The sequence below is a fragment of the Paenibacillus sp. 01T442 genome, assembly GCF_056398345.1.
In genome coordinates, this window is record NZ_JBFTPF010000007.1 from 1 (window position 1) to 207935 (window position 207935).

Below are 207935 nucleotides of genomic sequence, written 5' to 3' on the forward strand. Positions count from 1 at the left end.
TTATAGTACAGATCAATTCCATTAACATGCAACAAATTTTGCAAATTTTGAATTATTTTTTCTCAAGTCAAATTTTTTTTCGTTTTAGAAAAAATCCTTGGATGTATTCATATATGAACTTCTATATATTTAAAAAATAAAAGTAATAGATTTTATTTTCTTACGGAGCAGGTTATACAGATATTTTAAGGATTCAATTATTACCAATTATCACTATTGTAATACCTATAGAATTCAAAACTAATTCTAATACAACAAAAGAAAGTAGGTTATTCAATTACCATTAAAATAAAATCTGCAATTCCAATGCGAAAACTTTTAAATAGTTCATCAATATGAATAGCAATATAATTTTTTTCAGTAATCGCAATTAGTTTTTGAAGATCCTCTTGATTATTATTTCMATAAGCGTATAAAACTTGTGTTGCTTTATTTTCTTTGGACATCCTTGATTCACTTTTCATGGAATGTACCACTGCACATCGTGCAGCATAAAGATCTTCCCCTTTTATAGCAATATTTAAATGCGGGAGCATATAGAGATCTACCCATTTAATAAAATCCTATTTTTGTACATCTACCTCATCTTGAACAGAGAGAGGCGACTATGTCTATTCCACAATATAGTACCTCTCCTTCTCCTCTAGTCAACTTGCCAAAAGCTAACTCTGTAATCCCATTCCCTATATATTCTATCCAATCATTTAGATCACTTTTGCTTGCAGCAGCTAAAAGGCAAATCATCAAAGCTTCCTGAACTGACAAAGAATACTGAGGTTCATCCCTATACCTCCGTACTAGAATTTGTAATTCGTCGGCGAGAGAAATACTTCTAGCTGTGGCTGCAACAGTGGCCAAGCCATTTAAAGTAGAAAGAAGCTCATCCTTTCCATTCAAACTAGCTAGTCTATATCTGCCGAGCTTTAAAGCTTGTATTGCCAACCCCGTATGGTATGATTCAACACGATAAAGAGACGCTGAATTTACTAAAGTAATAAATGACGAAGCTCCAACTTCCTCTTCAGTCAACTTTTTCTTATTAGAAATGGCTCGACGGCCTCAGCGATTCTGTTTTTCTATGACCGCCGTTTGTTTCCCGGTTATGGCTGCGTAATTGCTACAGTTAAACCGGCTATCCCCTCCACTAACCACGACCACATCAACMTTTTGTATCGCTCATCATCCCCTTCAAACTTTACCTGTATGACGGGCAAKGGATGTGAAGTGTGACAGAAAAGCAAAAAAATTTAATGGAAATCTCCTAGGTTAACCGGAATTAATATTCAACTATCCCGTTTCTTTAATGAAACCAGGGAGCAGCTTCCGCGTGGCGAGCTGCTCCCTGGTTCTAACTCTATTGTTTATTCGTTGAGAAAGGACGGTAGATCAACTGGCTGTATCAATCGACTCAATAATTATTTTTCGATCAAAATCGCACGCTAATAATTCAGCACTTAATCCGTTGGTAACCGCACGGCAGCAAATTTTTCTTTCAGCTTGTAGTACGATTTCTTCAACCGTTCGTGTGTTTGAGGATAGTCCCACCCTTTCCATTGATAGAACGGCATGTCATTCGTACGAAGCACGCCGTTGCTTGCAGATGGCAGGAAGTCAGAAATAGCGCCCCCACCTGGATGCTGCGTGCTATCTTCGTCCGGTTCTGGCCTATAGGTGACGACTGCAACGTGGAAGCCTGGAGTTTGCACGCTTGCATCCAGACCCTTCTCCCTAATGTCTCCTACCGCTTCATGCATGCTGGGATCTTTGATATTGAGTAGTTGCCAGGGAATGCGCAGCTCGACAATCGCATCCTTGGCATTCACAGCCACATCCGTAATAGAATCGTATTGCGGACTGTCCGGGTCACCATCGCCGAAGCGAAGCAAGCCCGTTTCGTAGGATTCGAAGGGAATAAACGCAGCGTCTCCTTGCCGATTCGGAATCGTCAACGGCTTATTTAACGTCAGCATCTGTTTGTGGAATACGCCATTGTTTTTCTTGTCCGCATATGCGGTCTGCGGAATCATGCCCAGCATGCGGCCATACTGCAGTTCGTGCAGATCGTAATAGCTGTCAATCCATATCCGGGAGGTGTTCGGTCCTTTGACATCGATCGCAAAATCAAATCCGGCATCGCTTGTCAGTCCTCCTCCCGACATCGCCGTCTGCCCTTGATCTGGCACCGTATTGAGCAGGAACGTCGCATTAGTTCTCGTCCAATCAAGCGGCTTATCGCTCTTACCGAAATCGAGGCGGAAATATACATACCGTTCGTCACTTGCCATATACAGACGGTCGATTTGGCGCTGCTCGTCATAACCGTCATTATATTTCCGCAGGGCGCTTGCGCCAGTTTTGCCAGCAACAGCAAGCGGTTGAATACCGGCTCTCTCCCAGTCCTCCGTTTTCCCATCTACTTTCACAATTAGTTCCTTGGCTCCAGGATCGAAACTCATTAACCCGAAGTTTTGCTCACTCGTCTGAACGTTCGACCAGAAGGGGCGTCGATCTGGATTGTCGTAGTCCATGTTGTTCCAAGTACGCTTGAACCACTCGTCCTGCCAGGAGAATACGAGCCCGCCAGCCATTCCTTCATGATAGATATCTTCGAACAATCGACTATCGATCTCCCCTTGCTCCTCCTCGGACAAAAATCCCTGATTCCAGCCGCTGACATTGCGGTGCGTCATACCGCGAGATGCGGGAACGCCGAACTCCGCAACGACGACCGGCATCCGGTGCACCTGTTTCAGATCCCTCAGGTAACCTGCGTAATTATTCTTTTGTCCCCGTTCATCGATATAACCAGTGTACTTCGTTTCGTAGTTCATGAAGTCCGGATAGTATGGATATACATGATAGGATGCGAAATAGCCGGCTTTGAGGGACGGTGTTGGCCAGATGACGTTCGGATTGATGAATACCGCATCCTCCTTTGCACTCGGTTCTGCCGGATGTTTCAACGGATCGGTCGTCACCCAGTTCGTAAAACTGATGGGCCGTTGCCATGTGTATTTTTCCGTTTCATACTTGACCGTATCGTCCATCGCTTTCGCTAGCCACGTCTCGAATGGGGATGCCGTTTCCGTCCGGAAGTATGTACCTTCGAAATCTGGCGCATTCACATGCTTGGCGTTCGTAGAGATAACAATGTCAGGATCCCATTCGACCCCGATGATCCAGCCGAGTACATACTGCGAAATGTCCGCTGTATACGAGCCCGAAGCATGGCCAGGCCTATTAGGAATTTTGGCGTTCCCGTGAATCACGTCAATGGTGCGTCATGTTTCCTCGGCGAAATCTTGTGAATTCTCATCAGCAAACACATCTCCTGACGCGAGGAGCTTGTCCTCGTTCATCCAAATGCCCTGCAGCACATAAAGCGGATTTGCCGCCTTGTCATTGTACGCTTTAAGCGCCTCGTAAAAAACTGGCGGATGCAGCGTATAAATACGCACCACATTCGCATGCATGTCGCCGATATGCTGAAACCAGCGCATATACTCGGCTTTCGTTATCGCCGTTTCTCCCGGGAAATGCCCCGGTTTGGCGATGCCCATATTGACGCCCTTAAGAAGCAGATCTTGCGGCACGCCATTGTGGTACACCTGCAAATATTGGCTCCCGACGTTCGCTGGAATCGTTAATCCATCCACCTTCACCATCTCCACATGTTCGCGCGGAGCGAATATCCCAGACACCAAAACCGTCGCGGTAACCCCTACAAGCAGCGCAATGACGGCAGATGCAATAAAAATTTTCCGTTTCATAAGAGCGCTGTACCCAGCTTTACGTATTTTTCTCATTTGCCGGTGCCTCCTTGACTTACGGAAATGCCTTTGCGAACCATATCTCCCCACTCTTGCCGTTTACCGAAAATCGCTTGCACAAGTCCTCGGCAACGCCATATCGTTTGGATCGGCCGATACCAGAATGATTCCGACAGCGCCCACCAGAACAGCCGAGATACATCTGCCACTCGGTTGTATCTACCCATTCCCCATTCTTCAAGCAGTACCGCACCCATCGATAAAAATGAGCCGTACAAAATCATGGCGGCGAGCAGCAGCGCACTAAAAGCGATGTTGACGTCGCCGATCAACAAATGAACGACAAGGAACACATAACCAAACAATTCGACAACAGGACCGAGCAACTCGACGAACAGAAAATAAGGCATCGACACAAGTCCGATACGGCCATAACGCGGATTGAGCATCATACCGCGATGTCGCCATAGACTCTCGAACAAACCGCGATGCCAACGTATACGCTGTCGCTTCAAATACTTCAATTGCTCCGGCGCTTCCGTCCAGCACACAGGATCGGGAATATAGGCGATGTGCGCCTTGCTCTTCTTTTGGCGAATCAAGCGATGCAGCCGTACAATTAGCTCCATGTCTTCTCCGATCGTACCGGTCTCGTAGCCACCCGCTTCCAGCAGCCAATCTCTGCGAAAAACGCCGAACGCGCCGGAAACGATCAGCAGCATATTCATCTTGCTTAATCCGATACGTCCCATAAGGAATGCCCGAAAATATTCGATTACCTGCATGACAACGATAGTGTTGCGAGGTAATCGAACATCTTCACCAAGATATCCACGGTCGACGACGCTTCCGTTGGCGATGCCGACACTACCGCCGCAAGCAATGATTTCTTCTCCAGGCTTTGCTTCCACGATCGGCTTCATAATTTTCAGAAAAGCGTCTGGATCGAGCACCGTGTCACCGTCTAGCGAAACGACATACGGATAATGTGCAAGATTGATTCCCGTGTTCAACGCATCGGCCTTGCCCCCGTTCTCCTTGTCGGCCAACTTGAGGTTTGGATGTATGCGTGACTGGTATATGCCGCGAACCAGCTTCGTCTCTTTGTTTAGTCCTGACCAACGTACTTGATGCTGAACTTCGAACATATCAAACTCATTGATCATGTTCTGTTTCGTCGCGTCTTTGGAGCCGTCGTTCACGACGATGATCTCATAGGTTTCATAATTGATGCCAAGCAAAGAGCGGACACTATCGACGATGTTGAGCTCTTCATTATAAGCTGGCACAAGGATGGACAAGGGTGGACTGAAGGATGAGTTCAGGATTTCTTCGTTTTGAAAAGACAGGGAATTTGCTTTTGTACGAATCGTACGAATCGCGACGAAGAACAGTATTATGTAAAAGAGCATAACCATAAGGATGTAAATGACAATAACAACCGATCCAATAACTGAAGCCAAGGTGATCCATTCACTCCACGTTTCGTTCATAGCTTCTCCTTTCCAGCATCTCTTCCGCCGCCTCACGTGCATAACGATCGGCATGCATCGAAGCGATGCGTACGAGATGTGCATCGCCTTTCGAATAACGACCAATTGATTGAGCAGCTTCAATACGGACGGCATACCGATCGTCACCGATCATTTGTTCCAGAAGCTTTTGGTACTCCGCATTCCTTACCTCCCCCATCAACCGTGCGGCCATCAGCCGTTCCTCCCATGGATATTGACGCCAATCGGAATAACGAACATAATGAGCTTCCTCCGCTTCCTGACTCAAATACCCGAAACCCGCTGCCGCTTTTAGCGCACGAATGCGCAGTTCATCGGACGGCGAGCACAATAGGCGCTCAATCAGGGTAAGATAATGTTCCGTACGAATATTACGGGTCCGCAGTACATCGAGAAGGTTACGCTGCAACAAGTCATTCCCCATATCGAACCGATCAATCAGCTCCTCAAGCAGTTCCGTTCCTAGCGCCATCAACAATTGTCGGTAACGGTGATCGGATAACAACGGCAGCGGTCCGTGTACACCGATCAGCCAATCCAGCAACTTCTTGTCCTGGAATGCCGCTAACACCCGCAAAGCCGCAAACAACTCCTCTGGCTTAATCCGTTTGCCTTTCACAATAGCGGAAACTTCCTCATGAAGTCCTTTCATTCGAAACAAACCGACTTGAGCAAGAGTATGCAGCCGTACTTCTTCCTTACGGTCATTCAAACGGTTTCGATATAACGGTCCATACAACTCTTCAGCGAGATGATACACCCGCTCGTGTTCCGATTGCGTTCCCCCAACGCGAAGCCGGTGGGTCAAATACGCTTCAAGGGCGCGCCATTGCCACGGATGATGCGGTGAAATCCGACGCGACGTCTCTCCCATCGTCACATAGCGTTCGATCGGTGAATCCGGCATCGAAGCGATTGACGACCATACTGCTATCTTGTTTCGTCTTTTGTTAAACATCCATTTTCGGGTAAGCAAATAACAATAAAGGGCGAGAAGCAAACAGATCCAACAAATGCAAAATAGTAGGACGGCATTAAAGGCTGTTGAATCGTTCATCGGCTCCTCCCCTGCAAGAGACGCCGTATACGAGCTTCAAGCTCTGGCAGACGAAACGGTTTCGTGACGTAATCATCCGTGCCTGCCCGGATGGCCTGCGCGATTTCCGTCTCGTCGCCATTACCAGTCAGCATCAGAATGCGATATTTATCAGCCGGATAGTCTGTGCGTAAACGAGTTAGCACTTCCATACCATTCATACGCGGCATCATTCGGTCAAGAATGAGCAAGTACGCATGCTCTCCGTTATGCCATACATCCGAGAAGAAAGCTTCCCCGTCCGCAAATGTACGAATTTCCAGCCCTTCTCCTCCAACAACTTCCATATCGCGTAGGCGTCGCTCCAGCATGTTACGGATTAGCGGGTCGTCGTCGATGATAGCTACACGGCAAGCTCCTTTGCGCTGAATGCCTACAACTGTATGGGTATCGCTCAAGCGATTGCGAAGGCCGAGCTTCATATCCCTCATTGCTTCACCCAGTGCGGCAATGCAAGCATCAGGGTCATACGCCCCATCCAGAGTCGTGAAAACATAGGACAGCGACATGTTGACGGCATCCCCAGCGATCTCATATGTATGGGCGGTAAACAATTCCGACAACCGATTTAATCTCAGCGATATGGTTTCCACCGTGCCTTCTCTTCCGAGAAGTACGAAACGGTCCCGCTCCCATCGGACAAGCAGTTCGTCCGTCCGGATATGCGCTCTCAGCCACCCAGCGGTATGATGTAAATAACCGTCTGCCGCCGCATGGCCATATCGCTCGTTCAAGCTGCGAAATGCATCAATATCAAACTGCGCCGCCCAATACGACTTTCCTTCAGCAATTGCCTCCTGGCTGATTTGCTGCCACCGGATTCGTAAATATTGAGTATTATAAAGTCCAGTTAACTCGTCTGTCAGGATCATTCGGCTGATCGCTTGCTTCCGGCGCAGCTTGTTCAGGACGCGTACGACAAACTCATTAAGATCGAAGGGCTTGGAGATGAAGTCGTCCGCGCCCGACTGGTATGCCCTGATGCGTACATCTGTGTCGTTCTGAGCGCTTATTAGCAAGACAGGCACCATAAAGCGCTGTGACCTCTCCTGCAGAATGGTAAGTAAATCAAAACCGCTATGGCCTGGCATGACGACATCCAATACGATACAATCTGGCTTAAGCTCATAGAACCATTTGATCGCTTTATCCGGATAAGGTGTCGCCAGGACGATGCATCCCTCTTGTTCCAACCGCTCTTTTATCACTTGAAGAAAGGCCACATCGTCATCGATCAGCAGGACGAGCGGGCCAGGCACCTCGGAAATCATAACAGGAGCCAGGGGGTCGGCTTCCACAGTTGCTGCGGATTCCCGAAACGATTCCATAGCTCGATTAGAAATGTCCTGTTCGCCGAGTGTATCAGTTGCTTTTCTTAACGCCATAATTGATTGAATAAAGCGTTCAAATTCCGCCAATGTCCACAATTGCAAACCATCTTCTGTAAGATCAATTAACAACTGTTCGGCCGCTTCCGTCCATTCTTGCAAATCAATTGTAGCCGCTGTTCCTTTAATCCTATGCAGCAACCCGTAAAGGTCAGCTTCCAGAATCGGCTCGTTCGCCGAACGCCACGAAGCAATCGTTTCGTCGAATTGCCTAATAAACAGTAGCTGAAATTTCGTCATCTCACTCTTCCTTTTCTCGCTAGGTTATAGTCCATTCATTACTTATACATTATAAGCAAAAAATCATTTCAATCGCCATATCCACTGAACGAGAATTCTTTCTGTAGCTTCAAAGTTTACTCCTTGGATTATTCGTACGTTCGAAAGATCGGATATGTTTTAGGGCATAGCAGTTTTGGGGAATATTGGCTCTAAGGTTTCGTGGATATCTAATTAAAGGTCCTTAGCATGTTCGTTTAAGTTAAATTACAAACAGGAAGTTAAATATCAACGAGTTGGACCCCTACCAAACTAGCTTATAGGTTATTTTATTGCTGAAGAAATCTGCCCGTTATTTTAATAAACAAAAGAAGAGCTGCCGCGAAGCAAGACCCTCAACTTTACTTACCCGTTAGGTCAATCGTCAATTCTATAAATAACTATGTCATTTCGCATAACTGAACAAATTTTAAAGAATAAGGGATCCTCTGACTGCCGCTGCAGCCGGAGAATCCCTATTAAAGTAACGTGTCCTTTAGGCCGCTGGGTCAACCGCACAACTAAGCTGGAACGTAGGTCAACCTGATCACCTTCTCGCCAATTCGATCGCTTGCCACGAGGCGTAGCGGCGGCCGCGGACCGGCGAAGAACGGCTTACCGTGACCCAGCACGACTGGATGGAGATAGAGTCGATACTCATCAACTAGACCGAGCTCCGTTAGACTATGCGCCAACTCCGGCCCGGCAACTTCAATCTCTCCATCATGCTGTGCCTTCAGCTCATGTATCGCCGCTGCCAAGTCGCCCTCGATCAGAGAAGCATTCGGCCCGACGGACTTTAGCGTCCTCGACACCACCCACTTCGGCTTGCTTTGAAACGCCGCTGCGTATTCCCGTTGCGACGCATCCCATTCCAAAAGGTCTTCGTCCCAATAACGCATGCTCTCGTACATGCGGCGCCCGTATACGCAGCCCGCCAGGCTGCGCATGTCGTCGATGAAATGACGGAATAGCACGGGGTCAGGCATAGATCCTGTGAAGTCGACGAACCCGTCCAAAGACTGGTTCAATGCGAAAACGATCTTTCCCATACGGCTAACTCTCCTCCTTAGTTTTCTTGCACATTCATCATCAAGATTACACGTTCCATATGCAGCCTTCTTTATGTCTACATTTTATCATCCAACAGCATGTCCGGTTTCTCATGGATTGCTAATGTGCACAGTTCTGGCCTGACCGAATACAAATTCGGGTACGGAGGGAAGCATGAGGAAGAAGAATATCGCGCTCTTTGGACTCCCACGGAATGGCGGTTGCCATCAAATAGTAAACACCCGGCTTTATTCCTGGTCCCTTCTATCGCGCCATAAGCGCTTGAATGAGGCTCGATCTCTCGCCATACCCCGAGTCTGATTAGAGAATCCTTCACCGTATCAATATGCGGTAAAGAACGCCGAAATTCGGATGCCGTTACGACAACGCACTCCGAAAATCGAGTCGTAAAAGTGCCTAAGCTCATCTGACTGATCTCTAAGCCGATATCGCGAATGCTAAAGTCGGTGTGAATGAGCAAGTCCTTCCCCTTCTGTAGCCTCAGCGCTGACACATAATATAGCGGCGGCAGTCCGACCTGTTCTCTGAATAATCGCGAGAAGTGGTATGGACTTTAGGCCACATGCTTGGCCAAACGAGACAACGACAATTGGTCATCCAGATGCCGGTGGATGTAGGCGACGGCTTCGTCAATTTCCAAGATTCGCTTCGTCAACGTCGTGCCCCTCTCAAGCCCCCTATATTAACCCAATTTTTACATAATTTATTCTACGTGACTATGGAATAATCCTGCCCGATAGTTGAGAAAAGGCAACTGATCCAATAGGGTCGGCTGCCTCTTGTTGTTATCGAACTCTCGTTCGCCGTTAACGTAATGAACTCATTGACTTCGCCAGATTATTCATGTCATTTTTTTATGAAATAGAAACAATTTATTAAAGGTCAGCTTTTTGTTCTAGATTATGTATGATACAGGGCGTTGCTTCCTTAAAGTATTGAACCAATTTTTTCATTTGTTCCACAAAATCTTCACTATCGGGAGCGCCTATATTCACTGATGTTTTTTGACCGTTATAAACTTCATTGAATAATGGGATTTCACGATCGTATTTCTCATTAATATAATCTCTATGAAGTTCACTCATTGCAATTATTATATCGTACTCTTTAAAGTGTTTTTCATTAAAAAGCGTTCTTTTGAAGTCAGTGGTGTCTATATTCAATTCATTCATTATATTAAAGTGAATATTGGAATACTTGCTAACATCATTATTTGCTCTTATCCCTGCGGAAGCAACCTTAATTGAAGTCTTATTGCTTCTGCGGAGAAAATCTTTCATACAAAATTCAGCTATTACGCTTCGAGTAAAATTATCGGTACTTACAAACATAATATTCATTAAATCAACTCCATTCCAATGACCATTTTATGGAATTATATCAAACGGAACAGGAAAATTACCATCTATTTTTTAGTTGATTATTCAATTAAACTATCCTTTAGTTTAATAGCAAAAAGAAACCCTCAGCTACGGGCTGAGGGTCTAAGTTTATATTATAAAAGGGTGCGTTGAACTAACGTTCCCMGTTTAGCGGAATGTTTAATTTTTCTCTAGTCCCAAAAATTAAAGATGACATCTCCGACGGTTTTAGGTTTCCAATGAAAAATCTGCCTTAATTCTGCTTAGTTCTGAACAGATGAAGCAAACCCTATGAAAGGATACGAACTGTTTAACAAAATAAAAGTGCTTTCGTCATGTAAACCCAGCTCTGCTTTATAGAAATTTTGTGATACATGTGGTTCTTCAAAGGAAAGGAACTTCCCGTTAGAATAGTTTGCCAAAGAGTAACAAAGTCTTTTGAAGTGTATAGAATCTACCTCTGGCACATCATCGACAAGAAATCCAGAGATGCCTCTCAGAAGGAACACTGCAGCCACTTACCTTCCTTACCTTCACAGTACAGATAATATGATTTTAACACATTTTGGAAGTATCCTGCCCCTTCACTGTTTAACTATAGTTCTCCGTTAGAGTAATAGCCCTCATCTGGCAATCAGATGGGGGCTATTTTTTAAACTTGCGACTAAGGCAGTGTGACCAGTCAGTTGTAGGAGTCCAAAGTACTCCTATTTATTACCGAAGGAGATTGGATTTCGCCAGTTCGATGACTTCGTTGCCTTGCCCGTTCAAAACGGCTTTCAGCATCCACATCGTAAATCCGCGAGCCTGCTCGAGGTTGATTTTCGGCGGCATCGCCAGCTCCTGACGATTGACGACTACGTCCAGCACTACCGGACCGCTGTGTTCGAGGGCTCGGCGAACGGCGCTTTCCAAGTCATTCGGATCCTCGACGCGAATTCCTTCGATTCCCATGACTTGAGCAAGTGCCGCAAAGTTTGGATTGTCGAGTTCCGTTCCGAATTCTAAAAAGCCAGCTGCTTTCATTTCCAATTCCACGAATCCAAGCGCGCCATTATTAAAGACAACGATCTTGATCGGGAGCTTATGCTGACGAAGGGTCAATAGATCTCCGAGCAGCATAGTGAGTCCCCCGTCCCCAGACAGCGATATGACCTGGCGTCCCGGTTGCGCAACCTGCGCCCCAATCGCCTGGGGCATGGCGTTCGCCATTGTCCCGTGGTTAAACGAGCCAAGTAGCCTTCTTTTTCCATTCATGCTCAAGTATCGGGCAGCCCACACAGTCGGCGTACCAACATCGCAAGTCAAAACGGCATCCTCATCTGCGAGATCGCTGATAACCTTCATGAGGAATTGCGGATGAATAGGAGCTCGACCAGGAGCTGCAAGGTTGTCCAGTTCCTCGCGGACTTTGGCATAATGTGCTGCAAAGTGCTGCAGGTGGTCAGGGGAGTGCAGTTCCATTAAAAGGGGTAACAGCATGTCGACCGTCGTCTTTACGTCTCCGCACACCCCGTATGCGAGCGGCGTTCGCCGGCCTAGTCGGGAGGAATCCAAATCAACCTGAAGGATGGTCGCTTCTTGCGGATAAAATTGCCGGTATGGAAAATCGGTACCCAGCATGAGTAAGACATCGCATTCCATCATGGCGTGGTATCCTGATGAATATCCGATGAGGCCGGTTAACCCGACGGAATACGGGTTGTCAAATTCCAGATATTCTTTTCCTCGCAGCGCTATGACCATCGGGGATTGCAGTTTCTCACACAGCTTCATGAGCGAATCATGAGCTCCCGAGCAGCCAGCACCGCACAGCAAGGTGATCCGCTTGCCTTTGTCTAAGTAGTCGGCAAGCGTCTTCAATTCGTCTGTAGAAGGGCAAACAATTGGTCGGGTGGAATGGATGACTCGTTCTGGAACCGGGCTTTCGTCGTATTCAAAAGCGGCTACATCACCAGGAAGAACTAAGACAGACACTCCCGACCTTGCCGTCGCGGTTTGCATCGCCATCGTAACCGCTCGAGGTATTTGCCTCGGTCCGGTTACGACTTCACAAAAGAAGCTACATTCCTGAAACAACATGTCCGGACGAGTCTCTTGAAAAAAGCCGCTGCCAATTTCACTGCTCGGAATATGAGCGGCAATCGCAAGTACTGGCACCCGATTTCGATGGCAATCGTACAAACCGTTAATGAGATGTAAATTACCAGGTCCGCTGCTACCCGCACAAACGGCGATTCCTCCGCTGAGGATGGCATCCGCGCCAGCCGCGAACGCTGCAACCTCTTCGTGGCGGACATGGATCCATTCTATTTTTCCGGAACGACGGATCGCATCGAGCAAGGCATTAAGCGAATCGCCGATAATGCCGTAAATTCGCTTCACGCCGGCGTTCAGAAGGGATTCCACGATGGAATCAGCTATTGTTCTTTTCAAGGGAATCTCTCCTTATTGTTTTTATTATTTTGCCATAAAATGAGCAGTATATTCTTGATTTCACTACGATCGGGTTTGTTGGGCTTTAATCTTAAATTAAGTAGTCACATTTCGGTAATTTCATACCTTCTTATAGGTATGCTGCCCGATAACGAAAAAACGGCTGCTACGCGGCAGCCGTTACTTCGTTATCGGTACTTTATCTAACTTTAACCTATTCGATCCGTTTGCGGTTTTCCATAAATCTAATATTTTGTTCAGACGCGGAATGAGGTCTTAGACGGATGGAAGAAATCCAACCCTTTTGATCCCGCACACTCGGCTGAGTTTAATAAATCACCACAGGATGCATAACAACAACTAGGTCTGCGACTGATATGTTACTCCACTAAAGTTCCTGTCGGACTTCAATCGGATGTCCTTCAGTAACTATAGATGTACCTAGTAAATAAGAAGGTACATCCTTTAAAACTAGTATTATTTTCTTGATAACCGACAACCTCACCTTCATAATGGTTACCTCATTTGGTAACATTATTGCATCTGAAATGAAAAATCAATTAAACAAACCTGCCAGTTAGTTGAAAAAACAGCAGCCGATCGCTGGCCGGCTGCCGTCGTGTCATCATAGAGCTATAGTTCCAGTTAGCTTAGAACGTGTGGATTACGCAACTGTGCTCCTCAATCAATGAGATTCTCCTTCCTTAATCTCGAAAACTCCGTTGCATAATACGCCATGGCCATGGCCGGTAAGGCGATTCCGATCAGCAGTGCCGCCTCCCAGCCCCCCGTTGCGTAAGCCAATCCCCCTGCCGCTGAGCCGATAGCGCCCCCTAAAAAGAAAATGGCCATATACAAACCGTTAAGCCTACTGCGAAATTCCGCTCCTAAAGAGAAAATCACTCGCTGCCCGAGAACCATGTTGGCGGAAACCCCCATGTCAAGTAAAATCGCCGCAACTACGAGGATGGGGACCGCGAGTGCAGAACTTGATGGAACCAGCAAGGGAAGCAGCCCGGAAAAGATGACGATGGCCAACGCCCATCCCGTAGCTGGGCGAACCCATCCACGGTCTGCCATACGGCCCGCCGCTGGCGCCACAATTGCCCCCATTACCCCGGCTAATGCGAACAGAGCGACCTCCTTCTGAGTGAAATGGAACGGCGGACTTATCAATACCAACGGAACTGTAGTCCAAAACAAACTGAACGTTCCGAATACACAAGCATGATAAATTGCCCTCCGGCGCAATGCCGGTGTCGCCTTCAGCAAATGCAGCATGGAGTGCAGAAGCGCCGGGTAAGCTGTAGCGGTCGAAGGCTTCCTTGAGGGTAGTGCCTTTGCCAATACAAGAGCCAGCGCGAAAATCAATGCTGCGGAGATGAAATATATGGACCGCCAGCCCATATACTCCGCCACCAAACTTGAAATGGGTCGCGCGAGCATAATCCCCAGAAGTAGCCCGCTCATGACGTTGCCCACATTGCGACCGCGCACGGCTTCAGGCGAAAGATGAGCCGCATACGGTACAAGGATTTGTGCTGCTACGGAACCTACTCCGATCACGAGTGAAGCGGTGAGGAATAGGATGGCGCTTTTGATTACAGCGGCAATTGTCAAAACGGCTGCTGTAAGGAGCAATGATGAAAGGATCAACTTACGATTTTCCAGTATGTCTCCCAACGGTACGATAAATAACAAGCCGATCCCGTAGCCGACTTGAGTCAACGTAACGATGAGTGCGGCAGCCCCGGAGGAGAGCCCGATGGTCGAACCGATCGAGCCTATCAATGGTTGAGCATAATAAAGATTTGCCGCTATGATACCGCAAGCGGCTGCCAGGATAAAAATCAGCGATGGCGAAACCGATTTTTCCGTTGGAATGGAAGCTGAATGCATAGAAAGTCCCCTTTTCTCACCAGAAATTTTCTGGAACAATCATTCCGGAATATGTAAAAAAAATGTTTTATAGCACTTCCATCACCATGTCTATCATCTGCTGCATCTTGCTGCGGTCACCCTGCACCTTCGCAACGATATTTATACTATGATTCAGGTTTGAAAGCAGATAAGATAAAGTCTTGATATCTTTCTCAGGCATGATTTCTCCCGTCTCCTGACCTTTGCGCAGCAGCTCGTAGAAGGATTTCTCCAACTCGTCAAACCGCTCCCTGATCAACGCATTCAGTTGCTCATCTGGCGAATCCATGCCGACTGCTGCATTAGTAATGAGACAGCCCTTCGGCGACTCGCCGTCCAAGGCGGAATTGATGTGTATCTCGAAGTACTGCCGGATTCCCGATTTTGCGGATGTCGCATTGACGAGGATGTCCCGTTTGGCTTGCTTCCACTTCTTGTACCAGTTGATCGCCTCGATATAAAGCGTTTGTTTGTCCCCGAACGTTTCGTACAGACTTGATCTGCTAAGATCCATAGCTTCCAGCAAATCGGGAATGCTTGCCGCTTCGTAGCCCTTCTTCCAAAAAACGAGCATCGCTTTATGAAGCACCGCTTCTTTATCAAACTCTTTGTAGCGTCCCATGGTTCTCCCTCCGTTTCCGTAGGTACAGTATATACTTTTTCGGAACGATAAGTCCAGTATTTTGAGCTGATATGAAAGTTAGCTCAGGCTGGGATAAGATGGATTACAGACTTTTAAGTGAAATTAGTGAACATCTGCTTTTCGATCACCACTTTATATTTCGTGAGGGTCGGAGACTCATGGTTCGCTCGTTTAATTCAATGTAATAATTAAATAACATATAACAGTAGCCAATCATTATAGAAATGAGCTAATCGTAGCCCTCTTTGCCTCTGGAGCAAAGGCGATACATTGATTAAACTTAAAAATAACGACGATATAATCCTCTCCTACGCTCACCGCGCAGTTGGGCGTAAATCTGAGTTGTAGATGTTTTCTCATGTCCGAGCATCCCCTGAATAAATTCTAACGGTGCACCGTTATCTAACAATTGGCAAGCGTAAGTATGGCGGAATCGGTGTGGATATACATTCGCAGTAATATCACTACGTTTAGCAAGCTTTTTCAAAGACCAACGAATCGCTGGAATTGACAACCGACGAACCTGACTGGTTTCGGTGACAAATAAATCTTTACAAGTGTCATTTCTGCTCTCTAGGTGGTTCGTATAAAACTCGAATGAACTGGAAGAACACAATGATTGAATGCCTCCTCTAACGTATTGTCTGTTAAAGGAAAATCATTGCAATGATCTGCCATAAACTTACAAGCAAAAGAATCGATTAGTCTGTAATATTTCGCGAGCTCCTGAGAAACTTTAGCAGAAAGTATATCCTTGGATTGGCCATCCGACTTCAGCCATTTCTCAAACACGCCCACTATCCTATCTCTGTGCGGAATCGTAGCAGCATCTACATCAAAAATCGGACCATCGTCTTCCCTAAAGGCAATTAAGCAGTAATTTTCAGGAACCTTTCTGATCGTGTTACATCCCTCTTCATAACCAGCCATTGCTTGCTGAATGTTTTTCATAAAATAATCCTTTCATCACAGCGCGGACTTATGCCAATGGCACGAGTCTTTGCAGCTTGTGCCACCGAATAAGTACGCCCAGGTGGAAAGGAGATATAAGAAAAACCGTCAGGGAAGTTCATCCTGACGGTCCTTTAGGTTGCTCGTACATCGGTAATTTTGTACTCATTTCCACGAATACCTTGGTAATGCTCTGGATACATCGCTCCTTCACAGCTTTCGCATGTAAATTGTGGAGGGACTGTGGGATTATCCTGATCCATTCTGTCAAAATCCTGCACAACTTTAAGCGGTATGTTTTCGCTCTCCAAACAGGTCAAACATATATTCTTGTCTACAGCCGTTCGAAGATGCGATGCATACTCGTCGATCGGAACAAACCTGTTGATGCTTCATTCATTCCAAAAGCTCGTAATAGCATTGCAAATTCAGCCGGAATGTCAGCCCCGGCAGGCCTTTCCAAGTAAGAATAGGCTGGTTTAATTGCAGGTTCCTGAGTGTCCTTGAAGCTATGTATGTTCCAGGTATCCACGCTATCGCCAACGCCAAACAATGTCATCAGCTCTTTAGCAAGCCGCAGGTATCTTCGTCATAAAATCCGAATCGGTCGGATAAATAACAGTTTCAAATACTGGCACTGCTCCGATCTTTCGAATTTCAACGGCTAGAGCTTTCATATCTATTTTGAAATCGTCAATCGACGTTCTTTTTACCGCGTTTGCCATACCCAGCATGACAAATACCGTCTCCGGCTTCAGACCGGTTACGAGCCTGTTGAAATCAACCAACAACTCTGCAGCTGTTATTCCTTTCATTCCTGTGTTAAAAACAAAGTTTTGCCATCTTATTGCTTCTGAAGTGCCGGCGCACCTCCTGTCATTTCCCAGTGTATTTTTTTCCTCGAAGTGCTGCATATAATTTCTGTACAGTCGGGCCTTCCCTGGGGCATGTGTAATGTCATCGCCMGTAAACACGAACGTTGCCGGAACGCTGGTGGTTTGGGTATATGCCTTTATTCTACTAACGTCCGTATTCGCAGGCGGAATGTTTGCATTTGTTGAGAGAGCCATCAGATCCATGTCATCGAGCTTCCTCGACTACTCTCACAATAAGGATTCAGCATAAAAGCTTCTTCTCGCAAACTATAGCCGCGAATTTGGCAATTAGGGGAATCATCTGCAATATATTGAACAATATAAATTTCGCCGTCGTCAAATTGGGCCCAGCCTGAATAACCATTATCCGCTAATAGAGAGCGATCGTAATCGATCGGCAGTACCCGGATCCATTGTTTTATATATTCGGTTTCCAATACGGTATCCATATCCATCCAGGCGGCGAATAAATTTTGGTTGCTTCCGTATCCGACAGGGCCGCCTTGATAAAATCTGTGCGTCATCATGACCTTGCCGCTCTTGAGCATTCGCGCCACAGGACGATGACAACCCGGAAGCGGCATGCGATAAGGCCCCTCCCATGTTTCCCCATGATCCCTGGATATCGCTTTATACCCATCCTTGCCATCGTTCGAATTCTCCCGTAAAAAGGCGACGAGCGTATGATCGGGCAGGGCGAGTATGGATGCCTCGCATAAATGCAAGCCTTCCATACTCGCGACCGTTATCGGTCCGCTCCAATCTTTTCCTTGATTATCCGAATACCAAAGCATTTGCTCCAAATACCCATGCTTTTTACTTTTCCAATGGGCCGACAATAGCCATCTGCCGGATGGCAGCTCGCACAGGGTGTCCGGTACAATCCCTCTTATCGGAGTTGGAATCGGACCTTCCCATTTTTCACCTTCAGAGATACCTATATACAATTCACTGACGGATTCGTGGAAATAACCTTGTTTATAATCATCGTTTCGGAGCACCCTGTTGGTGACAATCACCAACCGATTGTCGTTCAGCCGGGCTATGCTGCAGCAATCATAAAAGTAATCAAGTCCTGCAGTGCCCTCGGTCAAAGCTATTTTTTCTCCCCATGTTCGACCACGGTCGAGGCTTTCTTTATATACAATTCGGGTATAGGTTCGATCCGTATGTCTCGTACATTCCGTAAATACACAAATTAATTTCCCTTTCTCCGTTAAGGTAAGCGCGGGCCAGGCTTCATAAATCGAATCATCCCTGCTGACAACAAATTTTTCATTAAACAAAAGAATGCGCCTCCCTATTGAACGGCAAATGTTAAGAAAATGCGAGGACCGTCTGGTCCCCGCCAATTTCTCCTGATACGATCATTCTCAACAAATGGACGTTCAAGTCTGGTTCTTGTCAAGATGATGAGATCCAATCCAATGTGAACTTTGTAAATTTAACCGTTATCAATTTATTTTCTGAAAAATCAAAATCGCTTTCATATAATAGCGCAATGTCCMCATTATCCAACACCGTCAAACAACAATAGGAGAAAGTATATTCATCGATCTGCTTGGCATACTTCCAGGTGCTTCCCCCATCCTCACTCAGTCGGACTGTCCCGTTTGTCCGCTTGCGGGGATCCGCAGGGTTTGCAAACAAAACCCTTGTTTTCCCGTCTCCCAAATCCGGGTATGTTATCACGCTGGATTGGCATGTCGGGTCTAACAAATTCTGATCATACACCGGCTCATCCCAGGTCTCTCCACCATCCTTGCTCACTGACACTGCGGTCCGCTGCAAACCGGCGTGGTTTCTCAAATAAACTCGCAGATCACCATTCGGAAGCTCAATCAACTGCGATTCAGTCAAATCCGCACCTTCCGTACTTAACGTCTCGGCTGAAAGCATTTGTCCGTTGAAACGTCTTCCTTCATTAGGAGAGGCGCCCCTACGCCAGCTTTTCCCATGATCATCGCTGAAAATGACGGCACATGACATTTTTCCATTGGGATTCGCAAAGTAAATCGGGAATACAAGCCTTCCCTGGTAATCGCCACACTTGAGCTGAATTCCTCTTCCGGGGCACGACCCGATAAATTTCATCCAGGCTTCTTTAACCTCGGGATTTAATTCGATTGGCCTGGACCATGTCAACCCATCATCATCACTTTTGATGATTTGCAAGAAGGACGTCCTTGCTTCCAACAAGGTTTCTTCAGGATCTGCGCCTTTTTTCAAGAAGATATTGCCTTTTCTTACTCCGTCTACATAGACGTTTCCCTCTTCATCAACCGTGTATGGGGTTAAATTTCCTTGACTGTTGGCAACATGACCATTCGGAAGCAGGCTATAAACGTTCTCAAAGGTGTCAAACAGAAGCCTGTTTGCATGCTCATCGAACCCTGTGCCTTCTTCGGATGCCCATAAGCCGATGCCGCCGGGAGTATGTGAAAACAGCATCCAAATCGTTCCCGTTTCTTCGTCCTGAAGCAGGGTGGTATCGATCGCCGCTGCCCCGTCCAGTCCTTCACCCGGATAGGAAACAAGCTCCTGGACATCGCCCCATGTTTCTCCGTTATCAGTACTACGACGAATTACGGTATTAATCTTATTGGGATTATCCCTCATGTCGCTTATTCTAGCATCGATACCGGCGATAATCGTTCCTTTTACAGTCGTAATCATGGATGGGATTCGGTATGTCGCCGATCCAGCCAAACCCGGGTAAAACAACGGAATGACTTCGCTTTTTTTCATGAGATTCACACTCCGTTTTTATTTTTTACTTAACAAATCGGTTACTTTAGGCGCTTTGTCAAGCTCGGCCAAAATTTCTTTCCCACCGCTATTCAAATAATTCTGAACATATCTGTCCCATTCCTTATCGATATCGATTTGCCCAGCAATGGCCTTTAAACGGAATTCATTCACGATCGTATCCAATTGGCCTTTATATTGTTTGTTCAAATCGGCATATTTCGTTTGGTTCATCAAATCCCATTTGAAAGGTCTGATTTCCATCTTCTTCAACACGTCCTGTTTGCCGAAAAAATCATTTTTCAACTTCGTAGTCGCTTCGKAGGTCTGATAGGACGCCCGTCTATCATCGTACGATCTGAAGTTATATGCCCAGAAGCCCATATTCCCTTCGTTCTCCGGATACTCTGGCTTGACTTTAATCTCCGATTTCTCCGGAGTTCCCTGCCATGTGGAATGGGTACCGACATCTCCGTAAAGTGTCCAGCGGGAATCGTCGTCAAAGTTGATATAATCGAAAATTTGCAGAATACGCGCCAGCTGCTCATCCGTCACTTTCTTGGAAATGTAGAAAGCATCGCCAAGCCTGTTGACTGGGGTGAAGGCGCCTTCCCCTTGCTGCCCGTTCGGGCCGATCTCGGGCGCGGTCACGAGCAATTTAACGGCGGGGTCCTTCTCCACAATGTTTGCCGGAGCCCGTCCCTTCGTCCAAGCGTCCATACCGACATAAGCAGGCTGCGCCGGATAATAACCAGTCTTGCCGAGCTTGAATTTCTCCCAGCTCTTGTTCACGTCGATCGTCGTCCACTCTGGATCGATCAAGCCTTCTTTGTTCCATCTCGCCATCATCTTCAAGAACTCTTTGTACTTATTGGAAATTTCAGCGCCCGTCAGCTTGCCGTTCTCCTCCAGGTTGTAGCCGCTAGCTACCCCGTATGCCCCGAGCAGTGTGCTTCCCCATGAAGTAAACGCGTTGTTGAACGGCAGCATGCCATACGTATCGTTTTTGCCGTTCCCGTCTGGGTCCTTCTGGGTGAAGGCCTTTAAGATTTCTTCCGTTTGCTCCAGCGTATATGCCTTATCCGTGAAGTATATCCGTTCCAGGCCTCCGCTTGTTCCAATAGGCTTAATGTCGCCCGGCGGCTTGATCCCCAGTTTCTCAAGCCAATCGAGCCGGAAGGTTGGAGCCCAAATTAAATTTTTGGTATGTCCCTGATACCCGACGAGAGCCAAATATTCGTCTTTTTTGCCAGGCGCTATATTCATATCCCAGCCCGGAACATTCTCATCCAGCATTTTGGAATAAAGGGGCGCGTATTTCTTCAGCATCTCTTTCGGGACCGTTCTCGTCAGGCCGTTTTCGTAAAATTCCAACGCCGATAGGGACTGCGCCGTAAAGGAAAACGTATCCGGCAAATCTCCAGATGCGACCATCAGCTGCACCTGGTCTTTGTTAAACGTATCCACCTTCACGTTGCCGATCTTGATATTATACTTTTCTTCGAGCTTCTTCTGCACCCAGTTCCCGTCTTCGACTTTACCTCTTGTAAAGGATCCGGAAAGCTTCAGGTCCAGCTTCTTGGAGTAGTCCCCCGGCGCAGGAAGCCCAGCTTTGTCCCCTTGAGTCGGGCTTGCGGATTTATCGTCGGATGAATCCTTCTGACTGCAGCCTACCGCCCCAAGAACTAAGGATACGGCTAGCAGTGTGGAAAATAAAACCTTGAAACGAATTTGCATATGAACTGCCTCCCTCTATTTATCTCATCTGTAAATACGTGGAATCAATTAACCTTTTAGTGAGCCTATCATAATTCCTTTGATGAAATATTTTTGCGCGAACGGGTAAATGAGAATAATGGGACCTATGGAAATCATAACCGTCGCAGCGCGGACATTGCTGAGAAGCAAATTCGCGTTCGACATTCCACCGCCGCCGAATTGTGTCTGCGATAGATCCAGCGCCACCATCATTTCCCTAACCACCATCTGCAGAACTGTCTTCGAAGGGTCGCGGATATAAATCATGGCATCGAACCATGCGTTCCAATGCCCCACCGCCGCCCAAAGCGCTACAGTCGCAATAACCGGTTTGGATAACGGGATGATGATCTTGGTCAATATCTTAAAATACCCGGCTCCGTCTATTAGAGCCGACTCCTCAAGTCCTTTATCAATCGTCATCAAGAAATTACGCATAATGATAATCGAAAACACATTCACAACTCCAGGTAAAATTAATGCAAGACGATTATCGAGGAGACCTAAACTTTTAATTAATAAGTAATTTGGAATCAATCCCCCTGAGAAAAACATGGTGATGAGGAAAAAGGCTGTGAAATAATTACGGTAAGGCAGATCCTTCTTAGAAAGCGGATAGGCAACCAGCAAGGTGAAGGACACAATGAGCGCCGTGCCGATTACAGTTCGAAAGATCGTATTGAGATATGCGGAAATAATATTCTGATAGTTAAACACAAACCGATAAGCAACCGCCACCCATTGTTCGGGCCATAGATGGAAGCCAAGCGTTGACGCGCCATTAGCATCTGAGAAAGAAAGAACAAACGTTTGCCAGAACGGATATAAAACTGCAAGTGAAAATAAGCTGATAAATAAGACAATTAATGTATCAAACATAGACAATCGTGTTTTGAGCATTCCCCTGTTTCCTCCTTCCTACCAAATGCCATGTTCGCTTCGTTTGCGGATTATCGCATTCGCCCCCAAAATGAGGATCACGCCCACTACATTTTTGAATAAACCGACCGCGGTCGCATAGTCCAACTGAAACTGCTCAAGGCCCTTCCGGTACACGTACGTATCGATGATGTCGGCGACCTCGTAAACGACCGGATTGTAAAGGTTTAGAATCTGATCGAAACCCGCATTCAAAATATTACCCAGGTTTAGTATGAACAAGATGACGATCATTGGAACAAGCGACGGAACTGTAATATGCAACATCTTCTTGAATCGTCCAGCCCCGTCTACATCTGCCGCTTCGTAAAGATCAGGATTGATCGAAGAAATAGCCGCTAGATAAATGATGGCCCCCCAACCGATCTCTTTCCATACATCCGTTAAAAGTAACATGGGAACAAAGTAGTGAGTGTCAGATAAAAAATTGACCGGAGTCCCCCCGAGTGCATGGATGAAATAATTGATAATCCCCCTTTGAGGGGAAAGCACCTCGCCTACCATGGACCCTAGGATGACCCAAGACATAAAATGCGGCAAATAAGAAACGGATTGCGCCACTTTTTTAAACAGTACACTCTTGACTTCGTTCAGCAGCACAGCCAAAACAATGGGAGCTGGAAAAGCCACAATAAGCTTTAACAAACTGATAATCAACGTATTTTTCAAAGCTCGGATAAACAGGGAATCGTGAAACAAGTTTTTGAAGTGTGCAAAATCATTCCATGGGCTCTTCCAAATCCCCAAACCAGGTGAAAACTTCTTGAAAGCCACTAGAATACCGTAAAGAGGAACATAATGAAAAATGAATAACAAAATCATCGGAAGCAGCATCATGAGGTAAAGCGTTTTCATTTTCTTTGCTCTTGTCCAGTTTACATTTATTTTTCGGGTAGATCGAATTTCGATTTCGACTTGCTGAAGGTCGGTTTCCATGGTTAAGCTGCCCCTCCTTTCCACGTTAATTTGGTAACGTTTACATTTCCAATTATAAAAAAAAGCAGCTTCGATTAGTGATACGATCTTTAGATGTTATACCACAATCTAAATATGTTTCCGCTGCATTTATTGATTTGCTGGGAGGAGGATCGTAACCATTGTACCCTCTCCATACCGGCTGTCTATGTTCAATCCGTAAGCTTCTCCGTAATTCAATTTGATCCGTGCATTGACATTGTAAATGCCAGCCTTCTTCACCCCGGGATCCGCAAGCTGTTTACGAACCTCCTGTAATTGTTCTTCCTGCATACCTAATGCATTATCCTTTACGATAATACAAATCGCATCCTCTTGCAGCAGAACGGAAATTTCAATCGTTACATGTTTTCTGGTTTGCCGTGCCCCATGATGAATGGCGTTTTCAATAAGCGGCTGCAKGATCAGCTTCAAAGCACCGCAATCCATCACGTCATCATCGATGTGCCAAATACATTGAAAATTATCGTATCTACAGGACATGATGTCTATATAGGCTTTGTTATACTTAATTTCATCTTTCATTCGAATCATCTGTTCGCGATTCGTAATATAACGAAATAGCCGGCTCAGCGAGCTGATCATCTCAACAGCCTTCTCCACTTCCTTCGTCACGACAAGATAAATGAGATTATCCAAAGTATTGTACAGAAAATGCGGGTTGATTTGTGATTGTAAGGCGATCATTTGAATTTCTTTCTTCTCATATTCCAGTTTGACTCGTTCTTGACCCGCAACTAATGTTTCATGAACCAGATCATCTATTCTTCTGACCATTTGGCTGAAATTACTGCTCAACAGGTCCACTTCGTCAATTCCGGATACACTCTCCAGCGCGATACGATGGCTTTCTCCCAATTCGAATTCATTCAACATTTGGTTCAGTTTACCGAGCGGTTTCAGCATACGCTGCGACATATAAAATGAAAACAGCAGCATGAGAAGAAAAATGAGAAAGAAAATATAAGAATTGCTTAAAAACAAGTCGATGACCTGCTGCTGCACATCCGAATCATTGTACTTGGAAATGAACCTCCAGGGGACACCACTGATTTCCTTCACGAAAACAAAATATTTCCCACCGTAGGATCCCTCATGCTGCAAATGGCCTCCACTCGTAATCGGTAAATCCAAAATCCTTCCGATTTGCCCGGTAACAGGATKGGAGACAACCCTATTCTCTCGATCGAGAATAAACGATTCACTACCGTATTGTTTAAATTCACCATATAGATTGGACAGGAATCCGCTATCCAAATCTACCGTGATATAGCCTACAATTTCCGGAAATCTATCCAGCGAGATAATCGGCATCCCCAATACGATGGAAGCGTTACCAAAGTCGTCTTTCGTCAAATGATAACTGATCATCCTGCCTGATGTTTTCATTACATTGTAAAAAGCAGGGTCTAGCTCCCCGATTTGTTTATATTTATTAGAAAAAATTAAGCTGTTGGAGCGGTCATAGATACTGATGACATCCCGATTCRATCCCAAATCATGATTCTCATAAAGCAGTTCTTTTTCCAACGTTCTCGAATCCTTAGCCGCAATATCCTCCTGAACGGCTGTATCCAACGAAATTCGGGCCATCAGCACTTCTTTTTGATTGATATCATGCTCTAAATGACTAGCTGTTTCCTCAAATAACGAATAATGGCTCTTTTTCAAATCGTCAACCGCAATTTTCGAGGTTTGCCAATAAAAAACAACTATGTACACAATTAGAGGCAGCAATATGGTGATGATAAAATACAGCAAAAAGCGGTCTCTAAGATTTAAATGGCTTTTGCCAATTGTCGTTAATTCCTTATAATCATTCCCTTGATTTTTGGCAAAATCGTACGTCTTGAATAACCTCATTACCTTATAAACAGGACTCAGGACTTTGTTTGAGATCACTCTGGAGGACACAAAGGAAACCAAAACGGCCAACATAAAAGTTGCGGCAGTCAGCTTAGCCATAAAGATGAGCTGTTCGTAATAAAAGTCCATCCGGTCCAAATATACCAGCTGAAAATCATTAAAAGGAATGGTTGTATAATGAGCCTCCAGTCCTTTTTCCGTATGAAATACGAAGCCATCTTTGGGGTCCGTGACGCCTTTCAGCTCATTGACAACAGATGGCAGATCCTCACTCCCGCTGAAAATCAAATGGTGGTTGGTGTCAAACAGTGATATATTCTCGTTGTAAGGAATGGCTTCCTTCAAATAATGAGGGTTTAGAAGAATCAATATAACTCCGTTATTGCCCTCTTCGCTGCCCATGATATTTGCTGCAAAAAACATTTGCGTATCCAATGCTTTTATCGCATCCGTCATTCCTTTTCTTTGATCGGACCCGTAGGGCGGAATGATGCTTTCGGAGGCTTTCCCCAGAAGTACCAAGTTACGTTCCTTCTCCAATCGGCTTCCCACTTGGATCCCGTTGAGCTCGAAATTCAAATATTGGTGGTCAGAACTGAATTGACTTTGGGAAGTAATCACTAATATAGAGTCAATGAAATCATTTTCTTGTCTAATGTTGTACAAATATTTCTCAAAATCCTTAGATAGACGGTATTTATCGATCGTATTTGTATGGGAATTGCTTAAGTCCTGCATATAGCCAGTAAGTCGCTCATTCGTCGTTAAATGGTTTATCATAAAATAAATGTTACTTAAGCTCGTGTTTAACTCAAAGGAAATTTGGTTCATGCGAGTGCTTATGACAAACTCCTTTTTTTCCTCAATAAAATGTTTGATTTTAACAAAAAAAACACTGCTTAGTAACAATAATAAAATGAGCATAGCGCTTAAAGAAAACAACATCAGAAAATTTCGAAATGAAATCTTCCGAAATCCATTCATCATCCAATTCATAATAAGTCCCCACTCTGTGAGCAAGTATGGTTGGACCTAAATACAAGAGGTTTGACGCCAATCACTTTCTTAAAAACCTTATTAAAATAAGAATGATTATGGAAACCGACCATGACAGAAATATCCTTTATCTTACAATCCTTGTTTCTTAACATTTCCACGGCCTTACGAACCCTAACTTCATTGATATAATCGATAAAGTTATGTCCGGTCTCTTTTTTGAATATCGAACTGAAATAGGCTGGATGAATAAATAATTGCCCGGCCATTTGATCCAAGGTGATTTTTTCTGAATAATTGTTGTGTACGTGTTGTTTGGCAAGTTGCACGTAACGGTTTTCATCTCTCTCCTCAATAGGAGCGTCCGAAATCTTTTCAATTGTTTGTTTCAGCCATTTTTTCAAATCGCCGAGGGATTGGACATCGTATATATGCTCTAAAGCCTGCTTTTTATCCAAAGAAGGTATCGGCAGCCCTTTTTCTTTGGCTCTCAGTGGTAGAGTTAGGATAATTTCCGAAAATGCAATTCTGATTTCCTCTATTTTCAAACGCTTACCTTGTTCTAAAGCATCAAAAAAATCACGTAGATTGGAAGCAACTTCATCTTTATGGCGGGAAAGGACAGATTGCATTAATCTATCCATAATGATGTTTAAATGCTCATTTGCTTGCTCCGTGAAAGTTTCATCCGAACCCGTTACTAATAAATCCTGGTAGAATAGTACTGAATGATGAACATCGAAGTATTTATAACTAAAAGCATATATCGCTTGATTGAAAGAAGTGCAGATTTGTTCTGGCCCMTTGATCATGTTGCCGACGCTGATCGACAGCGAGCATTCTTTTCCAAACCCCGACATGATCGACGCTTTTAGCAAATCGTAATAATCTTCAATCTTTCCCTTAAGATCGTATTTACTGATCGGCCTCGTATCATGCGCAAACAGAATCAATTGGTTACCATAAAATAATACCGAGGTATGGCTTTCTTTCCAATATTCCGTCGTCTTTTCAGCGATAAAACTCCGAATGGACAAGCCTAAATCCGCTTCAAACCATTTTCCAAACGAACAAACAATGACCCTCATATAATCTCGAAGCCAAGGCTCATCATACTGATGTACGTTTTCGCCTTTGACTAGGTCAATTAACATCGATTCTTCAAGTATACCCGGAATTCCGATCTTTTTACTGTATGCCATTTCTTCATCTATCTTTAACTCGATGGCGAGGCCGCTCATCGCATCAACGATCTCATCTTTCATTACAGGCTTCAATAGGTATCCTTTTATTCCGTAACGTATGGCTTCCTGTGCATATTTAAAATCATCATAGGCTGAGAGGATTAGAACTTTAATATGGGGATACGTTTCTTGAATGGCTTTGGCAAGCTCCAGTCCATTCATTTCCGGCATCCGAATATCTGTTAAAACCACATGAGGAAGATACTCCTTAATAAGTTCAAGCGCTTCCTGACCATCACCGGCCGAGCCTATGACTTGAAATCCGGCTTCATTCCACGGAAACGATTTGACCAATCTTTCCCTGATGTTTTTCTCATCATCCACTACTAAAACTTTATACATAAGCCTCGCCCCCGTGTCATAGCTTACGATCTATTTAAGAAAAAAAAATCCTTCAAGCCCACTCTGCTTGAAAGAATCGAAATAATCCTCTTATCCTTAACGGGATCATATCCAGGATTGCTCCTTAAGTGAGAGCATTGCGGCCTCAGCGGTCGCGATTGAAGAGCGCGCTGCAGTCCCGTCGAAAAGAGTGATATACGCCGGATCCACCTGCTTGCCTGAAATCKCATCGCGAAAGCAAACCATTTCCAATCTCATCGGTTGCCTTAAAAAAAGAGGCGGTCGGATTGTCGGGCTTGTGTATACAATTTTACCCTCCATTTGCCTGTAGCCGCTGGCACGGTCCTCATCTTCATCCCTTTGTCCGTTAATGCCAAACGTTTCAATCCCGTTTTTTGTTTGAACGACGATTTCAGATCGTTTAAAGTCAAAGAGTACAGCGCCTTCCGTCCCGTTGATTTTGACAAAGTGCTCGCCCCATCTGAACCCTGAACCATATTGCATCGTACCTAAAGCTCCGTTTGAAAACTCCATCGTCAACATCAAGTGATCCGGTTTGCTCGAAACATTATGTGCTGGTTCCACGCATGAACTCGCCAAAAATACGGAAACAGTCGCCCCAAGAAACGTTTGCACAAGATCCAGCTCGTGAATGAAATGAAACAAATCCCCTCMGGTCTTTACTTGATCATGCTTCCAGCCGCTTCCAGCTTGCTTATCCTGCCAACCTGTCCGTTCCGCGTGCGATATGATCGGTTTTCCGATTCCACCGGTAGCAATCAATCGCTTGACTTGACGTACTCCACTCATGAAATGAAGGATGTGTCCGGCCATCATATGAACCGAGGATTTCCGGCAAGATTCCATCATTTCCTCGCAATCAGAATAAGACAGCGCCACGGGCTTTTCGCAAAACACGTGTTTTCCATGCTGAGCCGCAAGTATGACGTGCTGCTTGTGAAGGTAATTCGGACTTGCCACAATGACCGCATCCACATCATCGCGGGCGACCAGCTCTTCGACGCTTGCCGCTGTTTCACAATGCAGCTCTTCCGATAGAAGCTTGGCGCTATCATCCTCTCCGCCAACTACAGCGACCGTTCTCGTTCCTTCCAAGTCATTCAATATTCTGGCAAATTCAGCTCCAAAATTCCCGCATCCGATAACGCCAAACCTCAACAAAGACATAGCTTTACCTCCCTTGTTCTATGGCAACGAGACCCATTTCTTCTCTCGAAGAGAAGTGATAGCCGCCTCGGCTGTAGCAATAGATGTTGTAGCTGCAGTTCCATCAAATAAGGATCGCAAGCTTTCCTGTACCGGCTTCCCTTGCACGGCGTCGCGGAACGCCGCCATTTCCTTCTCGATCAGCGTCACTAGCCATCCCGGCGCCCTCGAAGCAGCAGTCCCATAGGCTACACCACCATCGACTTTTTGATACGACTGCGCACGTTCCCGATCCTCCTCGGCGGATTCATTCAAATTGCGGGTGTCGACATGTCCACCTTTATTCAACTGGACCTTTGAGTTTTGCAAATCGAGAAGAATGGCGCCTTCCGTACCGTTAATTTTGACAAAGTGTCCACCCCAACGAAATCCAGAGCCGTATTGCATCGTGCCGAGCGTGCCGCCTGCGAATTTCAATGTCAGCAACAAGACATCCTCTTCGTCGCCGAAGCCTTCACCATGATGTGCCAAGTTGCCTCCGGCCATGCAAACCGAAACCGCCGGTCCCATTATGGCTTGTACAAAATCAAGCTCGTGAATGTGGTGAAACAGATGCCCTCCGGAGGTCGCATTGTTTTTCTTCCAGCAGACGGTTGTCTGCTTGTCCTCCCAGCCGGTTCGTTCCGAATGGCAAACGATTGGTCGACCGATCTCACCATCTGCAATCCATTGTTTTACTTGGCTTACGCCGTTCATAAAATGCATGATATGACCCGCCATAAACACAACGCCGGACTCCCGGCACGCCTCGACCATATCTTCGCAATCGCTCAACGTAAGGGCGATCGGTTTTTCGCAAAAAACATGCTTTCCCTGCTTCGCAGCTTGAATAACCGGTTCTTTATGAATATTATTCGGGGAGGCCACTATAATCGCATCGATATTATCCCGATTTACCAAGTCCTCCAAGCGATCAATCGCTTCACATTGCAGCTCCTCGGACAACGAGGCCGCCCTGCTTCCTCCATGAACGGCAACAACCCGCGCCCCCTCTAAGCGATTCAATGCCCTCGCTAGCTCCCCGCCAAAATAGCCGCTGCCAACAACTCCAAAACGAACAATTTTCATCCCTTTATCCCCTCTGCAATGATTTAAAAACTGCTCAAAAATGTTGTGCGGATCGTTATCGTAGAGTCCGCCAATGATATGACCTTGATTTATATTGTTGAAAACGCTGCCATTTTCCGAAAGCCCGCTGCATAAATAACAGTATCATGAATTTTGAATATTGTAAATTATTTTCGTTACCATTATAATTTCGGAAAATATTTTCATTTACATGCATATTTATCTAGCCTGAAGTGTTAGTATTGATCATTTTTTCTTCCTGTTCCCTTTTCGTGCCGAACTATACCCAAAAATTAATTTTTCTTGTTCATCTTTTGGTAAGCATCCTGGACTAACAATAAGAAAAACCGTCAGGAAAGTTCATCCTAACAGTCCTTTTAGGTTGTACGTACATCGGTAATTCTGTACTCATATCCACGAATACCTTAGTATTACTCTGCATACATGGCCCCTTCACATCTTTCTCATGTGAATTGCGGGGGGACCGTAGGATCACCTTGATCCATTCTGTCAAAATCCTGCACAACTTTAAGCGGTATGTTTTCGCTCTCCAAACAGGTCAAACATATATACTTCACTGTCTGCTTCGACAGTAGATAATTGCTTACTGACAACTGTGGTTTTTTTTGTTTTTTGTTTTCTTGCTTCCCTGTGAGATCTCGTATCATCCTTTCCAAACAATCTCTAGCTGCTTTATTTACATTCCGTAGTTATGAAACAATTCAAATTTTGAATAAAATGACATTTTATGTTCAATTTTCAATCACCTAGCTTACAAGTAGAAATACCAAATTTCTGGACATAAATCAAACCAAAAATAATCTCAAAAAAATGCAAAAAAGCCTGCACCATCGAGGCATGAGCTTAACGACATTTATGTTCAAATACAACGACATTTCACCTTCCAATCAGCGACATTTTAAGTTACAGTTCACACAAAAAAATAATCCTAGACTCCCCCACACCTCTCGTGGTATCTTATTGGTATTATATAGATTCAAAATGGTATCACCCAGAATGGTGGTTTGGTCACATGGAGAAATCTCCACTTATCAAAGAAAGACTTATCGAACAACTTCGTGTGCAAATTCGATCCATACAAAAGGATCAGCTCGTCAAAATTCCATCTGAGCGAGATTTGGCCGAAACCTTCGAAGCAAGCAGGGTAAGCGTGCGCGCAGCGATCAAGACCTTAGTCCAAGAAGGCCTTCTTGTTCAACTAATTGGCAAAGGAACCTACATCGTTCCGGCTGTGCTTTTGGACACTTTATATGTCATGTGTTCATCCGATATCAAAGGAAATGACCCCTACTACACGAATTTCCTTGTCGAAATTACGAATTTAGCTGCCAAGCAAGCTATCAAAATTTCCATGGTGCACCCCGATCTGCCGCGCGAAATTGCACCTAAGAGTCCGCTCATTCTAATCGGACAGATGGATGACGAGCAATTAGATCGGCTCAAGACGACGGCTGGTCAACTTTTCTCCATTCAGCGCTATGCCCACCGAGAAGATATCATCCAAATATATTTTGATGATGATCGGATCGGCAGCAAAGCGGCCAAAACGCTGTACGATGCAGGACATCGCTCGTTCACCCTGTTGGCAGGGCCAGATAAGTACGATTCTTCTCGGCTTCGTAAACAAGGCTTCCTTGCCTACTGTCAGACGAAAGACGTACAAGTCCAAGTCATCACGGAGAAAATGAACTGGGAAGGCGGCCGCCGAGCAGCGGACCTTCTGCTTACAGCTGAGCTGCCGAATGCGATTTTCGCCGTGAATGATTGGATGGCTGCCGGTTGCATGCAGGGCCTTAGAGAGAATGGCCGCGCCATTCCGGACGACGTATCCATCATTGGCTGTGATGATATTCCGCTTGCCGCTCAAATATCACCAAGGCTGACGACATTTAGCTTGGATGCCAAGCATCTCGTCGAGGAACTGCTTTCCGCCATTCACCGTCATCATGCGGATGCTTCAAACAGCAAGGAGCAAATCATACTTTCGGCTGCAATGATCAGTCGAGAGTCGGTTTCCCATATTAATTTGAAACACGAAGGAGTAGATACCTTTCATGGCTAAGCTGACGATTCACGCGGATTCACCACTGCAAACGATTAATCGAAATATTTACGGTCATTTCTCTGAGCATCTAGGACGTTGTATTTATGAGGGCATCTGGGTTGGACTCGACTCTCCTATTCCCAATACAGAAGGTATGCGTAACGATGTTCTTGAAGCGCTGAAAAAACTGCAAATTCCGGTTCTCCGCTGGCCTGGCGGCTGCTTTGCTGATGAGTATCACTGGAAAGATGGTGTCGGCCCAGCAGAGAAACGTAAGCGGATGATCAATACGCACTGGGGCGGTGTTCTCGAGAATAACCATTTCGGTACGCACGAGTTCCTACGTTTATGCGAATTGATTGGCGCTGAACCTTATATTAGCGGTAATGTTGGAAGCGGTACCGTGGCGGAAATGTCGGAATGGGTCGAATATATGACTTTCGACGGCGAGTCCCCGATGGCGAACTGGCGTCAAGAAAACGGCCGTGAGAAGCCGTGGAAGCTCACATATTTTGGCGTAGGCAACGAGAATTGGGGCTGTGGTGGCGACATGCGTCCTGAATACTATGCTGATTTATATCGTAGATACGCTTGCTATGTAAGGAACTACGGGGATAATAAGATTTTCAAAATCGCCTGTGGCGCCAATAGCGCTGATTACAATTGGACCGAAGTCTTGATGCGCGAAGCGACGAAATATATGGATGGTATCAGTCTTCATTACTATACCTTGCCTACTGGCGTCTGGAAAGATAAAGGCTCAGCAACAGATTTCAATGAACAAGACTGGTTCAACACGCTAGAGAAAACCCTATACATGGATGAACTTATTACTCGTCATTCGGCCATAATGAACACCTATGATCCTGACAAAAGAGTCGCCTTAATCGTGGACGAATGGGGCACTTGGTACAATGTAGAGCCTGGCACGAACCCTGGATTCCTTTATCAGCAAAATACGATTCGCGATGCGCTCGTCGCAGGCGTTAATTTAAATCTTTTCCATCACCACAGTGATCGTGTACGTATGGCCAATATTGCGCAGGTTGTCAATGTATTGCAATCGGTCATTCTTACAGAGGGTGCAGATATGCTGCTTACTCCGACTTATCATGTGTTCGATATGTACAAAGTGCATCAAGATGCCAGCTATATTGCTACAGAAGCGGTGAGCCCTTCCTATGAAATGGATGGCAAACAAATCGATCAACTTAGCGCATCCGCTTCATTAAATGCAGACAACCAGCTACATATATCCCTTTGTAATTTGCATCATGCCGAAACGCTTGAAGTCCAGTGCGACATCAAGGGACACTTTGGTAGAGCGATCTCAGGATTGGTTATCACCTCGGATACGATGGATGCGCACAATACGTTCGAAGAGCCTAATGCAGTGAACACACTACCTTTTACCGATTATCGGGTCGAAAATGACGTGCTGCTTGTGACCCTTCCTGCCCGCTCCGTGGTCACACTTTGTCTACAGTAGGAGTGCTGCGTAATGGATACTTCAGCTAGAACACGTTCAGAAGCCGGTTCAGATTGCAAAGGGTGTTCAGCCTCTGTTCACGTGACACCTGAAGAAATCGCCCAGCTTTTCGGCGAAACGCTACGTGTGCGTAACCTGAAGCTGACAACGGAGGCCGAATATGATCGCCGTATCGCGGTCTGCACCAGCTGCAGCGACTATCATTACGGTACAACTTGCCGCCATTGCGGCTGCTTGATGGGTATCAAAGCTAAACTTAGCAGCGCGCGCTGCCCTTCCCCACATGGGAGCAAGTGGTAACCTGGCACGCTTAAACAAAAGATCGCTTCCTCACTTAAACAGTGGGCAAGCGATCTTTATACTTATTTGCGGCTATATAACAATGGATTCAGCTCAGAAGCAGCTAGCTCCCCAGGCTGCAAGCCAGGGAACCACCTTTTCAAATCACTCTCACGTGCTTTACTATCCGGTTCTGCAATTCGCAAACCATCTGCATAATAAATGACGGTCATGACTTTGCGCATCGTATCCGTCGGATTTCCAGGGGCGCTATGCAGTGTCCATCCCGCATGAAACGTCGCATCCCCAGCAGCCATCGCACCGTGCGATTTGGTTTCGAACCCTTTCCCCTCGATATAGCCTGCCAGCGTACGATGGGATTCATCCGAAATAACCATCTTATTAATGTAGCCCATGAGATGAGATTCCGAAGCAAACGTCATCGACCCCACATCCTCCGAGATCGGCACAAGCGGMATCCACATTGTAATCGTCTTATCCGTATCAAGCGGCCAGTAAATTTGATCTTGATGCCAAGGCGTATGACCGCCGTGCGGTTCCTTAAACAACGCTTGATCATGATACATACGAACGCCATCAACGCCCATTAAGTCAGCGGCAATTTGGGCAAATCGCTTAGCAAAAACAAAACGTTGAATCGCTTCACTTTGTTCCCATAAATTCGAAATTTGGATAAACGCCTTCCCATACGTATCACGTTGATCCAGCGGTTTATCTTGGTTGTTCAACGTTTTCACCAAGTCGGAGATAATCGGTTCATAGATATTGATCTCGGCTTCGTTCGCTACTCCGCGAAGAACGATATGGCCATCTCGCTGATAGCTTTCCTGCTGCTCTTGCGACAACGTGTAACTGTCTTCTAACAATGGCAATGCGTGGACTTGATTCGCCTCTAGATTACTCATACGCTATGCACCTCAATTTGTCTATTTATAGCTTAATTATAGGATCCTCGTCCCTAATAATCTTTGTCAAACAAGGTTATTGATTTGTCAAAAACAACTGGATTTCAGACACTAGTCCTCTTGATATTCCCTATAAGCACCGAATTCAAATAAATCGTCCTCACCTAACGAAGAAGGCACCTCTCGGCTTGGATCACCCAGCCCCTCCATTATGCGAAGCCAGAGCTTCGTGCGTGCATAGCGCTGATGAACCAATTGGAAGACGGTATACTGAAGCAATTGTTTCGCTTCCTCGAATTTCCCTTGATCCACCAATAATGCTGCGCGCCGCTCCACTAACCATTCATCCTGCAAAGCACTCGTTTGAGCTAGCCAATATGCCCGCTCCTCAAGAGTTTCCGCTCCAATACCAGCTAAGGTCACATCTCTTTCAAACGTCACTTGCGGATGTAAAGCGAATACCCGTGAATGGATTCTCCGGTAACAAGCAGCAGCTTTGAATAAATCTCCTACATTTCGCCGATATAACCGAGCCGCCAGCGCCAATGCCCTGTCTTCTCCCGAAGCTTCAAGCTCCGTGAGTGCCTCGGCAATCCGGTCTTTCCCTGCATACCATGCACCTAATTGCATTTTCCATGAGGTGTATTGGTCTGGTTGAACCGCTGCTGCCCAACGAAGCGCATCCTCCAACTCTTCATAGCCAGATATGGCCCATCGATTATCGTCTAAGCCAGGAGGAAGAGGAAGAAGCTCCGGCTTCTGCTTACAGTAAGCCTCCACGACCCACTCCCATAGCTCCGATTCATGTGGGCGAGCAAAACCGAATAAGGGGATATGCCCTTGAGCTGGCAAATCAACAACAGGAACCGGCAAAGAATGAATGTCTAAGCGTCGATCCGTCGGAATCCAAAACTCCAAATGGACATGTGAAGCTCCAGGATCCAGCATGTTCTTAATCGATTGATCCATAATGGGTCCTGCTTGCATCTCTAGACACTGCTCCCCATTTATCGTGTATTGGGTAATCCACTTTTCATGTTTGCCAGTGCCATCCGACCATAATTTGATGCCAGGCGTTATCCGGTGGTCTGCGACATGGAATAAACCGCTTCCGATGCTTGGTGTATATACACCAAACGCCTGACAGTCCGGCTCGCGCCAGAAAAAACCGATCATCCGATCGATCTCCTCCTGCTTTCTCGTTCCCTCTATAGCCCAATCGATCGTTCTCATCTCATCTCCATGTGAAAGCACAGGTCCATTTGGAAACCAAAATTCAGTGTCCGCATGAGCGGGTACTCCAGCATTGGACCATGACATCCAGGGATGCGGCTCGGACGTGGGATTATAGAAATAGGTTCGTTGTGTCAAGAAATCATCGTCTTCCCCCAGTGAATACTCAACGGTCCACTGCATCCCAAAACGAGCTTCCCGCTCCCCGCACCAAATGAATAACCTATTGACTGTTGCTAAGGTTTGAAAGTGAACAGGCACGATCTGCACCGGTGAATGGGATATCGGGAAGCTAACTTCAATCCCCCCGCCAATAAAAAATTGCCTGGGCAGTATTCGTATGGGTCGGATCACTGGAATTGAATAAAGCGCCTCCTTGCCTGAAGCTTTATGGATTAAGGAATACACCTTGCCTCCCAGATCAGGACAAACAGTTACCTTTATTCGATCATTCTCCATGGTAAGGAACTGATACGTTTTGATGATAGGGCGGCGGCTCGTCTCTGCGTAACTCTCATAAGGATAAACCCCATCCGGATCTTGTGCGGTTGGAATAGGTCCAGCACTCACCATAGGGTGTGTTAGTAATACATCCATAAATGCTCGAATCTCCAGCATGCGACGATCCCCCTCCCTTGCAGATTTTTCAATACTGTCCATTCTACTAAGACCATAACCCCAAATAAGGTACTGAAGCTACCGATGACAGCTGTATATCTTGTTCCGTAAACTCGCCCTTCCGTAAGAATATACCCTCATCCGTCTTTACGAATACTGGCCGATTCGCGAAGTTAAAATGGCTGGGCAGATTACGCTCCCCGCCGACCCAGCTCATATCGCGGCCAAACCGCGGTTCATCCTTGTGCCCCAGCAGCTGATAGACATCCATGGACTGGTAATCCGTAATCGTCCAATGACGATTATGCTCCATCCATATGCAGTGGTCTCCAAGCAGGACGGAGATTTGATTGTATGGTTGGTTCATGTCGCGCCAAACGTCTTCATCTGCCCCATGGCGGGCGACTAAATATAATAAATCATGGCTGTGCCAGGCGCTGCTCGGGGCTATGTCCGCTTCATTGTGCCAACCTGTAGCGGAAGCAAAATACCCCCGAGGGTTCTGATAGGTCGCATAAGTGCGATCACATTTCTTTAGGAAGGCAGTGAGCTCTGCATCCTCCTGTTTTGCCAAGTACTGATAAATACCAAATAAGGACATGCCCATGCCGGCAATCAGCATGGGTTCATTGATTTTGACCCAACTGCTCCCGGAGTGATAATAGACGCGGTGCAGTCGAATTTGTCCTAAACTATCATACCAAGCTGAGCGTGCCAAATGGCGGCATAGCGCACCAGCTTGCTCCAAGTATTTCTTTTGCCCATACATCTCATAGGCCAATACAAGTGGCGCAATCAGCAGCCCGTAATATTCTGCTGGCTCTGTGCTTGATGCATCCCCAGCATATCTGTAAGAAGCCGTACAATTATGATCCGGAAGTCCGATAAAATGAAAATCCTTTATCATCTTATCCAGTTGACGTTGAAGCTCTGCACCCCACCGCTGATCATCGAAAACCTTCACGTATAGGAGCTTACCCCATAAACGGGCATATTCCTGATTGCTGATCGCTCTACCATTCGTATACATGATGCCAAAGGGATAATGCCTGTCACAGGCATCCATAGTAGCGGACATGCTGCTGCGTATTCGCTGCATATAGGCTTCGGGAAGCCAATCTTTCGCATACCAGGCTGTCAATCCAAGAGAAACGTTAGGCATCATATTATGAATTAATCCGACCGAAAGACTCTCACCCATTTGGAAGCCGATATGTGCATATTGACCATCCATTTGAAAAGATTCTGTTTGAAACTGTATGAGACGCAGCAAGGTATCTTCCAGTTCTGAATCCCGTTTCTGCTGCAGCATTAATGCTAAGGAGGGGAGCAGCGGACTAGCCCATGTGCTGTGACCGCATGTGAAATCACTCCATCTATACGGATTCGAGCCCCATACGGAATGATTATGAAACCCGTAAATCGCTCCATGATCCTGAACCCACGATAGTAACCAATTCGCTAACGCACCTGCATGGGGTTTCATTATCGCACCTCTTCTCAGATTTGCTGCGGTTTGATCCATAAACCACAATCATCTACATAAATATTGTGTCCTGGCAGCCCCATAACGGTTTGCCCTCCAAGATTCTCTATAGCCACTGTTGCAGATGTCCTACCCTCACCCGTCGTGAAATACAGCTCGGACATCGTGCTTTCCCAATTCCAGYGGTTCACGGTAAGTTGTACCTCTTCCGCATCATGTCCACTAACGGACATCCGGGCTGTGGCGGCACGAAACGAATTATGAATCACGAGATTATGAACCAAACACTGTCCTTCCCCTGAAAAAACCAAATACACATCATGCACGCCTCCAATGAGGCTGAGCGGTGTACCGAAGTAATTCCAAGTCGCATTATAATCCGTCTTTTGAACGATGGCTCCAATCAATTCGCCATTAAATCGATCGATCCTGACCTCAATCGTAACAGGGCCAATCATCTTATTTAACCCGATGGAAAGGATGTCATATTTACCTGGAGAACCGAAATCAATGTCCGAAAACTTTAACCACTCCTCAGATTTCCACGGGCCGACATATCGGACATCACGGTAAATAGCCCAATTGCCATCTGGCTCCTTATCCCACAATCCGTTAGAGGACCGTTCCGAATGCTCTGTCGCCAATCGGTACTCTCCTCCGGATTTGATGCCCGCATAAAACATATAAGTCGTATTCGGCTTTAATCCCTCAATGAATTGCTCGATACGATCTCCCGTATGAAGGACAGCAGCATATTTGTTGCTGCGAACTACTGACGGGTATGCACCATTCCTGCTATAATCCCATGCACACTCGAACACAATGCGGGGTGAGCCCGTGGCCGTCCTCCATGGAGCCAATGCACCCGTTTCGAAGCCACCATTACGGATTCGGCTTTCATGATCCAATGCGATGACCTTCCCTCCGGTTTCCTTGGTTTCCTTGGTTTCCTTGGTTTCCTGCGCACTGCTGAAATCATGTCCAGGAATCCAACCTTCTCCGCCCCATTCATATGCGCCCACATCCGGAGCTTCGCCTGTATAACTATCCGTCACGCCAGCTACAAAAGTCCCCTTTCCGATGACAGGTGATTCCGGACGAAGTCTGAAATCACCACGCTCTGCATCCACGAAGCACGGATCGACATCAAATCGGTTATGTGACACCACACTGTGGTTACCCCATCGGCGAATTTCTCCATCTGCAAAAAGATTGTTCACCATATGCGTACCGTACATATCATCGAAACAGAAGACCGAAGAATCCGCTATCGCCTTACGGTAAAACGTATTGTTATAAATGAGTGTTCGCTGAATGGGACGATTGAGCACCATGCCCCGTTCGGGAATGTTCCAAATCACGTTGCGAAAAAAGCTTACACCACTCGTCCAAGCATCCATGTAAAAACCAAAGCTAAGATGGTCAGATAGATTGTCATGCAGCCAATTATGATGAATTTGTGTGTTGTCAAAGTCATGGTTAAACAGGTAAATCATGCCTGAATCCTTAGTCAGCGCATTTGCAAAGGACACATCACAATATTCAATGACGGAACGCGCAAATACACCGGATATAGAAGTCCGGCCTCCCCTCGTTATGGTGCAGCGGCTTACTTTATGCTCAGAGCCTGTCAACCAGATCATGCTCGCATAGGATGCTTCAAAGTTGCCGTCATGAATATAACAATTCATTACTGCATTCCGTTCATCCGAAACATAAACGCCGATCCCTTCAAAATGGGAAATTTCACAATCGCGGATTAGATTATCCGATCCGCCAAGTTCAATGCCATGGGTCCGACCGTAAATCGTCTGACGGTACCCGAACGAGCGATCTAACCCATACATACGAGATTTCCGTATTTGACAGTGGCTCGCACCTTTCGTCGTAATCGATGCGCCTCGACAATCCACCCCGATAATCTGAATATGCTGCTTATTCCTCAAATCAAACGCATAGTCACGGCGCTTTGCCTCGACGATATGGCTGGATGGATGCCCCCCGCCTGGAGCAATGATATATAGCATCCTTTCGTCAGCATTGTAATACCATTCTTTTTCCGTATCCAACGCTTGCAATGTTCTTGTAATAAAATATAGGTTACCTGGCTGCGTATGGTAATGCTCTGCCGAGCTGACCCACTGATCATGATACAAAGTGCCGGCTTCGAAGCCTGTCACCCTTGCCGTTGACATAAAGTAGCTCACTCCGTTCACGCAAGCCACCATAGCTCCATCCCAGTGCCCGTCAGGAAATGCCTTCAAATCCTCATCATAAAGCGTGTAGGTTGGGTATTCATTAGTAGCTGCATCCACAACTGCATACTGCGACTTATCCAGTCGGTCTTTCAGACTCGGCCATTGTGCTTCCATGCCAAGCTCCTCATCGAAGAAAACCAGATTTCCGCTGCCATCAAGTAGATCCCACGTCACTTTCCCTTTATAAACTGAGCCTTTATGAGGCATCCATTCCGTTATCTCATCACAGCCGCTCACTACAACCCGCTCTCTCTGATAAGCTTCAAAACGGATAGGTGCGCCATCCTTGCCGCTATTCGCCGGAATGATCGTTTCCCGATAAGTGCCCTCCCGAATGTAACAAGTATCCCCAGCTTCCATCCTCTGAGCCGCTTGGCTGATCGTGCGAAATGGACTCTGCTCCGTGATTCCGTCATTGCTGTCATCACCATTTAGAGCAACGTAATAGCGGTTTTCCTTCATTTCTTCCATATTTCCCCCTCCTCTCCTTACATTAATTTCATCCCTTGAAATAAGGATAGAACCCTAGCTTCATGTTCAGATAATAAGCCTACCCCATCACAATAAGCAGCGTTTCTCGTTAATGAATCCACCGAAGTCGTACCTGTAAGCGTCACCGCAATATCAGGACATGAAAAACTAAATCTCATTGCAGGCTCTACTAGCCCATTGGGTTCGTTCTTATGCAGAAAATCCAGCTCATTCTTCCGCTTCATTGCTTCTTCCAGCAAAGCCGGATACTTAGCAAGAAATGGTGCCGGTCGTTCCGTCAAAATGCCCATTCCAAGCGGGCTCCCATGAATGACGCCGATATTCATCTCTCTTGCCAAAGGCAGCAGTACATCCTTGGCGGTATAGTCCACCAGCGTATACCTTCCGAAGGTTTGGATCGTATCGATAAGGCCATCCTGCACAAATGGAATTAGACGCTCAATATTTCCGGCATTTACCCCGATTGCACGAACAATCCCATCCTTTTTTAGCTTTAAGAATGCAGCCACAGTACCTTCCATTGCAGCTTCATAACTGACCGACTCCAGTTCGTGCAGCTGAATTAAATCAATATAATCCGTTTGCAGCCGCTTCAGGCTCTCTTCCACCGATTTCATGGTATTCTCATACGTATACGGCACTCCACGCATCACCGCTTTGGTCGCTAAAATGACTTGGTTTCGTTTCCCTTTCAGCCCCTGACCGATTCTCCTTTCACTTTCCCCTTGCCCATATAACGGTGCTGTATCTATAAAATTAATACCCAAATCAAGAGCGGCATCAATGACCCGAAACGCCTGTTCATCCGTCGTATCTCCAAAATCACCACCAAGCGGGGCCCCTCCGAGTCCTAACTTGGATACGCGGAAGTTCGTTTTACCTAATAGGGAATATTCCATGTTCACCACTCCTTGAACGACTGTCATGCTTCCATTAATATTTTGAATAAGACAGTTCAACCGTTGAAAACCCGCAGAATGCCGGAAAGTTCATGGCAATTTGCTGACGTTCCTCCAGCGGGACATCCAGATATTCCAAGCGGATTAATCTAGCTCTCTCCGAAAGCTTTTGCGCGGTAATGAGATCATTCTTTAATGTTTTGAAAAGCTCAGGGCCCCATCTTTTTCCAAAATCGACATGCATACGTTCATCCACCATATCAAATTCACAATGGATAGCAGAGAGCGCATCTCCAAACTCCCAGAAAGCTTCCGCTGCTTTACGCTTTTTGATAAATGAGCATGGCTCCGCAACCATCGTTAGACTGGCATACATATCCGCGTACCAGCTATCCTCAACCTGTTTGCCAGGACCGCTTTTGAAAAATTGAAACTGATCCAATGAATAACCAAGCTGAAAAAGCCTTCTTACCCCCATCGCAAAATGTCTGGTCTCATCCCACAAATGACGAGCTAAGTCAAAGTAAAATGCAAGAGGCATGTTCTGTACTGCGTAGTATAAATAACTTAAACTTTCCGCAGCAGACATTTCAGTAGCGTTAATATAATGCATCTGCTGAATGCTGTCCTGAAGAGGAGACATTCCTGGATCGGAATAAGCTTTCTTGTATTGATCTGGCTTGTGCGAATAGTGCGGGAACCTCGGATCGAGTTTGCCTTCCGCTGGTACTGGTCCTGCTGGCGGAGCACCCGGCGCAGGAGGCCATACCTGCCTACTTGAATAGGCATGCCAAAGATTCGACACATACAATTTCCAGTCTTGGAATATTTGCCGTCGTTGATCGCTTTCAGATGGAACAAATTGAAATTGTTTTCGCAACGTAGTTAAGAGCTCTTGCTTTTTTATAAGTAAAAGGTCAAGGACATCCATAGTAGGCGCATCCAAAATGGTGTCTAAACGAAGGGATAATTCCTCTATTCGGTCGTACAGATTCCGGACAAAAATGAAATAACTATAGAAAAACGTTTCTGAATTTGGCGCAAGTGATCCACGTTCATACAGCTCTCTTAAGGCTTGAGGTGATCTCTCCTTGAACCCCAACTTATCTGGAAGTTCCGCGATACGCTCGCTTAATTGCTTGGCATGCATGGCATGTAAATAACCAAAGCGGCCCAGTTGAATTTTTAACTCGTAGTCCTCCAAGGAAGGCATCCAACCAAATGCCAATCTGGATAGTTCGAAGCAGTTCCAAACGAGTTCTTTGAGGAGCTTAGCTGTGTCCTGTGGTCGCAGAAATTGTCCCACCTTGATATCCGAAAAAGAGGTCGATAGAAACTCCTCATGGTCTAACCTTGATTTATCTGGATGATTTGACATGTGACTCCCTCCCACTAAAAGTCCTTATTTTCCCCAAGGTCGCGGTCAGCACTGAACATTGGCTTTTCGCTCTATTTCTTCCCAATCGAATGTGTAGCCGATGCCAGGTCCTTGCGGGGCCGAAATGTAACCGTCCCTATCCACATCTGGATAACCAAAACCTATTGAATCCCCTGTTCCCCAAACGAGCACCTCGAAGAACGAATTGTTCGGAATGCCGCAGGCCAACTGCACGTTCGCTTGATCGCCGCCATGAATTTCGGCTTGCATGCCGAAGCTGTCGGCCAGATGTGCGATACGCAGCGAACCCGTGATGCCTCCCTTCAGCAGCGTACCCGTGCGGATCATATCGCAAGCACCCTGCACAATAAAATCCGCAGCGTTATAATGGCAGCCATCGGACGTTTCTGCCGCAAGTATAGGAATCGTTAGCTCGTCACACAGCTTCTTGTAGTTCCATATGCTGAACTCGCGCATCGGTTCTTCGTACCAGTGGTAATCCGCTTCCTCCAACGCCTTGCCGAGGTAAATCGCCTCTTGCAGGTTGAAGCCGGCAGATCCGTCGTACATGAGGATGATCTCCTCACCGACGTGATTGCGCAAATCCTGACAAAGCTTTGCATCTTTACGTGCATCGCCCCAAGCGTGAAGCTTGATCGCTCGATAACCGCGTTCGATACAGGCATCCGCGACTTGAAGGAATTGTTCCGTTGTATCATAAGTGACGGTGGAGGCATACGCCTGCACACGGTCGCTGTTTCCGCCAATGAGCTGGTACAGCGGCATGCCGGCTTTTTTCGCTGTGATGTCCCAGAGCGCCATGTCGACCAGCCCCATGTACATGATCTGAAATTCCTCCAATCGATCCATTTCCCAAAGTTCGTGCCAGAGCTTCTCTTTGAGCAGCGGGTCTTTGCCGATCAGCATCCCCTTCAATCTTCGCTGCACGTAATCGACCGTCATTCCGGCACGCTGCGTCACGGCAATGCCTTCGATGCCCTCGTCGGTAATGATGCGCAGAATCCCCTGCTCTCGAACGGCCCCTGACCCCGGCAGTCCTTTACGCCAGTTAAACGGGGTTGTTACGGGCGTTTGGATACCGTATGCTCTGACGTCAATAATTTTCATTTGTATGATTCACTCCTTGTGATGTTCAAGTAATTAGAAACTGAGCAGTTCTTCCAGGCTCCGCCATAACTTTTCTCCTTCTTCCTCCGTGTCGGTCCAAGGGTCAAAATGCGGGTGCATAACGCCATGCCAATCCTCAGGGGAATTATTCGTTTGCAGCAAACCTGTAGGAGCCTCGCTGACAATCGCGGGAAGCTCATGATATGAGAAAAGTAAATTTTCGTAAGCGCCAATGATATAACGATCATTAAAGCTTCCCGGCTCCTCTTCCTGCTTCTGAAAGTGGTAAAAAACATAGCTGCTGTACATCTCTGGCTTCAACCTGGCCAGCTTGCCAATCCTTTGCTGCGGAGAGTGAACACCTCGCCAGCTCGCTGTATCGTCAGGCCGATTGTCGTGGAAAACGTCCATCAGCGGCACTAGATTGCGTGCTCTGGCATAACCCGACCAGTCCGGCCATGTTTCCAACCACGCTGTGTATGCCTCGGGCCATTGAAATTCCCAGTCTTCGGATGACGCTTCCGTATATAGAAAAAGCTGATGCTCCCAACTAAACAGGGAAAATGCGATGAAGTTCCGTTTCCGCATCCGGACCACAAACGCCGGGGCATCGGATTGCAAGAACTTCCGAAATGATTCGAGCGTCCCCTGTTTCAATTGCGACATATATAAAGAACGTTTCAACGATATGTTCATTTGAAATCACCTCCAAGACCAGACAAACCGACAGCCTGAAGCTGGTAAAAGGACACAGCGTTATCACCGCAAATTCTCGCCAAAGCGGATTCGTCCAGAAGTCCACGTAGCACCTCGTGAAACAACCGCATGACCTCGTCGTATCCGCCGGCTTGCAAGCAAACCGGCCAATCGCTGCCGAACAGGAGACGCTGCGGCCCGAACGCCGCCACGAGCTGTTCAATGTATGGACGCCACAGGCGGACATCGTATCCGCGCGATTGCGTAATCATGCCCGACAGCTTGCAGACGACGCCAGCATACTCGGCCAGCTCTAGCATCAGGCTGTTCCACGCCTCGCAATCCTTCGGCGATTGATCCAGCACAGGAGGAACTCCCAAGTGGTTCACCGCCGCTTTTAGGTGCGGCACCTCGCGAAGCAGCTTGATGACGGAAGGCATCTCGCCCAGACGCAGGAGCAGGTCGACAGGGAAGCCGTCGTCGGCCATGTGCCGCAAATTGCGGCTCAGTTGGCTGAGCGGCTCCCCCTCCTGTATGGCTGCGAAAGTGCTGCCGTTCACGCGGATGCCGACAAATCGCGGGTTGCGTCGCAATCGTTCATACTGTTTGACGAAATCGCCTGAAGCGACGTCCAACCAGCCGACGACACCGGCGATCCATCCGAAATGATCCCCCAGCGCCAGCAAGTATTCGGTCTCCGCAACTGTTGCGGCCGCTTGTACGGCCACAACGGCAGTTACGCCGTTTCGAGCAAGCTCCGGCTGCACATGCTGCGGTAAATAATCACGGTACAGGACAGGGTTTTCTGGCTTCAACCAACCATAATCGCCCCGTTCCGGGCGCCATAAATGAACATGCGTATCGATTATCATTGGTGCTCCAGCACCCGTCACCAGAACAATTCCGTCCGTTCGCGCAGCTTCAGTAGCGCTTCGGTGAAAAAATAATCGCCGTAAATGATCGGCACGTTCACATAAGTCTGACGCGGTCGATTGGCCGTACCCATGACGATTAACGCCTCCTCGTCATCACAGTCCCATGCGCCGTACCTCTCGTACAGCGTTTGAACAATCTTAGCACCGGCCGACGCATACAGCTTTGCCTCGGCTGCGGGCACAAGCCGGCTCAGCTCCAGAAGTCCGCTTGCCGCACAGGCTGATGCCGTTGAATCTTTGGCCATGTTTTCCTCGAGAGGAGCACGGAAATCCCAGTTCGGGACACAGTCTTCGGCAAGATTGGCAAGAAAATAATGTGCTATCTTCTTAGCCGCCTGCAAATACTGCAGGTCACCCGTATACTTGCAGCTAAGTGTGAAGCCGTAAATTGCCCAAGCTGTACCTCGGGACCAGGCGGAATCCGCGGCATATCCCTGCCCTCCTCTTGCCTCGTGCCGCTCACCCGTTTCTGGATCGAAGCAGACGATATGATAGACGGAGCCGTCCTCGCGGACAAACTCCTTGAGCGCCATATTCGCGTGCTCCACCGCTACGTGGCGAAACCGTGGATCCTGCGTCGTCTCGCTCGCCCAATAAAGCAGCGGCAGGTTCATCATGCAGTCGATGATCGCCCACCCCTGCTGGTCACCCCCGTTCCAAGCACGCAGAAAGTGTCCCCGAGCATTGTAACGTCCCATCAAATGGCTGGCTGCTGTCAAGGCACGCCGTTTCGACAAAGTATTGCCGGTCAGTTTGTAGTTGGCGACCGCCGATAAACTCCACATGAAACCGACGTCGTGATGCAGCTGCTCGTAACCTTGCAGCGGTTCATCGAGCTTCGCCTCACACGATTCGGCCAAAGCTTGTAAACGCGCTTCCCCGGTTTCTCGGTACAGAAGCCACAGCAGTCCCGGCCAAAAACCGTTCGTCCACCAGTCGCATGGTTCCGCATTGTATCTCCCATCGATCGATACATATGGAAAGCTGTCGCCTATGCGTACGCTCGTACGTCCGACCTTGGCGGCCACCCGCTGCCAAGCCTCTTCCATCCATACTTTCGACGTTTGTTCCGTCATAGACGCTCCCCCTTCCTGCGATATTCATCTCTGTACAACCCAATTCGCTCGAACGGTATTGCCTCAAATCCGGGTACCTCGCGGAAAACCGGTGAATCGTCCTGTAAAGAAAAGTTGCCGCTCTTTTCATCGGCAAAAAGCAAATCCGTATCCGTTACCCAATTGTGTTCAATCGTACCGAACTCCCTTGCCGTAGGGACGATCGCCATCGTATCTTCATGAAGCGATTGTTGACCATAGGAGGTCGTTCCGGTTCGACTAAGCACATTTCGTGAAATGTTGTTATACTTCGGAGAACCCGGGGCGTCCTGCCAGATTGTAAGCAAACTCGGATACTTGGTGCGCCACGACTCTTCGTTATAAGGCATCGCCTGCAGCCGCCGCTGCATAACCTGCCCTTCCTCCATATGATAGGCAGCCCAACAGTCGGGCATGGCCCTATCATCCAACTGCAGCGATCTTTGGCAGTTGAGGATCAGGTTATTCACCATCTCATTGTTCCGACCGCCGCCGATCATCACAGCCAAATCAATATCATGCAAAATATTTCCGTAGATCGTCGTACCTGAAGCCATGTCGTCAAGATAAATGCCGATATGCAGCTCCGACGCGTCGTTATAAATCTTATGGATGTAATTGTAGCGGATCACATTGCCTTGTTCCGTCCAATCGCGGCCCATGTAGATGGCACCAGCATCACCCGTTTCCATTAAGACGTTGTAAATATCGTTATACTCCACTACATGATCGTTTCCGTAAATTAGTATGCCGACATGAGGCGCATCGTGGACGTAATTATTAGCCGCAATATTGCCGACTCCATTCAGCTGTACGGCCGCGCTGTAGGTCAGTTTCAACCGGCTATAGTTGGAAATGTCGTTGTTCCGGGCGTAGTTTCCGCCAGGTGTCAACGTTTGTCGGTCACCGCCGCCCAGGCTTATTCCGCCGATTCCGGTATCACATATGTTGCAGCTGACGATGCCATGATGCGTCCCTGCATTCGTCCCAGTTGTTGTGTTTTCACCTACAATAACGGCAAAGCCGGCCAATCGCCGCATTGTGCACCCAGCAATCACATTATGCGAGCCACCCACGATGTGAATTCCGCTGCCACGACTAACCTCGAACGTTAGCTTAGTGAAGCTGACATGGGATACGCCATCCAGATGTACCATCGGATCTTTCAATAAGGAAAGCTGAACGCTGCCCTCAGTAATAGGAGATGGCGGATACAGATAGAGAATGCCAGTATTCCGATCCAAATACCATTCACCCGGTGCGTCGAGCTCTTCCAACACGTTGTAGTAAAAGTACCGCTGACCGGAGCGAATCGAATAAAAGCTTGCCGTTTTCGTCAGAATGCGCTTATTGGCTATGTCGATCGACTGGATGCGTAAATTACCGTCGGCCCAATCCCAGTACCAATAGCCATACATCCACACATCACCGGTGTTGAGCCAAGTTCCCGGCCGCGGATCAGCATACTCGAACTTTGCGCCTTTGACGTTTTCCTCCGCCATCTTAGCTTCATCCAATTCAAATTCGCGCGGGTTGCCGCCCGGGTCGATGACCCCGGCAATTTTGACGTAGTTGTCATTCGGGTAACGCGCAAGCATCATCGTTTTCCCGGCAAAAAAAAGCTCCGGCGTTGCCTCCGTGACGTCTTTCGATATACGGAAGCCGCCTGGCGCGATTTTCCCGTAATCGGTAATTCCTAACGCTTTCAAATCAATTTGCAAAACATGGTCGCGTGCCCGCTCCTGGAGACGGTCGCAAATCGCCGATTCTGTCACCGGGCCGAACTTGTTTGCCGGGAGGTCAACTCCACCGACGAAACGTACCTCCTCACCGGGAAACGACGTATACACAATCGGCCGATCAACTGTGCCCGAATCCTGTGCCTCCAGACGGAACGTCTCGGTGAGCCGGTAAGCGCCTTCGCGCATATAGACGATAACCCCGTCAGCTGGCAATCCCGACTCGTTGATCATCTGACGGATCGCATTTCTCGCCCCTTCCAGCGTGGATAGCGGCTCTTCCTGTGTTCCCGGATTACTGTCACTCCCATCAAGTGCGACGTAAAACGTTCGGTTGCTGTCTTTATGCATAGCTCACATCTCCTGTCCTCAGCTCTTGACCAGATCACCCTTTCAAGGAACCGACCATGATGCCCTTGACGAAATATTTTTGTAGAAAAGGGTAGACGATAACGATCGGTACCGTGGMAATCATCAATACGGCAGCCTTAATGGTCTCCGGAGTTGGCCGGGAGTCCCCAGTCGCCTGCAGCATGATGGTTTGCATCGCCTGTTCCTGGTTTTCGATGATCAATTTGCGCAGATACAGCTGCAGCACCATTTTATAATGGTCGCTTATATAGATTAGGGCATCGAACCATGCGTTCCAGTGAGCAACTGCCGTCCACAACGCCACCGTTGCGAGTATCGGCTTCGACAATGGCATAATAATCGTAAGCAGAATGCGAACATCGTTCGCACCATCCATTCGCGCTGATTCCTCTAATTCCGCCGGAATGCTCATGAAAAAGTTGCGCATAATGAACATCGTGAACGTGCTGAATAACGTAGGAATGATCAGGACCCATCTGGAATCCATCAATCCGAGTGCTTTGATCAGCAAATAAGAAGGTATGAGTCCGCCGCTGAAAAACATCGTGAACACGATGAACGTCGTATAGAAAGCCCGGTGCGGAAGGTATTTTTTCKATAAAGGATAAGCCCCAAGAGCCATCGCAAAGATGGATAAAGCCGTTCCGAGCACCGTTCGGAATACGGAGTTGCCCATGGCAATAAAGATGTCTCCCGATGCAAAAGTACGTTTGTAGGCATCAAGCGACCATCCGCGCGGGTACAAATGAATACCTGGGCGCAGCGATTCCTCATACGAACTAAGCGAGAGTGCCAATACGTGAATAAACGGATACATCATAGCCGCGCACATCAGGGAGATGAACGCGATGAGAACGAGCTGAAACAGCCTCTCGCCTACAGTCATTTTGCTTAACATTACATAACCTCCCTCCCTACCGGGGAATTGCTAGATTAACCCTTCCTGACCGGATTTCTTTATGACATAATTCGTTATTAAAATTAGCATGAAAGCGATAACATTTTTAAATAAACCTACCGTTGTAGCGAAGCTGTATTGCATAGAAGTCAAACCTGCCCGATAGACAAACGTGTCAATAATATCCGAAACCTCGGTAACCGCAGGATTGTACAAATTGAAAATTTGATCGAAGCCGCCATCCAGCAAATGACCGATCCTCAAAATAAACAGAAGCGAAATGACAGGAAGCAGCGACGGCAGCGTAATGTACCAAATTTGCTTCCAACGGCTAGCTCCATCCATCACGGCAGCTTCATACAAATGCGGATCTACGGAAGCGAGCGCGGCCAAGTATATAATCGTTCCCCACCCTACCTCCTTCCAAATGCCGGAAATAATCAGTGTGAAACGGAACCATTCTTTGTCGCCGAGAAAATAGATGGGGTCGAAGCCGATCCACTGAATAATCACATTGACCGCTCCCGTAGACGGAGAAAGAATAACATTCAACAAGCCTGCCATGACGACCCATGAAAAAAAATGCGGGAGATACGAAATCGTTTGCGCAACCCTCTTGAATACTTGGAGCCTCAGTTCGTTAAATAACAACGCCAAAATGATCGGAGCCGGAAAACCGAAGACAATGTGATAAAAACTAATAATGAGCGTATTTTTAACCGCCGGGACAAATCCGCTGTACGGATCCCATAGCAGCTCGAAATTTTTAAATCCGACCCATGGACTATCGAAAATGCCGAGTACCGGCTTAAAGTCTTTGAATGCGAGGACGATGCCGTACATCGGGACATAGCAGAAAATGACGTACCAAATGAGAACCGGAAGCAGCATGAGGAACAAATACGAACATTTCTTGTATTGATTCCAAACCGGATGCCGGTTTCGGTTAGCTTTGCCCTTGGTTAAAGGTGTGTCCGGATTTGTTGCAGTAGTTGACACCAACGTGGTCACATCCTTTACATCATAGTAATAAGAGAAGGCTGCCGAAGGATGGCCTATATAACGATTCGGCAACCGCATAACCTAATTCGTTACTACTTCTTCATTGCCTTGTAGGCAATATTAGCGGCTTCAGTCGTATCGTCGCCGCCTTCTTTTTTCCATTGCATGACGAAATCATCGAAGCCTTTATCCAAATCGACCTGTCCGAGGATGAATTTGAGGAAAAATTCACTCTGCATTTTACCAAGGTTCGGATGCTCCGTCTTTGTCTTCGTATCAGGTGGATATTGATTAACTGTAATTTTGTGCCCCTTCGTCCATTTCTCCCGCAAATCCAATTCTGCTTGGCTGTACGAATACTTATCCATCAATGGAGATTTGGTTTTGAAGAACGAATAGAAAAAACCGCCGCCTATGGATGCGCCAAGTTTGGCAGCATCGTTGTAATCGGGATTGATCATCGCAGGGACGCCATTTTTCATATCCCAATCCACACCTTTTTCACCGTAGGAAGCATACAAATAAACTTCGTCATCCGTACTGAGCGCTTCCAATATTTGCAGGATCTTGATTCGTTTCTTCTCGTCCTTCTCCACCTGAATCCCCATGGAGAAAGGCTGCTGCTTGACCCCCTGTGCCAAACCAACTCCCGGTCCATTAGGGCCGGATAGAATCGGTCCGACAACTACGTCGGAATCCGGATTTTTGATTTTAAAATCCGCGCTGTAGGCTCCGATACCCGGTAAGTAGTGATACCATAAGCCTCCGTCGAGATAGCCGTAACGACCGTTAACCCAGTTTTGTCTCCGTTTAGGTTCGTCTTCCGTCACAAATTCCGGATCGATCACCCCGTCCTTATACCACTTGCTGAGCAACTTAAAGGCTTGCCTCGACTCTTCCGTGATCATGCCGAACTGCAAATTTCCGTTCTTGTCAGGATTCCATTGATAGGGATTGACTCCGAATGCACCGAAGACGGAATTAAAGAAATAGAAGCCGTTCTGGTCCTTCCCTCTCGCGCTCAATCCATACGTATCCTTCTTCCCGTTACCATCTGGATCATTATTGCGGAACTTATACATAACATCCTCAAATTCCTTAATCGTTTTTGGCGGTTCATTGTAGCCAATAGCTTTCAGCCATTTGCCGTTATAGGCCGGCAGGAATGGCGTAGCACCGGGAGGAAAGGTTTGCGGAATACCATAATTCTTACCTTCGACATTGCCGACCGTCCAAATCGTGGGTTCAAGCTCCAATACGGATTTCGTATACTTCGGCATGTATTTCTGGATCTCTTCGATCTTAATTTCGGCCAGCACACCCTGTTTTTGCAAGGTTTGTACAGTTAAGCCTCCTTCATAAATAAAGAAATCAGGAATCTCCCCCGCAGCTATTTTCACATTAAATTGACTGGCCCAATTGGAACGGTCAAACTTCATGTTCTTGAATTTCACGTTAAACTTTTTCTCCAAATATTGCTGTACTTTTGAATTGTTGTCATTCGGAGGATACAGGCCCGCCCATGAGATTTCCATCGGACTTTCCTTCGTTACGGGCGTAGATGCTGTAGGCTCTCCCTTCGGAGTGGTTTCCGCCGGGCTCGATGTACAGCCGGCAAAGACGCTGACAGTCAAAATAAGTGATAATCTCGCAGACCATTTTCTTAATCTAGTCATTTTGTTCAACCCCTTTTCCCAAAAGTATAATCACACTCGCATCGTATCTAAAAAAAACCCTTGCAACAATTGCAATATTATTGAATTGTGGTTACATTCTTTGAAACCGCTTTATAATTTCTCGAATGAACGACTCACAAAGATAATGCACCMCGGTTTCAGCCTTTCTGACGAAAAAAACAAGTGCACTGCGGAACGAAAGTCCATTCCTAGGCACACTTGTTTCTAATGATATATCCTTATGCTTTAGTTGCCAGTAATACGGCAGCGTCACCTCGTGAATTGCGATATTGCGTCGGAGTTACACCATACATTTCCTTGAATTTACGGCAAAAATACTGGATGTTACGATACCCGACCGCAGTTGAAATATCTGTAACTGACCTCGTTCCTCCGATAAGCAGCTCCGCTGCTCTCTCGATCCGGGCATTTGTCAAATATTCAGAGAAGGACACCGACAATATGTCACCGAATAACGACGAAACGTAGGAAGGTGACAACGAAGCTTGCCGTGATAACGTATCTAGGGAAATGTCCTCGTCCAGATGCTCATCAATAAATGCCTTCAGCCGGTGAATGACCGCTGCATGCGGATTAATCGTACGCGAACGCAAGTACTCGGCAATGCGGAGATTGATGCTTTGCAGCCAATCAAGCGTTTCGTCTATCGTGGTTTTACGGAAATTATCAAGCAGGTCTGAGCTGGAAATGGCGACTTCGTGCAAATTCAGATCGATGATCACATGCGACAACCGGGAAATGAGCTGCATCAGCTCGAATTCCACCACTTCCACCTGAAGCGGCACCCGATTGATAGCGCCCGCGAATTCAGCCATGAACCGCTCAAGCGCCTCAGTATCCGCAGCTCGCAGCGCATTCTGATACTGATCATAAGGAATTTTGTCCTGCAAGCTTTGGCGCTCGGCAATTTCCTCATACGTAATGATGTGGCTGCCACCAAACAAAAATGTATATTTCAACGCATGCAAAGCTTGTTTATAGGATTGGTGGATGCCCTCTTCCGCACTGACAACGTGACCGATCCCTACACTAAATGTTAGCTCGTCGTTAATCACCGATTTGAAGTCGGCAAAATGCGCCTGCACTTGGGCAATGCTGCTCAATTCCTCGTTCCGTACATAGAGCAGGAAAGCCAAATCATTGGCATTCAAGATGTCATAGTCACATGAAAATGCCTTCGGCCACCATTCATAACAGCGCTTGAACTCCTCACTGTAGCCATGTTCCATCCGAACTACAGCTACCATGCAGATTGCATCCGAAGGAAGCAGCCGGACTCCTGTTGTTTTGTACGGATTTCCGTTGAGAAGGTCGTAGAGCCTCCTCGTTTTCATTTGATAAACCAGGTTTCGATCCAGCGTATGCAGCACGCTATCGATCATCGTATACTCGTTATTCGTTTGAAATAGCATTTGCCCATGTTGTTTGCGGATGTAAGCAACAATCTTCTTCACCGGCAAATAGAACCTTTGCGAGATAATCAAAGAAATGAGTATACCCAAAACAAGAAGTGCAATGCAGCCCTGTATGATATCTCGCTTGAATGAATTTGCCGACAGCAGAAAGGCATTCATCGGCTTCTTGACTATGTACGTCCACCCAACGGTTGAATACGATTGCGGCGAATATGAAACGACTTCCCGATAATCCTTGCCCTCCTTGACTTCGAAACCAGATGTCGTTTCTTGTGAATAATTTAATGTCGCCTGCAGGGCCGCTTCATCGTTCGGAAGCCTGCCAAGCAGCAGTTGCCGGTCTGGTCTGAGGACTGTCAGTGTCTCCAACTGTGGAGCCAGTATATTCTGCAAAGTATTATCCAGATAAGCCAGATCGACGTCCACGTACATATACCCTTTAATCTGGTCCCCGACCGACCGCTGCGGAAGTGTAGAGACATAGGTCAGCACGCGGTGCTGCTTTGCCTCTAGCTCGTTGTCCACGCCAGACATCCGGAAAAACCATTGATGTACCGGGATATTCTGAATGCCTTCGATAAACGGAAKATCCGGGGAACGGACAGGTGACTCGTAGAAATAGTTGGTATCAATAATAATGTCGTCCTTGAGAAAATAAAATGTGATATTCTTCGTGCCCGGATTGGCTAAAGAAGCCAGCTTTAGATGCTGGTTAAATGTAGGGATGATATAGCTGTTATCCCGATAAGGATAATCGATCAAATAGGCAATTTCCTTCAACATCTCTGGCATGACCGTAGCCATCGTTTTATAGGTGTCAACAAATTTGGGCAGGAATTCTTTCTCCGTAAAATCTCGAATGCTTTCCAAGCTCCTGTTGCTGCTTTGCGACATTTCTTTGACCATCATTTGGTTAGCTCTCGTATAGAGGATACCCCCAAATAATCCGATAATCACAACGGCTAATAAAATGTAAGACACTAGAAGTCGGACGAGATAGCTGTTCTTAAATTTGGCCATAGCCCCCATCGGCATCCCCTCCAATTGTATGCGCTTCCAATTCACTTTTTAAAACAGTACCGTTTCCTTATTTTAAGGTATTGCGGGCAATATGGCTATTGTATTTTCTTTGAATTGTGGTGAATATCGTTGAATGGCAGATACCTTTTCACACATAAATTCACAATTTGGAAAAACGCCTTCCCATACGTATCACGTTGATCAAGCGGTTTATCTTGGTTGTTCAACGTTTTCACCAAATCGGAGATTATCGGTTCATAGATATTAAACAACTGGATTTCAACACTCCTCCTGAACTAAAATAAGAGAGTAGTGTACAACCACCTACAAACCGAAATATACTTGTGAATTTTATGAAAGGGGTCTTCCTTGCTGCAACCATTTCTGGATTCTCCGCCAATTGTCCCTTACATCAGAGAATGTGACTATGCCGTTCGCAAACCATGGAACTATCCAGAGCGCAGACTACTTGACTATTTACTAGTCTACATCCAAGAAGGTACTTGCTGCTTCCGGGTTGATCATCAGAAATATATGTTTTACACTGGTCAATTCTGCCTCGTTCAACCGGGCAGCCTGCTTTCCTTAGAAGGACTAACGAACACCGTCACGCCTTTTCTCCACTTTGATATCGCCTATAATCCTGAACGAGAAGACAGCTTTCCCACCCGCCCTGGTCAAATTGATCTTTCTGCCTACAGCCATCTGATGCAGCCAACCCTTCAAGATCTGTTCAAGATTCGAGTTCCCGTACACGTTCAGCCACAGAACCCTATTCTACTCAAAGAAAAACTGCTGCAAACCATAGAACTTGTCCATATGCCTAATCCGCTTACCCAATTAAGAGCTCAGCAAGTCATGCTAGAAATCATCCTAACTCTATTGGAACCCTATCAACGCGAGGCTCCTTCACCAACGCCATCCCTAAACTGGATCACCTCTTACTTCTCTCATCATTTGAGTGATCCCCTTTCTGTTCAGGATATGGCAGATCGCGCCAATTTATCTGTTTCTAGGTTCAGTTTCCTCTTCAAGCAACGTTACGGCACTTCGCCTCACCAATACTTATTGCAGATGCGTATTCACCATGCCAAGGAATTACTTACTAATACAGAGCTCAGTCTTGAATCCATCTCCGATTATTGTGGCTTTGCTGATTTGCATCATTTTTCTAAAATATTCAAACAACGCACCGGCACGACGCCTGGCGAACATCGAAAATCAACAAAAAATCCCTCCAACCGATAACCGCTATCGGAAGAAGGGATTTTTCATGTCATTAACTATTTCCCAGGCATGGGGGGATTAGGAATGAGACTAGTCGAAATATACAGCTTTACCTGTTTTCGCAGACTCATAAATAGCTTCCAAAATCTCAGATACCACACAAGCTTGCTCTGGTGTAACAACGGGATCGGTGTCATTCTCTATCGCCTGAATCCATAATCTCATTTCTAGATCTGAGGCAACTTCTGCCTTTCCATCATAAAAAGCGACTCCGCCCGCTTGCAATTCCACTTCTGTCGTGAACAAACGACTGTGCTTCTCACCGTTAATACGAAGGCCGCCTTTCATATCAGCGCCGCCTTCTGTCCCAGAAAGTGTACATTTCGCTTCATCGACTTCAAGCGTATTCAACGCCCAGCTCGATTCAAGAATAATCGTTGCACCATTTTTCATCGTAATCATGCCAAATGCGGAATCCTCCACCGTAAACTTAGCTGGATCCCAAGGGCCCCAAGCATTCGCCGCGTTCTCACGCCCAGATAGCTTGTGATAGGAAGTCCCCAATACAACCGCAGGCTCGTAGTTGTTCATCATCCACAACGTCAAATCTAAGGCATGCGTTCCGATATCGATCAACGGGCCTCCGCCTTGTTTCTCTTCATCCAGGAATACGCCCCATGTAGGTACTGCGCGGCGACGAATCGCATGTGCCTTCGCGAAATAAATCTCGCCAAGCTCGCCTTCGGAACAAATTTTATATAAATGTTGGCTATCGCCACGGAAGCGATTGTTGTAGCCGACTGTTAGCTTTTTGCCAGTACGTTTAGCTGCTTCCACCATGCGTCTTGCGTCAGAAGCTGTTTTCGCCATAGGCTTCTCTGACATAACGTGCTTGCCTGCTTCCAAAGCAGCAATCGTAATTTCCGCGTGGGAATCATTCGGCGTACACACATGTACGATATCGATGGAGCTATCTTTCAACACCTCACGATAATCTTCATACACGCGAGCTTCTCCCTTACCATACTTCGCAGCTGCTTCCTGCGCTTTCTCCGAAATGATATCGCAGAATGCTACCATTTCTACATTGTCCAATTTGCTTAGACTAGGCATGTGTTTGCCATTGGCAATCCCTCCACACCCAATAATCGCGATCCGATACGTCGTTGACATGATGTTCCTCCTCTATAATGATCCTGCAAGTTCTGATAATGACAGTACTATTATGTATACACTAATTATACCCAATACCCCCGTTAATAAAATTCCCGATTTTGCGAATATTGTATGCAATTGTGTTATCTCATTACATAAAACACGATATCCCAGCCCACACACAGCACTTAACTGGAAAAATTACAGCTATTACGAAGAGAAATCCTCGAAAAAGCGATTTAGATGGAAAACATGTAGGTAATTATCGACATTTTGTTCATATCAGCATCATCAGCCAAAATTAACTGTATGAAATCCATTTATTCCTCATTCCAGACGAAATCGCCATGAATTAACCGTAGAAAATCCATTTATTCGCTATATGTAGCGCGAGTATCCCATCAAGCCCTCTGTACAGAAAAAAAGCACGGCCACTGACTAATCAGCATCCATGCTACTTACTTTTTAATCATCGTGGCTACAAGCTTGTACCCCACGCCGCGTATCGAATCAATCTGAACCGATTGCTGATTCATTTCCAGCTTCTTGCGCAGAGAGCTCACATGCACATCAACCGTACGCTGGCCCCCGATATAGTCGAAGCCCCACACGATATTCATGAGATCATCTCGCGTAACAACGACACCTGGCCGCTGAACCAGATACAACAGAACCTCGAACTCCTTCGGACGTAACGGAATCGACTCGCCACCCAGCACAACTTCATATTTCTCTGGATAAATACGAAGCTCACCCGCCTGAATGACTTTCTCATTCGACTTGGCGATATCCGCAGCCGCTTCATCCGATTGTGTACGCCGCAAGACAGCAGCCACACGCGCAAGCAGCTCGGCCACCCCAAATGGCTTCGTGATATAATCATCAGCCCCATGCTTCAAGCCTTGCACGACTTCATCTTCTGCGTTGCGAGCCGTTAGGATAATGACAGGCGTTCGATTTCCTTTCTGCCTAAGCTTAGCTAATACCTCAAAGCCACTAAGTCCTGGCAGCATAATATCCAAAATAATCAAATCATACGACTGCTGAAGCGCCTCCTGCAGGCCATCTCCACCATGATCAATCACCTTCGTATCATAGGCTTCCTGCGAAAGATTATAAGATAACAACCGAGCCAATGTCGGTTCATCTTCAATTACTAGTATCTTTTGTGCCATGGGATCCCCCGCATTTACAGTTTATTAACATTGCACAACCCCAGTGTATCACACAAATGTAAAGGCATTGTAAAGCCTTCGTCATCGCGGTGTAAATCCGCAACTTATTATTGACCTATTTTAATGAATCACAGGCAATTCAATAATAAATTTGGTGCCTACACCTACTTCACTTTCAACACGAATCGTTCCTTTGTGCATTTCCACTAGATGCTTAACGATAGATAACCCCAACCCTGTACCGCCTGAGCTTCGGGATCTTGCTTTATCCACCCGATAAAATCGTTCAAAAATTCGCGGTAAATCCTTCTTCGGTATCCCCATCCCCGTATCCGAAACAATAATGCGCAGTCGCTCATAATCCCCGTCAGCATTGGTTTCCAGTGGTTCTACACGAAGCTTAACTTTCCCGCCATCTTGCGTATAGGCAATGCCATTGGACAGCAAATTGATAATGATTTGTCGCAACCGATCCTCATCCGCTTCAATATACATATCATCCTCAACCGTCATGCTGAGCTCGATATGCTTCTTCTCGGCTTCTTTTCGTAATACGCTAAGCGATCTATCTACAAATTCAGGTAAATAAACAGGAGAGAAATTCATCGGAATCCGCTTCGATTCAATCTTCGAAAGCTCCAGAATATCCCCAATCAATCGGTTCAACCGTTCACTCTCATCAAAAATGATTTGCAGAAACGATACCGCCGTTTCCTTATCGTTCAACGCACCTGCCAGCAGCGTCTCTGCAAAGCCTTTAACTGCCGCAATCGGCGTTTTCAGCTCATGGGAGACATTCGCCACGAATTCACTGCGCATTCGCTCTAGTCTGCGAACTGCCGTGATATCGTGGAGCACGATTAGCACGCCTGACCATTCTTCATCCTCATGTGCGATAGGACTCAAATGAATATCCAAGATACGCTCAGCTGGGTAATAGAACATCATCTCGTCCGAAATCGGTTCCTGAAGCTCAATGCACTCTTGAATCATCTTGGTAAAATCATATTGCTGCTTCGCTTCATTGTATTTCTTCCCTAAAAGCTCTTGAGAAGAGAAGCCCAGAATAGCTTCTGCCGAAGGATTGAGCAGCATAATCCGCTCTTCGCGGTCAATCATCATGATCCCGCTCATCATATTTTCCATGACGCCTTGCAATCTGCGTTCATTTTCTTGGATGCGCGCCATTTGCCCTTGCAGGCTTTCGGACATTCGATTAATCGCTTGCCCTAGCTGCCCCACCTCATCATTCCGATAAGAAGGAACACGGGATTCATAATTCAAATTCGTGATTTGCTGCGCGACTTTCGTCATTCGCTCGATCGGGCGTGTAATCCCTTTGGCAATGCGATAGCTGACAATACCCGCAATGACGAAGAGGATCGCTAGTCCTGAAATAAGGAAATACCAGAGACTGCGGATGGATTTATCTACTTGGGCTAAGCTCAATGAAATGCGTAAATACCCCATTGTCACTTTGGCTTCATTTTTTACCGGAATAGCCGCATACARCATGTTCTCCTTTAGCGTGTCACTATACCGTGTCATATATCCAATTCCATCCTTCGCGGCTGCCGCGATTTCCGGTCTTGTTAAATGATTGTCCATCTGCTCTGGCTGTTGGTCAGAGTCACCGAGAACTTTGCCGTCAGCACGTACATACGTCAATCGCTCCGTTGTTGCGTCTTTGAGCCGATGGGCCTGCGCCGTATAATACTTAATCAACTCAGCGTCCGTTCCCTGATAATCCCATACACCACTAGAAGCAATCACATGAAGCTCTCGCTCCATATTTTCTTTTAATGAATTCACATGCGAACTCTCGAGAACCTTTGCCATGAAAATACCAGCAATTAACATCGAGCATCCGATTAATAAGATTAAAATCAGGGTTAACTTTGCACGAAATTTCGTCATGGATGCATGAACCTCCAACAGGGTTGTGTGCCGATATCGTCTATAACATATAGAAAAAGGGCTACTCTAAATAGTAACCCTAATTTCTACAGCTAATCCAGTATTTTTTTTGTAAAGGTCAAAGTAACACTAATCACAAGGAATTACTTATTTGAAAACGGGCTCTTTGAGAGCTGCCAGTTTTTCTAACGAGTTCTTCTCTACATCTGCATGTAGACTGTTGCCGTGTGAATCCATCGTCACGATCGCAGCGAAGCCTTCTGTTTCCAAGTGCCACATCGCTTCTGGAATACCGAATTCCATATAATCAACACCTTCAACCTTTTTGAAGCATTGTGCGTAGTACTGTGCAGCACCACCGATGGCATTCAAGTATACACCGCCGTGATCTTTCAACGCCGCTAGCGTTTTCGGCCCCATGCCGCCTTTACCAATCACCGCGCGAATACCGAACTTTTTAATAATATCGCCTTGGTAAGGCTCCTCACGAATACTCGTTGTCGGTCCAGCCGCCTTCACATGCCACTCACCCGCATCATCCTTGGCCATAACCGGACCGCAGTGATAAATAGCAGCGCCATTCAGATCGATTGGTGCATCGTGATCCATCAAATATTTGTGCAGGGCATCGCGTCCAGTGTGCATCGTCCCATTTATAACAACGACGTCACCAACTTTCAAGCTGCGAATTTGCTCTTCCGAAATTGGCGTCGTCAACACGATTTCGCGACGCTCTTCTTGTGGTGTATTTTTAGCTTCCTCAAGACTTGCTTCGAAAGCCTCCTTGAAAGACACTTCTTCGCCTCTTGGGTAGGACCAGCCGTTAATTTCACCTGTTTCCGCATTCAAAATAACGCCTTGGCGACGGAAAGCCCAGCAGTTATAAGCTACGGACACGAAGAAACTAGCTGGTAAACGATTCATGACGCCAACTTTACAACCAAGCAAAGTCACTTGACCTCCAAAACCCATCGTACCAATACCTAGCGTGTTCGCATGTTCCATAACGTATTCTTCAACTTTACGAAGGTCCGGATGCGGGTTCACATCGTCTACACGACGGAACAATTGATGCTTCGCCAGCTCATAACCGCTTGTCCGGTCGCCGCCGATACCAACACCGATAAAGCCTGCGCTGCAACCTTGACCTTGTGCTTGATACACCGCGTGCATAACACATTTGCGAATCCCGTCGAGGTCACGACCTGCTTTGCCTACACCTTCTAGATCAGCTKGGAGGCTATATTGAATATTTTTGTTCTCGCAGCCGCCGCCTTTGAGAATGAGCTTCACTTCCACATCATCGCGTTCCCATTGCTCAAAATGAATAACGGGTGTTCCTGGTCCGAGGTTATCCCCGCTATTAGCACCCGTAAGCGAATCTACGGAATTCGTCCGAAGTTTGGAAGCTTTCGTTGCGTTCGCAACAGCTTCAAGAATATGTTTCTTCATCACAATTTGGTTTGCCCCAACTGGACAGTGTATAATAAACGTTGGCATTCCTGTATCCTGGCAAATCGGGGATACATTCGTTTCCGCCATATGAATGTTATCGGCAATTCGGGATAACGACAACGCAGAACGCGTACCATTGTCCTCTTTAATTTGTGCAGCCTGTACCGCACGACGAACATCACCAGGAAGATTCGTGGATGTTTCTACAATTAAATCATACACACTTTGATAAAAATGTTGCATAACGCTTTCTAGCTCCTCTCAATTACCCGCATAATCGTAAAGAATATAAACCATTATACCATACCTCATAGGATCAGTTCGACGTTCTTGTGAGCAAAACAAGGAGATTCGCTGACATGTATAAAAGGATTGCGATTTCGATTCTCGTTAGTCTACTCGGGCTTACGCTTTTGCTAACCCCCTTGCAGGCTGAACGGTCCGAGACCATTTACTACCAAGATCAGGTTGCCGTTCTGATGTATCATCACATCCATGATACCGACACGAGCTCAAGCACAATCACAAGTGCGCTATTTCAAAACCAGTTAACGATGCTACTCAGCAAAGGCTATCATTTTATTTCTTTAGATGAGTTTAAAATGTACTTGGCAGGTGCGACCGTTCCATCGAACGCGGTACTGGTTACATTTGATGATGGGTATCGAAGCTTCTTTACAGGGGCTTACCCGATTCTCAAAAGCTTACGCATACCCGCTGTCAACTTCGTCATCACAACGGATTTGGCGAACCCCTTGGCCTCCTATATTCCGTCGATGTCCAAGGAGCAGATCAGTGAAATGACGCATACGACGAATTTCATCGACATCGGTTGCCACACGGACAACCTTCACCACAAGCTCCCGAGTGGCGAAGCCGCGCTTGTAGGCAGGCTCGATGACGAGAACGCGGATGCTTATCAGCAGCGCGTGTTCACGGATGCGCAAGCCTGCATCGGCAAGCTTGCACCGCTCACGGATCACAAGCCGCTCGACGCGATGGCGTACCCGTACGGCATCACGTCGCCTGCGGCGACGGAGCAAGTGAAGAAGGCGGGCATCCGCTACGCCTTCACGATCTCGCCCGAGATGGCGACGCGCAGCGCCGATCATATGTTGATCCCGCGGATCAACGCGGGCAGCCCGAACATCACGCCGGAGCTGCTGCTGCGCTCGATCCAGCGCCGGGTTACGGCGCAGCCGGGCAGCGCGCCGCTGCGCCTGGACGCGGCCGCTGCCGCCGCGCAGCTCGGCGGCAGCGCAACCGCAGAAGGCGGAGAGCTTCGCCTCCGCCTCGGGCAACAGGCATTCACCCTGGGGGTGAATGCCAAGACCTCGACGCGCGGCGACGGCGCGCGCGTCCGACTGCGGGAGCCCGTGCTGCGCGAGCACGGGCAGGTCACGATCGCGCTTGACGATCTGCAAGCGCTGATCGGGCAGCCGCTCGTCTACACCCCGGCCACCGGTAAGGTGGCTGTGCGGGTGGCGCCGAGCGTGAAATAGAAACAGGAGCGTCAACACGTTTTCTCGTGTTGACGCTCCTGTTTTGTTTTATCCGCTTCTTTCTCCAGAACCTCCAGAACCATTAGTCCGAAATAATCGAATTAATCTTACTATCCCTATCAATAATTATTATTTAGTCCTACATTGCCGAACTAAATCGCCCGAAACAGCCCACACGCTATGAAAATGGGTATTTAAGTCGGCAGAATCGGACTATTTATCATTTTCAGAAACGAGTCCTTGTTTTAATTCGGAGATATCGGACTAACGAAAGGCTGACGACTACCTGTATAGGTATTTTGTTAACTGAGCCAGTGGCTTGTTCCCCTATCTCTACTGCACAACCACATCATCAAACTTCGCATTGGCCCGATGCGCATTCAACCCAATTTCCCCAGCAGTTAAGCTCGTATCCGTCGCAGACAGCTCTAAATTTCCATTCACCCAGTACTCCAAATTTCCGCCATTGACGACTGCCTTCATCGTATACCAGTTGCCCGTAGTAAAAGCATAGTTTTTAGAAGCTAACGCCGCGAACACGCCGCCGACCTTCTTCTGAATCTTCAGCTGTCCGGTCAGCTTATAATACTGGAAGCTGTAATAGTTATTCGCGTCCGAATACCGTGCATCCAACCCGACGCCTGCATAACCGCCACTGTCAAAGCTATCTACTTTGACCTTGGCGCTAAGCGTATAATTCGTCCAAGCTGTGTTCCCCTTGAGCGCATGCGTATCCGAGGCTGCCTAATTGCTTTGTTGATACACTTTGGACCCATCTGTGACAACAGCCCATGTCCCGCCTGTCGTCGTCCAGCCACTTGCCGAGCCGGTTTCAAAATTCTCACTTAACACCGGTGTAGGCGGTGGAGTCGTAGTCGTCGTTTTGACCAGCTTAATCACATCGAAATACAGTTGGTAGCCTGTGCTTGCCGCATTTTTACCCGTGACCGTGTACTTGAAGGTATGATTGCCAGCCGTAGCAAAGGTGACTGTGCCCATCGATGTTTTCTTGTAGCCCAAACCATTCTGAGGATGAGCCGGAGCCGCCTCGAATAGTGAAACTGTACTTCCTTGATTAGCGCCATCAATAGCGAGTTGGAAATCACCAGCTCCTGGCCCTGTCGCATTATAGCTATACAATTCATATGTACCTGCCGTTGGCACATTCACATTCAATTGCACATAATCGCCAACTGCGGTCGAGGTCATCCGCATCCCAAACCCATAATTAACCGAATACGGCACGGTATAATCCGAATAAAAGCCGATGCCTGCCGTATGTGTCTGATAAGGCCATTGATAGGAGATAACGTACGTTAATGGCTTCGGTGCGGGTGTTCCTGTAAAGTTCCAGTCCCATCCATAATTGTTATCTGGCACAGATTCCGTTGGATACGTCGGATCGATCACCGTTCGAGTCGTCGTTGTATTCGTTACCGTGAGCGGTGCTGAACGTCTTCGCGTCAACTCCAGATAAATCGCATTACTGCCGATAATATACGGGCTAAATGTATCCATATCCAGGGCTGACGCATAGTAGAACCAGGTTAAGTCCGTATTGGTATACAGCGGCGTCCAATCCTGCAAGGTCAAGCTTGTCGCTGATGCGATGGTATTATTGTAAACCATGAGATATTTGCCAATAACGGAGCTATAGAAGACATACCCGTTCGAGCCATTTGCCAAATCTGAAGCGTTCCCGCCTCTGCCTGGTTCGGTCCATGTGCCATAATAGAAGTTTTTCCATGCATTAGGATCACCTAATTGACTGATCAGAGCACGTGCTACGCGTTCACTTTTAAACATCCCCGTCGCAAATGCATTGGATCTAAGATCCGCCCACGCATGTGCATAGAAAATGTACGCATAGCCACCAGCTTCATCTACGTAGAAATTATGGTCACCTGCACCGAAATCATAGTAATTCCCTGTGTAATCCACATAGCCATGAATATCGGAATTGTCACTTGTCACGACATCGCCGACTTTCGTTACGGTCGCCAGATTATCAGTCGATTTATACATTTTGATCTTTCTGTAATGATGTGCGGCCACGCTACCTAGAAAATAATCGTATTCCATATGCGCCGTCACATAGAACGTACTTGTCGCATTGTCATAATACAATCCGACCACCCAGTCAGCCGCATCCATGCCTGTTACGGTATTTTCCGTTGCAGTCTCAAGCCCTGCATAGGTCGTCGCCTTTCTCATTTTGAACGCATTGCCTCTGCCCCACACCGAATACAGATAGCCATTGGCCGTGGCGAAGCCCGGTCTCGCATCTCCGCCACCCCATGTCATGGTGGTCAAAGCGCCCATCGTTGTTTTATAAGGTGTGTTCGCCGTGGCTGCCTCTACCTGATTCCCCTCGAATGTAAACAAGCTCACCACTAAACCTAATGCAATCATTAAGGCAACGAAACCAACCATTCTCTTCCTCACGTTACATCCCTCCTACAATCTCAATTTTTGATAATTAACCAATCATCATCCCTTCACTGCTCCTAAAGATAACCCTTTCACGAAATACCGCTGTAAAAAGGGGTACAACACGACGATCGGTGCTGAGGCCAGCACGACGGTTGCCATTTGCGTAGAAATCGGCATGGGCAACGCTTCACCAGCGCTTAGCTGCGAGTAAATATCACTCTGTCCGATGAGCACGACCTGCCTCAGTAAGATTTGTAACGGCCACAGCGACGATTTGTTCAAATATAGAATCGCTGAGAAATATTGATTCCAGTTGCTCACCGCGTAAAATAACGTAAACGTGGCGAGCGATGGAACGGATAGCGGCAGCACAATTTTGAAAAAGATACCCAAATCATTACAGCCGTCAATGGTAGCTGACTCAATGATACTTTCATGAATCGATTCAAAAAATTCTCTCATCACCAATAAATTAAAGGCCGAAACGGCTGTTGGGATAACGAGCGCCCATAACGTATTCATCAGTCCTGTTGCTTTGACAATCAGATAGGTTGGAATCATTCCTCCGCTGAAAAGCATCGAGAACAACACCATAAAGAGAAGCATGCGTCTTCCGCTAAAGCGCTGTCTAGAACACACATAGGCCAGTAAAGACGTGACAGCGAGGTTAACAATTGTACCTACCACGGTAATCCACACCGTATTACGGAGGGACGTGAAGAACACGCCCGTGTTAAAGATGTAGTGGTAGGCTTTCCAATCGAGCTGCTTCGGCCAAAGGATAAAATTGCCTGAAACAATATCCGTTAAAGAGGCAAATGACATCGCGACAACGTTTACAATCGGCATTAGACACAAGAGCGTCAGCAGGGTCAAAATCACTATGACCGCCCAGTCCATTAGCCGATTGGTCAGATGGGACGTTCTCATTTTCTTGCTTTCCAAGCGTCATTCATTTCGGTTAATGCATCTTTCCCGCCTCTTGCTTTCCAATCTTCGAACAGTTGATCCAAGTAATCAACAGGCTTCTCACCTACGATGATTTTCACGATACCGTCAACGGAATTTTTATAGAGCTCTGCGCCTTTTTCCGCATAGGTTTTGGAGTATAGACCTACATCCTGTGACGAGTACGCTTTACCCTGCATCGCTTTCGTGAAGGAATCTTGTTTCAACTTTGTTGTCTCTGGCGTATCTGCGGAACTAAGAATCCATTCGCCTTCATTGGCATGATTCGTCAGTTGATATTTGTTTGGTCCTTCCGTTTTACCTAGATCAGTAACAACCTTCTGGCCATTTTCTGTTTTAAAATGAACGCCATCGACGCCCCATTTGAAGAAATTGGCCCCATCATCACCAATCTGATCGTCCAAGATTTTCAACATTTTCTCCAGCTTGCCMGTATCTTTCAACAGATCTTTGCTGAGTGCAAATACACCGAAGAAGCCAGCGCCTTTGACATATCCACCTTCGGACCCATCTGGACCTTTCAGTGGTGGAATCGCAATGAGGTCAAATTTCGGATCGGCTGCTCTCGCTTTCGCCAATCGCTCAGGTGTAAAGCCTGTATACCCCCAGTTGGATACCACGCCCGCTTTGCCAAGCAAGAAATCATCCTCAACCTGTTGATCCTTCTTAATCGCGAAATCCTTCGCAATGATGCCATCTTTATATAACTTCGCTAAATAGCCGATAGCTGTCTTGTTATTTGGTGCAAATTCACCTGGCACAATCCCGCCTTTGCCATCCTCAACCCAGCCTACGCTTGGGCCTGCTTTCATACTCGCCATGAGCCCAACGAATGGATAAGCACCGTTAACGCCTGCTCCGCTATTTACACCTGCTGCTAAACCGTAGGTATCTTCCTTGCCATTGCCATCTGGATCTTTCTCTTTAAAAGCCTTCATCACATCGTAGAGCTCATCGTACGTAGTCGGCACTTTCATATTCAATTTATCGAGCCAATCCTTACGTATGACCAATGTAGCTCCTGGAATCCCACGTAAGCGAGGAATACCGTAGATGTGGCCTTTATATTTGAGCGTATCCATGACATCTTTCGGCAGCTTCGCTAAATTCGGATATTTCGTTGCATCTGCGAGGTAAGATTCCAATGGAAGGAATTGATCGCTGCCAATCGCATTGAAATACACAGCATCCAAATATGGAAATAGAACGGTATCCGGAACATCGCCCGATGCTAATGTAACGCCCATCTTATTGTTGTACTCACCGGAAGCTACAGGCAAATAGTCGAACTCGATATTATAGCGTTCTTCAATGGCTTTCTTGCCCGTACTCGTATCTGGCGGCGCTGCACCGTACAAAATATTCATCGCACGAATTTTATATTTTTTCTCTACTTTAGGTGTTGCCGAAGCCTGCTGTGTGGATGTTGCCGGTGTGCTCGCACTTGTCTGTTCTTTATCTGTCCCGCTGCTGCATGCTGCAAGTAAAGACCCCATCATCATTACAGTTGTTCCCACGGTAATCACATTACGTAATTGTTTCATTCTGAAACCAGCCCTTCGCCTTTTATTTGTCTAGTACACGCCTTTTTCACCGAAAGTTCGAGCAATTTTGTTGGCTCCAACGATCAAGATCATGCCGACGATCCCTTTTAATAGTCCCACTGCGGTTGTAAAACTGAAATTCCCATTCACGACCCCCATACGATAAACGTAGGTATCGAGTACTTCCCCAACCTCCGAAACGGTCGAATTCAACATTAAGTACACTTGTTCAAAACCAACATCGAGCACAGTGCCCAGTCGGAGAATAAATAAGATGATGATGGTGGAGCGAATCCCCGGCAAGGTCACGTGGCCAATTTGTCTAAGCCTGCCTGCGCCATCTATTTTAGCTGCCTCATAGAGCTCCGGATCAATTCCCGTTAATGCGGCCAAGTAAATAATCGTTCCCCAACCGGATTCCTTCCAAATAACCTGCAGGACAAGCATACCTCGAAAGTTATCTTCATTGGAAAGAATATTGATCGGCTGCATGCCCCAGCTTGCAAGGAGGTGATTCACTTGCCCATCGCTTTGAAATAATAAATAGAAGATACCTGCCACAACAACCCATGATAAAAAATGCGGCAAATACAGCAGCGTTTGTACGATCTTTTTGAAAAATTCAAATTTAAGCTCATTTAACAGAATGGCTATTACGATCGGAACAGTGAAAGCGAATACAATTTGGTAAAAACTAATGATCACCGTGTTCATAAAATAGCGGCCAATTTCCGGTGAATCAAAGATCCGCTGAAAATTGTCCAGCCCCACCCAATCACTCTTGAGGAATCCTTTAGACGGGATGTACTTCTGAAAGGCAATCACGATCCCTAGCATCGGGATATACTTATAGAGTAAGAAATAAACGATACCAGGTAAAGCCATTAACCATAAATATCTTTCCTTAATGAGCCGATGCCACCCTGTCTGCTGGCGTACTTTCTTATGTGCCTCCATGCCCGTTCCCTTGCTCCTCTCCTATTTTCATTTGGCCCTCACCTCCTTGGGCCTAATATTATGCAGTACTCCATGCGATGACAATCAACTATTTTTACGCAAAAAAAGCATATGAAAAGAGGCCAATTCGGCTGGAATTAGCACTTGATAAACTTTTTTTGCACAGCGAAGCCTGTCCCTGTAAAAAGAGTGTACCTTCAATTTCCCTAGAGACGCGTCCGGATATGATATACTATTTTCAAAATATTCGAATCGTAACGCGACAAGGAGATTGGATATGGAACCTCAAACATGGCGCCGACTTACGCATTTCCTATCAATGAAAACGCCGGGCTGGAAATTAAAAAATCGGCTGCTCATTTCACTCATTCTTTTGTCCAGTATTCCAATTGCCATTATGGCATTATCTTCTTCCTTTATAAGTAATCGCATTATTAGTGATCAGACGGATCAGATGCACCAGGTTTTTCTGAATCAGGTTGAGAAAGAAATGAACAATCAATTTAAGAAGTTCGATGAACTCATGCTGCAATATACGTACGATAACTCGGCGCTCAGCCGCTTTACGCAAGAAGATTTAACTTACAAGAACTTTCAGTTGGTTAACGATCTGTATACGGTCTTAACCAATTTGCGCAGTGGGATGGAAAATGTCGTAGAAATTGATTTCTTCTCTAACACTTACAATAAAATTGCTACCTCTAGTGGCTTACTGCTCCAGCCTGATGAATTCCTTGATCCTATGGTTCTAGAAAAAGGTCATGCCTTAACCAAATATGGCAGCTGGATCGATACGCGAAATCATTTAAACACACGACTGGATCGACCGGTTATTACCTATATTAGACCGATAACGACGGCAGGCTCGAATGTGGTGAACAGTTTCTTTATCGTATATCTGGATGCTGCAACACTAAGCAGTCATTTGAAAGCGAATACGAATGATCCTGCGACTTATTTCGTAGTCAATTCTGCTGGAGATGCCGTCATGCACTCTGATCCCAAAAAGGTTGCCAGCCATATTGACTCAACAGGCTTTCTTTCCGAGTTGACCAACGGTAAAAACATGCCGAATTATCGTTTCACGATGAATATCGAAGGTAAGCCTTCATTAATTAACACCGTATATTCCGCTAATCGAGATTGGTATTATGTGTCCGTGCTCCCGACTGCTTTAGTAGCGAAAGAAACGAATCAACTGCGAAATATTTTATTCGGTGTCAGTATTGCCTTCATTTTATTAGCCATCATCATCGCTATCTTTACGTCCAAAAGCATTTACCAGCCTGTCCAGAAGCTTACGCAACGGGTATTTAAACAGCAAGATTCCACACAGGCCAAAGATGAAATTCATTTCATCACCGAACATATTCAAGACGTTGAGAAGCATAATGACATTTTGAAAAAAAACCTGGAGCAGTATCATGCCCATGTGGAGCAATACAGTCTCATGAGTCTCTTACTCGGCAATTCCAGCGTTACGACGCTTCAGCAGGACACTTTCCACCAGAAGCCCATCTGTTTGTTCCTCTTGGAAACGGATTCGTCCTTTCTGCAGTCACAATACTCTAAGAATGACCAGTTTCTTCTCTACTACGCAATCGAAAACATTGTGAATGAAATTCTAAGTGCCAAAGGCATCACACGGATCATGATGATCCAGCCTGGCCTATTTGCCATCCTTCATCAACCTGATCAAGCGGGGTCGCAGCAATCGCGCCTATACGCGAATGAGCTTCTTCAGGCGGTTCGTACGTATTTGAAATTAAATTTTGTGATTTCAGCGGGATATTCCGAGGCGGGATTGCACGGTATTCACGAGGTATTCCTACAAGCAAAGCATGCACTACGGTACAGCTTCTCCTTAGGTGCGAATCACGTCATCATTAGCGATGAGTTAGATCCCTCTGTTTCCGATCAGGCTGATGCCTTGGTAGAAGTGGAAAATCTTATTATGCAATCGCTGCATGTTTCGAACTATGGAGAGGCCCAAGATCTGTTTACTCAGATCATTCAACAGTTAAAAGATGACAGCTCATTGACGTCAGAGGTCCTGAAAACCTACTGTTCACAACTTCTAGGAGCGATGATTCATACGGTTGGGAAAGATTATCATACGGATACGGAAACTGTGAATATGAAGCATCTGACAATGGAATTGGAGCGTCAGCGTAACTTGCAGGAAATCGAAGCTTTTTTCCATAAGCACTTTTTCGATAAATTAATCGTTTCTCAGCCAGAGAAGTCCTCCTTTGAACGCCAGCAAGTTGAAGAGGTCGTCGCGTATATTCGTGCCCACTATGATCAGGACATTTCGCTGCAATTGTGCGCTGATCTTGTTGGTCTTAGCAGTTCACAGCTAAGCCGTTCCTTCAAAAAAATGATGGGCATTAATTTCGTTGACTACGTCATTCAATATCGAGTCGGTATTGCCAAGGAACTACTTGGCGATCCGAAGAATTCCATCCAAGCGGTTACGGATAAGCTGCGCTATACATCGGTCAATAGCTTTAACCGCATTTTCAAGAAAATCACCGGCACGACGCCTGGCAGTTATCGGAAGGATTCGCAGGAGCTGCGCCTGTAGGGAATAGGTTCCGTACCCTCCCCTTGTCGCAACTTGATCCATTCATACCCCATCTCGCCCACCCGACTTGTTGACTTCAAATAGGCGAAGTGATATACCTGTTAGGTACCATAAATTGCGGAATGTATGCAGTCCGTCTTCAGGAGGAACTTATGAATCATCATTTTTTTGCTTACTTATATCGTCTCAAATATATCGACCGCTGGAGCCTCATGTGGAACATGCGCCGCGAGAACGTAGCTGAGCATTCCTTCTATGTAGCTTCGATTGCGCATATGCTGTGCACCATCTCCAACGAAGTCTATGGTGGGAATGTCCCGACCGACCGCGTCGTCTCCATCGCTTTGTTCCACGATGCCTCCGAAGTGCTGACGGGTGACATCCCGCAGCCGGTGAAACATAACAACGAGCAAATTTTGCGGAATTTCCGTGAGATCGAAGACGTCGCCGTAGAACGACTGATCGGCACGATCCCACCAGCGCTCAGCAGCATTTATCGCGGCTTAATTCAAGATCCTGACCCCGAGCTCTATCGCTGGGTGAAGGCAGCTGATCTGATTGAAGCCTATATCAAATGCTTAACAGAGCTCTCTACCGGCAACCGTGAGTTTGTCGTTGCCAAACAACAAGTGCTCGACAGTTTGAAGAAGATGAACATGCCGGAAGTCGATTACTTCTTGGAGCATATGAGCGCCTCCTTCGAGAAAACGCTGGATGAAATCACGTTGGATATCGCGGATCCTAGCTAATCTCAGCCTCAAACTTGAATAACTGGAAAACCTCCCGCTAAATTCTCAATATCCAGCATATAATCGGATTTAGATGGATTTCATGTAGCTAATTTGCTCATTATTCAGCCATTTTGCCGATGTGCGCGAAATTAGCTGTACAAAATCCATCTATATCAAGAAACCCCTCAAAATTTGCACAATTAGCTGGAGAAAATCCATCTATGCTGCAGATCCAGCAACTAACTGGGCTTTGGCGTTCATCGAACATACACAAAAGAACCTCCTTTCCACTTGGAAAGGAGGTTCTTTACATCTCTAAGACTATGCCAAAATTTGAGGATTGGTCATAATCACAATAGCTAGGATAACCGCGATAGAACCGATCCAGCTGAATGTTTTAATTTTCGCAGCATCTGCTGCAGTACTTTTACCTGCTGCACTGTTCGCTCTCAATTTCTTGATGCGACCACCGATCATTCCTGTAACTGCTCCCACAATTACAAGTAAAACGATAGCAAGTGCCATCCACAAACCAGAGAAACTACCTTCGCTGACCATTGCTCCTCCAGAGATGAAGGTAACAATCAAAGAAAACTGGCCAATTCGATTGATCGTTGCCAATAGTCCCATGAAGCTTTCTTGTCCTGCGCCGGATAAGCTAGCAGCTCGTCCTACAATGAAAGGGAAAACAACATAAGATCCAAGCAATAAAGCACTAATTACGTGTAAAAAAAGCATAACATGTTGCACTGATTCTGGCATTGAGTCGACCTCCGCAAATTTAATTAGAATCGTTCTCTTTTAGTATACAGAATCGGAATGAGGGTAACAAGAAAGCGATGTCAAAATTCCTACAAATTCACCATATCTCCATAAAACTGTGACTAAATAAACAGAAAACAACCCCTGATCCCCCTGCGGAAGCATGCGAACATGGACTTGGAAAGACTTCCGTTGTCCATTCATGCGAAGGCTTCCGTGCAGGAAGCTGGCGTTGTTCTACCTTCGTGTAAATCTTATGGTCTTACGGCAGCGGCTCTGCTGCTACATTCGCAATCGTTACCGTTCCTCACAAAAAAAGGCCAGCCCCCTAAAAAACCTAGGAGACTGGCCTCTCATTTATTAACCTGCCACTACTTTAATGACGTTACGTACAGATTCAGCTGTTTTGTCCAAAGCTGATCTCTCAGCGTCTGTCAATTCGATGTCCATAATTTTCTCGATGCCATTAGCACCCAGAACCGTCAGAACACCCATGAACAGGTTGTCATAGCCGTACTCGCCTTCAAGCAGCGCGATTGTTGGAATGATTCGCTTCTTATCTTTCAGGATGGCTTCCGTCATCTGCACAAGTGAAGCCGCTGGTGCGTAGTATGCACTACCGTTACCAAGCAGGTTAACGATTTCGCCGCCGCCAGTACGTGTACGTTGAACGATGGCTTCGATGCGATCAGCTGATATCAGCTTCTCAATAGGCACCCCGCCAGCGTATGTGTAGCGCACGAGTGGTACCATGTCATCGCCATGTCCACCGATAACAACCCCCTTCACATCCTCAACGGATACGTTCAACTCTTGCGAGATAAACGTTAGATAACGGGCTGTATCAAGTACACCGGATTGACCGATAACGCGATTTTTCGGGAAACCTAGCGCCTGGTAAGCGACGTATGTCATCGCATCAACAGGGTTACTCAAAATGATCACGATGGAATCAGGAGCAACTTCCTTCACGTTCTCACAAACGGATTTCACGATACCCGCATTTGTGTTAACAAGATCGTCGCGGCTCATCCCTGGTTTTCGAGCGATCCCTGCTGTGATGATGACAATATCAGAACCAGTTGCATCCGCATAATTGGAAGTACCTGTGATTTGAGCGTCAAAGCCTTGCACTGGACCCGCCTCAAGCATGTCAAGTGCTTTGCCCTTTGTAGGGTTTTCTAATTGCGGGATATCAAGTAGAACAACGTCACCAAGTTCTTTTTGAGCTAGCATTAGAGCAGTAGTAGCACCTGTGAAACCCGCGCCAACAACGGTAATTTTATTACGACGAATAGCCATTTAAAATGTACCTCCTCATAATCTTTTGTCTAACTCAACGATAGGTACGAATTAAGCCATGTTTTTGATGATTTCGTTCGCGAACTCGGAGCACTTAATTTCTTTCGCGCCTTCCATCAAACGTGCGAAGTCATAAGTAACCGTTTTGTTGTTGATGGATGTTTCCAAGCCTTTGTAGATCAGCTCAGCAGCTTCCAACCAGCCAAGGTGCTCAAGCAACATAACGCCGGAAAGGATAACGGAACCTGGGTTAACAACGTCAAGACCAGCGTATTTAGGAGCTGTACCGTGAGTTGCTTCGAAGATTGCGTGACCAGTCAAGTAGTTGATGTTAGCTCCTGGAGCGATACCGATACCACCAACTTGTGCAGCAAGTGCATCAGACAGGTAGTCACCGTTCAAGTTCAATGTAGCGATTACGTCAAAATCAGTTGGACGTGTCAATACTTGTTGAAGCGCGATGTCTGCGATCGCATCTTTTACGATGATTTTACCAGCAGCTTCTGCATCTTTTTGTGCTTTGTTTGCAGCTTCTGCACCTTCTGCTTCTTTAATGCGATCGTATTGTGCCCATGTAAATGTTTTATCAGCATATTCACGCTCAGCCAACTCATAACCCCAGTTTTTGAACGCGCCTTCTGTGAACTTCATGATGTTACCTTTGTGAACCAATGTTAACGTTTTGCGGCCATGTTTGATTGCGTACTCGATAGCTGCGCGAACCAAACGCTCTGTACCTTCGGAGGATACTGGTTTAACACCGATACCTGAAGTTTCAGGGAAACGGATTTTGTTAACGCCCATTTCATTTTGCAAGAAGGAGATTACTTTCTTAACCGCTTCAGAACCAGCTTCCCACTCGATACCTGCATAGATATCTTCTGTGTTTTCACGGAAAATAACCATATCAACTAGCTCAGGACGTTTAACTGGGGATGGAACGCCATCGAAGTAACGAACTGGACGGGAACAAACGTAAAGATCAAGCTCTTGACGAAGTGCCACGTTCAAGGAACGGATACCGCCACCGATTGGTGTAGTTAGAGGTCCTTTGATGGACACGATGTATTCTTTCATAGCTGTTAACGTATCGTTAGGCAACCAGCTATTGAATTTGTTGAATGCTTTCTCACCAGCGTATACTTCGTACCAAGCGATTTTCTTCTCGCCTTTGTATGCTTTCTCAACTGCAGCATCTAGCACGCGTACGGAAGCTGCCCAGATGTCAGGACCTGTACCGTCACCCTCGATGAAAGGGATAATTGGGTTATTAGGGACTTGAAGTACACCATTTTCGATCGTAATTTTTTGTCCTTCTGTTGGTAGCTCGTAGTTTTCGAATTGTGGCATGATTAATAGTTCCTCCTCAAATTTGTATGAAAATGATTTCTTTTCTATATGCTGTGCATAGCTAGGCACACAAAAAGTGACGGGAGTTACAGTACTCCCCACCTGGGGCTCAGTACCAAACGCCCGCACCTTGAGCTTAAAGAACTAACAATTAGCGTTGGCCAATTGGGATATATTTTTGGTTAACTGGACCTGTGTACTCAGCGCGAGGACGGATCAAGCGATTGTTCTCGTACTGCTCAAGAATATGAGCTGCCCAACCGGAAGTACGGCTGATCGCGAAGATCGGCGTGAACAAGTCACGTGGGATTTCTAGCGTCGTGTATACGGATGCCGAGTAGAAGTCAACGTTTGGTTTCAAACCTTTAAGACCTGTTACCAACTCGTCTGCTTTAATGGACATTTCGTACCATTTCAGGTTGCCTGTCAATTTGCCAAGCTCATAGGACATTTTTTGCAAGTGCTTTGCACGAGGATCGCCGTTTTTGTAAACGCGGTGACCAAAGCCCATGATTTTGTCTTTGCGCTCTAATTTACCGTTAATGTAAGGAACAACATTCTCAACAGTACCGATCTCTTCAAGCATAACCATTACCGCTTCGTTAGCACCACCGTGAAGAGGTCCTTTGAGTGTGCCGATTGCGGAAGTAATACCAGAGTAGATATCTGTCAGTGTTGCAACAGTTACACGCGCAGCAAATGTGGATGCATTCAACTCGTGGTCAGCATGAAGTACCAATGCTTTGTCCAACGCTTCGATTGCAACTTTATCCGGCTCGTTACCTGTCAATTGGAACAAGAAGTTAGCAGCTACAGAAGAATATCCTGGGGAAGCTACTGGCTCTTTGCCTTCACGAATACGTGCGAAAGCCGCGATAATAGCAGGGATTTGCGCTTGCAATTTGATGGCTTTACGCACATTGGATTCCGAACTTGAATCATTTGCTTCGGCATCATACAGGGCAAGTGCAGAAACTGCTGTACGAAGCGCAGCCATGGAATTCACATCTTTCGGGAATGTTCGAATAAGATCAATTACCGCGTCTGGTACTTTGCTGTATGCGTTCAGGTCGCTTTGCAATTTCTCAAGCTCAGCTTGAGTAGGCAATTTACCGAACCAAAGTAAGTAAATAACTTCTTCAAAAGTCGCATTTTCTGCGAGGTCATCAATATCAATCCCGCGATACGTAAGCACACCATCTACAATGGAGCTGATCGACGAGGTTGTGGCTACAATTCCTTCTAAACCTTTGGTTGCAGACATGGGAATCTCTCCTTAGCTACTCTATTAGCATAATATTGCTGTTTTCTTCTCTTAATAATAAAGTATTTTACTTGGTAAGTGAACAAAATAGGTCATAGAAGTAAATTATCACTACCATAGAAATTCTTTTTGGCGGAATTTTCACACCATTTTTCGTACACAGGTTCCAAACACACGATACAAGTTTTTGTTAATTTCCTCGAATTATGCAGTGTGCGCGGAAAAATTTGTAGACCTTGTGCGAGATTGATACAATGTAAGGAATGATTCCGTGAATTAAGTTATAAAGGAGCGACACAATGAGCAACCTTGCAGCTAGGATTGGCATCATCGATATCGGATCCAACTCCATCMGACTTGTCATTTATGAAATAAATGCCCATGGAGCTTATCGCGTTGTAAGTGAGCATAAAGATTCCGCAAGACTTAGCGAACGCATGGGTCCTGATGGCATCTTACATAACAAAGATATTATTTCAATCGTTCCTATCTTAACCCACTATGCCAGGTTATGCCAGTCTCAATTTGTTACAACCGTTCGAGCTGTTGCTACTGCCGCAGTTCGTAACGCTGCCAACACGTCAGAAATCGTACGTATTCTCGAGGAACAAACAGGGCTCACGATTGAGGTTCTGAGCGGCTTCGAGGAGGCTCGGTATGGTTATTTAGGCGTCATTAACTCCATGGATATCCGCAATGGCATGATTATTGATATTGGTGGTGGAAGCACGGAAGTTTCTTTAGTAAAAGATCGGGAGTTAGTCCAAAGTGTCTCATTTCCTTTCGGTGCCGTGAATACTACGCGTCAATTTATGAAGGGCGCTAATTTAACGGATCAAGAGATGGCCGATATTCGCAAAATGGTACATGAGGCCATCGCTTCTCAGCCATGGATTATGCAATCCCCCAATCTTCCTATGGTTGGCCTAGGTGGGACGATCCGTACACTTGGCAAAATGAGCCGCAAGAGAAATAATTACCCGCTTCAACTTGCTCACAATTACGTCATGAAGCCAGGTGAGCTTCAAGAATTTTCGATACTTTTATCCACATTAACTATTGAAAAAAGGAAAAAAATCGATGGACTCGCCAAAGAACGAGTCGATATTATTATGCCTGGCCTGCTTATTCTAGAGACGATCTTCGAAGCCGCGAAATCCTCATCTTGCCTCATCAGTGGATCTGGCTTACGCGACGGACTTTTCTTTGAAACCTATAATCCGAAGCAACCGGTGAAAGCTAACGTATTGGAAGCCAGCATACAGAATACACTGACTCTCCACCCGAATGCAGCTGTCGCACATGTTCGGCATGTTGATACCTTAGCAATGCAACTGTACGATGCGCTAGCGCCATCGACAGATTTAGAAGCACGCGGCAGGCTGTTGCTGCACACAGCTGCTCTTTTGTACMGAATTGGTGTGAGCGTCCATTACTACCAGTACTTGAAGCACACCGAATATATGATTCAAGAAGCACATATTGACGGCCTCAGTCATCGGGAGATTGTCATCGCTTCGCTCATCGCCACATTCAAAACAAAAAATCGGACCCAGCAGCAGGCACTTGTTTACAAGGACCTATTACAGGAATCCGATGTTACCTTAATCATTAAGCTTGGTGCCGTCCTTAAGCTTGCCATGGCCATGGATGCCAGCGAGACACAACCCATCCATGCGGCCATCCGTATCCAACGCAATGATACTTCCATGAATCTTAATCTGCTTTGTGCGCACAACCCTTTCTTGGAACTCAAGGAGCTGAACACATTCACCAAAGATTTCGATAAAATCTGGGGCATTAAGCTTAAGATTCAAACCGAAGTCTTTTCCATGAAGTAATCCGCATCGCCTCGAACTGGCTCCGATAAGGGGTCAGTTCATTTTTTATGCGCGTATACATCCCATTGGGCATGAGCTCTCTCGCTTTGACATTATCATGGAGTGTCACGTTTAGAATTTGAATCATCATTTTCTTCATATCTCTGTCCAAAACCGGGCACATCAACTCAATTCGCCGGGTTAAATTACGCGTCATCCAATCTGCCGAAGACAGATAGACATCGACATGTCCCCCATTTTCGAAATAGTAAATCCGCGAATGTTCCAAGAATCGGTCTACAATACTCCGAACGGTAATATTCTCACTTAGTCCAGGCACACCTGGCCTCAAGCAGCAGACACCTCGAATGATGAGTTCGATCTTCACGCCAGCTTGCGACGCCGCGTATAACGCATCCACCATTTCTTGATTCGATAGGGAGTTCATTTTCGCAATAATCCGAGCTGGACGACCAGCCCTAGCATGCGCCGATTCACGTGCGATGAGCTCAAACAGCTTATCTTTCAAGTCCGTTGGCGCGACAGCGAAGGATTGCCAATCATGAGGGGCAGAATAGCCCGTAATTTCGTTGAAAAGCGCAGAAGCATCTTCTCCAATCACACTGTTGGATGTGAACAAGCCAACATCCGTATAGAGCCGCGCCGTACTGTCATTGTAGTTACCTGTTCCGACATGAACATAACGACGAAGCGTATGCTCTTCCTGACGAACGACAAGTGTGATTTTGGCATGCGTTTTGAGTCCAACTAGCCCGTAAACGACGTGGCAGCCTGATTTCTCCAGCATTCTCGCCCAAGCAATATTCCGCTCTTCATCGAACCTTGCCTTCAGTTCGACAACCACCGTCACTTGTTTACCGGATTCTGCTGCTCTAGCCAATGCCTGAATAATCGGCGATTTGCCACTCGCCCTGTATAAGGTCATCTTGATGGCTAATACGTGCGGATCATAAGCGGCATGGACGATAAAGTCCGTCACTGCGTCGAATGTCTCATATGGATGATGCACAAGTACATCTTTCGTTTTGAGAATATTGAAAAAGTCAGTTTCATCCTCAAACTCAACCGGGTATTTAGCCACCACGCGCGGGTAACGCAGATTTTCAAAGCCATTCAACGAACTTGCGAGCTTCATAAAATAAGTAATATCTAAAGGACCGTCGATTTCAAAAATTTGCTCTTCAATCTCAAACTCATCTTGCAATTGGGCAAGCGCGTAGGGATGAATCCCTTCTTGTACCTCTAACCTCACAGGAGAGCCCCAGCGTCTGCGTCTAAGCTCCTTTTCAATCTCTTCCAGTAAATCCTCCGCGCCTTCTTCGTTAAGCGTTAGATCCGCATTACGCGTGACACGGAAGCCATGTACAGAAATCGGTGTATACCCGCTGAATAGCGATTGAATGTGATGCTCAATGAGTTCCTCCAGCAGAATAAATTCTGTCTTTTTACTATTGGAACGGGTTGGAACAGGTATGCAGCGAGCTAAGTTACTAGGAATTTGGACGATTGCGAAATAAGGCTCCTCATCCAAGTCTTCGCCTTCGCGTACAAGTAAAACGGCCAAATATAACGACTGATTATGTACAAGTGGAAAAGGACGGCTCTGATCGACTGCCATCGGCGTCAATACAGGGAATATAATGTCATGATAGTAGGCATCCATAGCTTTTTTCTGAGACGTGTTTAGATCTTCATACTCGGTAAATACAATGCCTTCCTTCATCAAAAGCCGCGTCACTTCTCGATACGTCTTATACTGCTCTGTCACCATTTTCGCCGTGCGCTTCATAATGCGTTTGATGAGTCCTGCCGGTGTGTAGCCGGTGAAATCCTTTTTGGTATAGCCAGCCTTAATCTGATCCTTGAGTCCTGCGACACGAACACTCATGAATTCATCGAGGTTGCTCGATACGATCGACAGAAATTTCACACGCTCTAGCAGTGGTGTACTCGCATCCTGCGCTTCCTCAAGCACACGCCAATTGAACTCGATCCAGCTCAAATCACGATTTAAGTACTTGGTTGAAATCTCTTTGACTTCTTTGACTTCTTTGAGTTCTTTAACATCATTTAGTTCTGGTTCGCGCGCAATACTCATAAATCCTCCAGTATTTTTCCATTTTTAGTGACCTAATATCTTCATTGTACTATGCGTCTTAGGGAGGCGACAATCCAATTCCCTGTATTTCAATATATTAAGATTTTGTAAAGAACATGATATTTCCGTATTTATCCATGTTCATGTTACAATATAAATGACTTGAAACAAGGAGTGATTCCTACCATGGGTATCCTAAATCCGCGACTGGTTCACCAAATTTTCAGAGGCATATGGGTGGCCATAATTCTCTTCTTACTAGCTACTGCCTTTTACTATATCATTCCACTCATTTACCCTTTTATTTTTGGTTGGATTATCGCACTTATGCTCAATCCGCTTGTTAATTTCTTTCAATTCAAATTAAAACTGCCAAGATGGCTGGCTGTCTCGTTATCCATGCTCCTATTCTTAGGTGCGATGGTTACGATTATCACCTTACTTGTAGCTAATATTGTCGTGGAGCTTGGCTCCCTTGCGGATACGATTCAACTTCAGATCAACCGGTGGGTCGAGGAATTTAATGTATTCATTAATTCAGTCACTTTCCAGCAATGGATCGAACGCGTAAATGAGTTTTTTGAAAATAATCCGAAATATCAGGAGACTGTTAACACGAATCTCTCCTCCACAGCTGGTTCTATTGCCGACATTAGTAAATTGGTCATCACCTATACTTTTGCAGCACTCAAAGCTTTCCTGACTTCTCTGCCTAATATCGCGACGATCACGATCATCGTCATGTTGGCCACTTTTTTCATCAGTAAAGACTGGTACGGGCTCATCAAACGCTATAAGGGCATTTTCTCTGACGTGATTGTAAAAACGACCAAATTGATCCGCACGGATCTACAGAAAGCCTTGTTCGGCTATTTAAGAGCTCAGTTGATACTCGTTTCGCTCACTGCACTCGTCGTGATCATCGGCTTGCTAATTCTCCGTGTTGATTATGCAATTACCATCGGCTTATTAACTGGTTTAGCGGACCTGATGCCGTATCTGGGAACAGGTGCAGTGATGGTGCCATGGATCCTCTATGTTTTCTTCGCTCAAGGGAATATCATGCTGGGTATTGGGCTCAGTGTCCTGTATGGGGTTATTGTGATCGCGCGGCAAATTATGGAGCCCAAGGTATTAGCCTCCTCAGTTGGCCTAGATCCACTTGCTACACTTATTGCGATGTTCGTAGGGTTAAAACTATTCGGGCTGCTGGGACTCATCGTTGGACCTGTCTCCCTGATCCTAATAACCGCCTTCTATCGGGCAAGAATCTTCCATGATATTGCAGCATACATACACAAAGGCTCGGCACCTCCTGAATAAGAGGATGACCGAGCCTTTCGTTTACTCTTTGCTTATCTGCGATTGATGATGTGCATGTTGCCTTTGCCGATTTGCTTACGTATGATCGCCAGCAGTAATATTTTAAAAATCGGTCTTGTGTAAGGAAAGACGAGCAGGAAACCTAGAATATCCGTAATGAATCCCGGTGTAATGAGCAAAATTCCTCCAAGGAAAATACAAATCCCATCGAGGATTTGCTGCGCTGGCAGCTGCCCCTGTGACCACTCGAACTTCGCATACTCCATCACCTTGCGCCCTTCGCGCTTCGCAAAGTAAGCACCTAAGAAACCGCTCGCTATGATTAACAGGAAGGTCATCCAACCTCCGACCAGATGTCCAAGCATGATCAACATCGTAATTTCTACGGCAGGTACAAGAATAAAAATAGCGATAATCCATCGAAACATAGGTTTAGCCTCCGTCTTCAGTATACTTCGCAATAAGCTGCCACAATTCTGGCGCTTCCTTCTCTATACGTACGGGCCTCCAAGAAGGATTCACCCAAACATGACCAGTTGTTCCAGTCACCAGTAATTCTGCGGTGAGATCGTCGTTTATTCTCCGAATTTCATATGCGAATTGCAGCCGAACGCTGCTTGTTTGTGACACGCGTGTATAGATACCCACGAGATCATCGTATCGTGCTGGTTTTTTGAATTTGAGATCCGCTTCTGTAACGGGAAGCAAGAGTCCCATTTCTTCTATTTTACGATAGGGATAGCCTAGGGATCGTATAAGCTCTGTACGTCCGATTTCGAACCAAGTCAAATAATTGGCATGGTACACAACCCCCATTTGATCCGTCTCCTGATAACGCACACGCAGCTGTTGTTGATGCCACCGTTCCTGAGTCATGCTGATCCTCCCGATAACCATTGGTATCCTCATTATATCATAGGTAGGGCGCAGCTATAAATTTGGCGCTGCAGACGCAAAAAAAGAGTGAAGCAAGATCGTTCTCTCGCTTCACTCTTCCTTATTATTTCACTTACAGAACGCTCGCTTGACCTGAGTAGATAACGCCTACTTCTGGGTAAATGGAAACTTCTGTACCGTCTTTAATTAGTTCTACTGCATTTTCCACACCTACGATGACTGGAATTCCAAGGCTAAGTGCAACGACTGCCGCGTGAGACGTGATGCCGCCCACTTCGGTAATCAAGGCAGATGCTCTTTGAACAGCCGGCATGTACTCTTTATCTGTTGAAACTGTTACAAGCACAGCTCCGTCTACCATCTTCGCGTTAGCTTCTTCCGGTGTACGCGCCGTTACAACAGTACCTGTCGCCGTTTGCATTCCGATGCCTGTTCCTTTGGCAATCATCTCACCAACGTGATGAACCTTGATTAGGTTCGTCGTCCCAGAGCGGCCTACTGGCACGCCTGCTGTGATAACAACGATATCGCCAAGGGAAACGATACCTGTTTTGATGGAGCTCTCTACCGCTAGGTTGAATAGCTCATCCGTTGTTTTCGCTTCTACGCCCATCACAGGGATTACGCCCCAAACAAGGGATAAACGACGAATMACTTGCTCACTTGGTGTAACTGCAATAATCGGGGATTTCGGACGGTATTTGGATACCATACGTGCTGTATAGCCACTTTCTGTTGCCGTTAGAATCGCTTTCGCGCCTAACTCCAATGCAGAGTTCGCTACCGCTTGTGAGATCGCTTCTGTTACGGTTACTTGTTGCGCTTGCGCTTGACGAAGGAAAATTTCTTTATATTCCAAAGCCGCTTCTGCACGCTCAGCAATACGAGCCATCGTTTCAACGGATTCAACTGGATATTTCCCAGCAGCTGTCTCACCAGATAACATGACTGCATCTGTTCCGTCGAATACCGCATTCGCTACGTCACTTGCTTCCGCACGTGTAGGACGCGGGTTACGTTGCATGGAATCTAGCATCATTGTAGCGGTGATAACCGGTTTACCAACGATGTTACATTTTTTGATCATTTGCTTTTGAACAACGGGCACGTCCTCAGCAGGAATTTCAACACCAAGATCTCCACGAGCAACCATCAAACCGTCGGAAACTTCAAGAATTTCGTCAAGGTTGTCAACGCCTTCTTGGTTTTCGATTTTGGAGATGATTTGGATATGCGAAGCGTTGTGACGCTCCAACAATTCACGAATTTCCATGACATCACTTGCTTTACGAACAAAAGAAGCTGCGATGAAATCTACTCCTTGTTCGATACCGAACACGATATCATTCGCATCTTTTTCTGTGATACCTGGAAGGCTGATTTTCACGCCTGGTACGTTAACACCTTTTTTACTTTTGATCGTTCCGCCATTGACGATACGGCATTCGATCTCTGTTCCACGAATATCAACAACCGTAAGACCGATCAAACCATCATCGATCAGAATCGTTGAKCCGACTTTAACGTCACGCGGCAGATCCGAATACGTAACTGAGATACGGTCTGTATCCCCTAGAATTTCTTCGGTTGTCAAAATAATATGCTTGTCCTGAACAAGCTCAATTGGCTCTTCTTTTAGCTTACCTGTACGAATTTCCGGTCCTTTGGTATCCAGCAAAATAGCAGCTATTTTACCAGTCTCGGCGGATGCAGCGCGAAGGTTGCGGATACGGGCACCATGCTCTTCAAAATCTCCGTGGGAGAAGTTTAGACGAGCTACGTTCATGCCCGCTTCTAGAAGCTTTTTGAGATTCTCTTGTGATTCGCTTGCTGGTCCAATCGTACAGACAATTTTCGTTTTACGCATGGTTACTGTTACCCTCCTGAGTGAATGTGAACCGACCGATATCTCTAAATTTCCGGTAACGGTCCTCGAGCAGCTCCTGTTCGTTCAAACTTAGCAGTTGCTGAAGCTGTTCCCAGATCGCTGATTTAATATGTTCGGCTTGTGTTGCTAAATCTCGGTGAGCGCCGCCCTTGGGCTCCGGTATGATCCCATCGATGACACCGAGTTCAAGGATGTGATCAGCCGTAATTTTCATAGCTTCTGCCGCGTGTAATGCTTTAGAAGCATCTTTATAAAGAATCGAAGCTGCGCCTTCGGGACTAATAACCGAATAGATCGCGTTCTCCAACATTAACACCTTATTGCCTAAACCTAAGGCAAGAGCGCCGCCACTGCCGCCCTCTCCGATAACGATACAGATGATCGGCACACGAAAAGAGGCCATTTCCAGTAGATTTCTGGCAATCGCTTCTCCTTGACCGCGTTCTTCCGCAGCATTCCCAGGGAACGCCCCTTTGGTATCAATAAATGTCACAATAGGACGCTTAAACTTGTTAGCTTGACGCATCAAACGCAGCGCTTTACGGAACCCTTCCGGATGCGGACATCCGAAATTACGTGCGATATTGTCCTTCGTATCTTTCCCTTTTTGGTGACCAACAACCGTCACGGGTACTCCGTTCAGCTTTGCCAGTCCACCAACGATGGCTAGATCATCACCATATAAGCGGTCACCATGAAACTCGATGAAATCCGTAAAAATCGTGTTAATATAATCGATCGTCGTCGGTCTTTGCGGATGACGTGCTAATTGCATTTTCTCCGCAGACGTCATCGTTGTATACAGTTCATCTTCTAGTTGCGCATATCTTTCTTCCAAACGACGAATTTCCTCTGAAAAGTCGATTTGCTTCTCTGCCCCAAATTTACGCAGCTCTGCAATTTTGCTTTTTAGTTCCGCTAGTGGCTGTTCAAACGGCATTTCACCCGCCATAAGTCGCCTCCTCCTTCGTTCCGTGCATGTCGAGCAGCTTAATTAACGTCGGTCTCATATCCTTGCGGCAGACGACCTTGTCGAGCTGACCGTGCTCGAGATTGAATTCAGATGTTTGGAAATTATCTGGAAGCTTTTGCTTAATCGTTTGCTCGATAACACGACGGCCCGTAAAACCAAACGAAGCAGCCGGCTCTGCAATAATAATATCGCCAAGCATCGCAAAGCTCGCCGAAACCCCGCCGAACGTCGGATCTGTAATAATAGATATGAATAATCCGCCATCCTCACTGAGTCTGGACAATGCTGCACTCGTCTTGGCCATTTGCATAAGGCTAAGAATACTTTCTTGCATACGTGCGCCACCAGATGTGGAATAAATGAGAATCGGAAGCTTTTTCTCAATCGCAATTTCGACGGCTCTCGTCATTTTCTCACCGACAACGGAACCTAGCGAGCCTCCCATAAAATCGAAGCTCATCGCAGCAACGATAACCGGATATCCGCCAATTGTTCCTTGACCCGTCATAATCGCATCTTGAAGTTTCGTTGCGTTCTTGGCTTTGTCCAATTTCTCGACATAATCAGGAAACTGCAAGGGATCTTCGGAGATCATATCCGCATCAAATTCTACAAATTGACCTTCATCAAGCGTAAGTTGGATTCGTTCGGATGCACTTAAACGATAATGATAACCGCAAGACGTACACACTTTTAGATTCTTCTCAAGCTCTTTGCTTGTTTGAATCGTGCCACACTTCGGACATTTATTCATTAAACCCTCAGGAATATCCCTTTTCGTTCTCTCGGAAGGAATCGTTGCATATTTTCGCTTTTGAAATAAATCCTTTAGCACATTTCCACCTCTACTTGGCTATGATCTATATTCCCTGACAAGCCACGTTTCTTAGTTCTACTTTAACTATCTATGTAAAATAGAATTGAGCACTTCTTGTACTTCTTCCAGCTCCCCTTCGGGAACAACAATTTCAAACTGATTTTTGGATAAAGAGATGCCTCGTACCTGAACTAGAAAACCTTCTTCCGTCAGTCTCTGTTTAATCCGCTCTGCAATTTTCGCAGTAGGAGCTATATAGATCACCGTCCACATGAATAAACCTCCTATGACGTGCAACTACAACCACTAAGGCAAGTAAGCAATGACGATAATACATGCATAGGAACACACAATGCAATAATGATAGCATAATTCCACTTTTGCCCGCAACAGAGCACATCATGGAAACGAAAATAAACGACTACAACAGTCCGCTTTGGACGTGAGCGTTTATCTAGAAATATATCAGATTTATCGCGAGAAACCTATCATTTCTAAATGTAAAATAAAGCCTGAACTATTATGGCTTAGTCCAGACGGTGTTTAGAGCTATAATCAGGCGCATGCTCATTTTGGTGCGCGATTCTGGCTGAGGCTGCTGCCGCTAATCCACAAACTAAATCATCTAGAAACACATGTACAGCGCTGCGATCATCGTTTAAAGCGCGAATAATTCCTATTTTTTCCTTATCCAAATAGCCAAAGCTGGTTAAACCAATCATTCCATAAACATGAACAATCCCAAGAGCTAACGTCTCGTCTACCCCATAGAGAGGTTCATCCACTTCAAGAATCGATTGCAGCGGCTCTGGCAGCATTTTCTTCTCGGCTAATTCATCCAGTGCAATCCCTGTATAGAGGGTGTATTGCACTTCACGCTTGGAAAGTACTGCCATAACACTGTCTACACATTCTTGGGTCGTGAGTTGATCATTATACGGCTTCTGCAGCTTGTATACAATTTCTGAGACTTGATCCACGGACACGCCGCGTTTCTGGAGTAGCTGGATCATGTGTTGGTCGGTCATAAATCCTCCTCCTAGCAATGGGATGCTGATATGAATAAGAAAAGCCGGGTTCCTATTCATATGCGGAGGAAGCTATATTTACCACAAGAACCAGAATAGAATAACAACGATTTACCTTTTCTTAATTGCTCAGTAAAAACGTTCCAAGCACCTGAAAATTTATATTACTGTCGTTTCTGGAGATGAATTAGTCAATAAAACCGACTAACTCAGGCACTTCCAGTGCTACGTGAGATGAATTAGTCGATTAAACCAACTAATTCAGCCACTCCCAGTGCTTGGGGAGATGAATTAGTCGATGAAACCGACTAACTCAGGTTTAAAAATTTACTGATGCGGGTTCACTGAATGTTTACAAATTTTCTCATTTCACTCGGACGGAATCTTTGCCCATAATCGTCTCGATCATGCGCGTAAGATCCTTGTTCGGATCGACTCTGTACTGGTCACTCAAGGCCAAGAGCTTGTTGCTGCTTTCATAGAAAAGCGCAACCGCAAGCTGGCCCTTATGCAGCTTCAGCAGCGCCTTCAGCTGCAAGAGCTTATCCGGCTGCTCGCAGTCAGCCGTGATCTTGACGAACACGCGCTGCGGCTTCGCCTCAGCCGCAGCGACTGGCTCTGGGCGGCCCGCTGCCGGGGCCGCCTGCGGTGCTGGAGCGGCGCTGCGTGCGCCGCTCTGTGGGGCAGCCGGGCGCGGTGCACGATCCCTGACGTCGTCAGGGGATCGTCTGCCCGCAGGCTGCCGGCGAAGCCGCTGGACGGCCTCCGGGTCGTCCAGTGCGGCCAGCTGCTCCGCGAGCAGCTTGGGCGGGTCCTCGTCCTGAAGCTGCAGCTTCGCACGGACGAGGACGAGTCTGCCCTTCTGCACGAGCGGAGCCGACTTCTTCCAGGTCTCGGGGAACAAGACCACCTCGACCTTATCAATGCGATCCTCCAGCTCCATGAACGCCATCGGGTCACCTTTTTTGGTGACGATCGTCTTGTTCGAGAGGATCATTCCGGCAACTAGGACATCGCTGTTATCTGGAAGCTCTGCTAACTGATGCAGCATCACAGCATCCAGCTCTGCCAGCTGTTCCGCATAGGCATCCAGAGGATGACCAGAGATGTACATGCCGAGCAGCTCTTTCTCGAGCTCAAGCTGCTTGGATTGCGGCATTGGAGGGATATTCGGCACTTCCACCTCCCAGTTCGGTTCTTCAACGAATCCGAACAGGTGAAGCTGCAGGTCATCCCGTTCCTTGCGCCATTTCGTAGCGGAAGCGATGGTTTCATCGAGAATCGCGAGATGCTGGGCGCGGTGACCACCAAGCGAATCGAAGGCTCCGCCTTGAATAAGCGATTCAACGACTCTTTTATTAACTACGCGAAGGTCCACCCGTCGGCAGAAATCGAGCAAGCTCTCAAAAGGCGCTTTCTTTCTCTCGCTAAGAATAGCATCGATCGCTTGTGTTCCGACATTTTTGATGGCGGCCAAACCAAAACGGATAGCTCCAGCTTTCGAATCGGGCGTAAACACCGTTCCGCTGCCATTCACATCTGGAGGCAGGACAGCCAACTTCACTCGTCTACATTCGTCAACATACTCTGCAACTTTGCGATGATTCCCCATAACTGCGGTTAGCATCGATGCCATGAAGTAGATCGGATAATGCGCTTTAAGATAAGCCGTCTGGAAGGCAAGGACGCCATAGGCTGTTGCATGCGCACGCGGAAACCCGTAATCGGCAAAACGCACGATCATATCATACACATGGTTCGCCTCATCTGCGTTAAAACCTTGACGTAAACTTCCCGACACGAAATGTGTACGCTCTTCATCGAGGACTTCCCGCTTCTTTTTGGAAACAGCTCTACGCAGTAGATCCGCTTCTCCTAAGCTGAAGCCTGCCATGGACGAGGCAATTTGCATGATTTGCTCTTGATAAACGATGATGCCGTAAGTGTCCCGTAGAATGGGCTCAAGCGTTGGATGCGGATAAACAACCTCCACCTGTCCGTGCTTACCGGCAATATATTTCGGAATAAACTCCATCGGACCTGGACGATACAAGGCTAAGACGGAAATAATATCTTCAAATTCAGATGGCTTCAAGTCCTTGAGGACCTTGCGACAGCCGGTTGACTCCAATTGGAATACGCCGGTTGTTTCCCCTCTGCTGAGCATCTCATAAGTGATATCATCCGAATCCATATTCAGGAGATCGAAATTAATCTGAACCTCTTCCATTTGGGAAAGCCAATCGACTGTTCTTTCAATAATGGAAAGTGTCCGCAGACCCAAGAAATCCATCTTGAGAAGTCCAATCGCCTCTAAGTGCTCCATCGTATATTGCGTGAGTGCCGTCTGTGTCGTTCCTTCTTGTAAAGGCACGTAATGCGTCAGTGGCTCTCGTGAAATGACGACACCAGCAGCATGCGTTGAAGCATGGCGCGGCATCCCCTCAACTCGCATAGCCATCTCTAGCAGTTCTGCGGTCTTCGGTTGTCTGGCCACCATCCCTTTCAAATCTGAGCTAACCTGAAGTGCTTCCTTCAAAGTCATCCCAAGCTGATTCGGAATTGCTTTAGCTGCCCGATCCACATCCCCGTAAGGCACATTAAGGACACGCCCTACATCTCGTACTGCAGCCTTCGCCGCCATCGTTCCGAAGGTAATAATTTGGGCAACATGTTCATGACCATATTTGGCAACAACATAATCAATAACTTCATCCCGTCGTTCATCACTAAAATCAATATCGATATCCGGCATCGTTATCCGTTCCGGGTTCAAGAAACGTTCAAATAGCAGCTTATATTGCAACGGATCGACATTCGTAATGCGCAGCACATACGCTACTAAGCTTCCCGCGGAGGATCCCCGCCCTGGCCCTGTCATGATCCTTTTCTCATGTGCGAATCGAATAAAGTCCCACACAATTAAGAAATAATCCGAGAAGCCCATGTTCGCTATGACACCAAGCTCGTAAGAGAGTCGTTCCTCGGCTTGTTGTCTCATGGGATGGCCTGCATCATGCCACTCTGGCTTGTTGCCGTAACGCTGCTCTAATCCTTGTCTGCACAGCTCTTCCAAATAAGCCCCTGCCGTTAAATGCTCAGGAATCGGACGGAAGCTTGGCAAAATCGACTTGCCGAACGTCAGTTCTAATTCACAGCGTGAAGCTACTACAGCTGTATTCGATAGCGCTTCTGGCACATGGACGAATAAGCGTCGCATTTCCTCTTCGCTTTTCAAATACATCTGACTCGTTCCCATCTTGAGCCGATCTGTGTCCTCTACCGTTTTGCCAGTGCCTATACAAATAAGAATATCCTGCATCACATGATCGGGCTCTGTTACATAATGCACATCATTCGTTGCGATTAAAGGAATCCCGGTTTCTTTGCTCAATTCAATCATGGAAACCATCACTTTTTTCTGCTCAATCATGCCGTGATCTTGAATCTCCAGAAAGAAGTCGTCACCGAATATGTCACGATAACGCTCTGCTGCTCGTCGGGCCTCGTCGTATCGGTTATGCAGCAAATGCTGGGAAACCTCACTCCCTAAGCAAGAACTGAGGCAAATTAAACCTTCCGAGTGCTGGGATAAATGCTCTAAATCAATACGCGGTTTATAGTGAAAGCCCTGTAGATGTGCAATCGACGTGAGCTTCATTAGGTTCTGGTAACCTTTAAAATTTTTGGCAAGCAAAATAAGGTGATATATCGGCTGTTCCTGCCGGGTCCCTTTTTCACGAATGGAACTCGAAGTGAAGTAAACCTCACAGCCAATAATTGGTTTGATGCCCCGCTGTTTGCAAGCTTTGTAGAAAGCAATCGCCCCGTACATGACACCATGATCTGTCAGTGCCAAAGAAGTCATGCCCAGATTCGCCGCTTGTGCAACAAGCTCGTCCATCCGTGCCGCACCATCTAATAAGCTATATTCACTATGCACATGCAGATGTACAAACGAACTCATCCGCTGGTTCCCCCCTTCTTTTTGATTTATTTCCATGCATTTTATCATATTGGAGCTAGCCAGTCCCATACAGTAGTAGAGAGAGATTGTCCTCCAACTCAGTAGAAAGGAAGCGATTGGCACATGGCTGGCTTTTGGGCAAGTATTATCATGTATTTCTGTATTGCTTTTGGAGTCGTATTCGGAGGCAGTATGCTAAGCGGGATCGCAGCCGTATTAACCTTGCAATCTCCAACGGAGAAAATGCTGACCATCTCGGAAAATATTAAGATTTGGGCGATGGTCGCTGCGGTTGGCGGTACCATCGATCCAATCCGTTATATTGAAAGTCATGTGGCCATCGGCCATCTCAATCCAGCAATCAAGCAGATTGTCTATATCGTCGTTGCTTTTACAGGAGCACAATTCGGAACGGCGTTGATTCAAATGATCTGCAAAGGTGGGCATCAGCCTTGAGAATCCCGCCTTTTGCAAGATACCAACGACTGCTGGCGAGCCTTGGACTGCTGCTGTCGGGAGCGATCATTGGGAGCGCTGTATATATGAGTATTCATCAACACACATATAATGAGTTGTACGTGCAGTTGCATAAGGTCATACAGGAGAATTATGATCTCCAAGATGATATCGCTAGCTTAAAAAAGACAAAAAACAATCAAACGTTAGTCAATATAGTCAATGTTCATCTACTTCCCAAAAACGACACTGACATCTTTAGCGAGGATATTCAAAAAGAAATTGAAGGTGATATTAAAAGTGAGCTCAAAGTCGCCATTGGCAAAAAGGCATCATTCGTCGGAGATGCCCAGCCCCTCTATGAGAAGCTAATTACACAAAAAACCTATTTTCTTCATGATAAAAAATATGTTGTTCAGGTCAAATCCATTGTGTTGATTCAGACGGAATTAACCATTTGGATTACGGCCGAGGAGAAAAAAACATAACGTAAAATGGCTGCTCATCTTGCAATCCCCTCTTAAAATCGCTAAAGTTAATTGTAAATTCAATAAAAGGGACGGATTGTCGTGATGCATGCCATACAATTGACGTTATTCATTCTTATTTGCCTCTTCCTTGGGCTTACCTTGTTCTATAGCATTCGCTCACGTCGCGAACCAGATGCTGCCAAACGAGGCTTGTACACTGCACGCATGAACATTTGCATGGGCTTGATGCTCGTACTTATTGCAATTACGCAAATCTTCTTCTTCAGCGAATCCAGCTTCCGCCGCATCTTCGRTACCGTGCTTGTGTTGATCGGCGTGTTCAATGTTTTCGTTGGGATCCGCAATCACGGTCACTTTGATCGTCTGCTCCGCTAGATCACTTGTGCGGTTAGCATCGCCTTGGAAACCAGGGCGCCTGCATGATAAATCTCTACATCGATCTTGCCAAATTTACGGCTCACCTCAATGATGGTGGGTCGTATTTCTATTTTGGAATCAATCTGAAGCGGCTTCAGAAAGTAGGTCGACATATTATCCATGACGAGATCCCCCTTCTTATGCTCCTGCACAATGCGGTAGGCCGCCTGCGTCATAAGAGTCGTAAGAACCCCTTCCGAAACCGTCCCTAAATGATTCGTCATCTGTGGTGTAATTACGCCATGAAATTGCAGTTTGCCCTTCTCATCTCTGACCTCTTCCATCCCGGACCAGATCAAATCTTCAAAGGTTTCGCCGTTCTGCGGCTGTTTCTGAATCGTTTGCATGGCTTTCAAAATATCGCTGCGGTTCAGCACGCCGACGATTTTGCGATTCGTATCTACAACTGGCAAAAGCTCAATGCCTTCCCACACCATCATGTGAGCTGCCGACGCGACCGACGTCTGAGGTGAAACGGTTAATGGATTGCGTGTCATTAATTTATCAACAGATTGCTGAATGCTCGCGCCAACCATATCTTTGGACGTTACAACACCGATAATCCGATTCCACTCATCGACAACAGGAAAGCGGCTGTAGCCCGTATCCTCGGACATGCGCTGCCAATCCTTCAATGTACTGTTCGCCTTCAAGGCGAAGAGCGCTGCACCAGAAGCGAGAATATCTTCCACGAGCATGATTTTCTTTTTGATCAAACGATCGTAGATAGCCCTGTTAATCATGGATGCGACGGTAAAGGTGTCATAGCTGCTTGAAATAATCGGCAGTTCCAGCTCATCCGCCAGAACTTTGACCTCAGGGCTCGTATTAAATCCTCCTGTAATGAGAACGCCTGCCCCTTGCTCCAGGGCACACAAGTGAGCTTTATTCCGATTACCTACAATAAGTAAGCTGCCTGCCTCAATGTAGCGCATCATGGCATCTTGCTCCATAGCGCCGATGACGAACTTATGCAGCGTCTTATGCAGTCCCTTCGCTCCGCCAAGGACCTGGCCATCCACCATGTTCACAACCTCGGCAAAAGTCAGCTTATCAATGTTCTGACGAAGCTTCTTCTCGACACGAACGGTTCCGATCCGCTCTTTCGTTGAAACGAGTCCCTGATTCTCGGCCTCTTTAATTGCGCGGTAGGCTGTGCCTTCACTGACTTCCATATTTTTGGCTATTTTGCGCACGGAAATCCGACTTCCTAGCTTCAAGTCCTCAATATGCCGCAAAATCTGCTCATGCTTCGTTAATGTATCGACGGAATGTGTATCCAACTGTTACACCTCATTATTAGATCCTGTATTAGTCTGTACTACTAGTATAATCGTTCTAATGGGTAAGAACAATGAGGATTTGGAAGATGGAAAAGCATCCAACCCTATTGGATTGGATGCTTCATATTCATTATACCAAACATATGTTCGAAGTCAAAGTTTAGCTCATTCTTCGCTTACTTGCGGAATTGAAGAAGCTTCCGTCTGCCTTGTACAAGCTGTTCCATTTGCCATTTCTTCATCCGGTTAATGCGGAGTTGTTGCTTACGTTTCTCTTCATCTACACCAAGGATTTGATGCAAATGAGCGGCGATGATGAGCAACGCCATCACAAGCCAGATGACGCTAAAAATCATCGGCAATGAGCCCACTTCACGAAAATTTAATTGGGGTATGGAATAAAATAACATGCCGACTGCCAAACTCATGTACACGACATTTTTGAAACCTTTCAACCGAATCACACGCCTTTCGTTCATAATAACCTCGAACCTACCTCTACCTACTTCCATTGTATGAGACAAGTCATCGAGATATGAATGCGTGTGGCGCAGTACGGCCAAGATTATTCGACTTCGTAGCCTTGGCTGCTCAGAAAGGCTTTCATATGCTTCCTTGGACGCTGCGCTTTGGCAGCCATTTCCTTGGACCAGGTCGTATCGACTTTGCCGTCGGTACGCACGTTCATGTAGTCGCGGAGCGTCTCGTCATAGGTCTCGACCGCGGCTTGGTTGAGTGTGTACCGATTCTCGTGGTACACGGCTTCGAGCGGGAGCCGCGGGCGGTGCAGCGGCTCTTGATCCGGCATGCCGATGCACATGCCGAAGATCGGGTACACGAGCTGCGGCAGGCCCAACAGCTCGGATACTTCCGCGGGCTTATTGCGCAGCCCGCCGATATAGCAGACGCCGAGGCCGAGCGACTCGGCGGCGATCGCTGCATTTTGCGCAGCTAATGCAGCCTCGACCGTGGCAATGATGAGATTCTCAGCATTGCCGGTGACCGGCGTGTCCACGTGTTGGTGGACCGCCTCCGCGTAGCGGTGTAGGTCTGCGCACCAGACGAGGAACAGCGGGCACTCGCTGACGTAAGCTTGATTGCCAGCTAGCTCGGCTAGCTGGCTCTTCAGATCAGCATCAGTCACATGGATGATGCTGTAAGCTTGCATATTACTCGAGGTGGAGGCAGCTTGAGCTGCCTGGATAATCGCCTCGCGTTGCTCGATGCTAATGGGCTCATTCGTAAATTTACGAATAGAGCGATGATTTTTTAGTAGATCAATGATTGCATTCATGCATGAGTCCACTCCTCTATCTCTTTTCACTCAGTATCCTTGAAAATGGAGCAATTTTCAAATTCAACTCAGATTTGAAACGAGAGGCGATAGGGCGGGCTGGTGTAGAGGCGGTTGCAGGGACTGGTGACGGTGAGGATGAGGATGCAAGTGTAGATAGTGGGGCTAGTTGGAGGTAACTGATGCGCTGGGGCTGAAGTTGGTGATCAGGCGATTATTGTTGCGAGGACAGACTAGTCAGCGGACTGTAGTAGTGTAGGGCTGTAACTAGTGTTCGGACTTGTTGTGGTTCGGGTAGCAGAAGATGATACGTTAACATAGACCAAAAATGCAAAAGTGCAACCTTTTCACCACACATCAGCTCAAAACTAGTAAATTGTTGCGAATAAGCATCCTTTTCACATGAAAACATGCTATTTTTACGAAATAACCAAAAATAAGTGCTTATTTGCACTTATCTCCTATTTCCTCCACGGGAAAATGCCCTGCAAAGATGCCTTTTCGCAGTTTTGCTTCTACTTTTGGTGAAAGCTGGAGCAGATACCGTTTCGCAATAGCGGTTGATGCGTGGTGCGGAGCTATGATAGTTGCTGGTACTTGTGCGGGTGGCTAGACGAATATTGCGCGTTGCTGGTGATCGCGCGAAAGCTAGACGGATGGTACTGTTGCTGGTGCTCGTGAGGAGGCTAGACGGATATGCGCTTTGCTGGTGTTCGTGGGGAGGACTAGACTGATAATGTGTGTTCCTGGTGCTCGTGCGGGGGCTAGACGAATATTGCGCGTTGCTGGTGCTCGCGCGAAAGCTAGGCGGATGGTACTAGTTGCTGGTGTTCGTGCAAAGGCTAGACGGATAATGTGCGTTCCTGATACTCGTGCGAGGGCTCAGCGGATGAAGCCAGTTACTAGGTGCTCGCGCGGGAAGTAGGAGCAATTACACATATCCCCCTCTCCCACGAAAAAGCTCCCACGAAAGCTGCATTTTCGCAGATTTGCGGGAGCCGTTAGTGTGGAAGCTGATGAGACGTTATTGTTTCTTTATGCAGCTACTGATCAGAATGTCGGACCGGCGCTGGGGCTAGAATAGCTACTGATCAGAGGACTTCCTGCCTCACTTCAACAAAACTTTTCTTCCCTTTCGATACAGCAAAGTTAAGATCCACGGTATGGCCACAATCAAGACAAACACAATGCCATTGTAGAGATTAAATAGTAGAATTGATCCCGGTATGTGAACCTTATATTTCCATAAGGAGAGCAGGGCTGGATGCATCAGATAGACGCCAAAAGAGACCAACCCCAGCGAGACGAAAAACTTCGCCACGCGCTTCCACCTCACTAGGAGTTCCTTTGCCATCCAGATCATACTCACACCGATGCCAAGATTGTACAACAGCCATGCGATCTCATACCAGGTATTTTCAAAAGAATACCCTCTAGATGCTAATAGATATAACCCCGTGTACACGAGTCCACACACGATGGAAGATGGAATGACCCACCCTGTGTTGCGATCCAACCACGCTCGGAAATTGCCGTAATTCATCCCGATGGCACCGCCAACTAGGAAGTAACCGAAATAGGTGATACATAGCTCAGGTTTATGGCTGATAGGACCGACCCAGTGACTATAGATGTAGACCCCCGCCTGAATCGCTAATCCCCAAAAGGCTAGTGTTTTGCGAAACCATGCTGCATTCCTTACTGCCCAGACAAGCAAAGGAAACAGCAGGTAGAACTGCACAATAATGATCATAAAATATAAATGATAACCGGAATCCGCYCATTTCAACTGCTTGAGAAATACACTTAAATCTATTTTAATTGGATGCCCTGGCGTCCATAACCACGGATTATATATATAGTAGAAAAAGGACCAAACGATATAAGGGACGAGCACTTGCCGAACGCGTTTCCAATAGAATATGCCTGCTTGCTTAGCGCTCCAATTATCCGCATAAATATAGAACAGCACGATGCCGCTCAAAAAAATAAAGACGGGAACAGCAAAATAACTTATTTTGTTCAGAAATAAAATAAACAGCTGCGTGCTGCTGCCTTTCAACGCTGGATCCACTGTCCAGTCTGCCGTTACATGAATCAGAACTACAGCCAAAATGGAAATGGCTCTGACAATATCAAGCTCCGTAATCTTTGCTTTTGCCATGTGAGTTTACTATCCTCATTTCATCATAAATACATTTTAACTATAGCCATTTTCGACATGTTTCGCAACAAGGGAATACGCAAAAGAGTCCCAATCCCCTGGATTGGAACTCAGAATCATATTTGCTTCGATTGACCTACCTTAACTTTACGTTTACGTGACGACAATTGGAATCTAAGCAGCGTTAAACTAACAAGGATGATCGCTGTTGTTATATACATCGTGGCTGCCCAGCCTTGCTTACTATCTGTCCCTAGGAAGATGCCATGCAGCATGGACAACATAAATATCGGATAGGACAACAGATGAAGTGCAAGCCATAACTTTCTTTTCAACTTATGTCGAATATCTGTTGTAAACAGTACAAGGAGTAAACCATACATGGCGATTGTCCCCAAGCCGTTTAGTACTGGATTATTTTTAGCTGAAAAAGGGATTAACAGTTCCGCCCAGTCGAAAGGCATGAAAGTATCTATAATGAGAAGAGCCGTGTGCAGGAGGGCAAAGCCCGTGCCTGTTAAATTCGCATAAGTGTGCCAGCGGAGCAGTTGGCCTTTCTTGTGCCCTTTGATCTGAGGATAGCTATAGGTAATACCGATCGCCATGCCAACGAACAAAGTTAAGTAAGAAAGAATACCAAAGGTTCGAATGAGCATCCAGGTAGGCAGTTCAATCAAGAAATGAATCATACGTTTCTTTCTCCTTTCAACCCTGTCCAGGAATGCTCCATGCTCCCGAGAAGCGGCTTCACTTGAAGCATATCACCAACGGAGGTATAGATGAGTGCTTCCATGCCTTGTGATCTACGCTGGAAGAGAGGGATTCCTTCCTCCATTCCGAGCATGCACAACACTTTGGCCCAGACTTCACAGGCAATCAAATCTTGGCCGACAACTGTGCACTGCACAACAGATGATCGGCTTGGCCGCATCGTGCGTGTATCTATAAGATGATGCATCTCTCCTGCGTTCGTTAGCCAACTTCTGCGTAATATGCTGGAAGTAGCTACAGCACCGGTTCGTAGTTGAAGCGTAACTTCCTTGGACGGATCCGTTTCCAAAGGATTGGCAATCCCGATACACCAAGGCTCATTCTCTGCAGCCCCTCCCCATACCGATACATCTCCACCCGCATTAATGAATCCTCTACGAACTCGCCAATCCGTCTGCAGACGATTCGCAACCTGCTGAGCAGTCCAGCTTTTGACAATCCCACCGAAATCCACTTTGTACCCGGCTAATAAGCGAACCGATTTCATCCAAGGATCCACTTGCAACGCCATACCTGAGTGTGGGAGTAGATTGGGTTGCTCAAGCTCCATCATTCTTTCCTGTATTCGCTCAAATGATTGCCGATATCCAGCCCGCTCCATCGCATGTCCAACACAAATATCAAAAGCACCATTGGTTTGTTCCTGATAATGCCTTGCTAGTTCAAGAACTTCGAGCATGCTGTCAGAAACAAAACTTAGCTGCCCGCTTCTCGCATTGAGATATGAGCATTCACTTGTCGGAATAAACCGGCTAAACCGTTGTTCTGCATGAGCAAAACCATCCAACACAGGGATTTCAGGCTCCGCAGTTGGTGTTTCCGTTTCCAATAAGATTTGTATGTGTGAATTCATTGCACGAAATGTAAAATCACGAAACATGTAGCCATCCTCTCCTGTCCAGACTCGACGCTAGGATGCGTGACTTCTTGTGTGAGTTTTGGTCTGATTCTGCTGCTGCGATTGTGAAAGTGATTGCGAGGAAGATCCATCTGTCCGATTGAGCTGATCTCGACTACTTTCACTGCGCCCCATCCTATTATTAGAATTTCGACTGAAAGCATCTGACGATGGCATATCTAGCTTTTTCTGTGCAATCACGGGTGTCGTATTTAGCTTAGCATTCGATGCTACTCGAACCGCCGTAAGAAATTCAGGGCTCTCTTTGACTTCCTGAAACAAATAGACAACAATCATCGCACTAACGAATCCGATCTGCCATTTGGTCCATTTCGAGGATGCTTTCATTCCCAACCCATCCCATCTCTTTGAATAAGAATCTAAGCTCATTATACGCGGTTAAGCACCTAAAAACCTGAGTAATTCCTAAAAAATAGCTGAATAATCACTGAAGTTATGTTGCAAGAATGGGCGCTTTCCTCCCGATGCCTAGGCACAAAGGGAAATATGTCCTCATATGATGGAGTAGTTTACTTTGCATAAACAGCAATACCGCCATGACCAGATAAGAAAGTATTCGCTTTCGATTTTCGAAACAGCTTTCTTGTTGGAGATAAAATCTACCAGATATAGGGATCTTTGGTCGAAGGCCAAAGTCTCTCCTTTCCCGGGGCCCCCACAAATTAATGTAGAAACGCATATCGAAAAAAGCCAAAGATGACTAACCGCTTTACGCGGAAAGTGTAGAAGCCGAAGGAGCGCTCACTCGGTGCGGACTGACTTTGCTTCGAAGATTCTCGTCACTTTGTAGGGGAGAATAGCGGTCGATCATCCTTGAATGGCCTCGATAGGGATTTTCTCATGCTGGAAGGAGTGTTCACTATTGACCAGATCGAAAGTTGGCGTAACCATTCAAAGCACCAGCATCTTTTTGGATGATCGGACCGTTGTTCTAAGTGAAGCCATTGCAAGAAAATGGAAAGTTCCGTCCAATCAAATGATTAACATGCGATTCGGCTCCTCTCAGCAGGATGTTAAAGTGGTCACAGCTGCTGTACCGAATAGCCTTCGCGTCGACCCTGCGCTTGCATCGAAGATAGGTCTTCATCATGGGGCTCGGCTTACCATCAACTATAAGCCAACTTCGAATACAATGTCGATTGGACCCTTAATTGGTGTCATGATTAGCCGCGTTAACGAGAGTTCCACGAGCCGCCCTTTTGGTGCTATCACCACTTTTTGTAAAGAATTGACCGATGCGTGCGATCAGATGGGGGCTAGTGTGTGTTTCTTCCCACCTAAAGAAATGCGCGCCAACCCACAGTCACTTTCTGCTTATTCTTATGCCAATGGTTCTTGGAGTAAAAGAACGTTCCCGATTCCGAATGTCATTTACAATCGTCTCACCTCACGCAAGTACGAGAATATGCCCAATGTTCAACAGTTCATGAAGGACGTCAAGTCCCGGTATGGCACAGAAATCTTTAACGAGAAATATTTGAACAAAACAGAGGTTTTCGAAGCTCTGCGAAAAGATAGCTCGTTGCATAGCTACTTGCCGGAGTCTTATCTTTTCAAAAACTTTCAAATGCTGAAATCTATGGCTGCTCGCCATAGTGTTCTATTCCTCAAACCCATTACGGGAAGTCTTGGAAATGGCATTATTCGTATTCGCAAAGAAGGCCTTGGCGAATCGTATACGGCTCATTCAACTAGCCTTGCAGGCGTCCGCCGACAAACATTCCCTTCTCTGCTTGCCGTTTTTCAGTCCGTTTCAGGAAAGCTCAAGACACAGCGCTATCAAATACAGCAAGGACTTGATCTCATTTCATCTGAGGGGAATCCGATTGACTTCCGAGCACTTGTGCAACGGGGAGAAAAAGGAGAATGGGAAATCACTTCGATTGTAGGTCGGATTGCGGGTGCTCAGCACTTTGTTTCTAACCTGGCACGAGGTGGATCCTTATCCACTGTACCGGCTGCGCTCGCCAAAGCCTCTTTCACTACGACTGTAACTCGCTCTTCGATTATTCGTCGTTTACGCAAGGCCTCTTTGGACATTGCCAAAGGGATTGAAACCCAAATCCCCAGTCATTTCGGTGAATTAGGAATTGATCTTGCCGTTGACCGATCAGGTAGAGTATGGCTGCTCGAAGTGAACTCTAAGCCTTCTAAGGATGATAATACAGCGCTCAACACCGACAACACGAAAAATAAAATCAGACCATCTGTTAAAACTTTAGTTAAATACGCTCGTTTTCTAGCGAAGCACTGAGGTGAACTATGCGATTGCGAACACAACGCCCCTTGTTAGGCATCATGGTTACCGAACTGAACCGAGAACTGCCCTTTGCAAGCTCGAGTTTTTATCAGAATCTGTCGGCACATGGTGCTAGCAAAGGGATCGATGTGTTTGTTTTCTCGCCTAATCGCATTGATTGGATGCAAGGGATCGTAAGAGGCTATATGTACGATCGGCTACAGTCAGCATGGATAACTAAGCTGTTCCCCCTGCCCTCTCTCATCTATGATCGCTGCTTCTTCAGCAGTAAACATAGTTATCTCACTTATCAGTATCATGTACGCAAGCTGCGTGAGATCCCTACGATTCGATTCCTTGGCTATGGTCTTGGCGGAAAGTGGGAAGTAGGGCTGATTCTGCAAAAAGATCCTGCCTTACTGCCTTACTTGCCAGAGACCAGCAGACTCCGAAGCGGACACCAACTTGAAAGTTGGTTACAGAGCCATTCAGACGCATTCTTAAAGCCTCAAGGCGGGAGTCAAGGCAAGGGTGCGATCCACATTCACAAAGCGGGTTCCCTGTTTAGGCTGCATGGACGAGATGGACGTAATCATCCCGTCTCGGAAGAGTTTCAAGAATGGTCCGCTTGCTGGCAATGGCTGAAGCATCGAATAGGCTCACGTCCTTACCTCCTGCAACATTATTTACAACTCCACTCCATGAACGGAATGTCCTATGACGTACGATCTCTAGTCCAGAAAAATGGTCGCGGAAACTGGGAACATACGGGTATGGCCGTTCGCGTTGGAAAGCCTGGAAGCATCACTTCCAATCTGCATGGCGGTGGCACTGCTGAAGATGTGAGTGCGTATCTAACTCGCGAATTCGGGGAGATGAAGTCTGAACAGCTGATAGACACCATAACCACGCTCTCTAATCAGATACCGCCTGTACTCGAGTCCAATCATGGCCGATTAGCCGAGTTAGGCATTGATTTCGGTATTGATACCAGCGGACGCGTGTGGATTCTTGAAGTGAATTCAAAGCCGGGTAGAACGATTTTCGCCCGAATGCATAATGAGCGAGCTTGTTCGARATCAATTGCAAATCCAATCCACTATGCTGGATTTTTGTTGAACAAACAGCTGAGCTGAGGTTTAGCAAAGCTTTGTTTGAACGTGCTCATGGGGGCAGAACGTCATATCTGCTTGGTTTGACACGGAAAGCCCCGTAGGGCAACAAGTTTAGGAGGGTAACCTAATGAGTTTGACATCGTGTATGCTCCACGCCGTACAACGAACAGATAGATCGGTCTACTTAACCAGTGATCTCKCCAAAGCTTTACGGTTAACCGGAACTAAATCCATTACTGTAAAGGTTGGGAGTAAAGGGACTTCGTTACCGGTCCGTTTGATCAAAAAAAGTGGTCAGCATATGTACATCCCGCTTTCCCTAATGGCCTCCTTGCGTATTCCTCGCACTGGGAATGTGTTAGTCGTTAATACCAACAATAAAGAGCTTCGCATCGGTCCACTTATTGGCGTTCTAACCAACGTGGAAAACGGTACATCGCCATTCGGCTCCAAAACAGGCTTCATTCGTCAAGTTATCAACACGGGCTCACAACGTTCTTTCAGCTTCGCTTTCAGCCCTAAGAGTGTGAATTGGATACAGGAGACCGTAACTGGCCTTATTCCCAAAGAAGGCGGCGGTTGGATGCGTAAAACCTTCCCGCTTCCCGATGTTATTTACAATCGGCTCTCCAGCCGTAAAGCTGAGAAATCAGCCGGGATGGAGGGATTTAAAAATCGCTTCGTGGCGCGAGGTATTCCGATCTTTAACTGGAGCTTCTTTGATAAATGGGATGTTTACAAAATGTTAGATGGTGACGAAGCTTTCCGCTTCGTACCCGAATCCCGAATTAATCCCACAGCCGAACAAATCAAAGAAATGTTGGATAAACATAAATTTATTTACTTAAAACCAACTGCAGGCAGCCTTGGCATCGGCATATATCGTGTTACCTATAATCCGAAGCGTGGTTATTTCGTCCGCTTCCGGAAAGGGAATAAGAATGTCCTGATTCGTTATGCCAAATTCGAAGGTTTGATGCAAATGCTGGGAACAGGGCGCGGCCGTTTAGCTAGCTATGTCGCCCAACAAGGAATTCGGCTCATCGAAATTGATAATTGTCCGATTGACTTCCGCTTCCACTTAACGAAAAACGGCAGTAATCAGTGGGTTGTTTCAGCGATCGGGGCTAAGAAATCAGGTAAAGGCAGTGTCACAACGCATATCCGAAACGGTGGGCAGCTCATGACACCTGAGCAGGTTCTTCGTCTAGTTTATGGGGCACGTGGGGAACAAATTCTTGATAATGCCAAGGAAACAGCGATTAAACTCGCACAAGGCATTGAAAATAACTACAATCATTTGCTCGGTGAGTTAGGCTTCGATATCGGAATTGATCAGAATGAAAAAGTGTGGATGTTTGAAGCAAATGCAAAGCCTGGTCGATCCATTTTCAAGCATCCTTCGCTGAAAGACGGAGACACGGCCACCCTTCAAAGTGTGTATGAGCATTGTCTTTATTTGAGCCGTTTCCGCTCAAGGAGGGAAAACTAATGGGTTTTACCCTTCATGAGAGAGCTCCTAAACCAACATTAGCTATCCTTACCGTAAAAGACAGTTCCCGTGTATTTCGCGGAAATTTAGAAAACTTTCTTGACTTAATTAAAACAGGCGAGCGATTTGGTCTTGACGTTTATGTCGTGACTACCAAGGACTTCAGTATTTCGAACTCTGAAATGTACGGTTATCGCTTTCGACCAAGTGCTAATAAATGGAGCAGGGAACTCGTTCCCTCTCCTCAAGTTGTTTACAACCGCATTCCTTATCGAAAAATGGAAATGAAACCTGAGGTCCAGCAAACGATTCAGGCTTGTAAACGCAGCACCAGCATTCATTTATTCAATCCTTCTTTTTTTAATAAATGGACATTATTCAGTTGGTTAAATAACGCCAAAGAAAGTAAGCCATTCATGCCGGATACCCTGCAGATGAATGAAGTAGCAGATCTCTCCCAATTATTACAGAAGCACCCTGTACTCTACTTGAAGCCTGTTAAAGGTAAAGCCGGAATGGGCATTATGCGTATAGATCGTGTTAGCCCTAAGGGAAGCAATGGACAATATCGGCTTAGTCGCCTCGAAGACAAGAAGATGGTCTATAGTTATCATAACGACGCGGAGGACATCTGGAACGAATGGGAGAGCCATAGCGGTGGCCAAGATTATATCGTCCAACAAGGGATTGCGCTAACCAGATTCAAAGAACGTGCTTACGATCTGCGTGCATTAGTCCAGAAAACAGCAAAAGGAGAATGGAGTGTCTCTGGGATTGGCGCCCGTGTAGCAGGCAAAGCCAGCATAACCACACACGTTCCGCGCGGAGGTTCCATTGACGAACCCAGGAAGCTGCTTGCCTATGTTTTCGGTCCCAAAGAAGCCAAAAACATTCTAAAACGGGTTCGTCAAGCAGTGATTACACTGGCTACACAAATAGAGAAATCATCAGGCAATCCACTTGGTGAAATGTCCATGGATATCGGTGTTGACACGTCTGGACATATCTGGTTTTTTGAAGCGAATTCGAAACCAATGAAATTCGATGAACCTCGAATCCGCCAGAAATCACTTGAACGGATTATTCAATACAGTCTTCATTTGATTAATAATCGGAGAAGAAGGTGATTATGCTTGGCTCAAGAACGACTAGGCGTACTCGCTATTTATTTAAACAACTCACGACTTGAGGAACTGGCTTATTTCCAAAAGCTTAGCAAGGAAGGCCAACGTCTAGGCGTTCAAGTCGAGGTGTTTACTCCGGCGGATGTACAGGGAAATGCCGTGCGAACTCTCACATTTGATTCCAGTCGAGGAAGATGGCTTCGGAAGTACACAACATTACCACCCATTATCTATGATCGCTGCCGCTATAGAGCCGCGGCGAATTATCATATGCTACAAGCTTTTCGCAACCGCCATGCCAAGCTCATCTATTTGAGCAAACCGCTGGCCAATAAATGGGCGATGCATCAAACCCTCTCCCAAAACACTGGCATCCGACCTTATCTACCATCCACCGTTCGCTACAGTACCATCCATGAGTTGATGAGGTTTCTGAAGAAACATAAGCTCATCTACGTAAAACCAAAGAATGGCACCGGAGGAAGAGGAATTCTTCGGATTGAACAGATTTCCTCTGATCTCTATTTGTTACAAGGCAGAAATCAATTTCGTTCGATCATTGCTCCCTTCAAAGCGAATGAGAAACAGCTGGCCATCAAGCTTCATACATTGAATTTGAGCTCCGACTATGTCGTTCAGCAAGGGATCCAACTAACTCTTAATGATGGTCGTGTTCATGACTATCGGTTGTTGATTCAAAAAAATGGTCAAGGCGAATGGGAAGTGACGGGGTGCGCTGGAAGAATTGGCCCTCATCGCAGTATTACCTCCAATCTTCACGGTGGCGGCACGGCTGTGACGCAAGATCGCTTATTAGGATACCGCTTCTCATCTCAAGAGAAAATTGCAGACATCAAAGACGAGATGAACGATTTCGCTTATAAGCTGGCTGATTATTTGGAGGTCAAATTCGGGAAGCTGTGTGAATTGGGGATGGACATCGCCGTAGATTCCAAAGGAAGTGTCTGGCTGCTCGAAGTGAACCCGAAGCCATCACGGGAAGTGTTTCGCAGGATCGGACAGCACGACACCTACCAGAAGGCCGTAACAAGGCCACTAGAATATGCGCTTTGGATGCTGCGGCAGAAAAAAGGCACGGATGACAGCACGGATTCATAGTTCACCAAAAAACAAGCGAATCACCTTGCTGGGTGAACGCTTGTTTTTTGGTTTACTTCGTTTTATTTGTGCCCTAGATGCACCATCGTTTGCACAAAAATCTGTTCAATGTGCTCGTCATCCAGAGAGTAGTAAACGGTCTTGCCTTCTTTTCGTCTTTTGACAATATGAAGATCCCTCAAATACCTAAGTTGATGAGATACTGCAGACTGCTCCATCCCAATTCGCATCCCCAGATCGTGAACACAAAGCTCCTTATTTAGTAGAAAGTAGATGATTTTAATGCGCGTAGGATCTCCTAGGGCTTTGAAAATCTCAGCAATACCAGTGGCTTGCTCATCGGTTAGCTCTCTCTCTCGTTCCGCTTGCGTTATAGCCGTATGCTCACAGCTACAATCATCATCGGTTACTTTCCTCGCTTCCAGTAATCCCTTATCCATAGGAAATCCTCCTGTCCTCGTCACCTATTTTAAACCAGAAGCGTTTGATGGTCGATCGTTGATTTCTCGATTTGTATGGTCGCGTGAGTAATACCAAACCGCTTCTCAATAACAGTAATTCCTTGCTGCAGAATAGTTTGGCTATCCCGATCATCCTTAATCAGCAAATGACAACTCATGGCTTCTATGCCCGAAGTAATCGTCCACACATGCAAGTCATGTACATCAATGACACCTTCGATTTCTTCTAGGACTTGTTTAACAGAGACCATAGAAATAGAACTTGGTGTTCCTTCCATCAAGATGTGAAGAGTTGATTTCAGGACGCCCCAGGCGCCTCTTAAAATAAGTAGAGATACAATGATACTAATGATGGGATCTGCTACATACCAGCCAAATAACAGCATCACAGCACCGGCTATAATCGCGCCTACAGAACCTAACGCATCACCTAAGATATGCAGATAAGCACTGCGTAAATTCAGATTCCCATGTACATCACCCTTACGCATGAGCGACCAAGCGCTTAATAAATTGGCGATTAATCCTATGCACGCGATGAGCATCATGGACCCGCTAGCAACAGCAGCAGGATGGAGGAATCGATCAATCGCTTCCCATATAATAAGTCCAGCAATGACGAATAACGTCACCGCATTAAAAAGTGCTGCCAATATTTCAAAACGGTGGAATCCGAAGGATAAACGAGCTGAGCTGGGCTTCGCTGTAAACCATAGCGCTAGAAGGCTCAATGCTAATGCACCCGCATCGCTTAGCATGTGGCCAGAATCAGACAGCAGTGCCAAACTGTTCGTCCAGAGTCCACCAACCAATTCAAGAACCATGATACCCGCTGTTATTCCTAGCGCGATCAACAGTCCTTGCTTATTGCCTGAATGCCCGTGATGATGGCCATGGTGATGTCCGTGGCCATGATGATGATCATGGTGATGACCGTGATGGTCAGATTCATAGTGAGCGTGGCCCTTATGCTCATGACCTTTTTCTTCTCCGTGGTCATGTCCACATGCGTGTTCCTTTTTCGAATCATGCTGTTGCATGGCATTACCTCCCCAGTTGCACACGACATACTTATAACTACATGTTTATATATGAATGATTACTCATATGTTAATAATAAATAAACATGCTTGCCAGTGTCAATAGGCTTCTCCAAAAAGAAAAGACCGATTCATCTCGCCACACATGGTGAGCTTGAATCGGTCAACTTCATAGGCAACTAGAATCGCTTAGGTCCCCGTTGCTGTCTTATTCGCCCCTGCATCAATCACATCAGGGTCTAACGTAATTGTTGCACTGAATACGGTCGTAGAAATCGAGAAGTCCCCCGTGATTCCTCCTCCAGCACCTGTGTATGATTTGGTGGCACTCGTCGGGGCAATGATACACGTATCTCCGTTAATCAGGTTTCCTTCATTCCTTATAATATTGAATATCCCTACAAAAGAAGGCATTCTGATCAGCACCTTTATCTCTCAATGTGCTACAGTGTATGCCCAAGGCTCCCGCTTTGCGACAGACCTGCGAGAATTAGGAAATGTAGTCCAGCAGCTCAGAAAATCGTCCTATTCGGATATGTGCTCCTTCAAGTTCTCCAGCTTCTCGAAAGCCAGCATAGTCGCATGCCACAACGGTAAGGTTATTACGAAGTCCCGCTTCTACGTCTGACGAACGATCTCCAACCATCCAAGCGGACTGAATGCCGTGTTTTTCGAGCAAAATTTGGACTAAATCTACTTTGGAACGCGTTTGGTACTCTCCTGCACTATATAAGCCTTCGAACAGATGCGCTAGCCCCATCTCCGCGATAACTTGTTTGACGTAATCTTCTAACCCATTACTGGCTACAAATAAACGAACCCCTTTGGCATGCAAAGTCTGTAAGGTTTCAGCTACACCTTCGTATAATACCCCGCGGCCCTCCTGAAGTCCTTCGACCTGGTACTTAATCAATAACTTATCTGCCTCCTGATGTACGGCAACAGGCGACTCTGGCATCACACGCATCCATATTTGTTCAAGGAGCATGCCTAACGCACCAAGAATTCGGTCTTCAGGCGGTGTCTCCCCTTCATATATTCCTTTGGCTCGAAGCTCGTCGAAAGTCGCATGGTACGCTGGTAATAGTAAGGTTTCCGTCTGAAATAACGTCCCATCCAAATCAAAAAGCATTGCTTCTGGCAGTTGTCCCCGAGTCGTCATGTTCTTACTCCTTTATCTGTATAAAATAGTTGTAATGATCTATGTTAAGAATGGCAAACATACCCATGTAAGTCAATGTAGAATTACAATAAACGACTACTCAGTCCTTCTTGGACGTAAGCGTTTATCAAAAATATAGACAATGTAGAAAGTGAAACTTTACACTCTACTATTTAGTGGAAAATGGTTATTGCCGATCTCAAAAATATCAGTTATGATTGAAATGAGAATAATTTGATCCATAAATGAAATTTTCACGCAAAATAAAAATGAACTCTTTCTAAATAGTCCATTGAACCTTACTTATCTCTCTAACCACTTACATTTTACATCCATGAAAGCGAGGAATAATGAATATGAATCTTCATATTTTCCAGAATCAACAAGAACTTAACGAAGCAGGTGCAGGTATTATTACCTCTCTGGTTCAAATGCAGCCCAAAGCTGTTCTCGGCTTAGCCACAGGTGGCACACCGGTTGGTATTTACGAAGAGCTCGTGAAAGCCTACGAGAAGGGCCGTGTTAGTTTTAAACAAGTGACAACTTTTAATCTAGATGAGTACGTTGGCTTACCTGAGGACCATTCTGAAAGCTATCATGCTTATATGCAGCAACATTTGTTTGCGCATATTGATCTTCCTGCGGAAGCCGCTCATATCCCGAATGGGAATGCACCTGACCTGGAAGCAGAGTGTGAGCGATTCAATCAACTTTTGGATGATGCGAAGCAAATTGATCTGCAAATTCTAGGCCTTGGCCATAATGGACATATCGGCTTTAATGAGCCTGACGATTCCTTGATTAGTGGTACACACCGTGTTGAATTAAAAGAAGAAACACGTGAAGCCAATGCGCGATACTTCGATTCCATTAATGACGTGCCTACACACGCCTTGACGATGGGCGTTGGTACCATTCTGAAAGCCAAAACAATTCTTTTGATCGTACGCGGCGCTGATAAAGCTGAAATCGTACATCGTGCTCTAACGGGACCGATTACAACTGAAGTACCTGCCACACTGCTGCAGACTCATCCTCATCTAGTTGTTCTACTTGATGCTGAGGCAGGGAGGCTGTTCGAATGAGCGAGCTTCTCATCTCAGGTGCCAAGGTCGTCACGGAACAAGGTATCATTGAAAATGGATTAGTTCATGTAATAGATGGTAAATTGGCCTACGTGGGTGAACAAACTGGTTGGCAGAACACAGCTAGTCCAAGTGTGGTTCGCATCGAAGCAGACGGCAAATGGTTGCTGCCTGGCTTCATTGACGTTCATGTGCATGGCGGTTACGGCGCTGATTTCATGGATGCGAATTCGGAAACTTTGGATACGATCACCAAATTCCATGCTTCGCATGGCACAACTGGCATGCTGGCTACGACGATGACAGCTACGCGTGAAGCCATTGATCGTGTGCTCGTTGAAGTGCACAGCTATATGGAGCAGGGTATGCCTTATGCTCAGCTGCTTGGCGTGCACTTGGAAGGTCCTTTCATTTCGCCGAAGTGGGCCGGCGCTCAAGACCCGAAGCTCATGGTTACGCCGCAGCTTGATTGGTTGAAAGATTGGCATGAGCGGTTCCCGCAGCTCATGAAGCAGTTGACGCTTGCCCCCGAGCGCGAGGGGGGCCATGAGATGATCGCGTGGCTGCGCGATCAAGGCATCGTTGCCGCTTGCGGCCACACGGACGCCTCTTACGCCGACATCCAGTCGGCGGCGGCTGTGGGGCTCTCGCATGCGGTGCATACCTTCAACGCGATGAAGCCGCTGCATCATCGCGAGCCTGGGACCGTCGGTGCCGTGCTCACCGACGCACGCATCAGCGGCGAGGTGATCKCCGATGGAATCCATGTGCATCCAGCAGCGATTAAGCTGCTGACGATGGTGAAGCAGCCGCAGGGCTTGCTGCTGATCACGGACGCTATGTCCGCCGCCGGCCTCGGCGACGGGCAGTACGACCTAGGCGGCCAAGCCGTGACCGTGCAGGCGGGCGTTGCCCGGCTGACGGTGGGCGGCGCGCTCGCCGGCAGCACGCTGACGATGATCGATGCGCTCCGGTTTATGGTGCGCGAGGTCGGTGTCAGCGTCGCAGAAGCGAGCCGCTACGCGAGCGGCAATCCAGCGAGACTGCTTGGCCTCGAAGCGACGCACGGCTCGATCGCCGCAGGCAAGCACGCCGACTTGTTGCTGATCAGCTCGGAGCTTGAGCTCGAGCAGGTTTGGGTGCACGGCGCGGCGATGAAAGAAGCTTAATTGTGGTTATCTAATAAGATACATGGAAGAAAAGTGGTCGCTCAGCTAATTTAAGTTGAGCGACCACTTTTTATGTCGACTAGTACGGGACGGACTACTCCCTCGGCAACTCATTGGTCCGAAATTGCCGAATTAATCTCATTGTTGTCCCATTACATCTTAAATAGTCCTAAATAGCCAAACTAATTCGATCAAAACAACTCTTACACAGGGAAAATGGATAATTAGTTCGGCAAAATCGAACTATTGGTCATTTTTTATAAGTAACCCTCGGTTTAGTTCGGAGGAATCGGACTAACGTGGTAGAGAGCCGCCCCGAAGTAGCGATAACTACTTTGAGGCGGCCCTCTTTCTATGGAATGCGGTACATGTACCACTACACTTAATATATCTTCTTCTCCACCCGATCCGCCTTCAGTATCTCTACTGCCTCCCTAAACCGCAGGGAATGCACAATCTCCCGCTCCCGCAGAAACTTCAAGCTATCTTGCAAGTCGACGTCGTCTGTCAAATCAATTAACCATTGGTAAGTCGCTCTCGCCTTCTCCTCTGCTGCTATGTCCTCGTAAAGGTCGGCGATAGGATCTCCTTTGGCTTGTATGTAGGTTGCGGTCCAGGGGACGCCTCCTGCGCTCTGATAGAAGAGTCCTCGATCATGGGCTGCGTAGTGATCATCCAATCCTGCTGCTTTCATTTGCTCCAAAGTGGCATCTTTCGTCAGTTTATACACCATGGTCGCAATCATCTCAAGATGAGCAAATTCCTCCGTGCCTATATCTGTCAGCAAACCGACAACCTTATCCGGAATCGAATACCGTTGGTTCAAATAACGAAGGGCCGCAGCAAGTTCCCCGTCTGCTCCCCCATACTGCTCAAGAAGCAGTTTGGCCATCCGCGGATCACATTTGCTTACCATGACTGGGTATTGCAGCTTTTTCTCATAAATCCACATGGGCTATCCTCCTTCTCCTTCCTAAACTTGCCACGGCCAAGGGGTCTCCACCCACTGCCATGGCGCTTTCGTGAAGCTGTGTCCAAAAGGCATCAAGGGGCCAAACTCCATCTCGAACTGCTGGGCTATATGCATTCGCTTATGGGTAAATTGATTATACTGTTGGATCACGCTCAGATCGTCAGGGTGGGTATCCAAATATAGGTTCAACTCCACCAATACAAAATCCACGGTTTGCAAATCACGAAGTTGCTTGTAATAGGCTTCGGGCAGCACTCGCTCGCTCATGTAGATTCGCCTCCTTCATCACCTCTAGTCTCCTGTAACGGATTCGGATAGGGCCCATAAAGCGCTGGCCACAATGTCCCTATTTTCAAAGCATCATAGGGGCTAAATTGTGGCAATCCTGGCGGTTGAAAATGCATATATAATTGCGGCGGTGTATTATACCATTTCACTCGAATCGGTGGACAAGGGTCACACGGTCCGATATACGGGTACCAACTTTTAAATTGTGTGTTCATACGTCTCCTCCTTTTCAAAGTCTATATGACTCGTTATATGCGGCATAACTTGACCAAAATCACCGATTTCCCATTTTTTTCGATGAGATGATCAATTTAGCTCCTTTCCCGAGCCTTTCGCCCCGCCAAAAGCAAAAAATCCCTTTCCGATTGCACCCGCGCAATTCGAAAGGGATTCCTTTTAGCTCATTCTTAATCTAATTTAATATTCAATTTCAACACGCCTGCTTTGCGCAACGCTTGATAAATAATGACGACCAAAGGACCGAGGAACAAGCCGGCTAAGCCCAGCCATTCGAAGCCAATATACAAGGAAATTAAAGCCGCTAACGAGTTGATCCCAACGGCATCACTAAGCACTTTGGGCTCTACAATCCGGCGGAGGATGACCAGCACCAAGAAGAGCACGAACAAGCCAATTCCCATGCTCGTATATCCTAGCAGCAGCTGGTAAATGATCCATGGGATGAAAATAATGCCAGTTCCTATCACGGGTACGAATTCCATCACCATAACTAGCAGTGAAATGGCGAGTGGGTACTCTGCCCGAAGGACGAGCAATCCAATGAAAGTCAACAAATACGTAAAGATCGCCATGATCAGCTGTGCGCGAATGAAGCCAAAAATAGCCTCACGCAAATATGTCAGCACATTTTCCATCTTATCCTTGGTTTTCGTTTCAAACATCGAGAGAAAAGAAACCTTCAAATTCGGCAAGTTGTACATGCACAAATACAGGGTGATCACATAGATGATCAATAGCATGAATAAATTAGGGATCTTCCCGGCCATATTGAGGAAAAATCCTGAAATTCCACTCAAAATACTCGTCAATGCTCCAGTTAACGTCTCTGTACCCCGTTCTACCCACATTTGTACTTGCGCTGCCATCTCTGGGGATAAAGAGTCATAGAATACTTGGGTCCGCACCACTGCTTGATCCACGTAATTATTGACATCTTCCATGTAATTAGGCGCTTTACGACCAAGATCGATTAACTCGGTGACGACATTCATCCCAATAAAATAGATTAATGCCACCATCAGCAAAGTAAATGCCGTACTAACGATTGTTGCGGCGACAAAGCGTTTCATTTTCGCGACACGCATCAAGAGAGTTGTGAGTGGGTCTAGAAAAATTGCAGTCACCAACGCTAAGAGAAATGGCAGCCCTACGGTGAACAAACCGTATAGCACCAGTATTCCTACCGCCATGATTATAGCTGTCCTGGGTGACATAGAGACTCCTCCGATTATTCATTTCCCGGTTTAATCGTGTCGATATTCGTTATATGTATACGAACAATACGTAATCGATCTACCTCGGTCACTTCAAAAACATGATTAGCAAAAGGCACTTTCTTCCCTTTGACAGGCGCACCTTCCACCTTCTTGAACAGCCAGCCGCCTATCGAATCCACATCATCATCTTCAATTTGGAGGTCCAGCATGTCGTTCAGGTCTTCCAGCAATACACGCCCATCGACAGAAGTATATTTGTCTTTCACTTCCACGCCAGGTCGCTCATTCACATCGAATTCATCATGCAATTCTCCCACAATTTCCTCGATGATATCCTCTAAAGCTAAGAGCCCCGCAGTTCCCCCGTACTCATCAACAACGATCGCGAGTTGGGAATGCTTTTTCTGCATGAGCTTAAGCACGCGACTAACTTCCATCGACTCCGGCACGTTCAAAATCGGACGAATGAAGGTCTTGAGTTCCTGCTCGACATCAGGATCCGCCGTTAGTAAGTCAGCAATATGTACAAAACCTACAATGTTATCTTTATGCCCATCAGCTACAGGGTAGCGTGTGTGTTTGGTTTCATGAACGAATCGCAAATTATCGATAAAACTTGTTTCCAGAAACAGACAATCCATATCTGTCCGCGGCAGCATCACTTCACGAGCGATGAGATCGGAGAATTCAAAAATATTATCGAAAAGCGTCATCTCATCTTCATTGATATGACCGCTTTTGACGCTCTCATCCATCAGGATTCGAATTTCTTCCTCGGTATGTGCTGCTTCATTCTCACTGGCAGGCTCAACGCCGATCATCGCAAGAAATTTGTTCGCCGCGCCATTAAGCACCCAGATAATCGGGCGAAATACTCGATAGAAAAACAATAGCGGAGCTGAGAGCCACAAAGAGGTCAATTCAGGTTTTTGGATCGCAAACGATTTAGGAGCCAATTCCCCTAACACAATGTGCATAAACGTAATAAATCCGAAAGCAATAATAAAAGACAAAGTCGTTGTATATACAGATTCCCCTAAGCCAAATGTATGAAATAGAGGCTCCATAATCAGATCATGAATCGCAGGTTCTCCAATCCAACCCAGTCCCAAGGAGGCAAGTGTAATGCCAAGCTGCGTGGCTGATAAATACCTATCCAATTGTGACGTTACGATACTCGCATATTTGGCTTTTCCGCTGCCTTCATTGACAAGCTGTTGAATGCGGGACTGTCGAACCTTCACAAGGGCAAACTCGGCTGCTACGAAAAAGCCATTTAACAGAACGAGTACGATAACCAGGAAAAGATTAAGTGCGATGGAACCGAAATCAAACGACGTATGTGGCAAAATGTATTTCTCCTTCGGAAAGATGATTAGATAATAGCTTTACGGCTTTTGAAATCCACAGTGCGATAGTACGAGTCAGCTACGAGCAGGTTGGGTCCGCAACAGGATGCCGTACTACAGAAGCAATTCACCTGCTGGTTTAGCGGATTGTTCTCCCAACGTGCAAAGATATCATCAAGCCCATCATCATGTATATTTCCAAGCGGAGGCTCATTAGCAAAATCGGTGACGAAAACCTCGCCAGTAAACGTACTGACGTTCAATCGGTTCCGCCCATCTGGGTCGTTACGAACGGTAACATTTGGCTCCTCACGTAGACGTTTAACTAACTTACGGTCCTCTTCCAGTTCATTGCATGCGAAAAAAGGCAGCGTGCCGAACAGCATCCACATTTCTGGATTGCGATGATCTAACAAGCGATGGATACTCGCGCGCAATTCGTCTAGCGTAACCATCGGAAGATGTGAGGCGAAAGAGCTTGCATACATCGGATGTACCTCGTGACGCTTGCACCCCATTTCGTTAATTAACTGATGAATCTCAGGCAATTTCAAATGGGTTCTCGTGTTAATCATCGATTCCGCAGAAACGTACAAACCGCCCTTGCTTAGCGCGATTGTATTATTCACCATTCGCTCATACATCCCTAATGCCGTTACTTGCCCCACGGGACGCTGAGAATTCACAAATCCTACTTGATGGAAATCATCTGCATTCAAATAATTAAACGAAATATGCATCACATCGAGATACGGCGCAAGCAGCTCATAACGCTCCAAATCTAAAGTTAGATTCGAGTTGATTTGAGTGCGAATTCCCCGCTCCCGCGCGTACTTCAGGATTGGCAGCATGTAGTCCTTCACAATCTTGATGTGGTAGGACGGCTCGCCGCCTGTTAAACTTATCGTTTCCAAATGTTCAATCTCATCCAGCTTTTGTAAAATAACTGGCAACGGAATGCGTGGTCCTTCTGACATCGTAAGTGAATCCCCAACTGCACAATGCTCACAACGCATATTGCACAGATTGGTGATGGTAAGCTCTATGCTGGTTAATACATGTTTCCCGTATTTCCGATACGACCGAATGGGGTCCCAAGGATCATATTGGGGAGTTAACTCCGGTAAGATGGAGTGTGTTACGTTCCTATTCATGCTGTTTACACCTGACCTATCATTTCCTATTCAAGAACATGTTACTACCTATTATGCCTATACCTATGCCCTTTATTGTAACTTATGATTCACAAAAAAGGAAACAGAGACAGGAATTGCAGATGGCGCTACCGCTTCTCTACTTTTGCCTTAGGCTTCACTCGGAGCCACCTTGGTGCCCACCAATTGGCGTCACCGAGCAGTTTCATAAGCGCAGGAACAAGCATAACCCGTACGATCGTGGCATCAATCAATACAGCGAGTCCGAGGCCAAGTCCCAACGCTTTCATAATTTCGATATCCGTAAAAATAAAAGATCCAACTACGACAACAAGAATGAAAGCCGCGCTTGTAATTAAGCTCCCCGTTTTTTTCAAACCCTCAGCTGTACTCTGATCATTGTCCCCACTCACCTCATACTCTTCCATGATACGTGAAATGAGGAACACTTCATAATCCATAGAGATACCAAATACGACGCAGAAGATGATAACAGGCAGCGTTGCACTCACATATCCGATTGACGTAATGTGCAGCATATCCGCCATAAATCCATGTTGGAAAACTAATACGACGATACCTAAGCTAGCACCTAAACTAAGCATATTCATCAGAACAGCTTTAAGCGGGAGCAGGACGGAACGAAATGCCAGCAAAAGAACGAGATAGGTAATTCCCATAACGAAAATAAGAACTTCAGGAATTTCCTTTTGAATGCGATCAATGATGTCCAATCGGTAGGCAGGCCCACCTGTAACGGCAGTCTCTAATCCTTCTTTGTTTAACTTGCGGAGCTCATGAACTAGCGTATCCGTCACAGGATCATCTGTGTCCTTCTCAGGTATAACGACCATCAAAGCGGTATGACCTTTCGCTAATTGCGCGTCTTCTAACTGCTTTTGAACATCCCTCTTTGTAAACATACCTGTAAGCTCTGTATTCGAATGCTGTCCTAAGACGGTTAGATAGCTCTGCACCTCTTTTACACCAGCGACAGCTTTGACCCGCTCTCCGTAAGCTTGAATCTCGCTGATCGAGTCTGCTGACCAGATCTCCTCTTTCGTATGTATCACAATTTGAATCGGCCCTGTCATACGAGGATCATAGGCGGTTTTGAGCAACTCCGCTCCATATCGGGATTCATAGCTTGGAGGAAGAACCTCCGCATTAGGCACCCCTAATTTCATATGCCAGATCGGTGTCATACTGTAGATCAACACACCGCCTATAAGCACAACTAAAACGACTGGACGTTTCATCACCGCGTAGGCGATTTTCTCCCAGAATTTCGATGTTTCTTGCTTACGGAATCGTTTAGGAAGGACCTGTAAGGAGTTAATGCGATGACCTAAAATACCTAGAAGTGCTAACAGAACTGTATTGGCCACAATGACGGAAATTGAAACAACGATAACCCCCCCGAGACAAAGGGACCGGAAGAAGGTCAAATCCACAAACAGCATCCCCAATAAACCAATGAGTACCGCGATACCCGAGAAGAAAATCGATCTTCCTGCTGTTTGACATGTCATGGCTACGGCAGCAGCTACACTACCTTGTACTTTAAGCTCCTCACGAAATCGGCTAACCAGAAATAGCGCATAGTCAATCCCAACAGCAAGCCCCAGCATCGTAACCATATTCGGCAAAAAATTCGATAAAGATTGATGCTGCGCGATAAAATAGGTAACTCCCAGTGTGAGCGTCACACTCATCAACCCCACGACCATGGGGAGGAATGCTKCAACAAATGTACCGAAAACAATTAACAATACGAGAAGTGCAATAGGTAAACCAATCGCTTCCGACTTGGCAATATCATGTTTGCTGGCTACTTGCATGTCATACAGAATTGCGGGACCTCCCGTAACATACACGTCCATACCTGCCGGTGGATGCACAAGCGACTTAAGCTCTGGGTATGCCTCCAAGGCAGGATCTGTATCCAATGTGAGCGATACACTAACAGCTTGGACATCTAGATGTCCCTCGTTCCGAGGCGTAGTTATAAATTTCACATTCTCCACATAAGACAGTTCTTTCAGTTTCGTAAGTGAGGCCATAACCGCGTCTTGCTGATCTTTCACTGTTATATCAAGTCCATTACGCCCCGCATAAACGATATTCAGCTGTGTTCGAGGCACACCAAGCTCATCCCTCATTTGAATCAAGCCCAGATCGGATTCGCTCCCTTTCGGAGTAAACCCGTTGTCCTTCAACATGCCTGGCGTTTTTTGAGCAAAAATAGCAAAGATAAGCATTAAACTAATGCCAATCGTTAGCACTAACCATCGGAACCGAAACATGGCGTGCCCCCATCTCCAAAACAACCCTTTTTCCATGGACTCCCGCATCGTGCTTCCTCCTTAATCTACAAAAAGAACCTGGTTTCCMAGGTTCTTTATCCAATACGTGCTATATCTATGCTATAGAAGTGTAGGCATACTTGAATCTAATTCCGATTCGCTAACCTTAATTTCCCCAATTTCGGAAATTAATATCGATAGCTTGCTTGAAAGATCAATTTCATAAGGTTCTTTAAGTACAGTACCTGCTTCATCTTGAAGCACACGAATAGTCGGTCTATGTGGAACAGTCATATTCAACTTCGACACAATGCCATATTCGCCAGTATTCAGTCGTACCGTAATCCCTAGTGGGTAAATGGCAATTTTGTCTCGAAACAAAGCAATCTGACTTTGATCATACATCGTACCAGATCCCGCGAATAACTGCTCCATTGCTTCATGTGGCAATAAAGGTCTGCGATACACACGTGTAGTCGTCATGGCATCATAGGAATCGACAAGTCCAATCCATCTGGCGAATTCATTAATTTCGCCCCCTTGAATGCCCCGTGGATATCCACTGCCATTAATCCGTTCATGATGCTGCAAGGCACAATGGGCTGAAAGAAGTGGGATATTCGGCTCATCCTTCAATAAATTGAAGCCATAGGTCGTATGATTTTTCATTTCCTTGAACTCGTCCGGTGTTAGCTGAGAAGGCTTGCGAAGAATGCCTAATGGCACTTTCGTTTTTCCAATATCATGCAATAACGCACCTAAACCAAGAGTTTCGAGCTTATCACGACTGTACCCATAACTGATTCCAAGCATGATCGCATAAATACTCACGTTAACCGAATGCTGAAATAAGTAATTATCTTTCACATTCATATTATTAAGCATGACCATCGCACCCTCATGAGCACTCAGATCATCAATAATCATCTTCATGACATTTCGAAAATTACGACCAATATCGTAATAATTCACTGCTCCGCGCTTATTCGAATCTTCCATTACCTTCTTAAACGTATTGCGAATTTCGATCACTGCTTTGCTTCTTGTTTCATCCTGAATGACATCCTCTTGAATAATATCATTCGTTCTAGCATCTTCTATGTAAATATAATCAATTCCATAGCTAAACAAGCGATCAAGGAGTCTCTGTGTAAGCTCAACATTAACGGCCAGAAGGACCATACCATCATCGTTGTATATATTCTTAGCCAGCCTCATCCCAGGTTGACACATGTTGATCGGCATAAACAGCATTTCAGGACCCCCGCATAGGTGAGCATTACGTTCTATTTAAATGTAATAGATTTTAAAGAAAAGTTCAATACAAAAAACCGCATCTTTCGACGCGATTCGCTAGTGTTCTACTTTAAAAACATATAAAGCGCGAAAATAATCGCAATGGCAAAACGATAATACGCAAAGTAAGTGAGCTTCATCTTTTGTACAAATTTAATAAAGGATACGACAGCCAGTAAAGCCACTACGAAAGCCACTAAAAATCCTACAATAAAAAAGGCCAAATCGTCGGATGACAATGCTTCATAATTTTTCAAAAAGTAGACCCCTGAAGCCCCGAACATAATCGGAATGGCCATTATGAAGGTGAAATCCGCTGAAGCGGCACGGCTTACACCAGAAAGCATACCACCTGCAATCGTGGAACCCGATCGAGAAAAACCAGGCCAAATCGAAATGAGCTGCCACAATCCGATAGCAAATGCTTGGCGATAAGTTAAATCATCAAGGACGGTCGTTTTGGGTTGTTCCTTTTTCTTCTCAGCAATGATCAATAGAATACCACCGAGCACGAGTCCAATTAAAACGGTTGTTGTATTGAATAGCTTCTCATCCACAACATCATTAAATAAAACTCCGATCACACCAGCAGGTATGATACCAATTAAAATATGAATTAAATTCAGTTTTTTCCCTGTTTTACTTTCGCTTTTCCGATTCACAAGTCCAAATAATGAAAGAATTCGTTTCCAATAAATAATAACTACCGCCATAATAGCACCCAATTGAATCACGAAATCGAACGTCTTCATGACTTCGTCATTTTGTGTGTTTAGCAGGCTCTGTGCCAAAATCATATGCCCTGTCGAGGATACGGGTAAAAACTCAGTCAAGCCCTCAACGATCCCAATAATGATCGCCTCAAAAATTGTATGCATAATTGCCCCCTAAATTCTGATAACTATCAGGAATCTTGCTCCGATTACTATTCTACCTTTTTAGGACTGGGTCTGACAACATCTGAGAATCGAAAGTGGTGGCTGCTTGCAATCGCAGCCTCATCTTGCAGTTGTTCAGCTAACACATCACGGATAAATTCCGGCAGCATGTAAACGATCTGCTTGCCTCGGCTCAACGATATATAACCTGAGCCGAACGTAAACATATCGATCGTACCCACGAGGTAGGAACGTTCTGGATCTAACAATTCCTCGCCGACATATACGGCGACGATGCGCTCGTAGGGAGGGCGCGTAGCATCCACTTGGACGGTTATCCCGTCCACACAGAGGACGCCTAGCACCTCCCCGCGGAAGCCGTAGCCGCGTATCGGCTTCTCCATGAACTCATCAAGCAGCGACTCTTCGAGCGCTTGACGAATATCCGCGCCGCTGAGCTGCATGCGGCAGGGATTGATCGGGCCGGGGCAGATTTCCAGCAGCCGGCCCCGGGTCAAGCCCCCCTCCTTCAGTCCCTGAAGGAGCTGCCCGCTATTGACCAGCCCGATCTCGGCGCTGGTCCAGCGGCGAATACCCGCGGCAAGCAAGTTGCCGAGCGGGGATTCGCCGTACCAATCCAGACGCAGCGGCTGCCGCAGCTGCGCCACCTCCACCKCCAGCGAGGCGCTGCTGGCGATGCGGTAGTGCTCCAGCAGCGTGATGACGCTGCTGTCTTCTTCGCTCGCGTCCGTCATCGGGACGACGCGGCCGTTCAGCTCCACGATCCGGCGCTGCGCCGGGTCGTAGGCAAGTTCGATGTGGCCGGCATACTGACCGAACTTGCCGGCCGCACCAATATAAGTGCCGCTGATCAGCAGCGGCTCTTCAAGTAAATGATGCGTGTGACCGCCAAGGATGAGATCGATGCCGTCCAGCTCCTCAGCCATCCGTTGATCCGTTCTCAGACCCAAATGCGACATGACGATTAGAATGTCCACCTTGGGGCGTAATAGGCTCACATGGGCGCTTACAGCCTTCATAGGATCACTTACATGCCAACCGAGCAACTCATAGTAAGCTTGATAAGCAGCCGTAACCCCAATCAAACCAATACGAAGACCGGATTTCTCAAGTGTCAGTGAAGGCAGCATCCAATCAGGAGTTTCATTCGTTTTGATTTCTGTAATGTTACTGCCAATAATCGGGAACTGCGCGTGTTCCAACACAACCGATCGCAGCCAATCCGGCGTGAAGGTTAGCCCTTCATTATTTCCCAGAACCATTGCCTCATAGCCTGTGGCATTCATGATCTCTAAATTAGCGATCGCATTCGTTCCTTCTGTCTCTGGAAACATCCGATCCATATGATCGCCAATGTCAAGTGTCAGTACTTGATCTGGCGGCCAGAGACGGCGGATACGATCAAAATAAGCGCTTATCTTGGGCATCTGTTCGAAATGGCTATGAATATCATTCGTATGCAATATGACTAGCCGTTGCAAGGGGGACGTCATCCCGTTCACCTCTCTTCATGGGCAAGTAGTTCCTAGCATGTCTCTATATTATGCAAGTATCCTCTTCCTCATTTCTTGAATTTGAGCTCACCCGGGGTAACTTTGTTCTTAAACCCATAAGTTGCTTCTTCACCTAAACCTGGATCGTTCAGAAACCATACCTTAACAATACTTTTTACATTCAGACATTCACTGCTTCCATCAGGTACATATAGTCGAATAGGGTATCCTTTCTTCAATGCTTGTCCCTCTTGTGCATATAGGAATAGTGCTTGATCCGCTTGCCCCCAAGGTATCAACGCTTGGAACTCATCTACCGCTTCCACCTTCACATGAGTAGGCTCTTCATCAGTACGATGCTGCCCCTTATTGTTCCAGTTACGGTACCACGATTTGAGATCAAATGCCTCCCCCTCTACAGACGGAACGCGATCTTGAATGTTCAACCGCAGCTCCGCTAATGTCACCATTTCATCAACAGTAAAGGTTTCCTTGCGCTTATGTAAGTCAGACACTTCTATGTGTGAATTGGATTGCATGCTTAGATCTCCTCCATTAATTCAAAATTCCATGCCCTGCCAAAGGATCACTCCATTATACCATTTTCAGGGCAAAATATGATATGCTGTAAGGGATTCTAACATCTATCGCAAGGAGAAACAAATTGAACTTACACATCCAACTCTTCGCAGGTCTTGTAGACCTATTCGGTACTGCGGTTCTAACGATTTCAGTCGATCAAGATTCCATTACCATTGCACAATTGAAGGATAAAATCGTCACCGATTATCCTGCTGCCTCAGGGCAGCTTCCTATATGTTTTTTCGCTAAAAATCAAGCTTATGCCGGTGATCAGGAAACGGTTTCCGCCTCCGACGAGCTCGCACTCATACCACCTGTTTCAGGTGGGCAGCCTTCGCTCTATGAGATCACCGATTCAACGATTGATGTCGTCTCCGTGACCTCTAAGGTGAATCATCCCAACCATGGCGCTTCACTCGCCTTCATCGGCACGACGCGAGAAATGACGTATGGACAGCGAACAGTCCTATTGGAGTATGAGGCTTATGTCCCTATGGCATTGAAAACGATGGCAAGCATCGGCGAAGAAATCAATGCGAAGTGGCCTGGCACGCTGTGTGCCATTACACATCGATTGGGTAAGGTCGCGATTGCTGAGGCCAGTGTCGTGATCGCTGTATCCTCGCCTCACCGCGCTGATTGCTATGACGCTAGTAGATATGCTATTGAGCGTTTGAAACAAATCGTGCCCATTTGGAAAAAAGAAATATGGGAGGATGGGTCCGAATGGAAAGGCAATCAAACAGGACCCTGGAACCCGCTTCAAGCACCGCAGGCTGATAACTGATTTGAACGGAGATGACTTTACTTGGACCCGCATTTACATACAGAAACTGCAACAGAGATTGACCCACGTTATTCGAGACAAATTCTTTTCCCCCCCATTGGCATCGAAGGTCAACGCAAACTTGGCCTTGGTCGTGTTGCTATTGTTGGTATGGGTGCTTTAGGCACCGTTCTTGCCAATCATATGGTGCGAGCAGGCGTTGGATATGTTCGGATCATTGACCGTGATTTTGTTGATAAAAGCAATCTGCAAAGACAAATGCTGTACGATGAAGAGGACGCTGCTGCCACGATTCCCAAATCAATTGCCGCTGCGAAACGTCTTCAGCTCGTGAATTCCAATGTCGTCATTGATCCTCATGTCTGTGATCTTAACGCTACCAATGCCGAAGAATTGCTTCATAATGTCGATGTGATTCTCGATGGGACCGATAACTTTGCCGTTCGTTTCCTGCTCAACGATGTCAGCATGAAATTAGGGATCCCTTGGATCTATGGCGGTGCTGTAGCTTCACGAGGCGTTTCGCTGACGATTATCCCTGAACAAACACCTTGTTTGCGCTGCCTCTTCCCACAAGCACCTGCTGCGGGTACCACGGATACTTGTGACACTGCAGGTGTCATTGGAGGAATCATCCATGTTGTTGCTTCTTTCCAAGCCACAGAGGCTCTTAAGTTGCTCGTAGGTGCGACGGATCAGCTCAATCTCAGCATGCAGCAATGGGACTTATGGTTCAATCAGAACTCCGCAATACGGGTATCTGGAGCTAAGAAGTCGGATTGTCCCGCTTGTGCGCAGAAGCAATACGAGTACTTAGATGCCCATCTTGAAAGTGATACCATTCAATCCTTATGCGGGCGCAACTCGGTTCAAATTCATCCGGTTATTCCCAGCACGCAACCACTGGAATACTGGGAGGAACGACTTCAACCGCTTGGTCTGGTTGAGAAAAATCGTTTTCTTTTAAAGTTTCACGCATCTGAGGATATTCAAATTATTCTATTCCCTGGCGGTCGTGTTCTCATTCAAGGGACTGAGGATTTAATTCAAGCCAAAAGTCTTTACAGTCGTTATATTGGGATGTAGTATTACAATATACCTACCAGATACTAGGACTTGGAGAGGAGCTTCTATGCGTGTACATGTGCTTCAACTTATTGTTGGTGACAAATTAATTTCCGATTCCTACAATGCAGTAGGCCTTCATCTTCTATCCTCGGGCACCGTTCTCGATGCTGGAGACATTTCGATGCTCAATCGCCACAGTGTGGATTATGTTGATATAGCTCCAAGAAGCAGTGAAATCGAGAATGTCGTAGAGGAAGCGCCAACTAGACAAGCTAATATCTTACAGGTTACCTCTTTTAACAACGCAACTCAGGGTATTAAAGAAATGTTTGAAGCTTTGCAAGACGGTGGATCTCTTCGCAATGAAACTGTAGAATCCGCTTTCAATCCACTGATAAACAGCATACAAGAGGAGAAGGATGTAGTTTCATTACTTCTATCTTTGCATAGTAAAGATGACTATACCCTACAGCATAGTGTTCAAGTTKGGATACTGTCTTATTATATTGCCAAATGGATGAATAAATCCGAGAAGGATGCTATCGTCATCGGAAAAGCAGGCTATTTGCACGATATCGGGAAATGTCGAATACATCCAGATATTCTGAATAAGCCAGGTAAGCTGACAAAGGAAGAATTCGAGGAAGTTCAGAAGCATACCATTCATGGGTACGATATCATTCGCAAATCATTAAAGGATGAAACGCTCGCTCTTGTTGCTCTTCAACATCACGAGCGTATAGATGGTACAGGTTATCCTCTACGGAAAAGCGGTACGGACATCCATTCCTACTCCAAGATTGTCGCGATCGCAGATGTCTACAGCGCCATGATATCCAGCAGAGTGTATCAACAACGACGTGATCTTTTGCATGTGCTTAAAGAGCTCCATCGCATGAGCTTCGGCGAGCTGGATCCCAAGATCACCCAAGTGTTCATACGCAACATGATTCCTAACTTTATAGGTAAAAAAGTGTCTTTGAGCGACGGACGTGAAGGTACGATCATCATGACGAACCCTACTGATTTCTTCCGACCGCTCATCAGCATCGACAATCAGTTCTTGGATTTATCGCAGCAAGCAAATGTAGAAATTACGAAAATTGCGATCTAATACATAGATAGTTAAATAATTAGACTGCTTACCGAAATCGCAATTCCGATATATACCGCAGCAAGAAGGGTACCTACAGCCACATTCCCTCCCTTTAGCTGGTCTGATAGCTTCATGCCTGGGGTTAGCCAATCGAACACCCAATATGAAGCTATTAAGCATGCGTACCCTACTGCAAACCATAAGCTCATATGCCAAATGGAGGCGTTCGTATAGGCAGCAATGCCTAGAATGATGGCCGTAGCTACGAACTTGCCTCCCATGGTAATCCCCACAGCCACGTTGCCGTTATTTATTTCTTCCATATCCCGATAGGGTGTCATTAAACTAAAGATGTACATCCCTGCAAACTGTAACAAGACAATGACGAATAAACTTATAATAAGATTCACAACGATCACTCTGCCCACCCCCGAAATTTAGCCATCGATTGATCAAAATCTGTATAATCATGTACTTCCTCTAGGACTACGCTTACTTCTTTTTTATCCTTGAACGATTTGTATCTCTCTTCTGGAATCGGCTGCTTAACCTTCTGCCCAGTTGGCAATTCTACTACCGCAAAGTACCTGAATTGGCTATCCAGCTCTGTTTTATAAACACCGATCAATTTCACATCCGTCTTTATTTCCACTTTCAGCTCCACGAGATCTTTGTCGGCTTCTTCTTTTGTTTTAAAGGACTTAATCGGTTTCCATTGTGACAAAGTAACATCGTTCTTTCCTTGACTGTCCGCTTTCATCGTGGCTTGCATGAAACTCAATACCCAGATACTATCACCAGTTGCAAAATTCTGATCGTTGGACATTCGGTCATTGTTCGGCAACAGCACCATATCACCATCAATGAGATCACCGACCTTAACTTGCTGGACTTGATAATCCCATGGCACGTCACCAGGAGCATAACTGGATGTTGTCGATACGTTGCCTGTTGTTGATTGGCTTAGGACGGATGGTTTCTTATCGAATATCATGCTGAAGAGCCATATGATAACGATAATTCCGATAAGTCCTATGGCCAATAGTATAAATCTTCCTTGTTTCAAGGCGCTTTCACTCCAATCGCCACAAATTGACTTGCATTTCCTGTTATGATGCCGCCTGCCCTACCTAAAAGCCCACATGGCGTACCATTCAATACGAATAGACCCGTTAATAAATGTCCTTGACCATGCTGGAAAGTTAGCCGCGGTAGGTCTGCCCTTTCTTGATACACACGTTTAAAAAACACACTCGTGTCAAAGCCCGCTTCATCCTTAAATTCCAGCTCTCCATTTTCGTTATACAGCTCAACAGAGCCGCCTTCGCGGCCAAACATCGATTTGGACACATAGTTACCTTCAAGGATAGGATGTGTATAGGTTGGCAACATGTAAGTCTTGATGATCTCATGTTCCTCTTGCGTAAATAATGCTGATTGCTTTATATGAAGATCCCAGATCAATGCTTGCAAGCCTTTGGATTGTAAAATCACAGCATGCAAGGGATTGAACAAATGAACGAATTGCTCCTCAATTGCATACGACAGCGCTTCTCCCCCGTCGTCAACCCCCATCCACTCCTTCGGATATAAGGCAAACATACGCTGAATGGTCTGATCAGCACCAACCTTGACGACGCCCTCGTCGATCCATAAATTCAAACAGTCCATGCATGTCACTTTTCTTCCGCTATGAGCAACGAGTGCATCTATCGTTCCTGTGTCTTCCGCATGTACACCGTAGGCTATACAAGCTGCATAATCTGGTGCCTCGATCTCCCAGGCCGCCTTGAGAAGCTCCTTCATCCTGCCGTTCGGTGATTCCAAACCATATTGATTACAAAGCCATGGAGTCGCGATAGAGGCTTCTACATAACCCGTAGGTGTATCTGCGTTTAATTCTAGTAATTTAATGTTACCTACCTGATCGACTGTAAAATCAAATCTCGCATAGCGGCTTATAAATCCCTCGCCATTCGGCTCAAGCCGATCCAGCCCATCCCAAAGCACTTCCGGTATCGATAAGTCTGCATAAAGCTCCCTTTTGCCGAAAACGTAACGAGCAGCTTTATCAAACACCTGCCAAAGTCCTGCAGCAGCATGAATAAGGTCCTCATATACCTCATTCGGCATAACGACAAGTTGATCAATCCAGTACTCTTCGTTCTCCAAATTAGCCCACGTAAATCCAAGCTCAGCTAGTTGCCGTACGCGAGAATTTCTGTCAAGGGCTGGTGTCCCAATCACTTCAAATACCATGCAATTAACCCCCAGAGCTTGAGCTGGAGGAGGAGCTAAAACCGCTTGATTTACCACCTATGCTGCCTGATGAGGTTGAGGTTGACTTGGAGCCGCTAACTGAGGAACCTGTTGTACCTGATTTGGTGGTCGTTGACGATTTATTCGAATTCGATGTAAAGGTGCCACTACCGCTTGAAGTTGTTGGAGCTTTCGTTGTCGAACGATTCGTAAAAGAGCTTGGTTGATACGTTTTATTGACATAGGGTGTATTGGATCGATAATAATACGAGCGATGATTATTCCCCCAGCTGCTAGATGAATAAGGGCTTACGGTATTGAAAATCAGATGATAAAGCAGCAGATCATCCCATCCAAACCCACCGCCTGACACTTGATTCACAATAATAGGAGCTGTACTCCCGCCTGTTGTGCTAGGTGTTGGCGTAGGTGACGGTGCAGCTAACCCCTTATCAGKGGGTATAGGTAATCTCCAATCCACCTGAGGATCGTAATAGGCCTTAACATCCTCATTCGACCATTCCACCAATTTAGAAGAGCCTGTATTGGGACTTGGTGTCTCCGCAGCCTGTGCTGTTCCTAGCAGCATGTGGCCTAACAAGATCAAACTCAGTGAAGTTGATAGTACTTTAAGCGGTCGTTTCACTCCTTGCTCCCTCCCCCCTCTGCGCCGGCTTTAACGAGCAGCAACTCAAACACATGGAGATCCAAATTCAAACGGCCCTCAATCATTTCGTATTCCTTCCCGCCAACGAGAATAAAATTAGCCACATTCAAGGCTTGAATAAGTTGTTCATCCCAGGCACGTTCACCAAGTTTGAGCAGTTGCCCCTCGGGCAACTTTTCATAAAGCACGATTGTCATAAGGCTAGCCTCCTCCACAAAAAGCTTTCTACACATTTAAACGCACGAGGGATTCAATTGTTTCAAAATAGACAAAAATAAAAAGCCTATCCATCGGATAGACTTTTCCCATTACTCCTATTAATAGGCAACTCTCTTTGCCTTTAGAAATGTTTTTTTCCAATAAGCTTTATCAATATTGCTGATTTGTACCCCATTCTTCGGCGCCGGGGAGGCATGCAGCATCTTCATGTTTCCAATGTAAATCCCTACATGACCAACGGTTTTGTTCGATTTGAAACGACCTGGCACGTAGAAAAACATCAAATCCCCTTTGCGTAACGACTTGCGAGAAACCAAATTACCTTTAGTAGCTTGTTGCCGAGCTACCCGCGGCAGTTTAATATTATATTTCCCATAAATATATTGTGTAAATGTCGAGCAATCAAATCGTCCTGTTTGGGGATATGGGCCCGTACCAAATTTATACTTTACACCCATATAATTTTCCCCTTTACTAATCAATGCATTAATATCGATATTCTTCAAAACCGGCATAACGTCATTTTGATCATTTGGCGACCATACTTGTAGATCCTGCTGGGTCTGAATAGGCATCCCTGCAGGATTTGCACCTGCCCCGTTGCCTTTGAATGGGTCTGTAGGATCATCCCCGAAACTCAACTCTGGTGAGTTATCATTCGCACTTGCAGGGTCATCTTCATGCTCAATGATTGCAACGGGAGAAGCATGAATAATGACGTCCCCTTTTCTAACTTCGTACGACATATCATCTTGAAATAAGTCAGCTAAGTCCGAGACAGGTAAATAAGCCGTTCCGCCCTCTTTCACTACCGGTTGGCTTAATTGAATATCCGCCCCATCCTTCATGGCTTTATTCGAGTTCATGATCAACTCAAAGTTAGCATCATTGTCCCCTAAAATCAGCTTGCCTTCAGAATCTTCCCATTCAGACTGGAATTTAAGTGTTTTGATTAAATCTTGAGCAGAAACATAATTAACGTTCCCAATTTGTTTCATCGGTAGGACTGCATCATTGCTTGCTAGCGCAATGATATCTTTCCCAGCTTGTGACATACTCTTCGTAACCGAATTGCCGGAGCCAGTTAAACCTGTCGGGCTTTGCGACGGTGCTACACTTGGTGGGCTCGCATTCTCCTTCCCACAAGCCGTCGAAATCGCCAGCATGACAATCACGCTTCCTATTGCCGGTATCTTTAGCTTATTCCACATGAAATTCTCTCTCCTTAAGGGACACATTATTGTCCTTTATAGAGTGAGACAAGTGGCATGCAAATATGCAATCCGTTCGTTCAAATGGGCTTGGCGTTTGTTGGAAGTAATGGAATCTGTGAGGGAGTACGCCGTATAAATGTAGAATTGATACATATATTTGTTCAAGGAGGAGTGATGATAGTGGGTATTTTTATCACCGACGAACGCATTATCCTAATTGATCATCAAGGTGTCACTGGTAAGAAAACGAAAGTCTCCACGATAGATCTGGATTCCATCTATGAGGTATCGATGGAATCTGGTGGTACAGGGTTTGATGACAGCGAGCTCATTATTCATTACATAACCTCACCTTATTACAAAGCGAATAACATCACGACGGCTGCTTATCGTTTTGAATTTAAGAAAAAGTTCAATATCCAGTCGTTATATGTGGCCCTCCAATCGGCAGCTACACAGAATCGTAAGCGAATTAACGGATAATATACGAAAAAGCGTGCCAGAGAAAACTCTCTGGCACGCTTTTTTATTAGGAGATTAACCGATAGACCCTTCCATCTCAAACTTGATGAGACGGTTCATTTCCACGGCATATTCCATTGGAAGTTCTTTGGTGAATGGCTCGATGAAGCCCATAACGATCATTTGCGTTGCTTCTGCTTCTGTAAGACCACGGCTCATGAGGTAGAACAATTGATCCTCAGATACCTTGGATACGGTCGCTTCATGCTCAAGCGTAATGTTATCGTTCAAGATTTCATTGTACGGAATTGTATCCGAAGTGGATTCGTTATCCAAGATCAACGTATCGCACTTGATGTTAGCTTTGGAACCTTGGGAGTTACGTCCGAAGGAAGCCAGACCACGGTACGTTACTTTACCGCCATGCTTGGAGATCGACTTGGAAACAATCGTTGATGTTGTATCTGGTGCCAAATGCGTCATTTTCGCGCCCGCATCTTGATGTTGTCCTTTGCCTGCAACAGCGATGGAAAGAACCATCCCTTTAGCGCCGCGGCCTTTAAGAACAACTGCTGGGTACTTCATTGTCAGCTTGGAACCGATATTACCATCAACCCACTCCATTGTAGCTCCTTCTTCTGCAACCGCCCGTTTCGTAACGAGGTTGTAGATGTTAGGTGCCCAGTTTTGGATGGTCGTGTAACGAGCGCGGGAGTTCTTCAAACAAACGATTTCTACTACAGCACTATGAAGCGAGTTCGTGCTATAGATTGGAGCTGTACAGCCCTCAACGTAATGTACGAAGCTATCTTCGTCCGTAATAATCAACGTACGCTCGAATTGCCCCATGTTCTCGGAGTTAATACGGAAGTAAGCCTGTAGAGGCACTTCACATTTCACGCCTTTTGGTACGTAGATGAAGGATCCGCCGGACCAAACTGCGCTGTTCAATGCAGCAAATTTGTTGTCAGCTGGCGGAATGATCGTTCCGAAATATTGTCTGAACAACTCTGGATATTCACGAAGAGCTGTGTCTGTATCTGTGAAGATAACACCTTGATCTTCAAGCTCTTTTTGCATGCTGTGGTAAACAACCTCAGACTCATACTGTGCAGATACACCAGCAAGGAACTTTTGCTCTGCTTCAGGGATACCAAGTTTGTCGAACGTTTCTTTAATTTCTGTAGGAACTTCTTCCCACGTTTTACCTTGCTTTTCGGATGGACGAACATAGTATTGGATATCATCGAAATCCAAATCATCCATGTTTCCGCCCCAACGCGGCATAGGCATTTTGAAGAATTGCTCAAGGGATTTCAGACGGAATTCCAACATCCATTCTGGTTCGCCTTTAATTCTTGAGATTTCTTCAACGATTTCACGAGTTAAGCCTTTACCGGATTGAAAAATGGATTTGTGCTCATCTCTAAAACCATATTTGTAATCTTCTAAATCTGGCATTTGTTTCGCCATGGTTGATTCCTCCTTAACGTTCTCTTATTTCCATATAGTTAACCTATTCCACCCGCAAATGCGTTAGTTATCGGTCTTATGAGAATGTTCAATCCCTTTGCGTAGTGCGTTCCACGCTAGAGTTGCGCATTTAATCCTCGCTGGGAATTTATTAACGCCCGACAGTGCCTCAATGTCTTCATATTCAAATTCTACAGATTCGCCCTTCATCAAGCCAGAGAAATCATCAGCCATCTTCAGTGCTTCTTCGATTGTTTTGCCTTTGACAGCATCCGTCATCATGGATGCAGAGGATAAACTAATCGAGCAGCCTTCACCTGTGAATTTCGCCATCTTAACGATTCCCTCTTCAACTTGCATCTGCAGGGAAATTTTATCTCCACAGGTTGGGTTGTTAAGGTCAATCGTAACGGACTCGCCGGACTCAAATTTCCCACGGTTGCGAGGAGTTTTATAGTGATCCATAATTACTCTACGGTATAAATCATCCAATTGCATCGCCGAAGTACTCCTTTGTTTTCAGTAAAGCCGTCACAAGACGGTCTACATCATCTTCCGTATTATATAGATAAAAGCTTGCACGCGCTGTGCTGCTTTGTTTTAACCATCTCATAAGTGGCTGGCAGCAGTGGTGACCAGCACGAACTGCAATACCCATGGAATCCAATACGGTTGCTACGTCATGAGGATGAACATCTCCAAGATTGAACGTTACCAGTCCTGCACGATTCGTTGTAGGTCCGTAAACAGCTAAATCTGGAATCTGCATCATACGATCCAATGCATAATTCGTAAGTTCAACATCATGTTTAAATATGTTATCCATCCCAACTTCGGTTAAGAAGTCGATGGCCGCTCCAAGCCCAACTGCTCCTGCTATCATAGGCGTTCCGCCTTCGAATTTCCACGGAAGTTCCTTCCAAGTCGACTCATACAGATCAACATGATCGATCATTTCTCCGCCAAACTCAACAGGCTCCATGTTATTCAATAAAGACTTCTTCCCATACAATGCCCCGATTCCGGTAGGGCCACACATCTTATGCCCGGATAATGCATAAAAGTCGCAATCCAAATCTTGCACATCCACTTTCATATGAGGCGTGCTTTGCGCACCATCGACCATGATTTTGGCACCATGCTTGTGGGCAATAGCAGCAATTTCCTTGATCGGGTTGATCACGCCGAGCACATTGGACACATACACAATCGAAACAATCTTAGTACGATCGGTAATGGTGTTCTCTACATCTGCAAGGGAGATAGATCCGTCTGGCTGCAGCGGAATATATTTTAAAGTGGCGCCTGATTTCTTAGCAGCTTGCTGCCAAGGGATCAGGTTGCTGTGATGCTCCATCGGTGTAAGGACGATTTCATCGCCCTCACGAAGTACCGATTCAGCAAAGCTAGCTGCCACAATATTGATTGCGGTTGTTGTGCCTCTAGTGAAAATAATTTCCTGCTCACTGGCTGCGCCGATGAACTTAGCCACTTTGGCTCTAGCTCCTTCATACGCATCTGTTGCTCGGGAACCTAGGGTATGAACCCCGCGATGAACGTTCGCATTATCCCACTCGTAGTAATGCTTCAGTGCCTCAATCACCTGAATAGGCTTCTGGGAAGTAGCAGCACTATCCAAGTAAACCAGAGGATGACCGTTCACTTCTTGCTTCAGAATGGGAAAAAGTTCACGTATCTCGGCAGATATCATTGTCCTAGCTTCCTCTCCACTAAGCTTTGCAGCTGTTCTTCAACGCTCTTAACTGGAATTACGGAAACAACTGGTGCCAAGAATCCGTAAATGATTAAGCGTTGAGCTTCTTCTTTGGTAATCCCACGGGACATTAGGTAGTGAACTTGTTCTGCATTCACTTGCCCAACACTTGCAGCATGACCTGCTTTAACATCATCTTCGTCAATTAGAAGAATCGGGTTCGCGTCTCCGCGAGCTTTCGGGCTAAGCATCAGGACTTTCTCGGTTTGTTGACCGTTACAGCCTTGTGCGCCTTTTTCGATCTTCGTGATTCCGTTGATAATCGCTGTAGAGCTATCGCGCATAACTGCACGTGTAATCATATCGCTTGTAGACGCTTTGCCCCAATGAACAGCGCGAGTCGTCAAGTTTAATTTTTGTTCGTGCGTACCCACACAGATTACTTTCGCATCGGAGTCGGAGCCTTTCCCTTTGAGAATAGATGTCGTATCGGACATCGAATTCCCATAGTTCAACTCACCAACAACCCATCCAATACGGGAGTCATCTTCAAGAATCGCACGACGATACGTGAGATCTGTTACGGATGCTTCCAAGCTATGAATGGAGGAATAACTAACACGTGAACCTGGTTTTGCAAACACTTCAACGATCCCGTTCTGTACAAGATCTGCGCCCCCAACGGAAGACACGAAGTTGTCTACATACGTAACGGAACTGAATTGTTCAGCAACGATGAGAACGTGTGGTGCAAACGTAGCTTCTGCATCATCTGCAACAAACAATGCTTGAAGTGGGATATCTACAACAACGTTTTTGGGCACGTAGATGAAAATACCGCCATTCCACAACGCTGCATGCAAAGCTGTAAGTTGATTTTCATTCGCATGAACAGCCTTCATGAAGTATGGCTTAACCAAATCTCCATGCTCACGAACAGCCGTTTCAAGATCTGTGAAAATAACGCCTTGCTGTTTCAAAGCTTCGGAAACTTGATTGTACACGATACCGGAGTTCCGTTGTACAATCAGGTTTTCGTTATTCGTTAAGCCTTTGGTCACTTCTGGCAATTCATCCAGTGAACTCAAAGCTGCTTGTGATTTATAGGAACCGTAGGCGGAAATGCTCCAACGGTCGATTCTTGTTTTTTCTAGTATAGGTAATTCCAACGAATTCGCTAATGCTACCCCTTCAGTACGAAGGGCTGTCATCCACTCCGGCTCTTGCTTGCTGCGGGAGAGCTCAGTAACAGCATTAGTATCGATGGAAAGTGTTGTTTTAGTGCTCATGATTTCCTCCATTTATAAGTATCTTTGACCCTAAGATCAAAGTCTCTCATCTCCTAGTACTTCGGCCCTGGTGTGTTCATTGGAACTTTGAATTCTTCCTCGTCTTGACCAACAGTTTCATCTACAATGCCAAGTTCTTCTTTGATCCAATCGTAACCTTCCGCTTCCAAACGCTCAGCGAGTTCAGGGCCACCGGATTTCACGATGCGACCTTGCATCATAACATGTACAAAATCAGGTTTAACGTAGTTCAACAAACGTTGGTAATGCGTAATGATTAAGAATCCACGCTCTTCACTGCGCATCGCATTAACACCTTCAGCAACAATACGCAAAGCATCGATATCTAGACCGGAGTCGATTTCATCAAGGATAACGAATTTAGGCTCAAGCAAAAGCATTTGAAGAATTTCATTACGCTTTTTCTCACCGCCGGAGAAGCCTTCGTTCAAGTAACGGTGCATGAACTCAGGGTTCATTTCCAGTTGCTTCATTTTCGCTTCCATTTGACGAATAAATTTGATCAAAGAAATTTCGTTACCTTCACCGCGGCGAACATTCATTGCACTGCGCAAGAAGTCAGCATTCGTTACACCAGTGATTTCGCTTGGGTATTGCATAGCCAAGAACAAGCCAGCGCGAGCTCTTTCGTCAACAGCCATCTCAAGAACATCTTCGCCATCTAATGTAACAGAGCCCTCTGTTACTTCATATTTCGGGTGACCCATTAACGCGGATGCCAATGTACTTTTACCAGTACCGTTCGGCCCCATGATCGCGTGAATTTCGCCGCCTTTAATTTCTAGGCTAAGACCTTTCAAAATTTCCTTTCCTTCGATGGTCGCTTTCAGACCCTCTATTGTAAATGTTGATGAATTTGCCATTTTCTTTAAGCCTCCATAATGTTTGAGTGTACTAGATAGATGACAATCAAATGTAATGATTATCACTGATTCTCATTAGAATAATTCTATTATAACTTACTGTAACAAATCAAGAAAGGGCAATTCCATGAAAAAGGCGAGCTTTTTGTGAAATGCTACGTGAATTTTACGCCAAAGTACGTTTTATTTCAGCAACTTGCGCGGTAAATTCTTCCTCATTCAACACAGGGGTCATTTCGGAATCATCCGGGACCAATGCCTGCAGTTGTATCCATGATTTGCAGCCAATATAGGCCTGTTCGATCTCAATTTGGATCGGTTGGTTCAACGTATAGACCCTTAAAATCATTATATGCAGCGGGTTTTTACGTTTCCACTTCAATCGCTCTTCTGTGAAATTTTCTGTCCAAATATGAAAAGGGAATAGCTGATTCAGCTTTTCTTGGTCGCTGACTTCGATATCTTCCACCATTCGGGCAAATGAATTGATTGTTACGTGTGTATCCTGCGCGCTCCAGTTGACCAACGTTTCATCGATAATCCCGCGATACCGCTCTTTCAGCAGTTCTTTTCTCTGATGCTCATATGTTGGATAGAGAAAGAAATCATTCGATTCTACCTGGAAATCTCTTGTTTCTTCAACAATACCTCCTTTTCTCATAATAAAAATTTGCGAGCCTGCTTCTAACGCTTTTACCGCAGAGGCCCACTCCTTCAATGCTTTCCCATTCCCCATCTCGCCAACCCCTCGTTCTCCTCATTAATCTATCTATTATAAATAAACTTTGTAAGCAAAACAAATGAAGATTGACATTTTTCAGGAAAAATAAAAAGGAACAGCCCTAATAATCGGCCATTCCTTTATTTCTTTACATCCTTTTCATACGTAACCTGCATTCGGGTAAACTGATCTAGATTATGTTTCATTGGATTCGGATCATGGGTGCTGTCGGGAACATCTGCCTGATACGCAAGGAGTAGGAAAATCGTGCACACAGCAATGGCGAATATGACATTCAGAATTTTCATCCATTTCACATCCTTTGAAATCGTCTGTCTCTAGGATAATGGAGTTTCATATCGTGAATGTTTGTTCAAATTAAAGATTGTGTAAATTTCTCATCCMAGGAATGATTGCAGCATCCAGCGATGCTTTTCCAAAGAAGTTTGGATCGCCAAAAGCATATCTGATGTGGTATCGTCACTCGCTTCCTCACAAATCTGCATGCCMGCCTTCAACTCTTGCGTAAGGATCGTGAAATCTTCTATAATCGCTTCAACCATTTTCGTAGCAGTTTCTGTTCCGGATGCTTCCTTTAGCGAAGAAATCTCTAAGTAGGCTTTCATCGTAGCGGCAGGTTGACCGCCAATCGCCAGTAATCGTTCAGCCAACTCATCCACATGCAGCGCAGCTTCATTGTAGAGTTCTTCAAATTTTACATGAAGCGTAAAAAATTGATTCCCTTTTACATACCAATGAAAATTATGAAGCTTAACGAACAGTAAATTCCAGTTAGAAATTTGCTTATTAAGAACAGTTTGAATGGATTGCGTTGAAACTAATGTTGCGCTCGTCATTTAAATCCTCCTTCTTTTTGCCTAAAATCGTCCTTGTACACGCTAATTTACGTTAATCACGCGGATTTTATGTAAAATAAACGACATTTCTGAAAAGTGTATTTCATGCGGAAACAATTTGTCTTATACTAGGTAAAGACAATTAATACTCAGTAAATTAGTTGGAATTAATTCCAATCACTTTAGAGGACGCTTACGAAGTCAGTTTTCTGACGAAAACATTTAGGAGGTTCATCCATGTCCACTTATCATCCGTTATCGGAAGTGCAAGCCATCGAATACGCACGCCGTATTCCGCAATTATTTCAACCAGGTTCTGATCTAGTCAGCCAAGAAATCGGGGATGGGAATTTAAACCTCGTATTTCGTATAACAGAAGCTGCTACAGGAAAAAGTATTATTTTGAAACAAGCTCTACCTTACGCCAAAGTTGTAGGGGAATCCTGGCCGCTGACGCTCGATCGTGCGCGTATTGAAAGCGAAGCATTGATCATTGAAGAAGGGCTCGTGCCAGACCTAGTCCCCCATGTGTACGCCTATGATGCAGACCTAGCGCTAACTGTGATGGAAGACTTGAGTGATCACGTGATTATGCGCAGAGGGTTGATTGAAGGTAACCAATACCCGCTTTTTGCTGAACATATTGGGCGCTTTCTAGCTAATACGTTATTCTTCACTTCAGATTTAGGCAAAAATCAACAAGAGAAAAAGATTCAACTTGGACGCTTCATCAACCCTGAACTTTGCAAAATCACGGAAGATTTGATCTTCGATGATCCATACCGTGATGCGGAAACAAACAATTTTGAAGCAGCTATCCGTGATGCAGCGGAACAACTTTGGGCAGATAATGAGCTTCACTTCGAAGTTGCGATTCTGCGCAACAAATTTTTAACTGATGCGCAAGCCCTGCTTCATGGCGATTTGCATACAGGGAGCATTTTCATCAAACCCGATTCTACGAAAGTGATTGACCCTGAATTCGCTTATTATGGCCCTATGGGCTTCGATATCGGAGCCGTTCTCGCCAATCTTTTGCTTAACTTTGCTGCGCAAGAAGGTTGGAGTAAGGATGAAGAAAGCCGTTCCGCTTTCCGTGCTTATTTAACACAAACCATTAAGGACGTGTGGACGCACTTTGAAGAAAACTTCCGCGCCCTATGGAATGAGCACGGCGTTGACCGCGTATTTACCGCTCCGGGTTTTCAAGATTATTACATGATAAACTTGCTGCGTGATACGGTCGGATTCGCAGGAGCCAAAATGGTCCGCCGCGTAGTGGGTCTTGCCCACGTCGCCGATATCGATAAAATCGAAGATGCTGCTGCAAGAGAACGCGCTCAGCGTATCGCGTTAACGATCGGCACGGCCAGCATTCGAGCTAACCGTCAGGTAACGACGATTGATGAACTAATAGCAATCGCAACACGAGCAGCAGAAAGAGGTTTTGTACTATGACGACTACGAATGATGTAAAAGATGAAGTGCAAGGTGCTTTGCAATCCTTGCGCTGGAATGGCCAGCAGCTGGATTTGTTGGATCAACGACTGCTGCCAGAGGAGATTGTTTATTTGCCGCTGGAGACACCGATTGAGGTGTGGGAAGCGATTCGGCACTTGAAGGTTCGCGGCGCACCTGCGATTGGGATCGCCGCCGCGTATGGGGTATATCTCGGCATCCGCGGCGTGGATGCTGCGGTTGATGGGCTTCTGGAAGAAGTCCAGAAGCAAGCGGATTACCTGGCGACGTCACGTCCGACAGCGGTGAACTTGTTCTGGGCGCTCGATCGCATGCGTGCGAGAGCGAGAGCTTTGGCATCCGAGGGCGTGAGCCCGGATGCGTTCAAGGCTGCGCTTCTGACAGAAGCGCAAGTGATTCAGGCGGAGGACGAAGACACTAACCGCCGTATTGGCGAACATGCGCTCACGCTGTTCGAGGATGGGTTCGGCGTGCTGACGCACTGCAACGCCGGCGGTTTAGCTACCGCCAAGTACGGCACGGCGCTAGCGCCGTTCTACTTGGCGAAGGAGCAAGGGCTGAACATCAAAGTGTTCGCCGATGAAACACGCCCCGTGCTGCAAGGCGCGCGGCTCACGGCTTTTGAACTGCAGCAGGCAGGCGTAGACGTCACGCTGATCTGTGACAACATGGCCGGCGCAGTCATGGCGAAGGGCTGGATTCAAGCGGTCATCGTCGGAACGGACCGTGTTGCGGCGAACGGCGATGTAGCCAACAAAATCGGCACCTACAGCGTAGCTGTGCTGGCGAAGGCGCATGGCATCCCGTTCTATGTGGCTAGTCCATTGTCGACGATCGACTTGAACACGCCGACTGGCGGCGATATTCCGATCGAGGAGCGCCATGAGGACGAGATCACGCAAGGATTTGGCAAACGCACAGCACCTGTTGGTGTGAAAGTGTTCAATCCGGCGTTTGATGTGACGCCAAACGAGTATGTAACCGCGATTATCACGGAAAAAGGTATCGTTCAGGCACCTTATGGCGAAAACCTGCGTAAACTTTTCGAATAGATCTTGTTGGGATGAAGTTTAAATGGAAAAACTCCAGTTAAATTCATCAACTTCAGCTTAAATCTAAGTTTAGATGGAAAAACTCCAGTTAAATTCCGGCTATCTGCTTCTTTTGCGGAGAAAGCCTGAAAATAGCTGGAGTTTTTCCAGTTATTCGGCTGAAAGTGCGAAATTGGCATGAAATAGCTGTATGTTTTCCAGTTAGTAGGGTGCTAGCGTGCGGCGGCTAATTGGTGGGTTGCGGAGGCTGATTTGTGTGGTGGTTGGAGTAGCTAGGGGTTCAACGTGATTGAGCTGCTGGGTGCTTATTTGCTGATGTACTAACTGCTGTTTTGAGGTGGTTGGAGTAGCTAGAGGGTCGTTGAGAATGAGGTACTGGATGTACTAGATTGCTAATGTGCAGGAGTGAATGACTAAATTACCAAACAGAGCTGTCCAGAAGTAGATTCTCTACTTTACGGACAGCTCTGTTTGGGGTTTACATCGTGCTCGCGTGTTGAAGCATTGTATTCTCGCGGTAGGCATTAGGCGTTGTGCCGTGCGCCTTCTTGAACACGTAGTGCAAGTAATTGCTGGACGTGAAGCCGCTGCGCTCGGCAATTTTCTCAAGCGTCAGCGTGGTTTGCTGTAGCTCGCTGCATACGAATTTAAGACGAATTTGCTCCAAGTATTCGCTAAAGGAAACATTAGCTTTCTCCTTGAAAATCCGTTGAAGCTGTCTAGAACTAATCTGCACACGTTCAGCCACCCCCTCCAAGGTCAGAGGACGACGGAAGTTGTCCGTAATGAATTGAACCGCCATCTGATAGCGATAGTTCTTCATATCACGGGCTGGCAGATTAACGCCCTGCTGTTCCGGTTTATATGCACTAACGGTTCTTAACAGCATCTGGATGATGGACTGTTTAATAACGGTGTACTGACCTAACTGGTTGTTCCGCCAAGCTTCATAAGCGACAAGGAAGCATTTCATCGCTTCATGGCGATCCACTGCAGGCGTATGGGGCAGCTCACTAAGCTGTCCGATGCACGCTTCAGCTTCTGCCATCTCCCATTCCTCTCCCCAACCAGAGGAGGACATCGCGGAGGTTCCTGCTTCTTCCTGAACCGATAGTTTCACAATATCCACGTGGAGACATAGTTCGCCCATCGCTTCATGCTCATCCGCTTCTTGCCGATGAATGACACCAGGTGCCGTGACGTAGAGCAGTCCTTCATGGAGTGGATGGGTAATCCCATCTAGAATTACTCTTCCTTTGCCGCAAGGGATATAGTGAATCTCGTATTCGGAATGTTGATGATAATTTACGATGGCTCCAGCTGGAAAGGAAGTCAGATGACAACGCAATACTCGAATTCCGTAAGCTCCCCAACGGAAGCTTAATTCCAGACGATCTAACGCCATCGGATTTTCTAGCATAGGTTCGAAGTAAAAGGGTTGACTCATAGGGGAAACACCGCTTCCTTTCCAGATGGTGAGGATTAGTTTGCCAGAGAATCCAATCGAACTTGGCTTTTGCTAGCCACGGATAGATTGGAAGCTTCCATTAGCTTCGTTAAGTCTACAGCCAATCCGATATTTTCGGTGGCTTTGGTACCATTTTGAATATGTGCTACCCATTGATCAAACGCTGTTGGCTTTGCCTCCGGTATAGATTCGTAAGCCACCCATTGTCCAGTCGCTTCTTCCAGCTTGTTCGTGCGCAGCATGACACGGCCATCTTGCTCTGAGTATAGTACGCTGCCTGCCGTGCCATGTACTTCAATAACGAAAGGCGAGAAAGCATTCACAAAGCCTGCTTCAACGATACCCAACGCACCATTCTCATATTGGAGCAATGATACGGCATTATCTTCAACTTCTCTTCCCGTCACATAGCCATAAGAAGCGCTTACAGCGACTGGTAGACCTAGCAATAGACGATTGAGATACATCGGATGACAGCCAAGATCGATGAGTGCTCCGCCACCACATTGCTCGGCATTATAGAAATGCTGCGGAAGCCAGCCATTCGGATTCGCTGTAGTCGAAATTCCGCCATTATGAGAGAGTCGTGTACGCACAAGCGTGATTTGACCTAATAACTCTTTAGCAACGATATCTTGAATAGCGAGTGTTGATGGTGAATTCAAACGCGGTAAGGAGACCGTTAAGGTCACGCCTGCTTCCTCAACTGCTGCGAGGATCTCGTTCACTTCGTGTAGCGTAGGAGCAATGACTTTCTCTGTAAAAATATGTTTACCTGCCCGTGCAGCAGCGATGATGACATCTCGGTGAAGGTTGGTTGGCGTATCTACAACAACGGCTTCGATTTCTGGATTGGCCAGTAACTCTTCAAGGCTTGCGTAGAAGGCCACACCTCGTGTTTCAGCTTCTTGCTGTCCTCTTTCTGCAATCTCGTCCCAAATCGCAACGATCTCTGTATCCGGGTGCTCGTTTACCTGTTTCGCATAATCCTTTGCATGTACATGCCAGAAACTCAACATTGCTACTTTCATCCTAAATGACCTCCAAATAAGTGACTTGGGTTCATTGTATCAYGGGCATGAAAGCGGATAAATTTCGAATTCGTGACAGATGAAGGTGCAAAATTACGACATACATAGTTTTATTATCTTACACGAAGATTAGGATAGAATGTCTAGTACGTCAAGCTTTTTTAATGAAAAAAACTTCTATCGAAGTCCTTCAAGGATGAGCGACCGCGTTTCAAAGGTTGTTTTTATCGCCAATAAGAATTTGTTTTTCCATGTACCGGAAACCAATAAATTCTTATGTGGTCAGAAACTTAAAGTTGATAATTCCAACTGGAATAGTATACAATTAAATAATTATTTCTATCCTTGTAAGGAGTTGATTATGCATGTTATTTACACCCTACACCATTGCCGGCATAACCTTGAAGAACCGTATCGTCATGTCACCTATGTGTATGTATGCATCGGATGAATCCGGTGAAATCAAGGATTGGCATCATATTCATTACGCCTCACGGGCCGTTGGCCAAGTGGGACTACTTATATTTGAAGCTACAGCAGTCACTGCACAAGGACGGATTTCAACGCGGGATTTAGGAATCTGGGAGGACGCTCATATTGATGGCTTAAAGCGTGTTGTCACGTCCATCCATCATCATGGCTCTCATGCAGGCATTCAGCTCGCCCACGCAGGCAGAAAAGCCGTCCTGGATACGGCCATTATAGCCCCATCTGCCATCMCTTTCTCAGATACGTTCAAAACACCTGAGGAAGCAACACTCACGGACATTCAGGATACGATCAAAGCATTCGCTGATGCAGCTGATCGTGCCAAGCAAGCGGGTTTTGACGTTATTGAAATACATGCGGCGCATGGCTATCTCATTAATGAATTCCTATCCCCCTATTCGAATCATCGTCAAGATGTGTACGGTGGTGATCAAGAGGGACGATTCCGCTTCTTGCGTGAAACGGTTCAGGCTATTCAAACCCGGTGGGATGGTCCCCTATTTGTCCGTATCTCGGCCCATGAGTATGTAGAAGGCGGACTTACACCGCAGGATCATGTCTATTTCGCGACTCAACTCAAAGAACTTGGCGTCCATCTGATTGATGTCAGCTCCGGCGGCAATGCACCGATCGTTCCGCACTTTTTCCCAGGCTACCAAGTGCCTTTCGCCGAAGAAATTCGTACCAAAGCTGAGATTCCTGTTGGTGCCGTCGGGCTTATCACGGAACCACAGCAAGCGGAAGAGATTCTTCAGAATCACCGTGCCGATCTTATTTTTCTAGGTAGAGTGCTGTTACGAGATCCTTACTGGGCAAGATCAGCCGCCCGTGACTTACGTGTCGAGCTTGCTCCACCAGGACCTTATCAACGAGGATGGTAAAACCAAAGCCAAAACCCCACTTGGACTACAAAAGTCCAGGTGGGGTTTTGAGCCTACATTTATTTCGAAACTGGAACGGTATGGTAATATTCTTCCATCGTCAAGTTCTTCGACTGGATTTCATTTGCAATGTCTGCTCCCACATATCGCAAATGCCATGGCTCATATTGATAGCCTGTAATTGCTGCTTTTCCCTGTGGGTAGCGGATAATAAAACCATACTCACCCGCGTGCTTCTCTAACCAAATTGCTTCTTTCGTTCCACCAAAGCAATCCGCAGCTGCACATTTCCCATTGCTGCCGGTAACATCGATGGCAAGCCCTGTTTCATGCTCACTAGTTCCAGGTACCGCGCTGTAGGTTTTGGCTTTTTCTTCGCCATCCTTTTTGACGTAACTATCAAATAGGGCTTTCTGTGTGGCATACGAACGGTACGCAGAAACACCTGCTAACGGAACACCATCTTTTGCCGCTCCAGCGAATAGCTTCTCTATAGCAGTTGCTGCGACTTGGCGCATTTTCCGCTTATCAATTTTTTCGCTAAATGTAAATGCAATGTTCGGATAGACAAGATCTGTCGGCTCATAGCTGGAAGGCAACGCGTTCTGCTTATTGACCAGAGCTGTAATACTTTCCGGTTTAGCAATTACCTGAACCGCGCCATTCTTAGGTGGTGTATGACTTGCCGCGGGTGAAGCCGCTGGACTAGACGATGGTTTCGCAGTAGCAGTAGCTGCAACCGTTGACGAAGCCGTCGGTGTTGTCGTCGGTGTCGCTCCAACACTTGGTGAAACCGTTGGTTCTGTCGTTGCACCACCTGTTATTGTTGTTGGCAAAGGCGAAACCGTAGATATGACATCACTTTTATTGCCGCAACCTGCCACAATAGTTAATGCCATTAGGATGGCGATCGATATGTTCATTTTAGTTTTCGTTTTGTTAACCATGTTGTCTTTCCATTTCCCTTTCATTTCTTGTCTTCATGCCTCCTAGAAGTTCTATATGCTTTTCAAAGTAATAGACAGCTATTTAATTAAAAAAGTTTCATACCTGACGATCATTCATTCAACTTAAAAAGGCTGCATTTAGGTTGAGCTCCTAAATCGCAGCCTTCTCATATTTTATGCGGAACGGGTTAACGTTTCAAGTTTACTTTTGACTAGCATTGATCGCTTGTTCCAAATCATAAATAATATCTTCAATCGCTTCTGTTCCAACGGATAGACGAATAAGTCCAGGAGATACACCAGCTGATGCTTGTTCCTGCTCATTTAATTGCGAATGTGTCGTGCTTGCAGGATGAATAATTAAGGATTTGGAATCTCCCACATTGGCCAAATGAGAGAATAGCTCTACAGCATGTATCAGCTTTTTGCCCGCTTCGATGCCGCCTTTAATACCAAAGCTMAATATTGCGCCTTGACCCTTCGGTAAGTATTTCTTAGCCAGTGAATACGACGGGTKGCTTTCTAAACCAGCATAGCTTACCCACTCCACGGACTCATGTGCTTCTAAATATTGAGCTACCTTCAACGCATTGGAGCTGTGACGCTCAAGACGAAGATGCAGCGTTTCTAAGCCTTGTAATAATAAGAATGAACTATTCGGGGATAGGGATGCTCCCAAATCTCGTAATAATTGCACGCGTGCCTTGATAATATAGGCAATCGGACCGACCGCTTCCGTATATACAACACCATTATAACTCGGGTCTGGTGTCGTCAAACCTGGGAATTTGCCGCTTGCTGCCCAATCGAACTTCCCTCCGTCAACAATAACCCCACCGATCGTCGTACCGTGACCTCCGATAAACTTGGTCGCAGAGTGCACCACAATATCGGCGCCATGCTCAATCGGTCTAAGCAGGTACGGACTTGGGAACGTATTATCTACGATAAGCGGAATACCATTTTCATGTGCAATCGCCGCTACAGCTTCAATGTCCAAGACATCCCCTTTGGGATTGCCAATGGATTCGGCATAGATGGCTTTCGTTTTCTCCGTAATCGCAGCTCGGAAATTATCAGGATTACTAGCATCAACGAACTTCACTTTAATCCCTAATTTAGGCAATGTATTGGCAAATAAATTATAAGTCCMGCCATATAAAGCCGAAGCAGATACGATTTCATCACCAACTTCAGCAATGTTCAGAATCGAAAATGTGATGGCTGCTTGACCGGACGCCACCGCAAGCGCGGCAGGTGCACCTTCTAGTGCAGCAATACGTTGTTCAAATACATCTGTCGTTGGATTCATAATCCGTGTATAGATATTGCCAAATTCCTTCAGTGCAAATAAATTCGCAGCATGCTCGGTGTCGTTGAACACATAGGACGTCGTTTGATAGATAGGAACCGCTCGTGAATTAGTCGTGGGGTCAACCTTTTGACCTGCGTGAATCGCTAGTGTTTCTGGTAAATGTTTACGTTCCGAATTTGACATGAACATGCCTCCTAGGATAATGAGTGATTCAATGTGGGATCCACCAAAGAAATAATACTATAATAATTCCTACTAAAATAGTATGATATAAGTTTAAAGGAATAATCTACCTAAAGTCAACACAAGAATTTCCAATAGGGAAAAGCCCGCAATCGAAACGAATTTCGATTACGGGCTTTTCCTCACGTTTTGTCCTGAGGGAGTAGTATAATGCGTCCATTTTCCATTTCTACACGCATTTTATTCGTCCCCGCAGCACCAATGGATTCCAGATAATTGGCCGGAATTTGCAATCTGCCCGCTTTGTCGACGACTGCATATTCAACATGGGAATCTTCTTCCGACGAAATAATCCCCTGCTCCAGCTCCAGCAATTCTTCCTGATACGATTTGCGTCGAAGTATCTCAGAGGAAGTTTTGCCATCACGAATCGCAACGACACGGTCTACCTTCTTCGCCAGATGAGGATCGTGCGTAACGATCACGACGGTCAGACCGAAGTTGCGATTCAGCTCTCGAAACAGATCAAGGATCTGATTCGCCATCTTCGTATCGACAGATCCGGTCGGTTCGTCCGCCAGCAAAAGCCTAGGCTGATTGGCCAGTGCAATCGCGATCGCGACGCGTTGCTGCTCACCACCAGACAGCTCATTAAGTTTGTTATTTCTACGATGGCTCAAGCCTACAGCATCCAATAAATCCAGCGCACGATAGCGTTTGCGTCGCCCCTGCAGCAGAATGGGCAATTCTACATTCTCCAATGCCGTCAAATAGGGAATCAGGTTACGGGCATTATTTTGCCATACGAAGCCAACAGTTTCGCGCTTATATTTGACCAAATCGGACTCTTTAAACTTCAATAAATCTTTCCCATCCACACTCAGATTGCCAGCCGAAGGTCGATCCAGCCCTCCCAGCATGTTGAGCAGCGTTGATTTCCCACTGCCGCTATTGCCGATAATGGCCATCAACTCCCCTTCTTGAATATGAAGGTCAAGGCCTTGCAGCGCAACAACTTCAAGATCTGCTGCCTTATAAATTTTAACTAAATTCTCACAATGAATCATACCTAATCCTCCCCAAGCTTAACAGCTTGATGAATCTTAATTCTGGAGAGCATCGTGCCGAGCAGCAGCAATCCAAGCCCAATCATGATCGTAACGATCAAATATAAGTGAAGCTGATCTTTCGGTTCAAAGCTGACTTGAAAAGGTGGCACTTGGCTTGACGAATCGAACGTTAACTGGAATAAAGGAACGAATAAGCGGCTAGCCACGTTCCCTGTAATCATACCAATCAGCACGCCTGCCCCCGACGTTAGAAGCTGCTCGGCGACTAGCATTCCGATCAATTGTCTATAGGAAATTCCCATTGCACGAAGCACACCAAATTGTAAGATCTGGCCATACAACGAGAGTACCCAGTACAAAAGAAATCCAATGAAGCTGATGCCAATCGCGATCAGGAATCCAAGCGTCATAACACCATTCACTGCCAGTTGGAAGGGATCGTTCTTCGACCGAATCACCATCATATTCGTATCCACTAGGCGTGTGACTGAGATGCGCTTCTGCTCCAATGCTTCATATAAGGCTTGACTGGTCATTCCCGGCTTCAGCTTTAGCCACACATCATAAGGCTCTACAGCTAAATTATTTTGGATATAAGAGAGATGGCCAATGACGAGTTTAGGTGCATTTGTTTTGCTTCCTGAACTCGATGTGGCCGTTAAGATCGGATTCGGATTCCAGCTAGGCCAATAATCAATGATGCCATAGATCACCGATGTAGCGCCTTCCACATCATTCCAGCCGATTCGAATGACATCTCCCACTTTGGCTCCCGTTTCCTCGGCGATGGACCTAGAGATCAGCACTGCTTTGGAATCCGTGGCCAAGACGTTCAGGTAATCATAGAAATGATGATCTAACAAATGATCACGGAACCAGGCTGTATGGCCGAAATCATCGGTATCAATCCCCATGAGTGCCGTTTTTTTCGTATCTTTGCCAATGGAAATATAGGCATCTTCTTTCTTAAATACCCTTGCCGCTGACTCTACACCGGTCAATTGTGCGAACGGCATGAACGGAGGTTCTACGTATTGGACGCGTTTCTTCCCCCCGCCTTCGCTGCCTTGCGGTTTCACTTCACTCTCGATTCCTGGCGGACCAGACTGTGGAGGAGGCGCATCATTATCCCATGCGGTTTGCAGGACGATGTCCGATCCATTCTTATACTGAATTTTCTCTTCCACATTCTTATTCATCGTTCTCGCTGCGCTCGCGCTAAAAATACCCGTAGCCAATGTCATAATAATAAATAACATGATGAATTGATACTGGGTGGTTGATCTCCCCACTTGCAACAACGTTGAATATAAGTAGGGCGGCCACCATTTTCGACCGACTGCATAGATCAGTTTAATGACCCAAGGATAGATCCTGAGCAGGAAGAGCCCCATAGCGAATATGAAAAAGGCGGGGACGACGAATAAAAGTGGATCAACCTTCATGTCCAGAGAATCTAACCCTAGAGCTACCAAATCATCCATCCGTCGCTTAAAGCTTTGCAAGAGATACATGGAAACAGCCAATAAGACGACGTCTAGATATATTTTATGGACAAATGATAGCTTATTCTTCCTCGCGAGTGTTTGTTTATGACCCACTATGCTCACTCGTGTCGCGAGTACGGCGGGAATGAGCACCATACCAACCGATGCAATTACTGCAATCAACCCGTATTGGTACGCCTCTTGACCTAGCTTTACTTCAATGGCTGCACGTTGGACGAACGACAGAAAGCCATTCGAAGCCCCCAAGACTTTCGTTAATTGCAGCCCTACAAAAGGACCGATTAACAGAGCAACTCCACCTAGTAGTATACCTTCGATCACATACCCAATCATGATCTGAGCTCGGCTTGCACCTCGGCTTCGCAGCACGGCGATTTCTGTTTTCTGCCGATCGGTAATCAAATTCGCAACCATAAATAAATAGAAAGCAAGTAAAATACAAACGGGCACATTCAATGACCATAACAGGATACGGAGCTTCTTCTCTTTCTCTCCATAGGATTGCAAAGTGAGTACCGTTGTATTACTGGATGTATACGTTTCTAAATTTCGACTAAAATAGTCATCCATTTCCTTCTGAATCGCGATAAAGGTGTTAATACCCTCTAACTTCAATTGATGATAATCCAAGACGATACTCCACTGTGAAAACTGATCCATAAAAGTATTGCTTTTCGTAAAATCTTGTTCAAATAAGGTAGATGGAATGAAAAATCTTGAATCCAAATCCTTCAACGTATTCGACCAATATATATCTGTGAAATCTGCCCGATCAATCACGGCAACCGGCTTAATTCGAATACTTTGCTTCAAATCATTGTCCACGACCGTGACTTCATTGCCTAATACGATTTTCTGCTTCGTCAACAACTCTGAAAATACCCAGGCCTCATAAACGCCGTTCACGAGCTTTGTGGAAGGCATAACGCCATCAACAAGACGAATATGTTTTTCCAAATCAGTCATGGCAGCGATTTCGCCATACCTGTCTACTTTGGGATCTAATTTACTTGGATCGCTAGGTGTAAGTTTAAACGTCTTCGTGGCCCGGATTATCGTAGAAAGCAGAATGGGCAAATCAAAGCGTTTACTCATATCGGTCATGAGCGCATCGGTCTCTGATAATCGTTTATCGCCTTCTTTGGATTTGGCAAAGTAAGCTTGGTTAGCTACAAGTCCTGGATACTTCTGTGTATTCGTTTGTTGAACTTCCAAGTCTTTGATCAACATACGTTGCAAAATGGCATGCGTATAAATCGGCATGGAGCTCGCAAGGGCGACAGAAATAATTAACCCTAGTAATAAACTTAGCTCTAACCAACGGTTCTTTGCCATTTTGCGGAGAATCATCAGTAATAAAGCCATTGTAATCCTCCTAAAAGTTTTGCTTTAGCAAAACTAGCATCGTGAGCATTTATCCTTCAAGTGTACTAATTATTTAAAATGACGTTCTGGCCCTCCGTTAGCCCTGTTCGGATTTCTACTTCCGTAGCGGAGACAAGCCCCTTCTCAACATCGACTTCTTTGCGGCTCTCGCCATTCAGCACTTGCACATAATCTCGACCTAGATAGGAACGGAGACCTGTTCTTGGAATAATAAGGATGTTATCACGTTTCTCTACGATGATCGTCATATCTCCAGATGCCCCGATCTCTGCGCCAGCTGTGCCTTCTGGAATCCCTACTATGATCGTTTTGGCATTTCTATCAGCTATCTGCTTATTATCGCTCCGTGGAGCACTTGAAGGGGTCTGAAGCACTTTACCTGGCACCACACTTCCATTAGATCCAAACTTCACTTCCACGTTCATCCCCACTTCAATTCCTGTAAGCGTTCCACTGTCCGGTGCTTCATAAAATAACTGCAGCTTACTCGGATCTGACACAACGACTAGCGTGCTGTAAGCATCCACCATATTTCCTTGTTGTGCTTCCGTCACGTAGGTAACGATGCCTCCGGCTTCAGCTATTAGTTTTGTTTTCGCCAATTCAGTTTGTAGATTGGTTAGCTGCAGCTGCGCTGCTTCCACATCGATAGCCTTAAGACGAATAGACCACTCTTGGTCAGACGAAGTCGAGGTCATCTTAACTTGTGTATAAGCGATCTGAGCCTTCTCCAGATTTAACTTCTGCAAGGCAATTTTCGTTTCTAAATCACCCTGCTCTAGTTCTGCAAGCACATCCCCCTGCTTCACGATATCCCCCGATTTGACACGTAATCCAGCAAGTCGGTGACCCGATTCTTTAAAAAAATAATTAGTCGTTCTGCTCGATCTTAGTGTCGCCATCGCACTGACTTTCCTCGTAATGGAGCCTTTCTTCACTTCATACAGCTCAAAGTTTTCTTTGACTGGCTTCACCAGAGGCGGCTTCAACGCTTCTTCTTCTTTGGGCAGCAACGAGCAGCCAGCAAGTATGAAAAGGGCACCTGATAGCATCACAAGCCTTGATGCGATTTTATTAACMTTCATCGACAATGGAACCATCCTCCAATGCATAAACTTCATCTACAATTTCCATAATCGCCAAATCATGCGTGGTCAAAATTATGGTCATCCCTTCCTTCACTAAATCCTTGAATAGTTTGAGAATCTGAAGCCCCATTCGGCTATCTAACTCCGCCGTAGGCTCATCTGCCAGAATCAGCTTAGGCTTATGAGCAATCGCTCTTGCTATGGCAACTCGCTGTTGTTCTCCGCCAGATAGTTCATAGGGTCGATGTTTCATTCTCGCCTTTAACCCCACGAATTGCAGTGCCTCTTCAGCAAGCGTCCTGTATTGACTGGGAGGTACACCCGATATACGCAGACCAAACTCAACATTTTCGTAAGCGGACATATACGGCACTAAGGCAAACGATTGGAAAATAAGCCCGATTTGCTTCCGTCTAAGTTCATTTCGCTTGGATTCAGAGAGTGTGCTGATCTCCATCCCTTCCAAGTAAACGGCACCTTCGGACGGATGATCCAATGCGCCTATGATGTTAAGTAACGTTGTTTTCCCTGAACCGGATCTTCCACGCAAGGCTACGAGTCTGCCTCTGGGAATCGAGAGATTCGCTCCGCGCAAGGCATGAACCGAACCGGACCCCTTTCCAAATACACGTGTTACACCAATGGCTTGCACCATAGGAACCTGATTGTCCTGCATAGTCAAAGTGAACACCTCATCTTTATGCTAATCCTGCATCTTCTCTATAAATGTAAACCTTTACATAACAAATAAACAGACTGCCTTTGTTGGAAAAGGTGTCTGTTTGTTCGTTTTTGTTAGTCCATACTAACTAAGGGGACATATCGTAATGGTTTAATTCGGCTTCTCGAACTCTTTCGGTGAACAACCGACAACACGCTTGAACGTTTTGGCAAATGTTTTGGCATCAGGAAAGCCTACGGCGTCCGCTACTTCATATACTTTCATTTCGCCCGCACGCAGCCTCCGCTTCGCTTCTTCCATTCGAATTCGAGTCAGCGTTTCACTCAGAGATTCTCCGATTTCCTTACTATATAAATCACTTAAATAGCTGCGGCTAAGCCTGACATGATCAGCCATATCCGACGTACTGATCGGTGAGGCATAATTCTCTCGCATATACGTGAGTACCTTCCGGATAAATGGATTGTTCGAGCGATGCTTCTGATCATGACCGAGAGTTTGCTGATGCTCACTGAGCATGCACATCGCTTGTATGAGAAGCTCCTGCACCTGTTCAAAGCTGGCGCATGGATGAACTTTGTTATGCACGAACATTTCTTCATAGCGTTCAATCTCCGCATAGCCGCGTTCACGAGCATAACCCGCGGCTAGCGCAAGCAGCTCTTGGATAAAAGACAGCACCCGCTCCTTCTCTGGGCGCTGCTCCCTCAGTCTCGCGCAGAGAACGTCCGCGTGATGCAGATACCCCTCGCTGTTATCGTGCACGATACAGCGCAGCAGGTCGCTGCGTATGTCATACGGCAGCGCTGTGGTTGGCTTGCTTGCGGCCTCCGGCGCAAGCACAATTCGGCGATTCCGGCTCATGCCGTAGAATCGCTCGTGCAGCTGCTGCGCGTGAAGCGCCGCAGCAGGCTGCACATCTTGGAGCCGGCGGAGGACGACGCCGGCTCCGATGAACCAGTCCGGCGCGTCTGCGAGCCGGACCTGCGCAGCGCGCTCGAGCGCTGCGGCAGCGGCGAAGGCGCCGCCGTCTGTGGCTGCTGCTGCCGGCATGAGCAGCAGCACGCTGTCCGCGGCCAGCGGCAGCGCCGCGAGGCAGCCGGTCCAGCGCCAGCCCATGGCAGCAGCGCTGGCACCGGTGTGTAGCAGCAGGCTGACTAGGCTGCTAGCTGCTGCACCTGCACTTGAGCTGCCTGCTGCTGCGCCGAACAGTTCAGCCTGCAGCTCTGCTTCGCCCACTCCCGACTGCAGATAGGCCTGCAGTCGGGTGGATAGCTGCATCTGCAGGGTGGAGGCAAGCTCCAGCTCTCGCAGCCCCTGCTCCCTTCGCTCATTTCGCTGTATTTCCAGATCGCGCTTAACGCCAACCAAGATGTCCATTAACGACTCGGGCTCCATCGTTGGTTTCAGAATATAGTCTTTGGCTCCCAGCTTCATCGCTTCTTTGACATAAGTGAAGTCATCCATACAGCTCAGGACAACGCTGCTGATCGGTCTTGAACATTCTTTGAGCTTTCGGATTAAGGCTAAGCCATCCATTCGAGGCATAATGAGATCAGTTATGACGATATCGATATGTAAGGCATCTATAAGCTCATATGCTTCCATGCCATCCTCTGCATCACCCGCATAAGTAAAGCCAAAATGTTCCCAATCTACCAGCTCTCGCAAACCTTGCCGAATGATAGGTTCATCATCCACCACAAGCACATTCATGTACGCTTCACTCCTCACCTTGATGAATGGGAAGAAACATGCGAACCGTGGTTCCTTCTCCGGGTTTACTGCTAATATGCATTTTGTACTCGGGTCCATAGATCAGCTTTATTTTCTCTCGAATATGTGAAATCCCCACACCGCTCATGCGCTCCTTCAGCATACGATCAGCCTGCGCACCTCCAGTTCCAGTTGCAGCCATCGCATTCCACGCTGAGTCGCCCTCTTCGACCTGCATGCCAACCCCATTATCTTCCACTTGGCAAAATAATAGATCACGATCTAACCATGTCCGAATCGTAATCATGCCTTCACGCTTGGTTGGACCAATGCCATGAATGATCGCGTTCTCCACCAACGGTTGTAAGAGCATCCTGGGAACTAAACAACCTAATGTGATGTTATCTACTTGCATATCCATCTGAATGCGGTCCCCGTAACGAAATCGTTGAATTTCCATGTAATCATGCGTTAAACCAATTTCATCACGTAAAGTGATAAAGTCCCCTTTTTTACCTAAGCTAGCTTGCAAAAGGCGAACTAACGCGCTAACTACCTCTGAGATCTGAGGTGTCTTATGGATTTTGGCCACCCATTTGATCGTATTCAATGTATTGTAAAGAAAGTGGGGATTCAATTGATAATGGAGTGCTTCCATTTCCGCTTCTTTCTTCAGGGATTCCTCCCGCTTCACCTGCCTAATTGAATCTTCCAATCGATTCAACATCTGATTGTAGCTCTCGCCTACTTGCGTCCAGTCATCCGAACTTTTGAACGTCCAATAAGCCCTCAGATCGCCTCGCTCTGCACGATTCATTAATGCTTTCAGAACATAAAGCGGCTTCGTCACAGTGTTGATAAAGAGGAGCAACCCACCTAGGCTAAGTGCGATTACGAAAGTGATGAGGGCGATGAGCCAAGTACGGTAATTAGGAAATACATCTAGAAGGCCTACTGGCATAGGAGCTTCATAATACGATAACCACGGAATATTTCCGGTTACCTCCATTTGTTTCACTGAATGAATCATCTTCCCATCCCTATACACGCTGTCAACTGGTGTGCCTGCTCCTTGCAGCAAATCCCCAGTGTAAACACCTTCTCGATACAGCACCCGTTGATCTGGATCCATCAATACATAGGTATGTGTTGGACTCTTTACTGTGAACTCCTTCCAAACCTTGTTCATATTCATCCAAACTGTAAGCTTACCAAGTTCTTGCGTACTTGAACTGTCTATAATTGACTCCGAATAGGTCATTAGATAGGCGTTATTACGACTTGATTCTTCTCCTAACGGCTCAAAACGTTTGTTCGTACGTTTCACTTGTGCAACGAATGCTCCATCCGTTTCCCCAGTATGCGCACATAACGTTCTATTGGTTGACTGAACGGTCAGACATGCCTGCTCGATATAACGTGTATGCATCGTTTGCTCGGATAACAAGTTATTCACATAGGTACTCAGTTCTTTGGCAGCCTGTGAAGAAACATCGTTGAGTTTCGTATAAGAAATTAGGCCGTAGTCCGCTGCGTGTCGATGTGCCATCTCCGCTGTATAGCGTAATTCTTGCTGTAATCCTGTGATAATTTGATCATGTTGTACGTCCACGGCATGCATGACCGTTTTGTCCATGTAAGATGTGAACTGCTGATAGCCCACATACAGCACAAGTCCTAGTGGCAAGGAAACCGCCAGAAATACATAGAGAAACACACGAAGTTGGAATCGATTCGTGAGGTGAGAGAACAACGATGGCATACGTCACCTTTCATTTTCGATTGGAATGTTATCTGAATAAACTTATTTTCTATCATAGCATATTGGAAATTTTTGTAGCTTCATTTTTTTTGTTTAAAATGCGGGGAAATCCCCCTATTTTCTTGCTTATTTAGAGCATTCAGTCTACAATAYTTCCATCAATTGAAATCGTTATCATTCAACTTAAGGATTGGGTACGTAATGGGCAAACTAAGAGCTTTCAAAAATAGCATTTTCGGACGGTTATTCCTTACATTCATCCTGCTTAGTATCATACCCATGAGTGCAATTGGCTTGGTGTCCTTCAAGGTATCCGAGAGGCTTCTTGATGCCCAAGTTAGTCGGTCCAATACGGATACACTGGAACAAATGGATAAAAACATCAACGTCCTGCTTGACCAAGTTACAGCTATCGTTAACATTTACAATATGAATAATGAGCTTGAAGCTAATCTTACGAAAACGTATACCAATATTTACGAGCAGCTGCTAGATCAAGCCAAAGTAGAAAATAGCATGCTGCGGTATTCCTTCGCCTTCGATTGGCTCAATTTCCAATCCTTTTTGATCGGTCAAAATGGCTTAATCTATACCCAGAATTATCAGAATAACATTGTCGATCCAACTAGATTACTCAGTTACAATTGGAAGGAATTATTAGCTGCATCGCCTGACCGTATAACCTGGTTAAGCACTCATAAAAGCTTCTTAAAAAACAATGAAGATAGCAATGTGTTCACAGCTGCCAAATTACTTCAAACGGATAACACTAATAAATCGTATGGTGTATTCGTGCTTAGCGTCAAAGAGACTAGCTTATACAACATTTATAAGGGATTATTAAGTGAAGGCAAAGACATCTTTATCGTTGATGAGAACATGAATATTATTTCCAATAGCACTCGTGGCCTAGTTGGCAGCAAGCTTGCGGATGATCCCAATTTGGAGAAGTTGACTGCAAATAAGGAAAATTACAATGTCTCCATGATCAATAACCAGAAATACCTTACGCTTTACAAAAAAGTAAACCGAATGAATTGGTATATTGTTGAACGAATTCCTATGACATTAATTTATAAAGATATTGATGTGCTGAAATCCAAAATATTTTACATCGCATTTATCTGCATACTGCTGTCCCTCATTGCCGCTGTATTAATCTCACGCACATTTTCCTTGCCGCTGCGCAAGTTGTCTAGGCGGATACAAAGCTATGTGCTTAAAGGCAATGTGCAAACGGTCAAAGTAAATGCTCCAGTGAATGAGATGAATCTATTAGCAACGGAATATGATAAGATGATTCACAAACTAGAGAGCACCATTAGCGAATTAGTCAAAAATCAAGAAGAGAAACGTGTGGCGGAGCTCCAAGCTCTGCAGATGCAAATTAATCCGCATTTTTTATACAATACACTCAATTCTATTAAATGCCTTGTCTGGGTGCAGAAAACACATCTCATTGAACCGACGATCAATGCGCTCGTCAATCTGCTAGAGCACACAATCAATCGCAGTCATGAGTACATTAGCATCAAAGATGAAGTCGAGAATATGGACCATTACATCTATATCCAGCAAATTAGAACGTCTAATCCGATTACGATGCATTACCAAATTGATGAAGAGCTTTTGTCGTATAAACTGCCTAAGCTGCTCTTACAACCTATCATTGAAAATGCGATTTTCCATGGGCTTGAACCTAATTCGTCCGAGGGAACGATCTCGGTCTATGGCTCTCGCTATCGGGATGGTATACGTATTGAAATTATCGATAACGGCGTAGGCATGACAGAACAAGAAATCGAATCCATTTGGGATGATTCAGGTGAACGAGCTCATTCACGTTTCAGTGGTATTGGCGTTCGGAATGTGGATGAGCGTTTGAAATTAAATTTTGGCAGACTATACGGTTTAACGATCACTAGTCAACCTGGTAAGGGCACCTCAGTAGCCCTGACACTTCCTATCGTACTCTAATGTAATGAGGTGCAAGACATGTATAAAGTCATCATTGTTGACGACGAAAAGCTTCTGCGTCAKGGATTTATTCATATGACAGATTGGACCCGAAGTGGATTTGAAATTGTTGGCGATGCTGCCAACGGCGTTGAAGCATTGGACCTCGTGCAACGTCTTCAACCTGACATCGTCGTCACGGATATTCGCATGCCCGTCATGGATGGCATAGAGCTTACCCGCATCCTCAAGCACTCGTACCCACATATTCAAGTGATCATTCTGAGTTCTTACAATGATTTTGATTATGTTAAAGATACGCTACAGCTGGGAGCGCTTGATTATATATTGAAGCCTAAGATGCAATATACGGACCTCGTCAATGCGATGGAAAAAGCGAAACTGACCCATCTGCAGCAAGCAAGTTCAATTCGCCCTGATAAACCAAGCAGCTTTTCCAGGCTCAGTTACTTGAAAAGTCTCTTGTCACCTAGCACGGATACGGGTGAAGTCATTCTAAATAAGCTGTCTGATTTCGATATTTCGCTGCAATCCAGCCAGTTACGCCTAATTCTGGTACAGCTTGAATATGAAGAGGGAGATTCCTTTCTTGTCGAACCCGACCAAGTGATCTCTCAAGTCATCGTCGATGAGATACAGAGGAAACTCAGTGAGTGGAAGAATGGCTGCTGCTTTGCGGTGAATCCGGAGCAAATCCTCATTCTCCAGAATGATTCAGATTCTAACGATCTAGGATGGTTGACAACAAGTCTCGCCCCTTATGATGTGCAGTACTGGCTTTGTGTTAATGAAATCCTCTCAGGCTTGGAGGACATTCATTATGTATATCAACAGCTGCTTGCGATATCAAGCTTTCGATTCTATCAACCGTCCGGCACCGTATTACAAGGAGCTGACTATCGTGAACGCAGCAGTCGTTTGGAATTACAATTCAAGTTGCTGAACGACTTCATTGATAAGCAAAACTTCCAAGGACTTTATGGGCATGTCGACGCCATTGTCCAAGAGAGTCTACGCCATCAACATTATGTTGATCCCTATGCTATGCGAAATGGGTTCATCGAAGTATTATATTATGTGATCCACCGGCTTGATGAAAAAGCATTTGATATTGAAGTGTTGAATACGCAGAAACTTACTTTTTTCAAGGATATCGAGAACTCCCGTCATCTGGACGAATGCTTAGCTATGTTTCAGCACATTCTCATGGAGATCGAACACCAATTGAAGCACAAACGAAATGCTCAGATGAGCCCGACCATCCAAGCCATTCTCGATTATATCCATCAACATTTTAGTGAAGACATTTCGCTTCAGTCAATTGCTCAGCAATTCCATCTGAATAAAAGTTATCTCAGCCAGCTTTTTAAAGTTCAAACAGGAGAAAATTTCAATAACTACTTAGCTCATCTGCGGATTAATGAAGCCAAGGCGATGCTGAGAGAATCCAACCCCAATATTTATAACGTCTGCCAAGCCATTGGCTATCCGAATCCGAGTTATTTCGGTCAGGTTTTCAAGAAAATTGTTGGGATGAAACCATCAGATTACAGCAAACTGTATCATAAATAAAAAGCTGTTCCCAAAGTAAACAACTCTGGGGACAGCTTTTTTCTTTTCGAATCGGATTATTTCATAGCTGCAGCCAGCAAACGAAGGACGGCCACGACAACTTCGGCTCTTGTCGCTTTCTCATTCGGTGCGAAGGTATTGCCCTCACGACCGTTTACGATCCCATTTGCCGCGGCTTGGGCAACGAAACTTCTCGCCCACCCAGGGATGCTCGCATCATCAGCGAAGCTCGTTGTTGCTGAACCATTCTCACCCAACTTCATCGCACGCCCCAGAATTGAAACAATTTCAGCACGCGTAATGAGTTGATTAGGACGAATGGTATTGTCTTCATAGCCAGTCAACCAACCCGCGTTGACCGCGCTATTCATATCGGCTAATGCCCAGGCTGGAATTTGGCTAGCATCTGAGAAGCCTGCATTCGTTGTATTTCCTTGTACATGTAAGGCTCTCGCCATTATGGCTACGAATTCGGCACGTGAAATCGCACGATTAGGCAAATAAGAACCGTCTTCATACCCATTGATGATCCCTTGTGTCACACCTTCCTGCAGCTGCTTCTCTGCCCAGTGTCCTGTAATATCTTTCCACTTGGAATTAATTTTAAAGGCTGTCAACGAATGAGCTGGGAACGTGTACGTAAAGTGATCGCCGTTGATGTTCATCTTCGCGGTATCAATCTTCACCGTATTCGGTTTCGCATCCGTGTTGATGGAGTCCAGCTTGTCCCCATTCAAGGTCCAAGCCTCTGCTGTCCCCGCTGTGTAATCCTTCAACTGCACATCGKAGCTAACGGCATCCGTTGCATCCTGGTTAAGAACGATGACATACAGATCGTCTCCTGTTGCTGAAGCCACCGTCATCAATTTATTGATGTTACGCTCTTCTTTATTGTAGGTAATTGCACGCACCGGATTGTTGGCAATGACAGATGCTACTTGGTTCTCGCCACTCATAGCTGTAAACATCTTGTACATATGGGCAGACGCAGAAGGCAAGAAGGAATACGTATCGAAGAGTGCCATCGGAACCGCTGATTTATTTTCGAACCATCTGTCAATTAAAGAATGTCTTAACGCATACTCGATGTCCATATCCATGAACTGCATCAGCATATTGGCTGTTTGCAGCGTTGCACCTAAAGATCCCTCATACAAGAGTGCGGATTTGGTAACGCCATTCTCGTCTTTGTACATCTTCATCTCAGAATCATGAAGACCGAATTCCGTGACAATCGCTTTCAGATCACGCCCAGAATACTTCGTAGATAACTCTTCCACTTCTTTCACTTCTTTGATTTTATCCTCCGAAGCAGCGATAAAATAATTGTTGTACGTAGCTATATCATTCGGATTGTAGGCGATTTGACCTGTCATATCGAACGTATACGGATGTACAACAACGCCGTCATAAGGGACTTTGCTGCCGAAGGTTTTAATCGCATACTCTTTATCCATCGCACTATAGATCTTAATCGAAGGATCAACAGCTTTCATTTTCGTATAAAATTCACCAAAACCTGCATGTGTTGTCTGGTAGCTGATTCGGACTTCTTTCCCATTTGCCGGAATATTCCMATTGCTGCCACCGCTGCCAAAAGTAATAGCGCCTGACTTTTCATCCAGCGTATAGACATTTTTATCGCCTGCACCAACCAAATTAGTCACGCGAGTCCACGTTTCACCAACCCAATCCGATTTCCCAGTTGCTGTGTTATACACATTGTTTCCAACCGATACCGCTACAGGTGTACCTACATCAATCGGTGCGTAGTACGCATACTTCACTTGATTAGGCTTGCCATTGCTTTTGGACGCATCCGTCGGATCTGCCTTATTCGTTCCATCCCGCCAATCATCTATACCGCCAGTCTTCTGTAGTGTAAACTTCACTGTTCCGCCATTCGCATAGAGATAGGCTATGCGATCATTTCTGTCCATGGCTAGGAGCGTCGGGTCGGTAGATACCAATTGCCCTTCCATCCAATACGTTTGGGAGTTGAAGAAATTTACTTCATTTCCCATTTCAAACGTTTTGATGTTATACGGCGCTGGGTGCCCATTCTCAGCTCGCTTCATCGCCCATGGATGCGCAACATCTGCTGGGGCATTCAGGTACTCAACCAAGTCAGCAGCATCCTGTGGATTCCCGTTCCCGATGTTATACACGTACGGTGTGACATAGCCATGTTTTTCAGAGAACTGCATCGCTTCATCTAAGCCGAAATTCGGTTTCTCAGGTCCATTTCCTAAGTAGGGATTGATTTGATTCATCCTTTGTTCCGTTGGTCCAATTGAACGCTTCCACCAAAATAGATTCGAAGTCGTCCCTCCTGGATAGCGAACAGCTTTCAGTCCAATATCCTTCACGACTTTATCAAACTCAGGGAACACACGCTTTTCCTTCGCATCCCACATGCCCACACCATCAACGAAATAGCGGTGATTTACACCGAATAGACCAGGTTGAATTGGATGCTTTACATCACTTGGGTTTACGGTAATTTGTGTCGTCGTTGCCTCCGCAGCAGCTGCGCTCAGAGGTGCGATTGTACCCCCGACTAGCATCGAAGTACCCAGAACAAGACTCGTGAATCCGCTTACATTTTTCTTTAATTTAACCATCGTAACCTCCCTGAAGCTGTTTTTGTTATAGTAAACGAAAGGAAGGTCCTAGTAGCAGGATTAATTTGGACCTTCCTGACGATGTTACTCTAAACCAAGACGTACATATTGCTCATCTGGTGAATCGTGATCAGCTAATGCTTTGCGCAGGAGCTCCATCATGTGTTGCTCTATCACTTCATCCTGGATAGGATGATGCTGTCCATAATCTTCACTGTTATCGTAAAGCAGACTCTCCCGAATAAGCGCACCATTGATATGAAAAGCTTGCGTTTGGTCCTTCATCTGTACATTACTTCCAGCGATTTTATAAACAGGGAAGTCCGTCCACTTGAGGAAGGGTCCCATTTCAATTTGACTTTTGTCCACAATTTGCTCCGCGCCATAGTAATGACCAATGGTAGTTAACATGGAGCCATAGAAGTATATGGGAGAATTATTCGCAAGTGGTGAAGCTCGGAAATACGTATACTTCCCATCCGTAATGTTCACATTTTTACCGAAGTAACCGTAAATGGCGCTATCTCGAATCGACTCGGACTCTCCGCTCAGCAGCGGTATCCACGATTTTCCATGCAGCTTGTTCCGGCATGTATTTGGATCCACTCCGAAGTGTTCTAAAAGCGTAGGAAATACATCGATATTTTGTGTTAAAGCATCAATCCGCTTCCCCGCACAATCGCTCCCTGGCACATGCACCATCAGTGGAATATGGCAAATTTCGTTGTACGCTGGCATGACATTTTTGGCCATAAAATTGTGCTCGCCTAGCAGATAGCCGTGGTCAGATGTAAAGATCAGCATCGTATCATCCCACATGCCATTGGCATMCATCTTATCTAGCAACTTTCCTACCCAGCGATCCGTCATTGTCAAAAGTGCGGCATATCGTTTGCGAATGTGCTGAACCGCATCTTCCGGTACGTTTACTTGTCCATACTCTGGCCAATAGTAGGAGGGACCCTCATAATCATCCCCGTAATTCGTCAGCTCTTGCTCTGGCAAGTCGAATGGTTCATGCGGATCGAAAGCCTCCACCCATAAAAGGAAGTTATCTTCATCCTTGTTGTTATTTAACCAATCAATTGCTGACTTAATGGTCTTGGGTGAAGAATAGTCCTCTTCCGTTTGGAATTGTGTACGATTCAACGCGTACTGTGGCAAATATTTGCCAATTTGCTCTGGCTTCTCCGGCGGCGTCACCTTCGATACCCAAGCATCCAACTCTTGTCCTCGAATGAAATCATACGTATTGAACTGTTGGCAGTAGTTCTCCCCGCCTACGCGGAAATAATGGTAATGATCTGTTGATATGTGTGAAAAGATACCGTTATCCCGTAATACTTCCGGCAGGGATTGATCAAATGGCTCCAAGGGGCCCCAATTTCGTTCTAGAAAACCAAGCCGCCCAGTCATCATATCGCGGCGTGCCGGCATGCAGGGGAGCGAGCCTGCCCAATGGTTCGTGAACACAGCCGACTTCTCGGCAATTCTGTCGATATTCGGTGTCTCCACACCTTCTGCGCCATAGGCACTGAGATAGTGCCTATTGACGGAGTCCATTAGCAAAACAATTGCTTTCATCCTGAATTCCCCTTCTTTCTCTACGCTTGTAAATTAGCCTTTGATACCCGATGTAACAATACCTTCAACGAAGTATTTCTGTGTAAATAAGAAGAGAATGAGCAATGGTAAAATAATAAGTGTGGTTGCAGACATCAACAGATTCCACTGCACTTGTGTCTCATCCCGGAACATCGTGAGCGCAAGTTGAACGGTTTTCATCGAATCCGCGTTCGTCACGATCAGCGGCCATGTGTATTCATTCCACGACTGCGTAGCCTTTAGTGCAATCAAAGTAGCAAAGATTGGCTTACTTACTGGGACATAGATATGCATGAATGTTTGGAAGCGTGTTAAGCCATCAATTTTCGCAGCATCATCCAGTTCTTTCGGAAAGCCGAGATAGAACTGTCTGAACAAAAACACTCCGAAGGAACCAGCTACATAAGGCGCAATCAAGCCCATATAGGAGTTAATCCACCCTAAGCCGCCTTGCCCTAAGAAATCATTTCCACCCGCGAACGGGACATGTCTCAGAATTAAGAACACGGGAATCATGGTCACTTGTGGAGGAATCATAAGTCCAATCAAAGAGATTAAGAAGAGCAAATCTCGTCCTTTGAAATTCAATCTAGCAAAGCTGTAACCCGCAATGGAGTTTAGTAACAAACTGACTACAACCGTGATCATGGTAACAAAGAGCGAATTGAAAAAGTAGCGACTCCAGTTCCCACGCGACATGGCTTCCACGTAGTTATGCCAGACGAATGTTTTGGGGAAGAAGATAAAGCTTGGTGACATGATGTCTCCCATTGTTTTGAGCGATGTCAGTACCATGAGTAGAAAAGGAAAAATCATGAGAAGCGAAAAAATCAGAACAATAATGGAGAGCGCAATTTTGGGTTTGGTTTGTTCCATTTTTCATCAACCACCTTATTTAATCGATGTCATTACCTTGGCCATATTTGAAATTGACGATGGTAATAACCGCAATAATTCCAAGTAAAACCGTTGCCATTGCTGAAGAGTATCCTAGCTGGAATTCCCCGAAAGCTCGGTTATATATTTGATGAACAATTGTAGTCGTCGAATTCATCGGACCGCCGTTTGTTAAAATTTTGATCTGTTCGAATACATTGAAATTATTAATAAGTCCCGTAATTAGAAGGAAGAAGGTAATCGGCTTAAGCATTGGAACCGTAATTCGGAAAAACTTCTGAAGCGTACTAGCCCCGTCTACGGAAGCTGCTTCGTATAAATCCCGCGGTACACCTTGAAGACCTGCTAAGTAAATCACCATGTTGTAGCCTACGAATTTCCAAATCCCCATAATAATAAGGGCAACCATCGCCCAGTTCGGGTCATACAACCATTGCTTGCCTGCGATATGGAAAAATCCGAGTACACTATTCGCAATGCCGCGAGATGGTTCATAAATCCACAACCAAATCATCGATACAGCAACCATGGATGTCACATGCGGTGTGAAAAATCCTGTTCGGAAAAACGAAAGCCCGATTAATTTATTGTTCAATAAGCTGGCGAAAATTAAGCCGAGTCCTAGTGTAAAGATGAGCGTAAAGAATGTGTATATAAACGTATTTTTGAGCGAGATCCAAAAAAACTTATCTCCCCACAAAATTTTGTAATTTTTGAACCCGATAAAATCCATGCTGTTCATGTCATAGTTCGTGAAGCTGAGATAAATGTTCATGAGAATCGGAACTAACACAAAAATAAGCAAGAAGAAATAAAATGGCGCGATAAGTACATATCCGATGGGATCGCTATCAAGCTGTCCCTTCTTCACTTTTGGAACAGTTGAAGCTTCACGAGGTGCTAGGCTTGCATTCATGGTGACTCTCCTTCCAGCCTGTTAACGGAGTAAGATGAGCGGGCTGACAGCTCCGATGAATCACTGTCTGAAAGCCCGCTTGCTTCTTCCTGATTTAACGAAATTTATTTAGCTATATTTTTGAGTTCATTTTGAAGATTTTCTTGTGCATCTTTGAGTGCTTGTTCAGGTGTTTTCTTCTTGCTAATCGCTTCTTCATAGGATTGGATGATGTATTTGTTATACAAAGCCAACCAAGGCACAACTGGCTTACCTTTTCCATTGTTTACATAATCGAGCAATACGCTGTTGAATGCTGGATCTTCATCTGTAAATTGTTTGCCAAGTGACTTCTTGACCACAGGGATTTTCAAATCTTTATAACGCTTCCAAACTTGCTCGTTGGACATCATGAATTTAATAAATTCGAAGGACTCATCTTTATGCTTACTTGCGTTTCCAATTGTGAATAGACGGTAGCCATTGAAGCCTACTTTTGTTTCTTTTTGAAGTACTGGAGCGAAACCTAACTTGTCTTTCAAGTCTGGATTGTTTTTGATCAGGTTGCTGATTCCACTTGTTTGCAGGAACGACATCGCCGATTTACCGCTTACAAAAGGAATTTCATCTTTCTTCTGATAATTGTAAGGAATGCTTACTTTCTTGTTGTTCAACTCCACTAAGTATTTCAGACCATCAACGGCTTTCGCATCATTCAGAACAGGTACGCTTTGCGCCTCGTCGATGAGCTTTGCACCATTCTGGCGAAGGAACGGTTCAACGAATACGTCTGCGGACGTAAGTGGAATATCAAAGCCTGCACGCGTTACATTTCCATTTGCGTCCCTCTTAGTAAGCTTCTCCGCGTAGCTTGCAAGCTCGTCCCAGTTCGCTGGTGGTTTGTTCGGATCAAGACCTGCTTCTTGGAAATAGTCTTTACGATATGTCAGAATTTCAGGTGCTGGGAAGAATCCTAAGCCTAATGTTTTGTTCTGATATTTACCTGCGTTCAAAGCACTATCCATGATATCTGCTTTTTGATCCCACTTATCGATGTATGCATCTAATGGAGCAAAGTCGCCTTTCGCCCCTCTTGTTCCCATGAAAGCAAGGTAGGCAGAAAAAATATCTGGCATTGTGCCACTTAGCTTCGCAGAGTTCAGCTTGGTATCAATATCCTCAGCTGCAGATGGAAGCACGGTTGTTTCGATCGTGACATTCGGGTGAAGCTTTTCGAATTCTCTAGCGGCGTTGTTGAAATATTCATCATTGGCCTTATCTGCGCCCGGGAACCAGAACGTTAGTTTAACAGGATCTTTGCTCGCTGCAGCAGGAGTCCCCGTTGCTGTTTTCGCTGTTTCGGTTGCTGCTGGCTTGTCTGTCGAGCTACATCCAGCTAATAGTCCTCCTGCAATGACCGTACTTAGAGATAAAGCGGTTACTTTTTTGATATTCATTTTATACAACTCCCCTATTGTGCTTTTGTGTAGTATTTGAATCTCATTGGCCTACTTCATTATTATAGATAGCGCTTTCTTTTACGTGAAGAAATGAAAATTAGATCATTTGTTTAGTTTTTCAGTAGTTTTTCCCATTAGATTCCCAATTACTTGAATCGCATCTCCAAACTAATAAAATATTTTGGTAACTCCTCGATATATTTAGATTGGTTACTTCAACGGGAAACAAAAAAGCCCGCGCTAAGCGCGAGCCTCCTCATATATAAAATAAACCCTATAGCACTTTGGACAAAAACGATTTCGTACGTTCCTGAGTCGGTGCCTCAAAAATTTGTTTCGGGTTGCCTTCCTCGACAATAATTCCTTGCTCCATGAACATGACGCGATCGCCAACTTCACGCGCGAAGCCCATTTCATGCGTCACGACAACCATGGTCATACCTTCTTTGGCCAATTGTTTCATAACCGCAAGCACTTCGCCTACCATCTCTGGATCAAGCGCGGAAGTGGGTTCATCGAACAACATGATCTTCGGCTCCATCGCGAGTGCACGTGCAATCGCAACACGCTGCGCTTGACCACCGGATAAAGAATCCGGAAGTGCGTTTGCTTTGTCTGCGAGTCCAACTTTGGCCAAGAGCTCCAAGGCTTTCTTCCGTGCTTTATCCTCCGGCCATTTCCGTACCTGGATTGGCGCAAGCATAATATTATCAATAACCTTCATATGAGGGAATAAGTGAAACCGCTGAAAAACCATACCTAATTCCATGCGGATCTCGTTAATTTTGTTCGCAGGGTCCATGAGATTGCGACCATCAATCGTGATCGTTCCACCATTGGGCTGCTCCAGCAGATTCAAGCAACGTAAGAAAGTAGATTTCCCGGATCCGGAAGGACCAATTACAACCAGCACTTCTTGGTGCCGAATTTCCGTACTAATGTCACGAAGAACAACGTTATCTCCGAACGCTTTTTTCAAGTTCTTAACTTCTATTAAAGCCGTCATATTATACTCTCCTTTCGATATAGCCAAGAAGCTTGCTAAGAGAGTAAGTAAGAATGAAATAAATAAGTGCAGCTGTCAAATATGGCTCCCATACTTTGAAATATTGGCTGCGCATCGCGTTCGACCAATACATCAACTCAGGCGCTGCGATAATGGCGAATAACGAGGAATCCTTGATAAGTACGATGAATTCATTCCCGAAAGGCGGAATCATCCGTTTGATCGCTTGCGGTAAAATAACCGATTTCATCGTTTGGAAATGCGTCATGCCTAGAGAATGCGCGGCTTCCGTCTGGCCTTTATCAATCGATTGAATACCTGCACGGAAAATCTCCGCCATATACCCCGCCGAATTCAAGGACAATGCCACGATGGAAGCAATGATGGGGTTTGTTGACCCTAAAAACAAAGGAACAACCCCAAAGTGAACAAGCAATATTTGAACCAGCAACGGAGTACCGCGGAAGAAGTTAACATATATACTTGTCGGCCATCTCAAATAGCCGCGGTGTGACATTTTACCTAAACCAACTGCCAGACCCAAAACAGAGCCGAAACAGATGGAGAGAATGGAAATACCAATCGTCCATAGCGTACCTTTCAGCAGCAAGGGGACATAATCAAGAATAATATCAAACCGAAAATCCATTCCACACTTCCTTTCCATTTATTATTCTGCTACTCACAGAAGAAAAGCATGCGTAAGGTTGAGTCACGCATGCTTTTGAACTTTTATTTTTGATCGAGCAATTTCTTCGTATCTGGCTCTTGACCGAACCATTTTTTGTACACTGTTGCATAAGTGCCGTTCTCAATTACTTTTTTGATCGCAGGATCCAGCTTCGCTTTCAGGTCGCTGCCTTTAGGAAGCAAGATGCCATAGTACTCGGATTCGAAGTTTTTGCTGTCAGATATCGAAACGATTTTTTTGTTTGGATTGTTTTTAACATACTCACGAATAATAGCAATATCCGCAACAACCGCGTCAACACCGTTACTCTCAAGTTCCATCAAGGCAAGCGTGTTATTATCCATACGTTTGAGTGACTTATTATCTCCACCCATAATTTTCGTCATAAGCGTATCAGCCGTAGTAGAGATTTGAACCGCTACTTTCTTATCTTTCAAATCAACTGCAGTTTTGATCGGGCTGCCTTCTTTAACAAGAATCATATTCGTTGACTCGAAATAAGGAGCTGTATAATCATACGTTTGTTTACGCTCATCCGTAATGGATACGCTGGAAATACCTGCTTGATACTCTTTACCTTGTTGAACACTCGTCAACATCGTATCCCAACCCGTGTTCGTAATGCTATAAGCTAGACCTGCTTCTTTCATCACTTCAGCAAGGAAGTCGATATCAAAGCCAGCTACCTTGTCTTTATCCATATATTCCATCGGTGCATAAGCTGCATCTGTTGCAAATTTAACTTTCGTACCACCACTATCTTTGGAGCCACAACCTGCCATTGTTATAACTAAAGCTGCTGCTACCACAGAAATCATTAATTTTTTCATCATTTTTCCCCCGCTCTATGTAATGGACGAATCATATATTAACACTTGGTCAATAAAATAACAACACTTTTATGTGTAAAAAAAGCAAGGAAATTGCAGGAAGTATGAATTTAAATGCATTTTCAGATTCATGCACAGATGGCACACACAGCTTTGTCATCATGCATGATGCAAAAAAACGCTTTGGTCTTAGAGACCCAAGCGCTCGAGCTTGCCGTTACATGATTTACATCATTTTAAGTATCGCTTCTCTTCCAGTCATCCCTGCTACAATACCTAAGTCTTCCGCCGTATAGGTTACTGATTCAAGCGGTGCTTCCAAAAGCTCCTCGATCGTTCGAACCCCGGTAGCTCGCGCCGCTACAATATTCCTGTCACTTAAACGCTCATTGAGCAGCGCCACATCGAGGGCGCCACACATAATATAGCCTTTATCCGTTGTCACCACTAGCAAGGTTGTTTTCGGCAATTTAACCTCTATCGCGATTGCTGTATGTCCTTCAAGAAGAATGGGTTCTACGCGCATCATGCTCTGCACAGCTCCTCTTCGCAGTCTTACATTAGTATATGCGCCTGCGGCTAGTACGGTGTGAGGTCACTGTAAAGATTCTGTGTGTTTTTCCATTTTATTGCGAAATCGTGAAATTAGGCTAGTTCATAACCATTTCATAACCTCATCAGCGCTCTCCGCTCGGCTTGAGGTCTACATACTGGACAAACGCCAACAACTCTTCCTTGTTCGTCTGAATAGAAACTCAGCTTCTTTTCCTTTTTACGACAAAACGAACACATTTGCTTATTCACTTTGGATACTCGCTTCCCATGAAGTGACATCTGTATAATCTTCGTCGTCTCAACTTTATCTCTAATTCTAAAAGTTAGTCTATAAATCAAAAGAAGCACACTCAATAGGATGATAACAAGTACGATCCATTTCATAGCGCAACCTTMCTTCATGCCATATTCTTTCAGGTTTACTGGAGATGCAAATCTGTTGTTGCCTTAATCATGCGAATTTTTTCTTTCTGTTCTTTAATAACGTCTTCATACACTTTTAATTGCCTTACAAATACAGCATATTCCTCTTCTGCTTCTTTGAGAATGGCTTCTGCCTCCATCAATTTTAATCTCAAATCTTCTCTCGCCGTATAATCATCCAATGTAGTACCTCCGTAAAAATGATTTATTTTCTCTACTCGAATTTACTCGAAATTACTCAGGGGAAGAGCCATTTATAAAAACGAGGCTACATTTGAATATGATATCATGATATAGTTAAGATGAGTGCGATTTTCGTGCAGTTAGGAGGCTATGATGAACCAACGGGATTCAAACACAAGTCCGAAGAATGGACATTTATTCACCGTAGAGATTTTAATTGAAGATCAGACCAATGGCCTAGCAATGGAAAAGCTCCTTCATTTGTTAAATGTAGACGCGATCAAAGATTATCAAATCCTTAAAGGCATCCAGCTCGGTCAACTTATTGAATTGAATACGAAACAAGGAAGTCCCGCTTCCTTACATACAAATAAAAAAACTGGCGCTCCTACGCCAACCTCAAGTGGCAGAACGAACCCCACTGAAGCCGCGAAACACATTGTTGAGCAGTTAGAGAGTTTCAAGAAGAACAATACCTTGATTCGTTTGACGGTGATCAAAGCGCAAGGAATTAAACTAAACCTCCCTTGTCGAATCCTCAATTTTGACGCGAGCAGCCAGAATGTGACTGTCTATCATGTTGATGAGAAAAAGGTATATCTATTCAAGTTAAATGAAATTGATGACTACGTAGCAACAAATTGAATAAAAGGTACCCTTGCTAACGATCTGCATGGGTACCTTTTTCTATTCACCTGACGCAGCTGCAACTGAAATGCCATGCTTTAGCATATGCTCCAGCTCTAAACGATCAACAGGAGGACTAAACCAATATCCTTGAACCTCATTGCATCGATTTTGATATAAGAATTTCAATTGATCTTCCGTCTCTACACCTTCTGCGATAACTTTCAGATTCAAATGGTGCGTCATGGCTATAATGGTCGCAACAATGGCCGCGTCATTCGGATCTACCATGATATCGCGGACGAAGGAGCGGTCAATCTTCAGCTTATCAATCGGAAATTTCTTCAAATAATAAAGCGAACTATAGCCTGTACCGAAGTCGTCGATACTCACATTCACACCAAGTTCTTTCAATTCAAGCAGTGATTGAATGGCATGATCCACATCCATCGTCATACTTTCAGTAATTTCCAACTCCAAATATTGCGGATCCAGCTCGGTCTGCTCAAGAACATGCCTTATTTTCCCTTTCAGATTATGCTGGAAAAACTGTCGCATCGATAAATTCACTGAGATCGGAATAGGGGCATACCCTTCAGACTGCCATGTTTTGTTTTGCTTACAAGCCGCGCGGAGCACCCACTCGCCAATCGGAACGATCAATCCACTTTCTTCCGCCAATGGGATAAAATGATTAGGCATAGCCATCCCCTTGTCCGGGTGATTCCACCGAATTAAAGCTTCTACACCAACAATTCGCCCCGATCCTATATCCACCTGAGGCTGGTAGTAAAGTACGAATTCTTCATTAACTAACGCTCTGCGCAGCTCATTCTCCAGCCTCAAACGATTGATCGAAACAGATTTCATATCCGAATTGAATATCTGAAAATCGTTTCGCCCTTTCTCTTTGGCCCGGGCTAATGCAATATCCGCATATTTCATCAATTCATCAGCCTCACCTGTATCTTCCGAAGAAATGGCGACACCTATACTTGCCGTGACATGCAGCTCATATTGTTCAAGGAGGAATGGCTTCTCCAAGACACGATTGATTTCAGCAATAACGGTCATCACATCATTCACATCTTCTACATTGGAATAGAAAAAGGCAAATTCGTCACCTTCCGTACGCGCCAAGAAATCCTCAGCGGTCAAACAGCGAGTGAACCGTTCTGCGAGTTGAAGTAGCAGCATGTTGCCATAGTCATGCCCAAAGCTATCATTTACAAGTTTGAAGCGATCAATATCCAAATAAAACACCGCGACCTTATGTCCTTCTTCTTTACAAAGACGCAGTCGTTCGTCCAAATGATCTTTAAATAACCGTCGATTCGGAAGCCCCGTCATATCATCGTAATAGGCCATGAAACGGACTTGCTCATCGCCACGTTTACGTTCCGTAATGTCCTGACAAATCAGAATATTACCTTTGGCATGATGATGGATATCGACAGGAACAGCTGTTACGTGCAAATCGACACGATAACCGCGCTGATGCAGTACCGACGTATCAAAGGTATATGGAATTCCGTTGCGACTTTGCTGCAATTGCCACTCGGTTGTCTCCAACTGTTCGTCCGTTACAATGCCTGTAAAAGGTTGATGCATTAGATCTGTAACCGAGTATCCCAGAATCGATTCTACTGCTTGATTCATACGAATAAAATTACCTTCATCATTAAAAATCCCGATCGCATTGGGATTATGTTCAAATAGCGAATCCAGTACACTTAGATACGCATGATCTCTCGGGAGTTCCTTGGGTATCGGCGGTTGTCGCAGCGAGTTCTTAGTACGCAATACGTAAAGTAGTGCGAGTGCGCCCGAGAGACAAATCCATGGGGCGTACGGCTTTACGAAAATGCTAACGCATATGGCTACGACGACATATACACCAATATAGAGCCGATTGTTCACGAATTCGCCTCCTTCTAAAGTTCTATGTTCGATAGGGTAGCCATTCGTAGATGTCCGATCCTAGCTCCCAAATGATGTAAAATAATCTCGCGCACATTACCAATCCGTGTTTACTTTCTACAAAGGTTGCGCCATTTCCTGCTAACTTGCCATGAAATGCGAAAAAGAGCCAGATTTCTCCGGCTCTTTCGACTAATTTAATTTAAACGCTGCAATGGCTAACAGGGTCCAACCGACAAGGAAGCTTAATCCGCCTAGCGGAGTTATAGGTCCAAAGGCTTTAATACCTGTCAAGCTTAATCCATACAAACTGCCAGAGAACAAGATAATTCCGATGAAGATAGCCCACCCTGAGGCATTCACCAAGGAAGTATTTCCTAGCTTGTCCGAGAGCAGCGCGATCACGAGTAAAGCAATCGCGTGTATCATGTGATAATGAACGCCTGTTTGAAACACGTCGATCTTATCAGGAATTTTCGTTTTCAAATAGTGGGCGCCAAACGCACCTAATGCAACAGATAGGAAAGCATTCAAGCTTCCTAAAATCATAAACAATTTCATCATAAGACTTTATTTCCTTTCACTGCTGTAATGAACTACTCGACTTCACCAATATCATGTTGGCCTACAATTAAACGAACAGGCTCCAAGAAAACACGCGTAACGGTTGGCTGCTCGATTAAATTAACTTCAATATCTTCGATCTTATAACGAATCGTCTTTCCCTCACGCTTGTCATAGACAACGTCGAACTGCTTCAAACCTAGTTGATGAATCAAAACGGAAGAACCAATCGAGACTGCATTCGACTCGAATTCTCCGTGTTCAAATATCACCTCGGACATAATCTCATCATTCATATCGACAATCGTGACGTACTGGCAAAATTGGTATCTCATCGTAAAAAATCCCCCTCGAATTGGATGTATTTAGGTAGATATACCCATTCGCCGAAAATTGTCGATATTCCTGCTAGTTTCATGATTCTCCACAATGTTCAAATAAAATCCAACAAATAGATGACAATTGGTATCGTAAACATACTAAATAATGTCGAAGTAAAGACCGCCTGTGAAGAAAACTCAGCCTCATTCTCATACTCAATGGCAAGGAGCACACTACTTAATGATGTAGGAACTGCGCAGGACAGAATCAACGCCTTCGCGGTTAAACCTTCAATTCCCAGCATCCACACAACCAAAAACCCTAATAGCGGACCTATCGCCAAGCGCAGCATATTTGACAACAAGACATTCGAGAACTGAAATGTCCATTTCATGGCGCCAAGCTGTACGCCTAACGTCAACAGCGCTGTGGCCATAAAGGCATTTGCGATGTAGTTCAACGGGATGTTGATCGAGGATGGCACCGGCACATGGTAATAACGTAACAAGAGTGCTATTGGAATGGCATAAATGACAGGTAACGAGAGAATCGTTTTCATCGTCGCCTTCCAAGAAGCCTTATGTGCATTTAAGGTGTAAATTCCATAGGTATTAGGGATGAGCGTCTGCATAATCATAATAACGATCTGGATAGCTAGTGTATAGGCGTTGCCGCCGAATACGGTTTGATTGAGTGGCAGTGCATAATTAGCGCTATTGTAGAAAATAACACTATTTCGCATGGCGATCCGCATGCCGCGCTTCAGCTTCTGTATGCGGATGATCACTTCAATGATCGCAAATAGAAGGCTGAAGAAAATGACAAAAAATAAGAGCACCTGCATGAGGATGGAGAGACTCATTTCGGATTCATACAGCTTTACAAAAACAAGTGCTGGCGAAAATACATAGAAATTCAGCTTCGAGAGTGTACGAATGTCAATTTGAAAGGCGCGATACATGGTCACGCCAACCGCGATCATGATACAAATCGGAACAATATTATTGATTAGAATATACACAAAATAATTCATTGCATAGCCTCAATTCATCGAGAATCCCCATGATGCTCCTTACATGGAGGCATTAACGCTTGTGATAATTCGTTTCAACTGCGCGTTGAAATTCGTAATTTCTTCCGGTGATAAACCACTCGAAGCGAACAGTGTCTGCGGAATGCATAGTGCCTGATCGTAGAGAGCTAGTCCGGCTTCTGTGATGCGAATGAGGACTACTCGCTCATCTTCCTGTGAGCGATTCCGAACGAGCAATTTCTGCGCTTCCATTCTTTTGAGCATCGGGGTCAGTGTTCCTGAGTCCAGATCTAGCTTCTCACTAAGCTCTTTCACCGTGCTCTCCTGCTGCTCCCAGAGCACAAGCAGAACCAAGTATTGCGGATACGTGATACCAAGCTCCTCGAGAAAAGGGCGATACATCCGAGTGATCGCTCTGGAGCTCGCATATAGGCTGAAACAAAGCTGATTCTCCAGCTTCAAAAATTCACTGCTGCTCATAGTTGTTTCCTTTCCTCCGTCATATTGTGAACAATCGATTTGCTTCCAATTTAAACAAAAAGTCACCGACTGTCAATACAAAACGCGGATGAGCGCCCATCTATCAGGCACACATCCGCGTTTTTCAAGATTATTTATTTAATATTTTGACTTTTCACATACTCCAACCATTGTTTCTTGTATTCGGCTTGAATTTTATCAAGCCCGGCTACTTTGGCTTTTTCCATAAATGTTTTCAATCCGCCTTCAACATCCGCAACCAGACCTGCTTCAAGTGGATACAGATATTGTTTCTCCACTTGCTCTAATGCCGCTCTTTCTGCTTGATAGCTCGTGTAGTCTTCTGCAAATCCTGTGTATTTATCAGGTGTTGCAATTTTATCCAGATCAGCGAAGATTTTTTTCACGCCATCGTAGCCTTTATCGAATAACATAAACTCAGGATTTCTCCATGCCCAGCCCTGCATAGCTTCTCTAGGGAAACCATTGCTGTTCGTGTCACCGATCATGGTGTAGTAACCATTATCAACCGTGTAGTTTTTGCCTAAGATACCGTACTCAGTCAATTGATTGTACGTTTTGTCTGTTACCATTTTTTCGTAGAAAGCAAGTGCACGCTCGGCGTTTTTACTGCTTTTCGGAATTGCGAAGCCATTATGGATCGGGTGAACTGGCTCTGCATGCCCTTTAATCATTGGCGCTGGGTAGTACTCAAGCTTCCAGTCTGGGTGAGTAGAAGCAATTTTCAGCTTTTGATCATTGAAGCGGCTAGGGTTATCTCCAAGATTCGCTGCTGCTTTACCGCTTGTAATCAAATCCGTCATCGCATCCTTCGTGTTCAGGACGTTCTTCGTAATGTAGCCGGCATMCTGCCATTTCTTCATCGCTTTCAGCTCATTCAAGTGCTCCGCAGAACCCCAGTACAAGCTAACATCAGATGGCGTTTTATAGCCAATGTTCAACCCATAAGGAACGGCTCCAATTGGATCGATTGTTAAGTTTTTGTATTGATCAGAAAGACTGCCTTTCACATCACTATTCGCTGCTAGTGGTACCATATCAGGTACATTTTTCTTAATGCCAGCTAGATATGATTCGAAATTAGCAAGGGAATCCGGTTTCGGCAAATTGAACTTCTCTCTGAGATCTTCACGCCAGATAAAGCCTGTCGTTACGTACTCTTTATAAGTGGCAGGAACGGTGTAGATTTTGCCATCAATTTTGACAGCTTCCCACATGTCTTTCGGTACGAAGCTATTCAATTTAGGCGCTGCTTTCGGAAGCAACTCATCCAGTGCTAGGAAAGCTCCTTTTTTGGCATAGGATTGGTATTGTGTCCACTCTGCTGTGAAGATCAAATCAACCGCTTGGCCGGAAGATAATAATAACTTATATTTCTGATCCCAATCCGTCCACGTTGTGAAATTGAATTTAACTGTCGCGTTCAGATCCTTCAAGGCCAGCTTGTTAATCTCTTCTTCAATAACTGGAAGATCTTTCGGTGCAGGTCCTAACATATAGAATTGCAATTCTACTTTCTTCGATGTGTCTATTCCTGCTGGCTTAGCTGTAGCCGCCGCTGCTGTAGCTTCTGGTGCTTTCGTTGCTGGGGCTGTGGAAGGACTTGGCGAACTTGTGGATGTGGAACTGCTACACCCTGCAACAACGGAACCCGCAAGCACTAATGCCATTGACACACTGTACATCTTTTTCGCATTACTTTTCATGTAAATCCTCCCTTTATTTGTGCATAATTTAAATAAGTCAATAATCTATGTTAGCTGACGGAATAACTCCGTTACAGTTCTAACCTTTCACAGCGCCTATGGTTAGGCCTTTAACGAAAAATCGTTGAACGAATGGATACAGGAATAAAATCGGCCCAGTTACAATAATAGCCATTGCTAGTTTGGTAGATTCCGATGGAATGTCCTGGCTCATCGTCACTCCCGTACTAACACCAAGCTGTGAAACCGCTGCTGCTGTGTTAATGATGTTATACAAGAAATACTGCAACTCGTATTTGTTCTGATCATTAATAAAGAGCGATGTCGAGAACCAGCTGTTCCAATAATGTAAAGCCAGAAATAGTCCAACTGTGGCAATCCCAGGCATCGCCAGTGGAAGAACTACACGGTAATAAATCGTGAAGTCATTCGCTCCGTCAATCTTCGAAGACTCTGTTAACTCTTCTGGAATAGATGACTTAATGAAGCTGCGCATTAATATAATAAGAAAGGGAGACATGAGTCCTGGGAAAATCAGTGCTGCATACGTATCTGTTAACTGTAGATATTTCGTCATCATGATGTACCAAGGGACAAGGCCACCACCGAAAAGCGTCGTAAAGTAAATATAGAAGGAAAGCTTATTCCGATACTTAAAATCTTTCCTTTGCAGCACGTAACCGGCCATCGTCATCATGAACAACCCTAGTGCCGTCCCGACTACCGTCACAAAGATCGTAACCCCGTAGGCTGTTAATACTTTTTCTGGGAATGTTAGAACCGCCTTGTAGGCTGTCAATGAAAAGACATTCGGTATGAGGTGATATCCATCTCGTATAATGGATTCATTATCCGTTAGTGAACCCGAAATGATGAGAAGGAAGGGAAACAAACAGATCACAGAAAACGCGATAATGACAAGATAGGCAATCATGTTGAATGTAACGGAATCAATTCCTCTGGTACGCAAGTGCAGTCACCTCCTAGAAAAGTGCATATTCATCATTTGATTTTTTAATCAGATAGTTCACAGTCATAATAAGTACAAAGCCGAAGATCGACTGGAACAATCCAGCTGAGGTCGCCATCCCGATGTCAAACGTAACCTTCAAAGAGCGGAAAACGTAAGTATCCAAGATGTCCGTTGCATTGTATAAGATCCCGTTATTCCCAATTAATTGGTAGAAGAGATCGAATTGACCTTTCATGATGCTGCCCAGTGCGAATAACAGCAATATAATGAAGGTTGGCTTCAGCATCGGAATCGTTATGTACCAAATCCGTTGGAAAATGTTCGCTCCATCAATCGTTGCCGCTTCGTAGTACTCATCACTAATGCCAGTTATCGTGGCGAGATAGATCACCATGGTGTAGCCCACATTCTTCCATACATAGAACATAATCAACAGAAAAACCCATGAAGAAGGTGTGTTATAAATGTCCACCGGGTTAGATCCCCACGATTTAAGCGTGGTATTCACAAAACCAGTATCATAATTAAACATGTTGTAAGCGATTGCATTCAGAAGAACAAATGAAATAAAATAAGGTAAGAACATCACGGATTGCGTAAGTTTCTTGAAGAACTTCCCTGTCATTTCACTTAATAAGATGGCGCAAAAGATGGCTGCCGCATTTAAAAACACGATGAATGCCAAATTGTAGGCCACCGTATTCCGCGTAAGCGTCCACAGCACGCCTGATTTCCATAAAAATTCGAAATTCTCCAAGCCTACAAATGGACTTCCGAAAAGTCCCCCATTAAAATCAAACCGAGTAAATGCGAAGTAGATCCCAACCATCGGTACGTACGAATTAATAAAGAAGAAGATCAACGTTGGCGCTATCATGAGAAACAACAATTTATTTTTGTTTAACTCATAGAAAAATCCTTTCTTTCGGATCATGCTGGTAAACCTCCCTGCGTTAATTGTCCTGTTCATCTTGTCGGTTGCCATACTCGAATTATAGACAGAATCGTTCCATCAAGGATACTGAAGATCTGCTAACATTTATGAACGAACCCACCCAAAATCGTCTAAACGGCATATGCACAATGTAAACTTTCATGGAGAATTCGGCGTTTATAGCGCTTTTTCAGCCCTTGAGCTCTCCGATTCCATTGCAAGCCGAATAAAGTTGGGATATACTTTTTTTACCAAAGGGGGGGGACGGATAGCATGATACTTCGAAATCAAGAGAGCAAATTTATGTATCGCAACATACTTCTCAGTATTGTTTTATCCATTGTCATTACCTTGCTTGTCTCCTCTACAATTCTTTATGTCAACTTCGACAATATTGCACTGAAACAAGTGTATGAATCCGACTCCAACTCCCTGCTCCAAACGAGTCAAGAAATTCGAACCATAACAGAAACTGCTACCTCCCTGTCATTTCAAATTTATCGTGATTTCGTCATCAGTAAATTGCTGTTTTACGATAAACCAGATATTTATGATGTCCAAGGCAGCATGGCGCAATTGAATTTATATCGGCTAGCGATGCCATTTATCGATTCCATTTATGTGTATAACGGAACCTCAGAGCTTTTCTACGTCAGCTCGAACAACTTTCAGAGCGGCATCCAAACAAAAGCCAACCTTGGCGATCCTGGCATGGTCGATATCCTTGATCATTTTCAGGATTACATTCCTTTCTTGCCGATTCMAAGAACCTTCAAGTCAACCAACGTCAGTACACTTCAAACAACAACTGTCGGGATCTATTCCTATTTGTGCTATGATGCCATCAATTTGAATAATTCCTTGAATTCAGCCGTTGTCGTCAATATCTCAGAATCATTCTTCAATAAATCATTGAAGAAAATTGCTAACAATCGGGCAAGCAACGAATTTATTATTAATAAAGAAGGAATTCTGATCTCCACCGATGGTTCTAATCCTGTCCTCTCCAATTATGCAGATAAAAGCTACATCCAGAAAATTATCGCCAATGCTTCTTCACCGGGTTATTTGGTCGATAAGGTCAATGAGAATCTGTCATTGATTTCGTATACAGCGCCTGATTCCCTAGGATGGCGTTACGTCCGTACAACCCCTTACACCATTATCACAAAAGAGATCAGAGACATGCGTCTCAAAACGATTTACATCTCCCTTAGCATTCTTCTACTTGGGCTGCTCATTTCGTTCTTCATGTCCAAACGATTATTCGGTCCCATTGATAAGGTCATTCGAAGCTTAAAAACGTTAGAAATCGAAAAGCGCGATAACTTGCAAATTTTACGACAAAATTTCCTGAGAAATATTATGCTGGGCAGAGACGCCTACCACCCTCAAGTCTTGAAATCGAAATTAACTTATTTCGGCTCCAAAATCACCATTGATCACCCTTCACTACTTCTCATGGTTAAAATTGATAAATATGAAGAAAACATTCGGACTTATAAAGATCAACTTACCTTGTTACGCTATGCCATCATGAATATCGGTACCGAAATCAGCGCCTCCACCTTTCACGCGGAAGGCATCGATATGGGAGATGATCATATTCTGTTGCTTCTCTCTGCGAAAGAAGCAGATTTCAAATGGGAACCTGTTGATTACACAGAGTTGCTCCAGAATATGCAAGCCTCCATCTCTTCCTTCATTAAATTATCCGTTTCGATTACAGTAAGCCCGCTGCAGGACGAAGCGATAACGTGCTTCCAACTTTATAAGCAGCTGCTGGAGGCTTCTTATCATCGTTTATTTAGAGGACATGGCTGTATCATATGGTCGGATGAAATTATTGCTTACCGTACCAAGGAGTACAAATTCCCATCGCAGAAGGAAAAACAGCTTGTCGATTGCCTCATGACAGGCGATTCGGAAGAGGCTGAACTGCTTTATACCGACATCGTGAATGAAACATCCCTATATCCTTACACGGTCGTCCATTTGGCCATTTCCCACCTGACTTTAACCGTTAATAATGTCCTAACGACGATCAACAAGAATAATGCGCTAGCCTTCCCCCTCTACTTGGATGCTGCTGTCGCTTCACTGAACCACGTCGAGACCATCGAAGAAATTAACGCGCAGTTCATTGACGTATTCAAGCAGCTTCAGAAAAAGCTAGATGAGAAAAGAAGCTCTAAGCATGTGGAGCTGATCAAGAAAATGAACGACATCATTGATCGGGATTATGCGAATCAGAACTTGTCACTGAACTCGATTGCCGATGAACTCGCGATGTCTTCCATTTATATTAGCCGCTTGTACAAACAGCACACGATGGCTGCCATTACCGATGTGATTCAAGATGTGCGGATGAACAAATCCAAAGATCTGCTTTTAAACTCATCGCTGTCCGTTGCTGAAATCGCAGAGAAGACAGGCTTCACGAGCKACTCTTATTTCTATCGCTTATTTAAAAAGTATAACGGAATCACACCGAACGATTTCCGTAAACAACTCAAATATGAAAATACGCTCCAACAGAAAGGAATTGAAGAACGATGAATTGGCTAAATGATCACAAGAATCAATTAAATCTTATTTTTGCAGAAGCAAAGGAAACTGTACGCCAATTTCCCTCTCCATTGGACCAGTTAGGACTTGCCTATTTAGCTAAGTTTGACCCCACTCACGAAGGTAGCAGCAAGAATTATATTTGTTATCTTCTTCCGTTTTGGATGAAAGACTTCTGCAAGCTGCCTGCGGAGTCGTTTAACAAGCTTTCCCTTGCAAATGTCTTCGTCATGCTGTACTACTTCATACAAGATGATATTATGGACGCTAGCAAAGGTGAACACGCAAGCAAGCTGCCACTCGCCAACTTATTCCATGTCCAATTCCTCTCGATTTATCGAGAGCTATTCCCTTCAGATTCCCCCTTCTGGGACTATTACGAATCCTACATCCTAGAATGGTCGAAAAGTGTCACAAATGAACGACAATCCGATTATTTCCACGAGGACAAATTTCAAATTGCCAAGAAAGCTAGTCCTGTTAAAAATGCCAGCACAGGAGCACTACTGCTTGCCAACCAAGATGATCTCATCCCTGTAGTTACCAATGCCGTTGAACAAACCCTTGTAACACTACAAATGTTGGATGACTGGTCAGACTGGGAAGAGGATCTAGCCGATGGATCGTATAATTGCTTAATAGCATCGATCCGCAAGCAATTGCAGCTTTCGACAATAGATACGCTATCACCTGAAATGATTAAGCAGCAACTCTATGTCCATGACTTCTTCGTCGATTACGGAAAGACTGCTGACTCTCACCACGAGCATCTACTAACCTTGTCAGTAGGCATGGAGCAACTGCTTGCTTTCCATGATTCTCTCGTGCAAAACATCCATCGGGAAGCCCAAGAAATTAAAGAACGAAGAGCGACTTTAGTCTCTGGTGGGTTCTACTATTTTTTGTCTAATTCTGATAGATTTTGATAGATTAATAGAAATGTTCGTGGTATAATTTTTCTTGTAGGAAAAATTACCCAAATGACTAGGAGTGATTACAAATGTCCACAAATGATAGCGTAAAAGCCCAAATTATTCAAAAAGCTTGGGAAGATGAAGCCTTTAAACAACAACTTCTAGCCAACCMGAGAGCAGCGCTTAAACAAGCATTTAACATTACACTTCCTGAAGACATCAAGGTTAAAGCTGTTGAAGAAACATCGACAGAATTTGTTCTAGTAATCCCTACAAATCCAGCTAAGATCTTAGTAGCATCTAATGCCGTAGAAGTAGTTTGGTAAAATAATAAAGGTGTCCCGCTCAATTAGCGGAACACCTTTTCTTAATTTACTGTCATATTGGGGAAACGTATAATCACTTCTGTACCTAAGAATCTTTGGCTTTTAAACTCGATATGCCCCTTCATAATCTCGATCAACCGAAACGTCACCATTAAGCCTAGTCCCGTTCCCTTCGTCTTCGTGGAATAGTAAGGCTCACCTAATTTCCTTAGTTGTATTGGCTCAATTCCCTCACCATTATCCTTAATATGTATGAAAACCTCTTCATCTTTTTCGTAAGCCCATATATGAATTTGCCCATCGACTTGGAAAGCTTCGATACTATTCTTGATAATGTTGATCAAGATTTGCTTAAGCTTTGATGAATTCCCGCAAATGTGTAAATCAGGAGGAACATTGACTATTATTCTCCCGCCATTCAGCGTTGCTAAGGGGACTATAATACCTTCAATCTGACTAATTTCTTTGCTCACATTCAATTCTACTAATTCGTCGAGCTGCGGCTTCGCAAATGTCAAAAAGTCTGTAATAATGACCGAAGCCCGATCTAATTCTTCGATGGCAATCGTCATATATTCCTTGTTCTTATCATCGGTTCTAGCGGCAACTAGCTGTAGAAACCCTCTGGTAACCTGTAATGGATTTCTAACTTCATGGGCGACCGAAGCCGCTAAGGAGCTAATCATCTCCATTTTCTCGGAAAGCTGCAGCTGATGATTATAAAATTCCAGTTCCTTTGAATAATTCGACATCTGCTCCTGATTGATTGCGAAACGTCTGCCCAAGATCACAATGAGAGCGATAATAAATCCAACCACACCAAATTTCCATAGGAAGAACTGATACTTTTGATTATTCGTGTAGTAAAGTATGAGATCGAAGATCCCCATTAAGGCAAATATAGCGAAGCCCGAAGAGAAAATGACAGCCTCTCTGTTGCCTCGAATGACATAAACGATGGACAAACCAATAATTAATATAAATTGGAAAATCATAATCACACTTAACAGGGTGAGTGAGAAAAAGATATATATTCCTATGAATTTATAGTGATTCAGCTGATTAAATACCATAAAAATAAGGCAGAAAGCCGAATACCCTATCTGAAATTTCCGAAAAATACGGATCCATTTAAATTTGCCATTATCGAATATTTTCTCAAAAAAATAAGTAAGTGAGGCTAATAATACGGCTAAAGAAACATCAAAAGTGTTCAAGATTAAAGCACCGAAAGGTGTGAAATTTGCATAAAGAAAAGGCGAGTAGGTAAGAAAGATCGTACCTAATGTAAGAATGATGAGACTAAGTGAAATCCAGCTTGCCCGTTGTTTCTGTTTGAGAAAGAAGGAACAAATTAGCATAATGACAGAAATGAATAGAAAAGCAAACCCGAGAATGATATTCTGCAAATCGCGAAATATGATTGTATGTGTCAGGGAAGTATAATGATCCAATCGGATATCGGAATGTATGCCCAATCGGTCCATGCTAGTCTGAAGTTTTAAATAGACACTTCCCCCTCCATCCTCTGTGCTTATAGGCAGCAAGCTCCGCTGCTCATCGTAAAGAAAGTCAAATGTCACCTGATTAAGTAATCTATCACCTATGTAAACCGATACCTGTTGTGCATATATACCGTCAATATATATGCCGTAGTCCTTCGGAAGCTGATCTGGCAAATGGATACGAACCCAAGCAGTAGAAACATCTTTTGGTTTGTCCGGCATTTCCGCTCCGCTCTTGATCGTCATCCATTGAGCTTTATCTGACGAAGTTATGATATCTTGAATCTTATCATCGGGCCCCCCCCACTTCATCTCCCAGTTTGGAATCGTTTTCGCACCATCAGGTTGCTCCGCCATCACATGATTTGCCATAAATAATAAGCCAAATATGATAATTAACCCTATTTTCCACCGCAAATGATGTTTTTGAAGCCATTGTTGCATGCATTCACCTTCCCCCCAAATGACTGTAAGTAATTTACATTAATTGAATTCGACGGGGTTATGTGCTTTCCTTCTTAACAAAGTAAACATTCTACAAACAAAATGAAACGCTCGCCTCATTCCAACAGGCGAGCGCTCCTTAATTATCAGTGAACCAAAACGTTTTGGCTGGTAATGTTTCGGTAATGAGTTGACCCTGGCTAACGACATTACGGCACGGAGACTGCCCGCGAATAAGATCCATTGCCGTCTCGCCAGGAAGCATAATGAAACTAGCAGGTAGACCTAATCCAATACCGTAATCCTTAATCTGTAACGTCCGGGCGGCTCGCAGGGTAATCATCCGAACAAGCTCAGCTAGTTCTTCGCGCCCCGTCATATGAGCAAGATGTGCAGCCATATGAGCCGCTTGCAACATATTTCCCGTTCCTAAAGGATAGAATGGCGTCCGAATATCATCATGAGCAATGCTTACATTGATACCGGCTTGCCACATCTCCTTGATGCGAGCAATACCACGACCTTTGGGATTGCTATCGAATCGCCCTTGCATCGCGCTATTGATCAGCGGACAGCATACGATATGAATGCCTGATCTAGCCACGAGGCCTAATATTTTCTGAAAGTAAGCTTCGCTATAGTAGGCTGTCGCATTCACATGTGCGGCAGTTACTCGTTCTCTTAAGCCTGAACGAAGGGCTAAATGAGCAACGTTTTCTATGAATGTGGAATGTGGATCATCCATTTCATCACAGAATACATGAACGAAGCATCCATGCTTTTCCGCAATCCGGAAGCAGATTTCCAAGGATGCTTTTCCTTCTGATCGCGTAGGCTCCAGATGCGGGACTGCACTTATGCCGTCGGCACCAAGCTCCAAGGCTAGCTCGAGCCTTCGTTCATTATCTGGACAGGCACGAATCCCCTCCTGCGGAAAGGCGATAACCTGCACATCCATACAAGGCTTCACACGCTCACGAAGTGCTAGTATTGCTCTTAATGCAGTTAGACTTGGATCTGATATATCCACCATCGATCGTACATGAAGGACTCCCGATGCGATTTGCATCCGAAGCACCTTCTCTGCGCGTACCATGACGTCCTCATACGTGAGTGTCCGCTTTCGTTCCTGCCAAAGATCAATCCCTTCGAACAGTGTACCACTCTCATTCCAAGCAGGCTCCCCCGCAGTTAAAACAGTATCTAGATGAATGTGCGACTCCACGAAAGGCGGCAGCAGCAAGTGCCCCGTCCCATCAACCTCTCGCTCGCCATGATCGGCAACTTCACCCATCGCGACAATTTTACCGTTGGCCACACCGATATCTATAGGTCCTTGGAACTCGTGATCACCGAGTAAACGCACTTGACGATAGACCATATCAAGCAAGTTAATCACCTCATATCTAGAGCTGCGCGATTAATTATCACGCTTCATTTCAGACTCGTGCCAGGAGCTTAGGAGCCATTTGGCAAAGGCGTTCACCAATAGGAAGAAAACAATCCCCAGCGCAGAAGCGGATAGCCCGCATGCGAACAAGTATGGCGTCTTTAATCGCGCAGCCGCATACGTGATGGCATAGCCTAATCCGCCTTGCCCCCCGCCAATTCCGGCAATGTATTCACCGACAATGGCACCGACAACAGACAAGGTACAAGAAATTTTCAAACCCGCCACAATATAAGGAAGCGCGGCTGGAATACGAAGTTTCCACATCGTTTGAAAGCCATTGGCATTATACAAATAGAATAAATTACTCATATTTTGATCTGTCGAATTGAGTCCGATTAAGGTATTGGACAGCATCGGGAAGAACCCGATTAGGAACGTAATGATCACGATCGCATTCATGCCTGCATCGAACCAGATCACGATCAAAGGTGCGATCGCAACAATTGGAATCGTTTGTAGGATAATAGCGTAAGGATACACGCTTTTCTCAATCCATTTTGAGCTTGCAAGCAGAATTGCACCCGCTATGCCTAGGATAATACTGAGAATAAATCCAAGTACAGCTTCGAAAGTTGTCGTTCGCACGGATACCCAAAGACCGCTCCTATTCTCGATAGCGGCTTTCACAATATCCGATGGTTTAGGTACGAGATAGACTGGCGCATGCGTCAAGGCTGCGATCAGCTCCCATCCGCCAATAAAGACTACGAACGCAACGAAAGGCGGCAGCAGCTGTTTGAGCAGCATCAACAAACGGCGACTAAATGACACGCCCTCCTCCATGCGACTCATCCAAGCTGCACGTTCACGAGCGGGAAATATTTCATCAGGTAGTATTTGTAGGTACTTCGAATCGACAGCCATTGCACATATCCCCCTTCTTTATGACTTACAAATGATTTTGCCAGGATTGAGAAGCCCCTTCGGATCATTCTCCCGTTTCTTGCGTTCCATACTGCCCACTTCGCCTCGACCACCTTGGTCGAGCACCCAGGTATGGGGATCAAATATTTTGACACCAATAGATTCAAAAAATTCGATGATTTCGTATAAGCGTTCTTCCGTTGTAAACCTTACAACAGGAAGGGCTGTAGGCGTCACCGCTCCGCCACTGCGCACCCATTCGACATGCAGATAGACTTCGTCTCTGTACTTCGATTTGATTTGCTTTATTTGTTCTAAGTAGCTATCCACTTTAAATCCTGCTTGCAGATACGTCATCGATGCGTCTGTCTTCATCGCCCACAAAGTCGTATGGTTCCATGTAAAGTCGGATACACCTATCGTTTTACGGTAGTTTTCGGCCTCGATCACATGACCGATATGTCCCCCAAATTGCTTCGCAAGCACATCTACTAAGCGCAGTGTTTCTTCCGCAAACTCCAACATAACAGCAGCCATTTCTGGCATAATTACTTTGCTAAAGGGCACAAAATAGGAAGGAATCGGCCATTCCATCGGTGCTATGAGACGTTTGGGAATCGCTTCTTCACGGGCGAGAGCCTCACCAAACTGCATCGCCTGCTCAAAAGTAGGGAATTGCGCAATGGCTTGTGTCCACTCAGTCCGCGGAGAAAGTGGAATGGTAACCTCCGTCAAAATGCCCGTAGTCCCGTAATTATGGATATAGTTAAACAATTCGGGACCTGTAACAACGAGGCGCTGTGGTGTTGCTTCCATCGTATAGATCACGGCCTCATGGACGTTGCCATCCCATAGATTGCCATGTGTGATTGAACCAATTCCACCTGAACCACCGCTCACGAAGCCTCCAACCGTCGCTTTTACATACGTACTAGGGTATATGCGAATTTCTTGCCCAACTTCACGTGCTTTCTTATCCATAACACCTAGACGAACACCGCATTGAAGGCKGGCAAAGCCAAGTCCAATCTCCAGGATTTCATCCATGCGGCTTAGATCTAGGACGATCCCTTTCTGTAAKGGAACGGCCTGACCGTAATTGCCAGTCCCAGCACCGCGTACCGTCACAGGAATGCCATGGCGATAGCCAAAAGCCAAAGCCTTGGACACTTCGTCTTCATTACGGGGCAGCACGACGACATCAGCCGATGCGATCCCCTCCAGCCTACGATTAAGTACAGGAGAGTACCAATAATAATCCTTGGAAAGCTTATCTCTTGTTTCTTGATCGATGGATACGATTTCTTTCCCTAACTGCTCTTCGATCTGATGAACCCAGGTAACTTCCGCTTCTGTGGACATACTGTCTTCACCCTCTCGTCTTAATGGTCCAAAGCGTCATTCACAATGCGCACTAAATCGCTGAATTGTGTTGTAGTTCGATACGTTTCATCCCTTGGAAAAGGAACTGGAATATCAATACGTGCTGAGATTTTACCAGGTCGAGGTGTCATAACAACGACACTTGTTGATAGGAACACCGATTCGAACACATTATGTGTCACGAACAGCACGGTCATCGATTTATCCTGCTGCCAAATATTGAGCAGCTCCATTTGCAAGGTTTGACGTGTAATTTCGTCCAACGCACCGAACGGTTCATCCATCAGCAGCAGCTTCGGCCTCGAAATTAGCGCACGCGCGATGGATACGCGCATTTTCATACCACCTGAAAGCTGCCTAGGCAGCACTTTCATGTAATCCTTCAACCCAACAAGTTCAAGCACTCGCTCCGCTTCTTGTTGTTGGGTCTTCTTATTCACTCCGCGTAATTCCAGCGGAAACTTCACATTCGCTTCAACTGTCGACCACGGTAAGAGCGTATGATCTTGAAACACAAAAGCGATGTCACTTTGCTTGCGCGCTTCCTTCGGAGTCGTTCCAAAGACATCCAACGAGCCTTTGCTTGGTTTGGATAAGCCTGTAATGATCTTGAATATCGTCGATTTCCCGCAACCCGATGGGCCTACAAAGCATAAAAATTCACCTTCTTGAATGGTCAGGTTGACATCCTGCAAGGCAATCGTTCCGTTCGGGTAGGTCTTGGAGAGATTCGTCATACTCACGAAAGTAGAACCTGCGGTTTGTCGGCTAGCTGTATCAATCAGAGAAGAATTTTTCGACATGGTTGTCATCCCCTATACGTGTTTATGGTTTATCCAATCTACTTGCTAATTTTGAGAGATTGCATATCGAAGTCTTGGAATGCCAGCAGCGCCTCTGCGATATAAGTCCCATACTTTTCCGTCATAGCCACACCTTTGGCTATTGTTGCTGCCGTGGCATCTCCGGATACGCCAGTATGAGAGAGATCATCCATCACCCAAGCGAAGGCGCGATTCCGAAGTGCCAAATAACGGGACTCCGGGTAATTCGGGTACTCCGTTGGCGCTACATCCATGTTCACCCAATGCGGCATTGCCGCCATGACGATGGATGTTTCCATATCACCGGCATGAATGCCCGCCTGCTTCTCCAGCGGTGTTATCCATTCATCAGCACCGCCGAGCCCGCCTGGATCTAAGCGAAACACAGCTAAACCCGTTTCGATGCGAATTTCTCTGCCCATCATGTTCAACAGATCGGTATTCCCGCCATGCGAGTTAACGAGAACGAGCTTCTGAAAACCGCTTCGCCGCAGGCTTTTGGCAATATCCATCACAACAGCCATTAACGTTGTTGCCGATAAGGTGATGGTTCCTGCATGACCTAGATGCTCTGTGCTCTTCCCGTAGGGGATGGCTGGCAGCAACCATATATTCGCTTCATCAGGAAGCTGCTCGAAAGCTTCTGTCAATAATACTTCCGAGATTAACGTGTCAGTAAACACCGGCATATGTGGACCGTGCTGCTCAACAGCTCCGACTGGCAGTACGATTAACGCATTTTCTTTGGGAATCTCAGCCACTTGTAGTTTACTAAGGCGTGGGAAGAAGCACTGATCCCAGGCTTCCCCTTGATAACGATTGAATGTCATGCTGAGTACCTCCTGTAAGATGGGTCATCTATTTGCGAAAAAAGAACCAAGCTCTTCAAAGAGGGGTTCCTTCTGCTTTCCAATTTTAAATGTTGCAGGAATGCCTTATACTTTCTTTTGAAACTGCTTGATGGCAGCCGCAATGTCCGCCACTCGCTCACCTAATCGCGCTGCCATCAGCAGCTCTCTAGGATCTGGCGAAAGTGAACTATCCGGCCCAGCTAAAGTGGAAGCCCCATAAGGCGAGCAGCCGATTGCATCAGCCGTTAAGTACTCCGGATTTTCCGAATAAGGCAATCCCACGAAAATCATACCAAAATGAAATAAGGGGACCATCGCGGTTAATATCGCTGCTTCATGTCCCGTATGGATGGACGCTGTACTATTAAATATGCCGGTCGGCTTGCCTTCAAGGGCACCCTCGATGCAAAGCTCACCAGCCATCTCAAGGAACAATTTAACTTACGCCGGCATCGAGCCGTAATACGTCGGGAAACCCCATAGGATGCCGTCAGCCCAACGCAAATCATCATTTGTTGCGATTGGGATTTCTTTTTGCAGCGCTAGCGTAGCTTCGTACTTCTGATAACGATCCGTTAGACGAAATTGCTTGGATAACGTAGAGGCGCTAGATGTCTTCTCCTTCGTCGCAGGACGTCTGTCTTTATCAGGTGTGATCACACGATTCACATCTGCAGCCATTTCGGGTATACGAACAATTCGTACAGGATGCGCACCTGATTGGCTGGCACCATCTGCAACGGCTTGCGCCATCTGATACACGTGGCCAAAGGCACTGTAATAAATGACCAACAGATTAGCCATCTTGACGGTTCACCCTTTCGCGAATTCGGGCTTTTGGAACGATACAGCTTCACTTGCCTTTTGCCAGAATTGAGTTAAGGTATTGTTGTTCCACCCAGCTTTCGTGCCAGGGGATCTGACGAAGCGTCCTTGGCTGTACACCCATCTGCGTTCAGGGAGCATTGTAAAGATTTCTTCGGTTGAACTACCATCTACAATGACGAAATTGGCTGGATAACCTTCTGTAATTCCATAGGCAGAAAGTCCAAGAACCTTTGCGGGAGCTTCCGTGATCATCCGCAGCAATGTGCGTAGATCTGCGGGTCTGCCCATATGCGCAGCATAGGAAGAGATCAGTGCTATTTGAAGTAAATCCCCTCGCCCGAAAGGGTGGAAAGGATCATGAATATTGTCCGATGCAACTGCGATTGGAATGCCTCTCTCATGAATTTGCTTTAAGCGAGTGACACCTCTTCTCACAGGAAATGAATCATGTCTGCCTTGCAAATACAGGTTAACAGCAGGCAAGGAAACTGCCTTTAGCTTGGCCTCTGCCATCTTGTCAATGATGCCGCCTGCATCTTCATCGGTCATCGAGGCTAATGCACACAAGTGATCTACGGTCACTCTGCCCTCGTAGCCTGTTTCTTTCGTGCGCTCTGCTACATATTCAACAGTTCGCATCTGCGGATTATCTGTCTCATCACAATGGAGGTCGATCGGAACATCGTATTTCTCTGCCATTTTGAAAATAAAATCAATGTCTTCCTTCGGTGTTAACGATAAATGCGGTGCACCACCGATACCATCCACACCCATTCGTAAGGCTTCCTCAATGGCTTCATTATCCAGCGACATGAAATTGTAGGGACACATCGGGAAAAGCTGCAACGTCATGTAAGGTGCTAATGCCTCTTTGGCTTCCAATGCGGCTTCGATTGTGCGTAATGCGATGTCTCGTGAAAATCGAAGATTAAAATCCAGATGCGTGCGAATATGCGTAGTCCCAAATGATAGAGCCTGCAGTGCCGATCGCATCATTCTGGCTTTGATCTCGTCTTTCGAGAACGTTGGCGATGCGGCCGAGTAATTGCGAACCGCCTCTTCCAACGTACCGCTGATATTCTCCACGGTGGTTAAGGAAAACGCTTTGTCGAGATGCATATGCGAATCCACAAAGCCTGGAAGCAAAATTTTACCTTCAAGATCTAGCGTTGTCATGCTGGACGTTTCTACATGTTGTTCAGGATTCCATGACTCGAGCGAGGTTGAAATGGGTGCAGCGGCATCTGCTTCTTGTATGCGAATATGTGTCCAATTCCCATCGCGAATCGAGAGACGATATAATTCCCCTTCATTTAATAATGGCAATCTGACGTTACATAGATCGATGTTGTTGTTAGAAGCCAATGCCGCCACCTCCCGAAGTTTTGTTTATTTTTTAGGCAAGAATTGTGTCGTGAACACTTTATCAATATTCTCAGCAGTCTTCAGTACGCCTACTTCAACTAATTGCTTCTGCACTTCTTCCCATCTCTCTTTGGTCATAATGCCTGTGCCTTTGGTCGCTGCATCGCCACCGAAAACAAAGTCCATTTCCTTCGCTGCGCTGTATTTCATCATGTCGAGGCCCATGTCTGGATTCTTCGTTTGAATGCTTGGATTGATCTCATCGGAATGATCTTTGTAGTAATCCCAACCCTTCACCGTCGCTTCAACGAAGGCTTTGACTTGATCTGGATGCTCTGCGATCATCTTCTCTGTCGTGAAGTACACGCCTGCGTAAATTTTATAACCAGAATCGGCAACAAGCAGCGTACCGTATTCAACCTTTTGTTGATCCATCGTGAATGGCTCTGAGGTCACATAACCTTGCGTTAGCGCCGTTTTGTCACTCACAAAGTTCACTAATTGACCTGTATATTTCATTTCTTGTGCATTTGTTAATTTGTATTTGTTTTTGATAAATTGCCAGAAGCTCGCCGTGGAGGCTACGTACACTTTGTGAGTATTTAAATCCCCGAAATCTTTCACACCGGAATCTTTATGATAAAACAGGGCTTGCGGACTCTTTTGCATCGAGGTTGCAATCGCTACGACAGGTATTCCTTCTTGTCTGGCTACCAAAATGTCATCACCGTTCGCCATCCCGAATTGTGCTTTACCAGAAGCTACAATCTGTGTAGCGGATACTGAAGGACCACCTGGCATCACTGTCATATCGAAACCTGCATCCTTGTAATAGCCTTTCGACAATGCTGCGAAATTCCCACCGTGCTCAGGCTCCGCGAACCAATTCAACACCACCGTTGCTGGAACAATCGGTTTGGCGGCTGGTGCCGCTGATGCTGCAGGAGAAGCAGCCGCCGCCGTAGTTGGTGCTGCTGTTGGCGCTGACGAGGAAACGGGAGTACTTGAACTTCCACATGCGGCTAACAAACTAGAAATCATCACTAAACTTAGGGATACAGCAGCTGGGCGTTTCGTTGCAAGTGCAAGAGTACGTTGAAATCGTTTCATAGTTAACTTCCCCTCCATATTTGGTTTTCTATGTCTACAAATCTTGTTTAACCTTGAGTCAAATATACGTTTCACGGCTTGTCTCCGTCAACGAATAGACTGACGTTTTGTATTTTCACACAATAAAAGTACGGCTTTTTATTACTTTTACAACTTTAATATTATTGTAAAGTGAATAATACCACTTAAAACCGAACATTATGTCTTAGAGCTAAACTGTCCCGACCACCACACCTAATTCTCTTAGCCAACGACGATATGCAATTGAGAAACGATCAACCTTATGATTCAACTCGACTTGCAGATCTAGAGGCAGCAACTCAGGTTTCTGGGTCTCAATGACTCTAGCATCCTGCTCAAACACGATGTCTTGGAATTTAATGAAATTCGCGTCATCCACGTCGTAGGCATAGTTACGTGAAACCATCATGAAGACAACACATTCTTCAGCAGCTACAGGCAGTACGGTGAGCATAATCCATAACGTTTGACCATTACTTGGATCCGCCTTCGATAGCCTAGCTGACAATGGCCGATACACTTCCTTCCTATAGACATAAGTAGTACCCTCACTTTTATCCGAACCCGAATGTGCAACAGGCTGGAAAATCGGAATATTTTCGATATAGATGCGATTCTCTTCCTTCACAACCTGGAAATCAGGAAGCTCAGCATAGTCTGGGTGACCCAGTAAATCTTGATGAACGAACATTAAGTGAGCGAAGTCTGTGAAATTTTCAATGACTCGCGTCCCTGCTGCAGCAACCTTATAAGGCCCGCACGGAAGTGGGTGATACTCGAGATTCGCAAACTCTTCAAAATGCGGGATCGGGGCTGCAGGTTCACCAATACATACCCAAATGAAGCCATATTTCTCTTCACAGGCGTACGTCACGGCTTTCGCGCGAAGCGGAATTTTCTCTCCTTTGGGTTGTGCAGGAATACAGACACACTGTCCTGAGGAGTCGTACTGCCAACCATGATACGGACAGACCAGCACATCATCCTTGACCCACCCTTTGGATAACATAGCTCCGCGATGGACGCAGAGATCTTGCATGGCGTGAACGCCTCGGCTAGAGCGGTAGAGGGCTACTCTTTCTCCTAAAATGATGACACCAACTGGCTGATCTTTCAGCTCAGATGCAAGGTACACCGCATGCCAATCATTTTCAAGAACGGGATCATGTAGACGTTGTAATGCCATAGAATTCATCCTCCTCTTATTGAACCTATATTTGATTCGCGAAAATAGGATACTGCCCCGCTAACTTGCTCCTAAGTATGTCAACTCTGGCTTGTGCTCTTTTTAAAATTTCCTGCTCATCAATCCATGTGCTCTTCCCATGTTCCACAACGACTTGCCCGCCTACCATTACCAAATCGACGTCGTTGCCGTTCGCATTATAGACAAGTGCTGAAGAAGCCCGATGCACGGGACTTATATGGGCTTTCATCATATCAACTGTCACAAGATCTGCTTTCTTCCCTGGTTCGAGGCTGCCTAGATCTTGGCTTCGCCCAACAGCCTTTGCGCCATTCACTGTTGCCATTCTCAGCACATCCATCGGGGGCAGCAATGTGGCATCCAACTCATTCACCTTGTGCAAGCACGCAGTAAACTTCAGCACTTCGAGATTATCTTGGCAGTTGTTGCTGCCAGGGCCATCTGTTCCTAAGGCAACATTGATGCCCATCCGTAGCATCTCAGGTACCCGAGCAACACCGGAGGCTAGGTACATATTGGAAACGGGACAATGGATGACGGATGCTTGCTTTTCTTTGATGAGGTCGAGCTCTCCGTCGTCCAGCCAAACACMATGAACAACCTGTGTTTGATCGCCGAGTAAGCCAACTTCATTTAACAGTTCCAAATTTCTAAGGYCGTATCGCGCCATTGTCGTGTCGATTTGTCCACTCGTTTCTGCGACATGTACATGAGAAATGAGCTTGCGATCTCGACTGAACACGGCTGCTTGTTCGAGATATTCCCGGGAGCAACCGTATAAATTGAGTGGTCCTAGTGCGATTCGGATGCGGCCATTTCCTGCACCTTCCCACTGATCAAGCAATTGATCTGTGGCGTTGAAAATCTGTTCACTTGTCTCTCGCAAACGTACTTCCCCTGCAAGGTCGGAGCCTCCTCGTGCCAAATGTCCACGAATCCCCGAATCCACCATCGCCCTCAGCACGCTGGCATCATTCTCTGGATATGTGTGGATGTAATGATGATCCATCATATAGGTAGCGCCTGATTTCAGATTCTCAATACACCCGATCAATGCGGCTAAATAGAAATCCTCCGGTTCCATCGCAAGACTCATCGGCCAAATGATCTCTTTCAGCCACTGGGCTAATGGGGAGTGATCGGATACGCCTCGCATGAATGTTTGAAACAGATGCGTGTGGCCATTCACAATGCCAGGAATAACCACTTTCCCCTCTGCGTTGTAACGGTAGGAGGCATCTGTGAGAAGATGATCTAAGCTGCCATCTGACTTCCATTCGCCAACTTCACAGATGACATCGTGTTCCATGTACACATAGCCTGGCTTGAACATTTGGTTCGTGGCATTCATCGTCAGGACGGTTCCGTTGTAGATGAGTTTTTTGGTCATGCGGCAGCTCCTCGTGTCATATTAAGTAACATAGTTTATTGGTCGATATTATTTATGTTATATTAATTAACATGATTATATGTACACTTTCGAAAATCGTCAACACCAAATGTAAATGTATAATTGATAAATAGTTACGTTTATCCATTTTTCATGTGATACTATGTTAACAATAGTTATTTTATAGGTGAATTTAGTTGCGAATTATGAAAATCGCAAGGAAAACTGAGCAATTGTATATATTTTAAGATTATGAAGTGGAGTGATGTTCATGTTAGATTTACACGATCTCGATCCTGTCGATCAAGAAATTATTAAGTTGCTGCACGAGAACAGCAGAATGTCCTATGCGAAAATCGGTGAGATTTTGAATCTATCGCGAGTCGCGATTCAAAAGCGTGTTGAAAACCTTATTGATAATGAAATTATCGAGAATTTTACGATTCGCTTGAATGCAACGAAGCTAGGGAAGGTAGTTAGTGCTTTCTTTGAAGTGGAAGTGGAGCCGCGCTACGCCGAGGAAGTTGGAAACACACTTTCGGCGGACCCGAATGTGGTGTCGATCTACCAAATGACGGGAACCAGTTCCTTACATATGCATGCCTTATTGAAGGATGATGCTGCGCTGGAGGAATTCCTCTATAAGAACATCTACAAGCTGAATGGCGTTGTACGCGTGAATACACAAATGGTGATCAAAAGATTCAAACAAGGGACCGGTTTAGAGCTTTGAATCGTGGGAGGGACTGCGGCACACCGCTGAGAACTAGCGTTGATGTGGCGTGGCTATTGGGCAATCCGTAAAGTATTGTCGATCGAGGATAATAGTTGACCATTGAGGGTTCGTCGAGGAGGAAAGATTGGCTACTCAATCGGCGCTTGTGGCTGAAGGTACTGTTGATGGGAGTGGGAATAAGGGAGTTGGTGAGGTGAAGGCTTGAGAATATTGCTGCTGAGTATGAGAGATGTGGCAGGCTTGGGTGTTAAGTAGTATTATTTAGCCCTMTCAGACCTCTAAGACGTCTCAAACCTCTCAAACCTCTCAAATTTCTCACCCCCCTCAGACCCCTCAGACCMAATTAACTGGAAAAACTCCAGCTATTTCGTCAGTTTTGAGTTTGATTTGGCGAATAAATGGAAAAAGTACATCTAATTCGCTCGATTCTGTTGATTTCGGTGTTTTCGGCTGAAAATAGCTGTATTTTTTACAGTTATTTCAAATAAAGTGAAGAATACTATGAAATTAGCTACATATTTTCCATCTATTTACCTTTAGTGGACCGATTAGGTTGGGGGTCGGGGTCGAGGGTGCTATAGGCGGCGTTGCGGTGAATTAACACCTCCACCAAACACAAAAAGCTGTTTCCAAGTAGATTTCTCAACTTGGAAACAGCTTTCCCTTATTACAGCTTCAAGCGATACATCGCTTTGTTTTCCAACCCACGGATCATCGGCGTCCATGAATCGGACTCCGGTGTGACAAGGAGCGTGTCCTCGACCATTTGCAGCTTCGCATCCATCGAGTCGATGTAATGTAGAGCGACTGCCTCTGGTAGCTGCGGCAGGACCGGACTTCCCCACTCCGGCAAGTTGTGGTGGGAGAGGACAATATGTTGCAATCCAATGACGAGGTCGGATTGAAGATCTAATTCAAGGTGCAGAGCAGCCTCCGTAATCCAGTTGGACGCCATGGAGATGTGACCCAGCAGCTTCCCTTGCACGCTATAGTCGGAAACGATACCGAGCTGCGCGATCATTTCTTCTGGCTTCGCAATGTCATGAAGGATGATGCCTGCTTTGATCAAGTCTGCATTAAGAAATGGACGCTGTTTGCAAACAAACTCACCAAGCTCCAGCATACGTACGATATGATACGCTAGTCCTGCGAAATACGCATGATGATGCGTCTTCGCCGCTGGATAATGATCAAGCTTGTCCCCAACCTTTGCCACGCAAAACGAAACGATAGACCGTATCGTTGGATTCGTAATACTCGCCAACACGCCATTAATCGTATGAATCAAATCGGCTGGACTGATCGGCGCAGAACGAATAAAATCAGTGATTTGCACGCCATCTTCCGGCAATGCTTTGCGAATTTTCCCAATCTTCACTTGCAAGCGTTCGCGGTACAATTGAACAAGTCCCTGCACCTTCACTAAGGTCATTGGGAAAAAGGTCTCTTTATCCGCAGCGCTGACGTCCCACATTTTGGCGGATACTTGTCCGCTCGCATCACAGAGTACAATATCCATGAAATCTTTGGCAGGTGTTGTATTGGTTTGTTTGACTTCCAACTCTTTTATTAAATAGAAACCTGTAAATTCATCTGGCGCTTGTAAATGTTTAATTAATGTCATGTGTGTGCCTCCAATAATCAATAGGAACATTATACTACGAAATGCTCCTAATTGATTAGTGGTAACCTAGAAATTTATGTTTTTTCCGTTTCACCATCTACTGAGAAACACAAGGCTTAAGGCGCTTTCACATGACATACTCACGAAAAACCTCATTCAGATACACATATTTGCTCGTTGGATATTTGAACCCTAGGAAAAAGCCAGAGAAATCAATCTGAACAGAAACAAGTCTTCGACTCGTCACTGTGCTTCGTATCACATGATTTAATAGGGTCTCATTCTGCGTATTGATTGCCTTCACTATCAACGCCGCGTAACTCGGATTGCAAATAATTTCCCGATATAAGGGAATGACTGCCTTCGCAATCGTACGATTAATCGTGGAACTGAATGTGGACTGCACTTGACCTGGACGAATCGTCGTCCCATTCGTGATCACAAGAAGCGGTTTCGGCAACGGCAAATCGACGAACCACCCCACGCCATTCGACGCCAATGCCGAAAGTGGCTCTGATCCGATGACGGAGCGAAGCAGCTTATTCATGCGTGCAATATCAGTCTCCCGCACAGCCTTCGCCCATTGGATGGAGTACGTACGGCTGCTCGCCAACTTGCGATAGAAAGGCAACATGACCGTCGCGACTTTGCGAATGGCAAATACGCGTTGTTGGATTGGCTTAGCCACGTGCAAACTAGCTTTTCTATTAGTTTTGACAAGCCCCTGACCCGTTCCGTATATAATCATCTGTATTCACACTCCCCAATCACCCTTTTAAAGTAGACTATTGCTCATGGCGGGGGATGGTGCGGGCTTATGCCGAAACAAAAAAAGTCTGCTAGAGCTTAGACTCAGGCAGACTTTCAAACACGCTCATAAACGCCTCACAATCACCTCGTCACGAGCCTCATTCCAATCCCACTGATAGCCTAGTTCTTCCGCAAGTTTCACCCAGCTTACAAGCACAAAATTGTTCAGCACTTGCACCTCTGCCGAGGGTATCGTTCCATTCCTTCCCATAAACGTGTACAGAATGCGTTTATTTTCTTCATCATACGCAGCATCACCTTGGCCTAGCTTCTCGAACGTTTGACTAAGTGGCACCCAGGGGATACCTCCAATGACAATGGGCTTAATCCCATTGTAGGTGATAGTTTGATCTTCAAGTCTGATTTGGATAAAAGGCAAATGATGCGCGATTTTATTGCCTTTCAGCAATGTAATTCTTCCATTGTCCAACTCTGCTCGCTCCGCCTCTGAGAAATGAGCAATTTTGTCCTTCGCTACTTGGTCATACAGCTTGATTTGATAAGTCTGCTCCATCCGCTTATGAAGGCGATCGATTTCCTCGGGTGTCGCCGACTTCAGGCTTCTCCCCTGCATCTGCGCCATCAATACGCCTATGCTCTCTCCAGCCATTGCCCCGTTCGGCTGAATTCTTGCGCTTCCGTAAGCCACAGCGGTTGCACCAACCAGTTTCCCCGCAGTGACGACATTGTCGTAATCATGGAGCAAATAGCTTCGCAGAGGCATGCCATATTTATCCGGACGCCCAATAGCTAGTCCCTCCCGATTGGAGCGTGAACCTTGAATATCCATGAAATACCCKCCTACACTGACGTTATCCCAGAACATCCTTCCGCTCATTAAATCCGATGCCTGAAGCACATATTCTGTTGGATAATGGTTAAACTCACGAACGTACAGTTCGTTCGGCTCTCCACCTAGTTCCAACTTCTCGAATCCAGCCATATATTTACGTAGATGATCGCGTATGAAAGGCATTTCTTCTTTCGCGAGCTTCATCCCTCGTTCAATCGTTTCCTCCCGGCTTGGATCGATGCCGTATACCTGAAGCGCGTTAATCATAATCTCCCCGTTACCTTGATTAAGAATGTTCAACCCTCGGAGATTAAGCTCGTTCTTGTTGTGTAGTTCATAGGCCGACACGATTGGCGGAAACCCATAGGCGATGTGCGAGTTCACATAGCTTTCGGGTCCGAATGTATGAGCACGCTCGATCTTCGTCATTTTCCAAAACTGAGTTTGAAACTTGTCCCAATCGACTCCCTTAAACTTCATCATGTATGTGCCACTCATATATTCGCGTTCCTTGCTCCCATATAGCGCTTCCAAACCTGGAAGCGGTTGCACATCAAGCTTTCGAACCAACTCAGCGTCATCCGAATTATCAACAAGATAAGAAGGCTTCACCATTCGCTTTTTCCCATCACCGTCTTGATAGGCGAGTGAAATGACCTTATTGCCTGTCACTTTCAAGTCTTCAAGCACGATATTTTTCTCAACGGGTATGCCTTCAATAAGTTTGTGAAAATAATGGGCAAAATCCGTTTTCGTACGGATACTTCCTTGTGTGTACTGTTGGAAAAGCTCCTTCATGCCGCCTTGCATGAGAGGAGTGCCTTCATCATCGTAGGTTCCATCGAGATAGAGCATCTCACCTTGAATGAGTTGTCCGCCTAATCGGCCTTTCGTTTCGAGGATTAATACGTCGAGACCTTCCTTCTTTGCCTTTTGAGCAAGATACATGCCCTCTAGTTCTGTTCCCATGACAACCACATCTGGCTGAAAGGTCGAATGCGTATGTAKGGTAAATCCCCCATCACTGTCTCGAAGCAGTCCGAAGTAGCCTAACACTCCGCCAGCTATCGTAATAAGTACGAGAATACCGAAAATTAATGTCGATTTCATATTACTAACTAGCCAATTTTTCAAGTAGTTCATCACCCTGCTGCATCGAATAAGTGCTTTCCCTTATTGTATGCATAATACAGAAAAAAACCAACAGGAAAATGACCAAAAAGGACCCTCCAATTTCGCAACGAAATGAGATGATCCATTATTAATGCCACTCTTCTGACGTATTCACTTGTTTCCACTGTTCGAAAATAAAGCGCCAGCAGCTGCGTGTTCCAGCGCTTTCATCAGCTTGAAGTAAATAAAAACGTCCGCTTGCTCTCCGAAGCGTAGCCACAGGAGAATAAGCAGACTTTTTGAATTTCAATAAGTATTTATTTTTCGCCAGGAAATAAAGCCAACTCAGTGTTTAACGGACGCAGGGAACGTTAGTAAGCGACAAAGTAGCCATTACAAATTCTAACGGACAACATGGCCGTTATTCCCCTGCTTAGGACACAATTTTGCCTCCAAAACAGTAAATAACGTCGTTGCTGTCCGTTACACGAGGAAACTGTCTGCTTTATTAAAAATAGCGTCGCTCGTGTCCATTAAACGGGGAACATACTATCATTGTTAGGTACGTAATACAGCATATACTCGCACTTGGTTTACGAAGTAACGCCCTCCCTAGATAAATAACTCCATCTGCTTAACGTCCCCAAGTCTTTCCAGCGAAATCGGCGCATGATCGCGGAAATAAGCCTGATTGATTTCCTTTTCCTTGGTCATAACCAGCTTGCTGCCATTGGCTGCTTGTCTGAGCCTACAGCTAAAGACAACTGGGAAATAGTCCTTGAGGAATTTGCCTTCCGCATGCGCAGTCAGTGCGATGATCTGGAAGCCAAGCTGCTCAGCGATAAAAAACACAGGACTTAGTACATGGTCACTCGATGCCTTCCCGAATGGATTATCGAGAATCACGGTGCGATGCCGCTTCATGTTCGCTTGAATATGCTGTCGCTTTTCTGCGACATAGTTGAGCAGACCTAAGAATAACGTCATATTCTTGCTCCATTTTTCACCGCCAGACCAATTATTAGACTGTTCCCATGAGAAGGAAGCCTTCGTTACGTTATTCTCATTAGTTACTTTACGGCACGATACTTTCATGACTCTTTCTTGCAAAACAATCTGCAGAAGCTGCTTGGTATCCAGCCATTTTTCAAGTTCTTTGCGAACCGTTGATTTCACTTCTTGATCGTTATCATCACGGTAATGACCTTTTTCTAGTTCGGTCAAAACCCATTCCAGATGCTTACGCAGATGATCCTTCGCCTCAAGTTCATCCCATTCAGGAATGAGAAAGGAGAAAATATGCTTCCACTGATCCTCGACCTTAACTCTCGTTTTATTCGGAATATCACGTAGTTCAGACGCGATCAGCTTCAAATGGCTATGAACATGAATGATATACTGTTCAAGTTGCTGATTATGTGTGCGCATCGTCTCTTCAGCAACGTGGTTGACACGTTCAATTCGGCTGTGCATTTTGTGCTGAAATTGCGTCAGCTCCTGATAGTTGTCTTTTTTCTCGACACCTTGCTCAGCCATTTCTCTCATTTTGACATCCTTAATTTGTTTCCGGCAAAAATCTATAAAATGGAGTCTAGCCTTCTTCACAGACGACTCTTCAGCTTCCAGTTCTTTCATCAAGGCGGTTAGCGACGTTACAGATTGCCGCCCCCCTTTCATTCTGTCATACGGGAACTCTGATTTCTGCTCCTGCGTGATAAAAGCTGCCTGAATGAGTGGATTTTCAAAACCGTGCAAGATTTTGTATTGATTTAGGTAATCAATCACGTCTCCGATTTTATTTAATTGCGACTGAATTTGCGTATATTGCTGCTGTAAGCCTGATTTCTGCTGTTGTAAACGTGTATCCTCACTTTGGACGTGTGCATCCACTACACTCAGCGACTCTGTAAAAGTCATAGGCTGCTCACCCGCATGCATATCCCTATACTGCTCAATCAGCAATGTAATCCTCGTTGCTAGTTCATTATACTGTTTATCGACTCGCCCCAATTCTTCCTTATCCAGAGCCAACCGTGATTCGTGATCCTTGAGCTCTGACAATAACTGCGACATCTGTTCTTCACCCGTCACAGAGAAGGCAAGCTCCTCATTCAAATGCAAGTCCGCTTGTTCCAAGCGAAGCTTGCTCATCTCCCGCTCCAACGTTGTTCTGCTCGCTTGGGCATGCTTCAACTCCGTTTCAAGCTGCTGACGCCCTTGGGATATATGATTAAGCTTGAGATGTAAATCTTTTCTTTCTGTTTTCAACCATTCTAAGCTATGATTCGCTGCAATGGGCTGCACATCCGCCAATTCGATATACAGATCTTGACGTTGAAGACTCGCTTTCTCCGTTTTCACAACGTTCATTCTGCCCTTCACGGATTCACTCTGTAGCTTCGCTTGCTCTATCGAGCGCCGCCTGCCCTCCAGCTTTTGTTGCTGATCATCAGACTGCAGTGCAAGCTGGTCGATGGCTCCGTTCAACGTCACGATTTCTTTGCCCAGCTCGACGTATTTACTCCCTTTTTCAATCCGCTGCCCGAGCTGAACCATTTCCACTTTTTGCTCGTCCAACACGGTATTATGTTGTAGGATTGTCTGCTCTACCAAGCGTATGGATTTCTTGATGGCATCCTCTTGACCCTCTAGTTCACGCACAGCTTCGCGTGTAAGCCCTACTCGCCGTTCCATGTCTTGTACGACCTCAAGCGGGTATGCCAACAGGAATCGGCTAAAAGAGGCTTGAAGATCAGAAGTACGCTGCAGATCGCTTTCCTTTTCTTTACGCGCTATCCGAACTTCTTCTCCTTTCAAGGAAATCGTTTGCTTCCAGTTGACGAATTCCGTATCCTCCACATTATCACGCCAATGCTGTGGTTCCACCCACGCACTATCTTCCGTGGCTACCGGTGTATCACTACCCACCAGACGTGCCGCTTCCTGTGAAGAGATCACTTGAATCGGGAACTGCATATCTTCCGCATATTGCCGCAGCTTACTTGTGACTAACGCAACCTCACCTTCCGTCGTAATTAACGTCACAGACCAGAGGGGGTGAGTCATCGCTCGCTCGGTTAACTTCAAACTCTGTAAATATTGAATACCTGTCTCCAATAAATCGAACTGATTTCTCCACTTATCCACCAAACCCGCCACATACACGTCCGCAAAAAAAGTAGGCTGGGAGCTGTAATCATCGATATAACGGAAAGCGAGACGCTCTTTCAACAAGTAAGCTTCTTTCTCGATCAGCTGTTTTTCCATATCTTCTTTAAGCCGTTCTTCAATCGAACTTTGCTTCTCATAAACAGTCGAGAGCCTTCCCCATGAAGACCTATACGAAGCGATTTCGTTAAGGATGGATTCATGCACTTTTTTAAATGCGTCGAGACTCTGCTCTGAATTGGCACGTTCCACATAAGCGATCTTGAGGCTTTCACTCACCCCCAGCAGCTGTCTCTCGCTTTCCACCTTACCGAATGCCAAATCTTTGTTCTTCTGCACCAGCTGAACATTGCCCTCATCCAACTTCTGATAACGCTGAATCCAGTCCGTCATGCTGCCTTCCATGCTCTCCACGGCAGGATTGGCTAGAACAGTTGCACTCAGCTCTTCCCTATCTTTCTCACGGGCTTGCACGAGCGATCTATGTTCAATGAGTTGCTTGTTTAATAGCTCTAACTCACTTGAAAGCTCCATCAGAATTGTTTCCTCTAAGTTCAATCGATTCTGATGAGCAGCTACTTCTTGGATAAGCGTTTCTTCTTCAACCTGCCACTCCTGCTCCATCTTGCTGTAAATACTGCGAATTTGGCCACCATTCTGGATCCAAGCTTCCCGCAATACATCCTCTTCCTGGGTATGACCGAATTGTTTAAGTTCGCGCTGCACATAGTTCATGCGCTCCTCCGCAGAGGTCCATTGCTGCCTGTAATCGGCCAAACGCAACGAATAATAGCTCTCTTTCGCGCTCCGTACGAGCTTTTCTTTGAACTCAACGTCTTCTTCGACCAATCTAAGCTTTGTTTCCAAGACGGACTGCTCCTGCTTTTGCTTCGCAATATGCAGCGATTCCTTCTTCCGCGCCAATTCCTGCACTTGCTCATCGCATGCTGCCATCATCTGATGCCACTGCGAGAGCTTCGCGGTTTCCTCATTCTTCTGTTCATTGACGAGCAGCCAATAGGCCTTTGTTTCAGCTTGCGCGGCTTCATAAGCCACCTGTTTCGTATCCATCGTGGCATAGTGAAGCACATATTGATCCAATTCGATGAGAATTTTTTTATTCTCTTCGATTTTCTCTTTTAATTCTTTATATTTTTTGAAGCTGTCTCTGTGCATTTCAAAATTATTCGCGAACTCGCCTTGTTCATATCCGGCCATCGCATCTTCTACCGTTGGGATCAACAAGCGATCAAACAGCTGGCTCGTCGTTTTGCATTCATCAAAAAAACTCTCCACGCCGCCCTCTGAGCTATTGATCTTCGCAATGCGTTCCCATTCTGAGGCGATAATGCGGTAATCATTTTCCAATATTTTCTTGTATTCTTTCATCGTTGCCGGCAGCTTCGCATTCATTCTTTTCTGCGTCATCTGGTGGTAATAATCATGAATTTCGCCTCTATCGGCTGCTCGAAGATTACCAGCACTTTCCTTAACAAAAGGAATCCGATCAATGGCATCCGGATCAAGCACCGGATAGTCATACACATACCGATACGAATCAATGCCTGTTGCTGTCAAAAACAAACTTATACTTGTCACGACATATCGCCGAGGACGTTCACTTAGAATCCACTCGATCGCAATGTGCGCTGGACCATTCTCGAGACTTAAGGTATCTTTTATTTTACGTCCGGCTAGCTCCTCATGCGGCAAGATGGCTTGAAGGGCTGACTGGATGAAAACCGTCTTGCCCCCTCCATTTTCCAATAAAATCGCGCCGTTATGCCCATCAAAATGAAACAATTCGTCGTTATAGCGCTTATTTCCGTCCTCGTAGACGACATTCGTAAACCGAATTCTAGAGATCGCTGGCATGTTCGCTTCCCTCCCCCTCAAACGTATCGCTTTGATATAAAAACTCCAAAATACCGCGGTTATACTCTAGTTCCATAAAATAACGCTGCACAACCACTTTGGCCTTTTCGGTCAAGGCAATTTCCTGATTACCAATGTCGGTCACCAGTTCTTGCCCAATGAGAAACTTCCGGACCGAATCCATGAAGCTAACGCGACTGATCGTATTCCCACTTTGTTTTGCGGCCGTCTCCTTGATATCGTCCATGGCACTCMATTTTTCAATCAAAGATGTCCAGTTATAGGAGAATTCTTTCTCCATCTCTATTAATTCCGCTTCCGGATGTGTTTTCAATAACGCAATTCGCTCATTCACAAGCGCTGTCCACTCT

At 45.7% G+C, this 207935-nt stretch carries 176 protein-coding genes and 1 pseudogene; 33 read left to right on the forward strand and 144 right to left on the reverse strand.

Going from position 1 to position 207935, the window contains the following annotated elements; all coding sequences use genetic code 11:
- Nucleotides 1–269: 269 nt before the first annotated feature.
- From AC1DLM_RS08575 to AC1DLM_RS08690, 24 genes are all read right to left on the reverse strand, one after another.
- Nucleotides 270–536: a hypothetical protein gene (locus AC1DLM_RS08575; protein WP_477569737.1), complete on the reverse strand. Its 267-nt coding sequence runs from the start codon at nucleotides 534–536 to the stop codon at nucleotides 270–272.
- A 918-nt stretch (nucleotides 537–1454) separates the two neighbouring features.
- Nucleotides 1455–3269: a hypothetical protein gene (locus AC1DLM_RS08580; protein ID WP_441992465.1), complete on the reverse strand. Its 1815-nt coding sequence runs from the start codon at nucleotides 3267–3269 to the stop codon at nucleotides 1455–1457.
- Nucleotides 3270–3281: 12 nt separating this feature from the next.
- Nucleotides 3282–3806: a hypothetical protein gene (locus tag AC1DLM_RS08585; RefSeq protein ID WP_441992464.1), complete on the reverse strand. Its 525-nt coding sequence runs from the start codon at nucleotides 3804–3806 to the stop codon at nucleotides 3282–3284.
- On the reverse strand, nucleotides 3803–5263 hold the full coding sequence (locus AC1DLM_RS08590) for a glycosyltransferase family 2 protein (RefSeq protein WP_441992463.1): 1461 nt from the start codon (nucleotides 5261–5263) through the stop codon (nucleotides 3803–3805). Before AC1DLM_RS08590 ends, AC1DLM_RS08585 begins: the two co-directional genes overlap by 4 nt.
- Nucleotides 5244–6341: a HEAT repeat domain-containing protein gene (locus AC1DLM_RS08595; protein WP_441992462.1), complete on the reverse strand. Its 1098-nt coding sequence runs from the start codon at nucleotides 6339–6341 to the stop codon at nucleotides 5244–5246. Before AC1DLM_RS08595 ends, AC1DLM_RS08590 begins: the two co-directional genes overlap by 20 nt.
- Nucleotides 6338–8008, reverse strand: a complete 1671-nt coding sequence (locus AC1DLM_RS08600) for a response regulator (protein ID WP_441992461.1) — start codon at nucleotides 8006–8008, stop codon at nucleotides 6338–6340. The genes AC1DLM_RS08595 and AC1DLM_RS08600 overlap by 4 nt, the downstream gene beginning before the upstream one ends.
- Nucleotides 8009–8547: 539 nt before the next feature.
- Complete coding sequence (locus AC1DLM_RS08605; RefSeq protein WP_441992460.1) at nucleotides 8548–9078, reverse strand: dihydrofolate reductase family protein; 531 nt, start codon at nucleotides 9076–9078, stop codon at nucleotides 8548–8550.
- 77 nt (nucleotides 9079–9155) lie between these two features.
- Nucleotides 9156–9593, reverse strand: a complete 438-nt coding sequence (locus tag AC1DLM_RS08610) for a helix-turn-helix transcriptional regulator (RefSeq protein ID WP_441992459.1) — start codon at nucleotides 9591–9593, stop codon at nucleotides 9156–9158.
- Nucleotides 9594–9975: 382 nt separating this feature from the next.
- Nucleotides 9976–10440 (reverse strand): arsenate reductase/protein-tyrosine-phosphatase family protein, encoded by a 465-nt coding sequence (locus AC1DLM_RS08615; RefSeq protein ID WP_477569738.1) that lies wholly within the window; start codon nucleotides 10438–10440, stop codon nucleotides 9976–9978.
- A gap of 735 nt (nucleotides 10441–11175) precedes the next feature.
- Nucleotides 11176–12897 (reverse strand): ubiquinone-dependent pyruvate dehydrogenase, encoded by a 1722-nt coding sequence (gene poxB, locus AC1DLM_RS08620; protein WP_441992457.1) that lies wholly within the window; start codon nucleotides 12895–12897, stop codon nucleotides 11176–11178.
- Nucleotides 12898–13578: 681 nt separating this feature from the next.
- Nucleotides 13579–14796, reverse strand: coding sequence for an MFS transporter (locus AC1DLM_RS08625; protein WP_441989764.1), 1218 nt, complete (start codon nucleotides 14794–14796; stop codon nucleotides 13579–13581).
- Nucleotides 14797–14863: 67 nt separating this feature from the next.
- Nucleotides 14864–15439, reverse strand: a complete 576-nt coding sequence (locus AC1DLM_RS08630) for a TetR/AcrR family transcriptional regulator (RefSeq protein WP_441989765.1) — start codon at nucleotides 15437–15439, stop codon at nucleotides 14864–14866.
- A 301-nt stretch (nucleotides 15440–15740) separates the two neighbouring features.
- On the reverse strand, nucleotides 15741–16076 hold the full coding sequence (locus AC1DLM_RS08635) for a tyrosine-type recombinase/integrase (RefSeq protein ID WP_477569739.1): 336 nt from the start codon (nucleotides 16074–16076) through the stop codon (nucleotides 15741–15743).
- Nucleotides 16034–16411, reverse strand: coding sequence for a hypothetical protein (locus AC1DLM_RS08640; protein ID WP_441989766.1), 378 nt, complete (start codon nucleotides 16409–16411; stop codon nucleotides 16034–16036). The genes AC1DLM_RS08635 and AC1DLM_RS08640 overlap by 43 nt, the downstream gene beginning before the upstream one ends.
- 566 nt (nucleotides 16412–16977) lie before the next feature.
- The gene (locus tag AC1DLM_RS08645; RefSeq protein WP_441989767.1) at nucleotides 16978–17490 is read right to left on the reverse strand and encodes a hypothetical protein; all 513 of its coding nucleotides are present in this window, start codon (nucleotides 17488–17490) and stop codon (nucleotides 16978–16980) included.
- Nucleotides 17481–18572 carry a sialidase family protein gene (locus tag AC1DLM_RS08650; RefSeq protein ID WP_441989768.1) on the reverse strand — a complete coding sequence of 364 codons (1092 nt, stop codon included), beginning with the start codon at nucleotides 18570–18572 and terminating at the stop codon, nucleotides 17481–17483. The genes AC1DLM_RS08645 and AC1DLM_RS08650 overlap by 10 nt, the downstream gene beginning before the upstream one ends.
- Before the next feature lie 118 nt (nucleotides 18573–18690).
- A complete protein-coding gene (locus AC1DLM_RS08655; RefSeq protein WP_477569740.1) occupies nucleotides 18691–20034 on the reverse strand; it encodes a sialidase family protein in 1344 nt (447 codons plus the stop codon).
- An 18-nt stretch (nucleotides 20035–20052) separates the two neighbouring features.
- Complete coding sequence (locus tag AC1DLM_RS08660; protein WP_477569741.1) at nucleotides 20053–21771, reverse strand: type 2 periplasmic-binding domain-containing protein; 1719 nt, start codon at nucleotides 21769–21771, stop codon at nucleotides 20053–20055.
- Between the two features lie 48 nt (nucleotides 21772–21819).
- Nucleotides 21820–22692 carry a carbohydrate ABC transporter permease gene (locus AC1DLM_RS08665; RefSeq protein WP_441989771.1) on the reverse strand — a complete coding sequence of 291 codons (873 nt, stop codon included), beginning with the start codon at nucleotides 22690–22692 and terminating at the stop codon, nucleotides 21820–21822.
- An 18-nt stretch (nucleotides 22693–22710) separates the two neighbouring features.
- On the reverse strand, nucleotides 22711–23667 hold the full coding sequence (locus AC1DLM_RS08670; protein WP_441989772.1) for an ABC transporter permease: 957 nt from the start codon (nucleotides 23665–23667) through the stop codon (nucleotides 22711–22713).
- Nucleotides 23668–23796: 129 nt separating this feature from the next.
- Entirely contained in the window at nucleotides 23797–26352 is a 2556-nt protein-coding gene (locus AC1DLM_RS08675) for a cache domain-containing sensor histidine kinase (protein WP_477569742.1), read from the reverse strand.
- A 212-nt stretch (nucleotides 26353–26564) separates the two neighbouring features.
- On the reverse strand, nucleotides 26565–28154 hold the full coding sequence (locus tag AC1DLM_RS08680) for a response regulator transcription factor (protein ID WP_477569743.1): 1590 nt from the start codon (nucleotides 28152–28154) through the stop codon (nucleotides 26565–26567).
- A gap of 105 nt (nucleotides 28155–28259) precedes the next feature.
- Entirely contained in the window at nucleotides 28260–29342 is a 1083-nt protein-coding gene (locus AC1DLM_RS08685) for a Gfo/Idh/MocA family protein (RefSeq protein WP_477569744.1), read from the reverse strand.
- 18 nt (nucleotides 29343–29360) lie between these two features.
- Nucleotides 29361–30449, reverse strand: coding sequence for a Gfo/Idh/MocA family protein (locus AC1DLM_RS08690; protein WP_441989776.1), 1089 nt, complete (start codon nucleotides 30447–30449; stop codon nucleotides 29361–29363).
- 1033 nt (nucleotides 30450–31482) lie between these two features.
- On the opposite strand from AC1DLM_RS08690, the gene AC1DLM_RS08695 reads away from it, so the two are divergent.
- Genes AC1DLM_RS08695 through AC1DLM_RS08705 form a run of 3 tightly spaced genes read left to right on the forward strand, consistent with a single transcriptional unit; the run spans nucleotide 31483 to nucleotide 34303 of the window.
- Nucleotides 31483–32532 carry a GntR family transcriptional regulator gene (locus AC1DLM_RS08695; protein WP_477569745.1) on the forward strand — a complete coding sequence of 350 codons (1050 nt, stop codon included), beginning with the start codon at nucleotides 31483–31485 and terminating at the stop codon, nucleotides 32530–32532.
- A complete protein-coding gene (locus AC1DLM_RS08700; protein ID WP_441989778.1) occupies nucleotides 32525–34003 on the forward strand; it encodes an alpha-N-arabinofuranosidase in 1479 nt (492 codons plus the stop codon). The genes AC1DLM_RS08695 and AC1DLM_RS08700 overlap by 8 nt, the downstream gene beginning before the upstream one ends.
- A gap of 12 nt (nucleotides 34004–34015) precedes the next feature.
- Nucleotides 34016–34303, forward strand: a complete 288-nt coding sequence (locus AC1DLM_RS08705) for a DUF6171 family protein (protein WP_441989779.1) — start codon at nucleotides 34016–34018, stop codon at nucleotides 34301–34303.
- 62 nt (nucleotides 34304–34365) lie between these two features.
- Here the strand turns inward: AC1DLM_RS08705 and AC1DLM_RS08710 are convergent, their stop codons facing one another.
- The 16 genes from AC1DLM_RS08710 to AC1DLM_RS08785 form a co-directional block, all read right to left on the reverse strand.
- Nucleotides 34366–35208 (reverse strand): phytanoyl-CoA dioxygenase family protein, encoded by an 843-nt coding sequence (locus tag AC1DLM_RS08710; protein WP_477569746.1) that lies wholly within the window; start codon nucleotides 35206–35208, stop codon nucleotides 34366–34368.
- A gap of 111 nt (nucleotides 35209–35319) precedes the next feature.
- Nucleotides 35320–37059 carry a DUF5107 domain-containing protein gene (locus AC1DLM_RS08715; RefSeq protein ID WP_477569747.1) on the reverse strand — a complete coding sequence of 580 codons (1740 nt, stop codon included), beginning with the start codon at nucleotides 37057–37059 and terminating at the stop codon, nucleotides 35320–35322.
- Between the two features lie 46 nt (nucleotides 37060–37105).
- Nucleotides 37106–38545 (reverse strand): hypothetical protein, encoded by a 1440-nt coding sequence (locus AC1DLM_RS08720; protein ID WP_477569748.1) that lies wholly within the window; start codon nucleotides 38543–38545, stop codon nucleotides 37106–37108.
- 14 nt (nucleotides 38546–38559) lie between these two features.
- The gene (locus AC1DLM_RS08725) at nucleotides 38560–41274 is read right to left on the reverse strand and encodes a right-handed parallel beta-helix repeat-containing protein (protein WP_477569749.1); all 2715 of its coding nucleotides are present in this window, start codon (nucleotides 41272–41274) and stop codon (nucleotides 38560–38562) included.
- Nucleotides 41275–41291: 17 nt separating this feature from the next.
- Nucleotides 41292–42194, reverse strand: a complete 903-nt coding sequence (locus AC1DLM_RS08730; protein WP_477569750.1) for an aldo/keto reductase — start codon at nucleotides 42192–42194, stop codon at nucleotides 41292–41294.
- 34 nt (nucleotides 42195–42228) lie between these two features.
- Nucleotides 42229–43572, reverse strand: coding sequence for a DUF455 family protein (locus AC1DLM_RS08735; RefSeq protein ID WP_477569751.1), 1344 nt, complete (start codon nucleotides 43570–43572; stop codon nucleotides 42229–42231).
- A 45-nt stretch (nucleotides 43573–43617) separates the two neighbouring features.
- On the reverse strand, nucleotides 43618–44700 hold the full coding sequence (locus tag AC1DLM_RS08740) for an enolase C-terminal domain-like protein (protein ID WP_441989787.1): 1083 nt from the start codon (nucleotides 44698–44700) through the stop codon (nucleotides 43618–43620).
- A 33-nt stretch (nucleotides 44701–44733) separates the two neighbouring features.
- Nucleotides 44734–45396, reverse strand: a complete 663-nt coding sequence (locus AC1DLM_RS08745; protein ID WP_441989788.1) for a hypothetical protein — start codon at nucleotides 45394–45396, stop codon at nucleotides 44734–44736.
- The gene (locus tag AC1DLM_RS08750) at nucleotides 45393–46268 is read right to left on the reverse strand and encodes an amidohydrolase family protein (protein ID WP_441989789.1); all 876 of its coding nucleotides are present in this window, start codon (nucleotides 46266–46268) and stop codon (nucleotides 45393–45395) included. Before AC1DLM_RS08750 ends, AC1DLM_RS08745 begins: the two co-directional genes overlap by 4 nt.
- 17 nt (nucleotides 46269–46285) lie before the next feature.
- Nucleotides 46286–47407, reverse strand: a complete 1122-nt coding sequence (locus AC1DLM_RS08755) for a glycoside hydrolase family 88 protein (RefSeq protein WP_441989790.1) — start codon at nucleotides 47405–47407, stop codon at nucleotides 46286–46288.
- Nucleotides 47404–49515 carry a right-handed parallel beta-helix repeat-containing protein gene (locus AC1DLM_RS08760; RefSeq protein WP_477569752.1) on the reverse strand — a complete coding sequence of 704 codons (2112 nt, stop codon included), beginning with the start codon at nucleotides 49513–49515 and terminating at the stop codon, nucleotides 47404–47406. The genes AC1DLM_RS08755 and AC1DLM_RS08760 overlap by 4 nt, the downstream gene beginning before the upstream one ends.
- A gap of 34 nt (nucleotides 49516–49549) precedes the next feature.
- A complete protein-coding gene (locus AC1DLM_RS08765) occupies nucleotides 49550–50434 on the reverse strand; it encodes a carbohydrate ABC transporter permease (RefSeq protein WP_477569753.1) in 885 nt (294 codons plus the stop codon).
- 30 nt (nucleotides 50435–50464) lie between these two features.
- The gene (locus AC1DLM_RS08770) at nucleotides 50465–51433 is read right to left on the reverse strand and encodes an ABC transporter permease (protein WP_477569825.1); all 969 of its coding nucleotides are present in this window, start codon (nucleotides 51431–51433) and stop codon (nucleotides 50465–50467) included.
- Nucleotides 51434–51528: 95 nt separating this feature from the next.
- The gene (locus AC1DLM_RS08775) at nucleotides 51529–53112 is read right to left on the reverse strand and encodes a type 2 periplasmic-binding domain-containing protein (RefSeq protein ID WP_477569754.1); all 1584 of its coding nucleotides are present in this window, start codon (nucleotides 53110–53112) and stop codon (nucleotides 51529–51531) included.
- A gap of 239 nt (nucleotides 53113–53351) precedes the next feature.
- Nucleotides 53352–55577 (reverse strand): helix-turn-helix domain-containing protein, encoded by a 2226-nt coding sequence (locus tag AC1DLM_RS08780; RefSeq protein WP_477569755.1) that lies wholly within the window; start codon nucleotides 55575–55577, stop codon nucleotides 53352–53354.
- A gap of 86 nt (nucleotides 55578–55663) precedes the next feature.
- The gene (locus AC1DLM_RS08785; RefSeq protein WP_441989796.1) at nucleotides 55664–55840 is read right to left on the reverse strand and encodes a hypothetical protein; all 177 of its coding nucleotides are present in this window, start codon (nucleotides 55838–55840) and stop codon (nucleotides 55664–55666) included.
- A gap of 97 nt (nucleotides 55841–55937) precedes the next feature.
- Here AC1DLM_RS08785 and AC1DLM_RS08790 point away from each other — a divergent pair, with 97 nt between their 5' ends.
- Nucleotides 55938–56816 (forward strand): helix-turn-helix domain-containing protein, encoded by an 879-nt coding sequence (locus tag AC1DLM_RS08790; protein WP_441989797.1) that lies wholly within the window; start codon nucleotides 55938–55940, stop codon nucleotides 56814–56816.
- A gap of 69 nt (nucleotides 56817–56885) precedes the next feature.
- On the opposite strand, the gene AC1DLM_RS08795 is transcribed toward AC1DLM_RS08790, so the two are convergent.
- From AC1DLM_RS08795 to AC1DLM_RS08810, 4 genes are all read right to left on the reverse strand, one after another.
- A complete protein-coding gene (locus AC1DLM_RS08795; protein ID WP_441989798.1) occupies nucleotides 56886–57968 on the reverse strand; it encodes a Gfo/Idh/MocA family protein in 1083 nt (360 codons plus the stop codon).
- A gap of 440 nt (nucleotides 57969–58408) precedes the next feature.
- On the reverse strand, nucleotides 58409–59125 hold the full coding sequence (locus AC1DLM_RS08800) for a response regulator transcription factor (RefSeq protein ID WP_236286038.1): 717 nt from the start codon (nucleotides 59123–59125) through the stop codon (nucleotides 58409–58411).
- A 120-nt stretch (nucleotides 59126–59245) separates the two neighbouring features.
- Nucleotides 59246–61042, reverse strand: coding sequence for a two-component system histidine kinase PnpS (gene pnpS, locus AC1DLM_RS08805; RefSeq protein WP_441989799.1), 1797 nt, complete (start codon nucleotides 61040–61042; stop codon nucleotides 59246–59248).
- A gap of 147 nt (nucleotides 61043–61189) precedes the next feature.
- Nucleotides 61190–62740, reverse strand: coding sequence for a fumarate hydratase (locus AC1DLM_RS08810; RefSeq protein ID WP_477569756.1), 1551 nt, complete (start codon nucleotides 62738–62740; stop codon nucleotides 61190–61192).
- Between the two features lie 116 nt (nucleotides 62741–62856).
- Between AC1DLM_RS08810 and AC1DLM_RS08815 the strand changes: the two genes are divergently transcribed.
- The gene (locus tag AC1DLM_RS08815) at nucleotides 62857–63999 is read left to right on the forward strand and encodes a polysaccharide deacetylase family protein (protein WP_477569757.1); all 1143 of its coding nucleotides are present in this window, start codon (nucleotides 62857–62859) and stop codon (nucleotides 63997–63999) included.
- Between the two features lie 333 nt (nucleotides 64000–64332).
- Here the strand turns inward: AC1DLM_RS08815 and AC1DLM_RS08820 are convergent.
- The 5 genes and pseudogenes from AC1DLM_RS08820 to AC1DLM_RS08840 all read right to left on the reverse strand — a co-directional run.
- Nucleotides 64333–64716: pseudogene (locus AC1DLM_RS08820) on the reverse strand (3-keto-alpha-glucoside-1,2-lyase-like domain-containing protein); the annotation flags it as partial.
- A gap of 27 nt (nucleotides 64717–64743) precedes the next feature.
- Nucleotides 64744–66444 (reverse strand): carbohydrate-binding protein, encoded by a 1701-nt coding sequence (locus tag AC1DLM_RS08825; RefSeq protein ID WP_477569758.1) that lies wholly within the window; start codon nucleotides 66442–66444, stop codon nucleotides 64744–64746.
- A 45-nt stretch (nucleotides 66445–66489) separates the two neighbouring features.
- Nucleotides 66490–67362, reverse strand: coding sequence for a carbohydrate ABC transporter permease (locus AC1DLM_RS08830; RefSeq protein ID WP_171637862.1), 873 nt, complete (start codon nucleotides 67360–67362; stop codon nucleotides 66490–66492).
- Nucleotides 67359–68945 carry an extracellular solute-binding protein gene (locus tag AC1DLM_RS08835; protein ID WP_477569759.1) on the reverse strand — a complete coding sequence of 529 codons (1587 nt, stop codon included), beginning with the start codon at nucleotides 68943–68945 and terminating at the stop codon, nucleotides 67359–67361. Before AC1DLM_RS08835 ends, AC1DLM_RS08830 begins: the two co-directional genes overlap by 4 nt.
- 30 nt (nucleotides 68946–68975) lie before the next feature.
- The gene (locus AC1DLM_RS08840; RefSeq protein WP_441989804.1) at nucleotides 68976–69902 is read right to left on the reverse strand and encodes an ABC transporter permease; all 927 of its coding nucleotides are present in this window, start codon (nucleotides 69900–69902) and stop codon (nucleotides 68976–68978) included.
- 277 nt (nucleotides 69903–70179) lie between these two features.
- Here AC1DLM_RS08840 and AC1DLM_RS08845 point away from each other — a divergent pair, with 277 nt between their 5' ends.
- Both AC1DLM_RS08845 and yfbR read left to right on the forward strand, forming a co-directional pair.
- On the forward strand, nucleotides 70180–72489 hold the full coding sequence (locus AC1DLM_RS08845; protein WP_441989805.1) for a helix-turn-helix domain-containing protein: 2310 nt from the start codon (nucleotides 70180–70182) through the stop codon (nucleotides 72487–72489).
- 152 nt (nucleotides 72490–72641) lie between these two features.
- The gene (gene yfbR / locus AC1DLM_RS08850) at nucleotides 72642–73238 is read left to right on the forward strand and encodes a 5'-deoxynucleotidase (protein ID WP_171637869.1); all 597 of its coding nucleotides are present in this window, start codon (nucleotides 72642–72644) and stop codon (nucleotides 73236–73238) included.
- A gap of 100 nt (nucleotides 73239–73338) precedes the next feature.
- Here yfbR and AC1DLM_RS08855 read toward each other — a convergent pair whose 3' ends face one another.
- The 5 genes from AC1DLM_RS08855 to citZ all read right to left on the reverse strand — a co-directional run bounded on the left by AC1DLM_RS08855 (nucleotide 73339) and on the right by citZ (nucleotide 77898).
- A complete protein-coding gene (locus AC1DLM_RS08855; RefSeq protein ID WP_477569760.1) occupies nucleotides 73339–73488 on the reverse strand; it encodes a hypothetical protein in 150 nt (49 codons plus the stop codon).
- Between the two features lie 53 nt (nucleotides 73489–73541).
- Nucleotides 73542–73982 carry a hypothetical protein gene (locus AC1DLM_RS08860; RefSeq protein ID WP_441989807.1) on the reverse strand — a complete coding sequence of 147 codons (441 nt, stop codon included), beginning with the start codon at nucleotides 73980–73982 and terminating at the stop codon, nucleotides 73542–73544.
- A 360-nt stretch (nucleotides 73983–74342) separates the two neighbouring features.
- Nucleotides 74343–75284, reverse strand: a complete 942-nt coding sequence (gene mdh / locus AC1DLM_RS08865; protein WP_441989808.1) for a malate dehydrogenase — start codon at nucleotides 75282–75284, stop codon at nucleotides 74343–74345.
- 51 nt (nucleotides 75285–75335) lie between these two features.
- A complete protein-coding gene (gene icd / locus AC1DLM_RS08870; protein WP_056624036.1) occupies nucleotides 75336–76634 on the reverse strand; it encodes an NADP-dependent isocitrate dehydrogenase in 1299 nt (432 codons plus the stop codon).
- A gap of 151 nt (nucleotides 76635–76785) precedes the next feature.
- Entirely contained in the window at nucleotides 76786–77898 is a 1113-nt protein-coding gene (gene citZ / locus AC1DLM_RS08875; protein ID WP_441989809.1) for a citrate synthase, read from the reverse strand.
- Between the two features lie 299 nt (nucleotides 77899–78197).
- Between citZ and AC1DLM_RS08880 the strand changes: the two genes are divergently transcribed.
- The gene (locus AC1DLM_RS08880; protein WP_477569761.1) at nucleotides 78198–79739 is read left to right on the forward strand and encodes a Ppx/GppA phosphatase family protein; all 1542 of its coding nucleotides are present in this window, start codon (nucleotides 78198–78200) and stop codon (nucleotides 79737–79739) included.
- On the opposite strand, the gene AC1DLM_RS08885 is transcribed toward AC1DLM_RS08880, so the two are convergent.
- Nucleotides 79705–81837 carry an RNA degradosome polyphosphate kinase gene (locus AC1DLM_RS08885; RefSeq protein ID WP_477569762.1) on the reverse strand — a complete coding sequence of 711 codons (2133 nt, stop codon included), beginning with the start codon at nucleotides 81835–81837 and terminating at the stop codon, nucleotides 79705–79707. The two genes, AC1DLM_RS08880 and AC1DLM_RS08885, sit on opposite strands and share 35 nt — an antisense overlap.
- Nucleotides 81838–82023: 186 nt before the next feature.
- Here AC1DLM_RS08885 and ytvI (AC1DLM_RS08890) point away from each other — a divergent pair, with 186 nt between their 5' ends.
- The gene (ytvI, locus tag AC1DLM_RS08890; protein WP_441989812.1) at nucleotides 82024–83160 is read left to right on the forward strand and encodes a sporulation integral membrane protein YtvI; all 1137 of its coding nucleotides are present in this window, start codon (nucleotides 82024–82026) and stop codon (nucleotides 83158–83160) included.
- Nucleotides 83161–83192: 32 nt separating this feature from the next.
- On the opposite strand, the gene AC1DLM_RS08895 is transcribed toward ytvI (AC1DLM_RS08890), so the two are convergent.
- The 8 genes from AC1DLM_RS08895 to AC1DLM_RS08930 form a co-directional block, all read right to left on the reverse strand.
- Complete coding sequence (locus tag AC1DLM_RS08895; protein ID WP_441989813.1) at nucleotides 83193–83588, reverse strand: FxsA family protein; 396 nt, start codon at nucleotides 83586–83588, stop codon at nucleotides 83193–83195.
- A gap of 4 nt (nucleotides 83589–83592) precedes the next feature.
- Entirely contained in the window at nucleotides 83593–84036 is a 444-nt protein-coding gene (locus AC1DLM_RS08900) for an acyl-CoA thioesterase (RefSeq protein ID WP_441989814.1), read from the reverse strand.
- 133 nt (nucleotides 84037–84169) lie between these two features.
- Nucleotides 84170–85924 carry a pyruvate kinase gene (gene pyk / locus AC1DLM_RS08905; RefSeq protein ID WP_441989815.1) on the reverse strand — a complete coding sequence of 585 codons (1755 nt, stop codon included), beginning with the start codon at nucleotides 85922–85924 and terminating at the stop codon, nucleotides 84170–84172.
- Nucleotides 85917–86897 carry an acetyl-CoA carboxylase carboxyltransferase subunit alpha gene (locus AC1DLM_RS08910; protein ID WP_436237973.1) on the reverse strand — a complete coding sequence of 327 codons (981 nt, stop codon included), beginning with the start codon at nucleotides 86895–86897 and terminating at the stop codon, nucleotides 85917–85919. The genes pyk and AC1DLM_RS08910 overlap by 8 nt, the downstream gene beginning before the upstream one ends.
- Nucleotides 86887–87753 (reverse strand): acetyl-CoA carboxylase, carboxyltransferase subunit beta, encoded by an 867-nt coding sequence (accD, locus tag AC1DLM_RS08915; RefSeq protein ID WP_171637896.1) that lies wholly within the window; start codon nucleotides 87751–87753, stop codon nucleotides 86887–86889. The genes AC1DLM_RS08910 and accD overlap by 11 nt, the downstream gene beginning before the upstream one ends.
- Before the next feature lie 66 nt (nucleotides 87754–87819).
- Complete coding sequence (locus AC1DLM_RS08920) at nucleotides 87820–88008, reverse strand: hypothetical protein (RefSeq protein WP_028554922.1); 189 nt, start codon at nucleotides 88006–88008, stop codon at nucleotides 87820–87822.
- Between the two features lie 254 nt (nucleotides 88009–88262).
- A complete protein-coding gene (locus AC1DLM_RS08925) occupies nucleotides 88263–88763 on the reverse strand; it encodes a phosphatidylglycerophosphatase A family protein (protein WP_441989816.1) in 501 nt (166 codons plus the stop codon).
- A gap of 364 nt (nucleotides 88764–89127) precedes the next feature.
- Nucleotides 89128–92730, reverse strand: coding sequence for a DNA polymerase III subunit alpha (locus tag AC1DLM_RS08930; protein ID WP_477569763.1), 3603 nt, complete (start codon nucleotides 92728–92730; stop codon nucleotides 89128–89130).
- Between the two features lie 123 nt (nucleotides 92731–92853).
- On the opposite strand from AC1DLM_RS08930, the gene AC1DLM_RS08935 reads away from it, so the two are divergent.
- From AC1DLM_RS08935 to AC1DLM_RS08945, 3 genes are all read left to right on the forward strand, one after another.
- Nucleotides 92854–93186, forward strand: coding sequence for a YtrH family sporulation protein (locus AC1DLM_RS08935; RefSeq protein ID WP_056624073.1), 333 nt, complete (start codon nucleotides 92854–92856; stop codon nucleotides 93184–93186).
- Entirely contained in the window at nucleotides 93183–93674 is a 492-nt protein-coding gene (locus AC1DLM_RS08940) for a sporulation membrane protein YtrI (RefSeq protein WP_477569764.1), read from the forward strand. The genes AC1DLM_RS08935 and AC1DLM_RS08940 overlap by 4 nt, the downstream gene beginning before the upstream one ends.
- A gap of 84 nt (nucleotides 93675–93758) precedes the next feature.
- Nucleotides 93759–94052, forward strand: coding sequence for a YtpI family protein (locus AC1DLM_RS08945; RefSeq protein ID WP_477569826.1), 294 nt, complete (start codon nucleotides 93759–93761; stop codon nucleotides 94050–94052).
- On the opposite strand, the gene AC1DLM_RS08950 is transcribed toward AC1DLM_RS08945, so the two are convergent.
- The 7 genes from AC1DLM_RS08950 to AC1DLM_RS08980 all read right to left on the reverse strand — a co-directional run bounded on the left by AC1DLM_RS08950 (nucleotide 94049) and on the right by AC1DLM_RS08980 (nucleotide 100852).
- Complete coding sequence (locus AC1DLM_RS08950) at nucleotides 94049–95377, reverse strand: DRTGG domain-containing protein (protein WP_441989820.1); 1329 nt, start codon at nucleotides 95375–95377, stop codon at nucleotides 94049–94051. The genes AC1DLM_RS08945 and AC1DLM_RS08950 overlap by 4 nt on opposite strands.
- A 176-nt stretch (nucleotides 95378–95553) precedes the next feature.
- Nucleotides 95554–95856: a hypothetical protein gene (locus AC1DLM_RS08955; RefSeq protein WP_235550640.1), complete on the reverse strand. Its 303-nt coding sequence runs from the start codon at nucleotides 95854–95856 to the stop codon at nucleotides 95554–95556.
- Between the two features lie 86 nt (nucleotides 95857–95942).
- A complete protein-coding gene (gene nfsA / locus AC1DLM_RS08960; RefSeq protein WP_441989821.1) occupies nucleotides 95943–96671 on the reverse strand; it encodes an oxygen-insensitive NADPH nitroreductase in 729 nt (242 codons plus the stop codon).
- Nucleotides 96672–97779: 1108 nt separating this feature from the next.
- Nucleotides 97780–98835 carry an acyltransferase gene (locus tag AC1DLM_RS08965; protein WP_477569765.1) on the reverse strand — a complete coding sequence of 352 codons (1056 nt, stop codon included), beginning with the start codon at nucleotides 98833–98835 and terminating at the stop codon, nucleotides 97780–97782.
- A 116-nt stretch (nucleotides 98836–98951) separates the two neighbouring features.
- Nucleotides 98952–99524 carry a ferric reductase-like transmembrane domain-containing protein gene (locus AC1DLM_RS08970; protein WP_477569766.1) on the reverse strand — a complete coding sequence of 191 codons (573 nt, stop codon included), beginning with the start codon at nucleotides 99522–99524 and terminating at the stop codon, nucleotides 98952–98954.
- Nucleotides 99521–100486, reverse strand: coding sequence for an FAD:protein FMN transferase (locus AC1DLM_RS08975; RefSeq protein WP_477569767.1), 966 nt, complete (start codon nucleotides 100484–100486; stop codon nucleotides 99521–99523). The genes AC1DLM_RS08970 and AC1DLM_RS08975 overlap by 4 nt, the downstream gene beginning before the upstream one ends.
- Nucleotides 100487–100516: 30 nt before the next feature.
- The gene (locus AC1DLM_RS08980) at nucleotides 100517–100852 is read right to left on the reverse strand and encodes a hypothetical protein (protein WP_477569768.1); all 336 of its coding nucleotides are present in this window, start codon (nucleotides 100850–100852) and stop codon (nucleotides 100517–100519) included.
- A 535-nt stretch (nucleotides 100853–101387) separates the two neighbouring features.
- On the opposite strand from AC1DLM_RS08980, the gene AC1DLM_RS08985 reads away from it, so the two are divergent.
- From AC1DLM_RS08985 to AC1DLM_RS09005, 5 genes are all read left to right on the forward strand, one after another.
- Complete coding sequence (locus tag AC1DLM_RS08985) at nucleotides 101388–102779, forward strand: YheC/YheD family endospore coat-associated protein (RefSeq protein ID WP_477569769.1); 1392 nt, start codon at nucleotides 101388–101390, stop codon at nucleotides 102777–102779.
- 14 nt (nucleotides 102780–102793) lie between these two features.
- Nucleotides 102794–103900: a YheC/YheD family endospore coat-associated protein gene (locus AC1DLM_RS08990; protein ID WP_477569770.1), complete on the forward strand. Its 1107-nt coding sequence runs from the start codon at nucleotides 102794–102796 to the stop codon at nucleotides 103898–103900.
- Nucleotides 103901–104006: 106 nt separating this feature from the next.
- Nucleotides 104007–105371 (forward strand): YheC/YheD family endospore coat-associated protein, encoded by a 1365-nt coding sequence (locus tag AC1DLM_RS08995; RefSeq protein ID WP_477569771.1) that lies wholly within the window; start codon nucleotides 104007–104009, stop codon nucleotides 105369–105371.
- The gene (locus AC1DLM_RS09000) at nucleotides 105371–106498 is read left to right on the forward strand and encodes a YheC/YheD family endospore coat-associated protein (protein WP_477569772.1); all 1128 of its coding nucleotides are present in this window, start codon (nucleotides 105371–105373) and stop codon (nucleotides 106496–106498) included. The genes AC1DLM_RS08995 and AC1DLM_RS09000 overlap by 1 nt, the downstream gene beginning before the upstream one ends.
- Nucleotides 106499–106504: 6 nt before the next feature.
- Nucleotides 106505–107614: a YheC/YheD family endospore coat-associated protein gene (locus AC1DLM_RS09005; RefSeq protein WP_441989830.1), complete on the forward strand. Its 1110-nt coding sequence runs from the start codon at nucleotides 106505–106507 to the stop codon at nucleotides 107612–107614.
- Between the two features lie 62 nt (nucleotides 107615–107676).
- Here AC1DLM_RS09005 and AC1DLM_RS09010 read toward each other — a convergent pair whose 3' ends face one another.
- The 4 genes from AC1DLM_RS09010 to AC1DLM_RS09025 all read right to left on the reverse strand — a co-directional run bounded on the left by AC1DLM_RS09010 (nucleotide 107677) and on the right by AC1DLM_RS09025 (nucleotide 110277).
- Nucleotides 107677–108054, reverse strand: coding sequence for an ArsR/SmtB family transcription factor (locus AC1DLM_RS09010; RefSeq protein WP_477569773.1), 378 nt, complete (start codon nucleotides 108052–108054; stop codon nucleotides 107677–107679).
- Nucleotides 108055–108083: 29 nt separating this feature from the next.
- Nucleotides 108084–109115 carry a cation diffusion facilitator family transporter gene (locus AC1DLM_RS09015; RefSeq protein WP_477569774.1) on the reverse strand — a complete coding sequence of 344 codons (1032 nt, stop codon included), beginning with the start codon at nucleotides 109113–109115 and terminating at the stop codon, nucleotides 108084–108086.
- A 189-nt stretch (nucleotides 109116–109304) separates the two neighbouring features.
- Complete coding sequence (locus AC1DLM_RS09020; protein ID WP_441989833.1) at nucleotides 109305–109529, reverse strand: spore germination protein; 225 nt, start codon at nucleotides 109527–109529, stop codon at nucleotides 109305–109307.
- Between the two features lie 76 nt (nucleotides 109530–109605).
- Nucleotides 109606–110277 carry an HAD family hydrolase gene (locus tag AC1DLM_RS09025; RefSeq protein ID WP_441989834.1) on the reverse strand — a complete coding sequence of 224 codons (672 nt, stop codon included), beginning with the start codon at nucleotides 110275–110277 and terminating at the stop codon, nucleotides 109606–109608.
- Nucleotides 110278–110633: 356 nt separating this feature from the next.
- On the opposite strand from AC1DLM_RS09025, the gene nagB reads away from it, so the two are divergent.
- Nucleotides 110634–111362: a glucosamine-6-phosphate deaminase gene (gene nagB, locus AC1DLM_RS09030; RefSeq protein WP_171637939.1), complete on the forward strand. Its 729-nt coding sequence runs from the start codon at nucleotides 110634–110636 to the stop codon at nucleotides 111360–111362.
- Nucleotides 111359–112531 (forward strand): N-acetylglucosamine-6-phosphate deacetylase, encoded by a 1173-nt coding sequence (nagA, locus tag AC1DLM_RS09035; protein ID WP_477569775.1) that lies wholly within the window; start codon nucleotides 111359–111361, stop codon nucleotides 112529–112531. Before nagB ends, nagA begins: the two co-directional genes overlap by 4 nt.
- Before the next feature lie 382 nt (nucleotides 112532–112913).
- Here the strand turns inward: nagA and AC1DLM_RS09040 are convergent, their stop codons facing one another.
- The 11 genes from AC1DLM_RS09040 to AC1DLM_RS09090 all read right to left on the reverse strand — a co-directional run bounded on the left by AC1DLM_RS09040 (nucleotide 112914) and on the right by AC1DLM_RS09090 (nucleotide 124285).
- On the reverse strand, nucleotides 112914–113483 hold the full coding sequence (locus tag AC1DLM_RS09040) for a manganese catalase family protein (protein WP_441989837.1): 570 nt from the start codon (nucleotides 113481–113483) through the stop codon (nucleotides 112914–112916).
- Nucleotides 113484–113504: 21 nt separating this feature from the next.
- On the reverse strand, nucleotides 113505–113771 hold the full coding sequence (locus AC1DLM_RS09045; RefSeq protein ID WP_441989838.1) for a spore coat protein CotJB: 267 nt from the start codon (nucleotides 113769–113771) through the stop codon (nucleotides 113505–113507).
- Nucleotides 113768–114007, reverse strand: coding sequence for a spore coat associated protein CotJA (locus tag AC1DLM_RS09050; RefSeq protein ID WP_441989839.1), 240 nt, complete (start codon nucleotides 114005–114007; stop codon nucleotides 113768–113770). The genes AC1DLM_RS09045 and AC1DLM_RS09050 overlap by 4 nt, the downstream gene beginning before the upstream one ends.
- 192 nt (nucleotides 114008–114199) lie before the next feature.
- A complete protein-coding gene (gene ytvI / locus AC1DLM_RS09055; protein WP_441989840.1) occupies nucleotides 114200–115246 on the reverse strand; it encodes a sporulation integral membrane protein YtvI in 1047 nt (348 codons plus the stop codon).
- Between the two features lie 14 nt (nucleotides 115247–115260).
- Nucleotides 115261–116598, reverse strand: coding sequence for a hemolysin family protein (locus AC1DLM_RS09060; RefSeq protein ID WP_441989841.1), 1338 nt, complete (start codon nucleotides 116596–116598; stop codon nucleotides 115261–115263).
- A 26-nt stretch (nucleotides 116599–116624) separates the two neighbouring features.
- Nucleotides 116625–117752 carry a radical SAM/CxCxxxxC motif protein YfkAB gene (yfkAB, locus tag AC1DLM_RS09065; protein ID WP_477569776.1) on the reverse strand — a complete coding sequence of 376 codons (1128 nt, stop codon included), beginning with the start codon at nucleotides 117750–117752 and terminating at the stop codon, nucleotides 116625–116627.
- 128 nt (nucleotides 117753–117880) lie between these two features.
- Nucleotides 117881–120106 (reverse strand): MMPL family transporter, encoded by a 2226-nt coding sequence (locus AC1DLM_RS09070; RefSeq protein WP_477569777.1) that lies wholly within the window; start codon nucleotides 120104–120106, stop codon nucleotides 117881–117883.
- A 72-nt stretch (nucleotides 120107–120178) separates the two neighbouring features.
- Nucleotides 120179–121312: an HD-GYP domain-containing protein gene (locus AC1DLM_RS09075; protein ID WP_441989844.1), complete on the reverse strand. Its 1134-nt coding sequence runs from the start codon at nucleotides 121310–121312 to the stop codon at nucleotides 120179–120181.
- Between the two features lie 107 nt (nucleotides 121313–121419).
- Nucleotides 121420–122232, reverse strand: a complete 813-nt coding sequence (locus AC1DLM_RS09080) for an undecaprenyl-diphosphate phosphatase (RefSeq protein WP_477569778.1) — start codon at nucleotides 122230–122232, stop codon at nucleotides 121420–121422.
- Between the two features lie 47 nt (nucleotides 122233–122279).
- The gene (locus tag AC1DLM_RS09085) at nucleotides 122280–123746 is read right to left on the reverse strand and encodes a bifunctional metallophosphatase/5'-nucleotidase (RefSeq protein WP_477569779.1); all 1467 of its coding nucleotides are present in this window, start codon (nucleotides 123744–123746) and stop codon (nucleotides 122280–122282) included.
- 68 nt (nucleotides 123747–123814) lie between these two features.
- Entirely contained in the window at nucleotides 123815–124285 is a 471-nt protein-coding gene (locus AC1DLM_RS09090) for a hypothetical protein (RefSeq protein ID WP_441989846.1), read from the reverse strand.
- A gap of 125 nt (nucleotides 124286–124410) precedes the next feature.
- On the opposite strand from AC1DLM_RS09090, the gene AC1DLM_RS09095 reads away from it, so the two are divergent.
- The 3 genes from AC1DLM_RS09095 to AC1DLM_RS09105 are packed head-to-tail and all read left to right on the forward strand — an operon-like array spanning nucleotide 124411 to nucleotide 127297.
- Nucleotides 124411–125115, forward strand: a complete 705-nt coding sequence (locus AC1DLM_RS09095; protein WP_441989847.1) for a molybdenum cofactor biosynthesis protein — start codon at nucleotides 124411–124413, stop codon at nucleotides 125113–125115.
- Between the two features lie 57 nt (nucleotides 125116–125172).
- A complete protein-coding gene (locus AC1DLM_RS09100) occupies nucleotides 125173–126201 on the forward strand; it encodes a ThiF family adenylyltransferase (RefSeq protein ID WP_477569827.1) in 1029 nt (342 codons plus the stop codon).
- Between the two features lie 46 nt (nucleotides 126202–126247).
- Entirely contained in the window at nucleotides 126248–127297 is a 1050-nt protein-coding gene (locus AC1DLM_RS09105) for an HD-GYP domain-containing protein (protein WP_477569780.1), read from the forward strand.
- Nucleotides 127298–127308: 11 nt separating this feature from the next.
- Here AC1DLM_RS09105 and AC1DLM_RS09110 read toward each other — a convergent pair whose 3' ends face one another.
- From AC1DLM_RS09110 to AC1DLM_RS09135, 6 genes are all read right to left on the reverse strand, one after another.
- A complete protein-coding gene (locus AC1DLM_RS09110; protein WP_441989849.1) occupies nucleotides 127309–127698 on the reverse strand; it encodes a DUF350 domain-containing protein in 390 nt (129 codons plus the stop codon).
- Nucleotides 127695–128345 carry a signal peptide protein gene (locus AC1DLM_RS09115; protein WP_477569781.1) on the reverse strand — a complete coding sequence of 217 codons (651 nt, stop codon included), beginning with the start codon at nucleotides 128343–128345 and terminating at the stop codon, nucleotides 127695–127697. Before AC1DLM_RS09115 ends, AC1DLM_RS09110 begins: the two co-directional genes overlap by 4 nt.
- Nucleotides 128342–129538, reverse strand: a complete 1197-nt coding sequence (locus tag AC1DLM_RS09120; RefSeq protein ID WP_477569782.1) for a glutathionylspermidine synthase family protein — start codon at nucleotides 129536–129538, stop codon at nucleotides 128342–128344. The genes AC1DLM_RS09115 and AC1DLM_RS09120 overlap by 4 nt, the downstream gene beginning before the upstream one ends.
- A gap of 4 nt (nucleotides 129539–129542) precedes the next feature.
- Nucleotides 129543–130184: a hypothetical protein gene (locus AC1DLM_RS09125; RefSeq protein ID WP_477569783.1), complete on the reverse strand. Its 642-nt coding sequence runs from the start codon at nucleotides 130182–130184 to the stop codon at nucleotides 129543–129545.
- Complete coding sequence (locus AC1DLM_RS09130) at nucleotides 130181–130402, reverse strand: hypothetical protein (protein ID WP_441989853.1); 222 nt, start codon at nucleotides 130400–130402, stop codon at nucleotides 130181–130183. The genes AC1DLM_RS09125 and AC1DLM_RS09130 overlap by 4 nt, the downstream gene beginning before the upstream one ends.
- 120 nt (nucleotides 130403–130522) lie before the next feature.
- A complete protein-coding gene (locus AC1DLM_RS09135; protein ID WP_441989854.1) occupies nucleotides 130523–131635 on the reverse strand; it encodes a C40 family peptidase in 1113 nt (370 codons plus the stop codon).
- Between the two features lie 183 nt (nucleotides 131636–131818).
- Here AC1DLM_RS09135 and AC1DLM_RS09140 point away from each other — a divergent pair, with 183 nt between their 5' ends.
- On the forward strand, nucleotides 131819–132121 hold the full coding sequence (locus AC1DLM_RS09140; protein WP_477569784.1) for a PH domain-containing protein: 303 nt from the start codon (nucleotides 131819–131821) through the stop codon (nucleotides 132119–132121).
- A 54-nt stretch (nucleotides 132122–132175) separates the two neighbouring features.
- Here the strand turns inward: AC1DLM_RS09140 and sufB are convergent, their stop codons facing one another.
- The 8 genes from sufB to AC1DLM_RS09180 form a co-directional block, all read right to left on the reverse strand.
- Nucleotides 132176–133573, reverse strand: a complete 1398-nt coding sequence (sufB, locus tag AC1DLM_RS09145) for a Fe-S cluster assembly protein SufB (protein WP_056624188.1) — start codon at nucleotides 133571–133573, stop codon at nucleotides 132176–132178.
- A gap of 63 nt (nucleotides 133574–133636) precedes the next feature.
- Nucleotides 133637–134071: a Fe-S cluster assembly sulfur transfer protein SufU gene (gene sufU / locus AC1DLM_RS09150; protein ID WP_057310356.1), complete on the reverse strand. Its 435-nt coding sequence runs from the start codon at nucleotides 134069–134071 to the stop codon at nucleotides 133637–133639.
- The gene (locus tag AC1DLM_RS09155; RefSeq protein WP_477569785.1) at nucleotides 134058–135284 is read right to left on the reverse strand and encodes a cysteine desulfurase; all 1227 of its coding nucleotides are present in this window, start codon (nucleotides 135282–135284) and stop codon (nucleotides 134058–134060) included. Before AC1DLM_RS09155 ends, sufU begins: the two co-directional genes overlap by 14 nt.
- Entirely contained in the window at nucleotides 135281–136576 is a 1296-nt protein-coding gene (gene sufD, locus AC1DLM_RS09160) for a Fe-S cluster assembly protein SufD (RefSeq protein ID WP_477569786.1), read from the reverse strand. Before sufD ends, AC1DLM_RS09155 begins: the two co-directional genes overlap by 4 nt.
- Before the next feature lie 53 nt (nucleotides 136577–136629).
- Nucleotides 136630–137460, reverse strand: a complete 831-nt coding sequence (gene sufC / locus AC1DLM_RS09165) for a Fe-S cluster assembly ATPase SufC (protein ID WP_171637983.1) — start codon at nucleotides 137458–137460, stop codon at nucleotides 136630–136632.
- Between the two features lie 166 nt (nucleotides 137461–137626).
- Nucleotides 137627–138196, reverse strand: coding sequence for a DUF1802 family protein (locus AC1DLM_RS09170; RefSeq protein ID WP_477569787.1), 570 nt, complete (start codon nucleotides 138194–138196; stop codon nucleotides 137627–137629).
- Between the two features lie 125 nt (nucleotides 138197–138321).
- On the reverse strand, nucleotides 138322–138489 hold the full coding sequence (locus AC1DLM_RS09175) for a hypothetical protein (protein WP_477569788.1): 168 nt from the start codon (nucleotides 138487–138489) through the stop codon (nucleotides 138322–138324).
- Between the two features lie 90 nt (nucleotides 138490–138579).
- Nucleotides 138580–139038 carry a Dps family protein gene (locus AC1DLM_RS09180; RefSeq protein WP_441989861.1) on the reverse strand — a complete coding sequence of 153 codons (459 nt, stop codon included), beginning with the start codon at nucleotides 139036–139038 and terminating at the stop codon, nucleotides 138580–138582.
- Nucleotides 139039–139275: 237 nt separating this feature from the next.
- Between AC1DLM_RS09180 and mtnK the strand changes: the two genes are divergently transcribed.
- Nucleotides 139276–140496, forward strand: coding sequence for an S-methyl-5-thioribose kinase (gene mtnK, locus AC1DLM_RS09185; RefSeq protein WP_477569789.1), 1221 nt, complete (start codon nucleotides 139276–139278; stop codon nucleotides 140494–140496).
- On the forward strand, nucleotides 140493–141569 hold the full coding sequence (mtnA, locus tag AC1DLM_RS09190) for an S-methyl-5-thioribose-1-phosphate isomerase (protein WP_477569790.1): 1077 nt from the start codon (nucleotides 140493–140495) through the stop codon (nucleotides 141567–141569). Before mtnK ends, mtnA begins: the two co-directional genes overlap by 4 nt.
- A gap of 478 nt (nucleotides 141570–142047) precedes the next feature.
- Here the strand turns inward: mtnA and AC1DLM_RS09195 are convergent, their stop codons facing one another.
- Nucleotides 142048–143016: a cupin domain-containing protein gene (locus tag AC1DLM_RS09195; RefSeq protein WP_477569791.1), complete on the reverse strand. Its 969-nt coding sequence runs from the start codon at nucleotides 143014–143016 to the stop codon at nucleotides 142048–142050.
- 35 nt (nucleotides 143017–143051) lie between these two features.
- A complete protein-coding gene (locus tag AC1DLM_RS09200; RefSeq protein WP_477569792.1) occupies nucleotides 143052–144068 on the reverse strand; it encodes a Gfo/Idh/MocA family protein in 1017 nt (338 codons plus the stop codon).
- A 365-nt stretch (nucleotides 144069–144433) separates the two neighbouring features.
- Between AC1DLM_RS09200 and namA the strand changes: the two genes are divergently transcribed.
- Complete coding sequence (namA, locus tag AC1DLM_RS09205; RefSeq protein ID WP_477569793.1) at nucleotides 144434–145438, forward strand: NADPH dehydrogenase NamA; 1005 nt, start codon at nucleotides 144434–144436, stop codon at nucleotides 145436–145438.
- A 59-nt stretch (nucleotides 145439–145497) separates the two neighbouring features.
- Here the strand turns inward: namA and AC1DLM_RS09210 are convergent, their stop codons facing one another.
- The 8 genes from AC1DLM_RS09210 to AC1DLM_RS09245 form a co-directional block, all read right to left on the reverse strand.
- Nucleotides 145498–146409 carry a M15 family metallopeptidase gene (locus tag AC1DLM_RS09210; protein ID WP_441989867.1) on the reverse strand — a complete coding sequence of 304 codons (912 nt, stop codon included), beginning with the start codon at nucleotides 146407–146409 and terminating at the stop codon, nucleotides 145498–145500.
- Nucleotides 146410–146587: 178 nt separating this feature from the next.
- Nucleotides 146588–147883: a homocysteine synthase gene (locus AC1DLM_RS09215; protein ID WP_477569794.1), complete on the reverse strand. Its 1296-nt coding sequence runs from the start codon at nucleotides 147881–147883 to the stop codon at nucleotides 146588–146590.
- A gap of 182 nt (nucleotides 147884–148065) precedes the next feature.
- Nucleotides 148066–148950 carry an ABC transporter ATP-binding protein gene (locus AC1DLM_RS09220; protein ID WP_441989869.1) on the reverse strand — a complete coding sequence of 295 codons (885 nt, stop codon included), beginning with the start codon at nucleotides 148948–148950 and terminating at the stop codon, nucleotides 148066–148068.
- Nucleotides 148951–148952: 2 nt separating this feature from the next.
- Complete coding sequence (locus tag AC1DLM_RS09225; protein WP_477569795.1) at nucleotides 148953–151826, reverse strand: ABC transporter permease; 2874 nt, start codon at nucleotides 151824–151826, stop codon at nucleotides 148953–148955.
- Nucleotides 151827–151891: 65 nt separating this feature from the next.
- Entirely contained in the window at nucleotides 151892–152932 is a 1041-nt protein-coding gene (locus AC1DLM_RS09230; RefSeq protein ID WP_477569796.1) for an efflux RND transporter periplasmic adaptor subunit, read from the reverse strand.
- The gene (locus AC1DLM_RS09235) at nucleotides 152922–153611 is read right to left on the reverse strand and encodes an ABC transporter ATP-binding protein (protein WP_477569797.1); all 690 of its coding nucleotides are present in this window, start codon (nucleotides 153609–153611) and stop codon (nucleotides 152922–152924) included. Before AC1DLM_RS09235 ends, AC1DLM_RS09230 begins: the two co-directional genes overlap by 11 nt.
- A gap of 156 nt (nucleotides 153612–153767) precedes the next feature.
- Complete coding sequence (locus AC1DLM_RS09240; protein WP_477569798.1) at nucleotides 153768–155333, reverse strand: response regulator; 1566 nt, start codon at nucleotides 155331–155333, stop codon at nucleotides 153768–153770.
- A 7-nt stretch (nucleotides 155334–155340) separates the two neighbouring features.
- Nucleotides 155341–157095: a sensor histidine kinase gene (locus AC1DLM_RS09245; protein ID WP_477569799.1), complete on the reverse strand. Its 1755-nt coding sequence runs from the start codon at nucleotides 157093–157095 to the stop codon at nucleotides 155341–155343.
- A gap of 201 nt (nucleotides 157096–157296) precedes the next feature.
- On the opposite strand from AC1DLM_RS09245, the gene AC1DLM_RS09250 reads away from it, so the two are divergent.
- Together AC1DLM_RS09250 and AC1DLM_RS09255 are read left to right on the forward strand one after the other, a co-directional pair.
- On the forward strand, nucleotides 157297–159072 hold the full coding sequence (locus AC1DLM_RS09250) for a sensor histidine kinase (RefSeq protein ID WP_477569800.1): 1776 nt from the start codon (nucleotides 157297–157299) through the stop codon (nucleotides 159070–159072).
- A gap of 18 nt (nucleotides 159073–159090) precedes the next feature.
- Nucleotides 159091–160644, forward strand: coding sequence for a response regulator (locus tag AC1DLM_RS09255; RefSeq protein WP_477569801.1), 1554 nt, complete (start codon nucleotides 159091–159093; stop codon nucleotides 160642–160644).
- Between the two features lie 56 nt (nucleotides 160645–160700).
- Here the strand turns inward: AC1DLM_RS09255 and AC1DLM_RS09260 are convergent, their stop codons facing one another.
- The 10 genes from AC1DLM_RS09260 to AC1DLM_RS09305 form a co-directional block, all read right to left on the reverse strand.
- Nucleotides 160701–163268 carry an S-layer homology domain-containing protein gene (locus AC1DLM_RS09260; RefSeq protein WP_477569802.1) on the reverse strand — a complete coding sequence of 856 codons (2568 nt, stop codon included), beginning with the start codon at nucleotides 163266–163268 and terminating at the stop codon, nucleotides 160701–160703.
- 84 nt (nucleotides 163269–163352) lie between these two features.
- Entirely contained in the window at nucleotides 163353–164852 is a 1500-nt protein-coding gene (locus AC1DLM_RS09265) for a sulfatase (protein ID WP_477569803.1), read from the reverse strand.
- Nucleotides 164853–164885: 33 nt separating this feature from the next.
- Nucleotides 164886–165749 (reverse strand): carbohydrate ABC transporter permease, encoded by an 864-nt coding sequence (locus AC1DLM_RS09270; RefSeq protein WP_441989879.1) that lies wholly within the window; start codon nucleotides 165747–165749, stop codon nucleotides 164886–164888.
- A 19-nt stretch (nucleotides 165750–165768) separates the two neighbouring features.
- Nucleotides 165769–166686: a carbohydrate ABC transporter permease gene (locus AC1DLM_RS09275; protein WP_441989880.1), complete on the reverse strand. Its 918-nt coding sequence runs from the start codon at nucleotides 166684–166686 to the stop codon at nucleotides 165769–165771.
- Nucleotides 166687–166790: 104 nt separating this feature from the next.
- Entirely contained in the window at nucleotides 166791–168122 is a 1332-nt protein-coding gene (locus AC1DLM_RS09280) for an ABC transporter substrate-binding protein (RefSeq protein WP_477569804.1), read from the reverse strand.
- A 277-nt stretch (nucleotides 168123–168399) separates the two neighbouring features.
- The gene (locus tag AC1DLM_RS09285) at nucleotides 168400–169131 is read right to left on the reverse strand and encodes an amino acid ABC transporter ATP-binding protein (RefSeq protein WP_477569805.1); all 732 of its coding nucleotides are present in this window, start codon (nucleotides 169129–169131) and stop codon (nucleotides 168400–168402) included.
- 1 nt (nucleotide 169132) lies between these two features.
- Nucleotides 169133–169780: an amino acid ABC transporter permease gene (locus AC1DLM_RS09290; RefSeq protein WP_056624247.1), complete on the reverse strand. Its 648-nt coding sequence runs from the start codon at nucleotides 169778–169780 to the stop codon at nucleotides 169133–169135.
- A gap of 83 nt (nucleotides 169781–169863) precedes the next feature.
- Complete coding sequence (locus tag AC1DLM_RS09295; protein WP_477569828.1) at nucleotides 169864–170652, reverse strand: basic amino acid ABC transporter substrate-binding protein; 789 nt, start codon at nucleotides 170650–170652, stop codon at nucleotides 169864–169866.
- Nucleotides 170653–170878: 226 nt separating this feature from the next.
- A complete protein-coding gene (locus tag AC1DLM_RS09300; RefSeq protein ID WP_056624253.1) occupies nucleotides 170879–171181 on the reverse strand; it encodes a YunC family protein in 303 nt (100 codons plus the stop codon).
- 445 nt (nucleotides 171182–171626) lie between these two features.
- Nucleotides 171627–171812, reverse strand: coding sequence for a hypothetical protein (locus AC1DLM_RS09305; protein ID WP_477569806.1), 186 nt, complete (start codon nucleotides 171810–171812; stop codon nucleotides 171627–171629).
- Between the two features lie 151 nt (nucleotides 171813–171963).
- Here AC1DLM_RS09305 and AC1DLM_RS09310 point away from each other — a divergent pair, with 151 nt between their 5' ends.
- Nucleotides 171964–172458 carry a hypothetical protein gene (locus AC1DLM_RS09310; protein WP_477569807.1) on the forward strand — a complete coding sequence of 165 codons (495 nt, stop codon included), beginning with the start codon at nucleotides 171964–171966 and terminating at the stop codon, nucleotides 172456–172458.
- A gap of 42 nt (nucleotides 172459–172500) precedes the next feature.
- Here AC1DLM_RS09310 and AC1DLM_RS09315 read toward each other — a convergent pair whose 3' ends face one another.
- The 8 genes from AC1DLM_RS09315 to AC1DLM_RS09350 all read right to left on the reverse strand — a co-directional run bounded on the left by AC1DLM_RS09315 (nucleotide 172501) and on the right by AC1DLM_RS09350 (nucleotide 180392).
- Nucleotides 172501–174360 carry a putative bifunctional diguanylate cyclase/phosphodiesterase gene (locus AC1DLM_RS09315; protein ID WP_477569808.1) on the reverse strand — a complete coding sequence of 620 codons (1860 nt, stop codon included), beginning with the start codon at nucleotides 174358–174360 and terminating at the stop codon, nucleotides 172501–172503.
- 192 nt (nucleotides 174361–174552) lie between these two features.
- A complete protein-coding gene (locus AC1DLM_RS09320) occupies nucleotides 174553–174921 on the reverse strand; it encodes a DUF423 domain-containing protein (protein ID WP_056624735.1) in 369 nt (122 codons plus the stop codon).
- A gap of 35 nt (nucleotides 174922–174956) precedes the next feature.
- Nucleotides 174957–175259, reverse strand: a complete 303-nt coding sequence (locus tag AC1DLM_RS09325) for a hypothetical protein (protein WP_171638030.1) — start codon at nucleotides 175257–175259, stop codon at nucleotides 174957–174959.
- 98 nt (nucleotides 175260–175357) lie between these two features.
- On the reverse strand, nucleotides 175358–176278 hold the full coding sequence (locus AC1DLM_RS09330; protein WP_441989886.1) for an AEC family transporter: 921 nt from the start codon (nucleotides 176276–176278) through the stop codon (nucleotides 175358–175360).
- 39 nt (nucleotides 176279–176317) lie between these two features.
- Complete coding sequence (locus tag AC1DLM_RS09335) at nucleotides 176318–176758, reverse strand: MarR family winged helix-turn-helix transcriptional regulator (RefSeq protein ID WP_171638034.1); 441 nt, start codon at nucleotides 176756–176758, stop codon at nucleotides 176318–176320.
- A gap of 134 nt (nucleotides 176759–176892) precedes the next feature.
- A complete protein-coding gene (locus AC1DLM_RS09340) occupies nucleotides 176893–178491 on the reverse strand; it encodes an extracellular solute-binding protein (RefSeq protein WP_477569829.1) in 1599 nt (532 codons plus the stop codon).
- 73 nt (nucleotides 178492–178564) lie between these two features.
- Entirely contained in the window at nucleotides 178565–179419 is an 855-nt protein-coding gene (locus tag AC1DLM_RS09345) for a carbohydrate ABC transporter permease (RefSeq protein WP_441989902.1), read from the reverse strand.
- A 49-nt stretch (nucleotides 179420–179468) separates the two neighbouring features.
- Entirely contained in the window at nucleotides 179469–180392 is a 924-nt protein-coding gene (locus AC1DLM_RS09350; protein ID WP_171638036.1) for an ABC transporter permease, read from the reverse strand.
- 273 nt (nucleotides 180393–180665) lie between these two features.
- On the opposite strand from AC1DLM_RS09350, the gene AC1DLM_RS09355 reads away from it, so the two are divergent.
- From AC1DLM_RS09355 to AC1DLM_RS09365, 3 genes are all read left to right on the forward strand, one after another.
- Nucleotides 180666–182951 carry an AraC family transcriptional regulator gene (locus AC1DLM_RS09355; RefSeq protein ID WP_477569809.1) on the forward strand — a complete coding sequence of 762 codons (2286 nt, stop codon included), beginning with the start codon at nucleotides 180666–180668 and terminating at the stop codon, nucleotides 182949–182951.
- The gene (locus AC1DLM_RS09360; RefSeq protein ID WP_477569810.1) at nucleotides 182948–183886 is read left to right on the forward strand and encodes a hypothetical protein; all 939 of its coding nucleotides are present in this window, start codon (nucleotides 182948–182950) and stop codon (nucleotides 183884–183886) included. Before AC1DLM_RS09355 ends, AC1DLM_RS09360 begins: the two co-directional genes overlap by 4 nt.
- A 74-nt stretch (nucleotides 183887–183960) precedes the next feature.
- Complete coding sequence (locus AC1DLM_RS09365; protein ID WP_477569811.1) at nucleotides 183961–184200, forward strand: NHLP leader peptide family RiPP precursor; 240 nt, start codon at nucleotides 183961–183963, stop codon at nucleotides 184198–184200.
- A gap of 41 nt (nucleotides 184201–184241) precedes the next feature.
- On the opposite strand, the gene AC1DLM_RS09370 is transcribed toward AC1DLM_RS09365, so the two are convergent.
- The 12 genes from AC1DLM_RS09370 to AC1DLM_RS09425 all read right to left on the reverse strand — a co-directional run bounded on the left by AC1DLM_RS09370 (nucleotide 184242) and on the right by AC1DLM_RS09425 (nucleotide 197445).
- Nucleotides 184242–186149 carry an ATP-binding protein gene (locus AC1DLM_RS09370; RefSeq protein WP_477569812.1) on the reverse strand — a complete coding sequence of 636 codons (1908 nt, stop codon included), beginning with the start codon at nucleotides 186147–186149 and terminating at the stop codon, nucleotides 184242–184244.
- Nucleotides 186150–186288: 139 nt separating this feature from the next.
- Nucleotides 186289–187530, reverse strand: a complete 1242-nt coding sequence (locus AC1DLM_RS09375; protein ID WP_477569830.1) for an amidohydrolase family protein — start codon at nucleotides 187528–187530, stop codon at nucleotides 186289–186291.
- 39 nt (nucleotides 187531–187569) lie between these two features.
- Nucleotides 187570–188385 carry an ABC transporter permease gene (locus tag AC1DLM_RS09380; RefSeq protein ID WP_441989904.1) on the reverse strand — a complete coding sequence of 272 codons (816 nt, stop codon included), beginning with the start codon at nucleotides 188383–188385 and terminating at the stop codon, nucleotides 187570–187572.
- Nucleotides 188386–188484: 99 nt separating this feature from the next.
- Nucleotides 188485–189828, reverse strand: coding sequence for an FAD-binding oxidoreductase (locus AC1DLM_RS09385; RefSeq protein WP_477569813.1), 1344 nt, complete (start codon nucleotides 189826–189828; stop codon nucleotides 188485–188487).
- Between the two features lie 20 nt (nucleotides 189829–189848).
- Nucleotides 189849–190652: an ABC transporter ATP-binding protein gene (locus AC1DLM_RS09390; RefSeq protein WP_477569814.1), complete on the reverse strand. Its 804-nt coding sequence runs from the start codon at nucleotides 190650–190652 to the stop codon at nucleotides 189849–189851.
- Between the two features lie 38 nt (nucleotides 190653–190690).
- Nucleotides 190691–191503 (reverse strand): creatininase family protein, encoded by an 813-nt coding sequence (locus AC1DLM_RS09395; RefSeq protein WP_477569815.1) that lies wholly within the window; start codon nucleotides 191501–191503, stop codon nucleotides 190691–190693.
- 105 nt (nucleotides 191504–191608) lie between these two features.
- Nucleotides 191609–191959, reverse strand: a complete 351-nt coding sequence (locus AC1DLM_RS09400) for an NADPH-dependent FMN reductase family protein (protein WP_477569816.1) — start codon at nucleotides 191957–191959, stop codon at nucleotides 191609–191611.
- Nucleotides 191960–191965: 6 nt separating this feature from the next.
- Nucleotides 191966–192328 carry an NAD(P)H-dependent oxidoreductase gene (locus AC1DLM_RS09405; protein ID WP_477569817.1) on the reverse strand — a complete coding sequence of 121 codons (363 nt, stop codon included), beginning with the start codon at nucleotides 192326–192328 and terminating at the stop codon, nucleotides 191966–191968.
- A gap of 9 nt (nucleotides 192329–192337) precedes the next feature.
- Nucleotides 192338–193717 carry an amidohydrolase family protein gene (locus AC1DLM_RS09410; RefSeq protein ID WP_477569818.1) on the reverse strand — a complete coding sequence of 460 codons (1380 nt, stop codon included), beginning with the start codon at nucleotides 193715–193717 and terminating at the stop codon, nucleotides 192338–192340.
- A gap of 24 nt (nucleotides 193718–193741) precedes the next feature.
- Entirely contained in the window at nucleotides 193742–194827 is a 1086-nt protein-coding gene (locus AC1DLM_RS09415; protein WP_477569819.1) for an ABC transporter substrate-binding protein, read from the reverse strand.
- Nucleotides 194828–195038: 211 nt separating this feature from the next.
- The gene (locus tag AC1DLM_RS09420; protein WP_477569820.1) at nucleotides 195039–196034 is read right to left on the reverse strand and encodes an aromatic ring-hydroxylating dioxygenase subunit alpha; all 996 of its coding nucleotides are present in this window, start codon (nucleotides 196032–196034) and stop codon (nucleotides 195039–195041) included.
- A 25-nt stretch (nucleotides 196035–196059) separates the two neighbouring features.
- Nucleotides 196060–197445, reverse strand: coding sequence for an amidohydrolase family protein (locus tag AC1DLM_RS09425; protein WP_477569821.1), 1386 nt, complete (start codon nucleotides 197443–197445; stop codon nucleotides 196060–196062).
- A 271-nt stretch (nucleotides 197446–197716) separates the two neighbouring features.
- Between AC1DLM_RS09425 and AC1DLM_RS09430 the strand changes: the two genes are divergently transcribed.
- Complete coding sequence (locus tag AC1DLM_RS09430) at nucleotides 197717–198178, forward strand: Lrp/AsnC family transcriptional regulator (RefSeq protein WP_171638062.1); 462 nt, start codon at nucleotides 197717–197719, stop codon at nucleotides 198176–198178.
- Nucleotides 198179–198848: 670 nt separating this feature from the next.
- Here AC1DLM_RS09430 and AC1DLM_RS09435 read toward each other — a convergent pair.
- The 5 genes from AC1DLM_RS09435 to AC1DLM_RS09455 all read right to left on the reverse strand — a co-directional run.
- A complete protein-coding gene (locus tag AC1DLM_RS09435; RefSeq protein ID WP_441992275.1) occupies nucleotides 198849–199805 on the reverse strand; it encodes a 3'-5' exoribonuclease YhaM family protein in 957 nt (318 codons plus the stop codon).
- Between the two features lie 127 nt (nucleotides 199806–199932).
- A complete protein-coding gene (locus tag AC1DLM_RS09440) occupies nucleotides 199933–200553 on the reverse strand; it encodes a hypothetical protein (RefSeq protein ID WP_441992274.1) in 621 nt (206 codons plus the stop codon).
- Between the two features lie 126 nt (nucleotides 200554–200679).
- Entirely contained in the window at nucleotides 200680–202542 is a 1863-nt protein-coding gene (locus AC1DLM_RS09445) for an FAD-dependent oxidoreductase (protein WP_477569822.1), read from the reverse strand.
- 591 nt (nucleotides 202543–203133) lie between these two features.
- Nucleotides 203134–207564, reverse strand: coding sequence for a coiled-coil domain-containing protein (locus AC1DLM_RS09450; RefSeq protein WP_477569823.1), 4431 nt, complete (start codon nucleotides 207562–207564; stop codon nucleotides 203134–203136).
- Nucleotides 207548–207935 (reverse strand): DUF6063 family protein (locus tag AC1DLM_RS09455; RefSeq protein WP_477569824.1); only part of this gene is annotated, 388 nt, incomplete at its 5' end. The genes AC1DLM_RS09455 and AC1DLM_RS09450, both read right to left, overlap by 17 nt.

Excerpts from the sequence above, each read along its gene's own strand:
- nfsA (WP_441989821.1), bottom strand. The coding sequence starts at position 96,671 with ATGAATGCAATCATTGATCTACTAAAAAATCATCGCTCTATTCGTAAA.
- AC1DLM_RS09275 (WP_441989880.1), bottom strand. The coding sequence starts at position 166,686 with ATGAATGCAAGCCTAGCACCTCGTGAAGCTTCAACTGTTCCAAAAGTG.
- AC1DLM_RS08670 (WP_441989772.1), bottom strand. The coding sequence starts at position 23,667 with ATGGAAACCGACCTTCAGCAAGTCGAAATCGAAATTCGATCTACCCGA.
- AC1DLM_RS08845 (WP_441989805.1), top strand. The coding sequence starts at position 70,180 with ATGGAACCTCAAACATGGCGCCGACTTACGCATTTCCTATCAATGAAA.
- AC1DLM_RS08625 (WP_441989764.1), bottom strand. The coding sequence starts at position 14,796 with ATGCATTCAGCTTCCATTCCAACGGAAAAATCGGTTTCGCCATCGCTG.
- ytvI (WP_441989840.1), bottom strand. The coding sequence starts at position 115,246 with ATGTCACCCAGGACAGCTATAATCATGGCGGTAGGAATACTGGTGCTA.
- AC1DLM_RS09350 (WP_171638036.1), bottom strand. The coding sequence starts at position 180,392 with ATGATCCGAAAGAAAGGATTTTTCTATGAGTTAAACAAAAATAAATTG.
- AC1DLM_RS09225 (WP_477569795.1), bottom strand. The coding sequence starts at position 151,826 with ATGGCTTTATTACTGATGATTCTCCGCAAAATGGCAAAGAACCGTTGG.
- sufC (WP_171637983.1), bottom strand. The coding sequence starts at position 137,460 with ATGGCAAATTCATCAACATTTACAATAGAGGGTCTGAAAGCGACCATC.
- AC1DLM_RS08665 (WP_441989771.1), bottom strand. The coding sequence starts at position 22,692 with ATGCTCAAAACACGATTGTCTATGTTTGATACATTAATTGTCTTATTT.
- nagB (WP_171637939.1), top strand. The coding sequence starts at position 110,634 with ATGAATCTTCATATTTTCCAGAATCAACAAGAACTTAACGAAGCAGGT.
- AC1DLM_RS09045 (WP_441989838.1), bottom strand. The coding sequence starts at position 113,771 with ATGAGCGAGCGAGTGCTGCCCGAAGCCTATTACAAGCAACTTCGTGAT.
- AC1DLM_RS09040 (WP_441989837.1), bottom strand. The coding sequence starts at position 113,483 with ATGTGGATTTATGAGAAAAAGCTGCAATACCCAGTCATGGTAAGCAAA.
- AC1DLM_RS09195 (WP_477569791.1), bottom strand. The coding sequence starts at position 143,016 with ATGAGTCAACCCTTTTACTTCGAACCTATGCTAGAAAATCCGATGGCG.
- AC1DLM_RS08700 (WP_441989778.1), top strand. The coding sequence starts at position 32,525 with ATGGCTAAGCTGACGATTCACGCGGATTCACCACTGCAAACGATTAAT.
- AC1DLM_RS08970 (WP_477569766.1), bottom strand. The coding sequence starts at position 99,524 with ATGATTCATTTCTTGATTGAACTGCCTACCTGGATGCTCATTCGAACC.
- AC1DLM_RS08840 (WP_441989804.1), bottom strand. The coding sequence starts at position 69,902 with ATGGAGGCACATAAGAAAGTACGCCAGCAGACAGGGTGGCATCGGCTC.
- AC1DLM_RS09345 (WP_441989902.1), bottom strand. The coding sequence starts at position 179,419 with ATGATTGCCTATCTTGTCATTATCGCGTTTTCTGTGATCTGTTTGTTT.
- AC1DLM_RS08595 (WP_441992462.1), bottom strand. The coding sequence starts at position 6,341 with ATGAACGATTCAACAGCCTTTAATGCCGTCCTACTATTTTGCATTTGT.
- AC1DLM_RS08735 (WP_477569751.1), bottom strand. The coding sequence starts at position 43,572 with ATGTCAAATCATCCAGATAAATCAAGGTTAGACCATGAGGAGTTTCTA.
- AC1DLM_RS09405 (WP_477569817.1), bottom strand. The coding sequence starts at position 192,328 with ATGGCTAATCTGTTGGTCATTTATTACAGTGCCTTTGGCCACGTGTAT.
- sufU (WP_057310356.1), bottom strand. The coding sequence starts at position 134,071 with ATGCAATTGGATGATTTATACCGTAGAGTAATTATGGATCACTATAAA.
- AC1DLM_RS08745 (WP_441989788.1), bottom strand. The coding sequence starts at position 45,396 with ATGAACATATCGTTGAAACGTTCTTTATATATGTCGCAATTGAAACAG.
- AC1DLM_RS09175 (WP_477569788.1), bottom strand. The coding sequence starts at position 138,489 with ATGAAAATTCTGAATGTCATATTCGCCATTGCTGTGTGCACGATTTTC.
- AC1DLM_RS08930 (WP_477569763.1), bottom strand. The coding sequence starts at position 92,730 with ATGAGTTCGTTTGTACATCTGCATGTGCATAGTGAATATAGCTTATTA.
- AC1DLM_RS08800 (WP_236286038.1), bottom strand. The coding sequence starts at position 59,125 with ATGGCACAAAAGATACTAGTAATTGAAGATGAACCGACATTGGCTCGG.
- AC1DLM_RS09325 (WP_171638030.1), bottom strand. The coding sequence starts at position 175,259 with ATGAGATACCAATTTTGCCAGTACGTCACGATTGTCGATATGAATGAT.
- AC1DLM_RS08690 (WP_441989776.1), bottom strand. The coding sequence starts at position 30,449 with ATGAAAATTGTTCGTTTTGGAGTTGTTGGCAGCGGCTATTTTGGCGGG.
- AC1DLM_RS08695 (WP_477569745.1), top strand. The coding sequence starts at position 31,483 with ATGGAGAAATCTCCACTTATCAAAGAAAGACTTATCGAACAACTTCGT.
- AC1DLM_RS09415 (WP_477569819.1), bottom strand. The coding sequence starts at position 194,827 with ATGAAACGATTTCAACGTACTCTTGCACTTGCAACGAAACGCCCAGCT.
- AC1DLM_RS09440 (WP_441992274.1), bottom strand. The coding sequence starts at position 200,553 with ATGATTATATACGGAACGGGTCAGGGGCTTGTCAAAACTAATAGAAAA.
- AC1DLM_RS09050 (WP_441989839.1), bottom strand. The coding sequence starts at position 114,007 with ATGAACACACAATTTAAAAGTTGGTACCCGTATATCGGACCGTGTGAC.
- AC1DLM_RS09015 (WP_477569774.1), bottom strand. The coding sequence starts at position 109,115 with ATGCAACAGCATGATTCGAAAAAGGAACACGCATGTGGACATGACCAC.
- AC1DLM_RS09135 (WP_441989854.1), bottom strand. The coding sequence starts at position 131,635 with ATGTGGAATAAGCTAAAGATACCGGCAATAGGAAGCGTGATTGTCATG.
- AC1DLM_RS09010 (WP_477569773.1), bottom strand. The coding sequence starts at position 108,054 with ATGGATAAGGGATTACTGGAAGCGAGGAAAGTAACCGATGATGATTGT.
- AC1DLM_RS09285 (WP_477569805.1), bottom strand. The coding sequence starts at position 169,131 with ATGACGGCTTTAATAGAAGTTAAGAACTTGAAAAAAGCGTTCGGAGAT.
- AC1DLM_RS08775 (WP_477569754.1), bottom strand. The coding sequence starts at position 53,112 with ATGACTAGATTAAGAAAATGGTCTGCGAGATTATCACTTATTTTGACT.
- AC1DLM_RS08925 (WP_441989816.1), bottom strand. The coding sequence starts at position 88,763 with ATGACCGACCAACACATGATCCAGCTACTCCAGAAACGCGGCGTGTCC.
- AC1DLM_RS08900 (WP_441989814.1), bottom strand. The coding sequence starts at position 84,036 with ATGACTCAGGAACGGTGGCATCAACAACAGCTGCGTGTGCGTTATCAG.
- AC1DLM_RS08935 (WP_056624073.1), top strand. The coding sequence starts at position 92,854 with ATGGCTGGCTTTTGGGCAAGTATTATCATGTATTTCTGTATTGCTTTT.
- citZ (WP_441989809.1), bottom strand. The coding sequence starts at position 77,898 with ATGTCTGCAACCAAAGGTTTAGAAGGAATTGTAGCCACAACCTCGTCG.
- AC1DLM_RS09390 (WP_477569814.1), bottom strand. The coding sequence starts at position 190,652 with ATGTCGAAAAATTCTTCTCTGATTGATACAGCTAGCCGACAAACCGCA.
- AC1DLM_RS09295 (WP_477569828.1), bottom strand. The coding sequence starts at position 170,652 with ATGAAAAAATTAATGATTTCTGTGGTAGCAGCAGCTTTAGTTATAACA.
- AC1DLM_RS09245 (WP_477569799.1), bottom strand. The coding sequence starts at position 157,095 with ATGCCATCGTTGTTCTCTCACCTCACGAATCGATTCCAACTTCGTGTG.
- AC1DLM_RS09270 (WP_441989879.1), bottom strand. The coding sequence starts at position 165,749 with ATGGAACAAACCAAACCCAAAATTGCGCTCTCCATTATTGTTCTGATT.
- AC1DLM_RS08740 (WP_441989787.1), bottom strand. The coding sequence starts at position 44,700 with ATGAAAATTATTGACGTCAGAGCATACGGTATCCAAACGCCCGTAACA.
- yfbR (WP_171637869.1), top strand. The coding sequence starts at position 72,642 with ATGAATCATCATTTTTTTGCTTACTTATATCGTCTCAAATATATCGAC.
- AC1DLM_RS08830 (WP_171637862.1), bottom strand. The coding sequence starts at position 67,362 with ATGAGAACGTCCCATCTGACCAATCGGCTAATGGACTGGGCGGTCATA.
- AC1DLM_RS09335 (WP_171638034.1), bottom strand. The coding sequence starts at position 176,758 with ATGAGCAGCAGTGAATTTTTGAAGCTGGAGAATCAGCTTTGTTTCAGC.
- AC1DLM_RS09200 (WP_477569792.1), bottom strand. The coding sequence starts at position 144,068 with ATGAAAGTAGCAATGTTGAGTTTCTGGCATGTACATGCAAAGGATTAT.
- AC1DLM_RS09435 (WP_441992275.1), bottom strand. The coding sequence starts at position 199,805 with ATGACATTAATTAAACATTTACAAGCGCCAGATGAATTTACAGGTTTC.
- AC1DLM_RS09310 (WP_477569807.1), top strand. The coding sequence starts at position 171,964 with ATGATGAACCAACGGGATTCAAACACAAGTCCGAAGAATGGACATTTA.
- AC1DLM_RS08630 (WP_441989765.1), bottom strand. The coding sequence starts at position 15,439 with ATGGGACGCTACAAAGAGTTTGATAAAGAAGCGGTGCTTCATAAAGCG.
- AC1DLM_RS08730 (WP_477569750.1), bottom strand. The coding sequence starts at position 42,194 with ATGGAATATTCCCTATTAGGTAAAACGAACTTCCGCGTATCCAAGTTA.
- AC1DLM_RS08920 (WP_028554922.1), bottom strand. The coding sequence starts at position 88,008 with ATGTGGACGGTGATCTATATAGCTCCTACTGCGAAAATTGCAGAGCGG.
- yfkAB (WP_477569776.1), bottom strand. The coding sequence starts at position 117,752 with ATGAATAGGAACGTAACACACTCCATCTTACCGGAGTTAACTCCCCAA.
- AC1DLM_RS08600 (WP_441992461.1), bottom strand. The coding sequence starts at position 8,008 with ATGACGAAATTTCAGCTACTGTTTATTAGGCAATTCGACGAAACGATT.
- AC1DLM_RS08615 (WP_477569738.1), bottom strand. The coding sequence starts at position 10,440 with ATGAATATTATGTTTGTAAGTACCGATAATTTTACTCGAAGCGTAATA.
- AC1DLM_RS09240 (WP_477569798.1), bottom strand. The coding sequence starts at position 155,333 with ATGAATGTGCTTGTGGTGGATGATGAACCTATCATTCGGCAAGGTTTG.
- AC1DLM_RS09020 (WP_441989833.1), bottom strand. The coding sequence starts at position 109,529 with ATGCCTTCTTTTGTAGGGATATTCAATATTATAAGGAATGAAGGAAAC.
- AC1DLM_RS09380 (WP_441989904.1), bottom strand. The coding sequence starts at position 188,385 with ATGGAGGAGGGCGTGTCATTTAGTCGCCGTTTGTTGATGCTGCTCAAA.
- icd (WP_056624036.1), bottom strand. The coding sequence starts at position 76,634 with ATGCCACAATTCGAAAACTACGAGCTACCAACAGAAGGACAAAAAATT.
- AC1DLM_RS08585 (WP_441992464.1), bottom strand. The coding sequence starts at position 3,806 with ATGAGAAAAATACGTAAAGCTGGGTACAGCGCTCTTATGAAACGGAAA.
- AC1DLM_RS08980 (WP_477569768.1), bottom strand. The coding sequence starts at position 100,852 with ATGAAAGCATCCTCGAAATGGACCAAATGGCAGATCGGATTCGTTAGT.
- AC1DLM_RS08815 (WP_477569757.1), top strand. The coding sequence starts at position 62,857 with ATGTATAAAAGGATTGCGATTTCGATTCTCGTTAGTCTACTCGGGCTT.
- AC1DLM_RS09250 (WP_477569800.1), top strand. The coding sequence starts at position 157,297 with ATGGGCAAACTAAGAGCTTTCAAAAATAGCATTTTCGGACGGTTATTC.
- AC1DLM_RS09000 (WP_477569772.1), top strand. The coding sequence starts at position 105,371 with ATGGGTTTTACCCTTCATGAGAGAGCTCCTAAACCAACATTAGCTATC.
- AC1DLM_RS08795 (WP_441989798.1), bottom strand. The coding sequence starts at position 57,968 with ATGTCAACGACGTATCGGATCGCGATTATTGGGTGTGGAGGGATTGCC.
- AC1DLM_RS08885 (WP_477569762.1), bottom strand. The coding sequence starts at position 81,837 with ATGAGTATTGCGCGCGAACCAGAACTAAATGATGTTAAAGAACTCAAA.
- AC1DLM_RS08640 (WP_441989766.1), bottom strand. The coding sequence starts at position 16,411 with ATGAAAAACATTCAGCAAGCAATGGCTGGTTATGAAGAGGGATGTAAC.
- AC1DLM_RS08760 (WP_477569752.1), bottom strand. The coding sequence starts at position 49,515 with ATGCATAAAGACAGCAACCGAACGTTTTACGTCGCACTTGATGGGAGT.
- AC1DLM_RS08910 (WP_436237973.1), bottom strand. The coding sequence starts at position 86,897 with ATGGCGGGTGAAATGCCGTTTGAACAGCCACTAGCGGAACTAAAAAGC.
- mtnA (WP_477569790.1), top strand. The coding sequence starts at position 140,493 with ATGACGACTACGAATGATGTAAAAGATGAAGTGCAAGGTGCTTTGCAA.
- AC1DLM_RS08705 (WP_441989779.1), top strand. The coding sequence starts at position 34,016 with ATGGATACTTCAGCTAGAACACGTTCAGAAGCCGGTTCAGATTGCAAA.
- AC1DLM_RS09370 (WP_477569812.1), bottom strand. The coding sequence starts at position 186,149 with ATGCAACAATGGCTTCAAAAACATCATTTGCGGTGGAAAATAGGGTTA.
- AC1DLM_RS08720 (WP_477569748.1), bottom strand. The coding sequence starts at position 38,545 with ATGAAACCCCATGCAGGTGCGTTAGCGAATTGGTTACTATCGTGGGTT.
- AC1DLM_RS08975 (WP_477569767.1), bottom strand. The coding sequence starts at position 100,486 with ATGTTTCGTGATTTTACATTTCGTGCAATGAATTCACACATACAAATC.
- AC1DLM_RS08895 (WP_441989813.1), bottom strand. The coding sequence starts at position 83,588 with ATGTTTCGATGGATTATCGCTATTTTTATTCTTGTACCTGCCGTAGAA.
- AC1DLM_RS09155 (WP_477569785.1), bottom strand. The coding sequence starts at position 135,284 with ATGATATCTGCCGAGATACGTGAACTTTTTCCCATTCTGAAGCAAGAA.
- AC1DLM_RS09300 (WP_056624253.1), bottom strand. The coding sequence starts at position 171,181 with ATGATGCGCGTAGAACCCATTCTTCTTGAAGGACATACAGCAATCGCG.
- mdh (WP_441989808.1), bottom strand. The coding sequence starts at position 75,284 with ATGGCTATTCGTCGTAATAAAATTACCGTTGTTGGCGCGGGTTTCACA.
- ytvI (WP_441989812.1), top strand. The coding sequence starts at position 82,024 with ATGGGTATCCTAAATCCGCGACTGGTTCACCAAATTTTCAGAGGCATA.
- AC1DLM_RS09375 (WP_477569830.1), bottom strand. The coding sequence starts at position 187,530 with ATGGTCTATCGTCAAGTGCGTTTACTCGGTGATCACGAGTTCCAAGGA.
- AC1DLM_RS08750 (WP_441989789.1), bottom strand. The coding sequence starts at position 46,268 with ATGATAATCGATACGCATGTTCATTTATGGCGCCCGGAACGGGGCGAT.
- AC1DLM_RS09025 (WP_441989834.1), bottom strand. The coding sequence starts at position 110,277 with ATGACGACTCGGGGACAACTGCCAGAAGCAATGCTTTTTGATTTGGAT.
- sufD (WP_477569786.1), bottom strand. The coding sequence starts at position 136,576 with ATGAGCACTAAAACAACACTTTCCATCGATACTAATGCTGTTACTGAG.
- AC1DLM_RS08605 (WP_441992460.1), bottom strand. The coding sequence starts at position 9,078 with ATGGGAAAGATCGTTTTCGCATTGAACCAGTCTTTGGACGGGTTCGTC.
- AC1DLM_RS08590 (WP_441992463.1), bottom strand. The coding sequence starts at position 5,263 with ATGAACGAAACGTGGAGTGAATGGATCACCTTGGCTTCAGTTATTGGA.
- AC1DLM_RS09395 (WP_477569815.1), bottom strand. The coding sequence starts at position 191,503 with ATGACATTCAATCGTTATCAAGGGGAAGCCTGGGATCAGTGCTTCTTC.
- AC1DLM_RS08755 (WP_441989790.1), bottom strand. The coding sequence starts at position 47,407 with ATGACGGAACAAACGTCGAAAGTATGGATGGAAGAGGCTTGGCAGCGG.
- AC1DLM_RS08715 (WP_477569747.1), bottom strand. The coding sequence starts at position 37,059 with ATGCTGGAGATTCGAGCATTTATGGATGTATTACTAACACACCCTATG.
- sufB (WP_056624188.1), bottom strand. The coding sequence starts at position 133,573 with ATGGCGAAACAAATGCCAGATTTAGAAGATTACAAATATGGTTTTAGA.
- AC1DLM_RS08855 (WP_477569760.1), bottom strand. The coding sequence starts at position 73,488 with ATGTTCGATGAACGCCAAAGCCCAGTTAGTTGCTGGATCTGCAGCATA.
- AC1DLM_RS09330 (WP_441989886.1), bottom strand. The coding sequence starts at position 176,278 with ATGAATTATTTTGTGTATATTCTAATCAATAATATTGTTCCGATTTGT.
- AC1DLM_RS09290 (WP_056624247.1), bottom strand. The coding sequence starts at position 169,780 with ATGGATTTTCGGTTTGATATTATTCTTGATTATGTCCCCTTGCTGCTG.
- AC1DLM_RS09210 (WP_441989867.1), bottom strand. The coding sequence starts at position 146,409 with ATGAAAGGGAAATGGAAAGACAACATGGTTAACAAAACGAAAACTAAA.
- AC1DLM_RS08860 (WP_441989807.1), bottom strand. The coding sequence starts at position 73,982 with ATGCCAGAATCAGTGCAACATGTTATGCTTTTTTTACACGTAATTAGT.
- AC1DLM_RS09420 (WP_477569820.1), bottom strand. The coding sequence starts at position 196,034 with ATGGCATTACAACGTCTACATGATCCCGTTCTTGAAAATGATTGGCAT.
- AC1DLM_RS09130 (WP_441989853.1), bottom strand. The coding sequence starts at position 130,402 with ATGACAATCGTGCTTTATGAAAAGTTGCCCGAGGGGCAACTGCTCAAA.
- AC1DLM_RS09080 (WP_477569778.1), bottom strand. The coding sequence starts at position 122,232 with ATGCATACAATTTTTGAGGCGATCATTATTGGGATCGTTGAGGGCTTG.
- AC1DLM_RS09075 (WP_441989844.1), bottom strand. The coding sequence starts at position 121,312 with ATGCTGTTTATGCCGATCAACATGTGTCAACCTGGGATGAGGCTGGCT.
- AC1DLM_RS09090 (WP_441989846.1), bottom strand. The coding sequence starts at position 124,285 with ATGCAATCCAATTCACACATAGAAGTGTCTGACTTACATAAGCGCAAG.
- AC1DLM_RS08955 (WP_235550640.1), bottom strand. The coding sequence starts at position 95,856 with ATGAACGAAAGGCGTGTGATTCGGTTGAAAGGTTTCAAAAATGTCGTG.
- AC1DLM_RS09170 (WP_477569787.1), bottom strand. The coding sequence starts at position 138,196 with ATGGGGAATGGGAAAGCATTGAAGGAGTGGGCCTCTGCGGTAAAAGCG.
- AC1DLM_RS09430 (WP_171638062.1), top strand. The coding sequence starts at position 197,717 with ATGTTAGATTTACACGATCTCGATCCTGTCGATCAAGAAATTATTAAG.
- AC1DLM_RS09220 (WP_441989869.1), bottom strand. The coding sequence starts at position 148,950 with ATGATTCATTGTGAGAATTTAGTTAAAATTTATAAGGCAGCAGATCTT.
- AC1DLM_RS09450 (WP_477569823.1), bottom strand. The coding sequence starts at position 207,564 with ATGCCAGCGATCTCTAGAATTCGGTTTACGAATGTCGTCTACGAGGAC.
- mtnK (WP_477569789.1), top strand. The coding sequence starts at position 139,276 with ATGTCCACTTATCATCCGTTATCGGAAGTGCAAGCCATCGAATACGCA.
- AC1DLM_RS09280 (WP_477569804.1), bottom strand. The coding sequence starts at position 168,122 with ATGAATATCAAAAAAGTAACCGCTTTATCTCTAAGTACGGTCATTGCA.
- AC1DLM_RS09360 (WP_477569810.1), top strand. The coding sequence starts at position 182,948 with ATGAATTGGCTAAATGATCACAAGAATCAATTAAATCTTATTTTTGCA.
- AC1DLM_RS09120 (WP_477569782.1), bottom strand. The coding sequence starts at position 129,538 with ATGGTATTTGAAGTGATTGGGACACCAGCCCTTGACAGAAATTCTCGC.
- AC1DLM_RS09320 (WP_056624735.1), bottom strand. The coding sequence starts at position 174,921 with ATGAAATTGTTTATGATTTTAGGAAGCTTGAATGCTTTCCTATCTGTT.